General features: G+C 69.4%; 204 protein-coding genes, 3 tRNA genes and 3 pseudogenes (1 of these 210 cut by a window edge). 122 read left to right on the forward strand and 88 right to left on the reverse strand.

Annotated elements, in window-relative coordinates; all coding sequences use genetic code 11:
* The first annotated feature begins 187 nt into the window (after nucleotides 1–187).
* From Pth03_RS15295 to Pth03_RS15380, 18 genes are all read left to right on the forward strand, one after another.
* Nucleotides 188–1471 (forward strand): bifunctional folylpolyglutamate synthase/dihydrofolate synthase, encoded by a 1284-nt coding sequence (locus Pth03_RS15295; RefSeq protein ID WP_203945106.1) that lies wholly within the window; start codon nucleotides 188–190, stop codon nucleotides 1469–1471.
* Complete coding sequence (locus Pth03_RS15300; protein ID WP_239119061.1) at nucleotides 1468–1842, forward strand: DUF4233 domain-containing protein; 375 nt, start codon at nucleotides 1468–1470, stop codon at nucleotides 1840–1842. The genes Pth03_RS15295 and Pth03_RS15300 overlap by 4 nt, the downstream gene beginning before the upstream one ends.
* A 10-nt stretch (nucleotides 1843–1852) precedes the next feature.
* Nucleotides 1853–3439: an MFS transporter gene (locus Pth03_RS15305; RefSeq protein WP_203944931.1), complete on the forward strand. Its 1587-nt coding sequence runs from the start codon at nucleotides 1853–1855 to the stop codon at nucleotides 3437–3439.
* An 87-nt stretch (nucleotides 3440–3526) separates the two neighbouring features.
* A complete protein-coding gene (gene ndk / locus Pth03_RS15310; protein WP_203944932.1) occupies nucleotides 3527–3937 on the forward strand; it encodes a nucleoside-diphosphate kinase in 411 nt (136 codons plus the stop codon).
* Between the two features lie 195 nt (nucleotides 3938–4132).
* Complete coding sequence (locus tag Pth03_RS15315; protein WP_203944933.1) at nucleotides 4133–5164, forward strand: rod shape-determining protein; 1032 nt, start codon at nucleotides 4133–4135, stop codon at nucleotides 5162–5164.
* A gap of 9 nt (nucleotides 5165–5173) precedes the next feature.
* Complete coding sequence (gene mreC / locus Pth03_RS15320; protein WP_203944934.1) at nucleotides 5174–6427, forward strand: rod shape-determining protein MreC; 1254 nt, start codon at nucleotides 5174–5176, stop codon at nucleotides 6425–6427.
* A gap of 5 nt (nucleotides 6428–6432) precedes the next feature.
* A complete protein-coding gene (gene mreD / locus Pth03_RS15325) occupies nucleotides 6433–6945 on the forward strand; it encodes a rod shape-determining protein MreD (RefSeq protein ID WP_203944935.1) in 513 nt (170 codons plus the stop codon).
* Nucleotides 6942–9005 carry a penicillin-binding protein 2 gene (gene mrdA, locus Pth03_RS15330; RefSeq protein WP_203944936.1) on the forward strand — a complete coding sequence of 688 codons (2064 nt, stop codon included), beginning with the start codon at nucleotides 6942–6944 and terminating at the stop codon, nucleotides 9003–9005. Before mreD ends, mrdA begins: the two co-directional genes overlap by 4 nt.
* A gap of 9 nt (nucleotides 9006–9014) precedes the next feature.
* Nucleotides 9015–10187 (forward strand): rod shape-determining protein RodA, encoded by a 1173-nt coding sequence (gene rodA / locus Pth03_RS15335; protein WP_203944937.1) that lies wholly within the window; start codon nucleotides 9015–9017, stop codon nucleotides 10185–10187.
* A gap of 58 nt (nucleotides 10188–10245) precedes the next feature.
* Nucleotides 10246–12168: a TIGR03960 family B12-binding radical SAM protein gene (locus Pth03_RS15340; RefSeq protein ID WP_203944938.1), complete on the forward strand. Its 1923-nt coding sequence runs from the start codon at nucleotides 10246–10248 to the stop codon at nucleotides 12166–12168.
* 135 nt (nucleotides 12169–12303) lie between these two features.
* Nucleotides 12304–13038 carry a TIGR03936 family radical SAM-associated protein gene (locus Pth03_RS15345; RefSeq protein WP_239119062.1) on the forward strand — a complete coding sequence of 245 codons (735 nt, stop codon included), beginning with the start codon at nucleotides 12304–12306 and terminating at the stop codon, nucleotides 13036–13038.
* A gap of 294 nt (nucleotides 13039–13332) precedes the next feature.
* Nucleotides 13333–16215 carry an Rne/Rng family ribonuclease gene (locus Pth03_RS15350; protein ID WP_373318541.1) on the forward strand — a complete coding sequence of 961 codons (2883 nt, stop codon included), beginning with the start codon at nucleotides 13333–13335 and terminating at the stop codon, nucleotides 16213–16215.
* 196 nt (nucleotides 16216–16411) lie between these two features.
* Nucleotides 16412–16726, forward strand: a complete 315-nt coding sequence (gene rplU, locus Pth03_RS15355; RefSeq protein ID WP_203944939.1) for a 50S ribosomal protein L21 — start codon at nucleotides 16412–16414, stop codon at nucleotides 16724–16726.
* A 46-nt stretch (nucleotides 16727–16772) separates the two neighbouring features.
* Entirely contained in the window at nucleotides 16773–17030 is a 258-nt protein-coding gene (rpmA, locus tag Pth03_RS15360; protein ID WP_203944940.1) for a 50S ribosomal protein L27, read from the forward strand.
* Nucleotides 17031–17110: 80 nt separating this feature from the next.
* Nucleotides 17111–18463 carry a GTPase ObgE gene (gene obgE, locus Pth03_RS15365; protein WP_203944941.1) on the forward strand — a complete coding sequence of 451 codons (1353 nt, stop codon included), beginning with the start codon at nucleotides 17111–17113 and terminating at the stop codon, nucleotides 18461–18463.
* A gap of 27 nt (nucleotides 18464–18490) precedes the next feature.
* Nucleotides 18491–19633 (forward strand): glutamate 5-kinase, encoded by a 1143-nt coding sequence (gene proB, locus Pth03_RS15370; protein WP_203944942.1) that lies wholly within the window; start codon nucleotides 18491–18493, stop codon nucleotides 19631–19633.
* Nucleotides 19626–20882: a glutamate-5-semialdehyde dehydrogenase gene (locus tag Pth03_RS15375; RefSeq protein WP_203944943.1), complete on the forward strand. Its 1257-nt coding sequence runs from the start codon at nucleotides 19626–19628 to the stop codon at nucleotides 20880–20882. Before proB ends, Pth03_RS15375 begins: the two co-directional genes overlap by 8 nt.
* 76 nt (nucleotides 20883–20958) lie before the next feature.
* Nucleotides 20959–22509, forward strand: coding sequence for a serine/threonine-protein kinase (locus Pth03_RS15380; protein WP_203944944.1), 1551 nt, complete (start codon nucleotides 20959–20961; stop codon nucleotides 22507–22509).
* A 15-nt stretch (nucleotides 22510–22524) separates the two neighbouring features.
* On the opposite strand, the gene Pth03_RS15385 is transcribed toward Pth03_RS15380, so the two are convergent.
* Complete coding sequence (locus tag Pth03_RS15385) at nucleotides 22525–23535, reverse strand: M48 family metallopeptidase (protein WP_203944945.1); 1011 nt, start codon at nucleotides 23533–23535, stop codon at nucleotides 22525–22527.
* Between the two features lie 116 nt (nucleotides 23536–23651).
* Between Pth03_RS15385 and nadD the strand changes: the two genes are divergently transcribed.
* Nucleotides 23652–24263, forward strand: coding sequence for a nicotinate-nucleotide adenylyltransferase (gene nadD / locus Pth03_RS15390; RefSeq protein WP_203944946.1), 612 nt, complete (start codon nucleotides 23652–23654; stop codon nucleotides 24261–24263).
* A 101-nt stretch (nucleotides 24264–24364) separates the two neighbouring features.
* Here nadD and Pth03_RS15395 read toward each other — a convergent pair whose 3' ends face one another.
* Complete coding sequence (locus Pth03_RS15395; RefSeq protein ID WP_203944947.1) at nucleotides 24365–24754, reverse strand: hypothetical protein; 390 nt, start codon at nucleotides 24752–24754, stop codon at nucleotides 24365–24367.
* Nucleotides 24755–25245: 491 nt separating this feature from the next.
* On the reverse strand, nucleotides 25246–25584 hold the full coding sequence (locus Pth03_RS15400) for a HEAT repeat domain-containing protein (RefSeq protein ID WP_203944948.1): 339 nt from the start codon (nucleotides 25582–25584) through the stop codon (nucleotides 25246–25248).
* Nucleotides 25585–25965: 381 nt separating this feature from the next.
* Here Pth03_RS15400 and Pth03_RS15405 point away from each other — a divergent pair, with 381 nt between their 5' ends.
* Nucleotides 25966–26766, forward strand: coding sequence for an aminoglycoside phosphotransferase family protein (locus Pth03_RS15405; protein ID WP_203944949.1), 801 nt, complete (start codon nucleotides 25966–25968; stop codon nucleotides 26764–26766).
* 202 nt (nucleotides 26767–26968) lie between these two features.
* Here Pth03_RS15405 and Pth03_RS15410 read toward each other — a convergent pair whose 3' ends face one another.
* Together Pth03_RS15410 and Pth03_RS15415 are read right to left on the reverse strand one after the other, a co-directional pair.
* Complete coding sequence (locus Pth03_RS15410) at nucleotides 26969–27238, reverse strand: YciI family protein (protein WP_203944950.1); 270 nt, start codon at nucleotides 27236–27238, stop codon at nucleotides 26969–26971.
* 185 nt (nucleotides 27239–27423) lie between these two features.
* Nucleotides 27424–28743, reverse strand: a complete 1320-nt coding sequence (locus Pth03_RS15415; protein ID WP_239119063.1) for an MFS transporter — start codon at nucleotides 28741–28743, stop codon at nucleotides 27424–27426.
* Nucleotides 28744–28996: 253 nt separating this feature from the next.
* Between Pth03_RS15415 and rsfS the strand changes: the two genes are divergently transcribed.
* The 17 genes from rsfS (at nucleotide 28997) to yjfF (ending at nucleotide 50538) form a co-directional block, all read left to right on the forward strand.
* A complete protein-coding gene (rsfS, locus tag Pth03_RS15420) occupies nucleotides 28997–29401 on the forward strand; it encodes a ribosome silencing factor (RefSeq protein ID WP_203944952.1) in 405 nt (134 codons plus the stop codon).
* A 58-nt stretch (nucleotides 29402–29459) separates the two neighbouring features.
* Nucleotides 29460–30101 carry a histidine phosphatase family protein gene (locus Pth03_RS15425; protein WP_203944953.1) on the forward strand — a complete coding sequence of 214 codons (642 nt, stop codon included), beginning with the start codon at nucleotides 29460–29462 and terminating at the stop codon, nucleotides 30099–30101.
* A gap of 88 nt (nucleotides 30102–30189) precedes the next feature.
* Nucleotides 30190–30262 (forward strand) — tRNA-Ala (locus Pth03_RS15430).
* Between the two features lie 72 nt (nucleotides 30263–30334).
* Nucleotides 30335–31411, forward strand: a complete 1077-nt coding sequence (locus Pth03_RS15435) for a carboxylate-amine ligase (protein ID WP_203944954.1) — start codon at nucleotides 30335–30337, stop codon at nucleotides 31409–31411.
* 90 nt (nucleotides 31412–31501) lie between these two features.
* Nucleotides 31502–31855, forward strand: coding sequence for a hypothetical protein (locus Pth03_RS15440; RefSeq protein ID WP_203944955.1), 354 nt, complete (start codon nucleotides 31502–31504; stop codon nucleotides 31853–31855).
* Nucleotides 31852–32247 carry a hypothetical protein gene (locus Pth03_RS15445; RefSeq protein ID WP_203944956.1) on the forward strand — a complete coding sequence of 132 codons (396 nt, stop codon included), beginning with the start codon at nucleotides 31852–31854 and terminating at the stop codon, nucleotides 32245–32247. The genes Pth03_RS15440 and Pth03_RS15445 overlap by 4 nt, the downstream gene beginning before the upstream one ends.
* A gap of 354 nt (nucleotides 32248–32601) precedes the next feature.
* The gene (locus tag Pth03_RS15450; protein ID WP_203944957.1) at nucleotides 32602–33969 is read left to right on the forward strand and encodes a CynX/NimT family MFS transporter; all 1368 of its coding nucleotides are present in this window, start codon (nucleotides 32602–32604) and stop codon (nucleotides 33967–33969) included.
* Between the two features lie 493 nt (nucleotides 33970–34462).
* On the forward strand, nucleotides 34463–36979 hold the full coding sequence (locus Pth03_RS15455) for a glycoside hydrolase family 127 protein (protein WP_203944958.1): 2517 nt from the start codon (nucleotides 34463–34465) through the stop codon (nucleotides 36977–36979).
* 14 nt (nucleotides 36980–36993) lie between these two features.
* Nucleotides 36994–38412 carry a glycoside hydrolase family 43 protein gene (locus tag Pth03_RS15460; protein ID WP_203944959.1) on the forward strand — a complete coding sequence of 473 codons (1419 nt, stop codon included), beginning with the start codon at nucleotides 36994–36996 and terminating at the stop codon, nucleotides 38410–38412.
* Nucleotides 38409–42431 carry a galactose-binding domain-containing protein gene (locus Pth03_RS15465; protein ID WP_203944960.1) on the forward strand — a complete coding sequence of 1341 codons (4023 nt, stop codon included), beginning with the start codon at nucleotides 38409–38411 and terminating at the stop codon, nucleotides 42429–42431. The genes Pth03_RS15460 and Pth03_RS15465 overlap by 4 nt, the downstream gene beginning before the upstream one ends.
* A 158-nt stretch (nucleotides 42432–42589) precedes the next feature.
* Nucleotides 42590–43342: a dienelactone hydrolase family protein gene (locus Pth03_RS15470; RefSeq protein WP_203944961.1), complete on the forward strand. Its 753-nt coding sequence runs from the start codon at nucleotides 42590–42592 to the stop codon at nucleotides 43340–43342.
* Nucleotides 43343–43632: 290 nt separating this feature from the next.
* Entirely contained in the window at nucleotides 43633–44523 is an 891-nt protein-coding gene (locus Pth03_RS15475; protein WP_203944962.1) for an EamA family transporter, read from the forward strand.
* Nucleotides 44524–44801: 278 nt separating this feature from the next.
* Nucleotides 44802–45839 carry a LacI family DNA-binding transcriptional regulator gene (locus Pth03_RS15480; RefSeq protein WP_203944963.1) on the forward strand — a complete coding sequence of 346 codons (1038 nt, stop codon included), beginning with the start codon at nucleotides 44802–44804 and terminating at the stop codon, nucleotides 45837–45839.
* A gap of 131 nt (nucleotides 45840–45970) precedes the next feature.
* A complete protein-coding gene (locus tag Pth03_RS15485) occupies nucleotides 45971–46933 on the forward strand; it encodes an ABC transporter substrate-binding protein (protein WP_203944964.1) in 963 nt (320 codons plus the stop codon).
* Nucleotides 46934–46988: 55 nt separating this feature from the next.
* Complete coding sequence (locus Pth03_RS15490; protein WP_239119064.1) at nucleotides 46989–48500, forward strand: sugar ABC transporter ATP-binding protein; 1512 nt, start codon at nucleotides 46989–46991, stop codon at nucleotides 48498–48500.
* A complete protein-coding gene (locus Pth03_RS15495) occupies nucleotides 48497–49552 on the forward strand; it encodes an ABC transporter permease (protein WP_203944965.1) in 1056 nt (351 codons plus the stop codon). Before Pth03_RS15490 ends, Pth03_RS15495 begins: the two co-directional genes overlap by 4 nt.
* Nucleotides 49549–50538 carry a galactofuranose ABC transporter, permease protein YjfF gene (gene yjfF, locus Pth03_RS15500; protein ID WP_203944966.1) on the forward strand — a complete coding sequence of 330 codons (990 nt, stop codon included), beginning with the start codon at nucleotides 49549–49551 and terminating at the stop codon, nucleotides 50536–50538. Before Pth03_RS15495 ends, yjfF begins: the two co-directional genes overlap by 4 nt.
* A 23-nt stretch (nucleotides 50539–50561) precedes the next feature.
* Here yjfF and Pth03_RS15505 read toward each other — a convergent pair whose 3' ends face one another.
* Nucleotides 50562–51584 carry a LacI family DNA-binding transcriptional regulator gene (locus Pth03_RS15505; RefSeq protein ID WP_203944967.1) on the reverse strand — a complete coding sequence of 341 codons (1023 nt, stop codon included), beginning with the start codon at nucleotides 51582–51584 and terminating at the stop codon, nucleotides 50562–50564.
* Between the two features lie 384 nt (nucleotides 51585–51968).
* Between Pth03_RS15505 and Pth03_RS15510 the strand changes: the two genes are divergently transcribed.
* From Pth03_RS15510 to Pth03_RS15525, 4 genes are read left to right on the forward strand one after another with little or no spacing between them, the layout of a single operon-like run.
* Nucleotides 51969–53243 carry an ABC transporter substrate-binding protein gene (locus Pth03_RS15510; RefSeq protein ID WP_203944968.1) on the forward strand — a complete coding sequence of 425 codons (1275 nt, stop codon included), beginning with the start codon at nucleotides 51969–51971 and terminating at the stop codon, nucleotides 53241–53243.
* Nucleotides 53240–54151: a carbohydrate ABC transporter permease gene (locus Pth03_RS15515; protein WP_239119065.1), complete on the forward strand. Its 912-nt coding sequence runs from the start codon at nucleotides 53240–53242 to the stop codon at nucleotides 54149–54151. The genes Pth03_RS15510 and Pth03_RS15515 overlap by 4 nt, the downstream gene beginning before the upstream one ends.
* Nucleotides 54148–54945 (forward strand): carbohydrate ABC transporter permease, encoded by a 798-nt coding sequence (locus Pth03_RS15520; RefSeq protein WP_203944969.1) that lies wholly within the window; start codon nucleotides 54148–54150, stop codon nucleotides 54943–54945. Before Pth03_RS15515 ends, Pth03_RS15520 begins: the two co-directional genes overlap by 4 nt.
* Nucleotides 54938–56734, forward strand: a complete 1797-nt coding sequence (locus tag Pth03_RS15525) for a glycoside hydrolase family 127 protein (RefSeq protein ID WP_203944970.1) — start codon at nucleotides 54938–54940, stop codon at nucleotides 56732–56734. The genes Pth03_RS15520 and Pth03_RS15525 overlap by 8 nt, the downstream gene beginning before the upstream one ends.
* 666 nt (nucleotides 56735–57400) lie before the next feature.
* Here Pth03_RS15525 and Pth03_RS15530 read toward each other — a convergent pair.
* Nucleotides 57401–58288, reverse strand: coding sequence for an RNA polymerase sigma-70 factor (locus Pth03_RS15530; protein ID WP_203944971.1), 888 nt, complete (start codon nucleotides 58286–58288; stop codon nucleotides 57401–57403).
* Between the two features lie 106 nt (nucleotides 58289–58394).
* Here Pth03_RS15530 and Pth03_RS15535 point away from each other — a divergent pair.
* The 4 genes from Pth03_RS15535 to Pth03_RS15550 all read left to right on the forward strand — a co-directional run bounded on the left by Pth03_RS15535 (nucleotide 58395) and on the right by Pth03_RS15550 (nucleotide 60075).
* Nucleotides 58395–58467: transfer RNA gene (locus Pth03_RS15535), tRNA-Ala, on the forward strand.
* A 178-nt stretch (nucleotides 58468–58645) separates the two neighbouring features.
* The gene (locus Pth03_RS15540; RefSeq protein WP_203944972.1) at nucleotides 58646–59014 is read left to right on the forward strand and encodes a DUF488 domain-containing protein; all 369 of its coding nucleotides are present in this window, start codon (nucleotides 58646–58648) and stop codon (nucleotides 59012–59014) included.
* A gap of 240 nt (nucleotides 59015–59254) precedes the next feature.
* Nucleotides 59255–59650, forward strand: a complete 396-nt coding sequence (locus Pth03_RS15545) for a glycoside hydrolase family 71/99 protein (RefSeq protein WP_203944973.1) — start codon at nucleotides 59255–59257, stop codon at nucleotides 59648–59650.
* A 56-nt stretch (nucleotides 59651–59706) separates the two neighbouring features.
* Nucleotides 59707–60075 (forward strand): nuclear transport factor 2 family protein, encoded by a 369-nt coding sequence (locus tag Pth03_RS15550; protein WP_203944974.1) that lies wholly within the window; start codon nucleotides 59707–59709, stop codon nucleotides 60073–60075.
* Between the two features lie 7 nt (nucleotides 60076–60082).
* On the opposite strand, the gene Pth03_RS15555 is transcribed toward Pth03_RS15550, so the two are convergent.
* Nucleotides 60083–61012, reverse strand: a complete 930-nt coding sequence (locus Pth03_RS15555; RefSeq protein WP_203944975.1) for an AraC family transcriptional regulator — start codon at nucleotides 61010–61012, stop codon at nucleotides 60083–60085.
* Nucleotides 61013–61092: 80 nt separating this feature from the next.
* On the opposite strand from Pth03_RS15555, the gene Pth03_RS15560 reads away from it, so the two are divergent.
* Entirely contained in the window at nucleotides 61093–61932 is an 840-nt protein-coding gene (locus tag Pth03_RS15560) for an NAD(P)H-binding protein (RefSeq protein ID WP_203944976.1), read from the forward strand.
* Nucleotides 61929–62396, forward strand: a complete 468-nt coding sequence (locus Pth03_RS15565) for an anthrone oxygenase family protein (protein WP_203944977.1) — start codon at nucleotides 61929–61931, stop codon at nucleotides 62394–62396. Before Pth03_RS15560 ends, Pth03_RS15565 begins: the two co-directional genes overlap by 4 nt.
* A gap of 60 nt (nucleotides 62397–62456) precedes the next feature.
* Here the strand turns inward: Pth03_RS15565 and Pth03_RS41475 are convergent, their stop codons facing one another.
* On the reverse strand, nucleotides 62457–63542 hold the full coding sequence (locus Pth03_RS41475) for a glycoside hydrolase family 75 protein (protein ID WP_239119066.1): 1086 nt from the start codon (nucleotides 63540–63542) through the stop codon (nucleotides 62457–62459).
* A gap of 481 nt (nucleotides 63543–64023) precedes the next feature.
* Between Pth03_RS41475 and Pth03_RS15575 the strand changes: the two genes are divergently transcribed.
* The 3 genes from Pth03_RS15575 (at nucleotide 64024) to Pth03_RS15585 (ending at nucleotide 67093) form a co-directional block, all read left to right on the forward strand.
* On the forward strand, nucleotides 64024–64689 hold the full coding sequence (locus tag Pth03_RS15575; protein ID WP_203944978.1) for a class I SAM-dependent methyltransferase: 666 nt from the start codon (nucleotides 64024–64026) through the stop codon (nucleotides 64687–64689).
* 52 nt (nucleotides 64690–64741) lie between these two features.
* Nucleotides 64742–66223: an ATP-binding SpoIIE family protein phosphatase gene (locus tag Pth03_RS15580; protein ID WP_203944979.1), complete on the forward strand. Its 1482-nt coding sequence runs from the start codon at nucleotides 64742–64744 to the stop codon at nucleotides 66221–66223.
* A gap of 81 nt (nucleotides 66224–66304) precedes the next feature.
* A complete protein-coding gene (locus Pth03_RS15585; protein ID WP_203944980.1) occupies nucleotides 66305–67093 on the forward strand; it encodes an SDR family oxidoreductase in 789 nt (262 codons plus the stop codon).
* On the opposite strand, the gene Pth03_RS15590 is transcribed toward Pth03_RS15585, so the two are convergent.
* Entirely contained in the window at nucleotides 67090–67797 is a 708-nt protein-coding gene (locus Pth03_RS15590) for a TetR/AcrR family transcriptional regulator (protein WP_203944981.1), read from the reverse strand. The two genes, Pth03_RS15585 and Pth03_RS15590, sit on opposite strands and share 4 nt — an antisense overlap.
* 143 nt (nucleotides 67798–67940) lie before the next feature.
* Here Pth03_RS15590 and Pth03_RS15595 point away from each other — a divergent pair, with 143 nt between their 5' ends.
* Nucleotides 67941–69377, forward strand: a complete 1437-nt coding sequence (locus Pth03_RS15595; protein WP_239119067.1) for a DHA2 family efflux MFS transporter permease subunit — start codon at nucleotides 67941–67943, stop codon at nucleotides 69375–69377.
* On the opposite strand, the gene ftrA is transcribed toward Pth03_RS15595, so the two are convergent.
* On the reverse strand, nucleotides 69316–70347 hold the full coding sequence (gene ftrA / locus Pth03_RS15600; protein WP_308442351.1) for a transcriptional regulator FtrA: 1032 nt from the start codon (nucleotides 70345–70347) through the stop codon (nucleotides 69316–69318). The two genes, Pth03_RS15595 and ftrA, sit on opposite strands and share 62 nt — an antisense overlap.
* A 99-nt stretch (nucleotides 70348–70446) precedes the next feature.
* Here ftrA and Pth03_RS15605 point away from each other — a divergent pair, with 99 nt between their 5' ends.
* Both Pth03_RS15605 and Pth03_RS15610 read left to right on the forward strand, forming a co-directional pair.
* Complete coding sequence (locus Pth03_RS15605) at nucleotides 70447–70905, forward strand: rhodanese-like domain-containing protein (protein WP_239119068.1); 459 nt, start codon at nucleotides 70447–70449, stop codon at nucleotides 70903–70905.
* A 59-nt stretch (nucleotides 70906–70964) separates the two neighbouring features.
* Nucleotides 70965–71171, forward strand: a complete 207-nt coding sequence (locus Pth03_RS15610) for a DUF6203 family protein (protein WP_203944982.1) — start codon at nucleotides 70965–70967, stop codon at nucleotides 71169–71171.
* A gap of 71 nt (nucleotides 71172–71242) precedes the next feature.
* Here Pth03_RS15610 and Pth03_RS15615 read toward each other — a convergent pair whose 3' ends face one another.
* A complete protein-coding gene (locus tag Pth03_RS15615; protein ID WP_203944983.1) occupies nucleotides 71243–72262 on the reverse strand; it encodes a GlxA family transcriptional regulator in 1020 nt (339 codons plus the stop codon).
* A gap of 84 nt (nucleotides 72263–72346) precedes the next feature.
* Here Pth03_RS15615 and Pth03_RS15620 point away from each other — a divergent pair, with 84 nt between their 5' ends.
* From Pth03_RS15620 to Pth03_RS15630, 3 genes are all read left to right on the forward strand, one after another.
* On the forward strand, nucleotides 72347–73606 hold the full coding sequence (locus tag Pth03_RS15620) for an MFS transporter (protein ID WP_203944984.1): 1260 nt from the start codon (nucleotides 72347–72349) through the stop codon (nucleotides 73604–73606).
* Nucleotides 73603–74298, forward strand: a complete 696-nt coding sequence (locus Pth03_RS15625; RefSeq protein ID WP_203944985.1) for a peptidyl-tRNA hydrolase — start codon at nucleotides 73603–73605, stop codon at nucleotides 74296–74298. Before Pth03_RS15620 ends, Pth03_RS15625 begins: the two co-directional genes overlap by 4 nt.
* Before the next feature lie 178 nt (nucleotides 74299–74476).
* A complete protein-coding gene (locus tag Pth03_RS15630) occupies nucleotides 74477–75247 on the forward strand; it encodes a hypothetical protein (RefSeq protein WP_203944986.1) in 771 nt (256 codons plus the stop codon).
* Nucleotides 75248–75337: 90 nt separating this feature from the next.
* On the opposite strand, the gene Pth03_RS15635 is transcribed toward Pth03_RS15630, so the two are convergent.
* Nucleotides 75338–77203 carry a CASTOR/POLLUX-related putative ion channel gene (locus Pth03_RS15635; RefSeq protein WP_203944987.1) on the reverse strand — a complete coding sequence of 622 codons (1866 nt, stop codon included), beginning with the start codon at nucleotides 77201–77203 and terminating at the stop codon, nucleotides 75338–75340.
* A gap of 164 nt (nucleotides 77204–77367) precedes the next feature.
* Between Pth03_RS15635 and Pth03_RS15640 the strand changes: the two genes are divergently transcribed.
* Genes Pth03_RS15640 through Pth03_RS15650 form a run of 3 tightly spaced genes read left to right on the forward strand, consistent with a single transcriptional unit; the run spans nucleotide 77368 to nucleotide 79228 of the window.
* Complete coding sequence (locus Pth03_RS15640; RefSeq protein ID WP_203944988.1) at nucleotides 77368–77955, forward strand: Maf family protein; 588 nt, start codon at nucleotides 77368–77370, stop codon at nucleotides 77953–77955.
* A gap of 10 nt (nucleotides 77956–77965) precedes the next feature.
* On the forward strand, nucleotides 77966–78754 hold the full coding sequence (locus Pth03_RS15645) for an EI24 domain-containing protein (RefSeq protein ID WP_203944989.1): 789 nt from the start codon (nucleotides 77966–77968) through the stop codon (nucleotides 78752–78754).
* A 42-nt stretch (nucleotides 78755–78796) separates the two neighbouring features.
* Nucleotides 78797–79228 (forward strand): SRPBCC family protein, encoded by a 432-nt coding sequence (locus Pth03_RS15650; protein WP_203944990.1) that lies wholly within the window; start codon nucleotides 78797–78799, stop codon nucleotides 79226–79228.
* 36 nt (nucleotides 79229–79264) lie between these two features.
* Here the strand turns inward: Pth03_RS15650 and Pth03_RS15655 are convergent, their stop codons facing one another.
* Nucleotides 79265–79714 carry a protein-tyrosine phosphatase family protein gene (locus Pth03_RS15655; protein ID WP_203944991.1) on the reverse strand — a complete coding sequence of 150 codons (450 nt, stop codon included), beginning with the start codon at nucleotides 79712–79714 and terminating at the stop codon, nucleotides 79265–79267.
* A gap of 182 nt (nucleotides 79715–79896) precedes the next feature.
* On the opposite strand from Pth03_RS15655, the gene Pth03_RS15660 reads away from it, so the two are divergent.
* A complete protein-coding gene (locus Pth03_RS15660; RefSeq protein WP_239119069.1) occupies nucleotides 79897–80421 on the forward strand; it encodes an NUDIX domain-containing protein in 525 nt (174 codons plus the stop codon).
* 127 nt (nucleotides 80422–80548) lie between these two features.
* Nucleotides 80549–81631 (forward strand): DUF4192 domain-containing protein, encoded by a 1083-nt coding sequence (locus Pth03_RS15665; protein WP_203944992.1) that lies wholly within the window; start codon nucleotides 80549–80551, stop codon nucleotides 81629–81631.
* A gap of 126 nt (nucleotides 81632–81757) precedes the next feature.
* Here the strand turns inward: Pth03_RS15665 and Pth03_RS15670 are convergent, their stop codons facing one another.
* Entirely contained in the window at nucleotides 81758–82108 is a 351-nt protein-coding gene (locus tag Pth03_RS15670; RefSeq protein ID WP_203944993.1) for a hypothetical protein, read from the reverse strand.
* Between the two features lie 194 nt (nucleotides 82109–82302).
* On the opposite strand from Pth03_RS15670, the gene Pth03_RS15675 reads away from it, so the two are divergent.
* Nucleotides 82303–82845 carry a DUF1707 and DUF4870 domain-containing protein gene (locus Pth03_RS15675; protein ID WP_239119070.1) on the forward strand — a complete coding sequence of 181 codons (543 nt, stop codon included), beginning with the start codon at nucleotides 82303–82305 and terminating at the stop codon, nucleotides 82843–82845.
* Between the two features lie 36 nt (nucleotides 82846–82881).
* Here Pth03_RS15675 and Pth03_RS15680 read toward each other — a convergent pair whose 3' ends face one another.
* From Pth03_RS15680 to Pth03_RS15700, 5 genes are all read right to left on the reverse strand, one after another.
* On the reverse strand, nucleotides 82882–84414 hold the full coding sequence (locus tag Pth03_RS15680) for an ATP-dependent DNA ligase (protein ID WP_203944995.1): 1533 nt from the start codon (nucleotides 84412–84414) through the stop codon (nucleotides 82882–82884).
* A gap of 46 nt (nucleotides 84415–84460) precedes the next feature.
* Nucleotides 84461–85933, reverse strand: a complete 1473-nt coding sequence (locus Pth03_RS15685) for a glycosyltransferase family 39 protein (RefSeq protein ID WP_203944996.1) — start codon at nucleotides 85931–85933, stop codon at nucleotides 84461–84463.
* 101 nt (nucleotides 85934–86034) lie between these two features.
* Entirely contained in the window at nucleotides 86035–86409 is a 375-nt protein-coding gene (locus Pth03_RS15690) for an FKBP-type peptidyl-prolyl cis-trans isomerase (protein ID WP_239119071.1), read from the reverse strand.
* A 198-nt stretch (nucleotides 86410–86607) separates the two neighbouring features.
* Nucleotides 86608–87300, reverse strand: a complete 693-nt coding sequence (locus Pth03_RS15695) for a YflT domain-containing protein (protein WP_203944998.1) — start codon at nucleotides 87298–87300, stop codon at nucleotides 86608–86610.
* A gap of 70 nt (nucleotides 87301–87370) precedes the next feature.
* On the reverse strand, nucleotides 87371–88810 hold the full coding sequence (locus Pth03_RS15700; RefSeq protein WP_203944999.1) for a GuaB1 family IMP dehydrogenase-related protein: 1440 nt from the start codon (nucleotides 88808–88810) through the stop codon (nucleotides 87371–87373).
* Nucleotides 88811–88915: 105 nt separating this feature from the next.
* Here Pth03_RS15700 and Pth03_RS15705 point away from each other — a divergent pair, with 105 nt between their 5' ends.
* Entirely contained in the window at nucleotides 88916–89392 is a 477-nt protein-coding gene (locus tag Pth03_RS15705) for a GyrI-like domain-containing protein (protein WP_203945000.1), read from the forward strand.
* Nucleotides 89393–89553: 161 nt separating this feature from the next.
* Here the strand turns inward: Pth03_RS15705 and Pth03_RS15710 are convergent, their stop codons facing one another.
* Together Pth03_RS15710 and Pth03_RS15715 are read right to left on the reverse strand one after the other, a co-directional pair.
* On the reverse strand, nucleotides 89554–90216 hold the full coding sequence (locus tag Pth03_RS15710; protein WP_203945001.1) for a nitroreductase family protein: 663 nt from the start codon (nucleotides 90214–90216) through the stop codon (nucleotides 89554–89556).
* 80 nt (nucleotides 90217–90296) lie between these two features.
* Nucleotides 90297–91418: a CaiB/BaiF CoA transferase family protein gene (locus Pth03_RS15715; protein ID WP_203945002.1), complete on the reverse strand. Its 1122-nt coding sequence runs from the start codon at nucleotides 91416–91418 to the stop codon at nucleotides 90297–90299.
* A 74-nt stretch (nucleotides 91419–91492) separates the two neighbouring features.
* On the opposite strand from Pth03_RS15715, the gene Pth03_RS15720 reads away from it, so the two are divergent.
* The 6 genes from Pth03_RS15720 (at nucleotide 91493) to Pth03_RS15745 (ending at nucleotide 98474) form a co-directional block, all read left to right on the forward strand.
* Nucleotides 91493–92470: an NAD(P)-dependent oxidoreductase gene (locus Pth03_RS15720; protein ID WP_203945003.1), complete on the forward strand. Its 978-nt coding sequence runs from the start codon at nucleotides 91493–91495 to the stop codon at nucleotides 92468–92470.
* 173 nt (nucleotides 92471–92643) lie between these two features.
* Nucleotides 92644–94017: an FAD-binding oxidoreductase gene (locus Pth03_RS15725; RefSeq protein ID WP_239119072.1), complete on the forward strand. Its 1374-nt coding sequence runs from the start codon at nucleotides 92644–92646 to the stop codon at nucleotides 94015–94017.
* A 54-nt stretch (nucleotides 94018–94071) separates the two neighbouring features.
* On the forward strand, nucleotides 94072–95328 hold the full coding sequence (locus tag Pth03_RS15730) for an SAM-dependent methyltransferase (protein ID WP_203945004.1): 1257 nt from the start codon (nucleotides 94072–94074) through the stop codon (nucleotides 95326–95328).
* A gap of 351 nt (nucleotides 95329–95679) precedes the next feature.
* On the forward strand, nucleotides 95680–96954 hold the full coding sequence (locus tag Pth03_RS15735; protein WP_203945005.1) for a cytochrome P450: 1275 nt from the start codon (nucleotides 95680–95682) through the stop codon (nucleotides 96952–96954).
* A 39-nt stretch (nucleotides 96955–96993) separates the two neighbouring features.
* Complete coding sequence (locus tag Pth03_RS15740; RefSeq protein WP_203945006.1) at nucleotides 96994–97131, forward strand: hypothetical protein; 138 nt, start codon at nucleotides 96994–96996, stop codon at nucleotides 97129–97131.
* A 68-nt stretch (nucleotides 97132–97199) separates the two neighbouring features.
* On the forward strand, nucleotides 97200–98474 hold the full coding sequence (locus Pth03_RS15745; protein WP_203945007.1) for a cytochrome P450: 1275 nt from the start codon (nucleotides 97200–97202) through the stop codon (nucleotides 98472–98474).
* Between the two features lie 45 nt (nucleotides 98475–98519).
* On the opposite strand, the gene Pth03_RS15750 is transcribed toward Pth03_RS15745, so the two are convergent.
* Complete coding sequence (locus tag Pth03_RS15750; protein ID WP_203945008.1) at nucleotides 98520–100169, reverse strand: hypothetical protein; 1650 nt, start codon at nucleotides 100167–100169, stop codon at nucleotides 98520–98522.
* A gap of 694 nt (nucleotides 100170–100863) precedes the next feature.
* On the opposite strand from Pth03_RS15750, the gene leuS reads away from it, so the two are divergent.
* Nucleotides 100864–103374: a leucine--tRNA ligase gene (gene leuS / locus Pth03_RS15755; RefSeq protein WP_203945009.1), complete on the forward strand. Its 2511-nt coding sequence runs from the start codon at nucleotides 100864–100866 to the stop codon at nucleotides 103372–103374.
* 202 nt (nucleotides 103375–103576) lie between these two features.
* Complete coding sequence (locus Pth03_RS15760; RefSeq protein WP_203945010.1) at nucleotides 103577–105940, forward strand: preprotein translocase subunit SecA; 2364 nt, start codon at nucleotides 103577–103579, stop codon at nucleotides 105938–105940.
* Here Pth03_RS15760 and Pth03_RS15765 read toward each other — a convergent pair.
* On the reverse strand, nucleotides 105932–107032 hold the full coding sequence (locus Pth03_RS15765) for a MalY/PatB family protein (protein WP_239119074.1): 1101 nt from the start codon (nucleotides 107030–107032) through the stop codon (nucleotides 105932–105934). The two genes, Pth03_RS15760 and Pth03_RS15765, sit on opposite strands and share 9 nt — an antisense overlap.
* A gap of 92 nt (nucleotides 107033–107124) precedes the next feature.
* Nucleotides 107125–107823: a transcriptional repressor LexA gene (gene lexA / locus Pth03_RS15770; protein ID WP_203945119.1), complete on the reverse strand. Its 699-nt coding sequence runs from the start codon at nucleotides 107821–107823 to the stop codon at nucleotides 107125–107127.
* Nucleotides 107824–108283: 460 nt separating this feature from the next.
* On the opposite strand from lexA, the gene Pth03_RS15775 reads away from it, so the two are divergent.
* The 3 genes from Pth03_RS15775 to Pth03_RS15785 all read left to right on the forward strand — a co-directional run bounded on the left by Pth03_RS15775 (nucleotide 108284) and on the right by Pth03_RS15785 (nucleotide 112351).
* Entirely contained in the window at nucleotides 108284–108715 is a 432-nt protein-coding gene (locus tag Pth03_RS15775) for a LysM peptidoglycan-binding domain-containing protein (RefSeq protein ID WP_203945011.1), read from the forward strand.
* Nucleotides 108716–108930: 215 nt separating this feature from the next.
* The gene (nrdR, locus tag Pth03_RS15780; RefSeq protein WP_203945012.1) at nucleotides 108931–109392 is read left to right on the forward strand and encodes a transcriptional regulator NrdR; all 462 of its coding nucleotides are present in this window, start codon (nucleotides 108931–108933) and stop codon (nucleotides 109390–109392) included.
* 100 nt (nucleotides 109393–109492) lie between these two features.
* Nucleotides 109493–112351: a vitamin B12-dependent ribonucleotide reductase gene (locus Pth03_RS15785; RefSeq protein WP_203945013.1), complete on the forward strand. Its 2859-nt coding sequence runs from the start codon at nucleotides 109493–109495 to the stop codon at nucleotides 112349–112351.
* A 168-nt stretch (nucleotides 112352–112519) separates the two neighbouring features.
* Here Pth03_RS15785 and Pth03_RS15790 read toward each other — a convergent pair whose 3' ends face one another.
* From Pth03_RS15790 to Pth03_RS15810, 5 genes are all read right to left on the reverse strand, one after another.
* Complete coding sequence (locus Pth03_RS15790) at nucleotides 112520–113557, reverse strand: M14 family zinc carboxypeptidase (RefSeq protein ID WP_203945014.1); 1038 nt, start codon at nucleotides 113555–113557, stop codon at nucleotides 112520–112522.
* Nucleotides 113558–113677: 120 nt separating this feature from the next.
* Complete coding sequence (locus Pth03_RS15795) at nucleotides 113678–114709, reverse strand: 3-keto-disaccharide hydrolase (protein WP_203945015.1); 1032 nt, start codon at nucleotides 114707–114709, stop codon at nucleotides 113678–113680.
* A 41-nt stretch (nucleotides 114710–114750) separates the two neighbouring features.
* Nucleotides 114751–116877, reverse strand: a complete 2127-nt coding sequence (locus Pth03_RS15800) for a PQQ-dependent sugar dehydrogenase (RefSeq protein ID WP_203945016.1) — start codon at nucleotides 116875–116877, stop codon at nucleotides 114751–114753.
* A 298-nt stretch (nucleotides 116878–117175) separates the two neighbouring features.
* Nucleotides 117176–117346, reverse strand: a complete 171-nt coding sequence (locus Pth03_RS15805) for a hypothetical protein (RefSeq protein WP_203945017.1) — start codon at nucleotides 117344–117346, stop codon at nucleotides 117176–117178.
* Nucleotides 117347–117650: 304 nt separating this feature from the next.
* A complete protein-coding gene (locus Pth03_RS15810; RefSeq protein ID WP_203945018.1) occupies nucleotides 117651–118256 on the reverse strand; it encodes a 3'-5' exonuclease in 606 nt (201 codons plus the stop codon).
* 253 nt (nucleotides 118257–118509) lie between these two features.
* Between Pth03_RS15810 and Pth03_RS15815 the strand changes: the two genes are divergently transcribed.
* Nucleotides 118510–119754: a VWA domain-containing protein gene (locus Pth03_RS15815; protein WP_203945019.1), complete on the forward strand. Its 1245-nt coding sequence runs from the start codon at nucleotides 118510–118512 to the stop codon at nucleotides 119752–119754.
* A 2-nt stretch (nucleotides 119755–119756) separates the two neighbouring features.
* The gene (locus tag Pth03_RS15820; RefSeq protein ID WP_203945020.1) at nucleotides 119757–120644 is read left to right on the forward strand and encodes a hypothetical protein; all 888 of its coding nucleotides are present in this window, start codon (nucleotides 119757–119759) and stop codon (nucleotides 120642–120644) included.
* Nucleotides 120645–120819: 175 nt separating this feature from the next.
* Here Pth03_RS15820 and Pth03_RS15825 read toward each other — a convergent pair whose 3' ends face one another.
* The 7 genes from Pth03_RS15825 to Pth03_RS15855 form a co-directional block, all read right to left on the reverse strand.
* Complete coding sequence (locus Pth03_RS15825; protein WP_203945021.1) at nucleotides 120820–121446, reverse strand: hypothetical protein; 627 nt, start codon at nucleotides 121444–121446, stop codon at nucleotides 120820–120822.
* On the reverse strand, nucleotides 121443–122879 hold the full coding sequence (locus Pth03_RS15830; protein ID WP_203945022.1) for a hypothetical protein: 1437 nt from the start codon (nucleotides 122877–122879) through the stop codon (nucleotides 121443–121445). The genes Pth03_RS15825 and Pth03_RS15830 overlap by 4 nt, the downstream gene beginning before the upstream one ends.
* Entirely contained in the window at nucleotides 122876–123751 is an 876-nt protein-coding gene (locus tag Pth03_RS15835) for an ATP-binding cassette domain-containing protein (RefSeq protein ID WP_203945023.1), read from the reverse strand. Before Pth03_RS15835 ends, Pth03_RS15830 begins: the two co-directional genes overlap by 4 nt.
* Nucleotides 123733–124584, reverse strand: coding sequence for a zf-HC2 domain-containing protein (locus Pth03_RS15840; RefSeq protein WP_203945024.1), 852 nt, complete (start codon nucleotides 124582–124584; stop codon nucleotides 123733–123735). The genes Pth03_RS15835 and Pth03_RS15840 overlap by 19 nt, the downstream gene beginning before the upstream one ends.
* The gene (locus Pth03_RS15845; protein ID WP_203945025.1) at nucleotides 124581–125153 is read right to left on the reverse strand and encodes an RNA polymerase sigma factor; all 573 of its coding nucleotides are present in this window, start codon (nucleotides 125151–125153) and stop codon (nucleotides 124581–124583) included. The genes Pth03_RS15840 and Pth03_RS15845 overlap by 4 nt, the downstream gene beginning before the upstream one ends.
* A gap of 176 nt (nucleotides 125154–125329) precedes the next feature.
* A complete protein-coding gene (locus Pth03_RS15850) occupies nucleotides 125330–125830 on the reverse strand; it encodes a methylated-DNA--[protein]-cysteine S-methyltransferase (protein ID WP_203945026.1) in 501 nt (166 codons plus the stop codon).
* On the reverse strand, nucleotides 125827–127341 hold the full coding sequence (locus Pth03_RS15855; RefSeq protein WP_203945027.1) for an AlkA N-terminal domain-containing protein: 1515 nt from the start codon (nucleotides 127339–127341) through the stop codon (nucleotides 125827–125829). Before Pth03_RS15855 ends, Pth03_RS15850 begins: the two co-directional genes overlap by 4 nt.
* 133 nt (nucleotides 127342–127474) lie before the next feature.
* Here Pth03_RS15855 and Pth03_RS15860 point away from each other — a divergent pair, with 133 nt between their 5' ends.
* Entirely contained in the window at nucleotides 127475–128305 is an 831-nt protein-coding gene (locus Pth03_RS15860; RefSeq protein WP_239119075.1) for an isocitrate lyase/PEP mutase family protein, read from the forward strand.
* Nucleotides 128306–128375: 70 nt separating this feature from the next.
* Here Pth03_RS15860 and Pth03_RS15865 read toward each other — a convergent pair whose 3' ends face one another.
* On the reverse strand, nucleotides 128376–128810 hold the full coding sequence (locus tag Pth03_RS15865; protein WP_203945028.1) for a YbjN domain-containing protein: 435 nt from the start codon (nucleotides 128808–128810) through the stop codon (nucleotides 128376–128378).
* 188 nt (nucleotides 128811–128998) lie between these two features.
* Between Pth03_RS15865 and Pth03_RS15870 the strand changes: the two genes are divergently transcribed.
* Nucleotides 128999–129796: an SDR family NAD(P)-dependent oxidoreductase gene (locus Pth03_RS15870; protein ID WP_203945029.1), complete on the forward strand. Its 798-nt coding sequence runs from the start codon at nucleotides 128999–129001 to the stop codon at nucleotides 129794–129796.
* A 166-nt stretch (nucleotides 129797–129962) separates the two neighbouring features.
* On the opposite strand, the gene Pth03_RS15875 is transcribed toward Pth03_RS15870, so the two are convergent.
* From Pth03_RS15875 to Pth03_RS15895, 5 genes are all read right to left on the reverse strand, one after another.
* Nucleotides 129963–130604 carry a pyridoxamine 5'-phosphate oxidase family protein gene (locus Pth03_RS15875; protein ID WP_203945030.1) on the reverse strand — a complete coding sequence of 214 codons (642 nt, stop codon included), beginning with the start codon at nucleotides 130602–130604 and terminating at the stop codon, nucleotides 129963–129965.
* Nucleotides 130605–130664: 60 nt separating this feature from the next.
* Entirely contained in the window at nucleotides 130665–130829 is a 165-nt protein-coding gene (locus Pth03_RS15880) for a hypothetical protein (protein WP_203945031.1), read from the reverse strand.
* 317 nt (nucleotides 130830–131146) lie between these two features.
* Nucleotides 131147–131599: a carboxymuconolactone decarboxylase family protein gene (locus tag Pth03_RS15885; RefSeq protein ID WP_203945032.1), complete on the reverse strand. Its 453-nt coding sequence runs from the start codon at nucleotides 131597–131599 to the stop codon at nucleotides 131147–131149.
* 8 nt (nucleotides 131600–131607) lie between these two features.
* Nucleotides 131608–131748 carry a hypothetical protein gene (locus Pth03_RS15890; protein WP_203945033.1) on the reverse strand — a complete coding sequence of 47 codons (141 nt, stop codon included), beginning with the start codon at nucleotides 131746–131748 and terminating at the stop codon, nucleotides 131608–131610.
* A 410-nt stretch (nucleotides 131749–132158) separates the two neighbouring features.
* Nucleotides 132159–132500 carry a hypothetical protein gene (locus Pth03_RS15895; RefSeq protein WP_203945034.1) on the reverse strand — a complete coding sequence of 114 codons (342 nt, stop codon included), beginning with the start codon at nucleotides 132498–132500 and terminating at the stop codon, nucleotides 132159–132161.
* Between the two features lie 329 nt (nucleotides 132501–132829).
* Here Pth03_RS15895 and Pth03_RS15900 point away from each other — a divergent pair, with 329 nt between their 5' ends.
* The gene (locus tag Pth03_RS15900) at nucleotides 132830–133084 is read left to right on the forward strand and encodes a metallothionein (RefSeq protein ID WP_203945121.1); all 255 of its coding nucleotides are present in this window, start codon (nucleotides 132830–132832) and stop codon (nucleotides 133082–133084) included.
* A 7-nt stretch (nucleotides 133085–133091) separates the two neighbouring features.
* On the opposite strand, the gene Pth03_RS15905 is transcribed toward Pth03_RS15900, so the two are convergent.
* The 3 genes and pseudogenes from Pth03_RS15905 to Pth03_RS15915 all read right to left on the reverse strand — a co-directional run.
* Nucleotides 133092–133436, reverse strand: coding sequence for a hypothetical protein (locus tag Pth03_RS15905; protein ID WP_203945035.1), 345 nt, complete (start codon nucleotides 133434–133436; stop codon nucleotides 133092–133094).
* Between the two features lie 352 nt (nucleotides 133437–133788).
* Nucleotides 133789–134121 (reverse strand): hypothetical protein, encoded by a 333-nt coding sequence (locus Pth03_RS15910; RefSeq protein ID WP_203945134.1) that lies wholly within the window; start codon nucleotides 134119–134121, stop codon nucleotides 133789–133791.
* A gap of 80 nt (nucleotides 134122–134201) precedes the next feature.
* Nucleotides 134202–134312 (reverse strand): annotated as a pseudogene (locus Pth03_RS15915) (IS5/IS1182 family transposase); the annotation flags it as partial.
* A gap of 73 nt (nucleotides 134313–134385) precedes the next feature.
* Between Pth03_RS15915 and Pth03_RS15920 the strand changes: the two are divergent.
* The 3 genes from Pth03_RS15920 to Pth03_RS15930 all read left to right on the forward strand — a co-directional run bounded on the left by Pth03_RS15920 (nucleotide 134386) and on the right by Pth03_RS15930 (nucleotide 137870).
* Nucleotides 134386–134832: a transposase family protein gene (locus Pth03_RS15920; RefSeq protein WP_373318542.1), complete on the forward strand. Its 447-nt coding sequence runs from the start codon at nucleotides 134386–134388 to the stop codon at nucleotides 134830–134832.
* Nucleotides 134833–135150: 318 nt separating this feature from the next.
* Nucleotides 135151–136554 carry a Si-specific NAD(P)(+) transhydrogenase gene (sthA, locus tag Pth03_RS15925; RefSeq protein ID WP_203945036.1) on the forward strand — a complete coding sequence of 468 codons (1404 nt, stop codon included), beginning with the start codon at nucleotides 135151–135153 and terminating at the stop codon, nucleotides 136552–136554.
* Between the two features lie 104 nt (nucleotides 136555–136658).
* Entirely contained in the window at nucleotides 136659–137870 is a 1212-nt protein-coding gene (locus Pth03_RS15930; RefSeq protein ID WP_203945122.1) for an ROK family transcriptional regulator, read from the forward strand.
* Nucleotides 137871–137951: 81 nt separating this feature from the next.
* Here the strand turns inward: Pth03_RS15930 and Pth03_RS15935 are convergent, their stop codons facing one another.
* Entirely contained in the window at nucleotides 137952–138359 is a 408-nt protein-coding gene (locus tag Pth03_RS15935) for a winged helix-turn-helix transcriptional regulator (RefSeq protein ID WP_203945037.1), read from the reverse strand.
* Between the two features lie 103 nt (nucleotides 138360–138462).
* On the opposite strand from Pth03_RS15935, the gene Pth03_RS15940 reads away from it, so the two are divergent.
* The 3 genes from Pth03_RS15940 (at nucleotide 138463) to Pth03_RS15950 (ending at nucleotide 142415) form a co-directional block, all read left to right on the forward strand.
* Nucleotides 138463–139359, forward strand: coding sequence for a zinc-binding dehydrogenase (locus Pth03_RS15940; protein WP_203945038.1), 897 nt, complete (start codon nucleotides 138463–138465; stop codon nucleotides 139357–139359).
* A gap of 765 nt (nucleotides 139360–140124) precedes the next feature.
* Nucleotides 140125–141132, forward strand: a complete 1008-nt coding sequence (locus Pth03_RS15945; protein WP_203945039.1) for a LacI family DNA-binding transcriptional regulator — start codon at nucleotides 140125–140127, stop codon at nucleotides 141130–141132.
* Nucleotides 141132–142415, forward strand: coding sequence for a GH1 family beta-glucosidase (locus tag Pth03_RS15950; RefSeq protein WP_203945040.1), 1284 nt, complete (start codon nucleotides 141132–141134; stop codon nucleotides 142413–142415). The genes Pth03_RS15945 and Pth03_RS15950 overlap by 1 nt, the downstream gene beginning before the upstream one ends.
* A gap of 60 nt (nucleotides 142416–142475) precedes the next feature.
* Here the strand turns inward: Pth03_RS15950 and Pth03_RS15955 are convergent, their stop codons facing one another.
* From Pth03_RS15955 to Pth03_RS15970, 4 genes are all read right to left on the reverse strand, one after another.
* On the reverse strand, nucleotides 142476–143612 hold the full coding sequence (locus Pth03_RS15955; protein WP_203945041.1) for a low temperature requirement protein A: 1137 nt from the start codon (nucleotides 143610–143612) through the stop codon (nucleotides 142476–142478).
* A gap of 47 nt (nucleotides 143613–143659) precedes the next feature.
* Nucleotides 143660–144697 (reverse strand): isopenicillin N synthase family dioxygenase, encoded by a 1038-nt coding sequence (locus tag Pth03_RS15960; RefSeq protein ID WP_308442352.1) that lies wholly within the window; start codon nucleotides 144695–144697, stop codon nucleotides 143660–143662.
* 507 nt (nucleotides 144698–145204) lie between these two features.
* Entirely contained in the window at nucleotides 145205–145987 is a 783-nt protein-coding gene (locus tag Pth03_RS15965) for a DoxX family protein (RefSeq protein ID WP_203945043.1), read from the reverse strand.
* 86 nt (nucleotides 145988–146073) lie between these two features.
* Nucleotides 146074–147597: an MFS transporter gene (locus Pth03_RS15970; RefSeq protein ID WP_239119078.1), complete on the reverse strand. Its 1524-nt coding sequence runs from the start codon at nucleotides 147595–147597 to the stop codon at nucleotides 146074–146076.
* Nucleotides 147598–147837: 240 nt separating this feature from the next.
* Between Pth03_RS15970 and Pth03_RS15975 the strand changes: the two genes are divergently transcribed.
* The 3 genes from Pth03_RS15975 (at nucleotide 147838) to Pth03_RS15985 (ending at nucleotide 154028) form a co-directional block, all read left to right on the forward strand.
* Nucleotides 147838–149787, forward strand: a complete 1950-nt coding sequence (locus tag Pth03_RS15975) for a CHAT domain-containing protein (RefSeq protein ID WP_203945045.1) — start codon at nucleotides 147838–147840, stop codon at nucleotides 149785–149787.
* Nucleotides 149788–149844: 57 nt separating this feature from the next.
* Nucleotides 149845–152193, forward strand: coding sequence for an AAA family ATPase (locus Pth03_RS15980; protein ID WP_203945046.1), 2349 nt, complete (start codon nucleotides 149845–149847; stop codon nucleotides 152191–152193).
* A 137-nt stretch (nucleotides 152194–152330) separates the two neighbouring features.
* Complete coding sequence (locus Pth03_RS15985; protein ID WP_203945047.1) at nucleotides 152331–154028, forward strand: ABC transporter family substrate-binding protein; 1698 nt, start codon at nucleotides 152331–152333, stop codon at nucleotides 154026–154028.
* A gap of 40 nt (nucleotides 154029–154068) precedes the next feature.
* Here Pth03_RS15985 and Pth03_RS15990 read toward each other — a convergent pair whose 3' ends face one another.
* The 5 genes from Pth03_RS15990 to Pth03_RS16010 all read right to left on the reverse strand — a co-directional run bounded on the left by Pth03_RS15990 (nucleotide 154069) and on the right by Pth03_RS16010 (nucleotide 158532).
* Nucleotides 154069–154953: a 5-oxoprolinase subunit C family protein gene (locus tag Pth03_RS15990; RefSeq protein ID WP_203945048.1), complete on the reverse strand. Its 885-nt coding sequence runs from the start codon at nucleotides 154951–154953 to the stop codon at nucleotides 154069–154071.
* Nucleotides 154950–155567, reverse strand: a complete 618-nt coding sequence (locus Pth03_RS15995) for a 5-oxoprolinase subunit B family protein (protein ID WP_203945049.1) — start codon at nucleotides 155565–155567, stop codon at nucleotides 154950–154952. The genes Pth03_RS15990 and Pth03_RS15995 overlap by 4 nt, the downstream gene beginning before the upstream one ends.
* Complete coding sequence (locus tag Pth03_RS16000) at nucleotides 155564–156331, reverse strand: LamB/YcsF family protein (protein WP_203945050.1); 768 nt, start codon at nucleotides 156329–156331, stop codon at nucleotides 155564–155566. Before Pth03_RS16000 ends, Pth03_RS15995 begins: the two co-directional genes overlap by 4 nt.
* 306 nt (nucleotides 156332–156637) lie before the next feature.
* Nucleotides 156638–158137 (reverse strand): hypothetical protein, encoded by a 1500-nt coding sequence (locus Pth03_RS16005; protein WP_239119087.1) that lies wholly within the window; start codon nucleotides 158135–158137, stop codon nucleotides 156638–156640.
* A 149-nt stretch (nucleotides 158138–158286) separates the two neighbouring features.
* Nucleotides 158287–158532, reverse strand: a complete 246-nt coding sequence (locus Pth03_RS16010; RefSeq protein WP_373318543.1) for a hypothetical protein — start codon at nucleotides 158530–158532, stop codon at nucleotides 158287–158289.
* A 100-nt stretch (nucleotides 158533–158632) separates the two neighbouring features.
* Between Pth03_RS16010 and Pth03_RS16015 the strand changes: the two genes are divergently transcribed.
* From Pth03_RS16015 to Pth03_RS16030, 4 genes are all read left to right on the forward strand, one after another.
* On the forward strand, nucleotides 158633–159199 hold the full coding sequence (locus Pth03_RS16015) for an HhH-GPD-type base excision DNA repair protein (RefSeq protein ID WP_203945052.1): 567 nt from the start codon (nucleotides 158633–158635) through the stop codon (nucleotides 159197–159199).
* 177 nt (nucleotides 159200–159376) lie between these two features.
* The gene (locus tag Pth03_RS16020; protein ID WP_203945053.1) at nucleotides 159377–161467 is read left to right on the forward strand and encodes a SpoIIE family protein phosphatase; all 2091 of its coding nucleotides are present in this window, start codon (nucleotides 159377–159379) and stop codon (nucleotides 161465–161467) included.
* 217 nt (nucleotides 161468–161684) lie between these two features.
* On the forward strand, nucleotides 161685–163394 hold the full coding sequence (locus Pth03_RS16025) for an RNA polymerase sigma factor (RefSeq protein ID WP_203945054.1): 1710 nt from the start codon (nucleotides 161685–161687) through the stop codon (nucleotides 163392–163394).
* A 69-nt stretch (nucleotides 163395–163463) separates the two neighbouring features.
* Nucleotides 163464–164450, forward strand: coding sequence for a hypothetical protein (locus Pth03_RS16030; protein WP_203945055.1), 987 nt, complete (start codon nucleotides 163464–163466; stop codon nucleotides 164448–164450).
* A 6-nt stretch (nucleotides 164451–164456) separates the two neighbouring features.
* Here the strand turns inward: Pth03_RS16030 and Pth03_RS16035 are convergent, their stop codons facing one another.
* Entirely contained in the window at nucleotides 164457–165206 is a 750-nt protein-coding gene (locus tag Pth03_RS16035) for a YaaA family protein (protein ID WP_203945056.1), read from the reverse strand.
* A 72-nt stretch (nucleotides 165207–165278) separates the two neighbouring features.
* Here Pth03_RS16035 and Pth03_RS16040 point away from each other — a divergent pair, with 72 nt between their 5' ends.
* Nucleotides 165279–166016, forward strand: coding sequence for a GNAT family N-acetyltransferase (locus tag Pth03_RS16040; RefSeq protein ID WP_203945057.1), 738 nt, complete (start codon nucleotides 165279–165281; stop codon nucleotides 166014–166016).
* Between the two features lie 98 nt (nucleotides 166017–166114).
* On the opposite strand, the gene Pth03_RS16045 is transcribed toward Pth03_RS16040, so the two are convergent.
* Nucleotides 166115–166345 carry a DUF7455 domain-containing protein gene (locus tag Pth03_RS16045; RefSeq protein ID WP_203945058.1) on the reverse strand — a complete coding sequence of 77 codons (231 nt, stop codon included), beginning with the start codon at nucleotides 166343–166345 and terminating at the stop codon, nucleotides 166115–166117.
* Nucleotides 166346–166590: 245 nt separating this feature from the next.
* Here Pth03_RS16045 and Pth03_RS16050 point away from each other — a divergent pair, with 245 nt between their 5' ends.
* Entirely contained in the window at nucleotides 166591–168663 is a 2073-nt protein-coding gene (locus Pth03_RS16050) for a DNA gyrase/topoisomerase IV subunit B (RefSeq protein WP_203945059.1), read from the forward strand.
* A gap of 8 nt (nucleotides 168664–168671) precedes the next feature.
* Here Pth03_RS16050 and soxR read toward each other — a convergent pair whose 3' ends face one another.
* From soxR to Pth03_RS16070, 4 genes are all read right to left on the reverse strand, one after another.
* Complete coding sequence (gene soxR / locus Pth03_RS16055; RefSeq protein ID WP_373318544.1) at nucleotides 168672–169124, reverse strand: redox-sensitive transcriptional activator SoxR; 453 nt, start codon at nucleotides 169122–169124, stop codon at nucleotides 168672–168674.
* A 95-nt stretch (nucleotides 169125–169219) separates the two neighbouring features.
* On the reverse strand, nucleotides 169220–169540 hold the full coding sequence (locus Pth03_RS16060) for a hypothetical protein (protein ID WP_203945060.1): 321 nt from the start codon (nucleotides 169538–169540) through the stop codon (nucleotides 169220–169222).
* Nucleotides 169541–169556: 16 nt separating this feature from the next.
* Nucleotides 169557–170552: an SPFH domain-containing protein gene (locus Pth03_RS16065; protein WP_203945061.1), complete on the reverse strand. Its 996-nt coding sequence runs from the start codon at nucleotides 170550–170552 to the stop codon at nucleotides 169557–169559.
* Between the two features lie 127 nt (nucleotides 170553–170679).
* Nucleotides 170680–171189, reverse strand: coding sequence for a beta-class carbonic anhydrase (locus tag Pth03_RS16070; RefSeq protein WP_203945062.1), 510 nt, complete (start codon nucleotides 171187–171189; stop codon nucleotides 170680–170682).
* 117 nt (nucleotides 171190–171306) lie between these two features.
* On the opposite strand from Pth03_RS16070, the gene Pth03_RS16075 reads away from it, so the two are divergent.
* Complete coding sequence (locus Pth03_RS16075; RefSeq protein ID WP_203945063.1) at nucleotides 171307–171672, forward strand: VOC family protein; 366 nt, start codon at nucleotides 171307–171309, stop codon at nucleotides 171670–171672.
* A gap of 97 nt (nucleotides 171673–171769) precedes the next feature.
* Here Pth03_RS16075 and Pth03_RS16080 read toward each other — a convergent pair whose 3' ends face one another.
* Nucleotides 171770–174316: a DNA gyrase/topoisomerase IV subunit A gene (locus Pth03_RS16080; RefSeq protein ID WP_203945064.1), complete on the reverse strand. Its 2547-nt coding sequence runs from the start codon at nucleotides 174314–174316 to the stop codon at nucleotides 171770–171772.
* Between the two features lie 95 nt (nucleotides 174317–174411).
* Nucleotides 174412–174987: a GNAT family N-acetyltransferase gene (locus Pth03_RS16085; protein WP_203945065.1), complete on the reverse strand. Its 576-nt coding sequence runs from the start codon at nucleotides 174985–174987 to the stop codon at nucleotides 174412–174414.
* A gap of 112 nt (nucleotides 174988–175099) precedes the next feature.
* On the opposite strand from Pth03_RS16085, the gene Pth03_RS16090 reads away from it, so the two are divergent.
* Entirely contained in the window at nucleotides 175100–177193 is a 2094-nt protein-coding gene (locus Pth03_RS16090; RefSeq protein ID WP_203945125.1) for a RecQ family ATP-dependent DNA helicase, read from the forward strand.
* Nucleotides 177194–177764: 571 nt separating this feature from the next.
* On the opposite strand, the gene Pth03_RS16095 is transcribed toward Pth03_RS16090, so the two are convergent.
* Nucleotides 177765–178658 carry a carbohydrate kinase family protein gene (locus tag Pth03_RS16095; RefSeq protein ID WP_203945066.1) on the reverse strand — a complete coding sequence of 298 codons (894 nt, stop codon included), beginning with the start codon at nucleotides 178656–178658 and terminating at the stop codon, nucleotides 177765–177767.
* A 297-nt stretch (nucleotides 178659–178955) separates the two neighbouring features.
* Here Pth03_RS16095 and Pth03_RS16100 point away from each other — a divergent pair, with 297 nt between their 5' ends.
* From Pth03_RS16100 to Pth03_RS16115, 4 genes are read left to right on the forward strand one after another with little or no spacing between them, the layout of a single operon-like run.
* On the forward strand, nucleotides 178956–181634 hold the full coding sequence (locus Pth03_RS16100) for a bifunctional acetate--CoA ligase family protein/GNAT family N-acetyltransferase (RefSeq protein WP_203945067.1): 2679 nt from the start codon (nucleotides 178956–178958) through the stop codon (nucleotides 181632–181634).
* A 53-nt stretch (nucleotides 181635–181687) separates the two neighbouring features.
* The gene (locus Pth03_RS16105) at nucleotides 181688–182278 is read left to right on the forward strand and encodes a DUF5998 family protein (protein ID WP_203945068.1); all 591 of its coding nucleotides are present in this window, start codon (nucleotides 181688–181690) and stop codon (nucleotides 182276–182278) included.
* 25 nt (nucleotides 182279–182303) lie between these two features.
* Nucleotides 182304–183461 (forward strand): alkaline phosphatase family protein, encoded by a 1158-nt coding sequence (locus Pth03_RS16110; RefSeq protein WP_308442353.1) that lies wholly within the window; start codon nucleotides 182304–182306, stop codon nucleotides 183459–183461.
* Nucleotides 183462–183489: 28 nt separating this feature from the next.
* Nucleotides 183490–184302 (forward strand): sulfurtransferase, encoded by an 813-nt coding sequence (locus Pth03_RS16115; protein WP_203945069.1) that lies wholly within the window; start codon nucleotides 183490–183492, stop codon nucleotides 184300–184302.
* Between the two features lie 343 nt (nucleotides 184303–184645).
* Here the strand turns inward: Pth03_RS16115 and Pth03_RS16120 are convergent, their stop codons facing one another.
* From Pth03_RS16120 to Pth03_RS16135, 4 genes are all read right to left on the reverse strand, one after another.
* Nucleotides 184646–187375: a CHAT domain-containing protein gene (locus Pth03_RS16120; RefSeq protein WP_203945070.1), complete on the reverse strand. Its 2730-nt coding sequence runs from the start codon at nucleotides 187373–187375 to the stop codon at nucleotides 184646–184648.
* A gap of 166 nt (nucleotides 187376–187541) precedes the next feature.
* Nucleotides 187542–188060 (reverse strand): hypothetical protein, encoded by a 519-nt coding sequence (locus Pth03_RS16125; RefSeq protein WP_203945071.1) that lies wholly within the window; start codon nucleotides 188058–188060, stop codon nucleotides 187542–187544.
* Nucleotides 188057–188578, reverse strand: coding sequence for an RNA polymerase sigma factor (locus Pth03_RS16130; protein WP_203945072.1), 522 nt, complete (start codon nucleotides 188576–188578; stop codon nucleotides 188057–188059). The genes Pth03_RS16125 and Pth03_RS16130 overlap by 4 nt, the downstream gene beginning before the upstream one ends.
* Nucleotides 188579–188622: 44 nt before the next feature.
* Nucleotides 188623–189672, reverse strand: a complete 1050-nt coding sequence (locus Pth03_RS16135; RefSeq protein WP_203945073.1) for a S8 family peptidase — start codon at nucleotides 189670–189672, stop codon at nucleotides 188623–188625.
* 203 nt (nucleotides 189673–189875) lie between these two features.
* Between Pth03_RS16135 and Pth03_RS16140 the strand changes: the two genes are divergently transcribed.
* Nucleotides 189876–190373 carry a DUF3145 domain-containing protein gene (locus tag Pth03_RS16140; protein ID WP_239119079.1) on the forward strand — a complete coding sequence of 166 codons (498 nt, stop codon included), beginning with the start codon at nucleotides 189876–189878 and terminating at the stop codon, nucleotides 190371–190373.
* 234 nt (nucleotides 190374–190607) lie between these two features.
* Here the strand turns inward: Pth03_RS16140 and Pth03_RS16145 are convergent, their stop codons facing one another.
* The 9 genes from Pth03_RS16145 to Pth03_RS41485 form a co-directional block, all read right to left on the reverse strand.
* Nucleotides 190608–192029: an acyl-CoA carboxylase subunit beta gene (locus tag Pth03_RS16145; protein WP_203945074.1), complete on the reverse strand. Its 1422-nt coding sequence runs from the start codon at nucleotides 192027–192029 to the stop codon at nucleotides 190608–190610.
* A gap of 14 nt (nucleotides 192030–192043) precedes the next feature.
* Entirely contained in the window at nucleotides 192044–193273 is a 1230-nt protein-coding gene (gene fabF / locus Pth03_RS16150) for a beta-ketoacyl-ACP synthase II (RefSeq protein WP_203945075.1), read from the reverse strand.
* Between the two features lie 76 nt (nucleotides 193274–193349).
* On the reverse strand, nucleotides 193350–193589 hold the full coding sequence (locus Pth03_RS16155) for an acyl carrier protein (protein WP_203945076.1): 240 nt from the start codon (nucleotides 193587–193589) through the stop codon (nucleotides 193350–193352).
* Between the two features lie 62 nt (nucleotides 193590–193651).
* Nucleotides 193652–194608 carry a beta-ketoacyl-ACP synthase III gene (locus Pth03_RS16160; RefSeq protein ID WP_239119080.1) on the reverse strand — a complete coding sequence of 319 codons (957 nt, stop codon included), beginning with the start codon at nucleotides 194606–194608 and terminating at the stop codon, nucleotides 193652–193654.
* Nucleotides 194605–195501, reverse strand: coding sequence for an ACP S-malonyltransferase (locus Pth03_RS41480; protein ID WP_239119081.1), 897 nt, complete (start codon nucleotides 195499–195501; stop codon nucleotides 194605–194607). The genes Pth03_RS16160 and Pth03_RS41480 overlap by 4 nt, the downstream gene beginning before the upstream one ends.
* A gap of 117 nt (nucleotides 195502–195618) precedes the next feature.
* The gene (locus tag Pth03_RS16165; RefSeq protein ID WP_239119088.1) at nucleotides 195619–196767 is read right to left on the reverse strand and encodes a PucR family transcriptional regulator; all 1149 of its coding nucleotides are present in this window, start codon (nucleotides 196765–196767) and stop codon (nucleotides 195619–195621) included.
* A 176-nt stretch (nucleotides 196768–196943) separates the two neighbouring features.
* Entirely contained in the window at nucleotides 196944–197435 is a 492-nt protein-coding gene (locus tag Pth03_RS16170; RefSeq protein WP_203945078.1) for a DUF350 domain-containing protein, read from the reverse strand.
* 14 nt (nucleotides 197436–197449) lie between these two features.
* On the reverse strand, nucleotides 197450–198610 hold the full coding sequence (locus tag Pth03_RS16175; RefSeq protein ID WP_203945129.1) for a glutathionylspermidine synthase family protein: 1161 nt from the start codon (nucleotides 198608–198610) through the stop codon (nucleotides 197450–197452).
* 1 nt (nucleotide 198611) lies between these two features.
* Entirely contained in the window at nucleotides 198612–199421 is an 810-nt protein-coding gene (locus Pth03_RS41485; RefSeq protein WP_239119082.1) for a hypothetical protein, read from the reverse strand.
* Nucleotides 199422–199572: 151 nt separating this feature from the next.
* On the opposite strand from Pth03_RS41485, the gene Pth03_RS16185 reads away from it, so the two are divergent.
* The 4 genes from Pth03_RS16185 to Pth03_RS16200 all read left to right on the forward strand — a co-directional run bounded on the left by Pth03_RS16185 (nucleotide 199573) and on the right by Pth03_RS16200 (nucleotide 202461).
* On the forward strand, nucleotides 199573–200586 hold the full coding sequence (locus Pth03_RS16185; protein WP_203945079.1) for a PHP domain-containing protein: 1014 nt from the start codon (nucleotides 199573–199575) through the stop codon (nucleotides 200584–200586).
* A gap of 115 nt (nucleotides 200587–200701) precedes the next feature.
* Nucleotides 200702–201160 carry a helix-turn-helix transcriptional regulator gene (locus Pth03_RS16190; protein ID WP_203945080.1) on the forward strand — a complete coding sequence of 153 codons (459 nt, stop codon included), beginning with the start codon at nucleotides 200702–200704 and terminating at the stop codon, nucleotides 201158–201160.
* A 56-nt stretch (nucleotides 201161–201216) separates the two neighbouring features.
* Nucleotides 201217–201927, forward strand: coding sequence for a helix-turn-helix transcriptional regulator (locus Pth03_RS16195; RefSeq protein WP_203945081.1), 711 nt, complete (start codon nucleotides 201217–201219; stop codon nucleotides 201925–201927).
* A 147-nt stretch (nucleotides 201928–202074) separates the two neighbouring features.
* On the forward strand, nucleotides 202075–202461 hold the full coding sequence (locus Pth03_RS16200; protein WP_203945082.1) for a VOC family protein: 387 nt from the start codon (nucleotides 202075–202077) through the stop codon (nucleotides 202459–202461).
* Nucleotides 202462–202694: 233 nt separating this feature from the next.
* On the opposite strand, the gene aceE is transcribed toward Pth03_RS16200, so the two are convergent.
* Nucleotides 202695–205442, reverse strand: coding sequence for a pyruvate dehydrogenase (acetyl-transferring), homodimeric type (gene aceE / locus Pth03_RS16205; protein ID WP_373318546.1), 2748 nt, complete (start codon nucleotides 205440–205442; stop codon nucleotides 202695–202697).
* 630 nt (nucleotides 205443–206072) lie between these two features.
* Between aceE and Pth03_RS16210 the strand changes: the two genes are divergently transcribed.
* From Pth03_RS16210 to Pth03_RS16240, 7 genes are all read left to right on the forward strand, one after another.
* Nucleotides 206073–206267, forward strand: a complete 195-nt coding sequence (locus Pth03_RS16210) for a DUF1918 domain-containing protein (RefSeq protein WP_203945083.1) — start codon at nucleotides 206073–206075, stop codon at nucleotides 206265–206267.
* Between the two features lie 9 nt (nucleotides 206268–206276).
* Nucleotides 206277–206684, forward strand: coding sequence for a YjbQ family protein (locus Pth03_RS16215; protein ID WP_203945084.1), 408 nt, complete (start codon nucleotides 206277–206279; stop codon nucleotides 206682–206684).
* 138 nt (nucleotides 206685–206822) lie between these two features.
* Nucleotides 206823–207251, forward strand: a complete 429-nt coding sequence (locus tag Pth03_RS16220) for a DUF3052 domain-containing protein (protein ID WP_203945085.1) — start codon at nucleotides 206823–206825, stop codon at nucleotides 207249–207251.
* Between the two features lie 71 nt (nucleotides 207252–207322).
* Entirely contained in the window at nucleotides 207323–207772 is a 450-nt protein-coding gene (locus Pth03_RS16225; protein ID WP_203945086.1) for a peroxiredoxin, read from the forward strand.
* 87 nt (nucleotides 207773–207859) lie between these two features.
* Nucleotides 207860–208189: a hypothetical protein gene (locus Pth03_RS16230; RefSeq protein ID WP_203945087.1), complete on the forward strand. Its 330-nt coding sequence runs from the start codon at nucleotides 207860–207862 to the stop codon at nucleotides 208187–208189.
* Entirely contained in the window at nucleotides 208186–209157 is a 972-nt protein-coding gene (locus Pth03_RS16235) for an ROK family protein (protein ID WP_203945088.1), read from the forward strand. The genes Pth03_RS16230 and Pth03_RS16235 overlap by 4 nt, the downstream gene beginning before the upstream one ends.
* Before the next feature lie 15 nt (nucleotides 209158–209172).
* A tRNA-Val gene (locus Pth03_RS16240) sits at nucleotides 209173–209247 on the forward strand.
* On the opposite strand, the gene Pth03_RS42515 is transcribed toward Pth03_RS16240, so the two are convergent.
* On the reverse strand, nucleotides 209218–209835 hold the full coding sequence (locus Pth03_RS42515; RefSeq protein WP_373318547.1) for a tyrosine-type recombinase/integrase: 618 nt from the start codon (nucleotides 209833–209835) through the stop codon (nucleotides 209218–209220). The two genes, Pth03_RS16240 and Pth03_RS42515, sit on opposite strands and share 30 nt — an antisense overlap.
* A gap of 327 nt (nucleotides 209836–210162) precedes the next feature.
* On the opposite strand from Pth03_RS42515, the gene Pth03_RS16250 reads away from it, so the two are divergent.
* Nucleotides 210163–210513 carry a hypothetical protein gene (locus tag Pth03_RS16250; RefSeq protein ID WP_203945090.1) on the forward strand — a complete coding sequence of 117 codons (351 nt, stop codon included), beginning with the start codon at nucleotides 210163–210165 and terminating at the stop codon, nucleotides 210511–210513.
* Between the two features lie 495 nt (nucleotides 210514–211008).
* On the opposite strand, the gene Pth03_RS16255 is transcribed toward Pth03_RS16250, so the two are convergent.
* Nucleotides 211009–211536 (reverse strand): SMI1/KNR4 family protein, encoded by a 528-nt coding sequence (locus tag Pth03_RS16255; protein ID WP_203945091.1) that lies wholly within the window; start codon nucleotides 211534–211536, stop codon nucleotides 211009–211011.
* A 158-nt stretch (nucleotides 211537–211694) separates the two neighbouring features.
* Between Pth03_RS16255 and Pth03_RS16260 the strand changes: the two genes are divergently transcribed.
* Nucleotides 211695–212072: a hypothetical protein gene (locus tag Pth03_RS16260; protein WP_203945092.1), complete on the forward strand. Its 378-nt coding sequence runs from the start codon at nucleotides 211695–211697 to the stop codon at nucleotides 212070–212072.
* A gap of 569 nt (nucleotides 212073–212641) precedes the next feature.
* Entirely contained in the window at nucleotides 212642–212986 is a 345-nt protein-coding gene (locus tag Pth03_RS16265) for a DUF6247 family protein (protein ID WP_203945093.1), read from the forward strand.
* A gap of 648 nt (nucleotides 212987–213634) precedes the next feature.
* Here the strand turns inward: Pth03_RS16265 and Pth03_RS16270 are convergent.
* From Pth03_RS16270 to Pth03_RS16280, 3 genes are all read right to left on the reverse strand, one after another.
* A complete protein-coding gene (locus Pth03_RS16270) occupies nucleotides 213635–214228 on the reverse strand; it encodes a hypothetical protein (protein WP_203945094.1) in 594 nt (197 codons plus the stop codon).
* Nucleotides 214229–214320: 92 nt separating this feature from the next.
* Nucleotides 214321–215802 carry a carboxylesterase/lipase family protein gene (locus Pth03_RS16275; protein ID WP_203945095.1) on the reverse strand — a complete coding sequence of 494 codons (1482 nt, stop codon included), beginning with the start codon at nucleotides 215800–215802 and terminating at the stop codon, nucleotides 214321–214323.
* A gap of 895 nt (nucleotides 215803–216697) precedes the next feature.
* Entirely contained in the window at nucleotides 216698–216922 is a 225-nt protein-coding gene (locus tag Pth03_RS16280; protein ID WP_203945096.1) for a hypothetical protein, read from the reverse strand.
* A 703-nt stretch (nucleotides 216923–217625) separates the two neighbouring features.
* Between Pth03_RS16280 and Pth03_RS16285 the strand changes: the two genes are divergently transcribed.
* On the forward strand, nucleotides 217626–218276 hold the full coding sequence (locus Pth03_RS16285; protein WP_203945097.1) for an alpha/beta fold hydrolase: 651 nt from the start codon (nucleotides 217626–217628) through the stop codon (nucleotides 218274–218276).
* Between the two features lie 306 nt (nucleotides 218277–218582).
* Here the strand turns inward: Pth03_RS16285 and Pth03_RS16290 are convergent, their stop codons facing one another.
* Both Pth03_RS16290 and Pth03_RS16295 read right to left on the reverse strand, forming a co-directional pair.
* Complete coding sequence (locus Pth03_RS16290) at nucleotides 218583–219788, reverse strand: MFS transporter (RefSeq protein WP_203945098.1); 1206 nt, start codon at nucleotides 219786–219788, stop codon at nucleotides 218583–218585.
* Nucleotides 219789–219856: 68 nt separating this feature from the next.
* Nucleotides 219857–219991: pseudogene (locus Pth03_RS16295) on the reverse strand (transposase); the annotation flags it as partial.
* Between the two features lie 421 nt (nucleotides 219992–220412).
* On the opposite strand from Pth03_RS16295, the gene sigJ reads away from it, so the two are divergent.
* The 4 genes from sigJ to Pth03_RS16315 all read left to right on the forward strand — a co-directional run bounded on the left by sigJ (nucleotide 220413) and on the right by Pth03_RS16315 (nucleotide 223952).
* Nucleotides 220413–221303 (forward strand): RNA polymerase sigma factor SigJ, encoded by an 891-nt coding sequence (sigJ, locus tag Pth03_RS16300; RefSeq protein WP_203945099.1) that lies wholly within the window; start codon nucleotides 220413–220415, stop codon nucleotides 221301–221303.
* Nucleotides 221304–221546: 243 nt separating this feature from the next.
* Nucleotides 221547–222407, forward strand: a complete 861-nt coding sequence (locus tag Pth03_RS16305; protein WP_239119083.1) for an NADP-dependent oxidoreductase — start codon at nucleotides 221547–221549, stop codon at nucleotides 222405–222407.
* A 24-nt stretch (nucleotides 222408–222431) separates the two neighbouring features.
* Entirely contained in the window at nucleotides 222432–222887 is a 456-nt protein-coding gene (locus Pth03_RS16310; RefSeq protein WP_239119089.1) for a cupin domain-containing protein, read from the forward strand.
* Nucleotides 222888–223166: 279 nt separating this feature from the next.
* Nucleotides 223167–223952 (forward strand): GntR family transcriptional regulator, encoded by a 786-nt coding sequence (locus Pth03_RS16315; protein WP_239119084.1) that lies wholly within the window; start codon nucleotides 223167–223169, stop codon nucleotides 223950–223952.
* An 8-nt stretch (nucleotides 223953–223960) separates the two neighbouring features.
* On the opposite strand, the gene tmpA is transcribed toward Pth03_RS16315, so the two are convergent.
* A complete protein-coding gene (gene tmpA, locus Pth03_RS16320; RefSeq protein WP_203945102.1) occupies nucleotides 223961–225610 on the reverse strand; it encodes a 2-trimethylaminoethylphosphonate dioxygenase in 1650 nt (549 codons plus the stop codon).
* A 1478-nt stretch (nucleotides 225611–227088) separates the two neighbouring features.
* Between tmpA and Pth03_RS16325 the strand changes: the two genes are divergently transcribed.
* Nucleotides 227089–227628: a hypothetical protein gene (locus Pth03_RS16325; protein ID WP_203945103.1), complete on the forward strand. Its 540-nt coding sequence runs from the start codon at nucleotides 227089–227091 to the stop codon at nucleotides 227626–227628.
* A 444-nt stretch (nucleotides 227629–228072) separates the two neighbouring features.
* Nucleotides 228073–228420, forward strand: a pseudogene (locus tag Pth03_RS41490) (trimeric intracellular cation channel family protein); the annotation flags it as partial.
* Between the two features lie 11 nt (nucleotides 228421–228431).
* Here the strand turns inward: Pth03_RS41490 and Pth03_RS42110 are convergent.
* On the reverse strand, nucleotides 228432–229195 hold the 3' portion of the coding sequence (locus Pth03_RS42110; RefSeq protein WP_203945104.1) for a phage tail protein. The gene runs 163 nt beyond the window's last position; the window shows 764 of its 927 coding nt (coding positions 164–927); its start codon lies beyond the right edge, outside the window; it ends in the stop codon at nucleotides 228432–228434.

Below are 229195 nucleotides of genomic sequence, written 5' to 3' on the forward strand. Positions count from 1 at the left end.
TGGGGGCGGCTTTCTTCATTTTCAGGGGTCTTTCCCCTGCAATACATTCCCTCGCAATACAAGACACGGGCCGAGCCGTACCTCTGGAGGGCTTCCCCGGCCTTCGCAAAGAGGGCCGCGAACGGAGCTGCGGTGATCTCCCCGTAGGCTGACAGGCGTGGAATATCGTGCCGCCGAGCAAGCGATCATGGCTAGAGGCGTCGAGTGGGACTTCGATCCCACACTCGACCGGATCCGGGCTCTGATGGAGCTCCTTGGCGACCCGCAGAAGGCTTACCCGATCATCCATATAGCCGGCACGAACGGCAAGACCAGCACCGCTCGCATGACGGAGTCTCTGCTGCGTGCCCGAAACCTCAGGGTGGGCCGCTACACGAGCCCGCACCTGGCGACCATCCGGGAGCGCATCAGCGTCGACGGTGAGCCGCTGTCCGAGGAGCGCTTCACCGAGGTCTATGAAGACATCGCTCCTTACCTGGAGCTCATCGACGCCAAGGCCGGGCGTATCAGCTTCTTCGAGACGCTGACCGCCATGGCGTTCGCCGCCTTCGCAGACGCGCCGGTCGACGTCGCCGTGATCGAGACGGGTATGGGCGGCACCTGGGACGCCACCAACGTCGGCGACGGCACGGTCGCGGTCATCACCCCGATCTCGCTCGATCACACGGACCGTCTGGGTCCGGACGTTGAGACGATCTCCAAGGAGAAGGCCGGCATCATCAAGCCGGGGAGCACGACCATCCTCACGCAGCAGCCGCTTCCCGCCGCCGAGGTGCTGGTGAGGCGGGCGGCCGACGTGGGGGCCACCGTGGCCCGCGAAGGGCTGGAGTTCGGCGTGCTGCACAGGGAGCTGGGCATGGGCGGCCAACTCCTCCAGCTCAAGGGCTTGAAGGGCGTCTATGAAGACGTCTTCCTCCCCCTGTACGGCGCGCACCATGCGAGCAACGCCGTGGCGGCCCTCGCCGCGGTCGAGGCCTTGTCGGCCGGAGACGAACCGCTCGGGGACGACCTCGTCAAGCAGGCGTTCGCGGAGGTCACGAGCCCGGGTCGGCTGGAGGTCGTCCGGCGCGGCCCGACGGTGCTGATCGACGCCGCGCACAATCCCGGCGGCATGGAGGCCACCCTGGACGCCTTGTCGGAGTCGTTCCAGTTCACCCGGCTCATCGCCGTCGTGGCCTCCATGGGCGACAAGGATGTGGACGCGATTCTCGAACTGCTGGAGCCGGTGGTGGAGGAACTGGTCGTCACGAGGAACTCCTCACCCCGTTCGCTGGAACCGGAAGACCTGGCGGACAGGGCGGCGGGTGTGTTCGGCGCCGAGCGGGTGCACGTCGCCGAGCGTCTCGACGACGCCATCGACCAGGCGATCGCGCTCGCCGACCAGGGCGACGAGTTCGGCTCGGGGGTTCTGATCACGGGCTCGGTCGTGACGGCCGGCGACGCGCGCGTGCTGCTCAAGGCCGACAAGTGACGGCGCCGCAGCCGGAGGCGGGAGGGCGCCGCGTCTTCGAGGTGACTCCGGGTATGCGACGGCTGGGCGCCAGCGTGCTCGGCATGGAGGCGATCGTCGTCGCGCTCATCACTCCCGTGGCGATCGCCATCGACGGTGTCACCCCGGCGCTCGCGGTGACGGCGGGCATCGGCTTGGCCGTACTGTGCGTCGTCGTCGCGGGGATGCTGAAACGGCCGTCCGCGTACATCGCCGGCAGTGTCGTGCAGGTCCTCGCGATCGCCACCGGATTCCTCACTCCCGTCATGTTCTTTCTCGGAGTGATCTTCACGGCCTTGTGGATAACAGCCATCTTCGTCGCTCGCCGTGTCGAAGGGGCGACTAAGCGCTAAAGTCGCCCTCATGGCCGTCCCTCCCGTCCCGCAGGCTCGGACCGCCGTGATGGTCCGAGCCGTGCATGCCCCCCTGCTCCTCGACGTCGTGATCGGGTTGCTCATCGCGGTCGCGTTGCCGCTGGCGATCGTCGCGATTCCCAACACGATCTCAATCGTGGCGGCGTTGCTGCCACCCGGTGTCCAGACCGAGGACATGATGCGGGCGCACGGCCTCGCGCTCCCGGCGATGTTGCTGACCGTGCCCGTGGCGGCGCTGGCCGTCCGCAGATTCCGGGCGGCACCCGTCCTCGTGGCCGGCCTTACGCTGCTGGCCCTGGCCGACGCCTCCGGCGGGTTCGCGGACTCCGCCGACCTCGTCGCGATCTTGCGGATCGTCCACGGCATCGGCGCGGGCATGCTGATCCCCGGTACGCTCGCGGCCGCCGCGGAGCGGCCTCGCAGGAACATCCTGCTGCCGATCTGGACCGGAATGCTCGCCGCGAGCCTGCTCTGCGCGCAGGCGCTGGCACTCCTGCCGCTTGATGCGGTCGACTCGTGGCGGGTGACGCTCCAGCCGTATCCGATGCTGACCGGAATCGCGCTCGGCCTCGCCGCCGCCTATCTCGTCCTGTGGCTGCTCGCGGGAGAGCACGAGCGCGCCCAAACGGTACAAGCGGAGGATGAGGCGGTCGGCGGACAGGGACGCGCCGGGCGGTGGCCCGCTCGCGCGGAACTGGTCAGGTTGGTGAGCGCGGCGGTTCCGGCCGTGGTCATCGCCGTCCTCGGGATCGGCATGACGTTCGACTGGCCGACCTACCGGGTGCTCATCGCGGCCGCGATCGCGGTGGCGGTGATGGTCGCCCTCGTCGTCTTCGGCTCCTTCGAGGAGCCGGGCGGCCGGACCCTGGCCTTCGCCAACGTGGCCGTGGGCCTGGTCGTGCTGCCGACCGCCGCGCAGACGACCTACCTCGAGATGGGCGGAGTCGGCGGCCCAGGCCTTTCGGGCATCTGGACGCCGTTCGTGCTGGCCGCCGTCGGCGCGCTCGGCTGCGCCTATTTCGCGGCCCGAGCGCCGCAGCAGATGGCGTTCCGGCTCACCACCGCCGGCCTGGTGGCCGTCGTGGCCGGGCTGTGCGCGATCCGGCTGCTGGTTCCGCAACCGTACGGCCCGCCGCTCGTGGTGCCGTTCGTCCTGCTGGCCGCGGGCTCGGCCGTGGCGCTGGTCAGCGCCCTGCGTCTGGCGGGCCAGGGATCGACGTTGCTCGGCCTCTCCTTCTGCGCGTCGACTGTGTTCGCCGGAATCCTCGTAGGTTCGGGCATCCAGTTCCTCCAGTTGCGGCAGGTCGGGCAGATGCCCAACCCCACCCAGCAGTCCGTGGTCGGCGGATTGGTCGACGCACTGCACGCCTGGGCGCTGGCAGGCGGCTTCGTGGTCGTGGTCATCATCGTGCTCGCGTCCGTCATGGCCCGCCGTGACGCGGCCTCGCCGGCGGGCACGCGACTCATGTTCGGCCGGGGCCGGGCCGTACGGGATGAGGCCCTGGTGATCCCGGCGCCGACGCCTTCGCCGGAAGGCGAGGATGGGACGAACGGAGAGCCGCTTTCCGACCGGTAAGCTGCCGTTGCGCCGGCACAGCCGCGCGCTGAGGCCGTCGTAAGCTTCCGGCCATCACATCCCGAGCATCCACAGAGGAGACAATCCGTGTCCGAGCGCACGCTTGTGCTGATCAAGCCGGACGGTGTCCGTCGCGGCCTCATCGGCGACGTCATCGGCCGCATCGAGCGCAAGGGCCTCAAGGTCGTGGCCATGGATCTGCGCACCCTTGACGCCGAGACCGCCAAGGCTCACTACGCCGAGCACTCCGAGCGCCCGTTCTTCGGGGACCTGGTCGAATTCATCACCTCCGCGCCGCTGGTCGCGCTCGTGGTGGAGGGCCCGCGGGCGGTCGAGGCGTTCCGCGCGCTGGCCGGGCTGACCGACCCGGTGAAGTCGCCCCCCGGCACCATCCGCGGCGACCACGCTCTGGAGATCGGTGAGAACATCGTCCACGGCTCCGATTCGCCGGAGTCCGCGGCCCGTGAGATCAAGATCTTCTTTCCGGACCGTTTCTAGTCCTTGCCGCACCTGAGGCCCCGGCCTAAACCGGGGCCTCAGGTGTTTTCCCAGGTGGTGGCACATCCCTGGCTCGAGAAGCGCATATTTTCCCGGGGCCTGATAGCTCGATGTGCCCAGTCATGGGTACATCGCGTTACGATTCGAGTGCGATGCGTTATCCCGCCAACCACCTGAAGGAAGGCTTCCTTCCGCATGGGCAGCAAGCTGACATTCCTGGGCCGTGACATGGCGGTTGACCTTGGCACGGCGAACACTCTGGTCTACGTGCGAGGGCGCGGCATCGTGCTCAACGAGCCGTCCGTCGTCGCCATAAATGTCACGACAGGCAAGATCGTCGCGGTCGGTATAGAAGCGAAGCGAATGATCGGGCGAACGCCGGGCAACATCGTCGCCATCCGTCCACTGCGGGACGGGGTCATCGCCGACTTCGACGTGACCGAACGCATGCTGAGGTACTTCATCCAGCGAGTTCACAAGCGCCGGCACTTCGTCCGGCCCCGCATCATCGTCGCGGTTCCCAGCGGCATCACGGGAGTCGAGCAGCGCGCGGTGAAGGAAGCGGGATATCAAGCCGGAGCACGGCGGGTCTACATCATCGAAGAGCCCATGGCGGCCGCGATCGGCGCGGGACTGCCCGTTCATGAGCCCACCGGCAACATGGTGGTCGACATCGGCGGCGGCACCACCGAAGTGGCGATCATCTCCATGGGCGGGATCGTGACGAGCCAGTCGATCCGCGTCGCGGGCGACGAACTCGACGACGCCGTCATGAGCTTCTGCAAGAAGGAGTACTCCCTGATGCTCGGGGAGCGTACGGCGGAGGAAGTGAAGATCGCCATAGGGTCCGCATGCGCGATGGGTGAGGACTTCCACGCGGAGATCCGCGGCAGGGACCTCGTGACCGGACTGCCGAAGACAGTCGTCATCTCGGCAGAGGAGATCCGCAGGGCCATTGCGGAGCCGGTCAATGTCATCGTCGATGCGGTCAAGTCCACTCTGGACAAGTGCCCACCTGAGCTGTCCGGTGACCTCATGGACCGGGGCATCGCCCTGACGGGCGGCGGAGCCCTGCTTCGAGGCATGGTCGAGCGGCTCAGGGAGGAGACCGGCATGCCGGTCCACCTCGCCGACAACGCGCTCGACTCGGTGGCGCTCGGCTCCGGCAGATGCGTGGAGGACTTCGAGGCGCTCCAGCAGGTCCTCGTCCAGGAGCCCCGCAACTAAGGAGCCGTCATGAGAGACACCCGCCGTGCCCGTCTCGTGATCGGACTCCTGCTGGCGGCCGCGCTCGTCCTCATCACCGTGGACCACCGGGCCACCAACGGGACAATGCTGGCTCCGGTTCGCGACGTGGCGTCCACGGTGTTCGGAAAGGTCGAGGGGGCCAGCGCCACCGTGACCGCGCCGATCACCGGTTTCTTCAAGACGCTCAGCAACGCGCCGGGCGCCGAGCGGGTCATCACCGAACTCCGCAAGGAGAACGCGCAACTCAAGAACGACCTGTACGCGCAGCGTCTCAACAGAGACAGAATCGCCAAACTCGACAAGATGCTCGGGCTTGCGGGCCTCGGCCGGTACCGGATCGTCCCGGCACAGGTCGTCGCCCGCCGAGCCACACCCGGCTTCGAGGAAGCCGTCGAGATCGACATCGGAAGCGGCGACGGCGTGCGCGCGGACATGACCGTCCTCAGCGGTGACGGACTGGTCGGACGGGTCGTCCATGCGGGGCCGAGCACCTCGACCGTCGTCCTCCTGACGGATCCGGCGTTGTCGGCCGGGGCCCGGATGGAGGGAGGCAACGAGCTCGGCGTCGTGAGCGGGCTGGGTGAGGCGGGCGGCAACGACAACCTCATCAAGTTCCGGATGCTCGACTCCTCCTCGCCGGTGCAGGTGGGCCGCAGGATCGTCTCCTTCGGCTCCAAGGGGAGCACGCCGTACGTGGCGGGGGTGCCGATCGGAGTCGTCGAGCGGGTGGACACCACGCCCGGCGAGCTGACGAGGACCGCCTACGCCCGGCCGTTCGCGGACCTCTCCGCGATCGACGTCGTCGGCGTGGTGACTCAGGCGCCCAAGCGGGACCCGCGTGACTCGGTGCTGCCGCCCATGCCCAAGCCCGCCGCCCCACGCCCGGCCAAGGCGCCGGACGCCCGCGGCGACCAGAGCGCACAGCTGCGCCAGGCCGAGTCCGAGAGGTCCCGGTCGGATCAGGCGGGAACCGACCGGGCCGGGTCAGACGAGACGTCCGGTACGACGCAGTCCGACCCGACGGAGGCCGATCGGGCCGTCCCCGGCCAGGTCGAGCAGAGGCGGACCGAACCGCGGCCCCAGGCCCGCCCCGCCGCCCCGGCGGCACCCCGTGAGCTCGTCCGCGCCCACGCGTCGGAAAGCCCGAGATCGGGGCACGAGCCGAGGGAGCCCGCCGGCCACGCGGCGCCCGGACATGTAGAGCAGGCAGGAGAGCAACGGAGACAGGACAGGGGGGCCTGATCCCGATGCTTCGCAACCTCGCGGCCGCGGCGCTCATTCTCGCCGCGCTGGTGTTGCAGGTCAGCCTGGTGAACCGGCTGTCGCCGAGACTCGGGCCTGACCTGGTGTTGCTCGTGGTCTTGATCCTGGCCGCCCGACGGGGGGCCGTGCCGGGTGCGGTGATCGGCTTCTGCGGAGGCCTCGCCTACGACCTGATGCCGCCCTCGGCCCACGCGCTCGGGCAGTACGCGCTGGTGATGTGCGCCCTGGGCTGGCTCGCGGGCCGGGCGGGCGGGCAGATGACGTTGCCCATCGTGATGTTCTGCGCGGCCATCGCCCCAGGCCTGGCCGCCGGGATCGGCGCCCTCCTCGGCGACCCGGGGGTCAACTGGACCGTCCTGAAGACGGCATGGCCCAAGGCGGCGGTGTGCAATCTGCTGTTCGCCCCCCTGGTGCTGTGGGTCGTGAACAAGCTCGAGCGGAGGCGGCGCGGCAGGCGGTCGGAGTTCGTGACGGGCTGGAGACGGGGGACGGCATGAAGCGGTTGCGGGGGCGGCTCATCGTTTTGCAGGTGCTTGTCGTGGCGCTGCTCGCCGTGCTCGTCGTGCGGCTCTGGCAGGTCCAGATGGTGCAAGGGAACCGGTTCGTCGCGGTCGCGACCGAGACCCGCACCAGGGAGGTCCGGGTGCCGGCGCTGCGCGGGACGATTCTCGACTCGTCCGGGCGCCCGCTGGTCATCAATCGGCCCAGTCTGGTCGTGTCGATCGACCCGGCCCGGTTCGAACGTATGCCGGACGGCGGCGACGCGGTGCTCAAACGGCTCGCCTCCATCCTGGGCGTGCAGTTCAACGCGCTGAAGCAGCGGATCCGCCCCTGCGGCCCGGGCATCTCCCGGCCCTGCTGGCCGGGCTCGCCGTACACGCCGACTCCGGTCGCCGAGCACGTCAGCGGACGTGTGGCGCTGCAGATTCTGGAGCGGCAGGAAGACTTCCCCGGCGTGACCGCCGAGGTGCAGTCCGTGCGCACCTATCCCAACGGCAAGGACGGGGCGCAGATGCTCGGGTACCTCCAGCCGGTCACGAAGGAGGAACTGGAGAAGCGCGAAGGACTCAAGGCGGCCTATTCGGGCGTTGACCTGACCGGGCGGGACGGCCTGGAGGCCGAATACGACGCCGCATTGCGCGGGCAGGCGGGCGAGCGCAAGGTGCAGGTCGACCGCATGGGTAAGACCATCGCCGTCCAGCAGCAGTCGGCGGCGAAACCGGGCGACATCCTGATCACCAGCATCGACGCCAAGGTCCAGGGGATCGTCGAGAAGGCGATCACCGACGCCATGCGGGACAACCCCCAAGCCGACAGCGCCGCGGGCGTGGTGCTCGACGTCAAGACCGGCCGGGTCATCGCGATGGCCAGCAGGCCCACCTACGACCCCGCCGTCTGGACGGGCGGCATCGCCGAGAAGGACTACCAGCATCTGCTGTCCGACAAGTCCGGCAAGCCGCTGGTGTCGCGGGTGATCAAGGGCACGTACGCGCCCGGATCGACCTTCAAGATCAGCTCGGTCGCGGCGATGGTCGCCGACGGCCAGCCGCTCCACGGCACCTACGAGTGCCCGAGCGCCTACAACGTCGAAGGCCGGGCCTTCCCGAACGCCGGAGGCATGAGCCTGGGATCCATCTCCCTGCACACGGCGCTGGTCAAGTCGTGCGACACGGTCTTCTACCGCGCCGGCTACGAGGAATGGCTGCGTGACGGCGGCAAGAAGGCCAAGTCCAAGGTCAAGGAGCCGATGGCCAACATGGCCCGCTCCTTCGGGTTCGGCCGGCCCACGGGCATCGACCTTCCGGGCGAGTCCGCCGGACTGATTCCCAACCGCGCGTGGAAGCGCGACCTGTGGACCGCCACCAAGGACCAGATGTGCCGGCGGGCCAAGACCGGCTACCCCGAGATTGAGGACCAGGCCCGCGCGGCGTTCTCCAAGCGGCTAGCCAACGAGAACTGCCTCGAGGGCTTCATGCTCCACGCCTACGAGGCGGCCAACTTCTCCATCGGCCAGGGCGACGTGCAAGTCAGCCCGCTCCAGCTCGCCCGGGCGTACGCCGCGCTGGTCGGCGACGGCAAGCTGCGCAGCCCCCGGGTGGGCTGGGCGCTCGTCCGGCCTGACGGCACGCTCGTCAAGGAGATCCCGGTGCCGGTGACGGGCAAACTGCCGATCAACACCGAAACCCGCGACTACATCCGCAAGGCGCTCAGCGAGGTGACCTCCGACGGCACCGCGGCGGGGGCGTTCGCCGGGTTCCCGATGGGCGTGGTGAAGATCGGCGGCAAGACCGGAACGGCTGAGGTCTTCGGCAAGGCCGACACCTCGTGGTTCGCGTCGTTCGCGCCCGCCGACAATCCGCGTTTCGTGGCCGTCGTCATGGTCTCCCAGGGTGGCTTCGGCGCCTCGGCCGCGGCTCCCGCCGTACGGCAGATCTGGGAGGGCATCTTCGGGCTCGGCAAGGATGACAACGGCAAGGCGATGAAGGCTGCACTTCCGGACGGGCGCCCCGTCTCCCGGCTGCCGGTGATCAAGGCGGACGGGACGGTCGCCCAGTGAGGCGGCGCCATGCCTGAGGCGGTCAGGATCGGGAGACGCTCCCTCGTCAAGCGTGCGGTCGGCCAAGGGTCGCCGATCTGGCGGATGGACGGGCTGCTCTTCGGGGCCATGATCGCGCTCAGCGTCATCGGAACCCTGCTGGTGTGGTCCGCCACCCGCACGTGGATCTCCAACGAGCCGACCAGCCTGGCCAAGAAGCACGTGCTCAACCTCTGCGTCGGACTCGTGCTCTACGCCGTGGTGGCCATGTCGAACTACCGCTGGCTGCGGACCTACGCTCCTCTGGTGTACGGCGTGGCGTTGCTGGGGCTGCTGCTCGTCATCACGCCCCTCGGTTCGACGATCAACGGCCACCATTCGTGGATCATGCTCGGCGGAGGCTTCGCTGTACAGCCCGCCGAGCTGGCCAAACCGGCCCTGATCGTGATCATGGCGCGTCTGCTCGCCCGGCCGGGGGACAAGAAGAAGGACCGGCCGCGTGCGGTCGACGTGGCGTTGTGCGCCGCCGCCGCCGGCGCCGCCGCCGCGCTGGTCATGCTGCAGCCCGACCTCGGCACCACGATGGTTATCCTGGTGATCACCGGTGGGGTCATCGTGCTCGCCGGTCTGCGCAAGCGCTGGATCGTCCTGGGGGTGCTCGTGGCGGCGGCCGGCGCGATGGCGGTGTGGTCGCTGGGCCTGATGAAGCCGTATCAGGTCGCCCGGTTCACGGCGCTGATCAACCCGGCGAGTGACCCCCGCGGCGTCGGATACAACAGCACGCAGTCGCTCGTCGCGATCGGATCGGGCGAGCTGTTCGGCAAGGGGTTGTTCCGCGGCGGGCAGACCACCGGCAGGTTCGTGCCGGAGCAGCATACGGACTTCATCTTCACGGTGGCGGGCGAGGAGTTCGGATTCGTCGGCACAGTGACGGTCGTGCTGCTGCTCGGGGTGATCCTCCTGCGTGGCGTCAAGATCGCGAGGTCGTGCGAGGACCGCTTCGCCGCGCTGGTCGCGGGCGGCATCGTCACCTGGATGGGCTTCCAGGCGATGGTGAACGTCGGCATGACCATCGGGATCATGCCGATCACCGGTGTTCCTCTGCCGTTCGTGTCGTACGGAGGAACAGCCACATTCGCCAACATGGTCTCGATCGGCATCCTGCAAGCCATCCATATACGGGACAGATCGTTCTCGTCCTGATCGGCTGGGGGACGGAGCAGGACCTGGCAGGCCTTCCGGAGCCGATACGCTGGGACCCATGCCTGTCGAGTCATTGTTCTCCCGCCTGGAACCGCTCCTGCCCAAGGTGCAGAAGCCGATCCAGTACGTCGGGGGTGAGCTCAACTCGACGGTCAAGGACTGGGACGAGGCGACCGTGCGCTGGGCGCTGATGTACCCGGACGCCTACGAGGTCGGCCTGCCCAACCAGGGCGTGCAGATCCTCTACGAGATCCTCAACGAGCTGCCCGAGACGATGGCCGAGCGGACCTACGCGGTCTGGCCCGACCTCGAGGCGCTGATGCGGTCCGAGGGCGTCCCGCAGTTCACCGTCGACGCCCACCGGCCGGTGCGCGCCTTCGACGTCCTCGGGGTGTCGTTCTCCACCGAACTCGGCTACACCAACCTGCTGACCGCGCTCGACCTGGCGGGAATCCCGCTTGAGGCGGTCGACCGCACCGACGAGGACCCGATCGTGCTCGCGGGCGGCCACGCCGCGTTCAACCCCGAGCCGATCGCCGCCTTCCTCGACGCCGCCGTGCTCGGCGACGGCGAGCAGATCGCCATCGCGATCTCCGAGGTCGTGCGCGAGTGGAAGGCGGAGGGGCGTCCCGGGGGCCGCGACGAGCTGCTCATGCGCCTCGCCTCCACCGGAGGCGTCTACGTTCCCAAGTTCTACGACGTCGAGTATCACCCCGACGGGCGGATCAAGCGCGTCGTGCCCAACCGTTCAGGTGTGCCGTCCCGTGTCTTCAAGCACACGGTGATGGACCTGGACGAGTGGCCCTATCCGAAGAAGCCGCTGGTCCCGCTCGCGGAGACCGTGCACGAGCGGTTCAGTGTGGAGATCTTCCGCGGGTGCACCCGCGGGTGCCGTTTCTGCCAGGCCGGGATGATCACCCGTCCGGTGCGGGAGCGCTCGATCACCACGATCGGCGACATGGTCGACGCCGGTCTCAAGGAGTCCGGCTTCAGCGAGGTCGGCCTGCTGTCGTTGTCGAGCGCCGACCATTCCGAGATCGGGGAGATCGCCAAGGGCCTCGCCGACCGGTACGAAGGCACCCAGACCGGTCTTTCCCTTCCCTCCACCCGGGTGGACGCGTTCAACATCGACCTGGCGAACGAGTTCTCCCGTAACGGGCGGCGCTCCGGGCTCACCTTCGCCCCGGAGGGCGGCTCCGAGCGCATGCGCAAGGTGATCAACAAAATGGTCACCGAGGAAGACCTGATCCGCACCGTCACCACGGCGTACAGCCAGGGGTGGCGGCAGGTGAAGCTCTACTTCATGTGCGGGTTGCCCACCGAGGAGGACATCGACGTCCTCGCCATCGCCGACCTGGCCAAGAAGGTCATCAAGGCCGGTCGTGAGGCGACGGGTTCCCGTGACATCCGCTGCACGGTCTCCATCGGCGGGTTCGTGCCCAAGCCGCACACGCCGTTCCAGTGGGCCGCCCAGTGCGACCATGAGACGGTCGACCGCCGCCTGCGCGAACTGCGCGACGCCCTGCGGGGCGACAAGGAGTACGGCAGGGCTATCGGCTACCGGTACCACGACGGCAAGCCGTCGATCGTGGAGGGGCTGCTATCCCGCGGCGACCGCCGGGTGGCCTCGGTCATCCGGGCGGTCTGGGAGGACGGCGGCAGGTTCGACGGCTGGAGCGAGCACTTCTCCTACGAGCGTTGGATGACCGCCGCCGAGCGGGCACTGTCCGGTGAGCTCGTGGACGTGGAGTGGTACACCACGCGGGAACGCGAGGAGCACGAGGTGCTCCCCTGGGATCACCTCGACGCCGGTCTCGATCGCGAGTGGCTCTGGCAGGACTGGCAGGACGCGGTCAACGACGTCGAGGTCGAGGACTGCCGGTGGACGCCGTGCTACGACTGCGGCGGCTGCCCCACCATGGGCACCGAGATCCAGATCGGTCCCACGGGGAAGAAGCTCCTGCCGCTTACCGTGGTCTGACGGGGTGTCGGCGACCATTGTCATGCCGGGCCGTTCCACGGCCCGGCACGACCTATCCTGAGAAGACCATGGACCGATACGTGAAAGGACGACGGAACTCTGAAACCTGTTCCTGAGGGGCCGACGCCCCCGCCGGTGGTGCAGCGCCTGCGTGTGCGCTATGCCAAGCGGGGGAGGCTGCGCTTCACCAGTCACCGTGACATCTCCCGCGCCGTCGAACGTGCCGTACGGCGGGCTGAGATCCCGGTGGCGTTCAGCGCGGGGTTCAGCCCCCATCCGAAGATCTCCTATGCGGGTGCCGCCCCGACCGGGGTGGCGAGCGAGGCCGAGTATCTCGAAATCGGGGTGAGCCGGCCCTGTGACCCTGACCAGGTCCGCGCCGACCTCGATGCCTCGCTGCCGCCCGGGCTGGACGTGCTCGACATCGTCGAGGCGCGCTCCGGGAGCCTGGCGGACAAGCTGGAGTGTTCGGTGTGGGAACTGCGGCTGCCGGGGGCCGATCCGGTCGCGGCGGAGCAGGCTGTGAAGGAGTTCGAGGCGGCCGACCGCGTGGAGGTCGAGCGGCTGACGAAGAAGGGAATGCGGCAGTTCGACGCCCGCCAGGCGGTGCGTTCTGTAGCTGTCTCGGTACGGGCGGATACAACGGCAGGTCAGGAGCCGGGCCAGCCGTGTGTCATACTTCGTATGGTTGTTCGGCACGAAACACCTGCCGTCCGGCCCGATGACGTACTCATGGGTCTGCGTCTCGTGGCTGGCTTCGCGCCGCCGTCATCTCCCGAGGTGACCAGGCTGGCGCAGGGGCCGCTCGACGCAACGACCGGTGAGCCCGCCGATCCGTTCGACGCCGAACGGTCCGGCGGGGACCTATAAGACTTGCCGCCGCGGCCCCGAGAGGTGGCCCGGCGGACGTGAGAGACAAGAGCCTCCGCGCGGCGCGGCGACGTGCCCGGAGGCTGACGGGAGAGCGCCCGCATGCTCGAGAACGACCCCCTCGATGGGGCAGTACGCCTTGATGGCGATACGACCGAACGAACGGAGCGTGGCTCCGGCCTGAGCGACGACACGTCGCCCGAGGCTGGCGATGCCGCGCCCACGCATCAGACGTCCACGCGACCGGCCGATCAGGTGGCGAACCATGTGCCATCGGGAACGATGGTGACCGACGTGACCAGTGGTTCCGGTGTTGTCACCTCGCCGCGACGGCGCTCGGCGAGCCGTCCTGCGGGACCGCCGCCGGAGCCCGAAGAGCCCGCACCTGCCGTAACGGTGCCGGCTCCCGCGCCCGAGCCGTCCGCGTCATTCCAGACGCCTGAGACATCCCAGGACAAGCCCGCCGAGACCGTGACCGAGGCGGTGACGGACGTTCCGGCCGTGGCGGACAAGCCCAAGCGGGCGATTCGCCGCCGCACCTCGGCCAAGGCCGCGGGCGCGGAGGCGGAAAGCACTGGGGCGTCCGAAAGCACTGGGGCGTCCGAAAGCACCGGGGCGTCCGAAAGCGCTGCTGAGGCGCCGGTCGCGGCCGAGCCTGCTGCCGCGCCCGCGGACAAGCCGGTGCGCCGCACCCGCACGCGCAAGCGGGCCGCCGAGACCGCCGATGCCGCCGAGACTCCCTCGGCGACCTCCTCGGAGACCTCTTCATTGCCCTCCTCAGGGGCCGCCGAGCCGGCCGCGGAGGAGGCGCCCACCAGCAGGCGGCGCCGTACGCGCAAGAAGGACGAGGCCGCCGCTGAGCGGCCGAGCGCGATCAGCGCCGCGGAGGCCGAAGTCGCCGCCGCGCTGCGGCTGGGCAGGCAGGCAGAAGGCCCGTCGGGAGGCGACCTCCTGGACGAGGACCTCCTCGATGTCGAGCCGCTCGACGCCGAGCCGTCCGACTCCGGCGACGAGACGGCCGACACGGCTGAATCCGCCGCACAGGCGAGGGTCGTGGCCGACCCGTTCGGCCTGTCCGGCACGCCCGCCCCAGCGGTGCCGTCGATCACTTTCCAGGCGCCAGCCGCGGTGTTCCAGCCGCTTTTCCAGGCCCCCGATCCTTCAGCGGCCACCCATGTCCGCCCGCAGCCTGCCGTACCGGCCGTTTGGGCGGAGGAGCAGAACGAGCCGCAGGACGCCGACGAGACGCAGGAGGCGGCGGAGGCCGACGCCGACGCCGATGAGGACGGCGACGACGACGGAACCTCGCGCAGGCGGCGGCGCCGCCGCGGAGGCCGTGGCCGTGGCGTGCGGCCCAGGGACGCCGAGGACGGCGAGGAGTCTGACGAGGAGACCCCCGCCGCGGCCGCCGAGACCGAGGACGAGGACGAGCAGGCCGCCGAGGACGCCGACGGCGAACAGGGCGGTTCGCGCCGGCGTCGCCGGCGTCGCCGGCGTGGCACGGAAGAGGCCGAGGCCACGGTCGACGACCCGCCGAACACTGTGGTGCGGATCCGCGCGCCGCGAGCCACCCGCACGGCTTCCACGTCGGTGGACGAGGTTCAGGGGGTGCGCGGCTCGACCCGGCTGGAGGCCAAGAAGCAGCGTCGCCGTGAAGGCCGCGAGCTCGGCCGTCGACGCCCGCCGATCATCACCGAGTCAGAGTTCCTGGCGCGGCGTGAGTCGGTCGAGCGCGTCATGGTCGTACGCCGCAGGCACGGCAGGACCCAGATCGCGGTGCTCGAGGACGGCGTGCTGGTTGAGCACTACGTCGACCGTGAGTCGAGCCAGTCGTACGTCGGCAACGTGTACCTGGGCAAGGTGCAGAACGTGCTGCCCTCGATGGAGGCGGCGTTCGTCGACATCGGCAAGGGCCGCAACGCGGTGCTGTACGCCGGCGAGGTGAACTTCGACACAGCCGGGCTGGAGGGCCAGCCCAAGCGGATCGAGGCGGCGCTGAAGTCCGGCCAGTCGGTGCTGGTGCAGGTCACCAAGGACCCCATGGGCCACAAGGGCGCCCGGCTGACCTCGCAGATCAGCCTGCCCGGGCGTTACCTGGTCTACGTGCCCGACGGCTCGATGACCGGCATCTCCCGGAAGCTGCCGGACAAGGAGCGCACGCGGCTCAAGCAGATCCTCCGCAAGGTGATGCCGGAGAACGCCGGCGTGATCGTGCGGACCGCGGCCGAGGGCGCCTCGGAGGAGGAGCTCAGCCGGGACGTCGCGCGGTTGTCGGCCCAGTGGGAGAACATCCAGCGCAAGGCCAAGTCGGCCAGCCCGCCCGAGTTGCTCTCCGGCGAGCCCGACCTGACGGTGCGAGTGGTCCGCGACGTGTTCAACGAGGACTTCTCCTCGCTGGTCGTCGAGGGCGACGAGGTGTGGCAGACCGTGGACGAGTACGTCCGCTACGTCGCGCCGCACCTGGTGGAGCGCCTGTCCAAGTGGCAGGAGCAGGGCGACATCTTCTCCGCCTACCGCGTGGACGAGCAGATCGCCAAGGCGCTCGAGCGCAAGGTGTGGCTGCCTTCCGGCGGCTCCCTGGTGATCGACCGCACCGAGGCGATGACCGTCGTCGACGTCAACACCGGCAAGTTCACCGGGCAGGGCGGAAACCTCGAGGAGACTGTCACCCGCAACAACCTGGAGGCGGCCGAGGAGATCGTCCGCCAGCTCCGGCTGCGGGACATCGGTGGGATCATCGTCATCGACTTCATCGACATGGTGCTGGAAGGCAACCGTGACCTGGTGCTCCGGCGGCTGCTGGAGTGCCTGGCCAGGGACCGCACCAAGCACCAGGTGGCCGAGGTCACCTCGCTGGGCCTGGTCCAGATGACCCGCAAGCGGGTCGGGCAGGGCCTGCTCGAGGCGTTCTCCACACCTTGCGACTGCTGCAACGGACGCGGCCTGATCCTCTCGACCGACCCGGTCGAGGCCAAGCCGGAGCCGCGGGGCACGCAGGGCAAGATGGCCATTGAGAAGGCCGTGGCCGAAAAGCTCTCGGCAGGTGAGGGCGCGGTCGTCGCGGCGGCCGGCAGCGGACGGGACAGCGTCACCGACGCGGTGACCGCCGATGCCGACGACGCCTCGCCCACGCATTCGCGGGGACGGAGACGTTCCCGCAGGAAGCAAGCCGAATAAGCCGCTCGTCGGCGAGTTCGCCTCTCCGGTGTTCCGCCCGGTTCGACCTGGGTGCCGCCAATCCGGTACCCTAGTCATCCGGTGCGCCCGCTGGCGCGCCTGGCTTTGCGCGCCCGCTCGGATCGCCGGTCGTGTCACGACAGCAGCTGGATGCGGGGCGCGCATCTACGCATTTAGCCAGAAGAAGGGTTCCGCGGTGTACGCGATCGTTCGTTGCGGCGGCAGGCAGCAGAAGGTCTCCGTCGGGGACGTCCTCGAGGTGGACAAGGTCGCCGGCGAGGTGGGTTCCTCGGTGGCGCTGCCGGCGCTCCTCGTCGTCAACGACGGCGATGTCACCACCGATGCCGCCGCGCTTGGCAAGTTCCAGGTGACCGCCGAGATCCTCGGCGAGACCAAGGGCCCCAAGATTCGCATCTTGAAGTACAAGAACAAGACCGGCTACAAGAAGCGCCAGGGTCACCGCCAGCGGTACACCCAGGTCAAGGTCACGGGCATCAACCCCGGTCAGTAATTTTCCGGGGGGACGACCCCCGCCTACCCCCGAAAGGGAGTGAATCATGGCACACAAGAAGGGCGCCTCGTCCACCCGGAACGGCCGTGACTCGAACGCCCAGCGGCTCGGAGTCAAGCGCTTCGGTGGTCAGCTCGTCAACGCCGGTGAGATCATCCTCCGCCAGCGTGGCACCCACTTCCACCCCGGCGACAACGTCGGCCGTGGCGGCGATGACACGCTGTTCGCGCTGACCGCCGGTCACGTGCAGTTCGGCACCAAGCGCGGCCGTCGCGCGGTGAGCATCATCCCGATCGCGGAGTAGATCCGCTCGGGAGAAACGTTGCAGATGGGGCGGATCGAGGAACTCGGTCCGCCCCATCGTTTTATTAGGGGGAGCGGTTCATGGCCGATTTCGTGGACTACGTCGTCCTGCACATCAAGGCGGGTGACGGGGGGAACGGCTGCGCCTCCATCCATCGCGAGAAGTTCAAGCCGCTCGGCGGTCCCGACGGTGGGAACGGCGGGCGCGGGGGCGACCTGATCCTCGAAGTGGATCCGAACACCTCGACGCTGCTGGAGTATCACCACCGGCCGCACCGCCGTGCCGGCAACGGCAAGCAGGGCATGGGCGCCAACCGTGACGGCGCCAACGGTGAGGACATCGTGCTTTCCGTGCCCAGTGGGACGGTGGTGAAGGACGCGAGGACCGGGGAGGTCCTGGTCGACCTCGTCGGCGCGGGCACCCGTTATGTCGCGGCCGAGGGCGGCTTCGGCGGCCTCGGAAACGCCGCGCTGGCCAACGCCAAGCGCAAGGCGCCCGGTTTCGCGCTGCTCGGCGAGCCGGGCGACGAGGCGGAGATCGCCCTCGAGCTGAAGACCGTCGCCGACGTGGCACTGGTCGGCTTCCCCAACGCGGGCAAGTCGTCCCTCGTGGCCGCCCTCTCCGCGGCCAAGCCCAAGATCGCGGACTATCCGTTCACCACGCTGATCCCCAACCTCGGCGTGGTCACCGCGGGGGAGACGGTCTTCACGGTCGCCGACGTGCCCGGGCTCATCCCCGGCGCTTCCGAGGGCAGGGGCCTCGGCCACGAGTTCCTGCGCCACGTCGAACGCTGCTCGACCATCGTGCACGTGCTCGACTGCGCAACGATCGAGCCCGGCCGCGACCCGCTCACCGACTTCGAGGTGATCGAGGCCGAGCTCGCCGCCTACGGCGAGCTGCAGGACCGGCCCCGGCTGGTCGTGCTCAACAAGGTCGACGTGCCCGACGGCAGGGATCTGGCCGACATCGTCAGGCCGCTGCTGGAGGAGCGGGGCCTGCGGGTCTTCGAGATCTCCGCGGCCACTCACGAGGGCCTGCGGCCGCTGTCGTACGCCATGGGCGAGATGGTCGCGAGGGCCCGCGCCGAGGCGCCCGTCGAGGAGCCGACACGCCTGGTCATCCGGCCCAAGCAGCTCGGCGAGACCGGATTCTCCGTACGGAGGGTCGACGAGAACACCTTCCAGGTGACGGGGGAGAAGCCGGAGCGGTGGATCCGCCAGACCGACTTCACCAACGACGAGGCCGTGGGCTATCTGGCCGACCGGCTGGAGCGTCTCGGCGTCGAGGAGGCCCTCCTGGAGGCCGGGGCGCAGGCGGGTGCGGAAGTGGTCATCGGGCCCATGGAGGGCGGATATCTCTTCGACTGGCAGCCGTCGCAGGGGGCGATGTCCCGCGTGGCGGGGCCGAGAGGCACCGACAACAGATTGATGTAGCCCGTTAACACAGGCAAGAGGAGCGGCGTGGCAGGCAGGGATCGGGTCCAGGAGGCCTCGCGGCTGGTCGTCAAGGTGGGTTCGTCCTCCCTGACGACGCCGCAGGGCATGATCGACGTGGACCGCGTCGACGCGCTCGTCGACGTGCTCGGCGCGCGGCGTCGAGCGGGGACGCAGATCGTGCTGGTCTCCTCGGGCGCGATCGCCGCCGGCCTCGGCCCCCTCGGCCTGCGGGCGCGGCCGAAGGACCTGGCCACGCAGCAGGCGGCGGCCTCCGTCGGGCAGGGCGTCCTGGTCGCCCGCTATACGTCCTCCTTCGCGAGGTACGGCCTGCGCGTCGGCCAGGTGCTGCTCACGGCCGACGACATGATGCGGCGCTCCCACCACCGCAACGCCCAGCGCACGCTGGCCAGGCTCCTGGAGCTGGGCATCGTCCCCGTGGTCAACGAGAACGACACGGTGGCCACCGACGAGATCCGCTTCGGCGACAACGACCGGCTGGCCGCGCTGGTCGCCCACCTGATCCACGCCGACGCGATGGTGCTGCTCTCCGACGTGGACGCCCTCTACGACGGCGATCCCCGCAGGGAGGGCGCCACGCGGATCACCGACGTACGCGGACCGGAAGACCTGGAAGGCGTCGAGCTCGGCACGTCCGGGCGGGTCGGCACCGGCGGCATGATCACCAAGGTGCAGGCCGCCAGGATCGCGACAGGAGCGGGAGTGCCTGTCGTGCTGACCGCGGCCGCTCACGCCGCCCAGGCCCTGGCGGGGGTGGACGTCGGCACCTTCTTTCATCCCGGAGGACGTCACCCGGGCACCCGGCTGCTCTGGCTGGCTCACGCGGCGACCGGCCGGGGCCGGTTGCACCTTGACGCCGGGGCGGTCGACGCCGTCGTGGGGCGGCGGATGTCGCTGCTTCCTGCCGGCGTGGTCAAGGTCGAGGGCGAGTTCGCCGCGGGCGACCCCGTCGACCTGTGCGGCCCCCATGGCATTCCGGTGGCCCGCGGCCTGGTCAACTACGACGCCGCCGAGATCCCCGACCTCCTCGGCCGGTCCACGCGTGAGCTGGCGAACACCCTGGGCCCCGAATACGAGCGTGAGCTGATCCACCGGGACGACATCGTCATATTGGAGCCCGACAGCAATGGAGCGCGGAGAAATGTCTGAGGCAGAGGACTTTCTGAAGGTCGCCCGGGCGGCCAGGGAAGCCGCGACGGTGCTCGCGCCGCTGCCGCGGGCGCCGAAGGACGCCGCGTTGCGCGCGATCGCCGACGCCCTGGTGGCAGGCGTCGACGAGATCATCGAGGCCAACGCCGCCGACGTCACCAAGGCGAGAGAAAGCGGCACCTCCGAGGCCATGATCGACCGGCTGCGGCTCGACGCCGGGCGGGTGGAGAAGATCGCGGAAGCCGTACGGCAGGTGGCCGACCTGCCCGACCCGGTCGGCGAGGTCGTGCGTGGCAGCACGCTGCCGAACGGTCTGGAACTGCGCCAGGTGCGGGTGCCGCTGGGCGTCATCGGGATCATCTACGAGGGCCGGCCCAACGTGACCGTCGACGCGGCGGTGTTGTGCCTCAAGAGCGGCAACGCGGTGTTGCTGCGCGGCTCGTCCAGCGCGTACGCGTCCAACACCGTGCTGGTGCGGATCATGCAGGAGGCGCTGGCCACGACCGAGGTGCCGGCGGGAGCCGTACAGCTCGTGCCCGGGCTGACCCGCGAGTCGGTCGGGCACCTGCTGCGCGCCCGCGGGCTGGTGGACGTGCTGATCCCGCGCGGGGGCGCCTCGCTGATCAACAGCGTGGTGGAGCAGGCCACCGTGCCGGTGATCGAGACCGGCGTGGGCAACTGCCACGTCTACGTCGACGCCGACGCGGACATCGACATGGCCCTCACGATCTTGATCAACGCCAAGGCGCAGCGGCCGTCGGTCTGCAACGCCGCAGAGACGCTGCTCGTCCACGCGGACATCGCCGAGGCGTTCGTCCCGCGGGCGCTGGCGGCGCTCAAGGACGTGGGCGTGACCGTGCACGGCGACGAGCGGATCCGGGCCTACGGCGCCGACGTGGTGCCCGCCACGGAGGAGGACTTCTTCGCCGAGTACGTCTCCCTGGACATCGCGGCGGCGGTCGTCGGCTCGCTGGACGAGGCTGTGTCCCACATCAGACGGTACGGCTCGGCCCACACCGACGCCATCGTCACGCGGTCGCAGGCGGCGGCGCGGCGTTTCACTGCCACGGTCGACTCGGCCGCCGTGGCGGTCAACGCCTCCACGCGCTTCACCGACGGCGGCGAGTTCGGTTTCGGGGCGGAGATCGGCATCTCGACCCAGAAGCTGCACGCGCGCGGCCCGATGGGCCTGCCGGAGCTGACGTCCACCAAGTGGATCTACACAGGCGACGGGCACGTGCGGGTCTAGATCCGGCCCGAGGTTGGCGGGGGAGCGGCGCGCCTCCCCGGAAATGTCGGCGGCGCCCACTATGGTGGGCGCTCCTATGTCTGGACGTCTCGGGCGGGTCGGCCCGTACGCGCTCCTGGAGCGCCTGGGCCGCGGTGGGATGGGCGAGGTCTACCTCGCCGCCAACCGCAGGGGCGAGCATGTCGCGGTCAAGATGCTGCGTGACACCATCGACGCCGACGGCGGGGCACGCCTGCGTCTCGACCGGGAGATCCGCGCGTTGCGGAGGGTGGAGAGCCCCTACGTCGCGGAGGTCGTCGACGCCGACCTGTCCGGCGACCGGCCCTACCTCGTAATGGAGTACATCGAGGGCGCGACGCTGCTCGAGCACGTCCAGAAGAACGGGCCCATGACCGAGCCGGAGCTGATCACCCTGGCCCAGGGGCTCGCCACCGCGCTGGCGATCATCCATGCAGGCGGGGTCGTGCACCGGGACGTCAAGCCCGCCAACGTGCTGATTCGCGACGACGGCCCGGTGCTGATCGACTTCGGTATCGCGCAGGTGCTCGACGCGACCCGGCTGACCATGACCGGCACCTTCCTCGGCACCCCCGGGTATGCAGCGCCCGAGTTATTCGCCGACGAGACGGTGGGGGAGCCGGCCGACGTGCACGCCTGGGCGGCGACGGTGGCGTTCGCGGCCACCGGCCGCCACACGTTCGGGCGCGGAACCGTGCAGTCACAGATGTACGCGATCCTGAACGGCAAGGCCGACCTGGCGGGGGTGCCGGGCGCGTTGTTGCCGCTGGTGCGGGCTGCCCTGCACCGCGACCCGGCCCGGCGGCCCACGGCGGCGCTGCTCGCCGACCGGCTGGCCCGGCTCGCCCGCGCCTCGGCCGACCCCCCTCGTGCGGCCAAGCAGGGCCGTACGAGGGCGGACCAGGAGCCGGACGACGACGTGGCGGTCTCCGGGGCGGAGGCGCCGGACGAGCCGGAACAGGCGGAGACGCCCTCTCAGCGCAAAACCGGCAAGACGACCAAGGGCGGCAAACAGGGGAAGGACGGCCGGTCGCCGGGGCGCAAGCGTGCCGGATCGGCCCCCGCTGCGGACGAATCCGCGGCGGAAGCCGGATCCGGAATCCCCACCGGCAGCGCCGCGCTGCTGGTGCTGGGGCTCATCGCCGTGCCGTGCGTGGTGGTGGCGGTGGTCTACCCGGTGGCCACGTTCGTGATCACCGGAGTACTGGTGGTGCTGACCAGGGCGGCCTGGGCGAGCCACTGGGTCGTGCGGAACCGGCAGCGGGCCCGCGGATTCCTGCGCGTGCTCAGCTTCCCGCTCGTACTGACGGGATCGCTGGTGACGGCACTCGCCTGGCCCGGTCTCCCCGCGGCCGCTGTCGCCTTCGTCGCCCTCTGGCTTACCGCAGGGACGCACATCGACATCGAGTGGTGGACCCAGGTGGTTCCCGTCACCGTCGCAGGCGTGGCCTTCGGCGTGGTCAACGGCGGGATCATCGGGCGGGAGATCGAACGGGTGGGCGCCCGGATGCCCGGCCTCAGGAGAGAGGGGCTGCGGGCGCTCGCCGTGCTCGGCGGGTTCGTCGCTCTATGCGCGGCAGCCGTACAGACGGTGTCCCTGTTCGTTTAGGGGTTCGTGTGAGGGTCAGTTCTCCCTGCGCGCGAACCTGTTGAAAATGCGCTCACCCGCGTGGACGGCGCCCTCGGCCACATCACGCAGCACGCCGATGAACGGGTCCTGGGACTGCGCCCACGACTCGCGGTAGGAGTTGGCCGCCGCCCGAATCTCCTCGGTGATCTTGATGTTGCCGTCGTCCTCCCGGTGGGGGTAGGTGCCGGCGAGGATGGCGTCGTAGCCGCCGGAACGCCGCCAGCGGTCCAGTTCAGCGACCCGGGTGACCGCGAACGGGTGGGTGGTGCCGATGAGGTTGAGGACCTTGAGGAGCCCGTCGCGGACGTCGCCCGCCGTGTCGTACTCCCTGGCCTGGTCGAGGAAGGCCTCGATGTTCATCTCGTGGAGGCGCGAGCCGCCCGCCAGCTTCATGAGGGCGCGCAGCGCCGCCTCGGGGTCCTGCCCGGCGAGCAGGCCGCCCCGGTCGGCGGACATCTCGGCCTTGCGCTGCCACTCCTCGAGGGCGGCGACGATCACGCGCAGGCCGATGTAGCCGAGCGGGATCCAGGCGACTCGGGTGGCCAGGCGCGTGAGGACGGCCAGCATGGTGCCGTAGACGGCGTGGCCGGACAGGATGTGCGAGGTCTCGTGACCGATGACGAAGCGCAGCTCCTCGGGGTCCATGAGATCGAGCAGGCCGGTCGACACGACGATGAACGGCTCGTCGAAACCGATCGCCATGGCGTAGACCGCCGGATCCTGCTGGACGTAGACCTCGGGGATCCGGTGCAGGTCGAGGATGTACGCGCTGTCACGGCCCATGTCGTAGAGCGCGCGGAACTGGGTCTCGTCGGCGCGGACCGCGGAGGCGAGGAACATCAGGCGAAGCCGGCGCTCGCTGAACAACCCCGACATGCGCTTCAGAACCGAGTCGAACCCGCTGAGCGAACGCATCGCGACCAGGGCGGAGCGGTCGGCGGGGTGTTCGTAGGCTCGTGAGCTGATGCCGGGCAGCTGCACGCGGTGGCGATCGGGAGTGGTCATGCCCGCATGCTATGCCTCACCGGCGAGGCGTGCGCGGGAGGCTTGAACCGGGAAAGCAGTACCGAAGGGAGGGGTTGCTTCCGATTACTGCCGGTATGCACGTTATCGTCCGTGGCATGAGAAATGGGGCACCTACGCGGCGTCTCGGCATCATGGGTGGCACCTTCGACCCGATCCACCATGGTCACCTGGTCGCCGCCAGTGAGGTCGCGCACCACTTCGATCTGGACGAAGTGGTCTTCGTGCCGACCGGTCAGCCCTGGCAGAAGGCGGACAAGACCGTGTCGGCGGCCGAGGACCGCTACCTGATGACGGTGATCGCCACGGCGTCCAACCCGCGGTTCTCCGTCAGCCGAGTCGACATCGACCGCCCCGGCCCCACCTACACCATAGACACGCTGCGTGACGTCGGGGCAGCCTATGGGCCGGATGTGGAGTTGTACTTCATCACCGGCGCCGACGCCCTCGCCCAGATCCTCAGCTGGCGCGACGTCGACGAACTGTTCATGATCGCCCACTTCGTCGGCTGCACCCGGCCCGGTCACACGTTGCAGGATCCCGGCCTTCCCGACGGCAAGGTCAGCCTGATCGAGATTCCGGCGTTGTCGATCAGTTCGTCCGAGTGCCGCGCGCGTGTGGCCGAAGGCCAGCCCATTTGGTATCTCGTGCCCGACGGCATCGTTCAGTACATCAACAAGCGCGGCCTCTACCGCGATCCGGCCCGCTGACACTCAACGGATCATCGAATATCCGAAGCAGGGTTTTGTGCAATCCCTCAGGAGATGCCCGCAGAGGTCGAACTCGCCTACAAGAAGCTCGTTGACCCGGCTTACAGGCCGACTCGATCCCCGTCTCCTTCTTGCTGCTTCGGTCCACGGTCCTTCCTCAGTGGTTGGAGGAGGAGATCCGCGAACAGATTCATCAGGAGGAGGACGGAGATGATCCCTGTGATTGTGGGCCAGTAGGACCACGACAGGTGCGCGAACTCGGGGCTGAACGCTGTGCCCGCGGCCAACCACCCGAACATGATGAGCGCGAGACCGCGCGCAATCCTGATGCGAAGAGATCGCGGAGGCTGCACGCCAACGCTTGCGCCACGCGGATCAGCTTGGCTCTTGTTGAGCCGGGATTCCCAGAACGAGAACGCGACGAGAGACGCGAAGTACGCGATCGAGACGAAGTAGAACCAGAACCCGTCCAGCAGCACTACGGCGATCACGACGATGGGGCGGCTAGGCAGAGGGCGGCAATTACCGTCGCGCGGATGATCTCTCGACGTCTGGTCATGACTCCTGCTCCGGATGGGGCACGAACGAATCATGCCAGCTCATAGTTTTGCCGATCACGCAGGCATGATATTGAAAGGCTTTCCGAGCTGACAGCGCCGGCGATGGGGGAGCCGACGCCGGCGATGCGCATGATGCAGGAGGCCGAGGAACGCGCCGAGAAGCGAGGATCCATGTACGTCCTGGTCATGTGGTTGGCGTTCGCGCTACATCAACAAGCGCGGCCCCTACCGCGATCCGGCCCGCTGCCCCGTCCTCAGCCGGAGAGCATGGTGTGATGGCGGTCGCCTGTGACGCGGCGGATGCGCAGATCCAGAAATGCGTGAGAGGTCAGAAGCCCATACGACCAGGTCGGGGACGTTTCGGCATTGCTCGTGAGGAAGGGCTCCGAGGTTCGAGTCTGGTGGCGTGATTTGGCTCGGCCTCACCCGATCCGCCCATTCGCCCGCTCACGCCACAACACGTGGCGAGTTTCTTTGGTGCCCAGGGCGGTCAAGCCTCGCACTGCCCGGTCACGTAAGGGCTCATCCTCGGACTGCACCATTTCTGCCAACAATGGAAGCGCCTCCGGACGCCGAGCTTCAGCGATCAACTCCAGCAACCAGCACCGCAAGCCATGGTTTCGGTGTTCTGCACGGAACTCGGCGATCAGCTCTTCAACGTGTTCAGCTGCATACGGCCGAAGACTGTGAAAGCCGTCTTCCTGCTCCTGCGGATCGCTTCGGCGCATCAACTGCATGGCATTTTGAAACCGCCTGGTCACCTGGCCGAGGGTATTGGCTGGAACGAGACAACACGAGGACACATTGAGCGCATGACCATCAGAAACGAGCGTCTGAAAACTCAGTGGCGGACCGAGTGTCTCGTGGGTAGCCTCGACCCGTCCGGCGGATTCAGGAGGTCGACATGACGTGCATGGTTTTCGGCGAGGCAGCTGTCACCGCTCCGACGCGCGAGTTCGCCGCGATTTGACCCCCTGCCCCTTTGTCCGGGGCAGCTTTCGCGGGCCTCCGGCCCGTCGACATACGCGAACTCCTTGCGTCGTAGCGGTCCCGCTGGCTGCGGATCGTTCCGCACCGCCGGCTATCGGCGCCCTTCTCCGGCGCTGCTTCACCGACTACCCGTGTAAACACGAGGAGAATTCGTGGATTCCGCATCATCCTTCGAACCGCTGACGGCGGCCGAAGGCGGACCCAGTCATGTCATCCGTACCGGTCGGAGCGTCAGGCGTCCTGCCCGGCCCTGGACCGGTACCGTCCACGCGTTGCTGCGCCACTTGGAGGAAGTCGGGTTCACCGGCTCGCCTCGGGTGGTCGGCGACGGCATCGACACCGACGGCAACGAGGTGCTGACCTACATCGAGGGCACCATCGTCCACCCGCACGCCTGGTCCGAGGAGGGCGTCTGGCAGGTCGGCAGACTGCTGCGCGACCTGCACAGCGCCACCGCGAGCTTCCGGCCGCCGCCGGACGCGGTGTGGCAGCCGTGGTGGATGCACCACGACGGCCCCGACTCGGTGATCGGGCATTGCGACGGCGGGCCGTGGCACACCGTCGCCCGCGAGGGCCGGCCGGTGGCGTTCATCGACTGGACCTTGGCCGGGCCGGTCGACCGTCTTGACGAGGTCGTCGCCGCCGCGTGGTGGCACGCCCAGTTGCATGACGACGACGTCGCCGAACGCAACAACCTGCCTGACGCGACCGTTCGCGCTCGGCAGTTGCGGCTGTTTCTCGACGGCTACGAATTGCCCGCCGCCGACCGGGACGGCCTGGTCAGCCGGATGATCGAGTTCGCGATCCGGGACTGCGCCGCTGAAGCGGCCTACGCCGGGATCACTCCGGAGTCGACCGATCCCGCGCCGATGTGGGGTCTGGCCTGGCGCTCCCGCGCCGCCGGATGGATGATCCGCCACCGAGCCCTGATGGAACACGCCATCGGGGCCTAGCAGGTGCCGGGGCCGGGGGCCGCGACGGTTCGCGTCAGCGGTCCCCGGTCCTGCAAGGCCGTGCGGCTCATTCGATGAGGGGATTGTTCGCCACATCGAAGATCGATTCGTCTGGCCTCGATGTGGTGGGGTGAAGCACATTAAGGAGCGACCAAGGGCAGCGCGATCCTGGGGAGAGCTGCACCTGTCTGCCGATCACGTGTCAGCCGAAGATTTCGTTCCACTCGCGGACGTGCCAGCGGCGGACGACTCCGTTGAGTACGAAGGGATCATGTGTGGCGAACTCCTCGGCGGCTTCGCGAGTCGTGAAGACCGCCATGGATCCCTCGTTCTGCGGGTCGCCGAAGGTGCCGACCATCAGGAGCGCGCCCCGGGCGTGGAAGTCGTCGAGCCGGGCCCGGTGTGCGGCGAAATGCGCGGGCGCCTTCGCGGTGACGTCGTCGGCGGAGTCGTAGAACATCACGTACTTCATCAGGCCCTCCAAGCGTAAGTGTTCGCTAACGCTACAGGAGGGAGACGTTCCGCGGTAAGAGGCCGCCTGGCTCGCTCTCATCGCGGCTTCGCCGTACCTGGGGACGCCGGATCGGCTCCACGAGCCACGGCTTCGGAGCCGTACGGCGGGAGCTGTGGCGGCCGCACTGAGGACGTACGGACGGCTCAGGCCCCTTCGGCCTCGGGTTCGAGGGCCCCCGCCGGTTGAGGAGACGCGGAGGGTTCTCGCGTTTCCACGGGTGGGCGGACGGTGGAGTCGTATCTGCGGAACGAGGTGACGGCGAATCCCGTGATCAGGACGAGTACGGCGCACACGATGCCGCCGCCCGCCCAGGCGGGGACGAGCCCGAACGCCGCCGCCGTCGCGCCCGCGCGCAGGTCGCCCAGGCGTGGGCCGCCCGCCACCACGACCATGAACACCCCCTGCATGCGGCCGCGCATCTCGTCGGGCGCGTAGGTCTGCAGGATGGTCTGCCGCCATACGGCGGAGACGAGGTCGGCGGCTCCGCCGAGGGCCAGCAACACCACGACCAGCCACAACTGGTGGGCGAATGCCGCCGCCGTCACCGTGAGACCCCAGAACGCGATCACGATGGTCAGGGCCACGCCCTGGCGGCGCACCCGGCCGATCCATCCGGAGAACAGGCCCGCCATGACCGATCCGATCGCGATGCTGGCCGACAGCCAGCCGAACGCCGTGGTGGACCCGGCGAAGCGTTCGGCCGTCAACTCGGGGAACAAGGCCCTCGGCATGGCGAAGCCCATCGCGATGATGTCCACGAGGAACGACATCATCACGATCGGCCGGGTCGCGATGTACTGCAGCCCGTCGATCACCGAACGCAGGCCCGGCCGCGAGATGTTGTCACCCAGGGGGGCCAGGCGCGGCAGCCGTACGGCCGCGTAGAACCCCGCGCCGAAGAGGATCGCGTCGAGCAGGTACGCCGTGCCGTACCCCCACCTGATCAGGATGCCGCCCAGCAGCGGCCCGAGCACCGAGCCGAGGCTGCTGATCAGGAAGTTGAGCGTGTTGGCCGCCGGTACGCGATCTGCCGGCAGCAGGCGGGGAATGATCGCGCCGCGCGTCGGCGAGGTGATCGAGAAGCCGATCGACTGCACCACGACCGCCGCGAGGATCAAATAGACGTTCCTCAGCCCGGCCAAGGTCTGGATCAGCAGGGCGAGCGTGGCCAGCCACGCGAACACCGATCCGCCCAGAAGCAGCTTGCGGCGGTCGACGGCGTCGGCGATGGCGCCGCCCCAGAGCCCGAAGATCACCAGAGGGATCAGGTTGGCCGGGCCGAGCAGGCCGACCCACAGCGACGATTTGGTGATCTGGTAGACCTCGTCGCTCACGGCGACCGCGGTGAGCTGGAAGCCGATGAACGACACGCCCTGGCCGATGAGGAGCCGCCGGTACGCCGGGAAGCTCAGGGGCCGGATGTCCAGTGCGACGCGCTTCAGGCCTGACTGAACCACGGTCATTCCCGGCAACTCCATGAATCTAGGACATATGCGATAACTGGGCACTTTACCGGTGTGACCTGGGTGACAACGCACCGGGCGTGAGCTCCAGGAGTGGAATCGGTGGTCGCCGGTACGCGTTGAAATGTCGTGCCTGGGGATAACTCGGGATTGTCAGCGTGTGCCGATAGGGTCACCCCGAAGAAGTGGGTTGTGCGCCACCCGTGAAGTGGGCACCCTGGGAAGACGCCGTCGAAGGAGGACAGAACCACACGTGACCGCAACTGAGAGAGCCATAGAGCTGGTGAGGGTCGCGGCCGAGGCCGCCGCCGACAAGCTGGCCGACGACATCATCGCCTACGACGTGAGCGACCAACTCGTCATCACCGATGCGTTCGTGCTCTGCTCCGCGTCCAATGATCGTCAGGTCCGCGCCGTGGTCGACGAGATCGAGGAGAGGCTCCGGATCGAGGCCGACGCCAAGCCGGTCCGCCGGGAGGGCGAGCGGGAGGGCCGTTGGGTGCTCCTGGATTACCTCGACATCGTGGTCCATGTGCAGCACGAGGAGGATCGCACCTTCTACGCCCTGGAGCGGCTGTGGAAGGACTGCCCCTCGATCCCGCTCCCGGAGAGCGTGAGGCAGGCGGCGGCCCAACGCGCGCGCGGGGCGGCTCAGTGAGCCGACTGAACCGTGTGACCAAACTGCATCGTGTGACCCGACTGCGCAGGGGGGCGAAGTGAGCCGCCGCGTCGTCTGCCTTCGCCACGGCCAGACATTGTGGAACGTCGAAAGACGCTTCCAGGGACACACCGACATCGAGCTCGACGAGGTCGGGGTGGCCCAGGCCACGCGGGCGGCGTCCCTGCTCGCCGCCCTGCGGCCCTCGATGATCGTCTCTTCCGACCTGCGGCGGGCCTACGACACGGCCTCCGCGCTCGGGCGGATCGCGGGCCTCGACATCTCCGTCGACCAGGACCTGCGGGAGCGGGGCGGTGGGGCCTGGGAGGGCCTCACCCGCGAGGAGATCAAGGCGGGATGGCCGGCCGAGTTCGAAGCCTGGGAGGCGCCGGGGGGCGAGGACGTGGCCGACGTGGCCGAACGCGTCGCCGAGGCGATCCTGCGCTGGGCCTCCAAGATCGACGAGGACGGCCTGCTGGTGGTGGCCTCACACGGCGCCGCCATCCGCCTGGGCGTCGCCCGCCTCATGGGCCTGCCCCAGGAGCTGTGGCCCGCCCTCGGCGGCCTCGGCAACTGTTCCTGGTCGGTACTGGAGCAGGGCCGTAGAGGCTGGAGACTTCTGGAGCACAACGCGGGCACCTTGCCCGAACCGGTGATCAGCGACGACAGCCCGGACGCCGCGTCCGCGGGTGGCCGTTGATCTGCGTCGCGATGACGATTCGCTAAACGCAAGGTCATCCGTATATGCTCACCGAGCGCCGCGGCGAGAACACTCGAAGCGGTGGCCAGGGGCTATAGCGCAGCTGGTAGCGCACCTCCATGGCATGGAGGGGGTCTGGGGTTCGAGTCCCCATAGCTCCACCGCGATCTACGCAACAATGCGCCTATCCCGGTCCTTTCGGGTAGGGGGGCCATATGGCGCGTAAGAGATCTGTGGGTGTCGAAGAGGAGTTCCTCGTCGTCGACCTCGAGAGCCGGCGGCTGGCCCCGCTGGCCCAGGCCGTTCTGAACCGGCTCCCGCAGACAGGATTCGCCGCCGAACTGCAGCGCTCGGTCGTCGAGACCAACAGCACCCCGGTCGAAGACCTCGCCGGTGTGCGGGCCGAGCTCGTACGGCTGCGCCGGGCGTTGCAGGCCGCGGGCGAGCCGCTCGGAGTCGGGGTGATGGCATCCGGCACCACGCCGCTGGCGGGGGTCGAAGGTCACACGATCTCCCCGGGGGATCGATATCGCTACCTGTCCGACGCGTACCGGTTCCTCGCCCAGGAGCAGTTGATCTGCGGCGCCCAGGTGCACGTCGAGATCGACGACCGGGATGTGGCCGTGCTCGCCGTGCAACGCGTCGAGTCGTGGGTGCCCGTGCTGTTGGCGTTGAGCGCGAGCTCGCCGTACTGGCAGGACGCCGACACCGGATATGCCAGCAGCCGCGCGCTGGCCTGGCAGCGCTGGCCGACGGCCGGGGCGGTCGGCCCGTTCTCCAGCGCCGCCGAGTATGACCGCACGGCCAAAGATCTTGTCGCCTCCGGCGTCATCGAGGACGTCGGCATGGTCTATTTCGACATCCGGCTCAGCGCCCACGTGCCCACCGTCGAGTTGCGGATCTGCGACTCCTGCCCGCTCGTGGACGACGTGGTGCTGCTCGCGGGGCTGTTCCGGGCGCTGGTCGTCAGGGAGAGCGAGGCCGTGATGAAGGGGGTGCCGTCCAAAGGGGAGGGCCGTCTCGCGTTGCTGAGGGCGGCGAACTGGCGGGCGGCGCGTTCGGGTCTCGAAGACGACCTGCTGTCGCCGGTGACGAGCCGGCCCATGAGCGCGCCGAAACTGATCACCTGGGTGCTCGAGGACCTGCGTCCCACGCTCGAAGAGCTGGGCGACTGGGAGACGGTGTCCGAGCTGGCCGACGAGGCGTTGCGCCGGGGAAGCTCCGCCGCGCGCCAGCGGGGCGCGTACGCCCGCAACGGCTGTCCCCAAGACGCCGTCGATCTTCTCCTTCGCGAGACGCGCCAGGGGTGACTTCTCCAGCGGCTGGCCGCGTCATGGACCATGGCGCGGGGCCGATAATCTACTGGCCATGCCCGCCACGCCCCCGATCGGTGACGCGCGATGACGGCCGCCTATTCGGGGTGGGTCATCGCCGCCGGAATCGTTCTCGCCCTGATCGCGGTGATCATGGCCGTCCGTGACCGGCCGATGGGGCTCGTGCTGCTCGCCGGGCTCGCGCTGCTCGAACTGGCGCTGCTGGTCCAGGCGGGGTTCGCCCTGGGCGGGCTCGGCCACGTGCGCGACAAGGCCACCTTCATCGGCTACCTCGCGGGCACAGTGATCATCCCGCCTGCCGCCCTCTGGTGGGGGACCGCCGAGCGCACCCGCTGGGGGCCCGGGGTCATCGCGGTGGCCGCCTTCACCGTCGCCGTCATGACCGGACGGCTGCTTCAGATCTGGAACGGCGCCGCATGATCAGCAACGACCCTGGAGTGAAGTCGGGCCCGGGACGGGTGCTCGTGGCCGTCTACGGGGTGTTCGCCCTGGCCGCCACCTCGCGGGCCGGTGTGCAGATCGCCACGAAGTTCTCAGAGGCCCCGCTCGCCTACCTGTTGTCAGCCTTCGCGGCCGTCGTCTACATCGTGCTGACCGTGGCGCTGGCGCGGGGCAACCGGGGTCTGGCCCTTGCGGCCTGCTCGGTGGAACTGGCCGGCGTCCTGATCGTCGGCACGCTCAGCATCGCCGATTCCCAGGCGTTCCCCGACGCCACCGTGTGGTCCGATTTCGGCAGCGGTTACGGGTTCGTGCCGCTCGTCCTTCCTGTGATCGGGTTGTTCTGGTTGTTGCGCCGCCGCCCGGCTTCTTAGTTCGCGCCCACTGCATGATCACGAAGTTCGTACGGCCAGGTCAGTGGGGTTGTGCGCGAACTTCTGCATGATCACGAAATGCGTATGGCCAGGTCATAGGGCATGATCTCGAACTTCTGCATGATCACGGGGAGAGTGCGGCGAGGTCGTCGGGGCCGCGCGCGAAGTTCTGCATGATCACGGGCAGTGTGTGGCCAGGTCATCTGGGGTGCGGGCGAACTTCTGCATGATCACGGGCAGGTGGCCGCTGGGGGGAGGTGGGGGGTGTGGGTTTGGTGGGGAATACGAAGGTTGATACGGTTGTCGAAACATGGGATGACTGGACGATCGTTTTTAAAGGAAGTGGAACCCGGCATGGCTGCCGTCGTCTCGCACAGGAAGGGCAATCGGTCGATCGCCTGGCTGATCGCCGCGGGAATCGCGTTGGCGGCGCTCAACCTGAGGACGGCGGTGACGAGTGTAGGTCCGGTCCTCGACCAGATCAGCTCGGGCCTCGGCATGTCGGGTGTGACCACCGGGTTGCTGACGACGCTGCCGGTGCTGAGCTTCGCCGCATTCGGCGCGCTCACGCCCTCATTCGCCCGCATGATCGGAGAGCGCCGGCTGTTGCTGGCCGCGCTCGCGCTGCTCACCTCCGGCATCACGCTGCGCGCCTTCGTGGATGACAGCCTTGTCTTCCTCGCCGGCAGCGTGGTGGCCCTTTCGGGCGGCGCCATCGGCAACGTGGTCATCCCGACCCTCATCAAGCAGCACTTTCCCCGCCGTGCGGGTGCCATGACGACCGTCTACTCGACGGCCCTCGCCGCAGGAACCATGGTCGCCGCCGCTGCGACCGTGCCCATCCAGCGGGTGGCCGACGGGAACTGGCACATCGCGCTGGGAGTGTGGGCGGCTCTGGCCGCTGTCGCCGCCATTCCGTGGCTTGCGCTTTCGCGCAGTGAGCCGGAGCGGCCCCGCACCTCCACGCGCACGGGATCCGGCGATCTCGTCCGCACGAAGCTGGCCTGGGCGATCGCCGGTTATTTCGGGTCACAGTCGCTCATCGCGTATGTAATGTTCGGCTGGCTTCCCGAGATCCTTCGGGATCACGGGTACACCTCGGCCCAGGCCGGGACTGTTCTGGCCGTCTTCACCGGTCTGGGCGTCCCGATCTCTCTGGTCGTGCCGTCGCTGGCTACCCGCTTTCGCGACCAGCGGCCGCTCGTGGTCGGCTTCGCCGTTCTGTACGTGGCGGGCTTCGTCGGCCTGATGGCCGGGCAGGCCCTGTGGGTCTCGTCGCTGCTCGTGGCCGTCGCCATGGGCACGTTCCCCCTCGCGTTGTCGATGCTCGCCCTGCGCACGCGTACGGCACAGGCCACCGCGGGACTGTCGGCCTTCGGGCAGAGCACGGGCTATCTGATCGCGGGCGTGGGGCCCCTGGCCTTCGGGGTGCTCCACCAGGTGAGCGGCGGCTGGACGGTGTCGTTCGGCCTGCTGTTCCTGGCGGTCGTCGCCCAGGTCGTCACCGGCTGGTACGCCGGGGCCGATCGCACGCTCGAGGACGAGTTCCACGCCCTCCGCAAGGGCAGGCACGCCGCGTCGGGCGAGCCGGCCGCGGACACCTCGGCTGCCTCCGTCGCGGGAGAGCCGGTCCTCGCCGCCGGTTCCGTGCCCACGGTGGACGCGGATCCGCGGGGGAGCGGAACGGCCCGTGAGGAGCGCGACATCGCGGTTCCCGTCTGACCCCGACTTCCCGGAGACTTCCCGGACGAGCGGCCGCCCTGTTGCTTGCGCCACCGCGGGGGCGGCGCAAGTGCCGCGGAAACTCGACCGCCGGGGCCGCGCCCACACGTGGCCCCGGCTTCCCCGGGCGCGCCTCCCCGCCGCGGCACAACCGCGCGGGTCGCAGGCAAGCGCCCTTTTCTCCGGTACGGCTCCGCGCGTGTAAGGCGCGTGAGCCGTACCGGAGAATGTTAAAAACGTGTTAGCGCAAACACGCCTTATATCAAAATTCGCTCCATCCGCACTCGCAGGAAAACCCCTGCTCAGGATGCATACGTGCATTTCCTGAAAAAGTGGGTCTTGACGGCGGAACCTGTTACCGCAAACACTCGGGGAAACCTCACGGAAACATGTCCGGCGATCGCCGGACGCAATCGTCAGGGGTTACCGCGGCATCAAGTTGTTAGCGCTCACAACAAGCTAGCGCTAGGTGCAGAAGAGTGGAGCGTGATCCATGCCCTTCGACCGTCGTGACTTCATGAAGGTGGCCGGTGGCACGGTGGCCGGTGTGATCGCCACCGGGGCGGCCGCGCCGGCCGCCCAGGCCTCCAGCGCAGCCCAGGCCTCGCCTGCCGCCCGAGCCGCCCAAGCGGCCAGAGCCGCCGCTCAAGCCCCGGCAGCCTCCCTGGCCGCCGCGCGCGCCGACTTCGGCGTGTCGGTCTTCCCGTTCCCCCTGTCCCAGGTGACCCTGCTCGACGGCCCGTTCAAGAGCAACACGGGGCGCACCGCGAGCTACCTGACCTTCGTCGACGCCGACCGCCTGCTGCACACCTTCCGGCTGAACGCCGGGCTGGCCTCCTCCGCCACGCCCTGCGGGGGATGGGAATCGCCGACGACCGAGCTTCGCGGCCACTCGACCGGCCACCTGCTGAGCGCGCTCGCCCAGTCCTACGCCAACACCGGCACCGCCGCGCACAAGACCAAAGGCGACTACCTCGTCGCCGAACTGGCCAAATGCCAGAAGTCCAACGGCTATCTTTCGGCCTTCCCGGAAAGCTTCTTCGACCGGCTGGAGAGCGGCCAGTCGGTCTGGGCCCCCTATTACACGATCCACAAGATCATGGCGGGGCTGCTCGACCAATATCTCCTCGCGGGCAACGCCCAGGCCCTGACGGTGCTGCAGCGCATGGCCGGCTGGGTGAACACCCGCACCGCCCGGCTCACCACCGCCCAGATGCAGGCCGCGCTGCAGACCGAGTTCGGCGGCATGCCCGAGGTGCTGGCCAACATCTACCAGGCCACCGGGGACGCCGCCGCCCTGACCAGCGCGCAGCGGTTCGACCACGCGGTCATCCTCAACCCGCTCGCCAACCGGCAGGATCAGCTCGCCGGAAAGCACGCCAACACGCAGATCCCGAAGATCATTGGCGCGATCCGCGAATATCACGCCACCGGAACCCAGCGGTACCGCGACATCGCGACCTACTTCTGGGACACCGTCATCGGGCACCACAGCTACGTCATCGGCGGCAACAGCAACGGGGAGTACTTCCAGCAGCCCGACGCCATCGCCTCCCAGCTCAGCGACACGACCTGCGAGGTCTGCAACACCTACAACATGCTGAAGCTGGCCCGCCAGCTCTTCTTCACCGATCCCACACGCGCCGACTACATGGACTACTACGAGAAGGCGCTGTTCAACCAGGTGCTCGGCCAGCAGGACCCGCAGTCGGCGCACGGGTTCGTCACCTACTACACGCCGTTGCGCGCGGGTGGCCACAAGACCTACAGCAACGACTACAACGACTTCACCTGCGACCACGGCTCGGGAATGGAGAGCAACACCAAATACGCCGACTCGATCTACTTCTTCTCCGGCGAGACCCTCTACGTCAACCTCTTCATCGCCTCCCAGCTCACCTGGGCCGCCCGCGGGATCTCCGTACGGCAGGACACGACCTTCCCCGAGCAGGCCTCGACCCGGCTGACCATCACGGCGGGCGGCGGCCACATCGCCTTGAAGATCCGCATCCCCTCGTGGGCCACGGGAGCACAGGTGCGGGTGAACGGCGCGGCCCAGACCGGCGTGACGCCCGGCGCCTACGTGACCGTCGACCGCACCTGGGCGACCGGCGACGTCGTCGACGTGACCCTGCCGATGGCGATCACGCTGGAGCGCACCCCGGACAACGCGTCGGTGCAGGCCGTGAAATACGGCGGGATCGTGCTGGCCGGTCAGTACGGCTCGGCCACGCTCAGCGCCCTGCCGTCCCTCGACCCGGCGACGATCGCGCCCACCACGACGCCGCTGCAGTTCACCGCACGTGCGAACGGCGCCAACGTGACGCTCGCGCCCTTCTACAAGACCCACCACCAGAACTACACCGTCTACTGGTCGGTGACCGCCGCCCGGCCGCCGCTGCTGGCGTGGTACCGCTTCGACGAGACCTCGGGCACGACCGCCGCCGACGCCTCCGGCAGCGGCAACCCGGGCACGGTGTCCGGCGGGGTCTCGTGGGTGGCCGGCCGTACCGGAAACGCGCTCAGCCTGGGCGGCTCCAACGGATATGTCCGGCTCCCGAACGGCGTGCTGTCGGGCGTCGGCGACTTCACCGTGGCGTGCTGGGTGAGGCTCACCACGCTCGCCAACTGGTCGCGGATCTTCGACTTCGGCACCGGGGCCACGGCCAACATGTTCCTGACCCCGAGCAGCGGCTCGGGCACCGCCAGGTTCGCCATCACCACCGGGGGAGCGGGCGCCGAGCAGCGCGTCGACGCGCCCGCGGCGCTGCCCACGGGCGTGTGGACCCACGTCGCCGTCACGTTGTCGGGCAACCTCTGCATCCTCTACGTCAACCGCGCCGAGGCGGCCCGCAACGCCGCCGTCACGCTGCGCCCGAGCGGGCTCGGCGCGACCACCGCCAACTACCTGGGCCGCTCGCAGTACGCCGACCCGTACCTGAACGGGCAACTCGACGACTTCCGCCTCTACAGCCGCGCCCTTTCCGCCGCAGAAATCGGAGCCCTGTGATGTCCGGAACCGGGATGAGACGCCACATCAGAAGACTGTGCGCCGCGGTGTGCGCACTCGGCCTGGCCGTGCTCGGCGCGGGTCCCGCGCTCGGGGCCGCGCCGATCACCACCGCGATCTACACGGCCGACCCGGCCGCGCTGGTCGTCGGCAACACCTTGTACCTCTACACGGGCCACGACGAGGCGGCGACCGGCGGCACCAACTTCGTCATGCGCGACTGGCACGTGTTCACCTCGACCGACGCGACCACGTTCACCGATCAGGGCGCCAAGTTGTCGCTCGCCAACTTCCCCTGGGCCGGGGCCGACGCCTGGGCCGGGGAGGTCGAGCCCCACAACGGCAAGTACTACTGGTACGTCCCGGTCAACGGGAACGGCGCCGGCTGGATGGACATCGGCGTCGCGGTCGGCGACACCCCGCTCGGCCCGTTCCGCGACGCCAAGGGTGGCCCGCTGATCAGCGACAGCACGCCGAACTCCTCGCCGCTCAACATCGACCCGACCGTCTTCACCGACGACGACGGCCAGGTCTACATGTACTGGGGCTCCTACAACGGGGTCAGAGCCGCCAGGCTCAACTCCGACATGATCTCGCTGAACGGACCGGTCATCACCCCGCAGGGCGTCAGCAACTTCTGGGAGGCGCCCTGGATGTTCAAGCGCAACGGCGTCTACTACCTGGCGTACGCGGCCAACGACTCCGGCTGCAGCGCCCCCGGCTACGCCTGCATCAGGTACGCCACCGCGAGCAACCCACTCGGGCCGTGGACCCAGCGCGGAGTGGTGCTCGATCAGGTCACCTCGACCACCAACCACCCGGCGATCATCGAGTTCAACGGGCAGTGGTACATGGTCTACCACAACGCGAGCTCCCCGGGCGGCGGCAATTTCCGCAGGTCGGTGACCCTCGACAAGCTCTACTGGAACGCCGACGGCACCATGCAGAAGGTCGTTCAGACCACCGGCGGCACGGGGGGCGGCGGGCAACCCTCCGGCACCAACCTCGCGACGAGCGCCACGGCCTCCACGTCGTTCGTCTCGTCCTGGGAGACGCTGGGCGCGATCAACGACGGCTTCGTGCCGACGAGCTCGGCCGACCACTCCCATGGGGCGTACGGGAACTGGAACCACCAGGGCACCGAGTGGATCGAGTACCGCTGGACGAGCGCCCAGAACATCAACCGGGTCGCGACCTACTGGTTCGACGACAACCAGGGCATCGACCTGCCCGCCTCCTGCCAGGTGCAGTACTGGAACGGCAGCGCGTACGTGGCGGTGCCCGGCCAGTCGGCGTGCGGCGTCGCCGGCAACACCTACAACGTCACGACGTTCACCCCGGTCAGCACCACCCGGCTGCGGTTGTCGATCACCTCGAGAACCGGCTACTCGACCGGCGTCCTTGAGTGGATGGCGATGAGGGCGGGCTCATGAGACGGAGATTCCTCGGCGGCGTTCTGGCCGTGCTCCTGGCCGCCGTCACGCTCGGGCCCACCGTCCCTGCCGCGCAGGCGGCCCAGACCATCGGGTTCCCCACCTTCAGCGGTCCCGCCTTCCCCGCGCCCCCCGCGGCGTACACGCCCGGCAACATGATGCAGGCCATCTACGACGCCGAGAGTTCGGGCACGGACTTCTGGATGGACCGCCTGCTGTCCCGGTCGGGCAACGACCCGGCGGGCACCTGGCTGATGTCGCGTGGCCGGGCGGTCTTCATGAAGACCCACGACCCGTCGGTCATCGGGTTCGGCGGGCAGGTCGCCTACTGGGAGTCGATCAGCAACCAGAACGCCTACTCGGTCGCGATCTCGCCGGGCACCTTCACCGAGCAGGTCTCCCAGCGCTGGCAGGCGCCCAGCCACTGGAAGAGCGTGCACACGAGCGGGAACATCCGGGTCGACGTGACGAAGTTCATCACCCAGAACAACGTCGCCGTGACCAACCTCGCCATCACCAACAGCGGGTCCAGCGCGCAGACGCTGACGCTGCGGGCGACCTCGCCGTACACGAAGACCCCGAAGGGCGACGAGCTCACCGGCATCGTCGACGCCAAGAACAAGCTCACCACGATCTTCCCCCGGCTGGCCGGCGACGGGTTCGCCGTGAACGGCACCGACCTGACCCGGTCGGTCACCGTCGCCGCGGGGGCCACCGTGACGACCAAGGTCGAGATGGGGTTCGTCACCGACGAGATCCCGGCCTCGCTCACCGACTACCAGTCGTACAAGGCGGCCACCCCGGCTTCGGCCTTCGCGACGCACGTGCGCGCCTACAACCTGTGGTGGGCGCAGAACGTGCCGTACATCGACGTGCCCGAACCCGCGATCAAGAAGAACATCTACTACCGCTGGTGGCTGATGCGCTTCAACTACCTCGACGCCGACATCCCGGGCCAGGACTACCAGTGGCCGACGTCGGTCGAGGGAGCGCTCGGGTACAACAACGCGATCGCGCTGACCGTGCCCATGTTCATCGACGACCTCAAATACCTGCGCAACCCGATGTACTCCTACGGGCCGTGGGTGTCGGCGGGCGAGGTGTCCAAGAACGGGCGGTACGTGGACAACCCCGGCGACCCGGAGAACTGGTCCAACAGCTACACCCAGTACATCTCCGAGGCGGCCTGGCGGAGCTATGAGATCCACGGCGGCCAGCCGGCCATCGCGGGCAACCTCGCCCGCTATGCCGAGCAGGACGTCAAGGGCCAGCTCAGCTACTACGACCACGACCACAACAACCTCATCGAGTACGACTGGGGCGCGCTGACCGGCAACGACGCCGACGCCGTGTCGTTCCACTGGCGCAGCGGCAACCTCGACAGGACCGAGTCGGCCTACGTCTACAGCAACGCCCTGGCCTCCGCCGCCGCGTACGACGCCGTCGGCAACACGGCCAAGGCCGCCGAGATGCGCACCATCGCGGCCAACATCCAGTCGGCCGTGATCAACACGCTGTGGAGCAGCACGGACCTGGTGCTGGAACACCGGCACGTCGCCACCAACACGCTCGTGCCGTGGAAGGAGATCAACAACTTCTATCCGTACGCGGTGGGCCTGATGCCGAACACCGCGCAGTACCGGGAGGCGCTGCGGCTGCTCGACGACCCCGCCGAGTATCCGCTGTTCCCCTTCTATACGGCCAACCAGAAGGACAAGGCGGCCGCCGCGGCGGCGGGCAGCCCGGGCTCCAACAACTTCTCCCAGATCAACTCGACCGTGCAGTTCCGCCTGTTCTCCTCGGCGCTGCGCAACTACCCCAGCTCCTACGTCACCCCCGACCACTACAAGAAGCTCCTCTACTGGAACGCCTGGGCGCAGTACGTCGGAGGCAATACGGCCTGGCCCGACTCCAACGAGTACTGGGCCAACTGGAACGGCTCGTCGATCGGCTACCGTTCCTGGATCCACCACACGATCCTGGGCAGCAGCAACTGGACCGTCATCGAGGACGTCGCCGGCCTGCGGCCCCGCGCGGACGGCAAGGTCGAGTTGTCGCCGATCAACATCGGCTGGCCCAACTTCACCGTCAACAACCTGCGGTATCGCAACAGCGACCTGACCATCGTCTGGGACGACCCCTCCGACGGCGTGGTGAAGTACAGCGGCGTCCCGCAGGGCTACTCGATCTACGTCAACGGCACCAGGGCGGTCACCGTCAACTCGCTCGTGCCGCTGGTGTGGGACCCGGCGACCGGGTCGGTGACCACCACGGGCACGGTCTCCTACAACGTGGCGGCTCCCGGCATGCAGGCCCCCGCCCAGGTCGTGCAGACCGACTCCCGGGTGGTCGACCTGTTCGCGAAGGCCGGCGTCAACCTGACGGCGGGCGCGGCCGACCTCGCCCAGGGCAGGCCCGCCACCGCGTCGTACACGGCCTCGGGCACATCCACGGCCGCCGCCGTGGACGGCTTCACGATCAACGAGCCGTTCTGGGGGTCGAAGGGCTCGCCCAACGCCCAGGACTGGTACGAGATCGACCTCGGCTCGGCCCGCACGTTCGACGACGTGCGGGTGCACTTCCGCGACGACCGGGTGGCGGGAGGCTACGCGGAACCGGCGAGCTACCAGATCCAGTACTACAACGGCAGCTCATGGGTGACCGCGGCGAGCCAGGCCAAGACGCCGGCGGCGCCGGTGGCCAACTACAACCGCTCGCAGTTCCCCGCCGTCACCGCCCAGCGGGTACGGGTGCTCATGACCCACCAACCGGGGGTGAAGACCGGCCTGACCGAGGTGAAGATCTTCGACTCCCCGGGGACTCCTCCGGCGTCGGCCAACCAGGCGCCGTACGTGCTGGCCCGGCAGGACCCCGCCTACAACCAGCCGGGGCAGGTGCGCCTGCTCGGGACGGTCAAGGACGACGCCCTCCCCAACGGCACGCTGACCAGCGCGTGGTCGGTGGTGAGCGGGCCGGGCACGGCCGTGTTCACCGCGCCGGGCTCGACCACCACGATCGCCTCGTTCACCGCGGCGGGCACCTACACCGTGCGGCTCACCGGAAGCGACGGCTCGGCCGCGGCCACCTCGGACGTGACGGTGACGGTCAGCGGTTCGTCCAGCGGCGCGGTGAACGTCGCGGCGACCGCGACCCCGTCGGCGTCCTACACCTCGTCGTGGGAGTCGGTGGCCGCGCTCAACGACGGCATCACCCCGCCGAGCTCCAACGACACGGTCAACCCGCGCTGGGGCACCTGGCCCAACACGGGCACCCAGTGGGCGGAGCTGACCTGGACGGGGCCCCAGCGCATCAACGCGTCCGAGGTGTATTTCTTCGACGACGGCGGGGGAGTGCGCGTCCCGGCCTCGTGGAAGCTGCAGTACTGGAACGGCAGCGCCTACGTCGACATCCCCGGCACCTATCCGAGGGCGCTGAACGCCTTCAACCGGGTCACCTTCCCCGGCGTGACGACGACCCGGCTGCGTGCTTCGCTCACCAGCGGGGCGGGCTCGGTCGGCATCCTCGAATGGCGGGCCTTCGCGGAGACCCCGCAGTCGGTCAGGCCGGTCCACCAGCCCACCGTGGCCGGGCAGATCCCCACCCTGCCGGCCACCGCCACGAAGATCTACGCCGACGGGTCGCGGCTCAACTCGCCCGTGGCCTGGGCGCCGATCACGGCGGCGCAGGTCGCGGCGGGCGGGTCGAGCTTCCCCGTCGCGGGCGTCGTGGACGGCACCTCGCTGCCGGCCTCGGCGACGGTGTGGGTGCGCTCGACCAGCGCGGTCGGCATCACCTTCATCGAGCCGGAGACGGTGTTCACCCGGGTGGGGGTGGCCCCCGTCATGCCGCCCACGGTGACCGCCACCTATAACGACGGCTCCAAGGACAACGTGAGCACCACGGTCACGTGGGCCGCCATTCCGGCGTCGCGTTATGCCCAGGCCGGCACGTTCACCGTCACGGGGACCGTGCCCGGCACCTCGATCACCGCGTCCGCGACGGTCACCGTCGGGACATAGGAAACCGTACGGCGTGCGCCTGGCGACGGGCGCACGCCGTATTTCGATATATATCGGCAAGTGGCCATAAATTTATTTTTGGATGTTATGATGTGAATATAATCTTTTTGTTCTGAGTAGCATCACGGGCGTAACTCCCAGAGAAAGGGAATTCGCTCGTGTGTTACGAACCTGACGCCGCGCCTCCCGTCGCCGCGTCGCCCGCCGGCCCGACCACGTCGGGGCGGGTCACCCTCACCTCCGCGGACCAGGCCGAGATCGGCGCCTACCAGGCGCTGCCCGTCACCCCTGACCCCTCCACTGTTGGCGTGCTCGTTTTGCCCGACAACCGCGGCCTGTCCGGCTTCTACGAGAGCCTCGCCGTACGGCTGGCCGAGCAGGGGCATCCGGCGATCGCGGTCGACTACTTCGGCCGCACCGCGGGACCCGGCGAACGGGGCCCCGACTTCCCGTTCATGGAGCATCTTCGCAAGCTGAACAGGGACGAGCTGTTCGGCGACTTCGACGCGGGGGCGGCGTGGTTGCGCGGACGCGGGTGCGAGGCGGTCGTGCCGCTCGGCTTCTGCATGGGCGGCAGATTCGCGTTCATGACCGCGCTGGAGCGGTTCGGCTTCGCCGGGGTCATCGGCCTGTACGGATACCCCGACGAGCTGTTCGGCGCGACGGGGCCGACCCAGCTCGCGCCCGGTTTCACCGCGCCGGTCCTCGGCATGTTCGGGGGCGCCGACGAGGGCATCAGCCCTGCCGTCGTCGACACCTTCGGCGAGGCGCTCGACTCGGCGGGCGTGGCGCACGAGTTCGTCACGTATCCGGGCGCGCCCCACGGGTTCTTCGAGCTCGGCAACGAGGAGTTCGCCGACGCCTCGGCCGACGCCTGGCGGCGCATCCTGGGCTTCCTGGCCGAACGGTAGTGACGGCCGTGGACGCTCCCGGTTGAGCGGGGCCCACGACGGTGGCCGCCCGAGGCGACCTGACCTCGCCTCGGGCGACCACCTGCCAGGGTAGGCGCACACCGCCGGAATCGGAATCTCCGGACCCGCGCGCTGCTGTTAGGGTCGCTGTCGTGCGATTGATCATCTCTCCGCCGCCCGCCTCCTAGCGGGCGGACTCCCTCTGACGAAGCCCGGCCCGGGTGGCCGGGCCGGTGGTCTCTGCCCGCTTCAGGGCCCTGATCGACCACTCGTCCGAGAGAGACGTCACGATGACGCATGTTCACGCCCTGTCCGTACGGCAGGGCTTCTTCTTCGTCCTGATCGCCGCGATCGCCTGGGGAACCGGCGGAGCGGCCGGAGCACTGCTCACCGCCACCGGTGACCTCGGTCCGGTCGCCGTGTCGTTCTGGCGGTTCACGATCGGGGCGGCGCTGCTGGTCGCGGTGCGCCGCCCCCGCCTGCTGCGGATCGGCCGGAGGGACTGGCGGGACGCCGCCCTCGCCGGGCCGTTGCTGGCGGTCTGCCAGGTGGCTTACTTCTCGGCCATCGAGCAGGCCGGCGTCGCGCTCGCCACAATGATCACGATGGGGGCGACGCCCGTGCTCGTCGCCCTCGGCGCCCGGATGTTCCTGCGCGAACCGCTCAGCCGTGACGCGGTGGCCGCCGTCGCCCTGTCCGTGACCGGGCTGCTGCTCATGACCGGCGGCGGCGACGGCGCCTCCTCACCGCTCGGGGTGATGTGGGCGTTGATCTCCGCCGCGGCGTACGCCACCACGACCCTGCTGGCCAGGGCGTCGGCCGCCGACCCGTACGGCAGGGCGGTCGCCGGATTCACCACCGGGGCGTTGTTCCTGCTGCCTGTGTTTCTCCTGCTTGGGGCGGCGCCGTACGAGCTGGTTCCCTCACCGGCGGACGTACCGGTGCTCGGTTACCTGGGGGCGGTGCCGACGGCGCTGGCCTACGGTCTGTTCTTCGCGGGGCTGACCAGGATCGGCGCGACCACCGCCTCGGTGGTCGCGCTTCTGGAGCCGCTGGTGGCGGCGGCCATCGGGGTCCTCGCGCTGGACGAACGGCCGGGTCCCGGCCAGATCATGGGCGCGGCACTCCTGCTGGTTGCCGTGGCCGTCCTGGCCCGCGCGCAACTCCGCAGTCAGGAGTAGCGCGCAGGCGGAAACCGGCGCCGTGCGCGAAACGCGCACGGCCGCCCGGCGACCATTCCGGAACCGCGCACGGCGGAAATGAGCGTCCGCCGTGCGCGGCTTCTTCGCCACCCCACCGCACGGTGATTGTTAGCGATATCACCATAATCGTCAACACTCCAGAAAGATTAAGTTCCGACCGAATTCGGGAAGTCCCAGGTCGACAACTCAGGAAAATTCAGGTCTTGACGGGGATTTGTGTTATCGCAAACACTCTGGGCACCGAGAAAGGAAGACGCATGGCGACTCCCTCCCCCCGTGGCGACATTCCTCCCCGGCCCAAGGTGGCCGTCATGGAGGACGTGGCCGAGCTGGCCGGCGTCTCGGCGATGACGGTGTCCCGGGTGCTCAACGCCCCCGAGAAGGTGCGGCCCGAGACCCGGGCGCGTGTTCTGGCGGCCGTGCAGGAGCTGGGGTACCGGCCCAACTCGGCAGCGCGGGTGCTGGTCACCGGCAGGTCCGGCGTCCTCGGCGTGGTCAGCTTCGACACCACGCAGTACGGCCCGGCGTCCACGTTGTACGCGATCGAGCGGGCGGCCAGGCAGAACGAATACTCGGTCAGCATCGCGAGCCTGGACGCGCTCAACCGCAGGTCGATCGCCGAGGGCGTCGGGCGGCTCATCGCTCAGTCGGTGGACGGCGTCATCATCGTGGCCCCCCACGAGTCGGCGACCGACGGCTTGCGGCACCTGCCGCCGGATCTGCCGGTGGTGGCCGTGGACGCGGGGGAGGGCGTGCCCTTCCCCGTGGTCATGGTCGACCAGCACGCCGGCGCCGCCCGCGCCACCCGCCATCTGCTCAGCCTCGGGCACCGGACGGTGTGGCACCTCTCCGGCCCGGCCAACTGGGTCGACGCCAGCGCCCGGGTGGCCGGCTGGCGCTCGGTGCTGGAGGCCGAGGGCCGCGAGGTGCGCAAGCCCCTCGTGGGCGACTGGTCGGCCCGCTCGGGCCACGAGCTCGGCCGGATCCTGGCCGGCGAGCCCGACCTGAGCGCGGTGTTCGTCGCCAACGACCAGATGGCCCTGGGCCTGCTCAGGGCGCTGCGGGAGGCCGGCCGCCGGGTGCCGGAAGACGTCAGCGTGGTCGGGTTCGACGACATTCCCGAGGCGGCGTACTTCTGGCCGCCGCTGACCACCGTCAGGCAGGACTTCGCGACGGTCGGACGGCTCGCCTTCCAGCTCGCGCTCGACCGCATCGACGGCGTCCGCGGGGAGCGTCGGCTGAAGGTGGAGCCGGAGCTCGTCGTGCGGGAGAGCGCGGGGGTACGCGGCGGCTGACCCGACCCCTGGCCGGGGCCTCGTGCGCCGATTGATGTTAACGCAAACACAAGCAAGTGCCAGCTCGGTCGACATCGGGCGGGCATGGCCAACTCCTCCACACCCCCCGAGAAAGAAACAAGGAGAGAGTGATGAACAGGAAGCTGACGGCCCTGCTGGCCGCCATGGCGCTGGCGTTGGCCGCCACCGGCTGCGGAGGCGGCTCGGGCGGTGACTCCGGGAAGATCACGCTCGGCTTCTCGCAGGTCGGCTCAGAGAGCGGCTGGCGAGAGGCGAACACCAAATCGGTCAAGGAGTCGGCCCAGGCGGCGGGCATCGACCTCAAGTTCTCCGACGCGCAGCAGAAGCAGGAGAACCAGATCGCCACGATCCGGTCCTACATCCAGCAGAAGGTCGACGTCATCGCCTTCTCGCCGGTCGTGGTCACCGGCTGGGACGCGGTGCTGAAGGAGGCGCAGGCGGCCAAGATTCCGGTCGTGCTCACCGACCGCGCCGTGGACTCCGACCCGTCGCTCTACGTGTCCTTCCTCGGCTCCGACTTCGTCAAGGAGGGCGAGGCGGTCGGTGACTGGGTGCTCGACGAGTACAAGGACGCCACGGGCCCGGTGAACATCGTGCAGCTCGAGGGCACGGTCGGTTCGGCTCCCGCGATCGACCGCAAGAAGGGCTTCGAGAGCAAGATCGCGGCCAACCCCAACCTCAAGGTGATCGCCTCCCAGAGCGGCGACTTCACCCGTGCCGACGGCAAGGAGGTCATGCAGGCGATCCTCAAGGCCAACCCCAAGATCGACCTGCTCTTCGCCCACAACGACGACATGGGTCTCGGCGCCATCCAGGCGATCGAGGAGGCCGGCAAGAAGCCCGGCGTGGACATCAAGATCGTCACGATCGACGCCGTCCACGACGGCATGCAGGCGCTGGCCGACGGAAAGATCAACTTCATCGCGGAGTGCAGCCCGCTCCTCGGCGACCAGCTCATGGACATCGTGAAGAAGATCAAGGCGGGCCAGCCGGTGGACAAGCGCATCGTCACCACGGAGACCACCTTCACCCAGCAGCAGGCCGCCGAAGCCCTTCCCACCCGCAAGTACTGAGACCCGCCGGCGAGGGGACGGGGCCCCTCGCCTTTCTTCCGGAGAGGAGTCCGGCATGCCCGGTGCCGTGCTGGAGATGGCCGGCGTCAGCAAGGGATTCCCGGGGGTGCGGGCGCTGGAGGGCGTCGACCTCCGGCTGTACCCCGGGGAGATCCACGCCCTCATGGGCGAGAACGGGGCAGGCAAGTCCACGCTCATCAAGGTGCTGACCGGTGTGCACCAGCCCGACGCGGGGGAGGTGCGGCTCGGCGGAACGCCCGTGTCGGTCACCGGCCCCCAGCACGCGCAGGCCCTCGGCATCAGCACCGTCTACCAGGAGGTCAACCTCTGCCCCAACCTCACCGTGGCGGAAAACGTCTTCATCGGCCGCGAACCGGCAAGGGCCGGCATGATCCGGTGGCGGGAGATCCGGCGGCGCGCCGGCGAGCTGCTCACCCGCCTCCACGTCGACGTCGACCCGGGAGCGCTGCTCGGCTCGTGCTCGCTTGCCGTACAGCAACTGGTCGCCATCGTGCGGGCGGTCGACGTCTCCGCCAAGGTGCTGGTGCTGGACGAGCCGACCTCCAGCCTGGACCGCGACGAGGTCGAGCAGCTGTTCGCCGTCATGCGCCGCCTGCGTGACGACGGGGTGGCCGTCCTGTTCGTCTCCCACTTCCTCGACCAGGTCTACGACGTCAGCGACCGCATGACGGTGCTGCGCAACGGCCGCCTGGTCGGTGAGTTCCGTACGGCGGAGCTCAGCCGGGCCGACCTCGTCGGCCACATGACCGGGCGGGCGCTCAGCACGCTGGAGCAGCTCCACGTGACCGGCGAGTCGGCACGCGTGCAGGCGGAGCCGGTGCTGCGGGCCAGGGGCGTCGGCCGCAAGGGGGCGATCGAGCCGTTCGACCTGGAGATCCATCCCGGGGAGGTGGTGGGCCTGGCCGGGCTGCTCGGCTCGGGGCGCACCGAGGCGGCACGGCTGATGTTCGGCGCCGACGCCCCCGACTCCGGCACGGTCACCCTGTCCGGAGACCCGGTGGCCCTGCGCTCGCCCCGCGCGGCGATCGGGCGCGGCGTCGCCTTCTGCCCGGAGAACCGCAAGAGCGAAGGACTCGTCGAAGACCTCACCGTGGGGGAGAACATCGTGCTCGCCCTGCAGGCGGCCGCAGGATGGTTGCGTCCGCTGTCGCAGAGCCGCCGCCAGGAGCTGGTCGGCCGTTACATCGAAGCCCTGCGCATCAGCCCCGCCGACCCCGACATGCCGGCGCGCAACCTCAGCGGCGGCAACCAGCAGAAGGTGCTGCTCGCCCGCTGGCTCATCACCCGGCCGAAGCTGCTCATCCTCGATGAGCCGACCCGCGGCATCGACGTCGGGGCCAAGGCGGAGATCCAGAAGCTCGTCGTCTCCCTCGCCGGGGACGGCGTGGCCGTGCTCTTCGTCTCCGCCGAGCTGGAGGAGGTGCTGCGGATCAGCCACAAGATCGAGGTGCTGCGCGACCGCCGCCTGATCGCCGAGGTCGCCAACACCGCGGAGATCACCCCCGAAGGCGTCCTGGAGATCATCGCGAACGGAACGACATCATGAAGACAGTGACCGGGCACCGGCTGTTCTGGCCGGCGGCCGTGCTCGTCGTGATGCTGCTGGCCAACGTCGTCGTCACACCGGGCTTCCTGTCCGTCCAGGTGCGGGGCGGCCACCTCTACGGCAGCCTCATCGACATCCTCCTGTTCGGGGCGCCGCTGATCCTCATCTCCATCGGGATGACGGGCGTCATCGCCACCGGCGGGATCGACCTGTCGGTCGGCGCCGTCGTGGCCATCTCGGGCGCCCTCGCCTGCTACATGATCAGCGGCCAGGACGACCAGGGATCGGTGCCCGGCGTGCTGGTCGCCGTCGGGCTCGCCCTGGGGCTGTCCGCCGTGCTCGGGTTGTGGAACGGGCTGCTCGTGGCCCGCGCCGGCATCCAGCCGATCATCGCCACGCTGATCCTCATGGTCGCCGGTCGCGGCGTCGCCCAGCTCATCACGTCAGGGAAGAACATCAACGTCAACAGCCCGCCGTACAAACTGATCGGCGGAGGCTATCTGCTGACCGTGCCGTTCGCCGTGCTGGTGGCCGCCGTGGTGGTCGCCCTCGCGGGCCTGGCCGTACGGAGGACCGCCCTGGGCATGCTGCTGGAGGCGATCGGCGGCAACGCGGAGGCCTCCCGCCTGGTCGGGATCCGGTCGCGGCGGCTCATCGTGCTCGCCTACACCTTCTGCGCGGTGTGCGCCGGCATCGCCGGCCTGATGATCAGCTCGAACATCTCCACGGCCGACGGCAACAACGCCGGGTTGTGGATGGAGCTCGACGCGATCCTCGCGGTGGTCATCGGCGGCACGGCCCTGACCGGCGGGCGGTTCACGCTGGCGGGCACGGTGCTCGGGGCCCTCGTGATCCAGACGTTGTCCACCACGATCTACACGACCGGCGTGCCGCCGCAGACCACGCTGGTGTTCAAGGCGGTCGTCGTCACGGCCGTCTGCCTCATCCAGTCACCCGCCTTCCGGGCCAAGGTGTTCCGCCGCAGGCCCGGGGCTCCACCGCCGGACCCGGTCGCCTCACCGGGCCCCGCCGACGTGGAGGTGCGCGCATGACCGTCCTCGGGACGCGGACCGGCGTCAGGATCCGGCGCGACCACGTGGCCGTGCTGGTCACGCTCGGGCTGCTCGTCGCGATGTTCACAGCCGGATCGATCGCCTATCCGGCGTTCGGATCCGGCCAGGTGGTCATCGACCTGTTCATCGACAACGGCTTCCTGCTCGTCATCGCGATCGGCATGACCTTCGTCATCCTCACCGGCGGCATCGACCTGTCGGTCGGCGCGGTGGCGGCGCTGTCGGCCATGCTCTGCGCGTTCCTTCTCGAACGCTGGCACTGGCCGGTCGCCGTCGTGCTCCCGCTGGTGCTGCTCGTGGGGGCGGGGATCGGGTTCGCGATGGGCTACGTCATCCACCACTTCGAGATCCAGCCGTTCATCGCGACCCTCGCGGGCATGTTCCTCGCCCGGGGGCTGTGTTTCGTCATCAGCGTCAACCAGATCTCGATCAAAAACCCGTTCTTCACCGAATGGGCGCAGACCCGCATCCCGCTCCCCGGCGACATGAACCTGACTCCCACGGTGCTCATCGCCCTGGCCGTGCTCGCCGCCGCGTTCTGGACGCTGCACTACACGAGATTCGGCCGGGGGGTGTACGCCGTCGGCGGCAACGCGCAGTCGGCGCTGCTCATGGGCCTGCCGGTCACCAGGATCAGGATCGGCGCCTACGTGGTCAGCGGCCTGTGCTCGGCGCTCGGCGGCGTACTGTTCGCGTTCTACACGATCTCCGCGAGCGGGCTGCACGCCGTCGGCACCGAACTCGACGCCATCGCCGCCGTCGTCATCGGCGGCACCCTGCTGACCGGCGGCTCCGGTTATGTGCTCGGAACCGTCCTCGGCGTGATGCTGCTCGGCACGATCCAGACCCTGCTCAGGTTCCAGGGCACGCTCAGTTCGTGGTGGACGCGCATCGCCATCGGCGCGCTGCTCCTGCTGTTCATCGTGCTCCAGCGCCTGCTCGGGTCGTCGAGACCCGGCAGGTGACATCCGCGCCGGTGCGCCGCGCCTCAGGGGCGCGCCGGCGCGGTCGAGTCGCGGATGACCAGGTGGCAGGGCATGCGGTGCACGCCGGGGGTCGCCTTCCCGTCGATGGCGGCGAACAGGTGCTGCGCCGCCGTACGGCCGAGCGACTCCAGGTTCATGTCCACCGTCGTCAGCGCGGGCCGGGTCTCGGTGGACAGGACCTCCCAGTTGTCGTAGCCCACCACCGCGATGTCGCCCGGCACCTGGCGGCCCGCCTCCCTGGCCGCCTCGACGAAGCCGGCGGCGATCTGGTCGCTGCCGCAGAACACGGCGTCGACCGACGGGTCGGCCTGCAGCAGGATCTCGGCGGCGTGCCGGCCCCAGCGCTGCGACCACGCGCCGTAGAACACCTGGCCGCCCGCCAGGGCGAGCCCCGCCTCGTCGAGCACGCCCGCCGCGCCGACGGCGCGCTCCCGCGCCGCCTGGTAGTGCGTCGGGCCCGTGACGTGGGCGATGCGCCGCCTTCCCGTGGCCAGCAGATGCCGTACGGCCTCCGCCGCGCCGGCCACGTCGTCGGGGACGAACGAGACGTCCTGAGGGTCCTCGGAGGGTCCGTAGGCGTAGACGACGGGGACGGGCAGGCCGCTGCTGATCGACGGGCGCGGGTCGGTGCTCTCGCCGACCACGATGATGCCGTCGACCCGGCGCGCGAGCAGGGTGCGCACGTAGTGGCGCTCGCGGATCGCGTCGCCGCGCGCGTCGCACAGCAGGACGGCCATCTGCCCCGCGCCGAAGGCGTCCTCGGCGCCGAGCATGACCGGGATGCCGAACCGGCCCACGCTGTCGCTGGTCAGAAGGCCTACCGTGCGGGTCTGGCCGCTCAGCAGGCTGCGGGCGAGCGCGTTCGGCTCGAAGGACAGCTCCTCGGCGGCCCGGAAGACGCGCTCGCGGGTCTCGGCCCTCACCTGGCCGCGCCCGTTGAGCGCCTTGGACGCGGTCGCGATCGACACCCCGGCCAGCGCGGCCACGTCGGTGATGGTCGCCGCGCGTGCTCGTCGAGGAGGCATGAGAGAAAACCTTTTCTGTGTGGTGCCGCGCAGGACGGCCGGAGGTCCTGACTGGTGATTCGCCTGAAAGTTAGCCGGTGTTGCCGCCATCAGGCAACCGGGAGGCCACTTGGCGGCCCATTGACAGCCGCCCATGCTGCGTTTACGTTACCGAAAACCTTTTCATTGTTTCAGGAAGATCTCCAGCGGTCGCGGGCGGCGGTTGCCGGCACGCGGGGCCGCCGACGAGCGCGGCGTCCCGTGCGGCGGGTGGTTGTTAACGCAACCACAAGCAACCGCTTGCCACGAGGCTGTTGCCCGGAGCCGTCCATGCCGCCCACGCGGGGCCGGCGCGACATGGAACGGCATCACCCCAACTCCCCCCGAAAAACGCAAGGAGCACCGATGTCGAGGAAGCTGATCGCGGTCGCCACCGCCGGCGTCCTGGCCGCCGTCCTCGCCGCATGCGGCGGCGGGTCGCCCGGACCGGCCCCGCAGGGCGGGCAGGACGCCGGGCCCGTCACCATCACGATGTGGACCCGCGCGGCCACGCAGGCGCAGTCGCAGCGTCTGGTCGACGCCTACAACAAGAGCCACAAGAACCAGGTCAAGCTGACCGTCATCCCGACCGACAACTACCAGCCGCGCATCGCCGCCGCGGCGGGAGCCAAGCAGCTGCCCGACGTGTTCGCCGCCGACGTGATCTTCGTGCCCAACTACACGTCGCAGGGACTGTTCCTGGACATCACCGACCGCGTCGCCAAGCTGCCCTTCAAGGACTCCCTGGCGCCCTCGCACATGAAGCTCGGCACCTACGACGGGCGGATGTACACCCTCCCGCACACCCTCGACCTGTCGGTGTGGTTCTGGAACAAGGACCTGTACGCCAAGGCGGGGCTCGACCCCGAGAAGGGCCCCACGACGCTCAAAGAGTTCGCCGAGCAGGCCACGACCGTCCAGGAGAAACTCGGCAAGGACGGCAAGATCCACGGCACGTTCTTCGGCGGCAACTGCGGCGGCTGCTACGTCTTCACCTTCTGGCCCTCCGTCTGGGCCGCCGGCGGCCAGGTGATGAACGAGGACGGCACGCAGTCGCTGGTCAATCAGTCGCCGATGACCGACGTCTTCCAGACCTACCGCACCCTGTACGACAACGGCGTCACCGGCCCCACCACCAAGGAGGAGCAGGGCCCCACCTGGACCGGGTTCTTCCCCAAGGGCACCATCGGCGTGATGCCGATGCCGTCCACCACGCTCGGCCTCATGCCCAAGGACATGAAGATCGGCGTGGCCCCCATCGCCGGGCCCGACGGCGGCGAGTCCACCTTCGTCGGCGGCGACTCGGTCGGCATCTCCGCCACCTCCCAGCACCCCGACGCCGCCTGGGACTTCCTGTCCTGGACGGTCTCCGACGAGGCCCAGGTCGAGGTCATGGCCAAGAACAAGGACGTGCCGGCCAGGACCGACCTCGCGAACAACAAGTACTCCGCGGCGGACCCGCGCGTCGTGCTGATCAACTCGCTGGTCGCCAAGGGGCAGACGCCGTACGCGCTGAAGTTCGGCCAGACCTTCAACGACCCGCAGGGGCCGTGGCTGCGCTTCGCCCGTGAGGCCGTCTTCGGCGACCCGTCCAAGCTGGCGTCGCTCAACGGAGCGATCGACTCCTCGCTTCAGCAGTGACGGGGATCGCTCCCGCCCGTCCGGTCCGCGACCCACAGGCGGTCGCGGGCCGGGCGGGCCACACCGCGCGGCGCTCCCGGCAACTGGCCGGGATGCTCTACGCCGCGCCCACCGCGCTGATCGTCGTCGTGCTGTTCGTCGTGCCGCTCGTGCTGGTCGTGTGGATGTCGCTCAACCGCTGGCCGGTGCTCGGCGCCCCCACGTTCAACGCGCCCGCCAACTACGCCAAGGTGTCGCAGGACCCTTTGTTCCTGGACTCGGTGCTGTTCACGCTGAAATACACCGCGATCATCACCGTGCTGCTGTCGCTCCTCGCGCTCGGGCTGGCCCTTGCCGTACAGGAACGGCGGCCCGGCGTCGCGTTCTACCGCGCCGCGTTCTTCCTGCCGGGCGCGGTCGGGTTCGCCGCCGCCGCGCTGCTGTTCTACGGCCTGCTCAACAACGACTTCGGCCCGTTCGGCTTCCTCGGCGTCAACTGGATCGGCACCCCGAACATGGCGCTGACCTCCACGATCATGCTCGTGCTGTGGCGGTTCGCCGGGTTCAACATGCTGATCCTGCTGACCGGGCTGCAGGCCATCCCCGTCGAGGTCTACGAGGCCGCCCGCAGCGACGGCGCGACCCGGATGCAGATCTTCACGAAGATCACGCTGCCGCTGCTGCGGCCCACCATCGCGCTGATGCTGATTCTGAGCATCACCGGATCCCTGCTGGCCTTCGACCAGTTCTTCATCTTCACCAACGGCGGCCCCGACAACAGCACGGTGTCGATGGTCATGGTGATCTACCGCAACGCGTTCTTCCGCTTCGACCTGGGTGGCGCGGCGGCCCTGTCGGTCGTGCTGCTCGTGGCGCTGGTCGCGCTCAACGCCCTGCAGATGCGGGTCCTGAGAGGAGGCCGCGCATGAGGTACCACATCTCGATGTCGGCGCTCGCCGTCCTGTTCCTCTTTCCGCTCGCCTGGAGCGGCTGGTCGTCGGTGCGCGGCCAGCCCGGCAGCGGCCAGGCCGGCGGGTACGGCTTCGGCAACTACACCCAGATGGCCGCGTTCGGAGAGGGACTGCCGACCTACCTGACCAACAGCCTGCTCGTGTCCGCCATGACGGTCGCCGGGACCCTCGTGGTCGCCGCGCTCGGCGGCTACGCCTTCGCCCGGTTCAGCTTCCCCGGCAAGAACCTGCTGTTCCTGGCCGCGCTGGCCATCCTCATGGTGCCCTACGCGACCATCCTCATCCCGCTGTACGTGCTGCTCGGCTACATCGGCCTGCAGAACTCACTCGTCGGGCTCAGCCTGGTCTTCGTCATGTTCCAGCTGCCGTTCGCCCTCTACATGATGCGCAACTCGTTCGAGGCGATCCCCCGGGAGCTGGAGGAGGCGGCGCTGGTCGACGGCTGCGGCACGTTCCGCGCGTTCAGCCGCATCCTCCTGCCCGCCGTACGGCCCGGCCTGATCACCGTCGGCCTGTTCGCGTTCCTCGCCTCGTGGAACGACTTCTTCGCCCCGCTGATCCTGCTCAACGACGGCGCCAACTTCCCCCTGCCGGTCGCCGTCGTGAGCATGACGCAACGCACCTTCGGCGCCATCGACTACGGGATGCTCCAGGCGGGCGTCATGGTCATGGCCATTCCGTGCCTCGTGCTCTTCCTCGTCCTCCAGCGCCACTACGTGCGCGGATTCATGTCAGGAGCCCTGCGTGGTTAGTCCGGTGACACCGTCCTCCGGGGTGCTCGCGCCCCTCGGCCTCGACTCCGTACGGATCTCGCCCGGCTTCTGGGCCGACCGCGACGCCCGGGTCGTGATCGACCACGCGTGGGAGTGGGCGGAGCGGGTCGGATGGATCGGGAACTTCCGCGGCGAGCCCCGCCGCGGCAGGGAGTTCTCCGACTCGGAGATCTACAAGCTGCTGGAGGCCATGGCCTGGTCCGGCCACCACGGGTTCGACGAGCTGGCGCAGACCGTCGCGCGCGCGCAGGAGGCCGACGGCTACCTCAACACCAAGTGGTCGGGCGACCGCTACGCCGACTTCGAATGGGGCCACGAGCTGTACTGCTACGGCCACCTCATCCAGGCGGGCGTCGCCCGGCTGCGCGCACACGGCGAGGACACGCTGACCGAGGTCGTCCGGCGGGCAGCCGACCACGTGTGCGCCCGTTTCATGGACTCGGGCGAGGTCTGCGGGCACCCCGAGATCGAGATGGCCCTCGTCGAGCTCTACCGGGCGACGGGGACCGAACGGTACCTCGAGATGGCCCGGCGCTTCGTCGAACGGCGCGGCCGGCCCGCGCTCGCCGACATCGAACTCGGCCGTGAGTACTTCCAGGACGACGTCCCCGTACGGCAGGCCGAATCGTTGCGCGGCCACGCCGTACGCGCCGTCTACCTGGCCTGCGCCCAGGTCGACCTGGCAGTCGAGACGGGCGACAAGGAGTTGCTTCGGGCGACCGAGGCGCAGTGGGAGCACGCGCTCGCCCGGCGCACCTACATCACCGGCGGCATCGGCTCCCGGCACGCGGGCGAGGCGTTCGGCGAGGACTTCGAGCTGCCGCCCGACCGGGCTTACGTCGAGACCTGCGCCGGGGTCGGCTCCGTCATGCTCGCCCACCGCCTGCTGCTGGCCACCGGCGACGTGTGCTACGCCGACCACGCCGAACGGGTGCTCTACAACGTGATCGCGGCCTCGCCGGCAGCGGACCTGCGCACGTTCTTCTACTCCAACCCGCTCCAGGTCAGGACGCCGGGGGAGGTCGTGGACGGGGTGAACCCGAGGGCCGAGAGCGCGCTGCGCGCCCCGTGGTTCTCGGTGTCGTGCTGCCCGAACAACCTGGCACGCACCTTCGCCAGCCTCGCCGCCTACGTCGCGACGCACGACGACGGGGGCGTGCAGGTGCACCACCTCACCCCCGCCGAGATCCGCCACAATGGGCTCACCCTGCGGGTGGAGACCGGCTACCCGTGGTCGGGAGGTGTGACCGTACGGGTGGTGGAGTCCGCCGGAGGGCCTTCACGGATCGCCCTGCGCGTGCCTCGCTGGGCCGACGGCGCCCGCCTGGACGGCCGCCGGGTCGCGCCCGGATACGCACAGGTGGAGGGGGAGTGGCAGGCCGGAGACGAGATCAGGCTCGACCTGCCCGTGGAACCCCGCTGGACCCGGCCCGACCCGAGGATCGACGCCGTGCGCGGTTGCGTGGCGGTCGAGCGGGGCCCGCTCGTCTACTGCGCCGAGGCGGTCGGCGACGACCCGCCCCTTCTGGAGATCGAGGTGGACACGTCAGGGAACCCGGTGGAGATCGATTCGGGGAGGGAGCTGGAGGTGGCCGCCCACCGCCATGCCGCCGTCGACGCCGCCTGGCCGTACGGGATGGGGGAGCAGGCCCGGGAGGGTGAGGACGCCGGTTCGTTGCGGCTCATGCCGTACCACCGGTGGGGCAATCGAGGCCCCGCTACGATGCGCGTCTGGCTCCCCGAAATCCCCCCACCCCCTTTGGGATGATCGCGTGTTTGTGGTGATCACGTGTTTGGCGTGATCATGCAGAAGTTCGCCGGTATGCGCTGCGACCTGCCCCAACCCTTGGCCGTGATCATGCAGAAGTTCGGGCGCAGGCATCATGACGTGCGCAGATACTGCGCGTGATCATGCAGAAGTTCGACAACGTCTCTCGTGACCTGCGGATCTGTGTGTCGTGATCATGCAGAAGTTCGGCCGTTCACTCTGTGACCTGCCGATTCGGGCGTGGTGATCATGCAGGACGGGCCGGTGCCGAGTTCTATGGCGCCGGCCCGTGGTGTGCCGATCATCCGAGAGCGGGTCGAGCGGGCCTGGGAGGCGTGGTTCCCGTGTCCTCGTCGTGGCACGCCGGACGGACGGAGATGGCCGGCCCTGCGCGCGGGGTTCAGGTCCTGGTGCGGTGTTGTCACTGCATGATCACGAAAACTGAAGGCGCTGGCCACGGGGGCTGTCGCCGAACTTCTGCATGATCACGAAGAGCATATCCGCAGGCCGCAGGGTGAGCGGCCGAACTTCTGCATGATCACGAGCGGTGTTTGCGCACGTCGCGGTGCCTGTGCCTGAACTGCTGCATGATCACGTGCGATGTCTGTGCAGGTCATGATGCCTGTGGTCGAACTTCTGCATGATCACGGGAAAAAAAGGGGGGGGTCATAGGTGGGTGATCTTGTCGGGGTTGGCGATGAGATAGATGGTCTGGATCAGTCCGTCGGCGACGACGAGGGAGACCACCGTGATCACATGTCCGTCCGCGCTGATCACGACACCGGGGCCGCCGTTCACGTCGACGACCTCCATGGCGATGCTCGTGACCGGGGGAGCGCCGATCGATCGCAGGAACTTGGCGATGCCGTCCTCGGTCGCGATGGCGGTCATGAAGGCGGCGACGTTGCCCGCCCCCGACAGCACCCGGAGGGGAGCCCTGGCCTTGCCGCCTCCGTCGCCGACGAGCGTGACCTCTCCGGCCAGCAGCGCCATCAGGCCGTCCATGTCGCCGCCCGCGCACGCGCCGATGAACCGCTCGGTGACGAGCTTGCGCTGCCTGCGGTCCACGTCGAAGCGTGGTCTGCGCTCGCGTACGTGGTCACGCGCCCGGCGGGCCAGTTGCCGTACGGCGGGCTCGCCCCTGCCGACGATCTCGGCGATCTCTGCGTGCGAGAACCCGAACGCCTCCCGCAGCACGAAGACGGCTCGTTCGAGGGGTGACAGCGTCTCCAGCACGACCAGCAGGGCGAGTTCGACGCTGTCAGCCAGCTCGGCATGCTCGGAGACGTCCGGCTCCGTGATGATCGGCTCGGGCAACCAGGGGCCGATGTAGGTCTCCCGCCTCGATCTGACCCACCGGAACCGGTCGATGGCGAGGTTGGTGGTTACCCGCACGAGGTACGCCTTGGGGCTGGCGATCTCGGCCTGGTCCACCTCTGACCAGCGCAGCCAGACCTCCTGCACCACGTCTTCCGCGTCGGCGGCGCTGCCGAGGATGCGGTAGGCGACACCGGTCAGCAGATCACGATGTTCGTTGAACCGTTCGGCTGTCATATGTCGTCAGACGTATCACGAAGTCGCCCGCGTGACACCGGCTGCGGGGAGGATCGTTCGATTACCCGGTCGCGCGCGGTGTCCTATATGCTTTCACTCGTTGCAAGGGGCTATAGCGCAGCTGGTAGCGCACCTCCATGGCATGGAGGGGGTCTGGGGTTCGAGTCCCCATAGCTCCACCGGTAAAGGTAAAGCGCAATTCCCACATCATGGGAATGATCGTCAAAGGGCGGTCGGTCGGTGAAATCGCCGATCCGGCCGCTTTCTTGGTTTTCAGGGCTGCGCAGGCGCACCATGCGTTGCCCATGCTCCGGCCGTGATCGGCGTCCACGGACGCGCCCCGGGTAAGGAACCTTCGTGCGAGATGACGGAGGAGTGCGCGTCGCCCGGGTCTACGACGCGCCCGGCCCGGAAACAGGCGTCCGGGTGCTGGTGGACCGGCTGTGGCCGCGCGGTCTGCGCAAGGACGACCCGCGGATCGATCAGTGGCGTCAGGCGGTGGCGCCGTCGGCTGACCTGCGCCGCTGGTACGGCCATCGGCCCGAGCTCTTCGCCGAATTCGCCGGCCGGTACGAGCAGGAGCTCGCGCAGGGGCACGGGCGGGAAGCGCTCGACGACCTGTACGGCCTGGTGCGGGGCGGCCCGGTGATCCTGCTGACGGCGACCAAGGACGTCGAGCACAGCCATGCGGTGGTGCTGGCCCAATTGCTCAGCGAGTCCGGCTGACACGTCACGACGAGTGGAACGCCGTAAGACCACCCGCATGCGGTCATACTGATCGTCGGCTACGTTGCCCGTTCGTGATATTGATCAGCTCCGGTCAAGTCTCGTCATGCGGCGCAGTGGGGCTCGGCTGATCTCCGCTTCGGCGATCGCCGTCGGAATCTGCGCGTCGGCGGGCTGTGGTCCGTCCGGTTCGCCGGCGGAGTCGTCTTCGTCTACGCCGATGGGAACGACGCCTCTCCGATGGCCGCCCGCTGGGCGAAGGCCAACAAAATCGCCGGATACTACGTCGTGCTGAAGGTGTTCGGCGGATACCGCTCATGCGCCGACCAGCCACAGGGGTGGCACCAGTACGCGCCCGGCGGTTCCCTCGATCTGCAGGCCGGCTACTCGGCCGTGGTGTCGCCGGGCTTCTTCAGGTATGACCAGAAGACGCCGATGTTGCCTCGCGATCCCGCCCGCTTCCGCAAGGACGCGACCACGGTGGCCACCTCCGGGGCGCCGTTTCAGCTCGTCACCACGTTCAACGAGTGGGGCGAGGGCACGTCTGTCGAGTCCACGACGGACTGGCCGAGCAAGGACGGGCACGGCGTCTACATCGACATCCTGCACGAGGTCTTCGGCGCCCATCCGCGCTGAGCCGGTCCCACCCGGTACCACGCCGCCCGGCCTTACGGAACGCGAGAATGAGGAACATGCTGAACGACGCCGACAAGATCGAGGCCGCGAAGCACTGGGTCGACGCGTGGAATCGTCGTGATCTCGAGGCGATTCTCGGCCACTACGCCGACGACGTCGAGTTTCAGGCGTCTACGGTGGTGGCCCGCTGGAACCGCCCCGACGGTGTGCTTCGCGGCAAGGACGAACTGCGCCGCCAGTTCACCCGCGGCCTGGAACTCGCACCCGGGCTGCGTTTCCAGCTCGAAGACGTCCTGCTGACGCCGGACGGCTACGCGGTCGTCTACCTGCGCGAGAACGGCAACCGCGTCGTCGACGCCGTCGAGCTCGGCGCGGACGGCCGGGCGATCCGGGTGCACGCCTACTATGGGCGGCCTCAGGCCTAGCGTTCCTTCAGTTCCGCGAGGCGCGGTGCTCCTGCGGGCTCATCCCGTGCACCCGTTTGAAGGCGGTGCTCAGGGCGAACGGGCTGCCGTAGCCGACCTGCCTGGCGACCGCGCCGACCGTGGTGTCGGGGTCGCGTAGCAGGTCGGCGGCCAGAGCCAGGCGGCGGCTGGTGAGATAGGTCATCGGCGGTTCACCCACCAGGTCGGTGAACCTGCGGGCCAGCGCCGCCCGGGAGACGCCTGCGCGCGCCGCGAGCGAGGCCACCGTCCACGGATGCGCGGGATTGTCGTGGAGCAACCGCAACGCCGTACCGACCACCGGGTCGCTGTGCGCGCGATACCACGCGGGCGCGGCCGACTCCAGGCCGGACAGCCACTCTCGCAGGGCGGTGACCAGCAGCAGGTCGAGGAGCCGGTCGAGCAGCACCTCCTGTCCGGGACCGTCCTTGCCGATCTCCTCGCACAGCAGCGACACGACCGGACCGTCGCCCGCACGCAGGATCAGCGAGGGGGGCAGTGTGGCGAGCAGCCGCCTGCCGACCTCGCCGCGCAGCTGGTAGGTGCCGGTCAGCATCATCGCGCTCCCGTCCGGCGCGTTTCCCCAGGTGCGGACGCCGAGGCTCATCGCGTCGCACAGATCCTCTCCTTCGAGGGTCGTCGCGCAGCCTCCCGGGTGGATCACCGTCTGCACGGGCGTGGCCGGGTCGTCGGCGACCGTGTACGGCTCGGGCCCGCGCAGGAGGGCCAGGCGGCCTGCGCGCAGACGAGCGGGCTCCCCGTGCTCGGGGGTGATCCACGCCTCACCGCGCACCATGACGACGACCGTCAGGGGCGCCCCGTCCTGGACACGCATCGACCAGGGCGGTTCAAGGATCGAGCGGATCAGGAACGCATGGTGGGCTCTCGGCCCGTCCAGCAGACCGGCGAACGCGTCCATGCGCCGAGTGTAGACACGCGGACATGGGAGCTGGATTCTCAACGATGGCCGCCCCGCATGCCGTGGACTTGACTGGAGGCATGACGGAGAACGCAGGGGAGAGCGCGGTCACGCTGGTCGTCGGGGGCGCGGGGAAGACGGGTCGCCGCGTGGTGCGGCGGCTGCGGGAGAAGGGGATCGCGGTGCGGCCGGTGTCCCGCTCGAGCACACCGCGCTTCGACTGGAACGAGCCCGGCACGTGGGCGGACGCGCTGAAGGACGCCGATTCGGCGTATGTGACGTACCACCCGGATCTGGCGATGCCGGGGGCGGCCGATGTCGTGGGGGCGTTCGCGAAGCAGGCCGTCGCGAGCGGCACGCGGCGCCTGGTCCTGCTGTCCGGCAGGGGAGAGGAGGGGGCGCAGGCCGCCGAGCGCGCGGTGCGGGAGTCCGGGGCCGAGTGGACGATCCTGCGGTCGGCCTGGTTCTTCCAGAACTTCAACGAGTCGTTCCTGCTCGAGCAGGTGCTGGAGGGCGTGATCGCGATGCCCGCGGGCAGCGTGGCCGAGCCGTTCGTCGACGCGGAGGACGTCGCCGACGCGGCGGTGGCGGCGCTGACCTCGTCCCGCCATGTCGGCGAGGTGTACGAGCTCACCGGCCCGCGCCTGATGACCTTCGCCGACGCGGCGGCGGAGATCGGCGAGGCGACCGGCAGGGACATTCGGTATGTCGCGGTCTCCCCGGAGGAATACGAGGCGGCGCTGGCCGGACAGATGCCCGCCGAAGAGGCGAGGCTGCTCACCGCCCTGTTCAGCGAAGTCCTGGACGGCCACAACGCGCACCTGTCGGACGGTGTGCGCCGCGCGCTCGGCCGGGAGCCGGCCGACTTCGCCGACTTCGCCCCTGATGCGGCTGCCACCGGAGTGTGGGAGGCGTCATGACGGGGGCCGACCTGGTCGTGATCGCGGCCACCGTGGCGACGGGGCTGATGGCGGGACTGTTCTTCGCCTTCACCATCGCCGTGATGCCGGCCCTGGCCGCCGGCGACGACCACACGTTCGTGCACGCGATGCGACGCATCAACGTCGCCATTCTCAACGGCTGGTTCGCGCTGGCCTTCGGCGGCTCGGCCGTACTGACCGCGGCGGCCGCGCTGCTGCACATCGGAGAGCCGGAGTTGCCCTGGCTGGTGGGGGCCTTCGCGGCGTACGGCGCGACGCTCGCCATCACGTTCGCCGTCAATGTGCCGCTCAACAACGAGCTCGACAAAACCGACGAGGGTTCGGCGGCGGCGCTGGGCCCGGCGCGGAGGCGGTTCGAGCGCGGATGGGTGTGGTGGAACGCCGTCCGCACGCTCACCAACCTCGTCGCGTTCTGCCTGGCGGCCGGGGCGCTCGCCTTGTGACCGCCGGATGTGCCGGGCCCGTTCCCATGCCGCACCAAGGGAACGGGCCCTGGCACGAGATCAGTTGGCGCCGACGAACTGCTGGGCGAGCTGCTGACCGAGGGTCACGGCCTGCTGGTGGTTCTCGATGGCCGAGACCTTGGTGCCCGAGCCGGTGAAGACGATGTACGTCACCGGGCCGTCAGTGCCTCCGGTGCTGGGATCGGGGTCGATGCCCAGGTCGGAGGCCGTCTTGTGGGACGCCTCGCCGATGATCTGCGTCGGTCCCGTGTCGCCCACGACGGCGTATTCGATCTTGCCGTTGTAGATGACGGCCACCACCGTGCCGCAGCCGATTCCCTTCGACGTGTAGTTCCAGATGCTGCTCGAACTCGGCACCACGACGTACGGCAGGCTCGCCGAGTCGAGCGGGGAGTCGCCGGTGGTGTGGCAGGCGGTGTCGGGATAGAAGCAGCAGTCGGTGTTCTCGTTGCACTGGGCGGTGCGCACGCCGTCGCAGTCGATGTCCATGTCGGCCTTCCAGAAGACCGCACCGGTCTTCTGGCATACCGGCACGGTCGCCGAGCTCACGTCTTCATCGGTCTTGTACTTGCCGCTGGAGATCTGCGAGCACGACGTGACCTTGGCCAGGAGCTGGTCGGCGGTGACGGTGGTCCCGCCGCCGGTGCCGCCGGGGGTGGTGGCGTCGATGTAGTCGAGGTTGCCGTTGCCGTCGGCGGTCGTCGCGGTGATGCGCACCTTGTTGGCGCCCGCGTTGACGTTCGCGGTGATCGAGACGGTGGCCCAGGTGTCCCAGTTTCCGGTGGCGGGGAACGCCCGGTTGGCCGCGACGACGGTCCCGTTGACCGAGATGTTCGCAGTCCTGGTGGGGCTGGTGCCGTTGGAGTAGCGGATGGCCAGGGTGGCGCTGCCCGCCGCGGCCGAGGTCACGGTCCACTCGGTGTAGCTGCCCGAGATGTTGTCGCCGTTGACGAAGCCGCTGCCGGAATAGCCGGCGTGGTTCGACTCCACCACGCCTCGGGAGACGACCGCGTTCTCCGCCTCCAGCCGTGTGGTCGCGGCATGCGCCGGGCCGCCGGCGAAGAGGCCGGCGGTCATCAGGCCCAGGGCCACCAGCGCCGATGCGAAGCGGGGGGACCTTCGCATCACTCACCTCCGTAATTAGGAAGGTTTACTAACAATCGCCGCTACCGTAGGGATGAGTCAGGATTTGGTCAAATGCTGAGAAAGGATGATCTGTCCAGCGTTCGATCCGGTCGCGCGGGACGGTTGCGCGGGCCGGGCCGGCCCATTGGGCGGGCAGGGGATGATGGGCGGGCCGGGTCGGGCGATCTGGCCGGGGGCTGGGTCGGACGACCCCGTTCGGCGGGCCGAGTCGGCGCACTGGGCAGGCGGGGGCCGGCGGGCGATGGGCCTTGCGGCGAGCTGGCCGCAGCCACAATGAGCATTTTTGGGGATATGTCCTGAATATTTCGGTCAAGCCATCCGAAACGGGCATATTGACAAAGCGGCTTGACAGCACCGAACTGCAGAGATGCTGAATTTATGACGAAATGCCTTGACTCCTATAGGGGCGAGACCCTATTTAAGAGAAGGCGTAGACGGCTGATCACCATTGGTGGCATAGATGACAATCGAATCCGGGCCGGGTAGTGCCCGCGAGGAGTACCGCGCACTGCAGGCGGAGGCATTCAACCGCATCGGCGTTCGATATGACGATGCATTTCCCCATAAAGAAGGACAAATCGCCGCGGGCGAGTGGCTGATCAAGCAGCTCAAGCCCGGGTCGCGTGTGCTCGACGCCGGTTGCGGCACCGGATCGCCGACCGCCCAGCAGTTCGCGCAGGCCGGGTGTGAGGTCGTCGGCATCGACATCTCCCCGGTGATGCTCGACCTGGCGCGGCAGAACGTCCCCGAGGGCACCTTCGTCGAACTGGACGTGCTGGACCTCGACGACTCGCTCGGCACCTTCGACGCCGTGACCGCGTTCTTCTCCCTGCTGATGTTGCCCCGGGCCGACATCGCCGCGGCCCTCCGCAAGATCCACGGAGCGCTCGCGCCGGGCGGGCTGTTCTCGCTCAGCATGGTGGAGATCGACCTCGACGACGTGCCTTTCCAGTTCCTTGGCGCGCCGGTCCGGGTGACCGGATACCTGCGCGACGAGATGCGGGCCGCCATCGAGGACGCCGGGTTCACCGTCCTGACGGAGAACCACATCTCCTACGCGCCGGCGACCACCCAGGCGCCGCCGGAGATCCAGCTGTTCTTCAACTGCCGGCGCGACCAGCTCTGAGGCGGCCTGACCCGTGTCGTGGGACGGGGAATCGCTGGCGTTCCTCAGATTCATGAGCGAGGCCGCGCAGGCGATCGGGGAGAGCCCCGATCCCGAGCAGGCCACCAGGTTGTTCTGCGAGGCGGCGGTTCCCCGCCTGGCCGACGCCGCCGCGGTCTACCTCGACGACGGAGCCCAGCACCGGATCGACCCGGGCGACCGGCTGCCGTCCCGGTGGACCGGCGAGGGCGCCGGACCTGCTGCATCGGTCCCCGAGCGGATCGGCGATCGCCTGATCACGGTCCCCCTGCGCGCGTACGGCACGCCGGTCGGCTGTGCCGTACTCGCCCGGGACGGGGAACGGCCGCCCTTCGCCGAGGCGGACCTGTTCGCGGCGGGCCAGCTCGGTGTGCCCGCGGCGCTCAACGTCTTCCACGGCCGGTTGCACCGCCGCCAGCTGGAGACGGTGGAGACCCTGCAGCGCGGCATGCGCCCGGACAGCCCGCCGGCGCTGCCGGGGCTGGAGATCTCCTTCCGCTACCAGCCCGCGGCCGAGCGCGTGGGCGGCGACTGGTTCGACGTCATCCCGCTGCCCGGCAGCCGGGTCGCGCTCGTCGTCGGCGACGTGATGGGCCACGGCCTCGCGGCGGCCACGGTCATGGGGCAGCTCCGCACGGCGGTGCAGACGCTTGCCTCGCTGGACCTGCCGGCCGAGCAGGTGCTCCACTCGCTGGACGAGATGGCCCAGCGCCTCGCCGCTCAGACGCTGACGACCTGCGTCTACTGCGTGTACGACCCCGTGCTGCGCCGCTGCACGATCGCCAGTGCGGGTCATCTGCCGCCCGTCCTCGTCGGCGCGGACGGCAAGGCCACCGTGCTCAGTCCGCCGCGCTGCACGCCGATCGGCCTGGGGCGCACGCCGTTCGAGGCGATGGAGATCGCAGCCGAAGACGGCAGCATGCTCGTGCTCTACACCGACGGCCTGGTGGAGGAACGCGGCCAGGACATCGGGCAGAGCGTCGACGCGTTGTGCGGAAAGCTCTCCACGGGCGCCCCCATGGAGGAGCTGTGCGACGGCGTGCTGCCGGCGGCGAGATCCGACGACGTCACACTGCTCGCCATCAGGTTCAAGGGCATTCCCAGCAACGACGTCGCCCAGTGGCTGGTGGAGTCGGGACCGCTGACGCCGCGGCGGGTGCGGGGCCTGGTCCGCAGGACCCTCGACGCCTGGGGGCTCGGCTCGATGATTCCGGTGGCCGAGCTGCTCACCTCCGAGCTGGTCACCAACGCCGTGCGCCAGACGTCGCGGCCGCTCACCGTCAGGCTGCTGCGCACCGACGCCCTGCTGTGCGAGGTCAGCGACGACGACCATCGGTTGCCGATCCTGCGCGAGCCCGGCGTCCTGGATGCCGACGGGCGCGGGCTCTACCTCGTCAGCCAGCTGGCCGACCGCTGGGGCACCAGCCAGGTCGCGGGCGGCAAGACGGTGTGGTTCTCACTGCGCATTCCCGACCAGGATCCGCCGCTCCCGCGAGAGCCGTACGGCACGGCCTGACGGCACGCGGGGGAGTGCGTTGACGATGGGCGGGCGCGCCGCGTAGGTTCCCGATACCGACTGGTCGGTCCGGAGGGGTTCATGCGCGTTCAGGACAAGGTCGTCGTCGTCACCGGCGCCGCGAGCGGCATCGGCCGGGCGATGGCGCTGCGCTTCGCCGCCGAGGGCGCGGCCGGGGTGCTCGTGGCCGACCTGGATGAGGACGGCGCGAACGCCGTCGCGGCGGAGATCGGCGAGCGGGCGCTGGCCGTACGCGCCGACGTCTCGGTGGACGAAGACGTCAGGGCGCTGGTCGGCACCGCGGAGCGCGAGCTCGGCCCGATCGGCCTCTTCTGCTCCAACGCCGGGATCATCACCGGCCACGGCCTCGACGAGGCGACCGACCTGGAATGGGCCAGGACTCTCGCGGTGAATACGCTCGCCCACGTCTACGCCGCCCGCGCCGTGCTGCCCGGCATGGTGGAGCGGGGCGGCGGCTACCTGTTGAACACCTGCTCGGCCGCCGGCCTGGTGAGCTGCCCCGGTGACGCGCCGTACGCGGTGACGAAGGCGGCGGCGATCTCCTTCGCCGAATGGGTGGCGATCCACTACCGGGCCAAGGGCATCGGCGTGAGCGTCCTGTGCCCGCAGGGCGTGCGCACGGGAATGATGAGCGACGACGTGCGCGACCACCTCACGGCCCGCGCCGTCATGGCCTCCGGAGCCATGCTCGAACCCGAGGACGTCGCCCAGCACGTGATCGACGGCCTGGACGCCGAGCGGTTCTACATCTTCCCCCACCCGGAGGTGGCCGGGTTCTTCCAGATGAAGGCGGGCGACCCCGACCGCTGGCTTGCGGGCATGTCGCGTTTCGTGGAGTCGCTCACCTAGGTCGTGTAGGTCTTCAGACCGCGCAGGAAAAGCTCCAGGCCGAACGCGAACCGCTCCTCGCCGCTGCCCGTCATGAGCGCGTCGATGTTGCCGGTGACGGCGGGGAAGCGCTCAGGCGGCAGGCTCAGGTAGTAGTCGCGCAGGGGCCCGAAGAACTCCTTCAGGAAGGTGTCGACGTCCTTGCCGCTGGCTCGCTGCTTGGCGAGGTAGAGCGAGCCCTCGTAGGCGTCGGACATCACGTAGAGGTACAACCGGTCGATCGCCCAGGCCGCGACCTGGGGCGGCAGGCCTCCGGCGAGCATGATGGAGAGCAGCCCCTCGCACACCCGGAGGGCGTTCGGGCCCATGGGGATGTTGGCGAGCGGCACGCGGGCCACGTCGGCGTGCGTGTGGAGCACCCGGTGCATCGCCCAGACCACCTCGTCGAGCTGCTCCAGCCAGCGCTCACCGTCGGCAGTGGGCACCTCGATCTCACCCATGACGCGTTCGAAGAGCAGCTCGAGCAGCTCCTCCTTGTTGGCCACGTGCGCGTACAGCGAGGCGGGGCCGGTTCCCAGTTCCTGCGCGATGCGCCGCATGCTCAGCGCCTCCAGGCCCTCGGCGTCGAGGATGCGCAGCCCGACGTCGACGATCTGATCCTGGCTCAGGGGCTGCCTGGCCGGGGCCTTGCGTGTGCGCCACGGCGGCAGGGGAACGGCCTCCATACGAACACTGTATAACGCGCGAACATCGTTCGATTGACGAACACTGTTTGACGAGAAGCGCCAGAGCGCTTTATAACGGGAGTCCGACCTTTGAAACGCCGTTCGTATCGTCGAACGACGTTCGTTCAACGAATGGAGTTCCGTTGGCATCCCCCACCCTCCTCGCCCCCGCGCCCTACCGGTGGCGCTGGGCGGCGCTGTTCGTGATCCTCGCGGCCGAGGTGATGGACCTGCTGGACAGCCTGATCACCAACGTCGCCGCGCCCACCATCCGGGCCGAGCTGGGCGGCGACGCCAGCCTGATCCAGTGGCTCGGCGCCGGTTACACCCTGGCCATGGCGGTCGGTCTGGTCACCGGAGGCCGGCTCGGCGACCTCTATGGCCGCAAGCGCATGTTCGTCGTCGGCGTGCTGGGCTTCGTGATCGGCTCGCTGCTGTGCGGCCTGGCTGTATCACCGGAGATGCTGGTCGGCGCCCGGGTCCTTCAGGGCCTGTTCGGCGCGGTCATGCTTCCCCAGGGGCTCGGCATGATCAAGGAGATGTTCTCGCCCAAGGAGATGGCCGTCGCGTTCGGCGCCTTCGGGCCGATCATGGGCCTGTCCGCGGTCGGCGGCCCGGTTCTGGCGGGCTGGCTGGTCGACGCCGACCTGTTCGGCACGGGCTGGCGCATGATCTTCCTGATCAACCTGCCGCTCGGGCTGATCGCGCTCGCCGGTGCCGTACGGCTGCTGCCCGAGTCGCGGCCGGAGCAGGCGGCCCGGCTCGACCTCGTCGGGGTCGGGCTCGTCTCGACGGCCGCCGCGCTGCTGATCTACCCGCTGGTCCAGGGCAGGGAGCTCGGCTGGCCGGTCTGGACCTTCGCCTCGATGGCCGCATCGGTCGCGATCTTTGTGGTCTTCGGCCGTCATGAATCCCGCAGGCACCGGGCCGGCGGAGACCCGCTGGTGCTCCCCACTCTGTTCCGCAAGAGAGCCTTCACCGGCGGCCTCGTCGCGGGGCTCGTGTTCTTCTCCGCGCTGACCGGCTTCTCCCTGGTGTTCACCCTCTACGCCCAGCTCGGCCTGGGGTATTCGCCGCTGAAGTCGGGCCTGGCGGGCCTGCCGCAGGCGGTCGGCACCGTCATCGGGTTCGTGGTGGCCGGGGCAGGGCTGACCGCGAGGTTCGGGCGGCGCCTTCTTCAGGCGGGTGCCATGATCATGGCCGTCGGAGTCGCCGGGTTCGGCCTCACGATCCACGCGGTGGGGGTCGGCGTGACGCCCTGGCAGACGGCCCCCGCGCTCGCCGTCGCCGGGGCGGGCATGGGCCTGCTCATGGCGCCGTTCTTCGACCTCGTGCTCGCCGGGGTGGACCAGGAGGAGACGGGCTCGGCGTCCGGCACGCTCACCGCGATCCAGCAGCTGGGCGCGGCCCTCGGCACCGCCGTGCTCGGCACGCTCTTCTTCGACCTGCTGGGCGGCGGCAGGACGTTCGGGGCCGCCATGCAGATCACCGTGGGCGTCGAGGTCGGCCTGCTGGTCCTCACGTTCGTGCTCGGGTTCCTGCTTCCGATGCGGGCACGCGAGGAGGAGGCCGGCGGCTGAACGTCTTGCGGTACGCCGACGGCGACGTGCGCATCGCACGGGTGAAGTGGTGGCGGAAGGTCACCGGGCTCTCGAATCCGACGGCGGCTCCGATCTTCTCGACCGGGGCCGCCGTCGCTTCGAGCAGAGGCAGGCTGGCAGCGATCCGCTGGGAGATCACCCAGCGCAGCGGGCTGCTGCCGGTCTGGCGGTTGAAGTGCCGGATGAAGCTGCGCTGGGACATGCGCGCGACGGCTGCCATGGCGGACACCGTGATCGGTTCGGCGAGGTGGGCCATGGCCCACTCCATGGCACGCGCCACGGCGTCGTCGTCGTCCACGGCGGAGACCGCCGCCTCGATGAACTGGGCCTGGCCGCCCTCGCGGTGGGGCGGGACGACCAGCCGCCGCGCGACGGCGTTGGCGACGCTCGGGCCGTGGTCGCGGCGGACGAGATGGATCAGCAGGTCGATCCCCGCGGCGCTGCCGGCGCTGGTCAGCACGTCGTCCCCGTCGACGTAGAGCACGTCGGCGTTCACCCTGATCTGCGGGAACCGCTCTTGGAGCAGGGTCGCGTACTTCCAGTGGGTGGTGGCCTCCCTGCCGTCGAGCAGGCCCGCCGCCGCGAGCGCGAAGGCGCCGGAGCAGATCGACACCACCCGGGCCCCGCGGCCATGCGCCCGCCGCAACGCCCCGATCAACGCGGGGGAGACCCGGCCCCGCACGTCGGGCACGCCCGGGACGATCACCGTGTCGGCCTCGGCGAAAACATCCAGGCCGTGGGCCGCCTGGAGCGTGAAACCGCCGACGGCACGCAGCGGGCCGGTCGTCTCGGCGCACACGCGCAGGTCGTACCACGGCACGTCCAACTCGGGCCGGGGCAGGCCGAACAGCTCGACCACGCAGCCCAGCTCGAAGGGGGACATCCCGTCGAACGCCAGGACCGACACCGTACGGCCGTCGCGACGGCGCGGAGGATCCATGAACTGCATGGCGGGATATTAGCGAAACGGGGCTTTCATGCCACTCGTGGGAGCGCGGGGGCACGCGACACGATCTCTTTCAGAGAACACAAGCTCAGGAGGTTGGAGATGTCCTTCGTACTCAGCATGCCCGCGGCCGACGGCGAGGCCGCGATCGCCCACTTCTCGGGCCGCCTGGTCTTCGAGACCGACGTGTCCGACGTGCACGCCGACCTGGAGGCGAGAGAGCCGGGCATCGTCGTGGTGGACTCGCGCGGCGCCGACAGCTGGCGGCAGGGCCGCGTCAAGGGCGCCCTGCACCTTCCCACCGCGGAGATCGCCGAGCGGGCGCCCTCGCTCGTCTCACGTGACGTGACGGTGGTGACCTACTGCTGGGGGCCCGGCTGCAACGGGGCGACCCGCGCGGCACTGGAGTTCGCCAAGCTCGGATACCGGGTCAAGGAGATGATCGGCGGATTCGAATACTGGGCACGCGAGGGCCTGCCCGTCGAGACCGATCACGGTGTGGAGCGGCGGCCAGCCGACGCGCTGACCGCCCCGGTCGGCTCCATCACCTGCGACTGCTGAAACGCCCTCGTCGCGGCGCGCGGCCACATGGAAGGCGCCTGCTCGGGTAGGCGAAAAAGATGAGACACATCCTGCAGTTCCTCGTCACCCGGTGGTTGTCGAAGACGCCGCTGGGGCTGGTCCTCCTCGGCATCGGCTGGTGGATCCTCCGCAAGAGGCGAGCCGGCCGTACGCCTGACATGCGTGAGCAGGAACGCCGTCCCCACGCTCCGCGACAGGCGGCGGCTCCCGGCCCGGGCCCAGGAGGCGCCGGCCGTACGGCATGAGGGCGAACTTCTGCATGATCACGAACGGTGGATCCCCAGCTTGTGAGGCGTGTGCGCGAACTTCTGCATGATCACGATTCGCGTTTGGCCAGGTCAGAGCTGGTTTCCCCGAACTTCTGCATGATCACGGGGAGATGGGGTGGGGTGCGGAAGGTCTGGCGGTAGGCCAGGGGCGCGACGCCGACGGCCGCGTGCAGGTGCTGTCGCAGCGACACCGCCGTGCCGAACCCCGATTTGCGGGCGATCTCGTCAACCGGCAGGTCGGAGGTCTCCAGCAGGTGGCGGGCGTGCTCGACGCGCAGCAGGGTGAGCCATCTGGCCGGGCTGAGACCGGTCTCCTCGCGGAAGCGCCTGGTGAAGGTCCGCACGCTCATCCGGGCGTGCGCCGCCAGGCCTGCGAGGTCGAGCGGCTGGCCCAGGTGCTCCAGCATCCAGGCGCGGGTGGGGGCGGTCGTCGTCCCCGACGGGTCGGGCAGCGGCCGTTCGATGTACTGCGCCTGCCCGCCCTCCCTGAACGGCGCCGTCACGCACCGCTTGGCCGTACGGTTGGCCACCTCGCTGCCGTGGTCGCGCCGGATCACGTGCAGGCACAGGTCGATGCCGGCGGAGACCCCGGCCGAGGACAGGATGTCGCCGTCGTCGACGAACAGCACGTCGGGCATGAGCCGTACCCGGGGGAACAGGGCGCCGAAGTGCTCGGCGTTGCGCCAGTGCGTCGTCGCCGGGCGTCCGTCGAGCAGTCCGGCGGCGGCCAGCACGAACGCGCCCGTGCAGATGGAGATGATCCGGGACCTCGCCGCGGCCTCCCGCAGGGCGTCGCGCAACGACGGGTCGATGGTCCCGTCGTCCAGGGCCGAGCCGCTGTGCACGCCGGTCACCACCACCGTGTCCGCGCTCGCCAGCACGCCGAGGTCGTGGTCGGGCACGACGCTGTACCCGGCCGCGTCGCTGCGCACAGGCCGCCCGCCCGGCGTGCACGTCACCAGTTCGTAGAGCGGCTCGGGATCGCGGGCCGCCCAGAACACCTGGCCGGGGATGCCCACGTCGAGCGTGGCGAAATCGTCCAGGACGAGTACGGCGATGCGGTGCATGGCCGGATTATTTCACATATTGGCCATCCGGCCACTGGCTCGGAATGTCTTCGATGTTCAGGATTGGGTTGCATGAGATCCCCCATGAGGTCACTGCACCGGGCTTGGGCGGTGGCCGCCGTCGCGTTCGTCGCGATCATCGGAGCCGCGGGCTTCCGCGCCACCCCCGGCGTGCTCATCACGCCGCTTCAGGACGAGTTCGGCTGGTCGCGGGGCACGATCTCGCTCGCCGTGTCGGTCAACCTGATGTTCTACGGCCTGTTCGCGCCGTTCGCCGCCGCCCTGATGGACCGCTTCGGCATGCGGCGGGTGGTCGCGGTCGCGCTCGTCCTGGTTACGGTGGGCAGCGGACTGACCGTCTTCATGACCGCGAGCTGGCAGCTCGTCGCGTTGTGGGGAGTGCTGGTGGGCGCGGGGACGGGTTCGATGGCCCTGGTGTTCGCCGCCACCCTCACCGACCGCTGGTTCGTACGGCACCGCGGCCTGGTCACCGGCATCCTCACGGCGGGCGGGGCCACGGGGCAGCTCGTCTTCCTCCCGGTGCTCGCCCACCTGGCCGAGATGCAGGGCTGGCGGACCGCGTCGCTGACCGTCTCGGCCGCGGCCCTGGCCGTCGTGCCGCTCGTGTGGTTCCTCCTGCGCGACACGCCGGAGGAGATCGGACTGACCGCGTTCGGCGCCACCGAGCCGCGCGAGCGGCCTCCGGGCGGCGGAGCGGCCGCCCGTGCGCTGCGGGTGCTGGGCCAGGCCGCCCGCCAACGGCGGTTCTGGTATCTCGTCGGCGGCTTCGCCATCTGCGGGGCCAGCACGAACGGGCTGGTCGGCACCCACTTCATCCCCGCGGCGCACGACCACGGCATGGGGGAGACGACGGCGGCCTCGCTGCTGGCGGTCATCGGCGTTTTCGACATCGCGGGGACGGTCGCCTCCGGCTGGCTGAGCGACCGGGTCGACTCGCGCATCCTGCTCACCGTCTACTACGCGCTGCGCGGCCTGTCGCTGCTGGCCCTGCCGGAGCTGTTCGCCGCGACCGCCGGACCGAGCATGCTCGTCTTCATCGTCTTCTACGGCCTGGACTGGGTGGCGACCGTCCCCCCGACGGTGGCGCTGTGCCGCAAGGTCTTCGGCTCGGAAGGGTCGGTGGTCTTCGGCTGGGTGTTCGCCTCCCACCAGATCGGCGCGGCCATCGCCGCCACCGCGGCCGGCGTGACCCGCGACCACCTCGGCAACTACGACCTCGCGTGGTACGGCGCGGGCGTGTTGTGCCTGTTCGCCGCCCTCATGTCGTTCCGCGTCACCACGACGACCCGGCAGAAACGGGCGGCTGCCATTCTTGTCGGGTGACAGAACGTGTTTTGCCCCTGGTGGTCCGGATCGAGCGTGGGGCTCCGCCGGAGCGGACCGACGCCCTGGAGGCCGCGGCGACCGCCGTCCTGCGCATGCTCGATCCCCTCTCCGATCCGCCCGCGGACGGCGACGACGGGACCGGCCGGAGCGAGGAGTGGGCGGCGGCCGTCGCCGAGTGGGAGGACCACCGGATCAGGAAGGTCGTCCGGCGGGCGCGCGGCGCGGAGTGGCGCCGCGTCCTCGCCCTGCCCGGCATCACCGTGACGCTGCGCACGGCGCAGGTCCGGGTGCACCCCCCGGTTCCGCTGGACGACTGGCCCAAGGACCTGTCCCGGCTCCAGGTCTCCGGCACCGAACTGTCCGACTCGGCGCCCGCCCCCGAACCCGGCGTGGACGTCCCGGTCCTGTGGGTGAACCCCCGCCTCGACATGACGGCGGGCAAGGCGATGGCACAGGCGGGCCATGCCGTACAGCTCGCGTGGTGGCGGACCGGCGAGCGGGAGCGGGCGGTCTGGCGGGAGCGGGGACTTGCGGCGGCCGTGCGAACCGCCGACCCGGACCGGTGGGCGGCGCTGCTGGACAGCGGCCTGCCGGTGGTCAGGGACGCCGGGTTCACCGAGATCGAACCGGGTTCGGCGACCGTGGTCGCGGACGCTCCCTGGCTGAGCCAGGGCGTTTTCGAAGTGTGATCGGGATCGGGCACGAAATATCGATATTTGCCGTACGCTCCCGTCCGTGGCATCTGGGGACTATGGGACGAAGGCTGTTCCCACCTATATTGCGGCCGAGGCGGAGACGACCCCCCTCCCGAAGATCACGGTCCCGCTGGCACCGCCCCCTCCAAAGCCTGGAAAAGGTTTCGGCGACATGCCGATGCGTGTGGTCTACCGGGCGATAGCCGGTGCCGTCGTGGTCGTGGTGGCGGGCACCGTCGGCACCGTGGTGTTCTTGGGCAATACCGGCTCCGCCGCGCCGTCCGCCGCGGCGCCCCGGCCTTCGCCGCTCATGGCGAGCGTGGCGCCGGCTTCGCCGAGTTTCTCGCCGAGCCCGACGCCCACCGTGCCGCCGCTGTCGCCGCAGATGGTCACGGCCCTGGGCGATGCCCGGCTCGCGCGGCTGCCCGACGGACAGGTGAAGCTCGGCAGGCTGCCGGGCAGGCCCAACCCGACGCGCGGTGTGTTCAAGGACAAGCGCTCCGGCGTCTCGGTCCCGCGCTTCCGCAAGATCTGGGCGCCTTCCAAGCCCAGCCCGTTCGCCACCCGGCAGAATCTGCCGAAGGTGAAGAACTCACCGGTGCGCGGCATGGTGGTCTCGTGCCCCGTGCCGATCGCGGTGCAGGAGAACCTCAAGGACACCGCCTTCCTCGCGGCCGGGTGGACGCTGAACCATCAGCCGAAGGGCGCCACCCTGACCTGGACCGCGGTGCAGAACGTCACCATCGGCAAGCGGGACGCCTGGGTGATGGGATACAACGCGCACTACGTGATCAAGGGCAAGAAGCACACGTCGTCGGCCGCCGTCGCCCTGGTGGACGTGCCCGGCAAGAAGCCCGCCCTGGTGTTCGTCACCATCCCGGACACGCAGAAGCGCTACTGGCGCGACATCAACACCGTGATGTCCGGCATCAAGGTGCCGTGACCGTCTCCGGTCCCTGACCTTTCACGCAAAGAGCCGGGCTCGTTCCGACGGGCCCGGCTCTTCGCGTGTCTCTCCGCATGTAGAACCGGCTCAGCGCTCCGCGAGCACGATGACCGAGTCTTCCGGGGCGAACGTCACGGAGCGTGACCGGTCCGGATTGATCACCACGCCGAAGTGCGGCGCCTCGCCCGCTCTGGCGGCCACGCGGTAGCCGATCGCGGTCTCTCCGCGCCTGCGGGCCGACTCCACCACCGTGGGGAAGCCGACCTGCGAACCCGTGGTGACGTACTCCTCCACCGGGCGCGGGTAGATCTCCGAGCCCCTGGAGTCGAAGAGATAGCCGAACACCTCGCTCAGGTGCGGGCTCTCGGCGAGCTGGGCGAGAAGCAGCCCGATGACCGTGTCGCTGATGACGATGTCGTCGGCCTCGGTCACCTCGGCCAGCGCCCGGTTGTTCTCGTCGAGCATCTCGCTCACGATCGAGTAGCGCTCGCCCAGGCTTTTTTGCATGTCCCGAAGCTGCAGCAGCGTCATCAGCGTGCGGGTGTCGGCGTGGTGCGGGTCGTACCTGTCGTCCGCCAACACGATCACGTGCTGGTAGAGGCCGATGCCCAGCGACTCCAGCGCGTACCGGTCGGTGATGTCGCACTCCTTCACGCTGAGCGTGAGGTTGTGCAGGCCCGTCACCCATTCGCCGGCGGCCGGGTGGTCGCTCGCGACGTCGAGGACCGACCCCGCGGGCACGTAGCCGTCGAGGTAGCGGACCACCTGAGGAGCACGGGCGTTCCAGCCGAGCAGCAGCGTGCGTCCCGGCCCCGGCTGCGCGTGCTCGCGCGCGACGACGCTCTGTTCGTCGACGCCGGAGGTGTCGCCGGCCAGGCGGATGAGGGAGTCGTCCTGCGCGATCACGATGATCTCGTCGGTGGTGCCCAGCATCGTGTCCATGGGCGGGTTGAGCATGACGCCCTCCGCCGTGCGCAGCCCGATGACCGTCGCGGAGGCGTACGCGCTCAGAGCCCGGCCGTACGGCACGCCGGCCAGGGCCGGGTCGGACCTCAGGTAGATCTCGCCGTCGTCGAAGTTCAGCAGGTCCATGCAGACGACCGACATGCCGGACTGCCGCGACGACTGCACGATCAGCCGCGAGGTGGTGTCGTCGGAGTCGACCAGGTGCACGCCGGGGCCGCCGGCGAGGCGGGCGGCGGCCATGTTGCGGGAGGCCACGATGGCGGCGACCACCGGAGGATGGCCGCCCGACCGCTTGGCCAGCGCCAGCAGGGTCTTGATGACGTGCGCGTCCGGCTCGTCGCCCTGCGGGGAGAGCACGACGACCGATCGGGCCGCGTCGAGGTTCATCAGATCGAGGTCCGTGGGCTCGGTCGGGCGGCCCGTGCGGCACACCAGCCTGGTCTTGCCGGTGTCGCCCACCCGGGCGCGGATGGCGTCCTCCATAGCCGGCTTGTCCATGTCGGCGAGGACCGCGATGACGGATCCACGCTGACTGGCATGCGCTTTGACGAGTTCGGAGACGATGGTGAAGACCTGCTCCGACCAGCCCAGGATGACCGTGTGGCCGCTTTCGATGATCCGGGAGCGGCCCTTGCGCAACTCCTCGATCTTCACTCTGAGCCCGGAGGCGAGCACACCGACCAGCGTGCTCACGATGAAGAGGCCGCCCAGCGAGGCGACCAGCATCAACGCGAGGAATGGCGCGGTGCCGGTGTCGCTGGCGACCTTTCCCGGGCTGAGGGCGCGCATCAGCGTCATCCACAGGACGCCGGGCAGGCCCTGGTGGTCAGGCACCTCTTTGGGCGTGAGCCACAGGACGAGGGCGCTGACGGCGACGATGAGCCCCAGCGACACCAGGGCCAGCCAGCCGATGAGGGCGCCGGTGCCTTTCGCCATGGTGTTGTCGAACCAGTACCTCAGGCGTTCCCTGACTGTGGCCCTTGACAAAAGACAGCTCCTCCGGACAAACACGATCAATGCGACACATACTAGGGGCCGGTGCCGACTGTCCGATCAAGGTTGTGCGTCGCCGGTATGGGTGAACGGCGGGCGCCGTACAGGCCGTCCGCGGCAGGCGGTGACCCTCCGGACATGACCTAGGCTCTGGTGCTGTGACTGAGCTCGTGCTTGCCTCCGCCTCACCCGCCCGCCTCGGCGTTCTGCGCGGAGCCGGCCTCGACCCGAAAGTGATCGTCAGCGGCGTCGACGAGGAGGCCGTCGTCGCCGAGTCGCCCGAACGGCTGTGCCGTACGCTCGCGGAGGCCAAGGCTGCCGCCGTCGCGGCCGGGTTGCGCTCGGGCATCGTCATCGGATGCGACTCGGTGCTGGAACTCGACGGAGTCGCGTACGGCAAGCCGGGCTCGCCCCAGGAGGCCGTCGAGCGCTGGCACACGATGCGCGGCAAGCAGGGGCGGCTCCTGACCGGACACTGCGTGATCGACGTCGCAACGGGCCGGGCGATCTCGGAGGTCGCCGCCACCGTCGTCAGGTTCGGCACGCCCACCGACGAGGAGATCGCCGCCTACGCGGCCAGCGGGGAACCGCTGCGGGTCGCGGGTGCCTTCACCCTCGACGGCCTGGGCGGCTGGTTCATCGAGGGCATCGACGGAGACCACGGGAACGTTCTCGGCATATCGCTTCCTCTGCTGCGCCGCCTTTTCGGGGAACTGGGAGTGTCCGTCACCGATCTATGGCGCTAGCCTGCCGGGCATGAACGGCAGAGGCGGGCGGGGGATCGGCGGTCTCGCCGACGGCATCGGTTTCGTGTTCAAGGGCGTCGGCTGGGTGGCGCGGCATCCGCGGTGGTGGGTGTTCGGGCTGATCCCCGCATTGATCGCGCTCGTGCTGTACGTCTTCGCCCTGATCTGGCTCGGCACGCACACCACGGACGTGGCCGCATGGATCACCCCGTTCGCCGACGACTGGGGCTGGCGCGACGTCTTCCGCACGCTCGTCGGCATCATGATCTTCGTCGGCGGGCTCGCCCTGTCGGTGCTGACCTTCACGGCCGTCACGCTCGCCATCGGCGAACCCTTCTACGAGAAGCTGTCGGAGAAGGTCGAAAAGGACCTCGGCGGGCTTCCCGAGGACGCCGACCCGCCGTTCTGGCGGTCATTTCTCCGGTCCATCCGCGACAGCGTCGTCACGTTGTTCTACGTGCTGCTGTTCAGCATCCCGCTGTTCGTGCTCGGATTCGTCCCGGTCATCGGCCAGACGGTCGTCCCCGTGCTCGGTGCGATCGTCTCCGGGTTCTTCCTCACCGTCGAGCTGACCGCGCTGCCGCTGGAACGGCGGGGGATCGCGCGCAAGGAGCGCTTCGCGATTCTGCGCGCCGACCTCGCCGTGACCCTGGGCTTCGGCATCCCGATCTTCCTGGCCTTCCTGGTGCCGCTGGTCTCCGTGGTCGCCATGCCGGGCGCGGTGGCGGGCGCCGCGATGATGGTCCGGGTACGGCTGGCCGGCTCGGCGGGACGCGCGCCGGAAACGCGTCTGTCGTGAACCGTGGCCGCCGGTGACCTTGGACCCGTACGATGCGTGATCGTGGGCGGACAATCTGACGTCGTGGTGGACGAGTCGATCGCCGTCGCGGCGCCCGCTCGAGCCGTCTGGCAGGCGATCGCGGATCCGGAGCTCCGTTCCCGCTGGTGGCCCGGCATGGAGCTCGACCCGGTCGTGGGCGGGCGCTTCACCGAGCGATGGACCGACGAGCACGGCCGGGAGGTCGTCACCACCGGCGTGGTCATCGAGGCGGTCGAAGACCGGCTGCTGGCCCTGATCTGGGCGGACGAAGGATGGCAGACCACCACCATGGTGGAGGTGCGGCTCGGGGAGTCCGGCGGGGTGACGCGCGTCGGTGTCCGGCACACGGGCTGGGACGGGCTGCCCGATCCCGAGATCCTCGCCGCGAAACACCGGGCGGGCTGGCGGGAGCACCTGAACGATCTCCGCCGCGCCGTCGAAGACGCCGTCTGATCTCCCGGCCAGATTTGCGCAGCCGGCGGTGGTCGCTCACGAACCGGTGTGCACGGCGAACCACGCCACCCACCGGCGCTGCCAGGGCGTTTCGACCGCTCGGCGATGGTGGTGCTCGCGCACCCATCCGACGGCCTCATCAGGGGAAAGGCCCGCGCGTACGGCCAGGCAGGCCATGACGGTGCCGGTGCGGCCGATCCCCCCGTTGCAGGCCACCTCCACGTTGCGGCCCGCCCGTGCCAGGTCGTGGAGGCGGGTGATGGACCGGGCGGCCGCCTGACGGTCGAGGGGGAGCAGGAAGTCGGGCCAGGCCACCCATTCGTGCGGCCACGTGAGGGCGGCCTCGTGACGGCGGCGCAGGAGCGACGTGCCGAGGTAGAGCGCGAAGTCGGGAACCGGGCCGGTGGGAGTGGGGTCGCGCAGCCCCCGGCCCCTGATCCACGCGCCGTCGGGGATCTGGATCGCCCCGGTGAGCAATGCCGTCATCCGGCGATTATCGCGTGCGGCCGCCGCCGTCCCCGGCTTTCCGGTGAGGCTCGGCCTGTCTCCGGCGCGGGCTGCCGGGGGGAAGCTGCCGACCGGACGGCGGTGATCGCGTAAGGTCCCCTCAAGATCGGACGAATGGCGCCGGGTCGGTTCCCGGATCAGCCTGTGGACCGTCCGATCCCATGAACACCGCGCCGGCGACCGGAACTCCGGACGGGCTCGGCCTGATCATCGGGGGGAGAACCGTGAAAAGCCTGATCGCCCGGCTCTGGCGGAGCATCGGGGGCTCGCTCCAATGGCGGATCCTGTGGATCTTCCATGCGAAGTTCATGGTCGGGGTGACCGGGATCGTGCGAGACGGAGACGGCCGGGTGCTCCTTCTCCGGCACCGGCTCTGGCCGGAAGGCCGCCAGTGGGGTCTGCCGTCCGGGTATGCGGTCAGGGGCGAGAGATTCGAGGACACCGTCGTCCGCGAGGTGCGTGAGGAGACCGGCCTGGAGGTCGCGGCCGGCGACCTGGTGTATCTGAGGAGCGGCTTCAAGCTGCGGTTGGAGGTGGCCTACACGGCCCGGCTCGTCGGCGGCACGATCCAGGCCGACGGGTTCGAGGTGCTTGAGGCGAAGTGGTTCGCGCCCGCCGATCTGCCGCAGGGCCTGCAGGAGGGGCACCGGCGCCTGATCCTCGGCGAAGGAGGCCAAACAGGGTAGAAAGCCCCCTTCGCTGACGGGTGGCGAAATATCGCGATCCGTCTGCGGCGCGCGGGCGTTCGGGGGTTGTCCACAGAACGAGATTCCGGCCGCAGCGGGTGGGCGGGCCGCAGCCAGGCTTCCGGCCATGACAGTCATTCCGAAGCTCACGCTCCGCACCCCGTCGGACATCCTCGCCGCCGTGCCGTACGTCGTCGGGTTCCACCCGGCCGACAGCCTCGTCGTGCTGGGCTTCGGCGGGACCGAGCTCCTGCTGACCACGCGGTGGGATCTGCGGCCGGAGCCGCGGGGCCTGGAGCAGCTGGGCCCGCTGCTCCGGCGAGAGAAGATCACCATGGCCGTGATCGTCGGTTACGGCCCCGAAGACGTGGTGGACGCCCCCGTGCTCGAAGTGGGCCGTCTGCTGGAGAAGGCGGGCGTGCATGTGATGGAGGCGTTGCGGGCCGAGGACGGGCGCTACTGGTCGTACGCCTGCGAGACCATCGTGTGCTGCCCCGAGGACGGCATGCCGTACGACCCGGTGTCCAGCCCGGTGGCGGCCGAGGCGGTCGTGCGGGGCCTCGTCGCGCTGCCCGATCGCGAGGCCCTCCGAAGCTCCGTCACCCCGTCAGGAGGGGCGGCGATGCGGGACGCCACACGGGCGGAGGCCGTGTGCCTGCGGTCCCGGCTGGGCGGACGGCCGGCGAACGGGCTCGCGGCCGAACTCGTGGCGGAAGGCCTGTCCAGGGTGCGCGAGGCGATCGATCTCTACGACTCCGGCGGGCGGTTGGACGACCGGGCCGCGGCGCGGCTGGGATTCGACCTCATGGTGATACGGGTGCGTGACGAGGCGTGGGCGTCACTTGACGACCGCGACGCGCACATCGCCCTGTGGACGGATCTGACTCGGCGGCTCGATCCCCGTCATGCCGCGCCCGCCGCCTCGTTGCTTGCCGCCGCGGCCTGGCGATCGGGAGACTGCGCGCTGGCCGGCATGGCCCTGGAGCGCGCTCTGGCGGCCGATCCCGGATATTCGATGGCCCGGCTGCTCAGCCAGGCGCTGAACAACCTGCTGTCCCCCGTGGCGCTGCGCGACCGCATGCCGACCTCCGAAGAACTGGACGCCGAGATGGGCACGCCGAGAGCCTCCTGGCTGGGCCCCCTGCTCGAGGTCCTGGACGACACGCTGGGCGACGCCTTCGGTGAGGAGCCGGGCGCGCGGGCGAGTTAGACCGGGTGGAGCAGGGCAGGAGATCAGATCGCTCAGGCCTGGTCCTCCGCGCGCGACGGCGCCGGGGCGGAAGAGGACACGTCGGTGACGCGGCCGGGGGCCGGCCGGACCGGTGCGAGGGAGGGTCTAGGCGTGCTCGCCGCTTTCCGCCTGGCGGCGGCGCTCGTTGTAGGCGCGCATCCGGGCCGGATATCCGGTGAGCTGGACGTCGTAGACCGGCAGGGCCAGGTCCCTGGCGACCTTCCTGATCACAGCGGGGGATCCGACGCGGCGGCGTGTCCACTCGCCGTCGTGTGCCACGGCGACCGCGGTGGTGTCGGTCGCGAACGTTTCCGGCTCGACGTAGAACTCCACGCCCCGCCGCGTTTTGGCGAATTCGATGAGTGCTTCGATATCTGAATTGGTTGCCTCACGGTCGAACTTGGCGACCCGGGGGCCGCGAAGCCGCCGAATCCCGTAGCGATCGCGCCATCTCATAGCCCTTGTATACCTTCGCGAACATCACAGCGGTGTTAAGGAGGGAAGTCGGGGACGGCTCGGGGAATTCCCCGATGCGCCCTCCGCCGCAGCCGACGACGATGGAGGCAGACTCGAAGGAAGAGCGTTCCACCGACGGAAGGCATATGCGGATGCCGGGGGCAGCGACACCAGCGTGGCAGGGGAGGGCGCCCATGGCTCATCCGGGGCTCAGGGTGGGTCACCATGAGCGTGATCAGGTGGTCGAGCATGTCAAGGCGGCCTACGCCGACGGCAGGCTGGACAAGGACGAGATGGATGAGCGCCTTCATCGTGCGATGACCGCGCGCACCCATGCAGACCTCGCGCCGATCTTGGCGGATCTGTACGGCCCGCGCGTCGACTACGCGCCGCGCCCGCCGCAGCCCGGCTGCGGGCCGGACGTCGCCGGCACAGGCGATCGCCTGGCGGGGGGCATGGCCCACCTGCTGTCGCTCTTCGGGTTCTTCGTCATCGGCCCGCTGATCGTGCTGCTGGCGGGCCGGTCGTCGCCCTTCATCAGGAAGCAGGCGGCGGAGGCGCTCAACTTCCACCTCACCATGCTGGGCGGGAGCCTGGCGCTGATGTTCACCGTCGTCGGCGTGTTCCTTCTGCCGTTCCTGTGGATCGTCGGAATCGTCCTTTCCGTCGTCGCGGGCGTCTCGGCCCTCGCGGGCGGGCATTTCCGCTACCCGCTGACGGTCCGCCTGGTCAAGTGACCGGGAAACGACTGCGCGAAAAGTGAAAAAGCCGGCTCAGGACTGGGGCATGATCGCCCGTACCGTGGCCACCGTGTCGGCCTCCTCAGCGCGCTTGTCCGGGCGGTAGCGCAACACGCGGGCGAACCGCAACGCCATCCCACCCGGGTAGCGGCTCGACCGCTGCACGCCGTCGAAGGCGATCTCGACCACGAGTTCGGGCTTGACCGTGACGACCCAGTCGTCCGCGGGCCCCGTGGCCAGGCGCAGGAACTGCTCGGTCTGCCAGGTGAGCAGCTCGTCGGTCAGCCCCTTGAAGGTCTTGCCGAGCATCACGAAGCCGCCGGTCTCCGGGTCGAGCGCACCCAGATGGAGGTTGGACAACCATCCTCTGCGCCGCCCGCTGCCCCACTCGGCCGCCAGGACGACCAGATCGAGCGTGTGCCGGGGCTTCACCTTGATCCACCCGGCGCCTCGGCGGCCCGCCGCGTACGGCGTCTGCGGCGACTTGACCACCACGCCCTCGTGGCCTCGCCGTAGGGCTTCGGCGAAGAACGCCTCGCCGTCCTCGGCGTCCGCGGTGACCAGGCGGGGCGTGAGGAGCTCGGCCGGCACGGCGGCGGCCAATGCGGCGTGCCGCTCCTCGTCGGGCAGGTCGAGCAGGTCGGCGCCGTCCGCCCGGAGGGCGTCGAAGAAGAACACGCTGAGGGGCACGGCCTTGCGCTGCACCTCGACGTCGGTCCTGCTGGCCACCCGGCCGGAGGTGATCTGGAACGGCTCGGGCCTGCCGTCCGGCCGCAGGGCGAGCACCTCGCCGTCGAGCACCAAGTCGTTTGAGGGAAGGGTGAGCACCGCCTCGACGAGTTCCGGGACCTGGCCGGTGATGTCGTCCAGAGTGCGGGTGAAGACGGAGACCCGGTCGCCGGAGCGGTGTGCCTGCACCCGCACGCCGTCGAGCTTCCACTCCACGGCGGCGGCCCCGCCGATCTTCTCCAGCGCGGCGGTGACGGTGGGGGCGCTCTGGGCGAGCATCGGCGCGACCGGCCGGCCCACCTCGAGTTTGAACGCGCGCAACTCCTCGACGCCGCCCCGCAACGCGGCGGCGCCGACGGCGGGCAACCAGCCGCGCAGCGTCAGCGCCCGGCGCACCTCGGCCGAGGGGGCTCCCGAGGCCTTGGCGATCGCCTCGATCATCACGCCGTCGAGCGCCCCCTGCCTCAGCTCCCCCGTCAGGAGCCGCTGGAGGAACGACTGCTCCTGACGGGTCGCGACGCCGAACAGCTCGTCGAGCAGAGCTCTGCGCGCCGCCTGTGATCCCGCACCGGTCTGCGCCTTGATCCGCTGAAGGAAGGAGTCGATCTGGGTGAGGGTGGCGGTCGCGACCTGCCGGGGATCCGGGAGGTCCTGCAGCGTCCGCCATCCCACACCGATCTGCCGCTGGGGCAGCTCTCCGGACAGATAGGCGACGGCGATCTCCGCCTCGTCGGGCCCCACCCTGCCCAGCAGCTCGGCCAGATGCGCGATCTTGGCGAGGCGGGCGCTGTCCGAGGCCACGGCCGAGGACGTCCGGGCGAGGTCAATCAGCAACACACCGTCATCCTGCCCTACCCGGCCGTCGAGTGCCCACGTCGGGCTGTCAGCTGTAATGACGCATGTCAGGCCACATCTCCCGCCATGGTCGAAGGGGGTCGTGGCACACGACGATCGGCACGCCGTCCTCCTCGCCCGGCATGCCGTGGAGGGACCCGGCCGTGGAACACCGCGCGAAGCGTGCGGACAGGAAACGCTCGTCGTAGTTGACCGCCACGACGACGCGGGCCGTCTCGGGCGGCGGGCCCCACCACCACAACTCGTTGTGACCGCTGTAGACCTTGGGCAGGCCGAAGTCGCCCGCCCATCGGTCGAAGGCCCCCGCCTCTCCGTAGTTGCCGGCGAGCAGGACGGCCTGCGCCCGGTCCGTGGGCGAGAGCGTCCGTACGACCCATGCGACCTGGTCGGCGACGTCGTGCATGCCCACCGATTCGCGGGCCACCTCGTTGATCGTGGCGACCGGGCTCCCATCCAGGGAGGCGGCGGGGACGACGGGAAGCGCGACGACGGCCATGAGGGCCCCGCTGACGGCCAGTGCCCCCACCGTCAGGCCGCGCAGCCGCCACCCGGCGGCGGAGACGCATCCTGCGGCGAACAGGTAGAGGAGGAACGCGCCGACGTAGTCGGGACGGCCGCCGGAGTAGAGGGTGAACGCGCACGCCACCGGGTAGGCGATGGCCGGCGCGCGGGTCGCCCGGTTCCTCCACAGGCGCCGCCATCCCGCGATGCCGATGACGAACTGCGGCACGCCCAGCAACAGGATCTGCAGGGGGACGAAGGTGACCCTGTTGTTCGCCCCGTCGTCGGCCCCCAGCGCGGCGGCCATCTGGAACTGGGGCCAGCCGTGTGTCATCTGGTAGATCAGGTTGGGGGCTGCGACGACCACGGCGATCAGGGCGCCCAGCCACAGACGCCGGTCGGCGAAGATGCGCCGGGGCCCGGCCACCAGGACGCCGACGCCGACCGAGGCGAGCAGCATGACGATCAGGTCGCGGTTGTACGTGGCGACGCCGGAGACCAGGCCGATCGCCGGCCAATACCTCCCGTCTCCGCGCAGCAGCACGCGGAGCAGCATCACCACGACCGTCGTCCAGAGCACAAGATCCGGCGTGAGGGTCAGCAACGTGTGTCCCCCGACGAGGGGGAGCAGTCCCGTCGCCGTGCCGGCGGCCGCCAAAACCTGGGCACTCCGGTCACCGCCGAGCTCACGTGCCATGAGGGCGATCAAAACGATCAAGGCCCCGGTGCAGAGCGCGGGCACGACCCGCAGCGCCACGACCGTGTCGCCGAACAAGGCGGTGGAAACCCGCGCGATCATCGGCGTGAGTGGCGGGGTGTCGAAGTAGCCGATCTTCGGGTGCTCACCCAGAAGCCGGAAATAGAGCTCGTCGCGGTGGTAGCCGTACCAGGGGGAGACCGCGAGCAGCAGGAGCGTCGTCGCCGCGGCGATGCCGCCGGCATATGTACGGGCGAACGGGGGGAGCCGGACGTCCTCGCGGACGTCGGCGATCGCTGTCACCCGGTCATCATGGCGGGCACAGGGCCACCCGGGCCAGCCCCGGATGGCCTTCCGATCAAGCCTGATGACCTGCTGTTCTCCCGCTGGGCGTCAGCTGATGATCAGCTGACGCCGAGCAGGTCGACGACGAAGATGAGCGTCTCGCCCGGCTTGATGGCGTTGCCTGCTCCGCGGTTGCCGTAACCCAGGTGGGCGGGAATCGTGAGCCGGCGGCGGCCGCCGACCTTCATGCCCGCGACGCCGCGGTCCCAGCCGGCGATGACCCGGCCGCCGCCGAGCGGGAACTGGAACGGCGTGCCGCGGTTCCAGGACGCGTCGAACTCCTCGCCCGTGGAGAACGCGACGCCGACGTAATGCACGGTCACGGTGTGCCCGGCCTTGGCCTCGGGGCCGTCCCCCTCGACGAGGTCGACGATTTCGAGGTCCTCCGGAGGAGCGCCCTCCGGAAAGTCGATCTCGGGCTTCTCGAGTGCCACGTGGGTCTCCTGTTCTGTCTCGCCGAATGCTTTCGGCCGACGAACGACTCTACCGAAGATCGCCCACGCCCCAGACGCCCTCCCCGAGTCTTGCGGGAAGGGCGTCGCCGGCGATTGGCTTCTCCCACAGCCAGATGCCCGCGAAGTCGGCATTTCCGGCTTCGTCCGAGCTCCCGGCGCGGGTCTGCCGCGGTCGCCCTATTGCGGGTGATTGGGGCGGAAGTCCGGAGCGGGCTCCCTGCCGGTGTCGCCACGGTTGTGGTCGGGGCCCTGCATAGGCCGTCCGTGCATGGGTCCGGAGCCGCCCGGTTCGGTGTGCATGGGGCCGGGCTGCGCGGGTCCGCCGTGCGTGGTCCCGGGCTGCCCCCATCCGGTGTGCGTGGTCCCGGGCTGGCCGGGGCCGCCCGGCACCGCGCCGGACGAGGCCAGCACGGCCTTCGCCTGCTCCAGCATCTGTGCCGCCACGAGCACGTCGTACCGGCCTGCGACGATCGCGCTCCGTGACGAGAAGTCCCTCGCTCCCTTCTGCATCGCGTGGGTCACGGCTCCGAAGATGGCGCCCACGATGGCCGCCCAGATGACCGACCAGATGACGATGCCGATGAACGAGATGGTGGTGGCGGTGAACAGGCCCAGGAACAGGCCGATGAACAGGCCGATCACGGCTCCGCTCTCGAGGCCGTGCAAAGCCGCCCGACCGGTGGTCAGCCTGCCGGTGACCCGCTCCTCGAGGCGGAGGTCGCTGCCGACGATGGCGCTGGTCTCCACCGGGAAGCCCGCGTCGGACAGGGCGTCGACCATGCGCTGCGCCGACGCGTAGTCAGGGAAGCCGGCTAGTGGCCGCATGTCGACCAACGGCGCGGCAGGCGCTTTGGCGGGAGATCCGAACATCTTCGCCTCCGTCGGGTTGTGCGGTCGTCTCCAGACGGCACTACCCGACGGTGGCCCGATATGCGCGTCCTTACCAGCTCTGGTGGAGAGGCATGCCTTCCGTGTACCCGGACGCGCTCTGGACGCCGATGACCGCCCGCTCGTGGAACTCCTCCAGGTTGGCGGCTCCCGCGTACGTGCACGAGGAACGCAGACCGGCGACGATCTCGTCGATCTGGTCCTCGACGCTCGGCCGCACGGGGTCGAGGTACATGCGCGACGTCGAGATGCCCTCCTCGAACAGCGCCTTGCGGGCCCGCTCGAACGGCGTGTCGTCCACGGTGCGCAGCCGTACGGCACGGGCGGAGGCCATGCCGAAGTTCTCCTTGTATTTGCGGCCGTCCGCGGCCGTGCGGGTGTCGCCGGGAGACTCGTACGTCCCGGCGAACCAGGAGCCGATCATGACATTGGACGCGCCGGCGGCCAGGGCGAGCGCGACGTCGCGGGGGTGGCGGACGCCGCCGTCGGCCCAGACGTGGCGGCCCAGTCGGCGGGCCTCGGCGGCGCACTCCAGGACGGCGGAGAACTGCGGCCTGCCGACGCCGGTCATCATGCGGGTGGTGCACATGGCGCCCGGGCCCACGCCGACCTTGAGGATGTCGGCGCCGGCCTCGACCAGGTCGCGGACCCCCTCGGCGGTCACGACGTTCCCCGCGGCGATCGGCACGCCGGGGTCGAGCGCCCGTACGGCCCGCAGCGCCGCGATCATCTTCTCCTGGTGGCCGTGCGCGGTATCGACGACCAGCAGGTCGACGCCCGCGTCGAGCAGCTCCTTGGCCTTGGAGGCCACCTCGCCGTTGACGCCGACGGCGGCGGCCACGCGCAGCCGGTTCCGGGCGTCCACCGCGGGCTGGTACAGGGTGGCCCGCAACGCGCCGGTCCGGGTGAGGATGCCGACCAGGCGCCCCTCGTCGTCCACGATGGGGGCCAGACGGTGACGGCCCTCGTGCAGGGCCTCGAACGCCGTCTGCGGGTCGGTCTCCTGGGGCAGCGTCTGAGGCGAAGCCGTCATGATCTGGGAGAGCTGGGTGTACATGTCGACGCCGCCGCAGTCGGCCTCGGTCACCACGCCCACCGGGCGGTTCTCCCAGTCGACCACGACGATCGCTCCGTGCGCCCGCTTGGGCAGGAGGTTGAGCGCCTCCCCGACGGTGTCGTGCGGGGTCAGAGTGAGAGGCGTGTCGTGCACCAGATGCCGGCTCTTGACCCAGTCGACGACGTCGGTCACCACGTCGATCGGGATGTCCTGCGGGATGACGGCGATGCCGCCCCGCCGGGCGACGGTCTCCGCCATCCGGCGGCCGGCGACGGCCGTCATGTTGGCGACGACGACGGGGATGGTGGTGCCGGCGCCGTCCGCGGTCGTCAGGTCGACGGAAAGTCGCGACCCGATGGCCGACCGTGATGGGACCATGAACACGTCGCTGTACGTGAGATCGTAGGGCGGCGTCACATCGTTGAGGAATCGCACGTTTGTCCAGCCTATGTCGTGACCGCCCCACCTGCCATTCCACAGGGGAGAGGGCGCGAGCCATCTGTACGCCCGTATACATTTACCCGGTTGAAAGGGGGAGCGGTGGAGATCGTTGATCGGCCGGAACTGCTCGTCGTCGGCCATGCCATACGGACGTCGAACGCCGCGGAGGCGGACCCGTCCCGTGCCCAGTTGCCGGGGCTCTGGGGGCGGGCGAGCGCGCCGGGGGCCTTCGCGCACGTGCCGAGTCGGGTCGACGAGAACCTCTACGCGGTGCTGACCGACTACGAGAGCGACCACCACGGGGTGTTCACCCAGATCGTCGGAATCGCCGTGCACACCGCCGCCCGGCTGCCCGAGGGCATGGTCGCCGTCCGGGTGCCGGGGGTGCGCTCGCTGCGGGTGGAGGCCCGCGGCCAGATGCCGGGAGCCCTGCTGGAGGCCTGGCAACAGGTGTGGAAGCACACCGAGTCGGGCGGCCAGCCGCCCAGGGCGTTCACCACCGACCTCGAAGTCCACCAGCGCGCGGGAGCCGCCGATCTTTACATCGCCGTCCTGCCCACCTTCGGCGACGCCTGACCCGCCCCACCCCCCGTGCCCGTGATCATGCAGAGGCTCGGGCCCGTATCCGTGATCATGCAGAAGTTCGGAGATGTCCCCTCTCACCTGCGGCTTCGCCGTACGTGATCATGCAGAAGTTCGTGGGCACCCCGACCGACCTGGGACGACGTCATCCGTGATCATGCATTGTCCGACGGCCAGAGCGGCTCGGGGATCTCGAAGCCGACCGGCTCGCCCCATTGGTTGCGGAAGCTCACCTCGTGCACCGGCCTGCGCGGGGCAACGCCCCATCGCCCGGTCGGGAACCCGAAGGTGACCGTGCAGGCGATCTCCCAGCCCTTGCCCTCGGGCACACCGAGGATCCGCATCGCCTCCGCGCCGTGGAACAGGCCGAGCACCGTGGTCAGCGCGCTGCCCACCCCGAACGCGCGGGCCGCGAGCTGGGCGCTCCACACCGAGGGGTAGATCGAGCCGCCGCTCGGGTCGTTCCTGGTGAAGGCGAACAGCAGCAGCGGGTAGGCCTCGAAGTGGTCGGCGAGGTGAATCGACGACCTCATCACGCTGAGCGTGCGCTCGTCGCCCTCGGCCTCGGCCTTCTCCCTGGCGGCCTTGTAGTGGCCCTGGTACAGGGTGCCGAGCGCGTCCCGGTAGAGCGGCCCGAGTTGCGCCTTCACCCCGGGGTCGTCCACCAGCATGAAACGCCATCCCTGCGCGTTTCCGCCGCTGGGAGCCCGTACGGCGGCGTCGAGGATGCGCTTCTGGATCTCCATGGGGATCGGGTCGGGCTTCACCCGGCGCATCGCCCGGGTCGTGTACAGCGCCTCGAAGATGTCCATGCTCATGGGGGGTCATCCCTTACTCGGGTCGGGGGGTGAAACAGGCGTGAACGCGTTTCGGGGACACATGGAGTGATCGGGGCCGGTCAGGCCAGGACGCCCGCCTTGCGCAAGGCCGCGGCCTCCTCCTCCGGCAGGCCCCAGCCGCTCAGGTCACGCAGGCGCGTGGCCGGGGCGAGGCCGCCGGTGCCGCTGCCCAGCAGCCGGGGCGCGGGAACCGGCTGCACGACGCCTTCCACCTCGACGAACGTGCCGCGGGCCTGGTTGTGCGGGTGCCGGGGGGCCTCGTCCATCGACAGCACGGGGGAGACGCAGGCGTCGGAGCCCTCGAAGACCGCCTCCCATTCCGCCCGGGTCCTGGTGAGGAACGCCTCGGTCAGCCGTTCATGGATCCGTGGCCAGTTGGCCTGGTCGTCCCTGCTCGGCAGGTCGTCCAGGCCCATCCGGGCGACCATCTCGGCCCAGAACTGGGGTTCCAGGGGGCCGACCGCCAGGTATCCGCCGTCGGACGTCTCGTACGTGTCGTACATCGGGGCCCCGGTGTCCAGCAGGTTGGTGCCCCGCGAGCCCCAGGAGCCGTTCTGCACGCCGGCGTAGAACATCGAGAACAGCAGCGCCGCTCCGTCGACCATGGCGGCGTCGATCACCTGCCCCTTGCCGGTGCGCTCCCGCTCGAACAGGGCCAGGAGCACGCCGTACGCGAGCATGAGGCCGCCGCCGGCGAAGTCGCCGAGGATGTTGATCGGGGGAGTCGGCTTGCCGCCGGCCCGCCCGAGCATCGACAACACTCCGGAGACGGCGATGTAGTCGATGTCGTGGCCCGCCCTCGGAGCGAGCGGCCCCTCCTGGCCCCAGCCGGTCATGCGGGCGTAGATCAGCCGGTCGTTCACGGCGCGCAGGTCGTCGGGTCCGATGCCGAGCCGTTCGGCGACGCCCGGCCGGAACACCTCGATCACGACGTCGGCGCCGGCCGCCAGCTTCTTGAACGCCTCGACGCCGGCGGGAGATTTGAGGTCGATGCCGATGGTGTGCTTGCCGCGGTCCATCACGTCGTGACGCGGCTCGTCGCTCACGGCCGTCACGCGGTCGATCCGCAGCACCTCGGCACCGTGGTCGGCGAGCATCATCCCGGCGAACGGGCCGGGGGCGAGACCGGCGAGCTCCAGCACGCGCACCCCGGCCAGTGGGCCTTTCCGGGGCTGTTCCATGCACATCTCCTCGAAGGGGCGTACGTTTTCTGCGCCCAGTAGAACATGTTTCTGGAGCGTGCGAGACTTCGGCCATGATCTGGAAGCTTCTGGCACTTCCCCCGCTGCCCGAGGAAGCTTTACGCGGTCTCCTCGGCAGCCTGGACGATCGCATCGACATCACCGTCCCCGCCCGGCGCGACCGTGCGGCCCTGTTGGAGGCCCTGCCCGAGGCCGACATCGTCGTGGGTGACTGGAGCGGCATGCTCGCGCTCGACGCGGAAGCCGTACGGCATGCCCCCCGGCTGGCCTTCCTACAGCAGCCGTCGGTCGGCGTGGACGGGCATGACCTCGACGCGCTCGCGAAGGCCGGCGTGCCGGTGGCGAACACGGCGGGCGTCAACGCCGACGCGGTCGCCGAATGGTGTCTCGCCGCGGCACTGGCGTTGCTGCGCCACCTGGCCTCGAGCGACCGGGAGATGCGGGCGGGCGGCTGGCCGCAGTTCACCGTCCAGCGCCGCGAACTCGCCGGAGCCCGCGTCGGCGTCGTCGGCTTCGGCCCGGTCGGCGCCTCCTGCGCCCGCAAGTTCGGCGCGCTGGGGTGCCAGGTGTCCTACTGGTCCCGCACCGCCAAGCAGGAGTCGTACGGCGCGGCCTACCTCGACCTGGACTCCCTGACCGCCTCCAGTGACGTGCTGGTGCTCGCCGTCCCTCTGACCGACGAGACACGCGGCATGTTCGACGCCGTACGGCTGTCGCGTATGCCGGCGGGGGCCGTGCTCGTCAACGCGGCCAGGGGTGGGATCGTCGACCAGGACGCGCTGATCGCGTCATTGGAGTCGGGTCACCTGTCCGGGGCGGCGCTCGACGTCTACGACTCCGAGCCGCCCGGCGCCGATGATCCGTTGCGCTCGTGCACGAACGTCCTGTTGTCTCCGCACGCCGCAGGCGCGACCCCGCAGGCCACCGGCCGGCTCCTTCAGGCCGTGCTGGACAACCTGGCCGCCGCGGTCGGGGGGCGCCCGGTGGCCAATGTCGTCAACGGGGTGACCCCCGCCATTCGACGTCGTTGACCTGCGCAGATGTGTTCGGCCAGGCCACCTGGCGGTGGGATTTCCGCATCTTGCCGATTGCTATGGGATACCCGGATGATTTTCGCGAGCGTAACGTGTCTACTCTGGTCTGCGGTGTTTTCCAGGGATAGCTTGCCTAGAGGGCGGTCTTGATGATCCATGGGGGTGGTGTCATGCCAGCGGGCGCGACGACCGATATGACCGCCCATAAGAAGGCAGTCGAGCAGATCAGGGAGTCCTTCGCGGCGATGCCCGAGGACGCGGCTCCGCGGCTTGCCAAGGCGACCACGAACCTGTTCCGGTTCCGCGAGTCCGCCAAGACGGCGTCGCTGTCGGCCAGGGACCTGGATCAGGTGATCGAGGTGGACCCCGTGGCCATGACGGCCGAGGTCCAGGGCATGACGACCTACGAGCACCTGGTGGACGCCACGTTGCCGTACGGGCTCATGCCGTACGTGGTGCCACAGCTGAAGACGATCACGCTCGGGGGCGCGGTCACCGGTCTCGGCATCGAGTCGACGAGCTTCAAGGACGGCCTGCCGCACGAGTCGGTGGAGGAGTTGGAGATCCTCACCGGCGACGGGCGGGTCGTCGTGGCCCGTGCCGACAACGAGTACGCCGACCTCTTCAACGCCTTTCCCAACTCCTACGGCACGCTGGGCTACGCCCTGCGCATCCGCATCAAGCTGGCCAAGGTCAAGCCGTTCGTACGCCTGACGCACATCCGTTTCACCGACGCCGACAAATGCATGCTCGCCATGCAGGAGATCTGCGAGAGTCGGCGGCACGAGGGCGAGCAGGTCGACTTCGTGGACGGCACGTACTTCAGCCCGAACGAGCTGTACATCACAGTCGGCACATTCGCGGACAAGGCGCCGTACACGTCCGACTACACCGGGATGCGCATCTACTACCAGTCGATCCGCACCCGTCCCCGTGACTGGCTCACCGTGCGCGACTACCTGTGGCGCTGGGACACCGACTGGTTCTGGTGCTCGCGCGCGTTCGGCGTGCAGCAGCCGCTGGTCCGCTCCCTGGTGCCGCGGCGCTGGCTGCGCTCGGACGTGTACCGCAAGCTGGTCGGGTTCGACCAGAAGCACGGGGTGACCGCCCGGATCGACCGGTGGCGGGACAGGCCGGTGAGCGAGTCGGTCATCCAGGACGTCGAGGTGCCGGTCGAGCGTGGCGCCGAGTTCCTCGAGTTCTTCCAGAACGAGGTCGGCATGGCGCCCGTCTGGATGTGCCCGTTGAAGGCGACCCGCGACTGGCCGATCTACCCGCTGGAGCCGGGCAAGCTCTACATCAACTTCGGCTTCTGGGGCATGGTCCCGTTGCCGCGTGGTCAGCAGGACGGCTACTACAACCGTCTCATCGAGCGTGACGTGCACAGGCTCGGTGGCCACAAGTCGCTGTACTCCAGCTCCTTCTATGAGCGCGAGGAGTTCTGGCGGCTGTACAACGGGGACTCGTACTGGCCGGTCAAGCATTCGTACGATCCGGGTGGGCGGCTGCTCGACCTGTACGACAAGTGTGTTCGGGCCCGGTAGGCAGTTCCTACGTGTGGATTTCGTACGAGATTTCGTACGTGGGGAGAGGTTGAAATGACTCTTGCCGAGATTTTCGAGAAAATCGTTGGCAGTGACGCGGGCGTGCAGTTCACCGCGTACGACGGAAGCAAGGCGGGGTCCGACAGCGACATCCGCATCGACGTGAAGTCGCCTCAGGCGGTGGCCTACCTCGCCAAGGCGCCGGGCGAGATGGGCCTCGCGAGGGCGTACATCTCCGGGCACATCGACGTGCACGGCGACATGTACACGCTGCTCGACCGCATGTGGTCGCTGACGCTCAACGACCTGCCGCTCAGCGAGAAGATCGCCGCCATCCGCACCCTCGGCCCCAAGCCGCTGCTGATGAAGGCCCCCCCGCCGCCGCAGGAGATGCGCCGCAGCACCATGGCCCGGCTCGGCAGCCGCCACGCCAAGCAGCGTGACGCCGAGGCGATCCACCACCACTACGACGTCTCCAACAAGTTCTACGAGTGGGTGCTCGGTCCCTCGATGGCGTACACCTGCGCGGTCTTCCCGTCCGCCGACGCGACGCTCGAGGAGGCGCAGTACACCAAGTTCGACCTCGTGGCCAAGAAGCTGGACCTCCAGCCGGGCATGCGCCTGCTCGACGTGGGGTGCGGCTGGGGCGGCATGGTGATGCACGCCGCCCGGGAGTACGGCGTCAAGGGACTCGGCGTGACGCTGTCGCGCCAGCAGGCCGAATGGGCGCAGAAGGCGATCGCCGAGGCGGGCCTGTCCGAGCTGGCCGAGGTCCGGTACATGGACTACCGCGACGTCGCCGAGACCGGCTTCGACCGGGTCAGCTCGATCGGCCTGACCGAGCACATCGGCAAGGCCCAGCTCGCGTCGTATTTTTCCTTCCTGTACGGCAAGCTCAAGCCGGGCGGCCGGCTGCTCAACCACTGCATCACCCGCCCCACCGGCATCGAGAAGACCATCAACCAGGGCGGCTTCATCAACCGCTACGTCTTCCCCGACGGTGAGCTGGAGTCGGTGGGCCACCTGGTCCGCCAGATGGAGGACATCGGCTACGAGATCCGCCACGAGGAGAACCTGCGCGAGCACTACGCGCTGACCCTCCGCGAGTGGTGCAAGAACCTCGACGACCATTGGGACGAGGCCGTCGCCGAGGTGGGCGAGGGCACCGCCCGGGTCTGGCGCCTCTACATGGCGGGCTGCGTGGTCGGGTTCGAGCGGAACAAGGTGCAGCTGCACCAGGTGCTCGGCGTCAGGCTCGACGACAACGCGTCCGCGCAGGTTCCGCTCCGCCCCTCGATCTCCTGGCCCTGATCGGCTCCGAGGAGAGAAGCGCCGCGAAAAGGGCGCGCGGTTTGCGCGCCCTTTTGGAGCGCCCCTCCCCCTTGCGCGTGATCATGCAGAAGTTCGCATGCGTGCGGGTTGAGGTGCGCAAACTCGGGCCGTGATCATGCAGAAGTTCGGGTGCATGTGCGTTGAGCTGCGCGGACTCGGGGCGTGATCATGCAGAAGCTCGCGTGCAGGCACGACGAGCTGCGACGACGCAGATCGTGATCATGCAGAAGTTCGTGCCCGGCCGGCCTGAACTGCGCCGACATCGGGCGTGATCATGCACGGACCGCGGCGAGACTTGACGCATCCCACCGCGTGGACAACGTTGGTGGAATGAGTGTCGCGCCGGAACTCGATCTTTCGCGCATTCCGTTCTGGGGGCAGCCTCGCGCTCAGCGCCTGGAAGCCTTCCGGCGGCTTCGTGAGCTGGATCGGCCGGTCTTCCTCCCCGAGGACAAGATCCCTTTCCTGCCTCACGGGCGCGGCTTCTATGCGCTCGTACGGCATGCGGACGTGTCCGAGGCCAGCAGGAACGCCGGCGTGTTCAGCAGCGAGCCGACGTCCAACAGCATTCCGGACATGCCCCGCTGGCTGGCCCTGTACTTCGGCTCGATGATCAATATGGACGACCCCCGGCATGCGAGGCTGCGGCGGATCGTCTCGCGGGCTTTCACGCCCCGCGTCCTCGCCAAGATGGAGGAGGACCTTCAGCGAGCGGCTGAAGAGATCGTCGATCGGGCCGTCAAGGAGGGCCCCGGCGACTTCGTCCCCCAGATTGCCGCAAAACTCCCCGTACAAGTCATATGTGACATGATCGGTATTCCGCCAAAATTTCATGGCATGGTGCTTAGCCGTACGAACACGATCTTGGCTAACGCCGACTCGGAATATTCGGGGTTCGGGGTCAACTACGCGCGGCCGGAGGCGCGGCCGAGCCGATGGGCGACCGCGCGTGGCCTGATCAAGCTGCTTCAGGCGGGCCACGAGCTCAGCGCGCTGGCCCAGCGCCTCGGCCGTGAGCGCCGCCTCAACCCGACCGGTGACCTGACCAGCCTGCTGGTCAACGGGGACGAGCGGCTCACCACGCAGGAGCTCGGATCGTTCTTCATCCTGCTGGTCGTGGCGGGAAGCGAGACGACGCGCAATGCCATCAGTCACGGGCTGAAGGCGTTCACCGACAATCCCGGTCAGCGTGAACTGCTGATGAGTGATTTCGAGAAGTACATCCCGGGCGCCGTCGAAGAAATCATCCGCTATTCGACTCCGGTCATCCAGTTCCGCCGCACGCTCGCGCGTGATCACACGATGAACGGCATGGACTACAAGAAAGGCGACAAGGTCCTGCTGTTCTACAACTCGGCCAACCGTGATGAAGCCGTCTTTGTGGATCCGGACGTCTTCGACATCACCCGCGCACCGAATCCGCACGTCGGATTCGGTGGGCCTGGTCCGCATTACTGCCTCGGCGCCCATCTCGCCAGGCGTGAGATCACAGTGATGTTCCGTGAGCTTTTCACCCGTATGCCAGAAATTCGGGTGGAAGGTGAGCCTTCTTACCTTTTGTCTAATTTCATTAACGGCATCAAGCACATGCGTTTCCGCTTCTGACTGCATGATCACGCTCGGTGTTCGCGCAGGTGGGAGACCATGTTTCCGAACTTCTGCATGATCACGATTCGCGAAGCCGCTGGTCCGGACCGTTTCGGCGAACTTCTGTATGATCACGCCAACAAAGGTGCGCTGGCCGGCGGGTATTTTCGCGAACTTCTGCATGATCACGGGTAAAGGCGGTGGGGTGTGGCAGGATAAAACCGAATGTCGTTCTAGTTCCAAAACCCCCGGGAGGATCGGCCATGAGGACTCCGCCTGCGGAGCATTTTCCCATCGGGTCGGCCGCTGACATCAATCTGTCCGACTGGACCTTCTGGTCGCGTCCGCCCGCGGATCGGGAACACGCCTTCCGCCTGCTGCGGGAGTTGGACAGGCCCGCCTTCTTCGAAGAGCCCGATGTCTCGTTCGTCTCGGTCAAGGGCCTCGGATATCACGCGCTCGTACGGCATGCCGACATCCTGGAGGCCAGCCGTAACCCGGAAATCTTCGCCTCGGGCCTGGGTGGCGCGACCAACATCATCGACATGCCGGCCGAGTTCACCGAATACTTCGGCTCGATGATCAGCATGGACGACCCCCGGCACGCCCGCCTGCGCCGCATCGTGTCACGCGCCTTCACTCCCAAGATGATCAGGCAGTTCGAGGCCGACGTGGAGGTCGCCGCGGCACGGATCGTCGACGACCTGCTGGAGAAGGGCTCCGGCTGCGATTTCGTCGCCGAGGTGGCCGCCCGGCTCCCGCTGAAGATCATCTGCGACATGATGGGCATCCCCGAGAGTGAATACGCCTTCGTCTTCGACCGGTCGAACATGATCCTCGGCGGCAACGACCCCGAATACGTCAGCGACCCCGAGTCGGTCGGGACGGCCCTGCTCACCGCCGCCATGGAGCTTCAGGAGCTCGTGCAGAGGCTCGCGGCCGAAAGGCTCGGCAATCCCACCAACGACCTGACGTCGTCCCTGGTGAACGCCAACATCGACGGGGAGCGCCTGACCGCGCAGGAGCTCGGCTCCTTCTTCATCCTGCTCGTCGTCGCCGGCAACGAGACCACCCGCAACGCCATCTCGTACGGCATGCGCCTGCTGACGCTCAACCCCGACCAGAGACGCCGGTGGATCGAGGACATCGACGGCCGGGCGCCCGGCGCCGTCGAGGAGATCGTCAGGCTGGCCTCGCCGGTCAACTACATGCGGCGCAAGGTGACCCGTGACCACGAGATGAACGGCAACCTCTACCGCAAGGGGGAGAAGGTCGTCCTCTACTACTGGTCCGCCAACCGCGACGAGAGCGTCTTCACCGACCCGGACGTCTTCGACATCATGCGCTCACCCAACCCGCATGTGGGGTTCGGCGGGCCCGGCCCGCATTTCTGCCTGGGGGCTCATCTGGCCCGGCGGGAGATCACCGTCATGTTCCGCGAGCTGCTCCGGCGGGTGCCCAAGATCGAGGCCGGGGAGCCCGAGCGCCTGTTCTCCAGCTTCATCAACGGCATCAAGCGCATGGATTGCACCTTTTAACCGCCGTGCTCTCCCCTCCGCGAAAAGGCGGAGGGGAGAGCACGGCTACCCGATCGGGCGGACCGACGCGAAGACGGTGTTGATGTCGGGCAGGAGGTTGTCCTTGAGCCCGGGAACCGACACGTAGACGATCGAGGGCACGTCCTTGCCGACGTCGAGCGCGGCCACGGCCACCGTGGTGACCTCCTGGTCGACAGTGACCTTGTACGTCACGAGGAGACCGTTCAGGCCGTTGTGCGAGTAGCGCTGCTGCGCGAGCTTGGCGGCCTTGTTCCCCTTGGGGAACAACGACTGGCGTGCCGTGGTCATCACTGCGGCGACCACCGGGGAGAGCTTGTTCGGCGAGGTGTACTTCGCCGACAGCGACTGGGGCAACGGGCCCGACATCACCTGTGCGTACTCGCGCTTGCCCGCCGTGGTCACGCCCGCGGAGACGAACTGCCGCGTCGTGAAACCGTACGCGGTCTGCGCGCCGGTGGTGTCCACCCGCCAGGGGCCGCCGAGCTTGGGCAGCGAGATGGCGGCCTCGGTGTCGTTCACCTTGCCCCTGACCGGGGAGGGCTTGCCGGTGAACGCGGCCAGAGCCGGGAACTGCGCCGTCGGCTTGGCCGAGGTCGCCGACGTGGACGGCTTGGGGGTGGGCGCCGAGGCGCCGGCGCTGTCACCGGAGCTGAGCGGTCCGGCAAGGAAGGCCCAGACCACGATGCCGATCAATGCGAGGAGCACGGTCACCACCAGGGCGATCACCCAGATGGGCCGGCCCTGCTCCTCGTCGTCGTATTCATCCGACTGGTATTCGTCGCCGAAGACCGTGTCCCACAGCTCCTGCTGCCGGTGCGCGGGCGGCGTCTTCGGGCCGCTGATCTGCCCCGCCGTCACGAATGGCTTGTACGGATCCGCCCCCTGGTCCTGGGAGGCAGGGGCCTGCTGCGCGGGATCGGCCGACGTCCCAGACCATGCGGGCGTCGCCTGCCCGGGCGTGGCGAACCCCCGGTCGAACGCGTCGGGTACGGCGGGAGCGGCGGGGGACGAGCCGGGCACCGGCCACGGCGGGGCGGCCGCGCCCGCGGCGTCCTGCGTGGGCGCGCCGGAAACGGGGGCGTCCAAGGCGGAGGTACCCGAGGCGAATGCGCCGGCCGAGGGGGTGGCCCAGGCGGAGGTGGAGGCGGCCGAGCGAGACCAGGTGGACTCGGTGGTCGCGGCCGACGTCCCGGTGCCCGGCCATGCGGCGTCGGCGGACGACGTCCCGGTTCCCGGCCATGCGGGCTCGCTCGGGCCGGAGCCCGAGCTGGATCCGGGCCAGGCCGTGTCAGCCGGCGCAGCGGGTGACCCCGAGGCCGGCCATGCCGTGTCGGACGAAGATCCCGAGCTGGACCATCCGGTGTCGTCCAGCCTGGCGGGCGAGCTCCACGCAGAGTCGGCGGGCTCCTGCTGTGCTCCCCGTGCCGTGTCGGCCGCCCTTGAGGTGGCACCCGTGTCAGACCATGCCGTGCCGGCGGAGCCGCCGCCCCCGAGGGGGTCGGACCGGAGTGGGTCCGACCGGAGTGAGTCGGGGCTCAGCGAATTGGAACCGAGAGGGTCCAACCCGAGAGGGTCGGAACCGAAGGGCTCGACGGGGCGCTTGGGCGTCCACACATCGGCCAGCTCGCTCGGGCGGCGCGCGGGCTCGGGGGGCGCGGGCGGAGTGGCCGGCATCCACGCGGTGTCGCCCGGCGCGGACGACGGCTCGGGCCATGGGGAACCGGACGGTGATTGGGAGCCGGGCCGGGCCGATTCGGACGGCGACGCGCCTGGCCAGGAGGGTCCCGAGTTCTCGGACCCGGGCCAGTCAGGGGTGGCGCGGGTGATTGGGGCCGCGGGCCGCGCGGCCGCGGGGCCGGGTTCGCCGAAGGGGGGCGCGGGGCTGGCGAACGGTGAGGCCGAAGGTGCTGAGGGGACCTCGGGCCAGCCCGGAGGCATCTCCGGCCATGATGCTTCGCGTGGCTCGTCGCGGTCCGAGGGCATGCGACCTCCCGAAATCATGCCCGGATTGTGGGTGCTTGGCATGTTCTCATGCGGCGTGGGGGTTGCCGCAGCGAAACCGGAGAATGCACCACGAAACTGCTCCCCTGTGGGATCGGTGGGCGGATCCTGCATGGGGAGGTCCGGGAAGGGGTTTGCCACAGCGAAGACAGTAGACTAACGGGACATAAGAGGTGACTACGGATCTGTCACCATCGGGCATCGCGCGTTGACTTGCATGGTCAGGCCCCGATTATCCGACGGCGACCGCATTGTTGTCTGCGCTACGCTGGACTCGCGTGCCGAAACCCTGCTTTAGGCAGCTGTCCGAGTCGGCATGACACGCGGAAACGCAGGCTGCCCCTCGTGTGGAGCGGGGGGCTCCGTCATGAGCAGGCGCCTTCATCAACGATCAGTCGCCTGGCGAGGAGTGGAAGTGGACGAGCCGGTGTACGACCCGCAGGCACTGCAGGCCAAGTGGCTGCAGCGGTGGGAGGAGCTGAAGCCCTTCGCCGCGGCGGAGGACGCCGCCGACACCAGGCCGCGCACGTACATGCTCGACATGTTCCCCTACCCCTCGGGTGACCTTCACATGGGCCACGGCGAGGTCTTCGCCATCGGTGACGTCGTCGCGCGGTACTGGATGCAGCGGGGCGACAACGTCCTGCACCCGATCGGATGGGACTCCTTCGGCCTGCCCGCGGAGAACGCGGCGATCAAGCGCAACGCGCACCCCGCCGAGTGGACCTACGCGAACATCGAGACCCAGGCCACCTCGTTCAAGCGGTACGGCATCTCCTTCGACTGGTCCCGCCGCCTGCACACCAGCGACCCGGAGTACTACCGCTGGAACCAGTGGCTGTTCAACCGCTTCTTCGAGCGCGGCCTGGCCTACCGCAAGGGCGGCCTGGTCAACTGGTGCCCGAACGACCAGACGGTGCTGGCCAACGAGCAGGTCGTCGCGGGCCGATGCGAGCGGTGCGGATTCGAGGTGGTCCGCCGCGAGCTGACGCAGTGGTACTTCAAGATCACCGAGTACGCCGACCGGCTGCTCGACGACATGGCGCAGCTGGAGGGCGGCTGGCCCGAGCGCGTGCTGACCATGCAGCGCAACTGGATCGGCCGCTCCACGGGCGCCGACGTCCAGTTCCAGATCGAGGGCCGCGACGAGCCCGTCACCGTCTACACCACCCGCCCTGACACCCTGTACGGTGCGACGTTCTTCGTCGTCGCCGCGGACGCGCCGCTGGCCGAGGAGATCGTCACCCCTGACCGGCGTGAGGCGCTCGACGCCTACCGGTCCGAGGTCGCCAAGCTCTCCGACATCGAGCGGCTGTCCACCGAGAAGGAGAAGACCGGAGTCTTCCTGGGGACGTACGCGATCAACCCGGTCAACGGGGAGCGCATTCCGGTCTGGGCGGCCGACTACGTGCTGTCCGACTACGGCCATGGCGCGATCATGGCGGTGCCCGCGCACGACCAGCGCGACCTCGACTTCGCGGTGAAGTTCGGCCTGCCCGTCAAGGTCGTGGTGCACACCGGTATGGCCGACCCTGGCGAGACCGGCATCGCGACCCCGGGTGAGGGCACGCTGGTGAACTCCGGGCCGCTGGACGGCCTGTCCAAGGCCGAGGGCATCGCGCGGATCATCGAGATCCTGGCCGAGCGCGGCACCGGCAAGGCGACCGTCAACTTCCGCCTGCGCGACTGGCTGCTGTCGCGCCAGCGCTTCTGGGGCACGCCGATCCCGATCATCCACTGCCCCGACTGCGGCGAGGTGCCGGTGCCGGACGAGCAGCTGCCCGTCACGCTGCCCGACCTGCGCGGCGCCGACCTCAAGCCCAAGGGTGTCTCGCCGCTGGCCGCCGCCACCGACTGGGTCAACGTCGAGTGCCCCAAGTGCGGCGGGCCCGCGCAGCGGGACACCGACACCATGGACACCTTCGTCGACTCGTCGTGGTACTTCCTGCGTTATGTCGACCCGCACTACGAGGACGGGCCGTTCGACGTCGAGAAGGTCCGCAAGTGGGGCCCGATTGACCAGTACGTCGGCGGTGTCGAGCACGCGGTGCTGCACCTGCTGTATTCGCGGTTCTTCACCAAGGTCCTGCACGACATGGGCATGGTCGACTTCACCGAGCCGTTCGTGCGCCTGCTGAACCAGGGTCAGGTGATCAACCGAGGCAAGGCGATGTCCAAGTCGCTGGGCAACGGCGTCGACCTGGGCCAGCAGATCGACTCCTTCGGCGTGGACGCCGTCCGGCTGACCATGGTGTTCGCCGGGCCGCCCGAGGACGACATCGACTGGGCCGACGTGTCGCCCGCCGCGTCGCAGAAGTTCCTGGCGCGTGCGTTCCGGGTGATGGCCGAGGCGGGCGCCGCCTCCGCGCCCGGCGCCGACCCCGCGACCGGTGACGTCGAGTTGCGCAAGGTGACCCACCGGACCATCGACGAGGTCACCAAGCTGGTCGAGACCTACCGCTTCAACGTCGCGGTCGCCCGCATGATGGAGCTGACGTCGGCCGTCCGCAAGGCGATCGACTCCGGCCCCGGTGCCGCCGATCCCGCCGTGCGCGAGGCCGCCGAGACGCTGGCCGTCATGCTCTCGCTGGTCGCGCCGTACGTCTCGGAGGAGGGCTGGGAGCGGCTCGGGCACGGGCCGTCGATCGTGAGGGCCGGTTGGCCGTCCGCCGACCCCGCGCTGCTGGTCCGCGAGTCGGTCACCGCCGTCGTCCAGGTGGCCGGGAAGGTGCGCGACCGTCTGGAGGTCTCCCCGGAGATCTCCGAGGACGATCTGCGCGAGCTGGCGCTGGCCTCCGACAAGGTCGCGCCGTATCTCGATGGCGATCCCCGCAAGGTGATCGTGCGCGCTCCCAAGCTGGTCAACATCGTCCCCTGACGCCCACCGCGTCACGATGTGCTCCTCGCCATTCTGACAGGCCCATCTCGTACGGCCGGCGCCGCTCCTGTGGCCGGCCGTACGAGCATGCGCTCTTGAGAGCGTCATATATGCCGTGATGTCATGGCGATGTCGTGCTCTTTCGGGGGATGGGGCGCAGGCCTCAGGGGGCGAATCAGAGCATCGGCCCGAGGGGTGACGCGTGCGCGTTCGCTGGCTGCGCGGTGGGGGATTCGGAACGTCCAAGGCCATGCGCGCCGACCGGCGCATGCTGGACGCGGTACGCGGCTTCGAGGCCGCCATGGAGGCCCGGTCGGACGAAGAGTTGCGGCGGCTCACCGAGCTCTTCCGGCGGCGGGTGGCCGAGGGCGAGCCGTTGGACACGCTGCTGCCCGAGGCGTTCGCCACGGTCAGGGAGGCGGCGCGCCGGGAGTCGGACGTCGACGTCACCGACGCCCACCTGCGGGGAGCGGCGGCTCTGCACCGGGGTCTGATCGCGGAGATGCACCCCGCCGAGGAGCCGATGACGGCCATGGTGCCGGCCGCCTACCTCAACGCCCTGACCGGGGAGCCCGTGCACGTGCTGACCCGGGACGAGTTCACGGCCCGGCGTCACGCGACCCGTCTCGGCGGCGTCCTGGAGCGTCTGGGCCTCGAGACCGGCGTGCTGATAGGCGATATGACGAGAGAGGCCCGTCGCGCCGCTTATGTGGCCGATGTCGTGTTCGGTGTGACCTTCCGATTCTGCTCCGACTATCTCAGCGACAACCTGGTCATGGCAGAAGACGAGCGGGTGCAGCGGGGCCTCGGGTTCGCGGTGGTCGACGAGGCCGGGGCGCTCATGATCGACGACGTGCAGACGACGACTGTGGTCTCCGAGATCGGCGACGCGCCTTCCCCGTGGATCAAGACTTTCGCCTGGGTCGCGGCCGGATTGCGCCGGGACGTCGACTACCAGGTCGTCGAAAAGGAAAGCCGGGTGACGGTATCCGAAGCGGGCATCAAGCGGGCCGAGAGCCTGCTCGGCATCGATGACCTCTACAACCCGAACTACGGCCTGCTCGTCCGCTTCCTGGAGTCGTCTTTGGAGGCGAAGGAGCTTTACCACGCCGGTGAGCACTATGTCGTTCACGATGGCGCGGTGGTCAAGCTCGACCAGAAGAGCGGAACGCTGGATCTCACCTTCCACTTCGGCGACGGTCTCCATCGGGCGATCGAGGCCAAGGAAGGACTCCCCGTGAGCCAGGACCGGCAGACGGGGGCCGAGATCACCAGGTGGGCCTACTTTCGCCTGTACGACAAACTGGCGGGGCTCACCGGCTCGGTGAGCACGGATCGGGATCTCTACCGTCTCCTCTACCGGTTGGACGTGACCGTGATCCCGCCGCAGGTGCCCCTCCTCCGGGTCGATCAGGCAGATCTCTTCTGCCGCTCGGATGAGGTGAAGTGGAGGGGGATCGCCGACCTCGTCGCAGAACGGCATCTGCGAGGCCAGCCCGTTCTGGTGGATGTGACCTCCGACGAGAATGCCGACATGCTGGGCGCGATGCTGGAGGCCAGGCAGGTCGCGTACCGGAGTACGGCCGGTCTCACCCCGGAGGAGGAAGCCGAGATCCTGGCGGGAGTGGGCGCACGAGCGGCCGTCACCATCGTGGTGAACGCCCCTTATCGGGCGACGCATATCAGGCTGGGCGACGCCGCCTCCACCGCGGAGGATCGCGACGAGCTGATCGAGCTCGGGGGTCTGCTGGTCATCGGATCAGAGCGGCGGCTGCTACGGCGGGACGATGAGCTGCTCGCGCAGCTGGCCGGGAATCCGGGCGAGCCGGGAGAGACCCGGTTCTTCATGGCCCCGAAAGATCCGCTCCTGGTGAAGGAGAAGATGCCGCCGTCGGGTCTCATGCCAGACGAGCCCATGTACGGCGCGCCGCTTTCGCGAGCGTCGTTGAAGATCCAGAAAAATTATGCCGCCCTGCTGGGGGAGAAGTACAAGGAGATGCTGAGCCAGTACGAAATCGACGAAGCTCATCGAGCCGAGGTCTACCGGTGGCGTAACCAGGTCTTGAGCGGGGAGGATCTCGACGCTGAGATCCGCGGTCATCTGACGGCTGTCCTGGACCGGTATGTGAGCAGGTTTCTCCAAGGCGTCTCACCGTGGGCGTGGCAGCTCGACGAATTGCGCACGGCGCTGCGGAACCTGCTGGGCAGGCGGGTCGTGCTTCCGGAGGCGTCCGGCGATGTCACGTCCCAGCGCGACATACTGACGGCGGCCGTGAGACAGGCGGGGGAGCGCGCTCTTGCCGCCCGGATGGACGAGGTGGGAGCGGAAGACTGGCCCCGGATGCGACGGACGGTGCTGGTGGGCGCCATCGACCTCCACTGGCGCAGGTTCCTCTCCGAGCAGCGGGATCTGTTGGAGGCGGTCAATCTCGAAACGATCCACGGCGGCGACCCCCTCGCGCGTTACCGCAAGGACAGCGTCGATCGCTTCACCGCGATGACGCGGCTCATCGAGGAGAAGGCGATTGAAGAGCTTTTCGCCGCCGAGGTCGAGTCGTCACAGTGACGCCGAGATGCGTGCCAGCATCTCTTCGAGGATGGGAGCGGACGTGGCGAAGTTGAGCCGGGCATGCGTGGACGCGCCGCCGTACATCGTGCCGGGGTTGATCCGCACCCGCGCCTCCCGCTCGACGAACGCGGCGGCGTCGTCCCTGCCGAAGTCCAGCCACGCGAGGTAGGTCGCCTCCGGAATCCGGTAGCCCACCTGGGGCGAGAGCCGTTTGGCGACCAGTTGCCGGTTGCGGTCCAGGATCGTGAGCACCTCACGCAGCCAGGCGTCGCCGTGCCGCCAGGCCGCGATCGTGGCCTCGACGCCCAGTATGCTCGCCGTGCCGTAGATCTTGGGCGGCTCCTTCGCCAGCGCTTCGCGTACGGCCCTGGCCCCCAGGTGGGCGACCGAACAGTGCAGACCTCCCATGTTGAACGCCTTGCTCGCCGAGGTGAGCGTGACGGTGCGCGCCGGAAGGATCGTGGCGAAGGGGATGTGCACCGCCGGGGCGTAGATGAGCTCCGCGTGGATCTCGTCGGCGATGACCAGGGCGTCGTGCCGCTCGGCGTATTCGGCGACCTCCGTCAACTCCGCACGGGTGAAGGAACGGCCCGACGGATTCTGCGGATTGACCAGGAGGACCACGGAGGCGGGCTCGTCCGGCATCTCGAACCGGCCGTCGGGCCCCATCGGGATCGGCAGCAGTCGCAGCCCCATGTCGGGGATCATCGGGAGGAAGGGGTCGTAGGCCGGCACGTGCATCGCAACGGTGTCCCCGGGCCGGGTGGTGAGACGCAGCACGACCTGGAGCGCCTGCGCGATGTCCGTGAAGGACCTGACCTGGCCGGGATCGAGTTGCCAGCCGTACCTGTTCGCCATGCGCTCGGCGAACGCCTCGGCCAGCGGGGGGACATGGGGGTCGTCGACCCAGGTCGGGTAGCCGAGATCAGTCTCGACCCGGCGGAGGATGGCCTCACGCACTTCATCGGGAGGAGAGAAGTCCATGTCGGCGACCCATGCCGGGATCACGTCGGGCGGAGTGGTCACCCACTTGATCCCGTCGCGGGCACGGGCGTCGTCAAGGGTCAGGGAGTCGAGATCACGAGCCATGGACACACAACCTATTTCGTCTCTTTTGCAGCCGGAATAGGTTATTGCTCCGCGGGGGTGCGATCGACTCCGCGGAGCTTGGCCGTACGTCCCTAGAGCTTGCGCAGGACTGCCGTCACCTTGCCGAGCACGGTCGCCTCGTCTCCGGGTATGGGCTCGTAGCTCGGGTTGTGCGGCACCAGCCACACGTGCCCGTCCTTGCGCTTGAAGGTCTTCACCGTGGCCTCTCCCTCGATCATGGCGGCCACGATGTCGCCGTTGTCGGCCACGGGCTGCTGCCGTACGACGACCCAGTCGCCGTCGGCGATCGCCGCCTCGATCATCGAGTCGCCGGTCACCTGGAGCAGGAACAGCGTGCCCTCTCCGACGAGCTGCTTGGGCAGCGCGAAGACGTCCTCGATGCTCTGCTCGGCCAGGATCGGGCCACCGGCGGCGATGCGGCCGACGAGCGGAACGTACGCCGCGGTCGGCCGGTTGAATCCGGCTTCCTCCTCCGCCGCGTCGGGATCCACCCACAGCACCGGCTCGCCGGGCAACCTGACCTCCAGTGCCCTGGGCCGGTGCGGGTCGCGCCGCAGGTAGCCCTTGCGCTGGAGCGCCGTCAGCTGGTGGGAAACGCTGGAGGTGCTGGTCAGCTGGACCGCCTCCCCGATCTCCCGCATGGACGGCGGGTAGCCGCGCTGCTGGACCGAGTCGCGGATCACCTCAAGGATCTTTCGCTGCCTCGGGGTGAGCCCAAGCGAGTCGCGCCTGCGAACCGCGAGATCGCTGACGCTCTCCGCCTGCTCAATTCGGTCGCTCACGATGCCACCTCTCAATCCGTGTTCCTCAAGTCGCACAGAGCGACCGTACCTCGATTCAAGATCATTATCAAACAATTGTTCGATTGTCCTCGAAATCGATGGTGCCGTGGTGTACAACATCGTACGGGAGTTCGATCGACATCGTGTTCGATTTTCCGATCTTCTTCTCAACTGTGTCCGCGCAGCTCAGGAACAGTTAAGGGAGGCAGCCGTGAGGCCGGAGCCCAACATCCCCCACGTCGTCCGCATCAATCCAGACATTTCATGGTCTCGAGGAGCCGGTGTGCGTGAACGCGGCACTCGCGAACACGCTCGCGAAATCTACGGGAATGTCGTACAAATCCATCGGAGATCGCCTAGGGAAGCTTCGCAGGAGCCCCAGCCCGATCGGGTCGCCGCGGTCCGGCCGCTCAAGCCGCGCCCGGCCGTCGCCGACTCCAAGCAGGCGGTGCGGCCGCGTCCGGCCCCCGTCGCCGGCCCGGGTCAGGCGCGCCGCCCGCATGCGTCCGCGGAGGGAGGTCGCGGTCCGGCGCCGCGCTCGCGCCCGGCCACCGCGCGCCGTCCCGACCCGCCGCTCCGGCTGACCCGGCGCGGCAAGATCGTGCTGATCGGCGCGATCACCGGGTTCGCTCTCGGGGCCCTGTTGCTGGGCACCCATGCGGTGGTCACCGCTTCCACCGGTCTCGTCTCGCCCGCTCAGCAGGGCCTGCCGTACGTGGACGTCAAGCGGGGTGACACGCTGTGGACGATCGCGACGGCCGTGGGGAACGGCGGCGATCCCGCCTCCACGGTCCGCCAGATCATGAACATCAACGGCCTCTCGGGGTCGCTCATCCAGCCCGGCACCCGGCTCTATCTGCCGAGCGGCATGCCGGGGTGACGGGTGCCGGGGGGCGACGGGAGGGCGAAGGCGGGGTGACGGGGGAGTGACGGCCGTGACACGCGGGCTGAGCAGCGACTTCAGGGCGAGGGGGCGGGTCGACTTGCGTTCATGGTCGGGCGCTCCTACGGTTGACCACAACATCTAGTAGTCACATGGATGTAAGTTCACCATACCTAGTGGTTACGGTGTGAGGTCTCCCGGGAGGTGATGGCATGTACTGCCCGTTCTGTCGTCATCCGGACACGCGGGTCGTGGACAGCCGGTCGACCGAGGACGGAGCGGCCATCCGCCGCCGCCGCACATGTTCGGAGTGCGGGCGCAGATTCACCACGCAGGAGACCGTACTGCTGATGGTGAGCAAGCGCAGCGGCGTGACCGAGCCCTTCTCGCGTGACAAGGTCATCGCCGGTGTCCGGCGAGCCTGTCAGGGCCGTCCGGTCAGCGAAGACTCTCTGGCGCAGCTCGGGCAGCGTGTAGAGGAGAGCATCCGGGGCACCGGATCGGCGGAGATCGCGTCCCATGAGGTCGGTCTGGCCATACTCCGCCCGCTGCGCGACCTCGACGAGGTGGCCTACCTGCGGTTCGCGTCCGTCTACCGGGGATTCGAGACCCTGGCCGACTTCGAGGCCGAGATCGAGCAGCTGAGAGTGGCGCGCGCCGCGGTGGAGCAGTAAGCGACCACCTTTCCGGCCGGACATCGGCCGGCGCTTCGGTGTGGTTATAGAGACATGTGGTCCGACATGGGGCTCCAGCGGGCCCTGGAAGGGGGAAGTCATGACGGAGATCGTGAACGGCACCGTGTCAGGGACCGGAGGTCGCGGGGGCAAGCGGCCGCGTAAGGGCCTGAAGATGAAGCGCATCTTCACGACCCCCGGAGTGCACCCCTACGACGAGGTCCGCTGGGAGCGCCGCGACGTCGTGATGACGAACTGGCGCGACGGTTCGGTCAACTTCGAGCAGCACGGCGTCGAGTTCCCCGAGTTCTGGTCCGTGAACGCGGCCAACATCGTGACGACGAAGTACTTCCGCGGGGCGGTCGGCACGCCGCAGCGCGAGTGGAGCTTGAAGCAGCTGGTCGACCGGGTGGTAGGCGTCTACACCAAGACCGGCGTGGAGAACGGCTACTTCGCTTCCCCCGAGGACGCCGAGATCTTCGACCACGAGCTCAAGCACTCGCTGATCCACCAGATCTTCAGCTTCAACTCGCCCGTTTGGTTCAACGTCGGCACGCTGTCCCCCCAGCAGGTGTCCGCCTGTTTCATCCTGGCCGTCGACGACACCATGGAAGCGATCCTCGACTGGTACAAGGAAGAGGGTGTGATCTTCAAGGGCGGCTCCGGGTCGGGCATCAACCTGTCCCGCATCCGTTCCTCCAAGGAGCTGCTGTCCAGCGGCGGCACCGCCAGCGGCCCCGTGTCGTTCATGCGGGGCGCCGACGCCTCCGCCGGAACGATCAAGTCGGGCGGCGCGACCCGCCGGGCCGCCAAGATGGTCGTGCTCGACGTGGACCACCCCGACATCGAGGAGTTCATCGAGACCAAGGCGCGCGAAGAGGACAAGATCCGCGCGCTGCGCGACGCCGGGTTCGACATGGACCTCGGCGGCAAGGACATCGTGTCCGTGCAGTACCAGAACGCCAACAACTCGGTCCGCGTCTCCGACGAGTTCATGCACGTCGTCGAGGCCGGCGGCAAGTTCGGCCTGCGCGCCCGCCTGACCGGCGAGGTCATCGAGGAGGTCGACGGCAGGGGGCTGTTCCGCAAGATGGCCCAGGCCGCCTGGGAGTGCGCCGACCCCGGCCTGCAGTACGACGACACGATCAACGACTGGCACACCTGCCCGGAGACCGGGCGTATCACCGCCAGCAACCCGTGCTCGGAGTACCTCCACCTGGACAACTCCTCCTGCAACCTGGCGTCGATCAACCTGCTGAAGTTCCTGCGCGACGACGACACCTTCGACGTGCCGAACTTCGTGAAGCTCACCGAGCTGATCATCACCGCGATGGACATCTCGATCACCTTCGCCGACTTCCCGACCGAGAAGATCGGCGAGACGACCCGTGCGTACCGGCAGCTCGGCATCGGCTACGCCAACCTGGGCGCGCTGCTCATGGCGACCGGCCACGCCTACGACTCCGACGGCGGGCGCGCCATCGCCGGCGCGATCACCTCGCTGATGACCGGCACCTCCTACCGCCGCTCGGCGGAGCTGGCCGCGATCGTCGGGCCGTACGACGGGTACGAGCGCAACGCGGAGCCGCACAAGCGGGTCATGCGCAAGCACGCCGCGGCCAACGACGACCTCCGCACGCTCGACGCCATGGACAAGGCCATCCACGCCGAGGCCACCCAGCAGTGGCAGGAGTGCCTCAAGCTCGGCGAGCGCCACGGCTACCGCAACGCGCAGGCATCGCTGCTGGCGCCCACCGGCACCATCGGCCTGATGATGGACTGCGACACCACCGGCATCGAGCCCGACCTGGCCCTGGTCAAGTTCAAGAAGCTGGTCGGCGGCGGCTCCATGCAGATCGTCAACCAGACGATCCCGCGGGCGCTGCGGCGGCTCGGCTACCAGGAGGAGCAGGTCGAGGCGATCGTCGAGTTCATCGCCGAGCACGGCCACGTGGTCGACGCCCCCGGCCTGCGGACCGAGCACTACGAGGTGTTCGACTGCGCCATGGGCGAGCGGGCCATCGCTCCCATGGGCCACGTGCGGATGATGGCGGCCGCCCAGCCGTTCCTGTCCGGCGCGATCTCCAAGACGGTCAACCTGCCGGAGTCGGCGACCGTCGACGACATCGAGCAGGTCTACATGCAGGGCTGGAAGCTCGGCCTCAAGGCGCTGGCCGTCTACCGCGACAACTGCAAGGTCGGCCAGCCGCTGTCGGCGGCCAAGAAGGCCACCGAGGAGGTCGAGGCCGAGGCCGAGACGCCGGCCGTGCAGGTCATCGAGGTGCCGCGCCCGACGCGTCGCCGGATGCCCAACCAGCGTCCGAGCCTGACCACGCGCTTCACGGTCGGCGGGGCGAAGGGCTACATGACCGCGTCGTCCTACCCCGACGACGGCGTCGGCGAGGTCTTCCTCAAGATGTCGAAGCAGGGTTCCACGCTCGCCGGCGTCATGGACGCGTTCTCCGTGGCCATCTCGATCGGCCTGCAGTACGGCGTGCCGCTGGACACCTACGTCCAGAAGTTCGTCAACATGCGGTTCGAGCCGGCGGGGCTGACCGACGACCCGGACGTCCGGATGGCGCAGTCCGTCATGGACTACATCTTCCGGCGGCTGGCGCTCGACTACCTGCCGTACGAGGAGCGGGCGGCCCTCGGCATCTTCTCGGCCGCGGAGCGTACGCTTCAGGCGCGCGGTGAGGACCCGGCGGCGCTCCAGGAGGTCGTGGACACCGCGGCCCTCGCCCAGTCGGCTCCGATCGAGGACAAGCCGGCCGAGGGCAAGCCCGCGGCGGCGTCTCCCGCCCCGGCGCGGGCGGAGCTGGAGCTCATCCCGTCACTGGAAAGCCACGCCGGCCGTACGGCGGACGCCCCGCTGTGCATGACCTGCGGCACGAAGATGCGGCCCGCGGGCAGCTGCTACGTCTGCGAGGGTTGCGGCAGCACCAGTGGCTGCAGCTGACGACGCGGCGGAGTCACAGATCACCGTAGGAATGTGAGCGGGAGGGCCCGGCGGAAGACCGCCGGGCCCTCTGCCGTACGACACCCCGCCGTGCTGTGCCGTACGGCACCCTGCTCATGCTGTGCCGTACGGCACCTGGGCGTGCTGCGGGGCGGGCACTTGCGTTCTTTACTCGTCCTCGTGCTGGTCGATCGGCTCGCCGCGTGCGGGGATGGCGTCCGCCACGGCCGGGTCCGCAGTGGCGAGGCTGCCGTCGGCGGCGGCCTGGAGCAGCGCGGCCATGGAGGCGTAGGCGGTGCGGATCAGGTAGCCACTGGACTTCTGGCCGAGGTCGCCGCGCAACTCGATCAGAAGGCTCGCGCTGCCCTGCAGGCCGAAGGAGTTGCGCGCGATGCCCGCGAGCGACTCCCCGGGATAGCGGCTCACGTCGGCGAAGCCGTAGTCCTCCAGGGAGGTGTACACCACGCTGGCGACCCGCTTGCTGGCGGTGAGGACCTGCGGAGTCACCCCCGAGTTGGTGGGCCACAGGATGGACGCGGTGGCCAGTGACCCGTCGGGCTGCCGGTAGCTGCCCTGGTGGTGGTAGTCCACGGTGATGTCCGGCCGCCACGATCGCACCATCCGCTGGATGGCGGCCGACTCGGGTACGGGGTTGGCCTCGGGAGCCATGGCCGGGTCGTGGTAGCGGTTGATGTCGAAGCCCACCCCGGTCCGGCAGAAGGCGCCCGAGCAGTCCGGGTCGACGTTCTGCCGCTGGAACCGTTCGGTGCCGTCGGGGTTCGCGCGTACGACGACGCGAAGCGTCACGTCGTCGAGAACGTCGCCGGCCCACTTGGCCTGGGAGGTTCCGATCCGTTGAAGGAGCTGCAGGGCGGCCTCCGTGCCCAGCGGCTCGTTGCCGTGCTGCTGCGTGATGTAGAGAACCTTGGTCGGTCCGTCGCCCACGGTCGCGGCCCAAATGTCGCGGCCCTCGTGCGTCTTCCCGATCGACTCGACGTCGACCACGCCCTTGGAGCGCTGCTCCAGGCGTCGCAGTGCGCTGGTGAGCTCGTCGTAGCTGTGCAGGCGCTCAAGCGAGACGTGTTGTGCCTCCTGCACCCAGGGCCCTCCCGGCTTCGTGCCGTCGGCGGACGCCGTGGTCGTCCCTGCGATCGTCAGGCCCAGGACGGTGGCCAGAAACACGGCTGCGCGTCGTTTTCCGAGCAAAACAACCTCCTCTGATCGATGGAGTGGAGTGTTCGTCAGCAGCTGGGAGAAGCGGCACAGGGCCGGTCCGCCGGCGACTCGGCGCAGTGGGAGGCCGAGCCGCCGGCTGTCTCCGGATGCCTAATGGCCGCCGTCTGACAGGTCGCGCACCCGGACGTTGCGGAACGCGACGACCGAGCCGGCGTCATGGTTCTGCAGTCCGATGTACCCCCGCTCGAACTGCCTGCCGCTGGTGCCGGGGTCGGTCGGGCGGCCCGGGAACGGGAGGCCGGGGACGTTCTCGAACTCGTTGATGACCTCGCCGTTACGGATCACCGTGTAGTGCTGGCCCACCACGCGGATCTCCAGGTCGTTCCAGACGCTCTTGCCGGTCGGCCGGGCCTGGGCGAGGTCGAGGTCGGCGAATCCGTACACGGACCCCGTCTTGCGGGGGTCGTTGCCACCGCTCTCCGAGGTGTCGTTGATCTGGATCTCATGACCGCAGTTGACCGAGACCCATGCCGGGTCGTTGGTCTTGCACTCGGGGTTGGCGGCGGGGTCGACACCGGGGAACCGCACGAACACGCCGCTGTTCGACCGCGCGTCGCCGGCCCGTTCGTCGCGGAACTGGAGGCGCAGCGAGAAATCTCCGAATTGCTCTGCCCTGTACCAGAGCAGTCCGAGACCACCCCCGGTGGGCGAGTTCGCGGTCACCATGGACCCGTCGTCACGCAGGGCGAACCCCCGGCCGCCGACGTAACCCCAGGCGCCGAAGGACCCCGGCGTCCCATCGAAGATCGTCTTGTACGGCGTGGGGCCGTTCGGCCGTCCGATGCCTGATCGGGCCGCGGTTTCCACGAGAGCCGAACGCTCGTCAGCGCTGATCACGCTCGAGCCGGCCAGATCACGGGTGACCTCACTCACATGGCGGACGAAGGCGCCGTGGTTGTTCCACGTGCGCTCGTCATCGATGAGGTCGTTGACGGTGCAGCCACCCCCGGCCGTCCTGTTCGCCACACCGCTGTCGGCGTCCAGGAACCGGACCGTCGGCCGTGCGTCGGGAGCGGGGCACGACTGCTCCGCCGCGTCCGCCGGGGCCGCCATGAGGCTTCCCGCGACGGCGGCGGCGAGAAGGCCGCCGATGAGGGCCGCCGGCTTGCTCTTTTTGGTCATGAGGGGATTCCTCCTTGAGTTTGGAGCGGGTTCTGGGCCACTCAGCCGGTCGGCTCCAGCACCACCTCGTCGGTGCCGGTCAGAGCCGGTAGGCCGTCACCGCCCGGGTCGGTGTACGTGGCGGCGAAGACACCGTGGAGGTCGTCGGTCGCCGGGTCGTGCCCCGACGGCACGGTGGTGGTGATGGATCCGGTGCATCCGCTCGCCGTCGTCTGCGGGTGCCCGTGCTGGTCGTGGCCGAGGATGTAGGTCACCTGGACGCGGGAGCAGTCGACCGTCTGGTCGTCGGTCACCCGCACCTCGAACCGGACGACGTCGCCGAAGTGGAACGGCTGCCCCTCGGCCGGCGCGACCAGCTCCACGACCGGCGCCGCGTTTCCGACCACGACCTCGACGGAGGTCGCCGCTGAACGGCCGCGCTGAGGACCGCCCACGTCGGTCACCTTGAGGGTCGCGCGGTAGACGCCGTTCTTCGTGTACGTGAAGGTGGGATCGGCCTTCCGCGAGTCCACTCTGCCGTCGGCGTCCAGATCCCACTCGTAACGGAGCCGGTCGCCGTCGGCGTCCACGGTGCCCTCACTCGAGAACGTCACGGTGAGCGGCGCGAGGCCGTTGGTCGTGCCGGCCGAAGCCTTCGGAACCGGCGAATGGTTGCCGTTCTGGCCGATGTAGTCGATGCGGGCCAGTTGCGCCTCAGGGTTCTCCTGGAAGTAGCCGTCGCCGTACTCAAGGACGTAGAGGGCGCCGTTCGGCCCGAACTCCATGTCCATGGCGTTGTCGAACGCGATCGACGGCAGGACCGACTCGATGCTCGCGAGCTTGTCGTCCCCGTTCAGGTGGAAGGCCTTCGTGTAGTCGCGGGTCCACTCGTAGAACAGCGGCACGCCGTCGAAGTGCTCCGGCCAGGCAACCGGGGTACGCCCTCGGGTCGCCTTCTCGTCGAACCGGTACACGGGGCCCGCCATCGGGCCGATGCCGCCGGCGCCGAGCTCGGGGAACTGCGTGGACGTGGAGTAGGAGTACCACATGTCCGGCTGTTCGACCGGCGGCAGGTCGCGCAGGCCGGTGTTGTGCGGAGACTCGTTCACCGGGGCCGTGCAGCTGAAGCGTGAGCCGGACGTGCCGGTGGCGAAGTCGTAGTCCACGTAGGGCAGTTCCGCGGTCGAGCAGTACGGCCAGCCGTAGTTGGCCGGCTTGCGCACGATCGCCCACTTGCCGTGCCCGGCCGGTCCTCGGTTGGGATTGGCCTGGCCGGCGTCGGGGGAGTAGTCCGCGACATACACGTCGCCGTTCTCACGGTTGATCTCGATACGGAAGGGGTTGCGCAGCCCCATGGCGTAGATCTCGGGCCGGGTCTTCGTGGTGCCGGGCGCGAACAGGTTGCCTTTGGGGATGTCGTAGCCGCCGCCGTTCTTGGGATGGATCCGCAGGATCTTGCCGCGCAGGTCGTTGGTGTTGGCGGAGCTGCGCTGGGCGTCGTAGGCCGGGTTGCGGTCCGGCCGCTCGTCGATCGGGTTGTAGCCGTCGGAGGAGAAGGGGTTGGTGTCGTCACCTGTCGACAGGTAGAGGTTGCCCGCGGCGTCGAAGACGATGTCGCCGCCGACGTGGCAGCAGATGCCCCGGTCCACCGGGACGTCCAGGATCTGCTGCTCGCTCGCCAGGTCGATCTTGCCCTTGGTGAACTCGAAGCGAGAGAGCCTGATCACGCCCTTGAAGCGCTCCCAGTCCGCGGCCGTGCCGGCGTTGGGGGCGTCGCCCTCGTTCACGTTGGGCGTCGACGGGTCGTCCACGGGGGTGTTCATGGGCGGCGAGTAGTACAGGTAGACCCATCTGTTCTTCTTGCCGAAGCCCGGATCGATCGCGATGCTCTGCAGGCCCTCCTCGTCGTGCTGGTACACGTCGAGTACGGCGGCCTGTGTGTTGAGGCCGGTGGACGGGTCGTGCATCCAGACCGTTCCGGCGCGCGTGGTGTGGAGAACCCGGCCGTCCGGCAGGACGGCGAGGTCCATGGGCTCGCCTGGGGTGTCGTTGAGCGTCACCTTCTGGAAGGCGGAGTCCGGAGGCGCCGGACTCTCCTGGGCCACAGCGATCGACGGTGTCGTCAGAAGCCCCGTCATGACGGCGGCCAGTGCCACCGCCAGCCGGGTTCTCTTTGAAGTACGGCTCACGTGATGCTTCTCCTTGACCGAAGGGGTCGTCGGCTGGACAGGCCGGACCGCCGCCACTGCCGTACGGCAGGGCAGGACGGTCCGGGTGCTCGATGAAAGGGATGCGACCCGCGCCGAACTCGGCGCGGTCATGGCCACGGGCTGCGCAGACGAAATCGCCAAGGCAGTCGCACGCGGAGTCCCTTCGTGCGGACGCGTGCAGGCGCTAGCGACGTGCCGTCGTCATCGGGTGCGAGAAGCCCGTATCGGCAGGGCTCAGCCGCGCAGTGTCAGCCGCCCTGTGTTAGCCGCCCAGTGTTCAGCCGCGGAGTGCGGCCATGTTGTCGTAGCTGAGTTCGGAGTACTGCAGTGACTGGGCCGGGTTGGCGGTGCCTCCGGGGGCGTTGTCCTGCTCGTACATCGGGTTGTGGTAGCCCTTGGCTCCCATCAGCGGTCCTGCAGTCGCCTCTTCTTCGTCGTGCGGGCTCATCGTTTTCCGACTCCAATCGGTGGATGAATCGCTTGATCCGCCGTGAGTACGCTGAGTCCTTCCGCGGTGAGCCGGAACCGCCATTTCTGACGCGGTGACCGAACCTCACCAATAGCTCCCGAACTGCCGCTCAGTTAACGCAGAATTTACCCTCGTTTGACTGGGCTGGGAAGAAGTTCTGTCGAAATAACCAAAAGTTCTCTCGTTGCAGGACAAAGTCAGACGTGAGGCGCTGCAGGCATGCTCGCGACGCCACCAGGGGGACGTCATCGGCTCTTCAGGCGGGCCGGGAGCGGCTCGGCCCTCAGCGGGAAGCCCGCGTGTGCACGGCCTGCGGGTCCCACGGATTGTCCGGCCGCCCGTGCCGGGCGGATGCCATGCCCACGACGAGGGCGGCGATGTTCCAGGCGTCGTCGACGCCGCTGTGGTGGCGGCCCTCCAGCGGCAGGCCGGCGTACTCCAGGGCGGCCTTCATGCCGAGCCGGCAGGTCAATCCGTACGTCTCGGAGAACGTCAGCTTGGCGTTGACGTGCCGGATGGCAAATGGATAGCGCACACCGGCGGCCGCGCACTGCCGCTCGAACTGCCGCCGGTCGTAGTCGCCCCAACTCGCCCACGTGCGGGAGCGAGCCCGGTGGTCGCGTTCGAGGACGCCGCAGGCCTCCTGGAATGAGACGCCGCCGGCGACGTCCTTGGCCGTCAACCCGGTCAGCTCGGTGCAGAACTCGCTCACGGACGACCGGACTGGGCGGACCAGCAGCCGGTGACGCGACACCCGCTCCAGGGTCTCGAGGTCGACGACGCAGAGGCCGATCTCGATGATCTCGCTGAGCTGTCCCGGCGGCGGCTGCTTCTCCCAGCAGGTGGCTTCGACGTCGATCACGTTGAGGAAGCGCGCGAACGGCTCCATGGCGACACCATAATGATCGCTTTTCCCGCCCGCCTTCCCATTTCGGCCCGCGGGACGATCAGCGCGATTACGCTCACCGAGGCGTTGCGCGCGCGTACGCGTATCCGATCCTTCAGGCCTCGGTCAAGGGCCTCGAGCCCGGCGGGCCCCGGCCCGGGAGTTCCACCTCGGCGCGCTGAGCGGACGGAACGGCTACAGGGCCGGGCAAGGACGGGTGGTCCGTCCATGATCTGGTGATCACTAGGATCGCCGAGTGATCATCAGACGACGGACGGCCGCAGCCCTGCTCGGGATGCTGGCCGCCCTCTCCTTATTCGGTGTGCCCCCCGCGCACGCCGACGAGCCCACCCCGAAGGAACCGCCCAAGGTCGAGCTGGTCCTCGACATCAGCGGCTCGATGCGGGCGCGCGACATCGAGGGCCACAGCCGGATCTCGGTGCTCCAGCAGTCCTTCAACGATGTGCTGGACGCGCTGCCCGCCGAGGCCCAGGTCGGCATCCGCGTCCTCGGCGCCACCTACCCCGGCAACGTCAAGGCCGTGGGCTGCAAGGACACCCAGCAGCTGGTGCCGATCGGCCCGATCGACAAGCTGGAGGCCAAGACCGCCGTCGCCACCCTGCGCCCCACCGGCTTCACCCCGGTGGGCCTGGCGCTGCGCGCCGCCGCTCAGGACCTGGGAACCGGCGAGACCACCCGCAGAATCGTCCTGATCACCGACGGCGAGGACACCTGCGCCCCGCCCGACCCGTGCGAGGTCGCCCGGGAGCTCGCCGCGCAGGGCACCCACCTGGTGGTGGACACCCTCGGCCTGACCCTCAACGACAAGGTGCGCAGGCAGCTCACCTGCATCGCCTCCGCCACCGGCGGCACCTACACCGCCGTCACCAGCAAGACCCAGCTGACGAACCGGATCAACCAGCTGGTGGACCGCGCCGCGACCACCTACACCCAGACCCCGGCTCAGGTGGACGGCACCGACAACTGCACCGGCGCCCCGCTGCTCAGCCCCGGCGCCTACACCGACCGGGAGCAGTTCCAGGAGCACCGCTGGTACCGGGTCCCGGTCCGCGACGGGCAGGAGCTGCGGGCCTCCGTCAGCGTCTCCCTGGACCGCGCGCTCAACCGCGACTACGGCGTGCTGCTGCGGGCCGTCTCCGAGGACGGCCGGGAGCTGGTTCGCGGCACCGACGCGGGCAGCGGCCGCACCGATGTGCTCTCCACCGGCCTGCGCTGGTCCGCCGAGCAGGACGCTCCCGACCAGACCGTCTGCCTGGTGGTCAGCAACTCCTTCTCCTCGCCCACCGCCACCACCGCCGCAACGCCCGGTATGCCGCTGGAGCTGACCGTCGGCGTCGTCGACTCCTCTCCCGCCCCCAACGGCCCGGACCTGGGCCGCGGCTGGGGGCTGCTCGGCCTGCTGGCCCTCGCCGGTCTGGTGGGTGGCCTGCTCTTCGGCTGGCTGGCGCGCTGGCGGGTCGCGATCTGGAGGGCGAACTAACGATGCGTACAACTTCCGTCCGCCGCTGCGCTGGGGCGCTGTCCGCCGCCGCGGCCGCACTGCTGCTCTCCGCCGGTCCGGCCGCCGCCGACATCGCCTCGCCGTCGCCGTCCCCGTCGGACAGCCTGCCGCCGGTGACCACGGCCGGATCCTCCTTCCTCACCGCGACCGCCGTCCAGCCCGGACAGCCGGTGCAGCTGGCCGGCTCCACCGGCGACTACCTCTACTGGTCGTTCACCGCCGAGGCCGGGCAGACCGACAAGATCGCGATCACCGTCACCCTGCCGCCCACAGCCTCCCGGCACGGCGCATCCAGCTGGGCGGTGGACGTCTTCGACGGGCTTCGCCGCCGCCAGGCCTGTACGGCGGGCGCCCAGACGCCGACCGCTGCGGCCGGCGCCGCATCGGTCGCCCTGGGCTGCACCCTGCGGCAGGTCCGTGCCTGGGCCGAGCCGTGGTCCGGCGACCCGCTGCCCGGCACCTACTACGTCCGACTGGCCGTCACCGGACTGCCCGAGCCGGATCTGGGCCTGCCGATGCAGGTGGCGATGCAGATCACCGCCCATGACAGCGACGACACCCAGCCGGAGGGCGGCGAGCTCAAGGCCCCGCTGACCCAGCCGGTCGCCGCCGGCACGGTACTGACCTCGGCGCCGCCGGTCGCGGCCGAGGAGGAGAAGGACACCGGCTGGAACTGGAGCTGGGGCTGGCTCCCCGACCTGTCGGCCCGCTGGGCCTGGACCGCCGTCGGCGGTGCCATCGCGGCCGTCACCGGCGTCGGCGGCTACCGTCTCACGCGGCATCCGCGTCGGCGCTTCCCGGAGCCCGACGACTTCACCCGGCATCCGCGTCAGCGCATCCCGGAACCCGACGCCTTCGACCGCCGCTGATCCCCCGCAGCAGCACGGAGGCCACGTCCGGCACCGCCGCCACCCCCTGGGGCGGCGGCGGGGGCCGGACCACCACCACCGGCAGCCCGAGTCGGTGGTGGTGAGCTTGGCGGCCGTCGATCTGGACGACATGAGCCGCCTCGTTGAGGAACAGCACCGGCCCAAGCGGGTCCCGTCAGCGCCTGACGTCGCGGTGGGCGGCGGCCAGGACCACCAGCGCGACGACGAGGGCCGCCGCCCACCAGAGAGCCGCATTCCCCTGGCCGCCGTACGGCCCTGCCCAGGCGGCGGGGCCGGTGAGCTGCATCGCGGCCCAGCCGGTGAACAGGAAAAACGCGCCGGTGAGCGCGGCAGGCTTGCCCGGATACCTCCGTACGGCGACGGCCGCGGCGGCGGGACCCGCGAGCAGGCAGATCGCGGCCTCGAGGGCCGTCCCGGGGAACCCGAGCGTGGCGCCGGGAGCCAGTCGCGCGACGACGATCGCCGAGGTCAGGCCCCAGCCCAGCGCGCTGGCCGCACCCGCGAGGAGGGTGCGTTCCCACTGCCGTAGCCATCGGGGCACGGGAGCGGCGGCGGCGGAGGAGGGAGCCATGGCGTCGGTGAGGGCGAACGCGGCCGCCGAGCCGAGCAGGATCGCCGACGTCCTCAGGATGAGCAGCCCCAGCCCGGGCTCCAGCGGATCACCGGGCTCCATGCCGGCCGCGAGACACAGGCTGATCGAGACCGTGACTGCCAAGGGCACCCAGTCGATCGCCCGAATCAGCGGGCGTAACAGGGCGAGCGTGATCGATGCGCGGCTCATTCGCATCGCTCTCCCCGCGGGACGCTGCCCTCCGGCAAGCCGAGCAGGGGGAGGGCCTGCCCGATGGTCGTCTCGGGCGAGGTGAGCACGTCCCAGTGGTCCTTCACACGGGCGGCCGCATCCGGGCGCTCCAGCAGGCGGCGTGCGTATTCGACCTCGGCCGTGCCGTACCTCTTGCCGCCGAGTTGACCGGGAACGCCGAAGGAGGTGCCGCCACCCACCTCGATGTGAATCCATCCACGCGGAAGGTCGTCTCCGCCGCCAGGCGCGTTCCAGGTGCCTGGATCGGGGGCGTCACTCAGAGGTTCGGCTCGCCCGGCGAGCCAGAGCGCGACGACGGTCCGCGCCCGGCCGAGATTGTCGCAGCCGTCGCCGAGCCCGGTCACCGCGGCGGCCATCTGGCCGATCAGCAGGGCGCGGTGCCGGGTGGGGTCGGTTGACCACACCAGCCATGTGCGGGGCTGGTCGAGTATGTCGTCAGGGGCGTAGATCCCGGAGATCTGTCGCACGGGTGGGATCCGGTTCCGGGCGCGCTCCGGGACCGCGGCGACGACGGGCCGGATCGCCTCCGCCCAGACGGGGATCCACGGCTGGTAGCCCGGATAGACGCAATACGTCACGCCCTCCTGCGCTTGGCACACCTGAGCCGGCATTCGCGGGACGAAGTGTGGTGTGGCCCACGGAAGCGCCGGAGCGCCGGCGGTCGCGGCGGCCCCCGCGGGCACCGCGACGGCGAGAGCGGTCAGGGCCGCGATGGCGCGGACCGGGCGCAGGCCGTGCCGCAGCAGCGCGAGCGCGGCGAGCAGGACGGCAGCCGCAGTGAGATAGAGCAGGTGCTCCCGCGTGAGCCGGGTTCCCCACGAGGGGTCGTGGTCCGGAATCACGGGCAGGAACCAGCCACCGTACTCGCCCCGGGAGTTCGCCAGCATGCCGAAGGCCACCGCGCAGACGACCGCCGGTGCAGCGATCAGCGTGGGGATCCATCGGCCGAGCGCAGCGCCGGTCGTCGCCGCGAGCGCCGCCAGGGCCACGCCGCCGAGCGCCTCGAAGGGATCGATCCGCCCGGCGGCGTGACCCGACGACTCCGCGACCACCAGCCGGACGCAGATGATCAACGACGCGATCAGCGCCCCCACAACGGGCGCCGAGAGCACGACCGCCTGCGTGCGAACGGCCGCGCGGCCCGGCAAGGCGGCCAGGGTCTCTGGCATGCCGTGCCGGCGGTCACGGCCCGCGGCGAGGGCCGCCACGATCAGCACGGCTGCTCCTGCCGAGGCCGAGATGGTGACCGCGTCGATCGTCACCGTCGTCATGTCGGGCAGCCAGGCCGCACCACGGGCCACACCCACAGTCAGGGATGCCGGCGCCACGACCCACAAGATCGGGTTGCGCAGCAGACGCAGCGTCTCTAAACGCACCAGCGACAGCCTCACGCGGACACCTCCGCGGCGTTTCCGAGTAACAGCAGGTAGCCGTCCTCGACACCCGGATCGGCGGAAAGCCCACCCGGCGGAGCGGCCCCGAGCGTCCGGTAGCGGCCGTCGGAGGTCCGCCAGAACAGGACCGGGGCAGGCGGCGCGGACTCCGACAGCCACACCTGGCCGGAGGCGACCGAGGCCAGCCCGGACGGTGTGCCGTCGAACACGGCTCGGCCCTCACGCATCACGATCACGCGCTCGCACAGAGCCGCCACGTCTTCGGTCTGATGCGTGGACAGCAGCACGGTACGGCTTTCGCCCAACCGGGACACGAGCGCGCGGAAGCGCATCCGCTGCTCGGGGTCGAGGCCGACCGTCGGCTCGTCCAGGATGAGCAGGGCCGGGTCGCCGAGCAGCGCCTGCGCCAGGGCGAGCCGCTGCCGCATGCCACCCGACAACTTGCGTACCTTCGTCTTCGCCGCGCCGCTCAGGTCGGTCTCCGCGAGCACGCGGCGAACCTCCCGGTGGCGTTCGCGGCGGCCGGTCAGCTCCTTCAGGATCGCGACGTATTCCACGAGCTCGAAGGCAGTGAAGTGGGGGTAGTACCCGGGGTCCTGCGGCAGGTAGCCGAGGCGGCGGCGCACCTCCGTCCGCTGCGCCGGATCCGATGGATCGAGCCCGAAGGTGCGCACCTCGCCCGCGTCGGGGGCCAGGGTGGTCGCCAGGATGCGCAGCAGGGTGGTCTTCCCCGCGCCGTTGGGGCCGAGCAGCCCGGTCACCCCACGGCCCAGCTCCACGGAGAAGCGCTCGAGCACGGTCTTACGGCCGAACCTCCTGTTGACGTCGCGGACGCTCACCGCCGCATCCGTCAGGCCATGCTTTTCCATCGGAACTCTCCTCGGTCGAGGCGGGCACGCCGCAGGTGAACGAGCAAGGTCGAGGCCAGGGCGGCCATGCCGTACGCGGCCTGGGCAGCGGGGGAGAACAGCGGCAGGGCGTCCGGGCCGAGCACGCCTCCGGCGGTCACCGCTGCCAGCCAGGCGGCGGCGAGCGCGGCGGCCGAGGCGAGCGGGGAGAAGCGGGTGGACAGGGCGAGCGTCCCTGCGCTGAGCGCGAGCGACGGAGTCAGCCAGGCCGCGGCCAGACCCGGCGGGCCGGGCAGCAGCGGGGTCGCGACCCCCGTCAGGGCGATCGCCACCACGAGCACGGCCAGAGCGCGCAGCAGCAGCGTCCGCGCGCCGGCCATCGGGGTGGCCGCCTGCACCTCGTGCACCGGGTCGACGCGCGGTCCGTAGGCGAGGGCGATGCCGGCCAGAGGCAGCACGGGCGCCACGGCCAGGAAGGGCACGAGTGCGTCCAGCGGCCGCGACGGATCCGGCGCCGCGAGGTGGGCCGCCGCCACCGCGAAGCTCAGCACCGCGACGACGGCCACGACCCAGCTGCGCACCAAGGCGGGCGTGGCCGCGAGGAACGTGGCCACGTGTTCGGGCACGCCGGCGCCGCGCAACATCCGCGCCAGCGGCCGCGTCCGGGGCGCGTCCACCACGTCGGCTATGCCGTCCCAGCTCGATTCGAGCCAGCCCTCGTCGTACGGCACGGCCGTACGGCAACGCGGGCAGCGGGCGATGTGGCTCTCCACCGACATGACCTGCACCGAGTCCAGACGGCCCGCCGCGTAGCGCGTGATGAGATCGCCAGAAGGATGCCATTGCGCGTTCATGCGAGATGCTCCCTCAACCGGGCCTTGACCCGCATGACGCGGGTCTTGACGGTGCCTTCCGGGACGCCGAGAAGGTGCGCGGCCTCGCGAGTGGTAAGGCCGTCGAGCACGGTGGCCTGGATGGCGGCCCGCAACTCGGGCGACAACCGGGCGAGCGCGACGCCGAGGTCCCCGTGCTCCACTCCGACCAGCACCGCGTCCTCCGCGGACTGACCGACCAGGTCGGCGGAGTCGAGCGTGACCTGCGGGGGAGGAACGCCGCGGCGCAACGCGGAGATCAGCCGGCGGATCGCGATCGTCCACATCCAGGCCGCAGCGTCGCCGCGTGCGGCGTCGTAACGCCGTGCGTCCCGCCAGACGGCCACGAATGTGTCCTGGATCGCGTCGTCGACCAGGTCGGGGTCGGCGCAGCGACGCGACAGGCGCGCCTTGAGCCAGGGGGCATGCCGTTCGTGAAGGAGGCGGAGCGCCTCGACCTGTCCGCCGGCCACGGCGGCGAGCAATTCCGCGTCGTCGCTGGAGCCGCTTACGGGAGGCGGCTCCCGGCGGCGTTTGAGGAAGCGGTGCACATACCGTCTATCGCACCATTCGCCGATTCCGGTTCTGAAAAGCGAAGAATCGCCCTTGGTTCATGTGTTCCGGGCACCGAACACCGCGGGAGGCGTGGGACGGCGCTGACACGGCCCACCGCGCCCCGTGCGTGCTCCCGGTGCTCCTGGTGGCGCGGTGGTCGCGGTTCGCGGGGTCAGAAGAGCGTTCCGCCGCTGATCTCACGCTCGAAGTCGAGGAGCCGCCGCTTGCGGTCCAGCCCACCGCCGTAACCGACAAGGCCGCCCGTGGAGCCGACGACCCGGTGGCACGGCACGATGATGCCGATCGGGTTCTTCCCGTTGGCCAGGCCGACGGCCCGGACGGCGGCAGGCCGCCCGATCTGGTCCGCGAGCTGCCCGTACGTGATCGTCTCACCGTGAGGGATCCGCCGCAGGGCGGCCCAGACATGCTGCTGGAACGGCGTGCCCGTCAGCGTCATCGGCAGGTCGAAGACGGTGCGCCGACCGGCGAAGTAGGCCGCGAGCTGCTCGACGACCTCGGCGAACGGCGAGGCGTCCGGTGCGCCGAAGGTCTCCTGCGGCGGCCGGTGGCGTTGCCCTTCCATGTAGAGCCCCGCCAGCACGCCGTCTGTGGCGACGAGGGTGAGCGGCCCCATGGGGCTGTCCACCACGGTGTGCGTGCGGTCCGCACTCATCGGACACTCCGTCCCGCCGGTCGACCGGCTTTTCGTTGCTCCTCATCGGGGAGCCGGTTGATCGGGTGATCGCCGGTGGCCCACAGATGTTGTACGGCATAGGCACGCCAGGGCCGCCAGGCCGCGGAATGCCGGCTCAGTGCTCCAGGAGTCGACGGAAGCCCCAGCTCACGGGCGGCGAGACGGACGCCGAGGTCGCCCGGCACGAACGCGTCCGGGTCGCCGAGGGCGCGCATCGCGATGGTCTCGACCGTCCACGGCCCGATTCCCGCAAGCCGGGCGAGCCGGGCTCGGGCGCACTCCCAGTCGTTGCCCGCGCCGAGGTCGACGTCTCCCGCGGCGAGCGCGGCGACCAGGGAGACGAGCGCGTCGCGGCGTGCCCGGGGAAGGGCGAGTCCGTCCGGGTCGAGGCCGGCCAGGGTCGCGGCGTCGGGGAACAGGCGGGTGAGACCGCCTCCCGTGTCCGTGACCGCCTGGCCGTACACGGCGGCCAGGCGACCGGCATGGGTGCGCGCCGCGGCGGTCGACACCTGCTGCCCGAGGACCGCCCGTACGGCGAACTCGTCCGCGTCGACGGTGCGGGGCACGCGCCGGCCGGGGTCCTTGTTCACGAGCGGGGCGAGAACGGGGTCGCGGCGCAGGAGGTCGTCGACGGCGACAGGGTCGGCGTCCAGGTCGAGCAGCTGACGGCACCTCGCGATGGCAGTGGACAAGTCACGCAGGTCGGTCAGGGTGAGCACGCAGCCGATGTGATCGTGTTCCGGCCGCAACGCGGCCACGCCGTGCCCGCGGGGCAGACGCAGCGTGCGGCGGTAGGCGCCGCCCCGCCACTCCTCCACCCCGGGGACGGCGGTCGCCGCGAGATGGCCGAACAGGTTGTCGGGGCACAGCGGCGCCCGGAACGGCAGGCGCAGGGAAAGGGCGCCCGGCGTCGTGGCCGGATGCCCCCGCGCGGCGCGTTTCCTCAGCTCGCTCGGGGCCAGGGCGAAGACCTCGCGAACCGTGTCGTTGAACGCGCGCACGCTCCCGAATCCCGCGGCGTGGGCGACGTCGCTCATGGGAAGGCCGGTCGTCTCGATGAGGATCCGCGCCGTCTGGGCGCGCTGGGCACGCGCCAGCGCCAGCGGGCCGGCTCCCAGCTCCGCCATGAGCTGCCGCTCGATCTGCCGGGTGCTGTATCCGAGGCGGGCGGCGAGGCCGGAGACGCCATCGCGGTCCACCACCCCGTCGGCGATCAGGCGCATCGCCCGGGCCACCAGGTCGGCGCGCTCGTTCCATCGCGGGGACGCCGGGCTGGCGTCGGGCCTGCACCGCTTGCACGCCCGGAAGCCCGCCTGCTGCGCCGCGGCCGCGGTCGGATAGAAGCGCATGTTCTCCGGCTTGGGCGGCACGCCAGGGCAGCTCGGCCGGCAGTAGATGCCCGTCGTGACGACCGCGGTGAAGAACCAGCCGTCGAACCTGGCGTCCTTGGACTGCACGGCTCGCACGCATCGGTCCCGGTCGTCATGCATGTCACCCACTGTGCGGCCGGTCATCCTGGGGAAGCTAGCGGAAATCCGACATCAACGTCGGCGGGGGGCTACACGGACGTGCATGTCGGAATTCCGCCAGACCTCCGCCTGGTGGGGCCGCTGGAATGCTCACATGTCCATCTCACAGATTCAGACAGACCGGGCCGCCCTGTTCCGCGCGCTGCACACGGCCGGACGCCCGCTCGTGCTGCCCAACATCTGGGACGTCGCCGGAGCACGGATCGTGGAAGACGCCGGAGCGTCGGCGATCGCGACGACAAGCGCGGGCGTCTCGTGGGGCCTCGGCGCCGCCGACGGAGACGAGCTCGATCGTGACCTTGCCCTGCACCTCATCGCGCGGGTGGTCGCGGCGGTGGACGTCCCGGTCACGGCGGACATCGAGAGCGGCTACGCCGACCATTCCGAGGGCGTCGCCGAGACGGTGCAGGGAGTGCTCGCGGCCGGAGCGGTGGGCGTCAACCTGGAAGACGCCCATCATCGCGGACCCACGCCGCTTCGTCCGGCCCCGGAACAGGCGGAGCGGATCGTCGCCGCTCGGCAGGCCGCCGGCAGCGCCGCCTTGTTCATCAACGCCCGGATCGACACCTACCTGCTCTCCGCCGGAGACCCAACCGCCCGGCTGCGGGAGACGCTGAGCAGGGCAGAGGTCTATCTCGCGGCGGGCGCCGACGGGATCTTCGTGCCCGGCGTGACCGACCCTCAGATCATCTCGGCCCTGGTCGAAGGGGTGGCGGCGCCGGTGAACGTGCTCGCCGGTCCAGGAGCGCCGGCGGTGGCCGAGCTGGCCGCGCTGGGAGTTGCTCGCGTCAGCCTCGGCTCGTCCATCGCCGAGGCCGCGTACGCCGTCGTCCGGAGCAGCGCGCAGGAGGTGCTGGCCACCGGCACGTACGGCACGCTCACCCGTGCACTCGGCTACGGGGAGCTCAACGAGTTGCTGAGGTGAGCACGGACTCCTTGGGTCCGGCCGCGTCACAGCGTTTCACGCCGAGGAGTCGCCGACGGCCTGACCTGTGTCAGTCCCGCTCGAAGGAGAGCCTGTCGATCAGCCAGCGGTGGAACTTGATCGCGAACCTGACCCAGTGAGCGACCACTGTGGTCAGGTGCTCGCGGGTGACTCCCGCGCCGATGTAGAGCTGGGAGTCGCCGATGACCCTGATGACGCCGCTGTCCGGGGTGAACGCGTAGACCTTCGGCCACATGGTGTCGGCGTTCCACTCGTTCAGCGCGGTGAGCAACATCGGCTTCTCGTCGACCGAATAGTGCCGGTCGTAGAAGGTGCGGATCGTGAACAGATCACCTTCCGAGCCGAACAGGAAGAAGACGGTGAGCTCCGAGGTGGAGATCGCGAGATCTCCCTCGGAGTCGATGGTGTGCTCGAGCTCCAGCTCGTCGAGGATCTCCTTGATGAGCTCCTGATCCGGCTGGACGACCGCTGGCGAAGGGGTCACGTCATCCATCCTGCACCATCCCGCCGTCGATGGGCCGCTGGTCGCGGCAGAGGGCCGGGCGAACACGCGCAACGGTCGCCCGAGCTTGATGGCCGGTGCCGGGGACCGCGTCGCCGGCCCCGGGCGGCTTTCGGAGATCTTCGCGTCCTATGATTACGAGTCGCGATGTCTCGATTTAGGGGAGCGGCATGAGGACGATTCTGATCACCGGTGCGACGGACGGTTTGGGGCGTCACCTCGCCGGGCGGCTCGCCGCCAGAGGCGAACGTGTCATCGTCCACGGGCGAAACGCCGACCGGGTGCGCCGGGTGCGTGCGGAGATCGGCGGGAACACTGAGGAGGTGCTGGCCGACCTGGCCGACCTTCACCAGGTCGACCGGATGGCCTCGGAGGTCGAGGAGCGGTTCGAGCGGCTGGACGTGCTGGTCAACAACGCCGGCATCGGCGGAGGAACGGCGGGCTCGGGCAGGCAGGAGAGCGCCGACGGCATCGAGCTGCGGTTCGCCGTGAACTACCTGGCCGGCTACCACCTGGCCCGGCGGCTCGTCCCGCTGCTCGTCCGCTCGGCCCCCTCGCGGGTGGTGAACGTGGCGTCGCTGGGCCAGCAGGCCATCGACTTCGACGACCCCATGCTGACCCGTGGCTACGGGCGGCAGCGGGCCTACGCGCAGAGCAAGCTCGCCCAGATCATGTTCACCTTCGACTTGGCCGAGGAGCTTGCAGGTCAGGGGGTGTCGGTCACCACGCTGCATCCGGCGACCTTCATGGACACGACCATGGTCAGGGAAGCGGGGGTCCCCGCCCTCGCCTCGGTGGACCAGGGAGGGGACGCCACCCTGCGGCTCGTCGACGAGGACGTGCCCACCGGCGGCTACTTCGACGGAAAGCGGGCGGCCACCGCCGATCCCCAGGCGTACGACGTCAAGGCCCGCGCCCGCCTGCGTGAGCTGAGCGACGAACTCATCCGTCAGGCGCTGACCCGCTGACCCCACCCCACCCCCTGGTGGTGGGGTGGGGTCAGCCCCCTCGTGTGGTGATCATGCAGAAGTTCGGCAGCGGGCCCTCCGACCTGCGCAAACCTCGCTCGTGATCATGCAGAAGTTCGCGGATGTCACGCCTGACCTGCGGATCCTTTATCCGTGATCATGCACGTCAGGCGGGTGACAGGGTGCCCACGCGGCGGCTGATGTGGGCGGGCACCGGACGGGTGGCATGGGGGTCGGTCACCGGCGGCTGCCACGAGCCGGTCAGCGGCAACACGCCCGCCCAGACGTCATGGGGGTCGTCGGCGTCGTCCGGCGGCCCCTGCCGTACCTTGACGGAGGCCTCCTCCAGCGAGATCGCCAGGATGGTGGTCGCGGCCAGTTCCTTGCGGCTGGGGCGGCGGGCGTAGTCCCACTGCCCGGGAGCGATGTGCTCGGTGAGGCATCTGAGCGCGGAAAGCTTCTCGTCGCTGTCGAGCCTGCGGGGCACGCCGTAGATCATGGCGCTGCGGTAGTTGACGCCGTGCTCGAACACCGACCGGGCCAGCACGAGACCGTCGACGTGTGTGATCGTCACGCACACGGTGGTGGTCTGGGTGAGGCTTTGGCTGGCCACCGATCCGTGCAGGTAGATGTAGTCGGCGTCGAAGCCGTACACCGTCGGGACGACCATCGGCACCCCGTCGGACACCACACCCAGATGGCAGACGAACCCGGCCTGGAGCACGGCGAAGAGCGACGCGCGGTCGCTACGGCCCTGCTCCCTGAGCCTGCGGTGACGGGTCCGGCCGGTGGACGACAGATCGCTCATAGCGTGACATCCAACCTCGGCGGGCCGGAATGCGCGACCGGCATGAGGGCCGACCGGGCCTCACGCCGCCGAGGTCGGCCCTGCCGTACGGGGGAAGCGGATGACGTTGGCGCCCGTGTATCGGCGCAGGTCGACGACCTTGCCTCGGACGCGCAGGCCGGCCCTTTTGCGCAGAGCCGGCCTGATGTCCTTCACCTTGGCTGGCGACGGCACCACCTTCAGCATGTGAACCCCCCGAGCGTGATGGTTCCGTTATCAGTCCCAGATAGATACAGGGATCGCCGTAAAACAAGCGTAAAAGCGTTCAGTAAGGGAGCCTGCGGCCGGAAGGCGAGCGCAGGTCGAGCTCGAAACGGCCGGTAGGCCGGTGGGCGCGGCGGGGCTGGGAGATCCTGATGCGTCTCATGGGTCCGTGCCTCCTTCGATGACGTTGAGCAGACTATGCGCCCCATCGGTTGCCGTCCCGTTGTTTTCCGTTTGCAGATCCACGACCTTCAGGCCGGCCCCGGAGATCGGCGTGATCTCCGGGGCCGGCCGCACGGTCAGAGGTGCGCGCCCGGCGTCGCCCGGGTGATCACCGAGATCCGGTTCCACGCGTTGATCGCGGCGATGGCCGCCACCAGGGCGGCGAGCGTCTCCTCGTCGTAGTGCCTGGCGGCCTCGTCCCAGACCTCGTCGGGGACCGGTTCGGGGCGGTCACTCAGCCGTGTCCCCGCCTCGGCGAGCGCGAGCGCGGCGCGCTCCGCCTCGGTGAAGTACGGAGTGTCGCGCCAGGCCGCCACGGCGAAGAGCCGCTCGTCGGTCTCACCCGCCTTCTTGGCGTCGCGGCTGTGCATGTCGACGCAGAAGCCGCATCCGTTGATCTGGCTGGCACGCAGTTTGACCAGTTCGAGCGTGCTGTGCGGCAACGAACTGGAGCGTACGAACCGCTCGAGGCCCATCAGCGCCTCGGACGCCTTGGGTGCGGCCTTGCCGAAGTTCATCCTCGCCATCATCGGCTCCTTCAGTCTGTGATCTCTTCGTGGTTCTCCCCGGACCGGCCGGCGAGCGTACGGCTCACGCCGGCGAGTTTCTCCGGGTTCATGACCATGTCGATAGCGGTGACCTGGCCGGGTGAAGTCCGTTGCCGGCTCGTCTTGGTCATGCAGACCAGAAGGACAAGGCACGGTTTCAGTTTGTGACATCACCGATCAGCCGACCGGACCCGCCTCCCGTGCCCGTGATCATGCAGAAGTCCGGCGGGGTGCGTTCTGGCCTGCGCAAACACGGGGCGTGATCATGCAGATCTTCGATGATGTGCCATCTGACCTGCGCCGACCTCGTGCGTGATCATGCAGAAGTTCGGTGGAAAGCCATCTGACCTGCGCGGATCTGTTTCGTGATCATGCAGAAGTTCGTGCACGTGTCGCATGACCAGCCACAACGCGTTCCGTGATCATGCGGTTGTCTCTCGCTCCTGCCTGTGCGCGACGTGCGTGAACTCGTCGGCCCGCGCATGCGTGATCGTGGTCGTCACCGAGGCGGGGGACGGTCTGGGCGCGAACTTCTGCGGGATCAGCGCCACGGGGGCTGAAGTTCGGGGGAGGCTTCCCATTCGTGGCAGGGGCGCAGGGCGTAATGGTGGTAGACGACGCAGACCAGGAGGGAATCGCCCGTCTCCAGCTCCTCGCCGGGCCGCTCTTCATCGGCAGGCCAGTCGCCGGAATCTTCGTCTTCCCAGGCTTCGGCATGGTGGTCGGAGGAGTCGTCGGTCTCCTCGGCGTGGAGCCAGTCGTCAGTTTGGTCCATGAGGTCCACTGCGCTCACGATCTGGCCACCGGGCCCACAGATGCAGTCCGGCGTTCCCTCGTGGGTGATGACGTCGTCGAGCGGCATCACGTGAACAAATCTGTTCATGACACCTCCTAGCCACCTATTGCCGATCACGTTACCTAAAACGTGGATAAATCGGAATAAAACGGCCAAAGATGTACCAAGGGTTCAATCGTGTGCGCCGTTAGGCGTCCCGCTTGGGTGATCGGAAAACGTCAAGAGGGGCCGGCCGTACGGCCGCCGCGACCCGGCGAATCGGTTCCCGTGTTCATGCACTGGGGAGGATGCTGGATCAGGGACCTTTCGCCCATCTGAAAGCCCTGGTCAGCCGGAGTTTATGGATGATTTCTGGCGGTTCGCCGGTGATGGGGTCGGGGTATGCCCGACTCGACATCGGCGAACCGGGGGAGACCATGGCGACCTGTGAGGTCTGTGGCAACGATTACGACATGAGCTTCGAAGTGCACGCGCAGGGAGCGGTGCACGTTTTCGACAGCTTCGAATGTGCGATCACGCGGATGGCACCCGTCTGCGAGCACTGCAGCTGCCGCATCGTGGGTCACGGGGTGGCCGTCGACGGCCGGTGGTACTGCTGCGCCCATTGCGCGCGGGAGTCGGGGGCGACGGCCATCGTCGATCGTGAGTCGGCCCCGGGAGGCAGGCGGTAGGGCCGGCTCATTCGAAGGAGATGAGGCGGATGATCACGTAGCCTTCGCCGTCGGGGACCGGCGGGAACGTGGTGCCGGGCACGGCGTCGAAGATGCCGGGGCGCTCTGCCCGGGTCACCATGCCGAACATGTCGCCGGGCAGTGTCATGCCGAACATGTGCGCCCGCTTCGCTGCGGCGTAGAAGCTTCCTCCCGACTCCAGGTCGGTTGCAACCGCCTGGGCCGCCCTGTGATCGGTGAGGCGGAGAAAGGCGACCCGGGCCTTGTCGGGCTTGGCCGTCTGGGCGCTGAGATAGTCCTCGATCTCCCAGATGAGAAGCTCACTGAGATATCGCGAAGTGTCTTTCCACATGGTGATAAGGGTGTCTCGTCCCGCTTGCGCCCTAGTTGCACTCGAATTGTCAACGCGTGATCATGCAGAAGTTCGCTGATTCGGTCGTTGGGCTGGCCCTTTGCTCCCCGTGATCATGCAGAAGTGCGGGAGGAGGGCGTCCGACCTCGCATGCTTCCATCCGTGATCATGCAGAAGCTCGCCCAGTTGACCCTCAAGCTGCGGTTTTGCCATTCGTGATCATGTAGCGATGTTGGATCAGTGAGCCATTTTCATCGTGATGATGGTGGCATCGACGGTGTGGCCGGTGAGGGTTCCTCAGGATTCCTCCTGCAGCGGAGGTTTGTCCGTGAGCGTGGACGTTGGGTTCAGATCAGCCGGCCTCGGGCGTCAGGCGGTATCGGTTGCAGACGTCCAGCAACAGAGCAGTCCTGATCTCGAGCGGCTTGTCGATGCCGTCCAACTCCACGTCGACCAGCACTGTGTCGTCCGTACGAGTGCGCGCGAAGTGCATCTCGACGCGGGGCTGCCCGTCCAGGACGAACGTGAACCAGCTGTCGTCGTCGGCGTCGGAGCCCTCGATGCCGGCAGTGAGCGCGCCGTCATCGAGTCGGCACCGGACAAGATCAGCGATCGTCTCGGCGAACGGCAGCAGATTCGCGCGCCAGATCCAGCCGTGCATCGTGCCGCGTGGCTCGGCCTGCATCTGTGCAGGCTAGATTCCGGCCCGGTGCGGCCGCAAGGAAAGCGCGATGAAGGCATTCTCATGCTGCGTCGTGGCGGGGTCTCGATGTGATGCAGAACGGTGATGGCTTGCACGACGGCGGTGGCGCGGCGCGGGCAGCAACGTAGCTTGGTCGGGACCTTCCAGGTCTTGAGAGTCGCCACCGCGCGCTCGCAGAAAGGCGGATGAGTAAGCCGTTCCATCGATGGTGCCGGTCACGGTGGGTGGGAGCGGGCCAGAGATGCGATGAGAGGAGGCCCCCGGTACTCCGGCAAACACAAACGCCACGGCATGAACGTCCAGGTCGTGGCCGACCCTGTCGGCCGGCTCGTCTGGGCCTCGCCCGCCCTGCCTGGAGGAACGCACGACCTGACCGCCGCCCGAACCGTCGGCCTGATCGACGCGCTCACCAGCGGCAACGTGAAAACCTTCGCGGACAAGGGATACCAGGGCGCGGGCGGCACGATCCGCATCCCGTTCAAGCGCCACCGGCACCGGCCATGGCTGTCCCGCGCGCAGAAGGAGGTCAACCGTGCCCATGCCCGCATCCGGGCGCTTGGCGAACGCGCCGTCGCGATCCTGAAGGCCTGGAAGGTGTTCGCGAAGCTGCGCTGCTGCCCACGCCGCGCCACGGCAATCATCCAAGCCATCCTCGTCCTCGAAGCCGTCGAAGCGAGCCGCTACTCAGGATGAAAAGGGCTCAGTGCGTTGGCGCGAGGGCGCAAGCCGGTGCATGATCACGTTCGGCATCCTTGCTGGCCGTGCGGCATGGGCCCGAACTTCTGCATGATCACGGCCGATGAAATCCCAGCTCACCACGCAGATCCTCGAACTTCTGCATGATCACGGCTCGGGTTTGTCCAGCTCAGCGTGAGAGTGCGCGAACTTCTGCATGATCACGCGGGGTGTGTGATCGCCCCCGACCGGGGTGCGTGAATTCACGTCGAACATTGCGGGAGGTGAAGACGGTAAAGCCTTTCCGGCGTCGATTCGTCCCCGCACACTGACCCTGTGACCGATTTCGAGGTACTTGTCCTTGGTTCCGGCCCGGGCGGGCAGAAGGCGGCCATCGCCGCGGCGAAACTGGAACGACGGGTGGCGATCGTCGACCGACGCGACATGATCGGCGGCGTCTGTATCAATACGGGCACCATTCCCTCCAAAACCCTCCGCGAGGCCGTGCTGTATCTGACCGGCCTCACCCAGCGGGACATGTACGGCCAGAGCTACCGCCTCAAGGAGGACATCACCGTCACCGACCTGACCGTGCGGACGCGCCATGTCGTCGGCCGCGAGGTCGACGTGATCCGCAGCCAGCTCGCCCGCAACCGGGTCACGGTCCTGACGGGGTCGGGGGAGTTCGTCGACCCGCACACGGTGGCTGTGGTCGACGAGAGGGGCAACGAGGTCAAGGTCACCGCAGACAAGATCATCATCGCGACCGGCACCCGCCCCGCCCGCCCGAGCAGCGTCGAGTTCGACGACCAGACGATCATCGACTCCGACGGCATCCTGCAGCTGGATCGTGTGCCCGACTCCATGGTCGTCGTCGGCGCCGGAGTCATCGGCATCGAATACGCCTCCATGTTCGCCGCGCTCGGCACCAAGGTGACGGTGGTGGAGCGGCGCGACCGCATGCTCGACTTCTGCGACCTCGAGGTCGTCGAGTCGCTGAAGTACCACCTGCGCGACCTCGCGGTCACCTTCCGGTTCGGGGAGACGGTCGCGGCGGTCGAGAGGCATCCGCGTGGCGCGCTGACGATCCTGGAGAGCGGTAAGAAGATCCCTGCTTCGACCGTCATGTATTCGGCCGGCCGCCAGGGGATGACCGAGAACCTCGCGCTGGGCGCGGCGGGCCTGGCGGCCGACGAGCGCGGCAGGATCGCGGTCGACGAGTTCTACCGCACCGCCGTTCCGCACATCTACGCCGTCGGCGACGTCATCGGCTTCCCGTCGCTCGCCGCGACCTCGATGGAGCAGGGCAGGCTGGCGGCCTACCACGCCTGCGACGAGCCCGTGAGCGGGATGAACCAGCTGCAGCCCATCGGCATCTACACGATTCCGGAGATCAGTTTCATTGGGAAGACGGAAGACGAGCTGACCGACGCCCTCGTGCCGTTCGAGGTGGGTGTGTCCCGCTATCGCGAACTGGCCCGCGGCCAGATCATCGGAGACACGTACGGCATGCTCAAGCTGCTGGTCTCCCCGGAGGACCGGTCGCTGCTCGGCGTACACGTCTTCGGCACCGGGGCCACCGAGCTCATCCACATCGGCCAGGCCGTCATGGGCTGCGGGGGCACCGTCGACTACCTGGTCGACGCGGTCTTTAACTACCCGACGCTCGCCGAGTCGTACAAGGTGGCCGCGCTCGATGCCGTGAACAAGCTCCGGAGGGTCGCGAGGATCACCGACTGAGTCCGCCGCGCACACGAATGCCCCGCAATCCAACAAAATGGGCGCCTGCCGTACGGGCTGCGCGCCCATTCGGCATCATGAGCCGAGCACGTACGGGGCTGATTTTGATCACATCGCACAACGGGCCGCAGCCGGCCGACTTCACGGACGTCCGGGCCACCAACCTGGCGGTCGTGCTGCGGTTCGTGCGAGAGAACGCTCCTTGCTCGCGCGCCGACATCGCGGCGTCGACCGGCCTCAACAAGGCGACGGTGTCGAGCCTGGTCGCCGACCTGATCGACCGCCGGCTGCTGCGCGAGACCGGTCTGACGGAGAACCGGGTCGGGCGTCCGGCGACCATGCTCGTCCTGGACGGCTCGCCGTACGCCGCGATCGGCGTCGAGGTCAACGTCGACTACATCACCGCCGTCGCGGTCGACCTCAAGGGCGAGGAACTGCTCAACTGGCGGCGCGCCTTCCCGGGGAGCACGGCGAGCCCGGGCGAGGCGGTCACTGCGGTGGCCGCGATCGCCAAGCGCGTGGTGAGCCGGATGACCAGGGAGTCCAGGCAGGTGCTCGGCCTGACCGTCGCGGTTCCCGGCCTGATCGACGGCGACGGCGCCGTCCACGTCGCGCCCAACCTCGGCTGGCATGACGTCGACCTGCGCGGCGACCTCGTCAAGGCCCTGCGCGACCCCGCCTACCCCGTGCTCGTGGACAACGACGCCAACCTCGCCGCCGTCGCCGAGTACCGGTTCGGCCCGCATGGCGACGTCTCCGACCTCGTGTACGTCACCGGAGAGGTCGGCGTGGGGGCGGGCGTCGTCATGGACGGCAGGCTGAGGCGTGGCGGTCACGGCTACAGCGGCGAGATCGGCCACATCGAGGTCGACCCCTCGGGGCCGGATTGCCGCTGCGGACGCCGCGGCTGCCTGGAGGCGGTGGCCGGCATCGGTGCGATCCTCGCCCGCACCGCGCCCGGAGTTTCACCGATCGAGCTGGAGCATGAGGTCGACGAGGTCGTGCGCAGAGCGCGCAAGGACGACCCGGAGATCCTCGCGCTCCTCGATTCGGTCGGCCGCGGCCTCGGCAAGGGGGTGGCGATCGCGGCCAACCTGCTCAACCCTGAAGTGGTCGTCCTCGGCGGCTACTACGTCCCGCTCGGGCCATGGCTGATCGCGCCCGCGGAGGAGGAGATGCTCCGCCGCTCGCTCGCGCCGGGGGGAGGCGGCTGCGAACTGGTCGTCTCCACGCTCGCGCACCGGGCCGCCGCGCTCGGCGCGGCCGCGCGCGTCCTCGACTCGGTCGACTCCGGTCGTCTGCCGGCGAGGCCCTGAAAGGCGGTTCGGCCCTCAGCCGCTGATCCGGCTGCCGCTCGAACGCCCTCCCACGAGGCGATGATCGGTGCCCACCGCCCTTCAGCTGCGCCCTGCGGAATCGTTCTTCCGGTCGTACTCCTCGCGCGCCCTGTCCACCTCGGCCATGTGCGCCTCGGCCCACTCCTTGAGGTGCCGAAGCGTCTCAATCAGGGACAGGCCCAGCGGCGTGAGCTCGTAGTCGACGCGGACGGGCACCGACGGAGTCACTGTGCGGGTCAGCAGCCCGTCTCGTTCGAGACCCCGCAAGGTCTGGGTCAGCATCTTCTGGCTCACCCCGGCGATCCGCGCGGAGAGCTCGGAATAGCGCATCCGCCCCTCCAGGCCCAGCGCCACGATCACGAGGCTCGCCCACTTGTCGCCGATGGTTTCGAGCAGTCGCCGGCTGGGGCAGGAGGCGACGAACGCGTCGAACCGCGCCGTCGGCCCGTCAGCAGTGGACACGCCCATGACTTACCTCCGGGTGGCTACAACACTTCAAAGTGCCTACTTCCCAAAAGAGAGTAGGTCACCGATGGTTGTGCCGTCTAACCATTCGGAAGGGAACCCATTCATGACGCTCGCACTCGTGTCCAAGCCCGACACCCCCGCGCCCACCCTCGAGGAGGTGACGCTTCCTCCGTTGGGACCCGGCGACCTGCGGGTCCGCGTCACGGCGGCATCGGTCGATCCCGTCGACACCCTCTTCGCCGGCGGACCGGCCTGGGCGATCTTCGGACTCACCGGAACGGTCGGACTCGGCTGGTCCCTCACCGGCGTCGTCATCGAGACCGGCGCCGAGGTCACCGGCTTCGCGGTCGGCGACCCGGTCGCCGCCGTACACCGCGACTTCACAGCCCCGGTTCGCGCGCACGCCGAGGAGACCGTCGTGCCGGCGACGGCCGCCGCGCTGCTGCCGGACGGTCTCCATCGGGTCGACGCGGCCTCCCTCCCGCTCAACGCCTCGACCGCGGCGCAGATGGTGGACCGGCTCGGCCCTGCCGACGGGAGGACCCTGCTGGTCACCGGCGCCGCCGGTGCCGTGGGCGGGTACGCCGTCGCGCTGGCCGCCCACGCCGGCTGGACCGTCACCGGACTGGCGCGCGAGTCCGACCGCGACTTCGTGCTGAGAGCCGGGGCGCGTCAGCTCGTCACGGAACTGCCGGGGCCGTCGTTCGACGCCGTCCTCGACGGCGCCGTCCTGCACGCGGCGTCCCTCGTCGCGGTCCGCGACGGCGGGACGTTCGTCGGGGTGACCTCGGCGTCTCCCGCGACGTCCGAGCGGGGCATCGAGATCGGCATCGTGAACGTCGAGCCCCACGGCGCGAGGCTCGTCGAACTGCTCGCCCTCGCAGCCTCCGGCGTCCTGGAGCTGCGCGTGGCCGGCCGGGTGCCGCTGGCCGAGGCCGCGACGGCGTACGACAAGGTCGCCGGAGGCGGACAGCGGGGACGGTGGCTGCTGGTGCCGTGAGCGCTGCCCCGGCCTGATGTGCCCCTGACACGACTCGATCTCGACGCGTGAACGCCCGCCCGGGCCGGAGACCTATGCCGCCGCGGCCGCCGTCGCCAGGAAGTACTCCGGCAACGGGGACCCGCCGTACGGCGTCGCCTCTCAAAACGGCTCGGGCGAGCCATGCGGCTCGAATGCCCGGCGGACCGGGTTTGTGCCGTACGGGTCGCAAGGGCGGCCGGAAAATTCCTCGAAGAAGCCTTCGTGCGCCCTGTGAGAAGACGCCGCAGGCCAGAAGGTCGTTTCGGCTCCACGGCCGTCCGCGCCGACGTCTCCTTTGCGATCTTGGGTCTTGACCGCCGTCCGATGAGAAGGCAATCTTCCGGATAAGTCGGGAATTAACAATCCCGAAACGTTGAGAGAACTGTCGAAGCGCTTCGACGACCGTCTGCGCTTCCGGCATTCAGACCCCGCCGTCCTCACTCCACCCGACGATCGCGGGAGCCCGGCCGGGTTCCCCGTCACCCCTCTCCCGCCCCCGCCTCCCCATCTCATGCACAACCGAACATCGCGCCCGCCCGTGCACGACCGAGAGCGGGCCGGTCATTCATCGGCGCCTCTCGGGGCGTCTTTCCGCCATGCCGTCGAAGCGCTTCGACAGAAGGGTCGGATCCGTCATGATGCACGAGCCTCCCGAGCACGACGTCTCCGGCCTTTCCACCCTCATGTCGTGCATGTCGTGGTCGAATACGAGGGGGTCGCGGTGAGCGCGCTGGAGGCGCGCCCGTGAGCCCAGCCAGAACCGTCACGATCGCCGACGTTGCCAGGCACGCGGGGGTCGCCGTCAGCACCGTGTCGTACGTGCTGAGCGGCAAGCGGGCCATCTCCGCGACCACCCGGCAGCGGGTGCTCGACAGCGTCAGGGCGCTCGATTACCACCCGAACGCCGGGGCCAGGGCCCTGGCCAGCAAGCGGGCCAAGGTGATCGCGCTCGTGCTGCCGCTGCGTGCGGGCATGAACTTGCCGGTGCTCATGCAGTTCGCCGTGTCCGTCGTGACGACCGCCCGGCAGTATGACCACGACGTGTTGCTCATGACGGCCGACGAGGGGCCGGATGGGCTGCGCAGGGTCGCCGCGAGCTCCCTGGTCGACGGGCTGCTGGTGATGGACGTCGAGTTGCACGACCCGCGCGGTCCGCTGCTGCGCCAGCTGGGCGAGCCCAGCGTGCTCATCGGCTTTCCCGCCGACAGGGACGGCCTGACCTGCATCGACCTCGACTTCGCCCGTGCCGGCGCCCTGTGCGCCGACCACCTGATCGGCGCGGGCCACCGGGAGATCGCCCTGCTCGGGGCTCCCTCCGTCGTCTACGAGCGCGGCACCGGCTACGCCGGGCGCACGCTCGCCGGATTCACCGAGGCGGCCGCCCGGCACGGCGTGCCCGCCGCCGTCCGGCCGTGTGAGGAGTCCTTCGACGCGGTCTGCTCCGCCGTACGCGATCTGCTCGGGGCGCATCCCGGCACGACCGGGCTGGTCGTGCACAATGAGGCGGCGGTCGGGCACGTGCTCGGCGCGCTGCGCATGCTCGGCAGACGGGTGCCACAGGACGTCTCGGTGGTGGCGATCTGCCCCGACGACGTCGCCGAGCGGGCAGGCCCGCCGCTGACCTCCGTGCTCGTCCCCGCCGAAGACGTCGGGCGGCAGGCCGTGAAGCTCCTCATGGCCAAGCTGGACGGCGAATCCGTGCCACAATCCACCTTGCTCCAACCCCGTCTGACCATACGTGAGAGCGCCTGATGCCACTTTTTCCTGACAATTTCCTCTGGGGTTCGGCGACCGCCTCGTACCAGATCGAGGGAGCCGTCCACGCCGACGGCCGGGTGCCGTCGATCTGGGACACCTTTTCCCATACGCCGGGGAAGGTCCACAACGGCGACACCGGTGACGTGGCGTGCGACCACTACAACCGCTACCTCGACGACGTCGAGACGATGTCGTGGCTGGGTCTGAACGCCTACCGGTTCTCCGTCGCGTGGCCGCGCCTCGCCGACCTGAGCTTCTACGACCGGCTCGTGGACGCGCTGCTCGCCAAGGGCATCTCGCCCGTCGCCACGCTCTACCACTGGGACCTGCCGCAGAGCCTGCAAGACGAGGGCGGCTGGACCAACAGGGACACCGCCTACCGCTTCGCCGACTACGCCACGGCCGTACACGCGCTACTGGGCGACCGGGTGACCACGTGGACCACGCTGAACGAGCCGTGGGTGTCGGCCTTCGTCGGCCACGGCTCCGGACGGCACGCGCCCGGCGTGTCCGACCCGGCCGCGGCCTTCACGGCGGCGCACAACCTCATGCTGGCGCACGGCCTCGGCGTGCAGGCGCTGCGCGCCGCCGGAGCCGAGTCCGTCTCGCTGACGCTCAACCTGACGCCCATCCTCGGCGACCCCGAACCTGCCCGCCTCGTCGACGGCCTCGCCAACCGGATCTTCCTCGACCCGGTGTTGCGCGGCGAATACCCCGCCGACGTCCTGGAGCACCTGTCGCGCTACACCGAGGTGAACCTCGACGACCTGCCGACCATCTCCCAGCCGATCGACGTGCTCGGGGTGAACTACTACACGGTCAACCGGGTCGTCGCCGACCCGTCGGCCTCCGGATCCCTGGAGCACCCCGGCACCGAGGGCATCGCGTGGGAGCAGCCGCACGGGACGCTCACCGAGATGGGCTGGGAGGTCATCCCGTCCGGCCTCGAAGACCTCCTCGTACGGCTCTCGCACGACTACCCCGGCGTGCCGCTGATGATCACAGAGAACGGCGCGGCCGTCCCCGACGGCGTCTCCGACCCCGACCGGATCGCCTACCTGGACGGGCACGTGCGCTCGGTTCACAACGCCATCCAGAAGGGCGTGGACATGCGCGGCTACTTCGTGTGGTCGCTGCTGGACAACTTCGAGTGGGCCAGGGGATACGAGAAGCGATTCGGCCTGGTCCGGGTCGACTACGAGACCCTCGAGCGCACGCCGCGCGACAGCGCCCGCTGGTACCGGGACGTGATCGCCGCCGGCGGCCTGCCGTCCTGACCTACCCGTCCCCGGTCCGCGGATGAGCGTTCCGGCTCAGCCGTACGGGACCGACCGGTTTCAGGCCGGGCGCTCGGCGGCGAGCGTCGCGACCAGCAGCACCACGAGCGCTCCGATCTGGGCGGCCGACGACCACAGGCCGAGAGGGAAGCTCGCCGCGGCCAGCACCGCGGCGAGCGGCCTCGCCGTTCCCGACCTGAGCGTGAGCACCCGGCGGAACCACACGTCGCCGGCGAGGAACAGCGCGACTCCCGCCGCCAGCGCGATCGACGGACCGATGTCGAGATGGTCGTGGCCGATCGCCTTCTTGACGCCTGCCGCCATGGCGACCACGCCCAGCAACATCGGCACGTGCGCGTAGAAGTAGGCCCCCAGGATGAGCTGCGTGCGGCGCACCACGTCGACGCGCAGCAGCGCGTGCTCGGCGGCCTCCTCCGAACCGCCGAAATACACCCACCAGACGGCCGCGGTGAGGGCGAGCCCCAGGAGTGCGGCGACGATCAGGCGAGGGCTCGGGTGCTCGCCGCTCGCGCCGATGCCGATGGCCACGATCGACTCGCCCAGCACGATGATGACGAGCAGGCCGTGGCGTTCGACGATGTGCGCCGGATGCAGGGCGAACCCGCGCTGGCCGATGAAATAGGGGCTCGTCCAGAGCAGCACGAGCGCCGCCGCCCACAGCGCGTAGCTCCAGGGCGCGTCCGTGAAGGCCGCGGCGAAGATGAGCGCGGTGGCCGCGAGGTTGAACGGCACCACCCTGGCGATCGCGGTGGACGCCTGCAGATAGAGGCCGCCGTGAACGACCACGATGACGAGATAGCCGAGTGCGAACGCCACGCCGCCCCCGTCGAAGGCGGTCGGGATCGCCAGCGCCATGATGAGGAAGCCCGCCATGCCGCACAGGATGAGCACGCGCCGGGCCGTGCGTCGCGGGGGGATGGCGTTGGTCAGCCACGCGTAACCGGCGTACATCCACCAGAGAACCCCGAAGATGAGCAGTGTCTGCACGGCGCCCTGACCGGCGAAATGGTGCGCTCCGGTCCGCGGCGCGGTGAAGTCGCCCACGACGAGCGTGGTCAGCTGCGTGACGGTGAAGACGAAGACCAGGTCGAAGAAGAGCTCGATGGTGGAGACACGGAGCTCTGACTCGGGAGAGGCGGGTTCGGCCCTTTCGGCGAACCAGAGCGGCAGGCGCATGCCGACAATTGTGGCGCTCTATCGATCACATATGCGCACCACTCGGATCACGGCTGGCCGAGGACCTCGTCACGCAACTGCGGGAACACCTTCGCGACTTTGCCCAGCAGGTATTCGCCGTACGTGCCGGAGAAGGCGCGCAGGTCCTGACCGTCCCAACGCGGGCGTCCGCCGTCCTGCTGCGGAATGGAGGGCAGAGGCGGCACCTCGCAGTCCCACCCTGGGTCGAAGAAGAACGGGAACGACAGGCGGTCGCGCCCGCTGACGTTGCGCACGCGGTGCGGCGTCGAGCGGTAGTGGCCGCCGGTCAGCCGGTCGAGCATGTCGCCGATGTTGCAGACGAACGTGCCGGGGATGGGCGGCGCCTCGATCCAGCCCCGCGACGTGTGCACTTGGAGGCCCCCGTTGCCGTCCTGGAGGAGCAGGGTCAGCAGGCCGTAGTCGGTGTGCTCGCCCACGCCCCAGTCATCCGAGCCGGGCGGGGAAGGCGGGTAGTGAAATATCCGGAAAAGGATGGTCGGGGCCGCCGTATAACCGGAGGCGAAGTAGTCCTCGTCCAGGCCGAGGCTGAGGGCGATTCCCCGCATGACGGCCTGGCCCACGCCGGTGAGCCGTTCGAGGTAGCGCAGCACTGCCTCCCGAAGCTCGGGCACCTCGGCGGGGAACAGGTTGCGGCCGTGCAGCGGCCTCTGGTCGTCGGCCTCGGCTTCCGCGCCGAAATAGACGCCCTCCTTGAGGTCGGGCCGGCCGGAGGTGAGCTCGCCGCCCACAGGGAAGAAACCCCGCCAGGCCCGTCCGCCCCGGTCCATCGAGATGTGCATCTTGCGCTCCAGCGGAAGCGCGAAGAATCGCCGGGCCGAGTCGTCCAGTTCGGCGATCAGCCGGTCGGGCACGCCGTGGCCGCAGACGTAGAAGAACCCGCTGTCGGTGCACGCGGCCTCGATCTGCCGGGCCGCGGCCATACGGTCACGGTCCGATCCCGGTCCGATGAGCGAGCTCACATCGATTACCGGCAGAGGCCCCGAAGCACTCGACATATCTCCATATAACACACTGCGCGTGATCATGCAGAAGTTCGTGGGCATGGCACTCGACCAGCGCAGACAGTGGTCGTGATCATGCAGAACTTCGGTCGATGTGCTTCCGACCTGCTTAGATGCACATCGTGATCATGCACAAGTTCGGGTCGAGGTGCGCCGACCTGCACACATGCCCACCCTGATCATGCACTCTGCGTCTCGTGGACTGCTCGCACTTGGTGCATGCCGTACGGCTGGCCTGCGAGGCGACCGTCCATCACGTACGGCCAGGCCGGGCTGTGGGATGTGGCCATCGCCATGAGGGGTGGGAATGGCGCCGGGCTGGGGCGCCGATGCATGATCACGATTGGCATCTGAGCAGGTGTAAGTAGGCATGACCGAAGAAGTGCATGATCACGAAACGCATTTGTGCAGGTCACTCACGGGTCGACCGAACTTCTGCATGATCACGACCACTGTCGGCCCTGGCCGACAGCCATACACGCGAACTTCTGCATGATCACCACAAGGGGATGGGCAGGTCGGACGGCCCATCCCCGAACTTCTGCATGATCACGCGGAAACGGAGGGGGATTCGCTGTGGCTTTCTGTGGTCTCGTCGGGGCGCTTGGGGCGACGGGACCTCGGCTTGCCCGCCGAGCCGCTTGCCGCCGAGCCGCTTGCCGCCGTCCCGCCCGTCCCGGTTCCGCCTGCCGCCGTCCTACCCTGCGCCGCGTCGCCTGCCGCGGTCTGGCCTGTCGCAGTCTTGTCCGCAGCTTCCGCCGCCGGCTTGGCGGCCGTACCCGGATCCGCGACACTCGACCCCGCATCGGTCTTCATTGACGGGGACCCCGCCGCCTTCGCCACAGCGGTGGGGCCCGGGCCGCGCAGTGAGGCGATCACCGCGTCGGCCTCGGCGTCGGCGGCGAACTCCTCGGCGACCTCCGCCTCGCGCCGCTTGATGACCACCATGTGATCGACCGAGATGCGCCCGGCCCCGACGACGGCGAGCAGCACGGATGCGGCGCCCAGCGCGACGATCAGCTCGACGCTCCCGCCGGTGAGGGGCAGGCCGGTGTCCCCGGCCGTCAGGATGAACACGGCGAGAGCCTCGGCGAACAGCAGCAGCCCGATGGCCGGTACGGCCAGGCCCGCGATGAGCAGCGCGCCTCCCACCAGTTCGATGAGCATCGTGGCCGCGGCCCACAGTTCGGGCACGGGGGCGCCGAGCGTGGTGAATTGCACGCCCGTCGCGTCGAGGCCGGCTTCGAGCTTGTGCCAGCCGTTGGCGAAGAAGATCCCGCCGACGCCCATGCGGGCCGCCAGCGAAGCAAGGTCGTGGAGGGTTCTTTTCACGGCTCCTCATTCTGGGGGGCTGAGGATGACTTGCCCAGACATCTCCCCATGAGGCCGTGCCTCATGCCAAGCAAGCCGAGAACAGGTCAGGTCTGCTCCGGCTTCTCCGATGCCTGAGCGGACCGGGGGATGAGGATGGCCACGGCCAGCGCGGTCAGGCACAGCAGGACCACGCTCACGATGACTGTGGAGTGCAGGGCGGTGACGAAGGCGACCCGTGCCGCGCTGAGCAGTTCGGGCCCCGCCTCGCTGCCCGTCTCGGTCGCGACGTGTGCGGCGGCGGCGAGAGACTCGCGTGCCTCGGCCATCATGGGTTCGGGCACCCCGGGGACGGCGGCGAGTGACGGCGCGTACACGATGGCGGTGATCGTGCCGAGGACCGCGATGCCGAGCCCGGCGCCCAGCTCGTAGGCGGTCTCCTCGATCGCCGCCGCTCCGCCCGCGCGCGATTCGGGCGCCGACGCCATGATCGTGTCGGAGGCTGCGAGCAGGGCCACCTCCACGCCGAAGCCGATGCCGATGAAGCACACCGTGAGCATCACCGGGTGCTGCTCCACGCCCCAGGTCAGGACGGGGGCGAGTGCCAGTGCGGTGAGTGCGAGACCGCCGCTCGTCGTGGCCCGCAGGCCGATCCGCTGCAGCAGGTGCGCGGCGGCGAGCCCGCCTGCGATCGCGGCCACCATCAACGGCAGCATGCGCACGGCGGCGGCCAGCGGGCTGAGACCGAGCACGAGCTGCAGATATTGGGCGAGCATGAGCTCGAGCCCGACCAGCGCGAAGATCGCGAGCAGCACGCAGGCCACTCCGGTCGCGAAGCCGCGCTGCGCGAACAGCCCGATGTCGAGCAGCGGGAAGGCCAGCCGGCGCTGGCGCCGGACGAACCAGAACAGCAGGGCGACGCCGATGACGAAAACCAGGGCGGACGGGCCCCGGCCGATCGTGTGCCCGTACCCCGCCTCCTTGAGACCGAATGCGACGGACAGGATGCCGAGGGTGGACAGGACGGCGCTCAGCGCGTCCCACGGATGCGTGGAGCGGCGCTGCGACGGAGGCAGAATCCGCAGGGCCAGTGGAAGCGCCACCACCAACAGCGGCACGTTGATGAGGAAGACCGCGCCCCACCACAGGTGCTCGACCATGGCCCCGCCGATCAGCGGGCCCACCGCCGCTCCCGCCGCCGCGACGGCGCTCCAGACGCCGAGGGCGATCGCACGTTCCTTGCGGTCGGTGAACACCTGCCGGATGATCGAGAGCGTGGCCGGCATGATCATCGCGCCCCCGACGCCGAGGAACGCCCGGAAGACGATCAGGGCGAGCGGGCTCCAGGCGAAGGCGGCGGCCAGCGAGGAGAGGCCGAAGACGACATAACCGGCGATGACGAATCGCCGTCTGCCGTACCTGTCGCCGAGCGTGCCGAAGGTCACGAGCAGCGGGGCGACGACCAGCGAATAGATGTCGATGATCCAGAGCAGCTGGATCGAGGACGGTTCCAGTGCCGCGGTCAGCGCGGGGACCGCGATGTGCAGCACAGTCGCGTCGACGGCGATCAGGAGCAGGCTGAAACAGAGCAGCACAAGCACCCACCACCGGTTCGCCCGGTGTTCACGCACATCGCCTCCAGCGCTGACAGCGCCGGACTCGGCCTCAACCCCGACCGTGATCATAGGCGAATCAGGGCTCCTCGGCCCGCTGGAACATGCGTGGCAGCTTAGGCCATCACGGACGACTTCCTCAGTCGCTTCCGGGGAGCTCCATGTCATATCAGGGGAAATCGCCCAAGTCTCTCTAGAGAGCCATAGGTATGTAGCCGCCGTCTAGGCAATCCAGGACCCGCAACGGATCATGCGGGGGTGGGGAGCGAAATCGATCAATGGGACACGTCCCCGGTTCCGCCCCCGCACGACCACACCGACCCCCGGGCCTGGTGCGCGGTCGCGGTGGCGAGGCTGGCGCGCGACCAGCCCGAGGCGGCGCTGGAGGCGGCCCGCCAGGCGATCGATCGTGCCCCTGACGGCGAGTGGGGGCATCGCCTGGCGAGCCTCGCCCTCGAACGTCTCGGCCGCGACACCGAGGCGGTCGACGCCGCCCGCGAAGCCGTACGGCTCGCGCCGGGATCGTGGGCGGCGCGGTTACGGCTCGGCGGCGCGCTCCGGCGCGTTTCCGGCGGCTGGCGTGAGGCATGGGCGCAGGCGCGTGACGCCGTGCGTTTCGCCCCCGACGAGCCCGACCCGCACGCCCTCGTCGGCGATCTGGCCCTGCTCAGGGGAGACCACGAGCGTGCGGCACGGGCCTATGAGTCGGCGCTCGACCGCGCACGCGACCACCGAGGGGCACGGATCAACCTCGGCCTGACCCTGCTGCGCTGGGAGCGTCCGCGTCCTCATCACGACCCGGCATGGGAGGCCGACCCACGCGACACCGGCCGCACCAGGAACGCCCTGCGGATCTGGTCGCGCCAGGTGCGGGTGCTGCTCGCGCTGGCCGTGGCCGCCGTCGCGGTCGCGGGACTCGGATTCGACCTGCGCCGCGAGGCCCAGATCGGGGGAGCGGTCGTGCTCGCCGCCGTTCTGATCGTCACCCTCAGGCAGGCGGGACGCGTGCGGGCCTGGCCGTACGTGCTGCCGATGATGCGGCGCGACCTGTGGCTCGCCATGTCGGCCGCCACGGCGCTGCTGGCGCTCGCCGCCTACGTCACCGGGCTGGCGACGCTCCCGGATCTGCCGCCCGGCACACCGCCGGACGCCGTTCCCGCGGCTCTTCTGGAACCGGAGGCCGCCGTGTGGGCGGGGTCAGCCGGCCTGGTGCTGTTCAACGGCCTCGCGGTCGGCCTGGTCCGCCTGGTCGTGGAGACCTGGCGGGGACGTCTCGTCCCGGCACTCGCGCAGTTCGCCGCCGCGGGAGACGACCGCACGGCCCTGCGCGACGTCGACGTCACGCTCTGGCTCGCCGTCGGGCGCATGTGGTGGCTGACGGCCCTCGCCGCGGCGCTGCCGCCCCTCACCGGGGAGCCGCTCACCGCGCTGACCGCCGCCGTCGTCCCGGCAGCCCTGCTCTACGGACGGTCGCGGGTCGCCGCCGGGCCTGCCTCGCCGTACGGAAGGTCACGCGCGGGCGCGCCATCCGCCTCGGCGTACGGAAGGTCGCGGCAGGGGAGGGACCAGGCGTTGCGCGGCCTGCGGCCCGTCCTGCGAGCCGACCGGCTGCTCGCGTCGTCGTTCGCCGCGCTGCTCGTGGGGAGCGTCTGCCTCATCGTGACGGGCGTCGCGGCGTCGCACCCGCTGACCGGCGGCGCCGAACCCGGCGCGGTCGCGCGGGCGGGATGGCAGGGGACGCTGGGCGCGCTTGCCCTGGTCGCGGCCGCCTTCTGCGTGCGGGCGGCCCAGGCGTGGTGGAGGGGGAGCGCGGGGCCGGGGAGGGCCTCACTCGTGTTGGCGGACACGCGGTGGACGAGCCTGCCCGGTGACGTCACCCCCTCGACCGGGCTCAGCGAGGAGGTGCGGCACGCCGCCACCTACTCCAGGAGCGTGGTGCTCGCCTACTCGGAACCGGACGGGCCGCGGGCGCTCGCGGTCAGCGCGGTCACGTCCGTCAGCCCGACGGGCGAATTCCGGCTGATCACGGGAGACGAGGCGTGGGAAGCCGTCGGACGCGACCCCCGTGTCGTGCTGTACGTGGGCGACCCCAGGTTCTGGGCGGAAGTCCGCGGCGTCGCCGTTCCGGAGGGCGACGTGTTGCGCGTGACCCCTCGGCGGGTGCTCATTCGGGCATACCCCGGGCGCCACCAGGCCCGCACCCGTTAGGTCCACCCATTCCGCCGTCCCGTGCGGTATAACCGGGGGCGAACCGGGGAGGCGTCGATGCGGGACTCCGAGAGGGCACGGTCTGCGGGGATTTTAAGCAGGTCCGCGGCACGGAATGTATTCGAGCAGGTGCGCCTCCGCTATTTCCGGCTTTCGCCGTTCGCCAGGCGTGCCGTGTTCGCGGGGCTGTTGATCGCCGTCATGGGCCTCGCCGCCGCTCTGGGGTGGAGCCTCGCGCCCACCTTCGTCTACGCGGTCGTGCTGCTCGCCTTCGCCGCCCTCGCGCTCAGTTATCCGCGCGCGGCCGCAACCGCCCTGGTCGTGGCGGGGTGGGGCCTGCCGGGATGGGTGTTCTACAGCATGTTCGGCACGCAGTCGCCTGCGGCCTTCCTGCTGATACTCCTCGCGATCCTCGTCGCGGGCGCCGCCCATCTGATCCGGTGGGTGGCTCCGTGGGTCACCACGCTGATGGCGCTGGTGCCCGCGGCCCTCGTCGCGTTCGCCCTTTCCTGGACGTCGCCCACCGCCTCCGTGTGGGGCGCCTACCTCGTGGCCGCCGCGGTGCTGGTCTACCGGCTGGTGCTCGCCCGCAAGGTCAAAGCCGAGCAGGCGTCGCCCGGCGGCGACGGCGAGGGGCAGGTCCAGCAGCGCATCAGGATCGGCGGTCACCAGACCTCCCCGGCCGACGCGGGGGCGCCGCCGCCCATCACGGTGGAGCAGGCGCTCGGCGAACTCGAGGCGATGATCGGTCTCGAACCGGTCAAGGAGCAGGTACGGGCGATCGCGGCCTCCATCGAGGCAGCCCGGCTCCGCAAGGAGGCCGGTTACACCAACGAGCCGCCCATGCGTCATTTCGTCTTCGTCGGCCCGCCGGGCACGGGCAAGACGAGCGTGGCGCGCACCCTGGCCAAGATCTTCTACGCCTTCGGCCTGCTGGAGACGCCGTTCGTGGTCGAGGCCCAGCGTGCCGACCTCGTCGGCGAATATCTGGGCGCCACGGCGATCAAGACCAACGAGCTGATCGACCGGGCGATCGGCGGCGTGCTGTTCGTCGACGAGGCGTACAGCCTGATCAACTCGGGGGACGGCCAGCCCGACAGATTCGGGTCCGAGGCCGTGCAGACCCTGCTCAAGCGGGCCGAGGACGACCGCGACCGGCTGATCATCATCCTGGCCGGCTACGAGAAGGAGATGAACGGCTTCCTGTCGTCCAATCCCGGGTTGTCCAGCCGGTTCTCCACCCGGGTGCGCTTTCCGAGCTACACGCCCGCCGAGCTGCTGGAGATCACCGAGGCGCTTCAGGCGCGGCGCGGGGACACGTTGTCCGCCGAGGCCCGCCCGGTCTTCCGCCGCCTCTATGAGGACGTGCAGCGCCGCGGGCTGCTCGACGAGCTCGGCAACGCCCGGTTCGCGCGCAGCCTGACCGAGACCGCCGCCCAGGCCCGCGACGTGCGGGTCGTCGGCGCGGGAGGCGCTCCGCGCGCGGAGGACCTGGTCACCGTCACACCGGCCGACGTCACCAGGGCGTTCAACGAACTCACCGCGAGGTTCCGCGGCTACCAGGCGACGCCGACCCTGGAGGACGCGCTCGCCGACCTCGACCGCATGGCGGGCCTGGATCCGGTCAAGCAGCAGGTGCACGCGATAGCGGCCCAGTTGAAGGTGGCGCGGATGCGCCAGGAGCAGGGTCTGCCCGTCCAGTCGCAGATGCGGCATTTCGTTTTCGTCGGCCCGCCGGGTACGGGCAAGACGACCGTCGCCCGCATCGTCGGCCGCATCTTCTCCGCCCTCGGGCTGCTCGCCCGTCCCGACGTCGTCGAGGCCTCCCGTGCCGACCTGGTGGGCCAGCATCTGGGCGCGACCGCGATCAAGACCAACGAGCTCGTCGACCGGGCACTGGGCGGTGTGCTGTTCATCGACGAGGCCTACGGCCTGGTCAACACGGGATATTCCGGTGGGGACGCCTTTGGGGCCGAAGCCGTGCAGACCCTGCTGAAACGAGCCGAGGACGACCGCGACCGGGTCGTCATCATCCTGGCCGGCTACCGGCGCGAGATGGACGCCTTCCTCTCCACCAACCCGGGCCTGGCCTCCCGCTTCGACCAGCGGGTGATCTTCCCGTCCTATGCGCCGGCCGAGCTGGCGGAGATCGCCGGGCTGCTGGCGTCCAGAAGCGGCGACCACTTCGACACGGCGGCTGCGCGCGACCTCGCCGACGTCTTCGACTGGGTCTGCCGCGAGGGGCTGATCGACGGGCTGGGCAACGGCCGCTTCGCCCGCTCCCTCTACGAGAAGGCCGCGCTGCGCCGCGACGTACGGCTGGCCGCCCAGGGCTCGGCGACGCCCAGCGAGCTCACCACCATCACCAGCGACGACGTCCGCAGCGCCGTAGACGAATTGTCCTGACCTCGTCCTGAACACGACGGGTTCTGAAGCCGTCCCGTGCTCGATGTGGTTCGTGCTCGCGCGTCCAGATGGCCTGGAGTGATTACTGTCTGCTACTAATCTAGTGCGATATGTAGCTGGAGGAATCGGAGAGCACGTTGAGAGCACGATGGCCGGCTGCCCTTGCCGCACTGATCGCTCTGGGAGCCGCGGGCGCATGCGGGGGTGACAACCTCCCAGGCTGGCGTGAGAACAACCTTCCTCCCTCTCCCGTCAAGGCGTTCGACATCAACCAGGTGCCGCGAGACAAGGTCAAGGACGGCGGCACCCTGCGGTGGGGGCTCGGAGAATTCCCCTCCCAGTGGAACCAGAACCACGTCGACGGCAACATGACCAGCGTTGACACGGTCATGAGCGCCCTGATGCCGACCCCGTTCCGGTCGGACGAGAGAGGGCGGGTCTCGCTCGACCTCGACTACGTCACCAACGCCAGGATCACCGCGACCTCGCCGCACCAGGTCATCACCTATTCGCTGAACCCGAAGGCCAAGTGGTCGGACGGCAAGCCGATCACCTGGGCCGACTACGCGGCGCAGTGGAAGGCGATGAACGGGCAGAACAAGGCCTTCCGCGTCGACTCGACCATCGCGTACGAGAACATCCAGAGCGTAACGCGGGGGTCGAGCGACCATGAGGTGGTCGTCACCCTGACCCAGCCGTTCAACGAGTGGCAGTCGCTGTTCTCGCCTCTGTATCCGGCCTCGGCGAACTCCTCGCCGGAGGCGTTCAACGCCGACTGGGTCAACAAGATCCCCGTCACGGCCGGGCCGTTCAAGCTCTCCTCCTTCGACGTCAAGGGCAAGTCGATCACGCTCGTCCGCGACCAGAACTGGTGGGGCGACCAGGCGAAACTCGACAAGCTCGTATTCCTTGGCGTGAAGACCGACATGGTCCGCGCATTCACCAAGGGAGAGGTCGACGTCTACGACGTGGGCCCGGCACCCGACGACTACTCGCGGGCGCGGGGCGCCTGGGACGCCGTCGTACGGCAGGCCGCCGGCACCGATTTCCGGCAGTTCACGTTCAACGGCGAGAGCCCCGTCCTGGCCGACATCCGGGTACGGCAGGCCATCGCCATGGCACTCGACCGCCGAGCGCTCATGCAGCTGGACCTGAAGGGCCTCGGCTGGCCGGCCGTCACGCTCGACAACCACTTCCTCTCCAACAGCCAGCAGGGATACCGCGGCAACGCGGGCGACATCGGCACCTACAACCCGCAGAAGGCCGGGCAGCTGCTCGACGAGGTGGGCTGGAAGATGTCCGGCAAGACCCGGATGCGCAACGGAACGCCGATGAACGTGCGCTTCGTCGTCCCGGCGGGGGTGGGCGTGAGCGACACCGAGGCCGAGGTGACCCGGTTGATGCTCCGCAGGATCGGCGTCGGGGTGACCATCCAGACCGTGCCGTTCAACGACTTCTTCACGAAGTACCTCATTCCCGGCAACTTCGACATCACGGCGTTCTCCTATCCGTCGACGCCGTATCCGATATCGAACGCCTTCGACGTGTACGCCTACGGTGAGAACACCAAGGGCGACGACATGAAGTGGTATTCCAACCTGGGCCGCACCGGCAGTCGCGAGATCGACCAGGCGATGTACCGCGCGGGCAGCGTGTCCGACCCGGGCCAGATCGCCGAGCTCGTGAACGCGGCGGACGAGCTGGTCTGGCGGCAGATCAACGTGCTGCCGCTCTATCAGAGCCCACAGAACGTCGCCGTGCGTTCCACGCTCGCCAACGTCGGGGCGAACGGCTTCTACGACCTGAGGTATGCCGACATCGGCTTCACGTCCTGAGCCGCATGCGCGGGGCCTCCGCTTCGTGAGGCCCCGCGCGTCACAGGCCGGCCGGGGAACCCGTGGTCCACGGCGAACCGGCCGGTTTGAACCACAACCGGTCACCCGGCCGCAACTGCGCAACGACGGCGACGTCACGCGCCGCGACCACCCCGATCACCGGATAGCCGCCCGTCGGCGGATGATCGGCGAGGAACACGATGGGCCGCCCGTCCGGCGGCACCTGAATCGCCCCCAGCGCCATGCCCTCGCTCGGCAGCTCACCCTCGCGCGCCCGCTCCAGCGGCGCTCCCCGCAACCGCACGCCGACGCGGTTGCTCTCCGAAGCCACCTCGTACGGCTCGGCCCCGAGCGACTTCAGCGCGCCGGGCGTGAACCAGTCGGTCCGCGGGCCGAGGACCACCCGGACGGCCGCGCAGGGGGGAATCGGCCGCTGCACGGCGACGTCGACCTGGATGGCGGTCACGGGCGCGTCCCCGACGGGCAGGAGTGTCCCGGGGCTCAACGGAGGAGGTCCGAGCCCCGACAGCGAATCGGTGGACCGGCTGCCGAGCACCGGCGCGACGCCGATCCCGCCGCGCACGGCGAGGTAGGTCCGCAGCCCTTCGCGCGGTGATCCCACGCGCAGCGTCCCGCCCGCGGGTATCCAGATCGGGGCGCACATCCCGGCCGGCCGGCCGTCCGCATCCACCGGGCACGGGGCTCCGGCCAGCGCGATCCACGCTCCGGCGGCGAAGCGCAGCAGGGCGCCTCCGAAGGTCAGCTCGATCCCGGCGGCCGCCTCCGGATTGCCGACGAGCCGGTTGGCCAGCCGCATGCTCGGCGCGTCCGCCGCTCCCGAGCGCGGCACGCCCAGGTGGGCGTAACCGGACCGTCCCAGATCCTGCACCGACGCGTACGGCCCCGGGGACACCACCTCGATCATGGAACGAACCTGACTCTGGTGCCCGGCGCCAGCCTCGCCGGAGGATCGGCGGCCACATCCCACACCCGCAGGTCCGTACGGCCGAGCAGCCGCCACCCGCCGGGGGAGGCCGAGGGATAGACGGCCGAGTACGGCCCGGCGATCGCCACGGACCCGGGCGGCACCGAGGTGCGCGGCGTCTCCAGCCGGGGCACGTGCAGCCGGGGGTCCAGGCCGACGAGGTAGGCGAATCCGGGGGCGAAACCGAGCCAGCCGGCGACGAACTCGGAGGCGGCGTGCCGTTCGGCCACCTCGCGGGCGGTGAGGCCGGTCAACTCGGCCACCGCCTGCAGGTCGGCGCCGTCGTAGACCACCGGGATCTCCACGACCTCCGCCGCCTCCTCGTAGCGGCCCGCGGGCGGCGCCGAAGCGGCGTCGAGCAGCGTGACCAGGCGAGCCGCCAGACGATCGTGGTCGGCCCCCGGCGCCACGACCAGCACAGTCTCCTGCCCCGGGACGATCTCCTCGACCTCCCGGGGTCTTTCGGCGCGCAGGAGGGCGTCCAGGCGGTGGGCGACCGCGGTTGTGCCGGTCTCCACCAGCAGGCCGTGCTCGCCCGCTCGCCGGATCGTCATGCGAAGGACTCCACGCCGACGCCCGCGCCGACCAGGGCGTCGCGGACGGCCTCGGCGAGCGCGACCGCGCCCGGGGTGTCCCCGTGGACGCAGACCGAGCGGGCGTCGACCCGCACGTCGGTGCCGTCGACGGCGGTGACCACCCCGTCGCGGGCCATCCGCACCGCGCGGGCGGCCACCTCATCGGGGTCGTGCAGGACGGCGCCGATCTCGCGGCGTGGCAGCAGCGTGCCCGCCGGGGTGTAGGCGCGGTCGGCGAAGCATTCGCTCACCGTGGGCACGCCGTACCGCTCCGCGATGGGATGAACGGCCGATCCGGGCAGGGTCAGCACCGGCAGCGAGCCGCCCGCGGCCGGGCCGTAGTCGGCCACTGCGGCGACCACCGCCTCCGCCTGGACCACATCGCGGCAGATCCGGTTGTACAGCGCGCCGTGCGGCTTGACATAGGAGACCCGGCCGCCCATGGCGCGGGCGATCCCGTCGACCGCGGCGATCTGGTACATGACCTCGGAGCAGAGCTCCTCGGGGTCCATGTCGATCTCGCGGCGGCCGAAGCCCGCGAGGTCGCGGTAGGACACCTGGGCCCCGATGGAAACGCCCCGGTCCACGGCCGCCGCACAGGTCCGCCTGATGATGAGCGGATCACCGGCGTGGAACCCGCAGGCCACATTCGCGCTCGTCACGATGTCCAGCAGGGCGAGATCGTCGCCGAGGCTCCAGACTCCGAAGCCCTCCCCGAGATCCGCGTTCAGGTCGATCTTCACGGCAGCCTCCGTGTTTATGGTCCTCGCTCCGCTCGGACGGGCTCGGGGCGCTTTGAGGCGGCGCCTTCCTTCGTCGTTCGGGGTCGCTCGTGCCTCGTTCCCCGCTCACTCCTCAGTCCAGGCACCGCCGCGCCCTTCGCGTTCGATCTGCCGCGCCTTCGGCTCGGCGGGCTCCGGGCGCTTTGAGGCGGCGCCTTCCTTGGTCGTTCGGGGTCGCTCGTGCCTCGCTCCCCGCTCACTCCTCAGTCCAGGCACCGCCGCGCCCCTCGCACATCCAATCCTGCCCCGGATCGGGCTGCGCGGGGGTCAGAGAGGTGGTTCGTCCGGGATGTCGGCGATGTCGTCCAGGGCCGCCGCCAGCTCATCGGGATGGTCGCCGATCCGCTCGGCGATCTCGATGAGCACATGCAGTACGTCGTGGCGGTCGTGGCCGAGATCGATCAGCCGCTCGGCGGCCTCCCACAGCTGCGGCGGGTCGCCGACCCACAACCTCCGGGCGATCTCCTCGTGCCAGGCGAGATGCTCCTCCAGATCGGGCCTGCTCAGCTCGTCGGCGTGGTCGATCTCCAGCAGGATGCGCCGGTCGGCCTCATCGCCCGGGTTCAGCAGGTCGAGGTCGGTCGAGCCGCGCCTTCCCCGGAGGATGGGGAAGGCGAAGGCGCGCCTGGCCAGGGCGGACAGGTCACCGTCGGGCAGCAGTCGCCGTACGAGGGAAGGATCGAGCCCGAAGGTCGCCGGGTCGCGATACGCCTCGGTGAAGCGGGCCGTCGCCTCCCACACCGCGTCGAGGGTGGCCCGCACCCCCTGATCCGGCAGGCCGATGCGCGGACCCGCGAAGCGGACCCAGGCCGACAGCACGTGGGGCATGGCGTCCTGCTCGGCGTGGGACAGCAGCACCTTGCGCGGCAGCCAGTCGAGCAGGAAGGTCTCGCACTTGGTCGGGCTCACCCGCATCGGCCGCCCGAAGTCCTGGTCGCAGCCGTAGTCGATGATGTGGTCGGTGCACCGCGAGGCGGCCGACGGGTCCGACAGGTTCTCCGCGGCGTCGGAGGCGAGGAACTCGGCGGCCAGCATCGCCCGGCGATCTTTGCTGTACGGAGCCTCGGTGTGGGCGGGCTCCGGCCGCATCCGCCCGGGCGGCAGCGCCTTGAGCCGCGCTCTGGCGAAGGCGTGGTAAGCGCTGTAGCTGTCGCTGACGAGCTTGGGGGCCTTGCGGCCCTGGGCGGCGTCGGTCGCCTTCATGGCGAACTCCAGAAGCGCCCTGGCCTGTTGGGGCTCGATCTCCTCGAAGCGCAGCAGGGGGTTGCCCGCGGCCTCCTGCCCGGCCTGCTCGATGAGCTTGTCGACCTGGGACGACACCCAGGCGTCCCTGGCCATGCCGCCCATGTTGTAGTCGACCACCAGGACCAGGGCGTGGGTGTCCTGGCCGTTGTAGGCGAAGGTGCAGACCACGGTGTCCTGGTCGCCGTACACGTCCCGGGAGACGTAGCACCCGGCCGGCTTCACCGCGCCCACCCGGTCGGCCCACTGGGGCCTTGCCACGTCCGACTCCATCAGGGCCAGCGCGGCACCCTCGGCCTTGGCGGCCTGCCGGGCGGTGCCCAGGTAGGCCACGGAGACGAGCAGGGTCAGCGCGGCCGGCGTGCCGGCCTTGGCCGCGTAGTCGACCAGGCCCTCGCCGAGGATCTGCTCGACGTCGCCGCCCCGCAGCCGCCTTCCCCACCAGGCGCCGAGCATGTCGGAGACCATCAGCTCGGCGTCGAGCGGGGTCCGTACGGCGAGCAGTTCGCGCGCCGCCAGCAACATCTCCGCGAAGACGTCGTCCGGCGGCCGGGTCTCCCGGGGATCGCGCCGATGCCGACGACTCACGAGAACTCGCTTCGCTCGCTCACGCCCCCACCCTCTCGCATTCCCGCCCCGAACGGCGTCAGGAACGCGGGCCGGTGACGTCCCCGTTATGTGCGGGACGGCGGAGCGGAGTTGACCATGCCGAGCAGGTGCTCGCGGGCGACCCTCTCGACGATCTCGGGAGTCACGTCGATGCCTAAGTGGCCGGCGCACGCGGACACGTCTGCGACGCAGCGGTTGATGGAGCTGACGGGGATGGTCAGGAACTCGGCGGCCAGCCGGGCGATCACGTGTCCGCGGAACTCGGCCTCCGCGGACGGGCCGCCACTGATTCGCATTGCGAGTGCGGGCATAGGCTGCATTCCTCGCTCAATGGGGACCTGCCGTCCCTTATTCCACCTGTTTCCAGGCGTCTGTCAACCCTTGCTCAGGATGGCATGCCAAGCTGGTCGCATGCCTATCCAGCTAGCCCAGCAGCCGGAGGCCGACGAGCTGCTCGGCCGCAACTCCCTTGCCCTGCTGATCGGCATGCTGCTCGACCAGCAGATTCCCATGGAATGGGCCTTCGCGGGACCCCGTGCGATCGCCGACAGGATGGGCCGCGACTTGGCCGCGCAGGAGATCGCCTCCTATGATCCTGCGCAGTTCGCGGACCTGCTGGCGGCCAAGCCCGCCGTGCATCGGTATCCGAAGTCCATGGCGGGCAGGATCCAGCAGCTCGCCGCCTATCTGGTCGAGCATTACGACGGCTCGGCTGATCGGGTGTGGGAGGATGTCGGCGACGGTCACGAGCTGCTGCGCCGGCTGATGGCGCTGCCCGGATTCGGCCGCCAGAAGGCACAGATCTTCCTGGCGCTGCTGGGCAAGCAACTGGGGGTCCGGCCGCAGGGGTGGCGTGAGGCGGCCGGGTCGTACGGCGAGGAGGGCGTGCACCGTTCGGTGGCCGACGTCGTCGACGCCGGCAGCTTGGAACTGGTCCGCGCGACGAAGCAGGAAGCGAAGCGGGCGGCCAAGAAGTAGGCCGGATCTTCCTGCGCGGGGTGCCGGTCTTTTGACAGGATGCGTTGACCGTATGGCGGGCGGGGCTTCCGTCCGCACATGCCCATCGCCGATGATGTAGGGCAGATCTGCGCTACCAATCACAGTTATGGAGATGTGCCTCGTGGGAGAGCCTGGCACGCGACGGAGGTGCCGACCATGAGCGCCGAAACCTCCGTGCCCCGGCCCCGGGAGTCCGGTTTGGACATCTCAGACTCCGACCTCTTGCGAGGTCTGATGTCGGAGGCTCCATTTGCCTTTGCGTTTTTCAACCCATCCGGGCGTTTTGTCCGGGTCAACGAGACCTTTACCGAACTGACCGGGCAGCCTGTCGAGCGGCATCTGGACCGGCGCCCGGCCGAGCTGCTGGCCGCCGACCTCACGGCGCTCATCGACTCGGCTCTGCGCCGCATCGGCGAGGAGGGCCTGCCCGTCACCGACCAGCGGATCCGTACCAGGGCGGAAAACGGTGACACCCGCCACTGGGCGGTCTCGTTCTTCCCCATGCACGGCGACGGCGGCGTGGTGGGCGTGGCGCTGTTCGGCATCGACCTCACCGCGCGGCAGATGACCGAAGAGGATCTGCGGCGCAGCGAGGAGCGGTACCGGTCGCTCGTCGAATCCCAGCAGCAGCTCGTCTGGATCACCTCCCCGAACGGCACCGTCGTCGAGGACGCTCCGCAGTGGCGCGCCATCACCGGCCAGGGGCTCGAGGACTACCTCGCCAACGGCTGGCTGGAGGCCGTCCACCCCGACGACCGGCCGGGGGCCGAGGAGGCGTGGCGCGAGGCGCTGCGCGGCCGGACGATGTTCGAGTGGAGCTACCGGGTCCGCACCCGGGCCAGCGGCTACCGGCACTTCGAGGTGCGCGCGGTCCCGGTCATCCGGCACGGCAGGGTGATCGAGTGGGTCGGCGCCAACTCCGACGTCACGCCGCAGCGCGAGGCCGAGGAGATGCGCGGGCGCCTGACCGACCAGCTCGGTGCGGCGGCCTTGCGTACGGCCAGGCTCCAGGGCGCCACGGCGATGCTGGCCGAGGCCCTCACCGTCGAGCAGGTCGTGCAGGTCATCATCGACGTCGGCCGTACGGCACTGGCCGCCGACCACTCGGCGGTCGCCCTGCTCGACCCCGACCGGGCGACCCTCAAGGTGATCAACAGCGGTGGCATCCCCGACGCGCAGGGCGCGCCCGGGGACGACATCCAGCTCACGCAGTCCAACGTGATGACCATGGCCGTCAACAGCCGGCGGCCGGTCTTCGCCGAGTCTCCCGACAGCCTGCGGACCCAGCTGGTCGACGCCGGGGCCGAGGAGGAGCAGATCCTCGGCTTCATCGAGCACACCGACGAGCGGGCCTGGGTGGGCCTCCCGTTGCTGGCCGCCGGGCGGGCGCTCGGGGCGCTGCGGTTCTCCTTCACCCGGCCCCAGAAGATCTCCCAGGAGGACGGCGTCTTCTACGAGGCCCTCGCGGGCCAGTGTGCGCTCGCGGTCGAGCGGGCCACGCTGTTCGAGCGGGAGCACAGGACGGCCGAGACGCTCCAGCGGAGCCTTCTGCCCGACCGCCTGCCGGTGGTGCGGGGCCTGACCCTGGCCCAGCGTTTCAGGTCGGGGTCGCGCCATGTCCAGGTCGGCGGCGACTGGTACGACGCGTTCGTCCTCCAGGACGGGCGTGTGGCCGCAGTGGTCGGCGACGTCATGGGCAAGGGCGTCAAGGCGGCGGCCGGCATGGGCCGGATCCGCAACGCGATGCGCGCCCTGGCCCTGACCAACCCGCCTCCGGCGGCCGTGCTGACCGGCCTCGACCGGGTCTTCGAGGCCACCGAGGAAGAAGAGCAGGTCACGACGCTGGCCTACATGGTCGTCGAGCCGAGCACCGGTGAGGGGACGCTGGCCCTGGCCGGCCATCCGCCACCCCTGCTCGTCTCGCCGCAGGGCACCGCGCTGCTCCACGAGACCGAGCCGGGGACGCCGCTGGGCTGGGCGACCAGCCGGAGACAGTTCCGGTTCTGTGTGCCGCCAGGGCACACGGCTGTCCTGTATTCGGACGGTCTGGTGGAGAATCGCAAACGTGGGCTGGATGCCGGTCTCCGGGAGCTTTCATCGGTTGTGGCTGAAGCGCCCCCAGAGGTCGTGAGCAGCCCTCATATGCTGCTGGATTTCCTGGTGGATCGAATGTTGTCCGGGTATGAGCAGGATGACGACGTCACGGTACTCGCAGTTCATGTCCCAGCCGCCACGAAGAGTGACTGAATGAAACAGTCATAACGGTTGCTTTCGGGTATCGGTGACCCGCTTTCGTACGCACTACTCTCTCGGTCCGCCTAGGGTGGAGAGGCAACCGGCGGTACGCGGCCGTATTACGTGCCGTGGCGTGCCACAATGGCATGTCGCGGTCCGCGCGGCCTCACCACCGGAAAAGAAGAAGCACTGGGTCCATTCCCGTCATGCGTTCGTTCGAGAGGTGTTCGTGTCGCCTGCAAGTTCGACTCGCTCGAAGCCGTCGGAGCTGAACGAGCCAGTGATTCAGCAGCTCCTCGAGCGTGGGCGCTCGCAGGGTTTCCTCGAGTCCGAGGATGTCCGCAAGGCCTTCGAGGAAGCGGACATCCCGCTGTCGCACGCCGCTGGATTCCTGCGTAGCCTCAGCAAAGAGGGTGTGACCGTCGTGGTCACCGCGGCTGACTCCGCGGCGCCCAAGCGGTCCCGAGGACAAGCCAAGCGTCGCACCACCGCGCCCGTCAAGAAGACCACCAAATCCGCGGCCGCCAAGGAGACGCAGCCGGAGACCGTCACCGCCGTGGTGACCGACTCCGCGCCCGCGAAGCCGGCGGCCAAGAAGGCGCCGGCCAAGCCGGCGGCCGCCAAGCCGGGAGCCGCCAAGGCCGCTCCGGCGAAGGCGCCCGCGGCGACGGCGCCTGCCGCAAAGAAGGCCGCTCCCGCCGCCAAGGACAAGCCCGCCGCACCGGCGAACGGGCCCGAGTCCAAGGTCGCCAAGGCGGAGCCGAAGCCGAAGTCGGCCGACGTCGCCGAGGACGAGGAAGATCTCGAACTCGAGGGCGACGTCGAGATCGAGGACTTCGAGCTGGACGTCGAGGACGTCGAGATCGAGGCGGACGGCGACACCGACGCCGAGGCCGAGACCGACACGGAGGCGGAGGGCGACGCCGACGAGCCCAAGGCCGAGGTCGTCGTTCAGTCCGACGATGAGGTCCTGATCCTCACCGACGACGATGACGACGCGCCCGTGGCCCAGGTCGCGGCCGCCGGAGCCACCGCCGACCCGGTCAAGGACTACCTCAAGCAGATCGGCAAGGTCCCCCTGCTCAACGCCGAGCAGGAGGTCGAGCTCGCCAAGCGCATCGAGGCGGGCCTGTTCGCCGAGGAGCAGCTGTCCAGCGATGGAGAGCAGCTTCCCGTCGACGTCCGGGCCGAGCTGGAGTGGATCGCCGAGGACGGCCGCCGGGCCAAGAACCACCTGCTCGAGGCCAACCTGCGTCTGGTCGTCTCGCTGGCCAAGCGGTACACGGGCCGCGGCATGCTCTTCCTGGACCTGATCCAGGAGGGCAACCTGGGCCTGATCCGCGCGGTCGAGAAGTTCGACTACACCAAGGGCTACAAGTTCTCGACGTACGCCACGTGGTGGATCCGGCAGGCGATCACCCGGGCCATGGCCGACCAGGCGCGGACCATCCGCATCCCGGTCCACATGGTCGAAGTGATCAACAAGCTGGCCCGTGTTCAGCGGCAGATGCTGCAGGACCTCGGTCGCGAGCCCACTCCGGAAGAGCTGGCCCGCGAGCTCGACATGACCCCCGAGAAGGTCATCGAGGTTCAGAAGTACGGCCGCGAGCCGATCTCGCTGCACACCCCCCTCGGCGAGGAGGGCGACAGCGAGTTCGGTGACCTGATCGAGGACTCCGAGGCGATCGTCCCGGCCGACGCGGTCAGCTTCACCCTGCTGCAGGAGCAGCTGCACTCCGTTCTGGACACGTTGTCCGAGCGGGAGGCGGGCGTCGTCTCGATGCGGTTCGGGCTCACCGACGGGCAGCCGAAGACCCTTGACGAGATCGGCAAGGTCTACGGCGTGACCCGTGAGCGCATCCGACAGATCGAGTCGAAGACGATGTCGAAGCTGCGCCACCCGTCGCGTTCGCAGGTCCTGCGCGACTATCTCGACTGATCGGTTTTAACCTCTCTGTAACACCGCAGTAGCATTCCGCGCACTACGGCACTCCTAGGCTCCGGCCTCATGGGTGTGATCGAAGTGGATCGAGCACGTGCTCGGGGGCCACGATCGATCTCAGGCCGTCCGTGGGCGGACGCCATGCTCGACGAGGCGGCGCAGGCCGCCCCCAGGGGAGTCCTAGAGGCGGGGGCCTCGGCTCTCCTGGCGAGCAGGACGGACCCTGAGGTCAGATCACTGCGGGTGGAGGCGCTTTCGCGCGCCGCGGTCGGCTCGAGCCGGTCGATCGAGGCGCTCGTCGCCCGTGACCAGTCCAATCCGGACCTGTGGTTGTGGCTGGGCCGTACCAGGATCGAAGAGGCGTGGGCGCTCAAGCCCGACGTGCGGGCGAGAGCCGCACAGGCCGGTCGGCTGAGGACCTACCACGAGGCCATGGAGCGGAGCCGCCGGCCGTTGCTGACGGCGGCGGCTCTCGCGCCGGGCGATCCGGTGCCATGGGAGAGCCTGATGTGGCTGGCCCTCGGCCTGGACCGCCCGAGGGCGGACAAGGACGCGGTCTGGTTCGAGTGCTCGCGCCGCTGGCCGGCCCTGTACGGCGGGGCCGTCGTCCGGATGATCACTCTGTCACCCGACTGGGGCGGCAGCTCCCAGGAGATGCTGGAGTTCGCGAGGGCGGGCGCGGAGCGCGCACCTGAGGGCAGCCCCCTGCCGGCGCTCGTGCCACTCGCCCACTTCGAACTCGTGGCCTCCGGGCGCACCCGGATGACCCGCGGCGGCTGGTTCTCCTTCGAGGTCCAGCGGGAGATGGTCGCCGCCTCGGGTCGGTGGTCGGAGCGGCGGCTCGGAGGGGCCCACCCCAGGGCGATTGAGGCGCACAACGCGTTCGGCGCCGCGTTCTTCCTCACCGATCTCCGCAGGCCCGCGAGGGGACACCTGGTGAGGACCGCGGGGAGGTTCAGCGAGCGGCCGTGGTCGCACCTCGGCGACCCGGGCCAGCATTACCTCCGTGCGTGCGATCGGCTCAAGGTCGTCGCCGATTCCGTGTCCGGCTGAGAGAGCTCAGGCGTCGACGATGACGTCGAGGGTCCACGGCCTGCCGGGAGACGGCGGCTCTTGGAGCTCGGCCCGCCAGCCGCGCTCCTGGAGGAACCCGGCGAGCTCCTGGGGCGTGCGCAGGCGTTCGGCACTGTCGACGAGCGAACGGGCCACGGCTCCCCGGGTCGCCTTAGCCATGTGACTTACGACCGTCCTGGCGCCCCCGGCCTCGCGTAGGACGCGCACGGCCACTCCGCGCTCGCCGGTCGGCCAGGCCGTCGCGTAGGTGGATGAACGCATGTCGACGACCAGCCCCTTGACCGGGGTGAGGGCGGCGGTGATCGACGGCTTCCAGAACGCGGCGAGGCCGCCCATCGGCGGGAGCCGTACGCCCATGGACAGCCGGTACGGCGGGATCCTGTCGGTGATCCGGAGCAGCCCCCACAGTCCCGAGAAGACCACGATGCGCCGGACCGCCCGCTGCCTGGCGTCCGGAGGCAACGAGCCGAGGCCGAGGTTGTCATACAGGACGCCGGTGTAGAGATCGGCTACGGGCAGGGCCCGGGCGGTGCGCAACTCCCGGTTGAGGGCGACGGCGTCCGCCTGGCCTTGCGAGAGACCGAGCACAGGAAGCGCGTCGGCGGAGCCGGACAACGCGATCAGGGCGTCGAGCACCTTCTCACGCGGGGAGGCCAGCTCGGGGAAGCTGAGCCGCCTGAGCTTCGACGTTCCCCTGGGCGCCTTCCCCTCCGAAGGGGGCAGCAGGATGAGCACGATTCCGCAGCTTAGGCCCTCCCGCCGGCGGGCACGGCGGCCGCCTCCGCCGATCGGAGCTACTCTCACGCCATGGATCAGGGCATTTCACTCTTTGATCGGCTGGTCGACGAGGCGTGGCCGGCCGCGCACCGGACCGAGTGGGGCAACTGGGCGTTCCGGCACGCAGGCGGGGTGACCAAGCGGGCCAATTCGGTGCTGCCGCTGGGGGAGCCCGACGATCTGTCCCGGGCCGTGGACGAGGCGGAGGCCTTCTACGCGCGGCTGGGCGGGCCATGCGTCTTCTCGATCGGCGGTGGCGCGCCCGCAGGCCTGGACGCCGAACTGGAGAGCCGGGGCTACCGGCTGGTCGACCCCACCCTCGTGATGACGGCCCCGGCGACGGCAGGCTCCGGCAGGCCGGCGGAGGCGCAGATCGAGCACGCGCCGTCCCAGCGGTGGCTGGACACATGGTGGGAGGTCGACGGTGGGCGTCATCCGGACGGCGGGGAGATCACAGCGAAGGAATGGGCCGCGCGGATCCTGCGCGGCGTCGAGGCCGGTTACGCGTCCCAGGAGCGGGCATCGGCGGTCGGCCGGGCCGTTCCCCAGGGGGAATGGCTCGGGATCTACTGCATGGCCGTACTGCCCGCCGCGCGCCGCCGCGGGCTGGGCGGTTCGGTGCTGCGCACGATGCTCGCCTGGGGCGGCGAACAGGGTGCGAGCCACGCCTATCTCGTGGTCACGGAGCGCAACGCCGGAGCCCGCGCCCTCTACGAGAGTGAGGGTTTCGGCGTGGTCGCGAGGTATCACTATCGGGTCCGGCCCTGAGCGGCGCCGGCCGTCGTCTGCCGAGAGACGCCGACGGCGCGGCCAGGGGATGAGGGATCATCCCCGGCCGCACCGGTCGAATATCAGCGTCCGCCGGATCAGCGTTCGTCGTCAGGGGCGGTCGAGGGGGATTCACTGAGTCGGGCCGACTCGTCCTGGATCTCAGCACCTTTGTCGCGCAGAGCAGTCACGTGCTGACGCCCGTGGTGGGCGCAGAACAGCAACTCCCCACCCACGGGCAGGGTCGCGCGGATGTAGGCCTGAGCACCGCACCGGTCGCACCGGTCCAGGGCTGTCAGCGGCTTGATGGGGGCGAGAGCTCCAGTCACGTATCGCCTTTCGGGTCGCCCCACAGCGTGGGGACGTTGGCGTCAGTCACTTGGCACAACATCTAACCCGATGAGGGCGTTCCCAACCGTGGCCCGACTACGCCGAGAGCGGAATGATCCGAAAAGTGATGCGGATCACAGCTGAAGTGCAGGGCTCTCAGCTGTGCCTGGCAAGCTTGTACGCGTAGAAACGTGGGTGGCGGTAAGCTGCGCACGCGTGTTCGATTGATAAGTAGGAGTTCGGTGTGACGGCGGTTAGCGCGGAGACGGGTTATACGGCCCGCCATCTGTCGGTGCTGGAAGGCCTCGAGGCCGTCCGCAAGCGCCCGGGCATGTACATCGGATCCACCGATACCCGCGGCCTCATGCACTGCCTATGGGAGATCGTGGACAACTCGGTCGACGAGGCGCTGGCCGGCTTCTGCTCCCACATCGAGGTCGAGCTCCACGCCGACGGATCCATCGAGGTCCGCGACGACGGGCGCGGCATCCCGGTGGACGTCGAACCGAAGACCGGGCTCGCCGGAGTCGAGCTCGTCTACACCAAGCTTCACGCCGGCGGCAAGTTCGGCGGTGGGTCCTACGCCGCCTCCGGAGGCCTGCACGGCGTCGGCGCCTCCGTCGTCAACGCGCTGTCGTCCCGCCTGGACGTCCACGTCGACAGGGACGGGCGGACCCACGAGATCAGCTTCCGCCGGGGCGTGCCCGGCGTCTTCGACGGCGACGGACCCACCGCGAAGTTCCGCAAGAAGTCGGGGCTGCGCGACGGCGGCGCCGCCCGCCGCACGACCTCGGGCACCCGCGTCCGGTGGTGGGCCGACCGGCAGATCTTCCTTCCCGAGGCGGAGGTCTCGGTCGACGAGATCCACGTGCGGCTGCGCCAGACCGCCTTCCTGGTGCCCGGGCTCACGCTGTCCCTGCGCGACGCGCGGGGCGAGGAGACGGTCGAGGAGACCTACCGCTTCGACGGCGGCATCGGGGAGTTCGCCGACTTCCTCGCCCGGGACGAGGCGGTGTGCGACGTGCTCAGGCTCGGGGGCGACGGGCACTTCCGCGAGACCGTCCCGGTGCTCGATGAGCAGGGGCACATGACGCCCACCGAGGTCGAGCGCGAGCTGTCCGTCGACGTGGCGCTGCGCTGGGGCAAGGGCTACGAGACGACCGTGCGCTCGTTCGTCAACGTGATCGCCACCCCCAAGGGCGGCACCCACGTGGCCGGCTTCGAGCGGGCGCTCGTGCGCACGATCAACGAGCAGCTCCGGGAGACTCGTTTACTCAAGAACGGCGACGACCCGGTCACCAAGGAGGACATCCTCGAAGGGCTCACGGCCGTCGTGACCGTACGGGTGCCGGAGCCGCAGTTCGAGGGGCAGACCAAGGAGGTGCTCGGCACTGCCGCGGCCAGCAGGATCGTGGCCCACGTCGTGTCGCGCGAGCTCAAGGCGCAGTTCGCCAACCCCAAGCGCGCTCAGAAGCTGCAGCTGCGGGCGATGCTCGAGAAGGTGGTCGCCGCGGCCAAGGCCCGCATCGCCGCCCGCGAGCACCGCGACAACCAGCGCCGCAAGTCGGCCCTGGAGAACTCGGCGCTGCCGGCCAAGCTCGTCGACTGCCGCAGCGACGCGGTCGACCGCAGCGAGCTGTTCATCGTCGAGGGTGACTCCGCGCTGGGCACCGCGAAGCTCGCCCGCGACTCGGAGTTCCAGGCGTTGCTGCCGATCCGCGGCAAGATCCTCAACGTGCAGAAGGCGTCCGTCGCCGACATGCTGAAGAACGCCGAGTGCGCCGCGATCATCCAGGTGGTCGGGGCCGGGTCGGGCCGGTCGTTCGACATCGAGGCCGCCCGGTACGGAAAGATCATCCTGATGGCGGACGCCGACGTCGACGGGGCGCACATCCGCTGCCTGCTGCTGACGTTGTTCCACCGCTACATGAAGCCCATGGTCGAGGCCGGCCGCGTGTTCGCCGCGGTTCCGCCGCTGCACCGGATCGAGGTCACCAACCCCGGCAAGGGGCAGGACAAGTACATCTACACGTACTCGGACGCGGAGCTGCACAAGGTGCTCCGCGACCTCGAGCGGCGGGGCAAGCGCTGGAAGGACCCTGTGCAGCGCTACAAGGGCCTTGGAGAGATGGACGCCGACCAGCTGGCGGAGACGACCATGGACCCGCGTCAGCGCGTCCTGCGCCGCGTCAGGATCGAGGACGCCGAGGAGGGGGAGCGCATCTTCGACCTCCTCATGGGCAGCGACGTCGGCCCCCGGCGCGAGTTCATCGTCGGCAGCGCCGCCGAGATCGACCGCGACCACATCGACGCCTAGCCGTACGGCTAGGGCGTCATCAGGCGCCGAGGGCCGGGACCGTCGTCTCCGAGGGTGTCGCGCGGGTTGGCCAGGGCGCACCGGTCGACCGACAGGCATCCGCAGCCGATGCAGTCGGTGAGGTCGTCGCGCAGGCGCTGGAGCTGCTCGATGCGGCTGGTCAGGTCGTCCTTCCAGGAGAGGGACACCTTCTCCCAGTCCTCACGGGTGGGGGTGCGCTCGTCCGGGAGCAGGGCGAGCGCCTTCTTGACCCGGGTGAGGGGGATGCCCACCCGCTGGGCGACGCGGATGAACGCGACCCGGCGGAGGGTTTCCCGGGAGAAACGCCGCTGGTTGCCGTGGGTGCGGCGGCTCGTGATGAGCCCTTGCCTCTCGTAGAAACGCAGAGCAGACGGAGCGACGCCGCTGCGCTCCGCCAGCTCGCCGACCGTCAGCTCGCGCGTCTGCCAGGACAGGGTCACGCCCCCACGCTAACCGGCCTGAACCATTGTTGAACTCTGTTTCGCCGGCGAGGGCCGGTTCACCCTTTTCGACGATGCGGCTGGGCGGCGGCCGCTCAGTCCGAGCCGATGGACAGCGTGGTGGCCCGGGAACGCGCCTCCACGAGGGCTTCGCGATAGCGCTCGTCCCAGTGCGGGTCGTCGTCGGGGATGGCCCGCACGGTCTGCCTGGCGAGTTCGACGGGGCCGCCGCGGTCGTGAGCGATCCTCTTGACGACGACCAGCGTCCAGCCGTTCTCCATGACGGTGTCGACCTCCCAGCGAGGCTCGGCGGGCACGGCACGCCTGTCGCGGCGCGCCCCGCGAAGGAGCAGCACCAGGACGTAGATGAGGCCGGCGACGATGATCAGCGTCACTGGGAGGGCGAAAATCCGCATCGGGTCCCGGGCCCCTTTACTTCGTGGGGAGTGCGACGCCACCAGTATTGCCCGGGGCGTACACCGTGATGCCCTGGGGAAGCGCCTTGAGTTTCTCGATCTCGGCACACGTGGGGCACTTGTTGTAGCCGTCCTGGCGCGCCTTGTTCGCGTCCGCCTCGGCCCGGGCCGAGGCGACCTTGGCCTGGGCCTCGGTGACCTGCGCGAAGGCGGCCTGCGCCTTGTCGACCGCCGCCTGAACCTCGGGCGGCAGGGTGACGCGGGAGAGGTTGAAGTGGATGTCGGTCAGGAACTCCCCGCCCAGCGTCGACTTGAAGTCCTCGGCGAGGCTCGTGTTCACCGCGTCCTGGATCTTCGCGATGTTGGCGTTGTTGCCCTGCTGCTCCAGCGACGTCTTCTGATTGGTGTTGTTCTGCACGAGGGTGCAGGAGGACACGAGCTCGGCGCAGCGGAAGTTGTTGACCTCCGTCCGCAGGTCGTTGTCGATGACCGGGCGGACCATCTGGTCGAGGAAGGCCGACCAGCCCGCGTCGCCGTCCCACGGGTAGTAGGTGCCGCCGGACGCGCTGCGGTACGTCCGGGTGCCGAACTTGTCGTCGAACGACTTGAGCGCCGCGTGGTCGAGGTTGAGCGCGAAGTACACCGTGCCCTCGATGCCCATGTTGACGCCGTCGCCGCTCGGCACGGTGACCACGTCGACGCCGGAGCGCTCGCCCCGGCCGACCGACGTGATCGTGTAGAAGCGCTGCTGCGCCGGATACCGGTGGAGCTGGGACCACCATCCGACCCAGGTGACGCCCGAGGCGGGGTCGATGACTTGGCGGACCTTGTTGTCGTCGAGCAGTCCGCCGTTGCGGACGACGGCCACCTCACCGCCGCTGGTCCGCTCGAAGCTGTTGAACGCCCCGATGGAGGTGGGGACGGCGATGACGATCAGGGCGATGACGACGAAGATGGCGGCCCTGCGGAAGGTTCGTGATCCGCCGCCCGCTCGGGCTGTGTTGCTGGGCATCGACGGCTCCTTGGGAGCGTTGAGGGGATGTGCGGTGGATCACCATAGTGATCCACCAAGCAGGAGAACGTAGCAGCGAAATCAGGGGTTCCAGCTCGTACGGCTCAGCCCGTGCCGTACGAAGGGGTCAGGGCCGCGGGGTGTCGACCAGCCGCAGCCGGCCGGTGTGCACGTCGTAGACCGCGCCTCCCACCGTGAGGTCCCTGGGCAGGAACGGGCTGGTCATGATGCGCGTGACGTCGTGCAGGAGCGTAGCCTCCTGGTCGCGTACGGTCTGGAATTCCAGGCTTCGCGTGTCGATGCCGTGCTCGGCCGCGATGAGCTCGTGGACCTGCTCGTCGGTCGACTTCGACATCCGGCAGTCGGTGTGCGGCATCACCAGCACCCGGTCGACGCCGAGCAGGTAGACGGCGAGGACCAGCGTGCGCAGCACGTCGTCGGTCACCCGCGCGCCCGCGTTGCGCAGAATCTTGGCGTCGCCCGCACCCAGCCCCAGCAGGCCGAGCGGGTCGATGCGCGAATCCATGCACGTCACGACGGCGAGCCCCCGGGCGGCCCGCCCGGTCAGCTCGGCGTTGGAGAACGTGCTCGCATACGTCTCGTTGGCGGCCAGCAGATCATCGAAAGCACCGGTCATGTCATGCATGGTGCCGTATGCCCATTTCGGGAGTTTGGCGGGGTGCGTATTAGCCGGGATCCGATCAATGGCACCGATGTAGGGTCATGGCCGGTGTTCCCGAGAAGGAGGTACACGATGAGCGGGATCGCGCGGATGCGATCGATCGTGCTGGACTGTCCCGACCCGAAGGCGCTCTCGGACTTCTACGCCGCCGTGACGGGCTGGCAGATCATCGGAATCGAGCACGACTGGGTCACGCTGTCGGACGGCGGGCCGATCCGGCTGGCCTTCCAGCTGGCGAGCGACCACAAGCCGCCTGTCTGGCCGGACCCCGACCATCCGCAGCAGCTCCACCTCGACCTGCTCGTCGACGACCTCGCGAAGGCGGAGGCCGAGGTGCAGGAGCTCGGCGCCGTGAAGCATGCCCACCAGCCCGGAGAGGGGTTCACCGTCTTCCTCGACCCCGCGGGACACCCGTTCTGCCTCTGCGCGGTCGACTGATCTCCGGGGCCGCAGACGGATTCGAGTGGGGTCACCGAGTCCGCCGCTCGGCCCGCCCGGCCCGCCCGGGTCGGGCGAGGCCGGGCGGCGGCGGGCTTCAGAAGCTCTGCGGGGGCTCTGCCTGAACGTCGGCGCCGTCCAGGCCGCTCTCCGCGGTTCCGGCCGCGGCCTCGTGGGCGTTCACGTCGTACGGCTGAGCCCCGAGGGCGCCGCCGATGGCCGCGATCTCGTGCAGGAGCCGCATGCCGGAGCCGTCACGGCGGCCCAGCTCTTCGGGCAGCGGGACGGGCTTGCCGGTCGAGGAGACGGCCTTGGCGGGAGCGGCGCCCGCCCACGCCAGGAGGATCGTGTCCTCGCCCTTGAGGAAGCGCTGAGCGCGCACGCCGCCGGTCGCCCGGCCCTTCGGCGGGAAGTCCGCGTAGTCCGAGACCTTGCCCGCGCCCGTCTGCGTGCCGGGCAGGGCGGTCGCCGAACCGGCGACCGTGACGACCCGCGCCTCCACGGCCGGGTCGACCGAGCCGAACCAGACCACCCGAGCGTCCCCTTCGAGGCGGATGCCCGCCATGCCCCCGGCCGGGCGGCCCTGCGGGCGCACCAGCGACGCCGGGAAACGCAGCATCTGGGCGTCGGACGTGATGAACACGAGGTCGTGATCGGCGGAGGTCAGCTCGACCGCGCCGACGACGGTGTCGCCGTCACGCAGGCCGATGACCTCGAAGTCGTCCCGGTTGGCGGGATATTCGGGCACGACCCGCTTCACGATGCCCTGGGCGGTGCCGAGGGCGAGGCCGGGCCCGTCCGGGTCGAGGGAGGCGAGCCCCACCACGCGTTCGCCCGGCGAGAGCGTGACGTATTCGGACACGGGGTGGCCACCCGCCAGGGACGGCGGGTTGGCCGAGGGCGGCAGCGTGGGCAGGTCCACCACGGACACGCGGATCGCCCTGCCCTCCGACGTGACCGCGCCCACCTCGCCCCTGACCGTCGAGCGCACGACCGAGACCAGCACGTCGTGCGGGGTGCGCTCACCGTCGCCTCCGATCGGGGAGGCGTCCGCCGTACGGGCCAGCAGTCCGGTCGAGGACATCAGCACGAGGCAGGGGTCGTCGGCGACCTCGAGCGGCACCGCGGCGGCCCTGACGACGTTCGACGACTCCAGCAGCACCGTACGGCGCGGCGTGGAGTACGTCTTGGACACCTCGGCCAGCTCGCCGGACACGACGCGGCGCAGGCGGTCCTCCGACGACAGGATCGCAGTGAGCTCGTCGATCTCGGCCTGGAGGGTCTCCTTCTCGCGGTCCAGCTCCAGCTTGTCGTAGCGGGTGAGGCGGCGCAGCGGGGTGTCGAGGATGTAGTTGGCCTGGATCTCGCTCAGGTCGAAGATCTCGATGAGCCGAGCCCGCGCCTGGGCCGAGTCGTCGGACGTGCGAATGACCTGGATGACCTCGTCGATGTTGAGCAGCGCGATGATGAGGCCGTCGACCAGGTGCAGGCGCTCCTCCCGTTTGCGGCGGCGGAACGCCGATCGCCTGCGCACGACGTCGAGGCGGTGCTCGACGTAGACCGACAGAAGCTCGCGCAGCCCCAGCGTCCTCGGCTGGCCGTCGACGAGCGCCACGTTGTTGATGCCGAAGGTCTCCTCCATCGGCGTGAGCCGGTAGAGCTCCTCGAGGAGGGCCTCCGGGTTGAAGCCGTTCTTGACCTCGATGACCAGTTGCAGGCCCTTGTGGCGGTCGGTGAGGTCCTTCAGGTCGGCGATCCCGTTGAGCTTCTTGGAGGTCACGAGCTCCTTGATCTTCGTGACCACGCGCTCGGGGCCGACGTTGAACGGCAGCTCGGTGATGACGATGCCCCGGCGGCGCGGGGTCACGTTCTCGATCGTCACCTTGGCCCTCATCCGGAAGGTGCCGCGGCCGTTCTCGTAAGCATCCCTGACGCCCTGGAGGCCGATGATCGAGCCGCCGGTCGGCAGGTCGGGCCCGGGGATGAAGCGCATCAGCTCGTCGAGCGTCGCGTCCGGGTTCTTGATCAGGTGCCGGGCCGCGGCCACGACCTCGCCGAGGTTGTGGGGCGCCATGTTGGTCGCCATGCCGACCGCGATGCCGGTGGCCCCGTTGACCAGGAGATTGGGGAACGCCGCCGGCATCACCGCGGGCTCGGTCTCCTGGCCGTCGTAGTTGGGCCGGAAGTCGACGGTGTCCTCGTCGATCGACTGGACCATCAGCATGGCCGCAGGGGCGAGCCTGGCCTCGGTGTACCGCATCGCCGCGGGGGAGTCGTCAGGCGAGCCGAAGTTGCCGTGCCCGTCGATCAGCGGGAGCCGCATCGAGAACGGCTGCGCCATGCGCACGAGCGCGTCGTAGATCGCGCCGTCGCCGTGCGGATGGAGCTTGCCCATGACCTCGCCGACGACGCGGGAGGACTTGACGTGGCCGCGGTCCGGACGCAGGCCGAGCTCGCTCATCGAGTAGAGGATGCGGCGCTGGACGGGCTTGAGCCCGTCCCTGGCGTCGGGGAGTGCACGCTGGTAGATGACCGAGTACGCGTACTCCAGGAAGCTCGTCCGCATCTCGGCGGATACGTCGATATCGACGATCCGCTCTTCGAACTCCTCGTCCGGGGTGGGTGTGGTCGTCCGTCGGGCCATGTCGAACATTGTGCCGATGCCGGAGAGTGGTCGCGACTCGGCCATGTTTTTCGCGCGGTCCGGCCGTGCTCGGCGCGACGGGTGGCTTCAGCGCGTCAGCCGCGCGGGCCGGCTCCCGGCCAGGGGCCCGGCGTGGTTCCCTCGTCCTCGTCTCCGGGGGCGTTCACCTTGGTGTCGTAGAGCCGGAAGCCACGTGCCTTGTAGTTGGACAGGGCCGCGGGGCCGTCCAGCGAACACGTGTGCACCCACACCCGCCGCGTCTTGTCCAGACCGGGCCAGCGTTCGGCGAGGTCCCACGCACGCTGGGCTCCCGTGGCCAGGAGGTGCCCGCCGAGGCCCCGGCCGATCGCGTACGGCAGGAGCCCGAAGTAGGCGATCTCGACGTCGCCCGCGTCCTGGGCGGCGAGCTCGACGTATCCGGCGGGAGTGCCGCGCAACCATGCCACCCAGACCTCGACGCCGGGACGGCTCAGCCAGTCCATCCACTCCCGCCAGGTCCACGGCAGGCGGTCGGTCCACTGCCAGTCGCCGCCCACGGCGGTGTAGAGGAACCTGCCGAACTCGGGGCTCGGATGCTCGGCGCGTACGACGTCGACGGGCGAGTCGGGCGCGCGGCCGGGACGCACGTCGGCGGGGGCGGTCTGCTCGAGGTACCACGTGGTCACGTCCATAACGGGATTCATCCAACCATGGCCGGTCGGGTTCTGGTCCCGGCTCGTGAGGCGGGAGAACACGTACTCGTCGCCTCGACCTGATACCAATGACCGGGTGAGCGAAGAGGACATGCTGCGGGAAGAGGCAGAGGAGCGGCTGCGGGCGCTCGCGGGCGAAGGCGCGCGTCTGCGCGACGACCAGTGGTCCGCGATCAAGGCGCTCGTCGTCGACCGCCGCAGGGCGCTGGTCGTGCAGCGCACCGGGTGGGGCAAGTCCGCCGTCTACTTCGTCGCGACGGGCCTCCTGCGCGAGCTGGGCGAGGGCCCGACGGTCATCATCTCCCCGCTGCTCGCGCTGATGCGCAACCAGATCGCCGCCGCCGAGCGAGCTGGCATCCATGCCGCCACCATCAATTCGGCCAACCCGGAGGAGTGGGAGAAGACCTACGCGCAGGTCGCCGAGGGCATGGTCGACGTGCTGCTGGTCAGCCCCGAACGCCTCAACAACCCCGAGTTCCGGGACCAGGTGCTGCCCGAGCTGGCGGAGAGCGCCGGTCTTGTGGTGATCGACGAAGCCCACTGCATCTCCGACTGGGGTCACGACTTCCGGCCCGACTACCGCCGGCTGCGCACGATGCTGGCCGACCTGCCCCCCGGCATTCCGGTGCTCGCCACCACCGCGACGGCCAACGCCCGTGTCACCCGCGACGTCGCCGAGCAGTTGGCCGTGGTGGGCGACTTCGACGACGACGAGGCCGAGGACGTGCTGGTGCTGCGCGGCCCGCTGGAGCGCGACAGCCTCCACCTCGGCGTCGTACGGCTGAGCGGCGCCGAACAACGGCTCGCGTGGTTGTCCGAGACGCTGCACGAACTGCCGGGCTCCGGCATCGTCTACACGCTGACCGTGGCCGCCGCCCAGGAGATCGCGGCCTACCTGCGTGAGCAGGGGCACCCGGTGGCCGCCTACACCGGGCAGACCGAGCCGGCCGAGCGTCTCGCGGCCGAGGAAGACCTGCTCGGCAACAGGATCAAGGCGCTGGTCGCCACGTCGGCCCTGGGGATGGGCTTTGACAAGCCCGACCTGGGCTTCGTCGTCCACATGGGCGCGCCTCCGTCGCCTGTGGCGTACTACCAGCAGGTGGGCCGGGCCGGCCGAGGTGTCGAGCAGGCCGAGGTGATCCTCCTGCCGGGCGCGGAAGACCGGGAAATCTGGGGATATTTCGCGTCACTGGCGTTTCCGCCTGAGCCGGTGGTCCGTACGACCCTGGAGGCGTTGTCGGAAGAGGGGGTCTTGTCGACCGCCGCCCTGGAGACCCGCGTCGACCTCAGCCGCGGACGCCTGGAGATGATGCTAAAGGTGCTCGACGTGGACGGCGCGGTCCGCCGGGTCAAGGGCGGCTGGGAGGCGACCGGCGAGCCCTGGGCCTACGACGCCGACCGCTACGCGCGGGTCGCGGCCGAGCGCAAAGCCGAGCAGGACGCCATGCTCGGATACATCACCACGGCCGACTGCCGTGAGGAATACCTGCGCCGCCATCTGGACGACGAGGCCGCGGCGCCGTGCGGCCGCTGCGACAACTGCACCGGCTCCCACCGCTCGCCGGAGACCGCGGCGAAGGCCGTGGACGCGGCCCGCGCCAGCCTGACGCGGCCGGGTGTCGAAGTGGAGCCGCGGCGGCAGTGGCCCACGGGACTCGCCGATCTCAAGGGCCGGATCAAGCCGGAACTGTCGGCGGGGGCCGGCCGGGCGCTGGGCCGCCTCACCGACATCGGGTGGGGTTCCCGGCTGCGCGACTTGCTGGCCGCCGGCGACGGCCCGGTGCCGGGCGACGTGCTGGCCGCCGTGGTCGACGTCCTCAAGTCGTGGGGATGGTCGGACCGGCCGGTGGCCGTCGTGAGCATCCCGTCGGCCGCGCATCCGGTGCTGGTGCGCAGCCTCGCGGAGGGGATCGCCGGGATCGGCCGCCTGACCTACCTGGGTGAGCTCGGATACAAGGGAGGGCCACCCGGCCGCCAGTACAACAGCGCCCAGCGGGTGACCGCGATCCGGCGGACGCTGGCGATGCCGCGGGAACTCGGGGAACGGATCGCCTCGGCGGGCGGGCCCGTGCTGCTCGTGGACGACCGGGTGGACACCGGCTGGACCATGACCCTCGCCGCCGCCCAGGTGCGCCATGCGGGCGCCCTAGCCGTCCTGCCACTGGTCCTGGCCACCACCACCTGACCACACGGCGGCGCCGTCATGGCGGCGCCCCCATGGTGGTGTCGCCGTGGTGGTGCCCCCATGGTGGTGATCATGCAGAAGTTCGTGGGCATGGGCACTGACCTGCGACTTCCCGTGCCGTGATCATGCAGAGGTTCGGAGAAATCCCCTCTGACGTGCGCAGACTCTTGTCGTGGTCATGCAGAAGTTCGTGTGCGCGGGGACTGGCCTGCGACTTTCCGTACGGTGATCATGCAGAAGGTCGAGAACGTTCGCTCTGACCAGGGCGGATTCTTGCCGTGATCATGTACGGCGTGCCGAGGGTCGCGCCATTGCATGATCACGAAATGAGAAGTGCCAGGTAGGGCGGCATTTCTCCGAACTTCTGCATGATCACGAAAAGTGTTTCGGCCGGTCGGCATAGTGATCCGCGAGCTTCTGCATGATCACCACAACGGGGCCTCGGTCACCACAACGAGGCCCCGCGATAGATAACCCTCAGGCGCCCCGAAACACCCCTCAGGCACCTTCCAGGGCCTCCAGGTAGCCCGGCGTTCACCCCCAGGCACTTCCGACGCCAGGGGCGGGGTGGTCAGAGGCGGGGGCGGGCGCCGAGGTTGGCGATGCACCGGGCGGCGAGGGCGTTGCCCGCGGCGAGTGCCTCTGCCGGCGGCTTGCCGTCCAGCCACTGGGGCAGGAAACCGGCGGTGAACGCGTCTCCCGCGCCCGTGCCGTCGACGACCCGGTCGACCGACTCGGCGGGTACGCGGACCGGCTCGGCGCGATTGTTGGTGTACCAGAGCGCGCCGTCGGAGTTCAGTTTGATGACGACCTGGGGGAACCAGGCGGTGAGGACCTTGGCTGCCGCGTCGGGCTCCTCCCGGCCCGTGAGCACCTTGGCCTGGTCGGCGTTGGCGAACAGCAGCTTGGCGCCGTGGGTCCACTCCAGGAACGGCTCGGCGCCGGTGCGCTCGACGGGGGCCGACGACGCGCAGTCGACCGAGATCGACATTCCGGCCCGGCGGGCCAGGTCGAGCGCGGCCAGGCCAGCGTCGCGGGAGCCCTCGTTGATCAGGGTGTACCCCGAAATGTGCAGATGGGCGCCCGCGGAGAACAGGTCGCGGGGCAGGTCCTCGGGGGAGAGCGCGGCGTTGGCCCCGGGGTCCGAGAGCATGGTCCGCTCGCCCTTGTGGGTCACCAGGACGACGCAGGTGCCGGTGGGCCGCTCAGGGTCCATCACGAGACGGGCGTCGACGCCGTAGCCCATGAGTTCCATGTCGCGGTTGCGACCGGTGATGTCGGCGCCGCGGCGGCCGATGAAGGCCACTTCGGATCCTTCGACGGCGAGCCAGGATGCGACGTTGGCTCCGGAGCCGCCACCGTGCATGGTCACGACGGCGGGGGTGTCGCTGGCCCTCGCGAGAGGGTACTTGGCGCGGGCGACCGCGTCCGTCATGAGATCGCCCACCACGACGACCCGCGTCATGATGTCACCACCTTGCCGACTGCTGTGGAGGTGAGCCCGCCGTTGCCCATGGAGGGGCGGCGTCCTCTCCGTGCTCTGAGGCTGACGCGAAGAAACTTAACAGTTTCCGGGGGTGTCGTGGGGCATAGAGCGGACACCCGGGCACAGTCGATGCACAAGCGTTGCCCAACTCACCAGCTGGCGAGTTCCCTGAAAGGGGGATAAGTCGGGTGTTTACTCGGGGTGAACCCACGTGTCACCAAGAAAAGTAAGAATCACCACAATCAACGGCAACCTTTGCACCGTTAGCCTCAGGTTGTGCAACTTCGATACCCCGCCCACTGGGAGGCGGATGTCGTCCTCTCCGACGGGGGCACGGCACACCTGCGCCCGATCAGACCGGACGACGCCGAGCCGCTTCGCTCGTTCTACTCCCGCCTGTCCGAACAGTCGATCTTCTACAGGTTCTTCGGCCCGAGGCCCCGCCTGACCGACCGTGAGATCGCCTGGTTCACCAACGTCGACTACGACAACCGGGTCGCCCTGATCGCCACCATCGGCACCGAGATGGTCGCGGTCGTACGGTACGACCGGGTCACGCCTGAAGACCATGCCGAGGTGGCCTTCCTCGTCGAGGACGCCCACCAGGGCAGGGGAGTGGCCTCGGTGCTGATGGAGCACCTGCGGGCCGCCGCAAGGGAACGCGGGATCAGAACGTTCATCGCCGACGTGCTGCCCGGAAACCACCGCATGACCGGCCTTTTCCGGCAGGCCGGCTACACGGCGGAGAGCCAGTTCGAAGACGGGGTCGTACGGATGACCCTCGACCTGGCCACCACGGAGACCTCGCGCGAGGTCAGGCTCGCCCGCGAGCACCGTTCGGAGGCCCGCTCCATCGAGCGCCTGCTCAAGCCGGAGTCCGTCGCGGTGATCGGCGCCAGCCGGGAACCCGGCGGCATCGGGCAGGCCGTCCTGCGCAATCTGCTCGGAGCCGACTTCTCCGGTCCGGTCTATCCGGTCCACCGGCACGCGCGGGCCGTCGCCGGTGTTCGGGCCTACCGGAGCGTGTCCGCGATCGACGGGGACGTCGACCTGGCCGTGCTCGCCGTCCCGGCCGAAGGGGTGCTCGACGTCGTCAGGGAATGCGCGGAAAAAGGCGTCAAGGGGCTGGTCGTGGTCTCCTCCGGCTTCGGTGAGACCGGCGACGACGGCCGCGTGCGCCAGGACGAGCTCGTCAGCATCTCCCGGGCGTACGGGTTGCGCGTCGTCGGGCCCAACTGCCTCGGCATCGCCAACACCGATCCCGCCGTCCGGCTCAACGCGACCCTCGCGGCGACCCTGCCCGGGCGGGGCCGAGTGGGATTCTTCAGCCAGTCCGGCGCGCTCGGCACGGCCCTGCTCCAGCGGGTCGCCCAGCGGGGCATGGGCATCTCGACCTTCGTGTCCGCAGGAAACCGGGCGGACGTATCCGGCAACGACCTCCTGCAGTACTGGGAGGAGGACGCGGCGACCGACGTGATCCTCCTCTACCTGGAGTCCCTGGGAAACCCGCGCAAGTTCACCCGGCTGGCCCGCCGGATCTCGCGGAGCAAGCCGATCGTGGTGGTCAAGAGCCGCGGCGTGCCCGGCGCGCATGCCGCCCCGGCGCTCGACCTTCCCGACACCGCGCTCAGCTCGCTCTTCGAGCAGGCCGGGGTGATTCGCGTCGACGACCTCACCCAGCTGTTCGACGTCGCGCAGCTCCTCGCCTACCAGCCGCTTCCCACAGGCCCACGGGTCGGCCTGGTGAGCAACTCCGACGCCTTGGCGCTGCTCGCCGAGGAGGCCTGCGTGGCCGCGGGCCTGGAACCCGCCCCACCGGTGAACCTGGGGGCCCAGGCCGGGGCCGCCGAGTACGCCCGGGCTTTGTCGGACGTCCTGAACGACGTGGACGCCGCGGTCGTCGTCTACATGCCGCCCATCCCCGGCCGTACGGATGAGATCGCCGCCGAGCTGGTCAAGGCGGCCGGCGAATCCGGCAAGCCGGTGCTCGCCACCTTCCAGGGCGAGATGGGCATGCCCCCCGCCCTCAGAGTCACCGTCGGCTCTCCCGGCGAGACGGACGCGGCTCCCCAGAAGGGGTCCATCCCCTCCTATCCCGCGCCCGAGGAGGCCGTGCGGGCGCTGGCCCATGCCGTACGGCACGCCCGGTGGCGGGAGCAGCCGGCGGGGACCGTTCCCGAACCGGAGGGCGTCGACGCCAAGGGAGCCCGCGCACTTGTCGCGGCCGCACTCGGGCAGGAGGGGCATGAGGGACACGCCGGGTCCGGAGACCGGGGCGGGGAGATCCACGACGTGGAGATCGACGCCACCGAGTTACTGGCCTGCTACGGGGTGGAGGTCTGGCCGGCCGAGGTGGTCGCCTCGGCGGACGAGGCGGTCGCCGCGGCCGAACGGCTCGGCTACCCCGTGGTGGTCAAGGCCGCCGATCCCGCCGCCGCCAAGCAGGCCGGAACCGTGCGGATCGGCCTCGCCGAACCCTCGGGGGTCCGGCAGGCCTACACGGGCCTGGGCGCGGTGCTCGGCCCGGGAGCGGCCCTCGCCGTACAACGCATGGCCCCCCAGCCGGCGGTGCCGACGGTCGTCGGCGTCGTCCAGGACAGGTATTTCGGCGGGGTCGTGTCGTTCGGCCTGGCCGAGGTGGCCGCCCGTCTCCTCGGCGACCGGGCCTACCGGCTCGCCCCCCTCACCGGGGAGGACGCCCAGAGCCTGGTGCGCTCGGTTCGCACCGCGCCGTTGCTTTTCGGCCGGTACGGCTACCCGCCCGTCGCCGTGGACGCCCTGAGCGACCTGCTCGTGCGGGTGGGCCTGCTGGCCGACGCCCTGCCGGAGGTGATCAGGATGGATCTCGACCCGGTGCTGGTCGGCACCTCCGGGGCGGTGGTTCTGGGGGCGCGCGCCGTCCTGCGGCCCGTCTCCGGGCCGCGCCCCGACGTCGGTCCCCGCCGCCTGGGCTGACGGACGACCGTTCGGGTGTGAAACCGGTGTCCCTTACAGGGCAGGATGGACCTATGAGGGAAACCCGAGTCTCCGCCGCGGGCATGCGCGAAGCCATTGACCGCAGCGGCTACTACCCCGATCTGGTCGCCGACGCCGTCGACTCCGCTCTCGGCAAGGAGCCGGTCACGGCGTACGTCGTACATCACGAGGCCACGTTCGACCCGGCGATGGAAGTGCGCAGGCACGTCACGGTGCTGGTGCTGTCGCCCACCCGCTTGCTCGTCTGCCACACCGACGAGCACCCGCCCGCCGAGGGCATGCCCGCCTCGCACGCCTCTACCACCACCGAGGCCGTACGACTCAGTCGCATCCAGTCGGTCGCGGTGACCAGGGTCGTGCCCGACCCCGCGTCGTACGTGCCGGGGGTCCCGCCGAGCGAGGTCACGCTCACCATCGGCTGGGGGGCCATCTCTCATGTCGACCTCGAGCCCGCGACCTGCGGCGACGAGAACTGCGAAGCCGACCACGGCTACACCGGCGCGATCACGGCCGACGACCTGGCCCTCAGGGTGAGCGAGGCGGCCGACGGGCCCGAGGCCGTCACCCACGTGCTGGCCTTCGCCAAGGCGCTGTCCGAGGCCACCGCCCGCGCCGCCACCTGACCTGCCGACCGACGCTGGAGACGACGTGACAGACGCGGGAACGTACCCCACAGGCCCCACGGGGGCGTACCCAGCCGTGCCGTACGTTCCCGCGTACGGCACGGCGTCTCTGGCCGACCTGCCGGAGTCGATGCTCTCCTCGCTTGGCCTTCCGGGCTCCAACGTGCTCGGGCTCGAACCCGCGGCGCGGGTGTGCCTGTTCCTCGTCGACGGCCTCGGCGCCGAACTCCTCGCCGCGCACGCCGACGCCGCGCCGTTCCTGACCGGCCAGACGGCGCGCACGATCTCGGCGGGCTTCCCGTCGTCCACGCCGACCAGCCTCGCCACGCTCGGCACCGGGATCCCGCCGGGGGAGCACGGCATGGTCGGCATCCATATGGCGGTGCCCGGGGAGGGCCGGCTGCTGGACTGCCTGCGCTGGACGGCCCCCGGCCTGCCCGTAGATCCGGATGTCTGGCAGCCCGCGGAGACCGTCTACCAGCGGTTGTCCGCCCACGGAGCCGACCCGGTCTACGTCGCCCCCGCCGCGTTCGACGGAACCGGCCTCACCCGCGCGGTCTACAGGGGCATGCGTTACTGGCCCGCCGACACCGTCGACGAACGGGTCGACGGTGTACGGCAGGCCCTGGCGGACAGTTCGTTCGTCACCGTCTACTACGGCGACCTCGATCTCGCGGGCCACCTCGCGGGCTGGGGGAGCGACCGGTGGCTCGAACAGCTCGCCGTCGTCGACCAGATGGCCGAGCGGATCGCCGGGGGGCTTCCCCCGGGATCGGCGCTCTACGTGACCGCCGACCACGGCATGATCAACGTTGTCGACAAGGTCGACGTGGACAACCGCCCCGATCTCCAGGAAGGCGTGACCATGCTCGGCGGCGACGCCCGCGCCCGCCACGTCTACACCGAGCCCGGCGCGGCGGAAGCCGTACGGGAGACCTGGAGTGAGGCCCTTCACGGCCGTGCCTGGGTGGTCACCCGCGAGGAGGCGGCAGACGCGGGCTGGTTCGGCCGCCGGGTGCGCAAGGAGTGGCTAGGCCGGATCGGCGACGTCATGGCCGTGGCGTACGGCGGCTGCGCGATCGTCGCCTCGCGCACCGAACCGCTGGAGTCGGCCCTGGTCGGCTATCACGGGTCGTTGACGCGGGCCGAACAGAGCGTGCCGCTGCTGGAGGTGCGCCGATGATGAAGTCAGCTTTGGAGGTAAGCATCGAATGAGCCCGCTGATCACGCCGGAGGAGCTCTCCGCCCTCCACGACGTCACCATCTTGGACGTGCGCTGGCGGCTCGGAGGCCCGCCCGGGGCGCAGTCCTACGCGGAAGGGCACATTCCCGGTGCCGTCTTCTGCGACCTCGACACCGACCTCGCCTCGCCTCCCGGGCCTGGCGGACGTCATCCGCTGCCGACCGCGAAGAGCTTCCAGTCGGCGATGCGCAGGCTCGGCGTGTCCGGCACACGCGCCGTGGTCGTCTACGACGACTCCGATGCGAGTTCGGCGGCCCGGGCGTGGTGGACGCTGCGCTACTTCGGCCACCCCGACGTGCGGGTGCTCGACGGCGGCCTGCGGGCCTGGGAGCAGGAGGGCCTGCCCGTCGTGAAGGACGCCGCCGCCGTCGCGCCCGGCGACTTCGAGGCGTCCCCCGGCGGAATGCCGGTCCTCGACGCCGACCAGGCCGCCGCGCTCGCCGACGGCGGAGTGCTGCTCGACGCTCGGGCGACGGAGCGCTACCGCGGGGAGGTCGAGCCCGTGGACCCGGTGGCCGGGCACATCCCCGGAGCGGTCAGTGCGCCTACCGCGGAGAACGTCGAGCCGGGCGGCAAGTTCCGGGCGAGCGGCTTCCTGCGGGAGCGATTCAACACCCTTGGCGTGGTCGAGGGCGTGCCGGTCGGGGCTTATTGCGGCTCCGGGGTGACGGCGGCGCACGAGGTACTCGCGTTGGAGGTGGCGGGCATCCCGGCAGCCCTGTACGTCGGATCGTGGTCCAACTGGGTCGCCGATCCCACCCGCCCCGTCGCCACCGGCTGACCACTTTGCCGTGATCATGCAGAAGTTCGTGGAAAGGCCGGCTGGCCAGCCCCTCCACTTTGCCGTGATCATGCAGAAGCTCGGCGGATGGCACGTTGACGTGCATCTTCGCGTTTCGTGATCATGCAGAAGTTCGCTCAGACCCGTCCTGAACTGGCCGTATGCCGATCGTGATCATGCACTCGGGGGCCGTGGCCGGCCATGCTCCTCCGCGCCGGTGCCGTACTGAGTGCATGATCACGGACGACATTCCGGCTGGTCGAACCGTACATGCGCGAACTTCTGCATGATCACGAATTGAGTCTGCCCAGCTCAGACGGCTCGTTGCCGAACTTCTGCATGATCACGCGGAATGGGGGGCGGCGTGGATGGGGTCGTGACCGGCACCGAAGCAGACGAACCCCCCGATGCCCGTCTTCGCGATGGCTGCGCCCAACGCCTCGGCCGGAGGACGGCCATCTGCCAGGAAGGCGTGAAAGACGGTCATCAGGGTCGCCGCCTCGTCGTCGCGGACCGGACAGATCCCGGCGATCACGCAGGCGGATCCGCCGTCGAGGAACGCCCCGGCGAGCCCCAGCACGGCACCGTCCACCGGCGCGTGGGCCATGCCCGCATCGCAGGCCGACAAGATCACCAAGCTGGGCATGCGCCGTGACCTTCGCAGCTCGTATGCCATCAAGGGCCCGTCGTTCATCGTGATCTGCGAGAGCATCGGGCTCTGCGGCGAGAACGTCCCATGCGCGGCCACGTGCAGCACGTCGGCCCGGTCCAGCGCGCCCAGCAATTCCGCCCTGGTAGCCGCGATCCGCTCGGCGTGCGGGTGCGTACGCACCACCATGGAGGCCTCCCGTCCCGCCTCGGCCAACCCCGGCCCGGCCACCGCCACCACCAACGGCGGCTGGTACGGCTCGCCGCACACCCGCGCGTCCACCCCACCCGGCCCCTTGTAGGGGCGGGTCGCCATCTCGTACGGCGACGCCCACGCGGGCTCGTGTTTCGCCCTCCAGGCGGTGGAGCGGGTGATCTCCCGGCCCTTCGCGAGCCACGAAGAGCCTTCGGGCGCGACGGAGACGGGCCGGCCGCGCAGCGGCGGGAACATCGGCCACGGCAGCGTGCACAGCGGCCCTGTGGGCACGATCACCACGGGCCCGTCGTCGAGGTCGAGCGGGCCGAGCAGGCGGCGGCCGAGCAGATCGAGCTCCGCCGCAAGCTCACGATCCGTTTCGCGGCCCTCGTCCCGTTCGCCGCCGCGGCCTGTGCGAGAGCCGCCGCCCCCATCATGCGAACGGGCGTCCCGGAGGTTTCGCCTGCGCATGCCGTACCGGATCCGGACGGCCCCCTCGACCGCCGCCGTGTACGACCCGAGCGGATGGACGGAGCAGTCCCACGAGGTGAGGCAGAGCCCGAACAGGTCGTCGCCGTCCCGCACGAGTTCGATCAGCGTGCCGTCCAGGACGGGCAGGGACCGCGGCGTGAAGGCCGGCGGCGGAGGTGTGCCGCGCACGATTGCCCTCCACCTCTCCGCCCAGGTGAGTACGGCCCAGGGGTCGCCCGCGCCGAGCGCCACCTTCAAGCCGAAGGCCGCCAGGTCTTCCGCCGGCCGGGCCGCGTGGGCGCGCATCGCCGGCTCCGCCGAAACGGCGCCCGTACCGCTCGGCCCGCCCGTGCCTGACGGGGCGTCGTACGGCAGGACCGCGTCCAGGCCGACGCCGGCGGCCGCGAGAGCCCCGACATGATCGCCGTCGAGGTGGAGGCGCATCGCCCTGGCGTGATGCCTCACCACGGCGCGCACCGGGGAGGCGGCCAGCGCGTCCAGTTGGGCCCGCGCGGTTCCGAGGTCGCCCAGCCGCGCCGCCAGGCCCGCACACATGAGACGGAGCGAGCCGCACACCGTCGTCCACCCGTGCTCGGTCAGCTCGTCAGCGCATTCCAGCAATTCGGCCAGCAGCGCACGGCCGGGCTCGTTGTGCAGCGCGCGGGCGCGCAGCCGGATCTCGCGGGCCAGTGGCGCCCACGGCGACCTTCCCTGGCCGAGGAACTCGGCGAGCGCGGTCTCCGCGGTGGTCTCCGCCTCGTGGCCGTCGCCGGACATCAGCGCGGCCTGGGCCAGCAGGAGCCGCGCTTCGGGCAGCGCGGCGTGCGCCTCCGCGGCCACCAGGTCGGGGAGGGCCTGCTCCACGACCGAGCGCGCCTCGCCCGGCAGGCGCGCGGCCAGCAAGGCCTCGGCGAAGTCCGTCCGCATCGCGGCCAGCCTCTCGGGATAGCCGGACAACGCCGCCTCCGCGGCCCGATAGCTCTCGAACGCCGCGGGGATGTCACCACGGCGCGCGTTCACGAACGGCAGGTTGCCTTCCGCGAGCATCGCCAGATGGCCGAGGCCGGCATCGCGTGCCATTTCGGCACAGGCCGACAGGTCCGCCTGGGCCAGGCCGTACCGCTCCAGGAAGACGTTGGCCAGGCCGCGATTGAGCAGGCCGCCCGCCTGGAACTTGGGGTCGCCGTCCAGCCGCCCGATCGCCTTGTCGCAGTGCCGTACGGCCTCGCGGTGGCGGCCGAGCAGCATGAGGGCGACCGAACGTTGTACGCCGAGCCTGGCCAGGTCACGCCCGGACAGATCCTTCTCGGCCAGGTCGGCCAGGCGCAGCGCGCCCTCCGGGTCGCCGAGGTGGGCCTGGACGGTGACCAGGGACATGCGGGCCTGCGCGACTCTGCGGGGCGAGCCCGCGCCGGCCACGACGGCCTGCCGCAGCCGCTCCGCGGCCAGTCCGAGGTCGCCCAGCTCTCGTGCGGCGAGTGCGGACGCCCGCAACGCGACCGACGCGGCCTCGGGACAGAGTTCGCCGGCCGTCTCCGCCAGTACGGCCCTGGCCTCCTCCAGCGCGACCCGGGGGTCGGTGCCGGACAGCCGGACGGCGGCCTCGGCGCGCGCGACGAGCGCAGCGGTTCTGTCCGGTCCGGGCATGGCCGCGGGCGGCCCAGGAGCGGCTTGTACGGCGGATGCCTCCGGGGCGGCGCCGGTCGTCGCGGCCGGCGGTGTGGGTTCCGGAAGGGCGGGGGTGCGGTTCGAGGTCATGGGCTCTGATGCGGTGGAGGTGGATGGCGTGGGAGAGGTGCTCGAACAGGAGGTCATGGGTCCGATGGGGGTGAGGAGGGCGCCGGCCCGCGTTGTCATGTGCGACGCGTTCCGGCAGCGCTGATGAGGTCCGGTCTCGCGCGGCCGGACCTGTCGGGGCAGGGGGTCATGGGCGGACGTGCAGCCAGCGAGTCGACACGGCGGGCTCGCCGGGCCGGTGGCACACGACGCTGAACCACCCGACGGGCAGGCCGCCCACGGCGAACTGGCCGCTTCGCGGGAGCTCACGCGTCTTGGTGATGTGCGCGGTGCGCACCTCGACGTGCCAGCCGGGATCGGGTTCGGAGCTGGAAGAGACCTGACCGGCCACCTCCAGCCGGCCGTCGGCGACCACCGGCTCCACGTCGATGGTGAGATCCGGCGTCGTGAACCGGTGCAGCCGGGGCCCGCCCGCCCACAGGCCCGGTGCGCCGCCCCGGCCGCCGGAGGATCCCGCGTTCGAAGGGTTCGTTTCCAAGGTCCCGCCGCGGGCGCCGTGCGGCCGTGACGTCTCGACGGGTGCCGCGATGATCCCGCCCGGCAGTCGCAGTTTGAAAGCGGCCCGCGCGTCGGCGGACACGCGGCCGGGCACGGGGTCGATGCCCACCGCCATCCGAAGCGCGGCGAGCAGGTATTCGTCTCTCATACCGCGTCCCCCACCAGGCTCCTGAGGCGCGACATGCACCGGGCACGGGTCGGGCCGATGCTGCCCGGGGACAGGTCCAGACGCATCGCCGTCTGGGCGTAGGTGGCCTCGGGGTGCATCACGGAGAACCGCAGTAGCGAACGGCAGGGCTCGTCGAGTGTTTCGAGCCGCTCCCACACCTGCCGGCCGAAGTCGGCGTCGACGACGGCCGCGGCGGGGTCCGGCACGACGGCGTCGGGGAGGTCGTGGCCTGACGCCACCTCTCCGCGGGCCCTGCGGCTGAGGCGGATCGCCTCGTTCCTCGTGGTGGTGACGAGCCACGCCCCGATGCGCTCCGGGTCGCGGATGCCGTCGAGACTTTCGACCATCCGTAACCAGGCGCCCTGCACCGCGTCGGCGGCGTCGGCGGGGCCGAGCCCGAACGCCCGGGCGACCGCCCACATGCGGCCGTCGAAACGGGCGACGAGGTCTTCCCACGCAGCCTGGTCGAGCCAGGTCAGCGAGTGTTCTGCAGTCATGGACGTCACTTCACGCATCAAGGGGGGAACGCTGCGTGAGCACACTACCGATCTTTGGCGACGATGACTCCGAGATCGTGAATTCGCCGGCCGCCTCCCAAGACGTGCCGTACGGCCTCGCCGGGCGGCATGTTCCGGCAGTGCGCTGCGACGCGGCCGGCGACGATCGCGGTCGCGAACGACGTGCCGCTCCAGGTCGCGAATCCGTGAAAGCTCTCGTGCTCCACGAAGCTGCTCGTCAGGCCGACTCCCTGGGCGCAGGCGTCCACCCAGGGGCCGTAGGCGGAGAAGCCCGCCCTGGCCTCGTCGTCCAGCGCGGCCACGGCCACCACCCCGGGCAGCGCCGCCGGCCAGAACGGGCGGGACATGCCCGTGTTGCCCGCGCAGGCGACGACGGCGGGGAAGCCGCGCAACGCGTCTTCCAGCCCGACGGGCGCCTGATCGTCGAAGGTGAAGCCGCCGAAGGACAGGTTCAGAACGTCGATCGGGTCGCGTCGCAGCGAGGTCAGTGTGCGCAGCAAGGCGGCCTCGTCGCTCACGCCGTGGCTGTCGAGCAGCCGGATCGCGCGCAGCCGCACCCCCGGCGCCTCCCTGAGGATCAGACCGGCGACGAACGTGCCGTGCCCCGCCTGCTCGTCCAGCGTGCCGTCCCGGTCGGCGTCCGGCGTTTCGGCGATGTCGTCGCGGTACCACGGCGTCAGCCACGGATGGGGTGCGAGGCCGGTGTCCAGCACGCCGACGGTGACGTCGCACGCCTCACCCGGTTCGTACGGCACGGCCCGCGCGGGCGACGGCCGGCCGCCGGGGCCGCCGAAGTAGAGGGGCTGTCCGACGAGGACGTGGTTCGGCGAGGCGATGTGGCCCTTGTCCCGGAGGGAGGCGGTGAGGTCGAGCACGTCCACGCCGGGCGAGAGCCGTACGTGATGGACCGCGCCCGAGGGCCCGGCGCCGCGGCTTTGCACGGGACCGGCGAGCCGGAGGCCGCCGCGGTCGTCGATCCACCGGGAGCAGGCGGCGGGGGAAGAGGTGAGGAGTTCGCCGGGGCGGATGAGAGCGGGGCGATCCGGGAGATGCTCTACCAGTCGCGTTCGCATCCGGACGTCCTTCGCGTGGGGTTCACGAGGTCATTGCGGTGGGTGGCGTTCCCGATCCGGAGCGCTATCAAGCCTGATTCGGTATGACCTCCCTCTGGTGCCACGCCACGACGGACGGTAGTCTCTCTTCAGGTTGAAACCGTGATCATCCCAATGTATGAGGCCGTTGGGGAAGGCGCACCTCATGGGATTTGGGAGGTCCGGTGGCTGCTGCTCGTGGCGTCCTGTACGTCCACTCGGCTCAGCCTGCGTTGTGCCCGCACATCGAGTGGGCCGTCGCAGGCGTTATTGGCGTACCCGTCGACCTGACGTGGACCGCGCAGCCCGCCGCGCCGGGCACCTTGCGGGCCCAGGCAGAGTGGGAAGGTCGTCCAGGTACGGCCGCTGCGATCACGTCGTCGTTCATGGGCTGGCAGCGCATCCGCTTCGAGATCACCGAGGACCCTTCACCGGGGGTGGACGGTTCGCGCAACGCCTACACGCCGTCACTCGGCGCCTTCACGGCGGTCGTGGGAGCGAACGGCGACATCATGATCCCCGAGGATCGTCTCCGCAACATCATGCTGATGGCCGCTCAGGGCAGGGCCGTCCTGGAGGACGAGCTCGACCGGCTGCTCGGCAAGCAGTGGGACGAGGAGCTGGAGCCGTTCCGGTACGCCGGTGAGGGCGCACCGGTCCGCTGGCTGCACGCGGCCGTCTGACCACCGGACGCCTCGACGAGGCGGGGGAGCGGATCGCAAAGCTCGTCCGCCCGGCCGGGCCGCACAAAGACCCCGGGCCTGCCGCACAAACACGCCTGATTCGTTCAACGCAATCACCTGACGACACACGAAGGCGCCGGTCCCCCCACGGGACCGGCGCCTTCGTGCGCTTGCTGGGATCTCGCCGGCGCGACCGGCCGAGACCAGAGGGGATCCGGCGGGGCCGGACCCGGATCAGAGCGGGATGTTGCCGTGGGCACCACGCGCCGGGGTGGCCTGCGCGATGACCCGGGCGATCGCCCCGCGCGTCTCGGCGGGCTCGAGCACCTCGTCGATGACCCCGAGGTCGATGGCCCGCTGGAGACCGCCGGCGACCTTCTCGTGCTCCTCGGCCAGCCGTGTTTCCAACGCGGGGCGCTCTTCTTCGGGCACCGCGGCGAGCTCACGCCGCTTGAGGACGCGCACGGCCGCCACGGCGCCCATGACCGCCACCTGGGTGGTGGGCCAGCCGAAGACCCTGGTCGCGCCGAGCGACCGGGAGTTCATCGCGATGTAGGCGCCGCCGTACGCCTTGCGGGTGACCAGGGTGACCCTCGGAACCGACGCCTCGGCGAAGGCGTGCAGCAGCTTGGCGCCCCGCCGTACGACGCCTTCGTGCTCCTGGCCGACGCCGGGCAGGTAGCCGGGAACGTCGACCAGCACGACCAGGGGCACCCCGAACGCATCGCACATCCGGACGAACCGGGCAGCCTTCTCGGCCGACGTGGAGTCGAGGCACCCACCGAGCCGCAGCGGGTTGTTGGCGATGACGCCGACCGTGCGCCCGCCGAGACGGCCGAGCGTGGTCACGATGTTCGGCGCCCACTTGGGGTGCAACTCGACCCCCGGCTCGTCGAGCAGGCCGTTGACGAGCGGGTGCACGTCGTAGGCGCGGCGCGGGTTGTCGGGGAGCAGAGTGCTGAAGTCGACCTCGTCGACCTCGCCGCGCACGCGGCCCTGGTGGCCGAGCAGGGTGGCGAGCTGGCGGGCCTTGAGCAGCGCCTCCGGCTCGCTCTTGGTCACCACATGGACGACGCCGCTGCGCTTGCTGTGCGGCTCGGGGCCGCCGAGCGCCGCCATGTCGATCTGCTCGCCGGTGACGCTGCGCACCACGTCGGGCCCGGTCACGAAGATGCGGCCGTTGTCGGCGAGGATCACGATGTCGGTGAGGGCGGGGCCGTAGGCCGCGCCGCCCGCCGCGGGGCCGACGACGACGGAGATCTGGGGAACGACCCCGGAGGCCTTCGTCATCGCCGCGAACACACGGCCCACCGAGTGCAGCGACTCAACGCCTTCGGCGAGCCGGGCGCCGCCGGAGTGCCAGACGCCGATCACGGGGACCCGCTCCCGTACGGCGACGTCGTAGGCATGCACGATGTGCTCGCATCCCTCGGCGCCCATCGCGCCGCCCTGAACCCGGGCGTCGCTGCAGAACGCCACGACGGGCACACCCTCGATGCGGCCGGTGACGGCCAGCACGCCGCTCTTGTCCTCGGGGGAGATCAGCCGGACTGAGCCCTCGTCGAGGAGGTGGCCGAGGCGGGCCCTGGGATCGCGAGGATCGACGGGCTCCTGTTCGGAGTCCCCGGTCACCGTCCCGTTGTCGAGCACAGTCATGCGAGACTCCTTGGTCAAACAGAGGTGAAGGCCACGGCGACGTTGTGCCCGCCGAACCCGAACGAGTTGTTGACCGCGGCGATCTGCCCGTCGGGCAGCTTGCGGGGCTCCGCGCGGACGATGTCGACCTCGACGCCGTCGTCCAGGTCGTCCACGTTGATGGTCGGAGGAACGATGCGCTCGCGCAGCGCGAGGATGGTGAAGACCGACTCGATGCCGCCCGCCCCGCCGAGGAGGTGACCGGTCATCGACTTGGTCGAGGTCACCAGCGGGTGCACACCCACCGCTTCCTTGATCGCGATCGTCTCGACGACGTCGCCCGCGGGAGTGGAGGTGGCGTGCGCGTTGACGTGCCGGATGTCGGCGGCGGTCAGCCCGGCGCTCTCCACGGCACGCCGCATGGCACTCTGAATGCCCGCTCCGGACGGCTCGGGCTGCGCGATGTGGTGGGCGTCGGAGGAGTATCCGGCTCCGGCCGCCACCGCGTAGATCTTGGCGCCGCGGGCACGGGCGTGCTCCTCGGACTCCAGCACGACGATGCCCGCGCCCTCGCCGAGCACGAACCCGTCACGTCCCTTGTCGAACGGCCGGGAGGCGCGCTGCGGCTCGTCGTTGCGGGTCGACATGGCCCGCATCGCCGCGAAGGAGGCGAGGTTGAGGGGGTGGATGGCGGCCTCGGTGCCACCGGCGACCACCACGTCGGCCCGGCCATCCTTGATCATCTGGATGCCGTAGGCGATGCCCTCCGCGCCGGTGGCGCAGGCGCTGACCGGCGAGTGCACACCCGCCTGGGCGCCGACCTCGATGCCGATCCAGCCCGCCGCGCCGTTGGGCATGAGCATGGGCACGGTGTACGGCGAGAGCCGGTTCCAGCCCTTCTCCTTGAACAGGTCGTAGGCGTCGAGGATCGTCGTGATGCCGCCGATGCCGCTCCCGACGGCGACACCCAGCCGCGTCGGCTCGACCTCGGGCTTGCCGGCGTCCTGCCATGCCTCGCGGGCCGCGATCAGCGCGAACTGCTCGGCACGGTCGAGCCGCCTCGACTCGGGCCGGGGGAGCACGTCACGGGGGTCGGTCGCGGACCTGCCGGCGAACTTCACCGGCACGGAGTCGATCCAGTCCTCCGTGAGCGCGCGCACACCGGATCGCCCGTCGAGGAGCGCCGACCAGGATGAGGCGGCGTCCTCACCGACGGGCGTCGTCGCGCCGATCCCGGTGACGACCACTACCCGGTCCTTACTCACGTGTCTGCACTCCTCTTTGGTCGATTCAGGTGGACGAGCCGGGTCCGGCACGTCCACCGGGCCCAGGCCGGGTCGGCTAGGCCTGGATGAAGCTGATGACGTCCTTGACGGTCTTCAGGTGCTTGAGCTGGTCGTCGGGGATCTCGACGCCGAACTCGTCCTGCGCGGCGACGGCGATCTCGACCATGGAGAGCGAGTCGATGTCGAGGTCGTCCACGAAGCTCTTCTCCGGGGTGACCTCGGCCGCCGGGATACCGGTGATCTCGTTGATGATCTTGCCGAGGCCAGCCAGGATCTCCTGCTCGGTCAGTGCCATGTCGCGAATTCTCCTTGGATTGCTGATTTCATTGGATCTTGTACGGCCAGCCGTACAAGCGCTCAGGGGAGCTCGATCACTTGGGAAGCATAGGTCAGGCCCGCACCGAACCCGAGCAGCAGAGCGAGCCCGCCCGACGGCACCTCACCGCGCTCGATCATGCGCGACAGCGCGAGCGGGATGGAGGCCGCCGAGGTGTTGCCGGCGAGGACGATGTCCCTGGCGACGACGGCGTTGTCGGCGCCGAGCTTGCGGGCGATCGCCTCGACGATGCGGAGGTTGGCCTGGTGGGGGACGAAGGCGGCCAGTTCGGCGGGGTCGACGCCCGCCCGCTCGCACGCGAGCTTCGCCACGGGGTGGAGGGCGGTGGTGGCCCACCGGAAGACGGTCTGCCCCTCCTGCTGGAGGAAGGAGCCGCGGTCCTTGACCGCGATCGCCTCGGCCTTGTCGCCGGCGCTGCCCCAGGCGACCGGGCCGATGCGGGGCGTGTCCGACGGCCCGACGACCGCGGCGCCGGCGCCGTCGGCGAAGATGACGGCCGTGGTCCTGTCGTCCCAGTCGACCCACTGGCTGAGCTTCTCGGTGCCGACCACCAGCACGTTGGTGGCCGTGCCCGCCCGTACGGCGTCGCTCGCGGCGGCCAGGGCGTAGCAGAAGCCCGCGCACGCGGCGTTGACGTCGAAGGCGCCCGGCGCCTCGATGCCCAGGCGGTTGGCGACCCGGGCTGAGGCGTTGGGGATCTGCGCCTCGAGCGTGCAGGTCGCCACGATCACCAGGTCGATGTCGGAGCTGGACAGGCCGCTGGCTGCCAGAGCCTTGCCGCCCGCCTGGACCGCGAGGTCGATCTCCGACTCCTGCGGGCCGGCGATGCGGCGCTCCTTGATGCCGACGCGGCTCTGGATCCACTCGTCGTTGGTGTCGATCCGTCGCGCGAGGTCGTCGTTCGTCACGACATCGGCGGGCTGATAGCCGCCGAACGCGAGAACCCTCGCGCCGGGAGCACCTTGGGTGAGCCTCACTTGAGCACCTCTCGCGCGGCATCCAGATTGTCGGGTGTCTTCAGGGCGACGGTCTTGACGCCGGAGAGGCCGCGCCTGGCGAGGCCGGTCAGCGTGCCGCCCGGAAGCAGTTCGATCATCGCGGTAACGCCTTCGGCCGCCATGGTCGTCATGCATGCGTCCCACCGGACGGGGTTGGCGACCTGCCTCACGAGGCGGTCGACGAACTCCGCGCCGGTCGAGACCAGCGCGCCGTCGGAGTTGGACAGGAGTTTGACCGCCGGGTCGCCGGGCTTGATGCCGGCAGCGGCCTGGCGGAGCTGTTCGACGGCGGGGGCCATGTGGACGGTGTGGAACGCGCCCGCGACCGACAGCGGGATCAGGCGGGCCTTCGCCGGGCGCTCGGCCCGGAAGGCCTCGAGCTGCTCCAGCGTGCCGCCCGCCACGATCTGGCCGGCGCCGTTGATGTTGGCGGGGGTGAGCCCGTGCGCGGCGATCGCGGCGAGGACCTCGCCCTCGTCGCCGCCGAGCACGGCGGTCATGCCCGTCTCGGTGACCGCGGCGGCCTTGGCCATGGCCAGACCGCGCTCGCGTACCAGGCCGAGGGCCTCCTCGTGGGTGAGGACGCCGGCGATCGCGGCCGCCGCGAGCTCACCGACGCTGTGGCCGGCGACGATGTCGGGTGTCACGCCGAGCACGTCGTAGGTCGCGAGGGCCGCGGCCACGAGAAGAGGCTGCGCGACGGCGGTGTCGCGGATCTCGTCCGCGTCCGCGGTCGTGCCGTACGCAATGAGGTCAAGGCCGACTATCTCGGACGAGGCGGAGATTCGGTCACGAAACTCGGGGATCTCGAGCCAGGGGCTCAGGAAGCCTGGAGTCTGGGCGCCTTGGCCCGGAGCGGCGATGACGAGCACGTAACCAACCCTGCCCTGTAGAGGTTCGCCACACTGATGGAGATCCGAACGAACTTTGGACCCGCCTGTTTGTGGGGTACCTACAGTTTCCGTTTCGCCGCGGTTAATCTGGGCCCGCTACATTACGGACAGTCGTCCGAGTATGAGTCCCACCTGAAGGGTGAATGCGGATCTTCCCTCCGTGGGCTGATACCCAGTCAGCTCCGTGATCTTCTTCAGACGGTACCGGACCGTGTTCGGGTGCACGAACAACAGCCGGGCCGTGGCCTCGAGCGATGTGCCCTGCTCGAGATAGGTCGCCAGCGTGTCGAGCAGCGGTGTGCCCGCGAGCGGTTTGTACACGTTCTCCACAAGAAGCGCCCTGGCGTCCTCGTCCCCGTCGAGGGCACGCTCCGCCAGCAGCTCCTCGGCGAGCACCGGGCGAGGCGCGTCCGGCCACCCGGCCGCCGCGCGCAACCCCGCGATGGCCGCGCGGGCCGAGCTGGCGGCGGCGTGCAGGTCGGGCACCTCGGGGCCGATCACGATCGGTCCCGGGCCGAATCTGGGCACGACGCTGCGCGCCGCGTCCTTGACGCTGTCCGCGCCACCCACGATCACGATCAGCCGGTCGCCCTGCACGCCCGCGAGCAACTCGTGGCCCACCCTGCGGCCCTTGTCGCGCAGGCCGTCGATGATGCTCTGCGGGTCGTCGTCCGGCGCGTGGCCGGCGAAGACCATGACGGGCGCCGACGTCCAGCCCAGCGCGGCCGCCCAGGAGTGCAGGCCGTCGTCCACCTGCCCCCGCACGAGGGCGTCCACGATCAGCGCCTCCAGCCGGGCGTCCCACGAGCCGCGGGCCTCGGCCTCCCTGGCGTACACCTGGGCGGCGGCGAACGCGACGTCGCGGGTGTAGCGGAGCATCGCGTGACGCAGCACGTCCGCGCCGCCGGGCGCGGCGAGCTCGTCGACCTGCGCCTCCACCACCTCGACGACGATGCGGACCAGGTCCACGGTCTGCTGGAGCGACACGCTGCGCTTGAGTTCGCGCGGCGCCGTGCCGAAGAACTCGATGGACGGCGTGGGCCTGCCCTCGCCCGCGTGGCCGAACCACTCGACGAACGCCGCGATCCCCGCCTGGGCGACCAGCCCCACCCACGACCTGTCCTCGGCGGACAGAGCGCGGTACCAGGCGAGCTGCTCCTCCATCCGGGCCATCGCGGCCGTGCCCAGGCTGCCCATCGCACGGTCGAGCCGGCGCGCCGTGTCCTCCTGGACGTTCGCCTTCATGACGCCTCCCTGGCCGGCCGTACGAGCGGCGGTCTCGTCCCGCCCGTCGTCCCGTGCATGTACGCCGGCCTGCTTACCTGCTCGACTCACGTCTCTAGCGTGCCAGGTCATCCGGGGTGCTGCGGCCTCCGGACGCGTACGGCGGGCGTGCCGTACAGGGGACGCCCGGCCCGCGGTCAGATGACGGCGACCGCCGTGACCAGCCCGATGACGAAGTGTGTGACCGACAGCAGCACGGTGGCGGGCTGAAGGGACGCCTCTTTGGTGAGCTCGCGCACCGAGATCCCGGCGATCCGGTCGAACGCGATCATACCGAGGGCCTGGGCCACGATGCCGACGAGGCCGAAGACGAGAGTGGCGATCAAGCCCTCCCGCAGCGCTCCACCCGACGACCAGATCGAGGCCGCCACGATCAGGCCGACGGCCGACAGGCTGGAGGCGGCGAGCAGGGTCGCGTTGACGTTGCGGTCGCTGCGGATCACCGTGCTGAGGCGTCCGGGGGTGGCCAGGTCGATGACGTAGAAACCCGCGATGAGCAGGAGCACGCCGAGGATCGCGTAGGCCAGGATCGCCAGCGAGCCGTGGGCGAGCACGTCGCCGAGTGAGGTCGACACCTTCGGGAGGGGGAAGGGAACGGGAGACGGCGCGACGGGGCTTGCGATGTTCATCGGGGTGGTCACTTTCAGCCGTGGATGCGATGGGGGACGAACGACGAGGTGTCGTCGGTGATGAGGCCTGCGGTCTCGCGGATGCCGAGCCCGGCCGACTCGTCGTCGACCATCCAGGCGCCGAGCACCGGCCGCCACCCGGAGAAGTCGGGCAGCGCGAGGAACTGCTGGTAGACGAAGCCCTCGGCGCCGTAGTCGCCGTCGGTCCGCTCGGCGAGACCGGGAGCGGCGATCGACATGGAGGCTCCTTCACGCCCGAGCAGCGGCTTCTTGATGTAGCCGGACTCGGAGAGCTCGCGCGGCCCGTCCAGGTAGGCGGGGAGCAGGTTCGGGTGGCCGGGATACAACTCCCACAGAACGGCGAGCAACGCCTTGTTCGACAGCAGCATCTTCCACAGGGGCTCGATCCAGGTCATCGAGATCTGCTGGGCCATGGCGTGCGGCCCGAACGGCTCGGCGACGAGCCACTCCCAGGGATAGAGCTTGCACAAGGTCCGGATCACCCGGTGTTCCATGTCGACGAACCGGCGGTTGAGCGCGTCCCAGCCGACGTCCTCGATGGCGAGCGCGGCCGTCGCCAGCCCGGCCTGCTCGGCCGTCTCCTGGAGGTAGGCGAGGGTCATCACCTCCTCGCCCGACTCGTCGGCGTTCGTCCAGGCGAAGTGCACGGGCCCTGTCGGCAGCGTCAGCGACTTCCACCGGTCGATCAGGCGCTCGTGCAACGAGTTCCACTGGTCGTCTGCGGGGAACACGTCCTGCAGCCAGAACCACTGCACGATCGAGCTCTCCACCAGGCTGGTCGGGGTGTCGGCGTTGTATTCGAGCAGCTTCGCCGGCCCCGTCCCGTCGTAGCGCAGGTCGAAACGGCCGAAGACGTGCGGGTCGCGCCGGCGCCACGAGTCCGCCACGGCTGCCTGCCAGGCGGGAGGGACGGCGAAGTCGGCGAGCCGGTCGGCGGCGACCACGTGGTCGGCCGCGGCCAGGCACATCCGGTGGAGCTCCTCGACCTGCTCCTCCAGCGCGAGGACCTCGTCCATGGTGAAGACGTAGTGGACGCTCTCGTCCCAGTAGGGCCGGGTCAGGCCCTCGGGATGGGCCGACCGGTGGAAGGCGAGCCCCTGCGACTCGACGGTGGCGGCCCACCCCTTTCGAGGCTGCGAGGCTTGTCTGCGCACGTCAGCTGCCACCGCCGTAGTGGAAGCCGAAGCCCCCTCGCTGGACGACCCGGCCCGAGCGGGAGGTGATCTCCGCCCCGGACGGTTTCACCGTCGTCCCGAGCGAGACCGTCCTCCCGCTGCGGACGCCGCCGTAGTACCACCCGTACGCGCCGCGGCTTCCGTAATAGTGGACGTGGTCGTCGTCGCAGTAGTCGTCGTCGACGACCGGGTACGACCCGTCGGGCTGGGGATCGGACATGTCGACGCAGTCGGCCGCGACCCTTTCGTAGTCGTCCTGGGCTTCGCAGAATCCGACGACCATGACGGAGAGCACGCCGAGTGTGCCCAGCGTGATGGCGGTGGACGCCTTGCGCCTGCGCCGCCGTTTGGCCTCCTCCGCGATACGGGCCTGGGCGTGCGCCCCGGCGCGGTCACGAGGCCGGGCGTGCGGGCTCGTGGACGGTCGGGTGCCGTCGTGGGTGCGGTCGGCCGGGTCGGGGGCCGCCGGCGGGGCGTCTGCGGGTTTCGTACCGGATTCCGGGGAGCTCTCGGCGGCCGGGTTCTCGTCGGCGCCGGACGGCTGGGCGGGCTCGGCGTCGGCGGGCACCGGTTCGGTGTCGGCCGGTTTGGGCTCGGCCGGTTTGGGCTCTGCGCCCTTCTGTGCAGGATCGGCGCCGTCTTCCGGCTGCGAGACTTCGGGGTCCGCCGGCTGCGGAGCGTCGCCGTCCGACGGTTGTGGTTCGGGGTCCGGCGCGCTCGTGTCGGCGTCCTCCGGGCGCTGGGCCGTCGGCTGCGGTTCTCGTGGGGGGTTCTCCCCGGACTCTGCCATCGTGCTCCTGCGGTAGTTCGGGAAACAGTACCGCCAGGCAGACGAACGGGACAGATCATACTTTGGTTCCCCGTACGTTCCGTGATGGTTGCCTTCGGGCGGCCACAGGCGGGAGCGCTTCCGTGTCGGTCGCCTCGGGTAGCGTGCCGGTGTGGATCCGGTCGAGGCGCTGAAGAGGATCGCTTTCCTGCTGGAGCGGGCGGGCGAGCCCACCTTCCGTGTCCGCGCCTTTCGCGGCGCGGCCGACACCATCGCGGCGCTGCCCGGCGACGAGCTCCGCCGGCTGGCCCGCACGGGCGGTCTCGGCGACCTGAAGGGCATCGGCAAGGTGACCGCCCTGGCCGTCACCGAGGCGCTGAACGGCGACGTGCCCACGTATCTCCGGCGGCTCGAGGACACCGCAGACGTCGACCTCGACGAGGCCACGGAGGCGTTGCGCGCCGCGCTGAAGGGCGACCTGCACAGTCATTCCGACTGGTCCGACGGTGGATCTCCGATCGAGGAGATGGCCGCGGCGGCCCGTGCCCTCGGCCACGACTACCTGGCGCTCACCGACCACTCGCCGCGGCTCACAGTCGCGCGTGGCCTGTCGGCCGACCGCCTGCGCGAGCAGCTCGACGTCGTCGCGGAGCTCAACGCCGGCTTCGCGTCCGAGGGTTCCGCGTTCCGCGTGCTCACCGGGATCGAGGTCGACATCAACCCGGACGGCACGCTCGACCAGGAGCCCGGCCTGCTGGAACGGCTCGACGTCGTGGTGGCGAGCGTGCACTCGCAGCTGAAGATGGACGCCGCCGACATGACGCGGCGCATGGTGACGGCCGTGGCCGATCCCCATGTCGACGTGCTCGGCCACTGCACCGGCAGGATCGTGAAAGCCGGCGGGCGCAGGGGAGGGTTGCGCCCCGAGTCGGCGTTCGACGCCGAGATCGTGTTCGAGGCGTGCCGCAGGTTCGGGGTGGCCGTCGAGATCAACTCCCGGCCCGACCGGCTCGACCCGCCCAAGCGGCTCCTGCGGCTGGCCTACGAGATGGGCTGCTCGTTCTCCATCGACTCCGACGCGCACGCCCCGGGCCAGCTCGACTGGCAGCGGTTCGGTTGCGTGCGAGCCGTGCAGTGCGGGATCGGACCGGATCGCATCGTCAACGCGCGGCCCTGGGGTGGATGACGGGGGGTGGATGACGGGGGTGGATGACGGGCGAGCGCAGCGGTGATGGTGGTGTGGCCTCCGGGTGAGCTGTTTTCGTGGTGGTATGCCGTGCTCGTCGGCGTAGTTTCGAATCATGGATCGCCGCGACGCCCTGGTGGAGGAGCTCCGCGCCCGCGGGCAGCTGTCCGCCCGTGAGCTCGCGTCGCGCCTCGGCGTGAGCCGGCGGACCGTCATCAGAGACGTCGCCTGGCTCAAAGACGCGGGGGTGCCGATCCGTCTCGACTCCGGCGGGTACGTGCTCGGCGGGCTGGAGTCGGTCAAGCGGTCGGTCGACCGGGCGCTGCTGGGACGGCGCGTCCTCCGGATCGAGTACGGCGACGGCAGGGGCGAGCTGACCTCCAGGGAGGTCGAGCCCAGCGTCTGCCTCGGCGGCAGGGGCGGCCACTGGTACCTGGTGGCGTGGTGCCGCCTGCGTGACGACGTGAGGGTGTTCCGCCTCGACCGCATCGTGTCGGCGGACGTGACGGGGGAGCGCTGTCCCGAGCCCGTGGGCCACCGGCTCGCCGGCCTCACGGGAGTGCTCGGCGGTTGACGCCCTCGAACTCCGCAGATCCGTAAATGTCGGTGGTGTGGCCTACGGTCTTCCGCGTGAACCGTACCGACCGGCTCTATGCGATCGTCGAGGACTTACGCGCGATCGCACCCCGCTGCAGGTCCGCGCGGGCCCTCGCCCTCCGCTTCGAGGTGAGCGCGCGGACCATCGAGCGGGACATCGCCGCACTCCAACAGGCCGGCGTCCCCGTCTACGCCGAAGTGGGACGCAAAGGCGGCTATGCGCTCGAAAAGAGCATGTCGCTTCCTCCGCTCAACTTCACGCCGGCCGAAGCCGTGGCCGTCGCCATCGCGCTCAGCGACGCCGACCGGCAGCCTTTCGCCGACGACGCGCGCAGCGCGCTGCGCAAGCTGGTCGCCGCGATGCCCGGCCCCGAGGAGGACCGCGCGCGGCAGCTCGCCACCCGCGTGCAGATCATGACCTCGCGTGACGACGCCCCCCAGCCGGGGCCCATCGTGCGGGTCATCGAAGAGGCCGTGCTCAAGGGCGTCGTCGTCGAGATCACTTACGCCGACGTCGCCGGCACGACGACCATCCGCCAGGTCGAGCCCGGCATGTTCGTCGGCGGCAGCGGTGGCGCGTGGTATCTGACCGGCTGGTGCAGGCTCAGGAACGCCGTGCGCCTGTTCCGGCTCGATCGCATCGAGGACGCGGTTCTCACCGAGCAGCGGGCGCCGGTCCGCCCTCTGTCGGAGTTCGACAGGGACATGCCCGACGTCGTCGTCCGCCACCCGGTGCTGGACTGAGCCGCCGGGCCGAGGACCGCGCGGAAAATCGGGTAAAGCCCGGCCGGAAACACCGACAGGGGGTTGTCGCCGTACCCCGCGAAGCTTGATCCACACGGGGTCGGGCACCAAGTGCGCGATCCGAGGTGACACCAAGGAGAGCGAGCGATGGGCGATCCGGCCGTCAACACGGTGGCGTGGTTCGAGGTGGCGAGCGACGACCCGGCGGCCGTCGAGCGTTTCTACGGTGAGCTGTTCGGCTGGCGGTTTCAGGCCGACGGGGAGTCCGCCGACGGGGGCATGGACTACCGGCTCATCAGCTTCCCCGGTGACGACCGACCCCGTGGCGGCATTTCGGGCACCGGCGGTGAACGGCCGGGGCATGCGGTGTTCACCGTGCTGGTGGCCGACGTGGCCGCCACATGTGAAAAGGCCGAGGCCATGGGCGGCACGGTGGAGGGCAAGGTCGTGGGCAACGCCTACGGACCCGACTTCGCCTACGTCCGCGACGCCTCGGGGAACCTTTTCGGGATCTTCGCGGAGGCGGACGACTAGGCACCCTGCCTGGCCTGCCCGAGCGATCCCGGGCCGCCCGATCGCCCGCCGGGACCTCGCCGGTCCCGTGCTTCCCCTCCGGCGCTTCCCACCGGCGCCAGCCTCCGGGCCGAGAGGGCGATCGGGCGGCCCTTCCTCGTTCCTGGCCGCTGAGACCTCACGGGTGCTGCCGCAACAGAAACGGCTCCCGCCGCGGCGGGAGCCGTACTTGCTGAGCAGACCTTCGGAGGAGGTCAGACGCCCATCGACTGGGTGTCGTTGGTCTCCGGAGTCGAGGCGACCTCGGTCACCCCGTTCTTGAGGTGGTAGCGGGCGACGGCCTCGTGGAGGACCTCCTGCTTCACCTCGCCACGCTTGACCAGCTGGGTCAGCACGGCCAGGGTGATCGACGCCGCGTCCACGTGGAAGTGGCGGCGCAGCGCCGAACGGGTGTCGGACAGGCCGAACCCGTCGGTGCCGAGCGAGGCCCAGTCACCGGGCACCCACTGCGCGATCTGGTCGGGAACCGCGCGCATGTAGTCGCTGACGGCCACGAACGGCCCCGGCACGCCGGTCAGCTTGGTCGTCACGTACGGCACGCGCCGCTCCTCGTCGGGGTTGAGGAGGTTGTGCTCCTCGACCGCGAGGGCGTCGCGGCGCAGTTCCGACCACGACGTGGCCGACCAGACGGAGGCGGAGACGCCCCAGTCCTCGGCGAGCATGCGCTGGGCCTCCAGGGCCCACGGACCGGCGACGCCGGAGGCCAGGATGTTCGCCTTGGGGCCCTCGCCGGTCGCCGGCGCGTAGAGGTACAGGCCCTTGAGCACGCCCTCGACGTCGAGCCCGGCCGGCTCGGCCGGCTGCTGGTAGGGCTCGTTGTAGACCGTCAGGTAGTAGAAGACGTTCTCGGGGTCCTCGCCGTACATGCGGCGCAGGCCGTCCTTGACGATGTGGCCGATCTCGAACGCCCAGGCCGGGTCGTACGACACGGCGGCCGGGTTCGTCGAGGCGATGAGCGGCGTGTGGCCGTCCTCGTGCTGGAGGCCCTCGCCGTTCAGGGTGGTGCGGCCGGCCGTGGCGCCGAGCAGGAAGCCGCGGCCCATCTGGTCGCCGAGCTGCCACATCTGGTCGGCCGTGCGCTGGAACCCGAACATCGAATAGAAGATGTAGACGGGGATCATGTGCTCGCCGTGCGTGGCGTACGAGGTGCCCGCCGCGATGACCGACCCCATCGAGCCGGCCTCGCTGATGCCCTCGTGGAGGATCTGACCCTCGGTCGACTCCTTGTAGGACAGCAGCAGGTCGCGGTCGACCGCCTCGTAGGTCTGCCCGTGCGGGGAGTAGATCTTCGCGGTCGGGAACATCGCGTCCACGCCGAACGTGCGCGCCTCGTCGGGGATGACCGGCACGAACCGGTAACCGATCTCCTTGTCGCGCACGAGGTCTTTGAGGAGGCGGACGAACGCCATCGTGGTGGCGACGCTCTGCTTGCCCGAGCCCTTGGACAGCTGCTTGTAGACGTCGTCTCCGGGCAGCTTGAGCGCCTTGGCCCGTACGACGCGCCGGGGCAGGACACCGCCGAGGGCGGCGCGCCGCTCCCGCATGTAGGCGATCTCTTCGTTGTCCTCGCCGGGGTGGTAGTACGGCGGCAGGTCGCCTTCGAGGTCCTTGTCCGGGATGGGCAGATAGAGCCGGTCGCGGAACTCCTTGAGCTCGGCCTTGCTCATCTTCTTCATCTGGTGGGTGGCGTTGCGCGCCTCGAAGTCCTTGCCCAGGGTCCAGCCCTTGATGGTCTGGGCGAGGATGACGGTCGGCTGGCCGATGTGCTCGCGGGCCGCCTTGAAGGCCGCGTAGACCTTGCGGTAGTCGTGGCCGCCGCGGGAGAGCTTGCGGATCTCGTCGTCCGACATGTGCTCGACCATCTTGCGCAGCCGGGGGTCGCCACCGAAGAAGTTGTCCCGGATGTAGGCGCCCGACTCGACCGAGTAGGTCTGGAACTGGCCGTCAGGGGTGGTGTTCATCTGGTTGACCAGCACGCCGTCGACGTCCGCCGCGAGCAGCGGGTCCCAGTCGCGGCCCCAGACGACCTTGATGACGTTCCAGCCGGCGCCGCGGAAGTACGACTCCAGCTCTTGGATGATCTTGCCGTTGCCGCGCACCGGGCCGTCGAGCCGCTGCAGGTTGCAGTTGATGACGAAGGTGAGGTTGTCGAGCTCCTCGCGAGCGGCGACCCCGATCGGGCCGAGCGACTCGGGCTCGTCCATCTCGCCGTCGCCGAGGAAGCACCAGACATGGCTGCGGCTGGTGTCCTTGATCTTGCGGCTCAGCAGGTAGCGATTGAACCGCGCCTGGTAGATCGCGCCGAGGGGGCCGAGGCCCATGGACACCGTGGGGAACTCCCAGAAGTCCGGCATCAGGCGCGGGTGCGGGTAGGACGGCAGTCCCTGGAAGCCGTGGGACAGCTCCTGGCGGAACGCGTCGAGCTGGGGGGCCGTCAGCCGCCCCTCGAGGAAGGCGCGGGCATAGATGCCGGGCGCCGCGTGGCCCTGGATGAAGACCTGGTCGCCCGACTCGCCGTGGTCCTTGCCGCGGAAGAAGTGGTTGAAGCCGACCTCGTAGAGGGAGGCCGCTGACGCGTAGGTGGCGATGTGGCCGCCGACGTTGGTCCGCGCGTTGGCGCGGCTGACCATGACCGCGGCGTTCCACCGGATGTAGGCGCGGATCCGGCGCTCGACGTATTCGTCGCCCGGGAACCAGGGCTCGCGCTCCGGGGGGATGGTGTTGATGTAGTCCGTGCTACGCAGGCCAGGAACACCGACTTGGTGCTCTCGAGCACGCTCCAGCAGCCGGAGCATCAGATAGCGGGCACGTGTGCGGCCCTCGGTCTTGATGACGTTGTCGAGCGATTCGAGCCATTCCTGGGTCTCGCTCGGGTCGACATCAGGCAACTGGCTGGGTAGGCCGTCACTGATGATCGAGAAACGCTGGCGTCCGGAAGCCACTGGGTCTCGCCTTCCGAGAATGGACTGGGTCTTGTTGAACACTTGCCTGCTGGGGGTGCGTCCTGCTGGATCGCCGCTCCTCTGGTCACTTCCATCCTTGCTCTTCGGTCCGGAAAGCGCATCTCTACTCCCCGGTAACCAAAATGTCCCTGCTGGCAGCAGGGCACGGATGGCTTAGACCGCCGATGGTAGGACGATTTTTGCAAATCGCCCACTTCTCGGTTGCGCTGGGGGTGCGCGTCCGCGATGTCCGGTCTCCGGATGGCCGGCGTGACCGTTCCACGGGCACCGGGCCCCACGGGGTTCTTCCCCCAGGTGCTCTCCCTCTAAATGGGATCGTCCTCATCCATTACACGGAGATCGCCGGCAAGGGGAGAGCCCACGGTTGCGAGCTTAGGGAGATCATGCCGCGGGGTCGCGGGCGCCTCGCCGTGTGACGGGAGTGAGCGGCGGTGCGGGAGTGCCGGACGGACGACGCGCCCTAGGGCCTCATGATCATGTCGTGGCCTGCTCACAAGTGCGCTGTGTAACGTTTTGGTATGAGTTGTCCCTCCCTCTCTAGAGGGTGGGGTTTCTCCCCTTTCCAGCTGGCGATAGCCGTATCAGGCTCGGGAGAGGGAGGGGATCGAGATGCACGCAACCGTAGGCGACAGGCTCGTGGTGCACGGAGCCGTCGTGGGAGAGCACGACAAATGCGGTGAGATCATCGAAGTGCGCGGAGCGGGCGGCGAGCCGCCGTTCATGGTCCTCTTCGAGGACGGGCATCGCGCGCTGGTCTTCCCAGGCCCCGACGCGATCATCATTCAAGGTAAGGGGCGACCGTAGTATCTCGCTGTGAGATCGAGGGAGATCCAGGTGCGGACCGGCTCGCAGGAGCGCGTCCACGACATCACGGATGAATGCGTAGATTTCGCCCGCGAGTGTGGAGGAGACGGGCTGCTGCACGTGTTCGTGCCCCATGCCACGGCTGGAATAGCGATCATCGAGCTGAGGTCGGGCAGCGATGAGGATCTGCTGGCCGCGCTCGGCGACCTGCTCCCCGCCGACGACCGGTGGCGGCACGCGCACGGCTCCCGGGGACACGGTCGATCTCATGTGATGCCGGCCTTCATCCCGCCCTATGCGTCGGTCCCGGTTCTCGGCGGCAGGCTCGCTCTGGGCGCGTGGCAGTCGGTCGCCTTGGTAGATCTCAACGTGGACAACCCAAACAGGCGTGTTCATTTGTCGTTTTTGTCCAATTAACAGATAACGGTGCGGGTCACCGGCCGTGGCGACCGTTGACGACGATGGGTCACAGCGTGTGGACTGTGCCGAAGCATGGCTCTCCGGAGCCGGACAACCGCATACAAGAGCGGGGTCACCCAAGCAGGAGGGATGAACGTGAGCGCGACCGCGGGTCAGGCGCAGGACGAGCGCGGCCTGGCCGAAAGACTCGGCCTCAAGGCCGGTCAGGTGGTGCAGGAAGTCGGCTGGGATGAGGACAGCGACGAGGCACTGCGCCAGTCCATCGAGGAGCTGACCGGCAACGAGATGGTCGATGAGGACTACGAGGACGTCGTCGACGTCGTGCTTCTGTGGTGGCGTGACGACGACGGCGATCTGTTCGACGCCCTCAGCGACGCGATGACCGCACTCGCCGACGGTGGCCAGATCTGGCTGCTGACCCCGAAGGCGGGTCGTGAAGGCCACGTCGAACCCAGCGACATCGGCGAGGACGCGACGACCGCGGGACTGTCCCAGACGAGCAGCGTGAGCGCCGCCAGGGACTGGTCGGGCACCCGCCTCGTCGCTCCGAAGGCTCGCCGCTGAGCGATCCTGCCGTACGGCTCGGCCGCGCCGTACGGCAGGCGCATGTGGCACCACGCCGGGAGGACGGTTTCATGGCGGTGGAAGTCGGCGACAAGGCTCCGGACTTCGAGCTCGTCGATCAGCACGGCACTCCTGTCAGGCTTTCCAGCCTTCGGGGCAGGAGAATCGTGCTCCTCTTCTATCCGCTCGCCTTCAGCCGGATCTGTGGGGGAGAGCTGACCGCCATACGGGACGAGTTCGCCGCTCCTGACGACGTGCGTGTGCTGACGGTCTCGGTCGACTCGATGTTCAGTCATCGGGTCTGGGCCGACCAGGAGGGGTACACCTTTTCTCTGCTGTCGGACTTCTGGCCACACGGGGCTGTGGCCAGGGCCTACGGCGTCTTCGACGAGGAAAAGGGTGTCGCTCTTCGTGGGACTTTCATCATCGACGCCGAGGGCGTCGTCCGCTGGAAGATCGTCAACGAGATCGGCTCCGCGCGGGACGCGGGCGCGTATCAGAAGGCACTCGACGACATCTGACTGAGCATTTAGACCTTGTATTTAGGGATTTGTCCCGATTTCCTAGGCTGTATCGGTGCTTCGTTGGACTGTCGTAGGGAGGCGAACATGCCCTGCTACCGGTGTGGGGCCCGCCAGGTCGATCCTGTCCGTGGCGCGAGCCCCTGGAAGCGGGGCGTCCGCGGCGAGACGCAGGTGCTGATCTGCCCGGACTGCCAGCGCGCGCGTGACCTGGACCTCGACGCATGCCTCGCCTGTGGCTCCACGGCGCTTGTCCGCCGCCTCGGCGAGGTCGAGTGCCGCGCCTGTCATTCCGTACGGCCGGCCCGCTCAGCGGATGCGCAGACCTCGACGCGCGGCGGCTCCGGCGGGCAGGATGATGGCGCGCTCTCGGCCGAGGTGGAGGCCGCGCTCGGGCGGGTATTGGGACGGTCATGAGAGAAGATCTTCCGGGGTACGTCGTCGCGCTCGACGTGGGCGGCACGGCCATGAAAGGCGGCCTGGTCACCCGCGACGGGCGCGTCACCGCCCTCGAAGGCCGCCCCACGGGGCGGGAGAACGGCCCAGACGCCGTTGTGGCCGCCGTCCGCGCCTACACCGGTGAACTCGCCGATCTCGGCACATCCCGGTTCGGGACCCCTCCCGCCGGCGTCGGCCTGGCCGTACCGGGGTTCGTGACGGATACGACGGCCGTCTACTCCGCCAACATCGGCTGGCGTGACGTCCCCGTGTCGGCGTTCGTGCCCGACGGCATCCCGGCGATGCTCGGCCACGACGTGCGGACCGGGGGGCTTGCGGAGAGCGTGCTCGGGGCGGGCCGCGACGCCGACGACTTCCTGTTCCTCCCCATCGGCACCGGCATCGCCGGCGCGGTGGTCGTCAACGGCGAGCCGTACGGCGGGGCACGTGGCTGGGGCGGCGAGATCGGGCACGCGCCCGTGTGGCCGTCGGGGGAGAAGTGCGCGTGCGGTCAGATCGGCTGCCTGGAGACCTACGCCTCCGCTTCGGCCGTGGCGCGGCGCTTCGAGACCCGGACGGGTCGCACGGCCACCGCGAAGGACGTCGTGTCGCTGGCCCAGGCCGGAGATCAGGACGCCCGTGAGGTGTTCGGCGACGCCGTCGAGGCGCTGTCGATCTCGCTCGCGTCCTATGTGCTGCTGCTCGACCCGTCGTTGATCGTTCTGGGCGGTGGGCTGGCCGAGGCGGGACCCGTGTTGTTCGGCCCGGTGGAAGAGGGCCTGGCCGCGCGGTTGGCGTTCCGGGAGCCTCCGCCGCTGCGCCGGGCGGCGCTCGGGATGCGCGCGGGAATGCTCGGCGCGGCGCTTCTCGGCTGGCGAGCGACGGGCGAGCCGGATGCGGGGCGTGGCTGGTCGCTCGATGTGCTTCGAGGCGGCGCTGTGTCGTAAGGTGTAGTCCCGTCCGGGCGGTTAGCTCAGCGGTAGAGCACTCGCCTTACAAGCGAGGGGTCACTGGTTCGAACCCAGTACCGCCCACCAGGCAAAACGCGCCTTTTCTGATCTTGTTTCCCGGGCTGAGTGACTATCGGGAGAAGAGGTCATCCATCGTCTCGGCACCCTGCATGAGCACCGGACGGATCTGCTTGCGGTAGACGGTCTTGCCCCCGCGACTCGCACACCCGCGTGACCAGCACATTCAGCGAGTGCATCACTCCGGTGTGACGTGTACGTCTGCAGAGTGAACCCGGGGTCGGTACGTCCGAGCAATTCAGCGACAGCCTCGATGGAGACCCCGTCCTCCATGAGCACCGAGGCAAAGTGATGCCGCAGCATGTGGAAGCCGTTCTCTCGCGTCATCTGGATTCCCACCTTGGCTAGGGCTGTCTTCCAGGCGAAGCGGTTGAACTCGTGCCGGACGATCACCGTTTGCCGGCGCGTGGTGAAGACCAACTGGGCCGTGTGTTGCTGCGCTTCCGGCGTTTTCCAAGGCAACCTGATCTCTACTGGCGGAAACGCGGCGATGTGAGCCGAGAGCCTTAGCGCGACAGTTTCCGGCAACGGCACCTCGCGGATCTTGCCGCCCTTTGGAGGCGCGAAGACGAGCTCGCGTGCCGGCGGCCGCGTCAGATCCGTTGGCCGCCACCAGCCGGCACTTGGGCGGCGTCACCGGCCGGGCAGGCGCTGCGACGTCCGGGTTCAGCCAGTCCAGCAGCCGGTTCTCAGCGATATCGGTCAAGTTGTCGGCCATGCCAGATCCCTTTCATCTGCGTGGTCCCGGCGCGGCGGCTTTACCTTCACCGCCCGACAAATCGGACATTCTCAACTCATGGTCATCTTGAAATAGAAAAGCGGCCACATATGGGCGAGTCGGAACATTCGGCACAAAGGGCGGGGTATCGCTGATAAGGCAACCAGCTACGTCAAGAAAGGTCAGCGATGCGATACATCACGCGCATGGGCACCATTGCCCTATCAGCGGCGTTCCTGTCGATTGCCGCACAGTCCGCCGCGTCTGCCGACGTCAACCCGCACGCGGAGAATGCGATGAACAGGGCCGCCCAGTTCGCCCCTAACGAGGAGAGGAACTTCGACCGGCAGCGAAACACGAGCGAGAGAGGCCACCTCATATCGTGGGTGGTGAACACGACCGACCGCCCAATCAAGTTCAACGGTCTCATCGGGGACGCCGTCCTCCGGAACGGTGGCGGCGCGCCGAGCGCGTTCAACGCGACACCCATTCAGGCCGCTCCATTTACGCCGCCGCGCGTCCCTACCCTCAGGGGGATCCCTTTCCTCCCCAGGTAAGGGGCAGGTCTGCCGCGATGAGGTCGGCCCTCGCTACGGCGGGGGCTTGACTATGCGCCGCTCGCCGGCGTCTTGGACCACGCGCTCTCGATGGTCGCACGTATACGGTCCGCGCTGGAAGGCATGAGGTGCGTGTACGTCCGCAGGGATCGTGCTGCAGAGCGGGTCTCCAGCGCCCTGGGCTCCAGCTGACAGGGCGTGGTTGAGGAAGCGGATGTGGGTGGTGTTGCTCGAAAGCCAAGATGGTCGCGTCGGCGCTTGGGCATGGGCGTGTTAGCCGTTGTCGTGCTGGCTGCAGCTGTCATTTGGACGATCAGCACCATCAGAGGGCGGGAGGTGCGTTCTTCCACTGTCACTTCGCGTACTGCTGTCGTCGGTACCTGGAAGGTGCAGGAGGAGGCTGGGCGGATCGAGTTCGGAGCCGACGGCCGGTTCTCAGCGATTCGCAGTTCACATGTGCCTGCGGAGCTGTAGCCGATCAGTCGATCCGGTCGCTCAGGCCAGCACCTTCGGGTCGTCACCCGGGAAGCTCCTGGGCATGCCCGGTACGTCGATGGTGCGCCGGTACACGCAGGCCAGGAATTCCACGGCGCCGACCGGGAACTCCGACCAGTCGCCGTTGGCTCCGCGGACGACCACCGGCCAGGCGTCCGGGTCGGGGAAGCTTATCTTCCAGTAGAAGACGTCCCCCTCATTGGACTCCGCCCAGCACAACAGGCCACCCGGCTCCGGGTAGGGAACGTAGCCCTCGGTGTCGCCCATCTCGTACAGATCCTGGAGGATCTCGGATGAGTACCGGCGCCCGGACGCCCATGACGCCTCGGCCCCTGGCCGCGGAACGGACACGAAGAGGAAATCGTCGACAACCAGCGGCGGGTACGCCTCCGCCAGGGAACGGTAGTCGGAGGGCAGCGCCGTACCCAGGTCCGCTTCAAGGGCCGCCCAGTCCACGCTACGGCGCGCCAGCGCACGCCACTGCGTCATCGACGGAAGCGTGGCCTCCAGCTCTTCGACTCTCAGCATGGTGTCTGCCAATCCATGATGTTCAATCACCTCGCGTACCCGACCGAGGTTAGGGTCTCGGACCCGACTGCGCGCACCCCGATAGCGGTGCCGAAGTCGCTTCCCGCCATGATTGCGCCAGTCCACGAAAGGCGCGGGAGGGGAACAGCATGTGGGTTATGCACACAGGAACCGACACCGTGCGAGCTCCGAGCCGCGACACTATGTTCAGAGCTATCCAGGCTGCTACCAGCCACGGCCAAGGAGAGATCTGGCTGGAGCATCGCGACGGCCCCGCGCTGGGCATCGTGCTCGGCCAGACGCGCGCCATGGTCCTGCGCCTGGAGGAAGCAGGCGACGCCGGCTACCACGCCGTGGATCTCACCGCTGCGCCGATTCCGTCGGATACCTACACCCTGAGCAACGGCCAGGTCGATGAGTACGACGACCGCGACACGGTCAATGCGCATCACGTTCTATCGATCGTCGACCATTTCCTCGCCACAGGCGAGCGCTGGACCGGCGTGGTCTGGCACAACGACGGAGAAGATCCGTGAGTCACGAACCTTCAGATCGATGGCACTTGGATGGGTGTTGAAGTGACTTAACGAACTGAGACTGGCGAGGAGTTGACTGAGTGACTATCCGAGTGACAATCGCCATGGACGGGCCTGGACGCCACTAGACGGTAGTGGACTGTCTGACCAGGTCAGGGCGGGGTGCGTGCTGATCCCGCCCCTTCCTGTGTTGACTTACAAGCGAGGGGTCACTGGTTCGAACCCAGTACCGCCCACCTGCGAAAAGAGCCCCGTCTCCCGTCTGGGAAAACGGGGCTCGTGTCATTAGCGTGCCATTAGCCAGCGCGGATGATCTCGGTCAGACACCACTCGCCTCGGGCGGAAGCACTTCTGGGATCTTGCCGTTTTCCGCATTGGCGATCGTGCGGTTGGCCTCGGTGTGCTGTGCTGATAGATCAACGCCGTGCTGCTCGTACCTCTCCCGACACGGTGCAGGTGGCGAGGGCGCGATCACCTGGGGAGACGCGCGTTTGTTGGCAAGCCGAATCGCCTGCTCAAGTCCTCTGATTGGCTGGGCCGCGCTGAGTACCTGTACATACACTGACGCCATGAGCGCGCAACCACACGAGTTCACCCCCGAAGGCCCCCTGCCGGAGAAGAACCTGTGCGCCATCCGCCGAGCGCTGGTCGTGCCGCAGGACCGAGATGGGTTCGACGCAGGTTTGGACGTCGTCTTGGCTGAGGTCCGCGCCAGTTTGGACCTCGGCCGGCTGAACGAGTTCATCCACACCTGGTGGCTGGTCGCGTGCGATTCGATCAAGGATCCGCAGGGCCGCAGAGATCTTTACGAGCGGGCTGCTCGTGTCCAGGATCTGAGCGATGCCGGCCAGTCGATCCCGCGAGGCGACAAGACGTGGCGCCAACTACTCGCTGATCGCGGGGTCGAGCGGTAGGTGTACTCGATCGTTGAGCCCGATCCTGTTGCCCAAGAACAGATTGCGGCCCTCCCCGAGGATGCCCTGCGGTTCTGATCGAGTTGGAGCCGTGGGCCGGCGGACCGCAAGCGCCGAGTAAGCCCGATGGCAGCATGCGGGTCATGCCGTTCGGAGAACGTGGGCTCGTGACCTATCTGGTGCTGGAGCCTCAACGCGAGGTGTACATCGTCCGCGTGCAGTGGATCTAGCCTGATCTTGATACTGAGGCTGGGCTGGGTCACCGCCGCGTCGACGACATGTACTGAGTGTCACTGGCGACACTGACGCACTCCAACTGCATACGTCAGGCATGTCCCGGGCCAGGACAACACCTTGTCTGCTGAATTGTGCTTATAAAGATCAAGGCGGCGTCACGGCGCGCCGCCGCACAGCGGCCCGTCGCCCGCTCGCCGGCCGGGCATGCGGCGTGGGCGCCGGTCCCGGCCGACGGCAGCTCGGGCCATAGCCGCATCGCATGCGCACGCCACCCAGTGGGACGAAACCGACGCCCGCGCCGAGGGCGGGGACGGGTGAGATGTGGTCGGTCAGTGCGCCGTCACCGAGGACCATGTCCACCTGTTCCGACTCGTCCAGCAGAAGGCGCCAAGCCGCAAGATCGCGTCGCGCTTACGTCAGATGTCTTGCCTTCCGGACGAGCATCCAGGGCAGTTGGCCGAACGGCTTGTAGGAGCTGAGCACGACGGTCACGATCAGCACGCCGCACGCACCCCCGGAGTCCTTGACCAGCGCGAACGGGTCAGCGAGAGCTCGACCGGCGAGCGCCGTGGCGGCAGCGTCTTCGAGGGTGGGCACAAGGACGAACAGGGCCAGGAGGGTGCCGCCGGCGGTGAGCAGGAACTTGAGGAGCACCCACCAGTGGCGCAGCACCCCCCACGGAGTGAGCAGGCCCAGCGCAAGGCCGGTGGTGAGTGAGAGCAGCGCCAGGGGGATGATGAGCGCCAGGCCCAGCAGGTGCGCCGCCGGATAGATGATCACAGGGTCGGCTCCCTGCCACCCGGCGATGACGAGAGCGAGGATGGCGGAGTCGGCGCCCAGCAGCCCCACCGAACTGATCACATGCAAGGTGCGCAGGGCCTTGCGCCACGGCGGGGACAGCAGAGTCCCGGGCCGCCCGCGGAGCTGCCGCGCTCCGACCGTCCCGCGCGCGTCAGGCGGCCTCGACCTGCCGTGGGATGCCTGCGCGCCTTGTCCCCTGTCCACTGGAACTCCCTCTGAGTTGATTGCCAGATTCGCTGGGCCACACCCGGCCAACCGAACCGTCAGCCGGGCGTGCCGTGGGGGGAGGTGACGGTTCAGTTGCCGTTCCAGAAGGCGCAGTCATGCTCGGTGGCGAGGTCCACCGGCCGGATGCCGTCCGGCCCGGAAGCGAGCGAGAGCGTGGCGCCGCCACCGGAGCGATAGGCCGGCCAACGCGGCAGCCCGGGACCGTTGGGGTCGCCGGTCGCGGCGAAGCGCGTCCAGTAGGCGATCACGCCGCGTGACAGCTCCTGCTTCGCAGGGGTGGTGGGCGGCGCGCCTAGGCCGTCCAGGAGGTAGGGCACGTCGGTGCCATGCGCGGCGCCGAGCGGGAGGCCGACGATCTGCTGTCCAGAGTCTTCGGCGAACTCGAATTCGTATACCGGCATATGGCGGGCCGCCGCCTCGGCGGCCGGAAGCTGGGAGCAGGCGCCGAGCTTACGGCCCCAGTCGCTCAGGACGGTGGCCAGCGCCAGGCTGGGCGTGGCGAAGCGGCCGAGCGGATAGCGATCGAGCACGGCTCTGGCGTCGTCGCCCATGAGGTCGACGAGGATCTGCGGGTACTGCTGCGCCGTTACGGGCAGACCCTGTGCGTCGAACTGCACGGCGACGAAGGGACGCATTTCATCATGGGTGCCGCCCTGGATCAGCGGCACCCGCGCGGTGCGCGCGCGGCGCAGCGCGTCAAGCGGCTGCAGCGGAAGCACGGGCGTGCCCGTGGTGAAGATCCAGGGCATGTCGCCGATGCGGGCGGTCGCGGTGAAGACCCGGTCGGAGCCAATGGGCAGCAGATCCATCACGGGCTTTGCCCGCAGGCAGGCCAGCACCTGCGTCGTACACCCGAGGTCGGAGGCGATCTTCGTGGCCCGTGCCCGGGCCTCCTTGAGGGTGACGAAATCGTTGCCGCAGGGACCGCTCTGCACGATCGCCTTCTGGAACAGCCCTCGTGAGCCCGGCGCTTCGAGATGGGCGCACACGCTGAAGCCGCCGGCCGACTCGCCGAAGATCGTGACGTTGGCGGGGTCACCGCCGAAGGCCGCGATGTTGCTCTTCACCCAGCGCAGCGCGGCCTGCTGGTCCGCAAGCGCGTAGTTGCCCGCGTACGGGTCGCGCAGGTCGGGATGGGCCAGATAGCCCAGAGCTCCCAGCCGGTAGTTGAGGGTCACCGTGATGACCTTCCCCTGCGTGGTCAGTCGGATCGGGTCGTAGTCGCTGCCCGCGCCCTGCACGAACCCTCCGCCGTGGATCCAGACCATGACGGGAAGCGGCCCGGAGGAGCGCGCAGCGGGCGTGGTGACGTTGAGGAAGAGGCAGTTCTCGTTACCGACCACCTTGGGTGGCTGGCCGGGGGTGCTGCCGTCGAGTTGGGGACAGGGGCTGCCGGGTTTGGTGGCGTCGCGCACCCCCGTCCACACCGGAGCGCGGCCCGGGGGTTGCCAGCGCCGCGCGCCGGTCGGCGGCGCAGCGTAGGGGATGCCGGAGAAGGTCCGGACGTCTGAGGTGACGACACCCCCCAGGATGCCCTCGGTGGTATGCACGGTGGCCCTTTGGGGATCACCCGACGCCTGCGCATGCGTTGTCCCTGGCAGCAAGGCTACGGCGGCGGCCAAGATCAGCAATGGGAACCTTATTCGCATGGAGACAGCGTTTCGATCCTCCCGCTGTTTCGCGTCGTCTCACTGATGTCCCCGCGACTACACCCCCCGTCGTACGAGTCGGCCGGAGCGAACCGACCCACTTCATCGTCGCGCCATTAGCGTGCCATTAGCCATGGTGACTAGAGGCCACCACGGTCGCTCATGACAGGTTGCAGTTTGCGTTGCAGTGCAGGGGGATCCAGAGCCGTTCAGGATGGATCGCGCATACGCGCTGACCTGCATTGAACCGTCCGGAACAGTGCAAGATCGATCTTTTAATCCGCGGGGTTCGTAGGTTGATCTTCGGGTGGGCTCCCCGCGGGCAGGTCACTTCAGCCAGGAGCCAGGTGCCTCGACGATGAGATCCTCAGGCCGTGGAAGCGGGGAGGGTTCGTCCTCAACGGAGTAGACCTCAAGACACGAGAGATGGCCATCTTCGACGAATAGCAGGACGCCATCGCTGCGCCCATGGACATCGGCGGAGATCAGCACGCCGTTCTGCACCGGTGAAGCGAGTGCGCGAGGTCCTTTTCCCGCGCGTAGATCCACGGTCGCGCATCCACATCCGCATTGTCCGCTGACGACTGCCGAAGGAACCTGAGCCCGAAGTGCGTCCGCGCCGGGGAAACCTTGCGCAAGGAGTGCCAGGATGACGGCTTGTTCCTCGGCTGACAGATGGCGCTCGCTACTCGACACGTCAGCAAGGTAGCGCATCAGGGATGCGGGATATAGGCGGGATGATCTTGTTTGTCTGCCTTGCGTCGATGGCTCGACGACCAGGTGACGGCACATGTGATCAGCGGTAAGAACGACCCACTTCTAATCCGATGGCCCTCTGGGCAAGCTGAACCGCTGCCGTCTTGCGGCGGTGAATCGAGGCAGACGGACGATCAGCGGGGGAGGAATGCACCGTCGCGGATCGCGTCTTGAATACCGTGCCATTGCCGTGCCATTCGACGGCAAGCCGCGACTCCAGATAGTGATCCGAAGCGCTGGTGAGGTGGGCGAAGAGCATGATCACCGTGCCATTAGCGTGCCGTTAGGTCGCGTCAAGCTGGTCAGTGGGGGAGGGGCCGGCTAGGTAGACCCGCAGGTCAGCGCCCCGTAAGTAGCGCTCTTGGCTCCGCCACGGGGCCAGCAACCCGTCCAGCAGGGGCACGGGAGACCGCCCGTCTCCCATGACTGCGCGCTTGCGAAGCGAGTTCTCCCACCGCTTTTGGAGGCAGTCGACGATCCGGCGGATCATCTCCTCCGAGGTGTGCGAGTACGTGCCCAATGATGCCCGGGAACTCGTGCCCGAGCCGCTCTTCCGACGCCACCTCGGGGATGTCGTCTTCCACCAGCCACGTCTTGTGCCCGTGCCTGAGGCCGTGCGGTACTAGCTCACGCAGGATCGGCAGCCACGAGGCGACGTGGTGCGTCTCGATGTCGTAGCGCCAGAAGCCGCGGCGGCGGGTCGGGGTGAAACTCCTCGCCGGGGACGGCCGCGGGCCATGACCGCATGGCGCGGCCAGGATCGGTACGGATTTTGGCGGTAGGGCTGAAGGAGCGGCCTTTTCCTCCCTGCTCACCGGCCGCGTCCAGCTCAGTGGTCGGCTGCATGACTCGCTCCTTCGATGACAAGTTGCGTAGAGACAGGCCGTCCCGCGGCCGGAACTCATCGGGGAATTGTCGGAGCGTGCGGTTAACGTAGCGGGCAGTCTGACGACCTGGGGGTACGCGCGATGGCGACATTCGCCCTGATTCACGGTGGCGGCGGCTCCGCCTGGGACTGGCACCTGCTGGCGGCCGAGTTGCGCGGCCGAGGGCATGACGTGGTGGCCGTGGACCTGCCGATCGAGGACGAGTCCGCCGGGCTGCTCGACTATGCCGACGCCGTGGCCGAGGCCGTCGGCGACCGCCGCGACCTGGTCGTGGTGGCGCACTCGTGGGGCGGCTTCGTCGGCCCGCTCGTCTGCGCCCGGGTGCCGGCCGAGCTGCTGGTGTTGGTGTCGGCCATGATTCCGGCGCCGGGCGAGCCGCCGTCCGACTGGTGGGCCAACACGGGTTTCGAGGGCAAAGACATGAGCGATCCCGTCGCGCTGTTCCTGCACGACGTGCCCAGGGAGCTGGCGGAGGAGCTTCTGTCGAAGAGTCGGGACCACGCGGACAAGGCCTTCGCGGAGCCGTGGCCGCTGGACGCCTGGCCGGAGGTGCCGACCCGGTTCCTGCTATGCCGTGACGACCCGTTCTTCACGCCGGGCTTCATGCGCGGAGTCGTGCGCGACCGGCTGGGCATCACGCCCGACGAGATCGACGGCGGGCACGCGCCCATGCTGGCCCGGCCCGGTGAGCTGGCCGACCGGCTGGAGGGGTACTTGGCGGGCAGGTCGTAGACGCGGCGCACGCTGCTGCCCAGCCGCTCACGTTCGCCCCGTACACGTGCAGCGACGCCCCTACCTCCGAGCTGGTGTTGTGCACCGTGTGGATGTCCCCGGGCGGCGCGAACTCCGGGGTTGAGGAACCTGGGGACAGCCATTGGCACTATCCGCCAGCAACCAGGCCTGGCCGGACAGATCTCACATTCTGTCGGATGTACCTAACCAGGGGCCGATGCGCTGAGCTGTGGAAACGGCACTCCTTCAGCCCTACCGTCACAATCCTCCCCGGAGGCCGGCCCTGCGTGTGGGGTGGCCCCGGGGTCAGCCGGACGTGCGTGGGCGGATCGCGTCGCGCAGGAGGAGTGTGGTGATCACGCTGCTCACCCCGGTCAGGGCGATCGCGAGGCCGGCCGTGAGGAATTCCGCGAACACGCCGAAGACTAGGGGGCCGATCCCCTGGATGGTCATGGTGGTGGTGTTGAGCAGCGCGAAACCCTGTCCCTGGAGGTCGGACGGGACCGCCTCCAGGAAGCGTCGCTGCAGGCCGAGCAGATAGGCGGATCCCACGCCGGTGATCACGTACACCGCGGCGATCGCCGGATGTGGCAGGTCCAGAATGAGCGCGATCGGGGGCGTGCCCATGACCAGCAGCAACGGCAGGACGAGTTGTTCTCGGGTGGCAGGCGCGAACGCTCGCCCAACCACGACGTCGCCGATGAGCATGCCGACTGACGTGGCTGCCAATAGGAGGCCGGTCTCCGTTGGGCTGAACGCACGCTGCGCGGAATACGGGATGAGCAGGCTTCCTGCTGCGGCCAAGTACGCGGCGGGCAGGCACTGGACCATGATCAGCTTGATGACCCCGGGGGCGGCGATGAGCGCGGCGTTACCTTGCAAGGTCTTACGCACGATCGACCCGCCCGCGCGGACCACCTCGGTGCGCGACAGGAACAGGCGGCTGATCACCGACGCGAGCAGGTGCGCCCCTGCGGTGACCAGCATCGTCCGCTCCACGCCCAGCCACGCGATCAGCGCCCCACCAGCAGCCATGCCCACCAACTGCGCCGCAACCGCGACGAGGTAGTTCAGTGAACGCCCAAGCACGTAAGTATCGCCGGTGAGGACCTCCGCCAGGACTCGGCCCGCAGCCCCGGTGATGACCGGTGTCAGGCAGGCCACGGCCGCGACGAGGAGCAGGCTGACCGCGACCGGGAGGTGTCCGAACGCGAGCAGCAGCCCGACCGCGCACTGGAGTGCGTAGCCCGTGGTGATGAGGGTCCGCGGCGAGAACCGGTCCGCCATCGCGGCAAGAAACAGGCCGCCTGCGGCTTGGGGGAGGAAGCCGATCGTGAACGCCACCGCCGTCAACAACGGAGAGTTGGTCTGGCTGAACACCAGCACCGCCAGCGCGACCGACCGCAGCGTGTCCGACATAACGCCAAGCAGCCGACCTGCGAATAGGGCGCGGAACTGTGTGACCGCGAAGACCTGGCCATAGGTGGCCTTCGTCGTGAACGTATCGGTCATGGACTGGGATGCTCCCGAAACTTTCTTGGGCCGAACCGCGTCTACCGGTTGATCGCGGTGATATGGGTTGGCAGGGCCCGCCACACCTCAGGTGTGTACAAGATGGCGTCCGCGATGTCGCGGCGAGGGTGTTTCTCAGGCCGGGCGCCGCGGTCCGGCGCGGGTAACAGCGGCTCGATCAGCGCCCACTGGGCATCGGTCAGGTCGGAGGGATAGCGGCGATCCGCGACACCACGCCATGATCACCCGACAGAAGCCCGGCACGACGACCAAGTGCCCAGATCGTTACTCGCCCTTCTCAAATACTCACTAAGGACTGTCCCGTGAAGGTGCGCAGGCGCAGGGAGACGTCAAGCCGGGCTTGCGCCTCCGTCGTCGGCCTGCTGCCGCTTCGCGGTTGGGCCGACGGCATACGGGGTGGACAAGACCTAGTCGTGCGACAGGTGATCGTCCTCGGGGCTTTCTGTGCGAATGACAGTGGACGAGGCTAGCGCCGCCTCAACTCGCAGACCAGCACCAATTACGGCAAGTACCACGCTGGCCAACTTCGGCGGAGCTGTCGTCGAAGATCCCGAGTTCGGATAGTTACGCTAAATCCGCAAGCTGGGGGAGGAAGCGATCTGTATGGGTGACGGGCTCGGGTTCGGACGGTCTGAGCAGGAGGACCCGCTCGGAGCCGAATGGGAGGGGCACCGGCCCGCGGTTTTCGGTGTGGCCTACCGGCTGCTGGGGAGTGTGGCCGATGCCGAGGATGTGACCCAGGACGTGTGGCTGCGGGCGGCCGGAGCGGATCTGCAGGACATCGGTGATCTGCGGGCCTGGCTGGTGACGGTGGCCGCGCGACGGTCGTACGACATTCTCAAGAGTGCCCGTTTCCGCTGGGAGACCTATGTCGGACCGTGGCTGCCGGAGCCGCTGCTGACAGGGCCGGACGCGTCGCAGCCGGTACTCGTCGACGAGTCCGTCGGTTCGGCGATGCTGCTGATCATGGAAGAGCTGAGCCCGCCGGAGCGGGTGGCCTTCGTCCTGCACGATGTCTTCGGTCTTGAGTTCGGCCGGATCGCCGAAGTGCTGGACGTCTCCGTGCCGGGTGCCCGGCAGCTCGCCTCGCGGGCACGACGGCGGGTCACCAAAGCGAAGCAGTCCACGCCGCAGGCGTCGAAGGCGGAGCGTGAACGTGTCCTGATGGCCTTCCGCGCCGCCTACGAGGCCGGGGACCTGGCCGGCCTGGTCAGGCTCCTGCACCCGGACGCCGTCTACGTCACCGATGGCGGCGGCAAGGTCTCCGCGGCACGCAAGGTCATCCACGGCGGTGAGCGCGTCGCCGAGGTCATGGTGCGTGTGGGGCGCCAGTGGCACCCGGACCGCATCGACTTCGCCGAGGTCGGCGGCGAGCTCGCCCTCGTGTTCCACCGGGAAGGCCGGGTCTACTCCGTCGACACGGTCCAGATCGCAGACGGTCTGATCACCGCGTACCGCAGGGTCATCAATCCGGACAAACTCGTGCACATCTGAGCTGTCACACCCGGAGGGGCTACCTCGTCTCCCTGATGAGAACGCAAAACGGGCGACGAAGGAATACGCGAGAGCAGGTGAGATCGAACATGCAGAACGGCATAGATCCACCTGCAGCCGCTATGAGCCCTGCGCGCGAGCGGGCTGTGCGCTCGGGTCGCCCCTCCGTAGTAAGGACCTTGTATGCAAGCCATCACTGTGCGAGACCGTAACGCGGGTCTTGCCGGGATGTCCCTGACGGACATGCCCTACCCCCATGCGGCCGAGAACGACGTCATCGTGCGGGTGCACGCCGCCGGCTTCACCCCTGGCGAGCTGGACTGGCCCGCCACGTGGACCGATCGCGCCGGCCGCGACCGGACGCCGAGCGTGCCCGGGCACGAGCTGTCCGGTGTCGTCGTAGAGCTGGGGTACGGCACCACCGGCCTGAGCGTCGGACAGCGGGTGTTCGGCCTGGCCGACTGGACCCGTAACGGCACGCTCGCCGAGTACACCGCGGTGGAGGCCCGCAACCTCGCCCCGCTGCCGGCGGACATCGACCACACTGTGGCCGCCGCGCTGCCGATCTCCGGGCTGACCGCCTGGCAGGGCCTGTTCGACCACGGCCGCCTCACCACAGGCCAGACCGTTCTGATCCATGGTGCCGCGGGCGGCGTCGGCTCGATCGCGGTACAGCTCGCCCGCGAGGTCGGCGCCCGCGTCATCGGCACCGGCCGGGCCTCCAACCGGGACAAGGCACTCGCACTCGGCGTCCACACCTTCATCGACCTGCAGACCGACAAGCTCGAGGACGCCGGCGAGGTCGACGTCGTGCTCGACGTGATCGGCGGCGACACCCTCGACCGCTCCGCCGCCCTGGTCCGGGCCGGCGGCACGCTCGTCACCATCGTCATGCCGCCCAAGGTCCAGCCCAAGGACGGGCGGGCGGTCTTCTTCGTCGTCGAACCCGACCGCGCCCGGCTCACCGATCTCGCCACGCGAGTGAGGGAAGGTCGGCTCAGGCCGGTCGTCGGTGCTGTGCGGCCGCTCGCCGAGGCACCCGCCGCGTTCGCCCCCGGCAAGCGCACCCGCGGCAAGACGATCATCCGGGTCGCGGAAGACTGAATCAGGAGACCCATCGTGATCGGAATGCGGATCGCCGCCGGCCTCCTGGCTGTCGCCACGCTGACTGCGGCCACGGCCTGCTCGACCTCCAACCAGCCCGCCCATGCCGAGGGGGTGACCGCGGCTCCGGCATCGACGCGCCCCGCCGAAACCCTCAAACCGCTGCTCCAGCAGGCCCTTCCGAATGTGAAGGGCAAGTCGTTCACCTCGGCGGTCGTCGAACTTCCGCCCAACGCACGCGCGATGCCGCACCGGCACGGCCAGGCGTTCGTCTACGCCTACGTCCTGGACGGCACCGTGCGCAGCCAGCTCGACGACAAGCCTGTGACCACCTACCACCAGGGCGAGAACTGGGTTGAGCAGCCGGGCGCCCACCACGTCCTCACCGAGAACACCAGCCGGACCAAGCCAGCCAAGCTTCTGGTCGTCTTCGTCTCCGACACCGGAGACAAGCTCAAGGTCGACGACCCGAGGTCATAGCCCGGGGCACGCAGCGGGCGGCAACACTCTGCACGAACTCTGCCCCTGCCAGAACTTGGTCGCCAGCCTTACGAAGCATGACGGTGGGTCTTTCGGCGCACCCACGAAGCCGAGACGATCGACTTCGACCGAGACGGCGTGCCCGAGCGTACAAGACCACTCAGGTGCTCGGGTCACGCCGCCGAAAGGCGAACGGGCGGAGCCGGCAGGAGCGTGACGGCGGATAGAGTCGCCGGACGGCTGCTCGCGGAAGCGCCGGCAGAGTCGGCAGGAGACCGGATGAAGGATCATGACGGGGCGCGGCGGGGCGCGGACGACGGCGTGATGTATCGCCGGGTGGCCGCGGATCTGCGCGATGCCATAGCGGACGGGGCGTACGGCTCGGGCGGCAAGCTCCCCGCCGAGGCGGCCCTCGCCAAGCACTACGGCGTCTCCAGGGGCACTATCCGGCAAGCCCTGGCACTGCTGCGCTCGAACGGCCTGGTCACTTCCCGGCGCGGCACCCGGCGCGTGGTGCTCGGCACCGCGCCGGTGCAGAGTTTCTCCGAACTGCTCAGCTTCACCAACTGGGCGCGGTCGATAGGCGAAGAACCCGGCGCCGTCCTGGATTCCATGGTGGTCCGCCCCGCGGACGACCAGGAGCGCGAGAGGTTACGCCTGGAACCGGACGCCGACGTGTACGCGGCGCTGCGCGTGCGCACTCTGTCGGGCCGCCCGGTGATGATCGAGCGGACCTTGTACCCGGTCTGGGTCGGCGAACTCGTGGCCAAGCTGCCCGTGACCGAGGTGTCCTACACCGAGCCGCTGCTGGAGCACGGCATCGTGTTCGCCGACGCCGACCACACCATCGACCTGGCCTACGCGGACGCCGACGACGCCCGGCTGCTGGGCTGCGCCGACGGTGCCGCGCTACTGCGCGAACGCCGTCATACGACCGATCCGACGGGGCGGCCTCTGGAGTGGTCCGAGGACCGCTATTTGCCGGGCACCGTCGCCTTCACGGTGCACAACTCCATCGCCGCCTCCGCTCTCTCACGCCTGCACCGCGCCGGCCCGGCCCGGTGACACGCGCGTCAGCGGCGCAGCAGGGAGGCGAGCAGCGGCCGGAAGTGCTCGAAGTCCGGGGTCGCCGCGTCGGCTTCCTTGGCTTCGTCGTCCCAGCGCCGGACCGCGACAGCGTCGGCCGCGCCGGGCAGGGCGGCGAACGCGGCGGCGTCCTGCTCGTTCATGGGGCCACCCTGCACGTGAAGGGTGTATTCCGACGCCTCCGAGAGGCGCGCCCGGTAGCCGGGCTCGACCGCGCACAGGTAACGCTTGGCGGCGACGTGCAGCCGCACCGGCTCGGTGACCTCCGGGCCGAACCAGCGGGCGAGCAGGTCGGCGCCGGTGTGGCTGTGCCGGTTGTCGGTGCCCGCCATCAGTTCGTCGCCGCTCACCGGCCCGCCGAAGTGGCCGACGTCGTGCAGGAGGGCGGCCGCCACCAGGTGCGCGGGGGCGCCCGCGGCCTCGGCGAGCGCGCCCGCCTGCAGCATGTGCTCGGCCTGGGTGACCGCCTCACCGAGGTAGTCGGCGGAACCCGGGCCGTGGAAGAGTTCGGCGAGCTCGTCCAGGACGGTGGTACGCCGCAGCACCGCCAGGGTGCTCGCCAGTCCGTCGAGGTCGGCGTAGGCCCCCTGCAGGTGCCGGGCTCCCGTCTGTTCGAAGGCGGTGCGGGCGTGCAGCAGTCGCGTGTTGTCGAAGATCAGGCAGTCGCCCGGCTCCAGACGGAACGTCAGCAGCAGTTCGGGACGCAGTAGCAGCGCGGCGAAGGTGCGGTAAGCGGCGTAGAAGGCTTCGAGTTCGTGGGCGGGTAGCCGCAGGGTGCCCATCGACCGATTGTTGAACCTCACCTCGCGGATGCGGTCCATCGGGTCGAGGTCGATCAGCGGGCGGTGTGCCGTCAGCTCGGCGCGGGCGTCGCGGTAGCCGAAGGGCACGGGGGTGCGGGTCAGCACGGCGAACGCCTCGGGGTCCTCCTCGCGCAGCAGCGCCGCGGCGTGGAACCCGTCGACGAGTCCGGAGTCGCCGCCTTCGGCCGCGTTCTGGAGGCAGTGCAGCAACTGGATGGTCGGCACCGGGTCGCGGTACGGGTTGTCGGTGTGCGGGGTGATGGCCAGCGAGGAGAAGGCGAGGTTGTCCGGAGCGGGCTCCACCCGGACGTCGAAGAGCTCGCCGTAGTTGGTCTCACGGACGAATCCGAAAGATCGGGCGACGGCCAGGACCTGGTCCTCCTCGGTCGGCACGGACCGCAGCAGGGCGAAGCCGAGCCGCTGCACGGCCTCCAGCACTCGCGCACGCTCCCCGTCCTCGGACAGATAGGCCGACCAGTCCGCCTCCGGCAGCGGCCCCAGGTCCGCGGCTTCCCACAGCTGCTTTCCGGCCTCACTGCGGTGGTCCCCTTGGGCCGGGTCGCGGGTGGTCAGCCACTCGACGGCGTAGACCGAACGGTGGCCGTCCGGAGACCAGGTCACCTCCACCGCATCCGCGCCGTGGACCCGCCGCGCGGTCACGGTGCCGATGGCGAGGTCATCCGGGAGGTCGGTGATCTGAAAGAACTTCTGCCCGCTGCGTGGATCACGGCACGAGGCACACGGGCAGTTGTCCCTCAGCCACATCGGCGGCAGCCCCGCGACGAGGGCGGCGGGGTCGGTCGCAGGGGGCGCGGAAATCGGCAGGTCCGGCATGGTTGTCCTCCAGTATGAGAAAAGTTGTATAGCCAACTTTGCTTGGTCTGGTGTCCGGCAGGCGAGTCAAGGAGAACCATCTGGTGAACCCACGCTGTCGTGTTCAGGGGAAAGCAGGTCCGATCACGTGGTCGACGCGCGGGAAGGCGAAACGCTGGGGCCCTTCGATCGCGAACCCGGCCTTTTTGATCCCGGCGACCGTCTCCCTAGCCGAGCTCTCGGAGGCCGCGGATGCTCGGTGTGCGCCATGGGAAGTCCGTGCCATTAGGCAGCGTCGAACATGGTCGGCGGGGGAGAAGAAGCCCCTTACGCGGCTGTCTGGGCCCGCTAGCGGCAGAGCGTCCCGCCGTCACCGTGGTCGCCGTCGCTCGTGAGCTGGCCGGATTCGTGTTGGCGGAGATGACCAGCTGATCATGCCGCCCCTCCCGAAGGCCAGGTGGCGGACCGGGACGCACGCTGTGGCAGGAATGATCCCCATGCTGGGTCACCGCCAGGTAAGCGAACCGCTGTCACCAACCTGCTCGTGATGACGCGGCATTCGCCCCGCCTCCGCCGACCGATTGCGTCGCACGGCCACTGCCGCGTCAAGGACGCTTTCGCGACGCTACGCGGTCGACCTACGGCCGATCCCTGACCCGGCCGCGCCCGTGCAAGATCAGTCAGCTGCCGGAGGCAGGGAGGAATCTGAGGACGACCCGGACCGATTCCGTTAGCCAGTCACGCCCTGAACACGAGGGGCAAACAGCACTAACCGAGCATTTGGCACGCAACCGAGCTGGTCGAGATGCAGAACCTTGACGGGCCGATTCATATGAGCCCAGCAGACCACCTCCGTCCCCGGCCCGCTGCCGCTCCGCGGTGGGTCGAAGGCGTACGGGGTGATCGGAACGGGGAGCTTGCAATTTGTACTTCGGCGTGCCCGAATCACTCTTTATGGGTGCTCAATCTGATGCCTGCAGGGGCGTTTCTCCCAATGATCAAGCCGATCGCCATTCTCCCTTTCTTTGCATTTCTATAAAATATTCAGATTTATCAACTCGTAGTTATTCGAGACGTGGGGCCCAATGCGGGCCGGTGAGGGGCTGGGGAATGGGTGATATGGGACATATGGGACAATTTGGCATATTTACATACTTAAGGCGCCGAATGCGTATTTGCGGGTGAAAATAGGTCGGCATGGACGGGCATTTCAATTAAGCGACAAGCGGAAAGGCAAGAGTGGATCATCTCCGTTTGTAGCCCCTGCTGGCGAGGGCACAAAGGCGATGTCAGATGGTCCGCAAGGGTTCGCCGGTGCGATCGGCGCGTGCTTCGTCACTTCTGCCGAACCGCGGTTCCGCCCTGGCCGTGCGCAGACCGCGGAGTCAGATGGATTCGACCCGCCTCAAATCAACGAATATCAGAATCTGGGCCTCATTGTAGAGCCAACGCGCAGTCTGCAGCGTCCATAACTCTACCAGCCCACCTAAGGAGTTCTCATGAAGCGACTGGCGATCGTCCTTACTGCGCCGCTGGCCCTGCTTGTTGCGGCGGTGCTACCCGCGCAAGCTCAAAACGCGTACAGCGGGTACAACGCGTACTTTGTTCAGGCTAGCGCCGCGCTGAGCGTCGCGAACTTGAACGTCTCGTTCATGGAAGCCGGACTCGGCAATAACCCATCCGTCGACTACATCGCGAGTGCGGACGCGGCGGCCACGTACGTCTGCGTCAACGAGGTCGGGGTCAACCCCAGGGTCACGAACAAGCGCACCGTTACCGCCCCGGTGAGCCAGGGCGCCACGTTCAACCCCGGTGACCGTGGCCAGGTGACGGCCACGGTCACGCTCGCCCCGCCGCCGGCAGGGGCCTTCTCTTGTCCGGCTGGACAGAGCCTGGAGCTCGCGCAGGTGAGCTACACGAACGTGGACATCATGGATGACACGAATAACATCACGGCGCCGATCGTCGGCACGTTCGCCACGCAGTGCCTGTTGCCTGAGGTGAGGAACGCCTGCAGCGCGATCCCGGCGTGGACGTAAGGAGCCGAGGGGTCAAACGCGAAGGACCGGCCCATGGGCCGGTCCTCCGTTGTTTAATAAGCGAACAACAATCCCGCCGGTCTGGCGCTTACAGCCGCTGCGGCTCCCTCTCGTTGGCCTAGATGTAGAACCGGAATCTCCGAGTGGAGCCTACGAGTTAGCTCCGGGCGGTCGGCAACCCACGTCGCGCTATATCGTTTGTTTTCCGAATTACGTGCGGCGCCACTCCGGTCGCCGCGCACTCAAGGACCGGTTCGTCAGAGCCGGGTCCTCGACCGGGCCGCTGAGGAACCGTACGCACATGGGTCTTCCGGGTCTCGACGGCCCTCTGCCTCCTCGTCGTCATGGCGATCATCGGCATCGGGAGACGTGAGGCCGGCTCTGCCTCTACTCGGGAGTTTCGCTCTGTCCGGAGCGCTGCAGGGCGTGCGCAAACGGTTCGACGTGGTCGGCATGGTGGTGCTCGCGTTCTTCACCGCCGTCGGCGGCGGCGTCATGCGTGACCTGTTCATCGGTGTGCAGCCCGCCGCGTTCCGGGATGCGGAGTATCTCCTCGTGCCGGTCGCGGCCACCGTGATCGCCTTCTTCTGGCATCCGCAGGTCGAGCGGGCAATGCCGGGAGTGCAGGTCTTCGATGCGGCGGGCCTCGGCCTGTTCTGCGCGGTCGGGACCACAAAGGCCCTGGATTACGGCCTCGCGCCGCTGCACGCCGTGTTCCTCGGGGTCTGCTCAGCGGTCGGCGGCGGCGTCATCCGGGATGTCCTGTCCGGCGAGAGGCCGACCCTGCTCTACGACCGCCAGCTTTACGCCGTGCCGGCGATGCTCGGCTCGACGGCCATGGCCGTGCTGTACACGCTGGGCGTGCGGGGGTTCGTCGCCGAGCCATCGGGCGATGCCGACCTCGCCAGCGGTTGCCGAGATCCGGCCCGAGCGTGTTCCTCGGCGGTAAGGAGCCAGTCCTGATCATGGCTTACCAGACGATGGGCTGGACGAACGACCTCGACGCTCTCGCGCGCGGGGAAGACGCCTCGCGTGCAGATCACGTAGGTCAGCCCGTTCGGGGCGGCACTGCGCAGGTCGGGCAGCTTGAACGTGGTCCGCCCGTCGCCTCCGTAGGAGGTGCCGAGCAACGCGAACAGCGCCAGGTTCTGGTTGATCGCCAACGTCTGTCCGGCGGCCGGGGTGCCTCCGGCGACGCTGCCGACCACCAGCCACACGGACCCCATGGTGCACTCCGTCCCGACGCCCGGTGCGGCGAGGCTGGTTCCGGTGCCGAAACGGGGATCCGGCACCGGGTCGCCTTTGGGGCCCGCTGGACCCGTCGGCCCCGTCGGCCCCGTCGGCCCCGTCGGCCCCGTCGGACCGGTCGCGCCCTGCGGACCTGCGTCACCCTTGGGCCCTTGAGGGCCGGTCGCGCCGGTCTTACCCGCCGGGCCCTGGGCACCCGTTCTGCGTGTCGCGCCGGTCTTTCCCCTGCGGCCCTGGGGTCCCCTCACGTTCCAGGAGAGCCGCGACTCGGTTGTCTTGCACTTGGTCGTCGAGGGGACGATCCGGGCGGCTCGTGTGG

The sequence above is a fragment of the Planotetraspora thailandica genome, assembly GCF_016863335.1.
Lineage (GTDB): Bacteria > Actinomycetota > Actinomycetes > Streptosporangiales > Streptosporangiaceae > Planotetraspora > Planotetraspora thailandica.

Excerpts from the sequence above, each read along its gene's own strand:
- Pth03_RS15645 (WP_203944989.1), top strand. The coding sequence starts at position 77,966 with ATGAACGGCAGAGGCGGGCGGGGGATCGGCGGTCTCGCCGACGGCATC.
- nrdR (WP_203945012.1), top strand. The coding sequence starts at position 108,931 with ATGTACTGCCCGTTCTGTCGTCATCCGGACACGCGGGTCGTGGACAGC.
- Pth03_RS15710 (WP_203945001.1), bottom strand. The coding sequence starts at position 90,216 with ATGAGCATGGACATCTTCGAGGCGCTGTACACGACCCGGGCGATGCGC.
- Pth03_RS15820 (WP_203945020.1), top strand. The coding sequence starts at position 119,757 with ATGCGTACAACTTCCGTCCGCCGCTGCGCTGGGGCGCTGTCCGCCGCC.
- Pth03_RS15560 (WP_203944976.1), top strand. The coding sequence starts at position 61,093 with ATGACGGAGAACGCAGGGGAGAGCGCGGTCACGCTGGTCGTCGGGGGC.
- Pth03_RS16190 (WP_203945080.1), top strand. The coding sequence starts at position 200,702 with ATGGATCGCCGCGACGCCCTGGTGGAGGAGCTCCGCGCCCGCGGGCAG.
- Pth03_RS16170 (WP_203945078.1), bottom strand. The coding sequence starts at position 197,435 with ATGAACATCGCAAGCCCCGTCGCGCCGTCTCCCGTTCCCTTCCCCCTC.
- yjfF (WP_203944966.1), top strand. The coding sequence starts at position 49,549 with ATGACCGTCCTCGGGACGCGGACCGGCGTCAGGATCCGGCGCGACCAC.
- Pth03_RS15895 (WP_203945034.1), bottom strand. The coding sequence starts at position 132,500 with ATGAACAGATTTGTTCACGTGATGCCGCTCGACGACGTCATCACCCAC.
- Pth03_RS15875 (WP_203945030.1), bottom strand. The coding sequence starts at position 130,604 with ATGAGCGATCTGTCGTCCACCGGCCGGACCCGTCACCGCAGGCTCAGG.
- Pth03_RS16065 (WP_203945061.1), bottom strand. The coding sequence starts at position 170,552 with ATGCCCAGCAACACAGCCCGAGCGGGCGGCGGATCACGAACCTTCCGC.
- sigJ (WP_203945099.1), top strand. The coding sequence starts at position 220,413 with ATGGGTGACGGGCTCGGGTTCGGACGGTCTGAGCAGGAGGACCCGCTC.
- Pth03_RS16310 (WP_239119089.1), top strand. The coding sequence starts at position 222,432 with ATGCGGATCGCCGCCGGCCTCCTGGCTGTCGCCACGCTGACTGCGGCC.
- Pth03_RS15870 (WP_203945029.1), top strand. The coding sequence starts at position 128,999 with ATGAGGACGATTCTGATCACCGGTGCGACGGACGGTTTGGGGCGTCAC.
- Pth03_RS15675 (WP_239119070.1), top strand. The coding sequence starts at position 82,303 with ATGGCTCATCCGGGGCTCAGGGTGGGTCACCATGAGCGTGATCAGGTG.
- Pth03_RS15920 (WP_373318542.1), top strand. The coding sequence starts at position 134,386 with ATGAGAGGAGGCCCCCGGTACTCCGGCAAACACAAACGCCACGGCATG.
- Pth03_RS15465 (WP_203944960.1), top strand. The coding sequence starts at position 38,409 with ATGAGACGGAGATTCCTCGGCGGCGTTCTGGCCGTGCTCCTGGCCGCC.
- Pth03_RS15530 (WP_203944971.1), bottom strand. The coding sequence starts at position 58,288 with ATGACAGCCGAACGGTTCAACGAACATCGTGATCTGCTGACCGGTGTC.
- tmpA (WP_203945102.1), bottom strand. The coding sequence starts at position 225,610 with ATGCCGGACCTGCCGATTTCCGCGCCCCCTGCGACCGACCCCGCCGCC.
- Pth03_RS15900 (WP_203945121.1), top strand. The coding sequence starts at position 132,830 with ATGGCGACCTGTGAGGTCTGTGGCAACGATTACGACATGAGCTTCGAA.
- Pth03_RS15840 (WP_203945024.1), bottom strand. The coding sequence starts at position 124,584 with ATGAACGCGCAATGGCATCCTTCTGGCGATCTCATCACGCGCTACGCG.
- Pth03_RS15720 (WP_203945003.1), top strand. The coding sequence starts at position 91,493 with ATGATCTGGAAGCTTCTGGCACTTCCCCCGCTGCCCGAGGAAGCTTTA.
- Pth03_RS15935 (WP_203945037.1), bottom strand. The coding sequence starts at position 138,359 with ATGGGCGTGTCCACTGCTGACGGGCCGACGGCGCGGTTCGACGCGTTC.
- rodA (WP_203944937.1), top strand. The coding sequence starts at position 9,015 with ATGCCTGAGGCGGTCAGGATCGGGAGACGCTCCCTCGTCAAGCGTGCG.
- Pth03_RS15455 (WP_203944958.1), top strand. The coding sequence starts at position 34,463 with ATGCCCTTCGACCGTCGTGACTTCATGAAGGTGGCCGGTGGCACGGTG.
- Pth03_RS15660 (WP_239119069.1), top strand. The coding sequence starts at position 79,897 with ATGAACACCGCGCCGGCGACCGGAACTCCGGACGGGCTCGGCCTGATC.
- Pth03_RS15585 (WP_203944980.1), top strand. The coding sequence starts at position 66,305 with ATGCGCGTTCAGGACAAGGTCGTCGTCGTCACCGGCGCCGCGAGCGGC.
- Pth03_RS16145 (WP_203945074.1), bottom strand. The coding sequence starts at position 192,029 with ATGACTGTGCTCGACAACGGGACGGTGACCGGGGACTCCGAACAGGAG.
- Pth03_RS15385 (WP_203944945.1), bottom strand. The coding sequence starts at position 23,535 with ATGACCACTCCCGATCGCCACCGCGTGCAGCTGCCCGGCATCAGCTCA.
- Pth03_RS15940 (WP_203945038.1), top strand. The coding sequence starts at position 138,463 with ATGACGCTCGCACTCGTGTCCAAGCCCGACACCCCCGCGCCCACCCTC.
- Pth03_RS15630 (WP_203944986.1), top strand. The coding sequence starts at position 74,477 with ATGCCGATGCGTGTGGTCTACCGGGCGATAGCCGGTGCCGTCGTGGTC.
- Pth03_RS16230 (WP_203945087.1), top strand. The coding sequence starts at position 207,860 with ATGCCCTGCTACCGGTGTGGGGCCCGCCAGGTCGATCCTGTCCGTGGC.
- Pth03_RS15890 (WP_203945033.1), bottom strand. The coding sequence starts at position 131,748 with ATGACCAAGACGAGCCGGCAACGGACTTCACCCGGCCAGGTCACCGCT.
- Pth03_RS15715 (WP_203945002.1), bottom strand. The coding sequence starts at position 91,418 with ATGGAACAGCCCCGGAAAGGCCCACTGGCCGGGGTGCGCGTGCTGGAG.
- Pth03_RS15485 (WP_203944964.1), top strand. The coding sequence starts at position 45,971 with ATGAACAGGAAGCTGACGGCCCTGCTGGCCGCCATGGCGCTGGCGTTG.
- nadD (WP_203944946.1), top strand. The coding sequence starts at position 23,652 with ATGAGAAATGGGGCACCTACGCGGCGTCTCGGCATCATGGGTGGCACC.
- Pth03_RS16255 (WP_203945091.1), bottom strand. The coding sequence starts at position 211,536 with ATGCTGAGAGTCGAAGAGCTGGAGGCCACGCTTCCGTCGATGACGCAG.
- Pth03_RS16030 (WP_203945055.1), top strand. The coding sequence starts at position 163,464 with ATGGGTGTGATCGAAGTGGATCGAGCACGTGCTCGGGGGCCACGATCG.
- Pth03_RS16135 (WP_203945073.1), bottom strand. The coding sequence starts at position 189,672 with ATGCGAACGCGACTGGTAGAGCATCTCCCGGATCGCCCCGCTCTCATC.
- Pth03_RS15980 (WP_203945046.1), top strand. The coding sequence starts at position 149,845 with ATGCGGGACTCCGAGAGGGCACGGTCTGCGGGGATTTTAAGCAGGTCC.
- Pth03_RS16285 (WP_203945097.1), top strand. The coding sequence starts at position 217,626 with ATGGCGACATTCGCCCTGATTCACGGTGGCGGCGGCTCCGCCTGGGAC.
- Pth03_RS15555 (WP_203944975.1), bottom strand. The coding sequence starts at position 61,012 with ATGGACGCGTTCGCCGGTCTGCTGGACGGGCCGAGAGCCCACCATGCG.
- Pth03_RS16010 (WP_373318543.1), bottom strand. The coding sequence starts at position 158,532 with ATGCCCGCACTCGCAATGCGAATCAGTGGCGGCCCGTCCGCGGAGGCC.
- Pth03_RS15520 (WP_203944969.1), top strand. The coding sequence starts at position 54,148 with ATGAGGTACCACATCTCGATGTCGGCGCTCGCCGTCCTGTTCCTCTTT.
- Pth03_RS16090 (WP_203945125.1), top strand. The coding sequence starts at position 175,100 with ATGCTGCGGGAAGAGGCAGAGGAGCGGCTGCGGGCGCTCGCGGGCGAA.
- Pth03_RS15450 (WP_203944957.1), top strand. The coding sequence starts at position 32,602 with ATGGCTGCCGTCGTCTCGCACAGGAAGGGCAATCGGTCGATCGCCTGG.
- Pth03_RS15995 (WP_203945049.1), bottom strand. The coding sequence starts at position 155,567 with ATGACGATCCGGCGAGCGGGCGAGCACGGCCTGCTGGTGGAGACCGGC.
- Pth03_RS16020 (WP_203945053.1), top strand. The coding sequence starts at position 159,377 with ATGAGCGCCGAAACCTCCGTGCCCCGGCCCCGGGAGTCCGGTTTGGAC.
- Pth03_RS15490 (WP_239119064.1), top strand. The coding sequence starts at position 46,989 with ATGCCCGGTGCCGTGCTGGAGATGGCCGGCGTCAGCAAGGGATTCCCG.
- Pth03_RS15855 (WP_203945027.1), bottom strand. The coding sequence starts at position 127,341 with ATGCATGACGACCGGGACCGATGCGTGCGAGCCGTGCAGTCCAAGGAC.
- Pth03_RS15380 (WP_203944944.1), top strand. The coding sequence starts at position 20,959 with ATGTCTGGACGTCTCGGGCGGGTCGGCCCGTACGCGCTCCTGGAGCGC.
- Pth03_RS15955 (WP_203945041.1), bottom strand. The coding sequence starts at position 143,612 with ATGCGCCTGCCGCTCTGGTTCGCCGAAAGGGCCGAACCCGCCTCTCCC.
- Pth03_RS15740 (WP_203945006.1), top strand. The coding sequence starts at position 96,994 with ATGTTTCCGAACTTCTGCATGATCACGATTCGCGAAGCCGCTGGTCCG.
- Pth03_RS16075 (WP_203945063.1), top strand. The coding sequence starts at position 171,307 with ATGAGCGGGATCGCGCGGATGCGATCGATCGTGCTGGACTGTCCCGAC.
- Pth03_RS16015 (WP_203945052.1), top strand. The coding sequence starts at position 158,633 with ATGCCTATCCAGCTAGCCCAGCAGCCGGAGGCCGACGAGCTGCTCGGC.
- Pth03_RS15460 (WP_203944959.1), top strand. The coding sequence starts at position 36,994 with ATGAGACGCCACATCAGAAGACTGTGCGCCGCGGTGTGCGCACTCGGC.
- Pth03_RS16070 (WP_203945062.1), bottom strand. The coding sequence starts at position 171,189 with ATGACCGGTGCTTTCGATGATCTGCTGGCCGCCAACGAGACGTATGCG.
- Pth03_RS16040 (WP_203945057.1), top strand. The coding sequence starts at position 165,279 with ATGGATCAGGGCATTTCACTCTTTGATCGGCTGGTCGACGAGGCGTGG.
- Pth03_RS16060 (WP_203945060.1), bottom strand. The coding sequence starts at position 169,540 with ATGCGGATTTTCGCCCTCCCAGTGACGCTGATCATCGTCGCCGGCCTC.
- Pth03_RS15475 (WP_203944962.1), top strand. The coding sequence starts at position 43,633 with ATGACGCATGTTCACGCCCTGTCCGTACGGCAGGGCTTCTTCTTCGTC.
- Pth03_RS16105 (WP_203945068.1), top strand. The coding sequence starts at position 181,688 with ATGAGGGAAACCCGAGTCTCCGCCGCGGGCATGCGCGAAGCCATTGAC.
- Pth03_RS15810 (WP_203945018.1), bottom strand. The coding sequence starts at position 118,256 with ATGGAGCCGTTCGCGCGCTTCCTCAACGTGATCGACGTCGAAGCCACC.
- Pth03_RS15580 (WP_203944979.1), top strand. The coding sequence starts at position 64,742 with ATGAGCGAGGCCGCGCAGGCGATCGGGGAGAGCCCCGATCCCGAGCAG.
- Pth03_RS15990 (WP_203945048.1), bottom strand. The coding sequence starts at position 154,953 with ATGATCGAGGTGGTGTCCCCGGGGCCGTACGCGTCGGTGCAGGATCTG.
- Pth03_RS15745 (WP_203945007.1), top strand. The coding sequence starts at position 97,200 with ATGAGGACTCCGCCTGCGGAGCATTTTCCCATCGGGTCGGCCGCTGAC.
- Pth03_RS15575 (WP_203944978.1), top strand. The coding sequence starts at position 64,024 with ATGACAATCGAATCCGGGCCGGGTAGTGCCCGCGAGGAGTACCGCGCA.
- Pth03_RS15795 (WP_203945015.1), bottom strand. The coding sequence starts at position 114,709 with ATGACCAAAAAGAGCAAGCCGGCGGCCCTCATCGGCGGCCTTCTCGCC.
- Pth03_RS16235 (WP_203945088.1), top strand. The coding sequence starts at position 208,186 with ATGAGAGAAGATCTTCCGGGGTACGTCGTCGCGCTCGACGTGGGCGGC.
- Pth03_RS15510 (WP_203944968.1), top strand. The coding sequence starts at position 51,969 with ATGTCGAGGAAGCTGATCGCGGTCGCCACCGCCGGCGTCCTGGCCGCC.
- Pth03_RS15505 (WP_203944967.1), bottom strand. The coding sequence starts at position 51,584 with ATGCCTCCTCGACGAGCACGCGCGGCGACCATCACCGACGTGGCCGCG.
- Pth03_RS15410 (WP_203944950.1), bottom strand. The coding sequence starts at position 27,238 with ATGAAGTACGTGATGTTCTACGACTCCGCCGACGACGTCACCGCGAAG.
- Pth03_RS16125 (WP_203945071.1), bottom strand. The coding sequence starts at position 188,060 with ATGAGAGACGAATACCTGCTCGCCGCGCTTCGGATGGCGGTGGGCATC.
- Pth03_RS15590 (WP_203944981.1), bottom strand. The coding sequence starts at position 67,797 with ATGGAGGCCGTTCCCCTGCCGCCGTGGCGCACACGCAAGGCCCCGGCC.
- Pth03_RS15605 (WP_239119068.1), top strand. The coding sequence starts at position 70,447 with ATGTCCTTCGTACTCAGCATGCCCGCGGCCGACGGCGAGGCCGCGATC.
- Pth03_RS16130 (WP_203945072.1), bottom strand. The coding sequence starts at position 188,578 with ATGACTGCAGAACACTCGCTGACCTGGCTCGACCAGGCTGCGTGGGAA.
- Pth03_RS16210 (WP_203945083.1), top strand. The coding sequence starts at position 206,073 with ATGCACGCAACCGTAGGCGACAGGCTCGTGGTGCACGGAGCCGTCGTG.
- Pth03_RS15885 (WP_203945032.1), bottom strand. The coding sequence starts at position 131,599 with ATGATGGCGAGGATGAACTTCGGCAAGGCCGCACCCAAGGCGTCCGAG.
- Pth03_RS15695 (WP_203944998.1), bottom strand. The coding sequence starts at position 87,300 with ATGTTCGGATCTCCCGCCAAAGCGCCTGCCGCGCCGTTGGTCGACATG.
- Pth03_RS16155 (WP_203945076.1), bottom strand. The coding sequence starts at position 193,589 with ATGGCACTGACCGAGCAGGAGATCCTGGCTGGCCTCGGCAAGATCATC.
- Pth03_RS15610 (WP_203944982.1), top strand. The coding sequence starts at position 70,965 with ATGAGACACATCCTGCAGTTCCTCGTCACCCGGTGGTTGTCGAAGACG.
- Pth03_RS15620 (WP_203944984.1), top strand. The coding sequence starts at position 72,347 with ATGAGGTCACTGCACCGGGCTTGGGCGGTGGCCGCCGTCGCGTTCGTC.
- Pth03_RS16325 (WP_203945103.1), top strand. The coding sequence starts at position 227,089 with ATGAAGCGACTGGCGATCGTCCTTACTGCGCCGCTGGCCCTGCTTGTT.
- Pth03_RS15655 (WP_203944991.1), bottom strand. The coding sequence starts at position 79,714 with ATGACGGCATTGCTCACCGGGGCGATCCAGATCCCCGACGGCGCGTGG.
- Pth03_RS15835 (WP_203945023.1), bottom strand. The coding sequence starts at position 123,751 with ATGGAAAAGCATGGCCTGACGGATGCGGCGGTGAGCGTCCGCGACGTC.
- Pth03_RS16260 (WP_203945092.1), top strand. The coding sequence starts at position 211,695 with ATGCACACAGGAACCGACACCGTGCGAGCTCCGAGCCGCGACACTATG.
- Pth03_RS15615 (WP_203944983.1), bottom strand. The coding sequence starts at position 72,262 with ATGCACCGCATCGCCGTACTCGTCCTGGACGATTTCGCCACGCTCGAC.
- Pth03_RS16165 (WP_239119088.1), bottom strand. The coding sequence starts at position 196,767 with ATGAAGGCGAACGTCCAGGAGGACACGGCGCGCCGGCTCGACCGTGCG.
- Pth03_RS15315 (WP_203944933.1), top strand. The coding sequence starts at position 4,133 with ATGGGCAGCAAGCTGACATTCCTGGGCCGTGACATGGCGGTTGACCTT.
- Pth03_RS15950 (WP_203945040.1), top strand. The coding sequence starts at position 141,132 with ATGCCACTTTTTCCTGACAATTTCCTCTGGGGTTCGGCGACCGCCTCG.
- Pth03_RS15910 (WP_203945134.1), bottom strand. The coding sequence starts at position 134,121 with ATGCAGGCCGAGCCACGCGGCACGATGCACGGCTGGATCTGGCGCGCG.
- Pth03_RS16085 (WP_203945065.1), bottom strand. The coding sequence starts at position 174,987 with ATGGACGTGACCACGTGGTACCTCGAGCAGACCGCCCCCGCCGACGTG.
- Pth03_RS16315 (WP_239119084.1), top strand. The coding sequence starts at position 223,167 with ATGAAGGATCATGACGGGGCGCGGCGGGGCGCGGACGACGGCGTGATG.
- leuS (WP_203945009.1), top strand. The coding sequence starts at position 100,864 with ATGAGCAGGCGCCTTCATCAACGATCAGTCGCCTGGCGAGGAGTGGAA.
- Pth03_RS41485 (WP_239119082.1), bottom strand. The coding sequence starts at position 199,421 with ATGGCAGAGTCCGGGGAGAACCCCCCACGAGAACCGCAGCCGACGGCC.
- Pth03_RS15860 (WP_239119075.1), top strand. The coding sequence starts at position 127,475 with ATGTCCATCTCACAGATTCAGACAGACCGGGCCGCCCTGTTCCGCGCG.
- Pth03_RS15495 (WP_203944965.1), top strand. The coding sequence starts at position 48,497 with ATGAAGACAGTGACCGGGCACCGGCTGTTCTGGCCGGCGGCCGTGCTC.
- Pth03_RS15850 (WP_203945026.1), bottom strand. The coding sequence starts at position 125,830 with ATGAGTGCGGACCGCACGCACACCGTGGTGGACAGCCCCATGGGGCCG.
- Pth03_RS16005 (WP_239119087.1), bottom strand. The coding sequence starts at position 158,137 with ATGTTGCTGGCGGCGCGCGAACTGCTCGCCGTACGGACCCCGCTCGAC.
- mrdA (WP_203944936.1), top strand. The coding sequence starts at position 6,942 with ATGAAGCGGTTGCGGGGGCGGCTCATCGTTTTGCAGGTGCTTGTCGTG.
- Pth03_RS15670 (WP_203944993.1), bottom strand. The coding sequence starts at position 82,108 with ATGAGATGGCGCGATCGCTACGGGATTCGGCGGCTTCGCGGCCCCCGG.
- Pth03_RS15480 (WP_203944963.1), top strand. The coding sequence starts at position 44,802 with ATGGCGACTCCCTCCCCCCGTGGCGACATTCCTCCCCGGCCCAAGGTG.
- mreC (WP_203944934.1), top strand. The coding sequence starts at position 5,174 with ATGAGAGACACCCGCCGTGCCCGTCTCGTGATCGGACTCCTGCTGGCG.
- Pth03_RS15665 (WP_203944992.1), top strand. The coding sequence starts at position 80,549 with ATGACAGTCATTCCGAAGCTCACGCTCCGCACCCCGTCGGACATCCTC.
- Pth03_RS15445 (WP_203944956.1), top strand. The coding sequence starts at position 31,852 with ATGATCAGCAACGACCCTGGAGTGAAGTCGGGCCCGGGACGGGTGCTC.
- Pth03_RS15295 (WP_203945106.1), top strand. The coding sequence starts at position 188 with ATGGCTAGAGGCGTCGAGTGGGACTTCGATCCCACACTCGACCGGATC.
- Pth03_RS16265 (WP_203945093.1), top strand. The coding sequence starts at position 212,642 with ATGAGCGCGCAACCACACGAGTTCACCCCCGAAGGCCCCCTGCCGGAG.
- Pth03_RS15440 (WP_203944955.1), top strand. The coding sequence starts at position 31,502 with ATGACGGCCGCCTATTCGGGGTGGGTCATCGCCGCCGGAATCGTTCTC.
- Pth03_RS15375 (WP_203944943.1), top strand. The coding sequence starts at position 19,626 with ATGTCTGAGGCAGAGGACTTTCTGAAGGTCGCCCGGGCGGCCAGGGAA.
- Pth03_RS16120 (WP_203945070.1), bottom strand. The coding sequence starts at position 187,375 with ATGACCTCGAACCGCACCCCCGCCCTTCCGGAACCCACACCGCCGGCC.
- Pth03_RS15545 (WP_203944973.1), top strand. The coding sequence starts at position 59,255 with ATGGCCGCCCGCTGGGCGAAGGCCAACAAAATCGCCGGATACTACGTC.
- mreD (WP_203944935.1), top strand. The coding sequence starts at position 6,433 with ATGCTTCGCAACCTCGCGGCCGCGGCGCTCATTCTCGCCGCGCTGGTG.
- Pth03_RS16250 (WP_203945090.1), top strand. The coding sequence starts at position 210,163 with ATGGGCACCATTGCCCTATCAGCGGCGTTCCTGTCGATTGCCGCACAG.
- Pth03_RS15730 (WP_203945004.1), top strand. The coding sequence starts at position 94,072 with ATGACTCTTGCCGAGATTTTCGAGAAAATCGTTGGCAGTGACGCGGGC.
- Pth03_RS15415 (WP_239119063.1), bottom strand. The coding sequence starts at position 28,743 with ATGACCGTGGTTCAGTCAGGCCTGAAGCGCGTCGCACTGGACATCCGG.
- Pth03_RS15960 (WP_308442352.1), bottom strand. The coding sequence starts at position 144,697 with ATGCCCACGAACTTCTGCATGATCACGCGCAGTGTGTTATATGGAGAT.
- Pth03_RS15550 (WP_203944974.1), top strand. The coding sequence starts at position 59,707 with ATGCTGAACGACGCCGACAAGATCGAGGCCGCGAAGCACTGGGTCGAC.
- Pth03_RS15725 (WP_239119072.1), top strand. The coding sequence starts at position 92,644 with ATGCCAGCGGGCGCGACGACCGATATGACCGCCCATAAGAAGGCAGTC.
- Pth03_RS16115 (WP_203945069.1), top strand. The coding sequence starts at position 183,490 with ATGAGCCCGCTGATCACGCCGGAGGAGCTCTCCGCCCTCCACGACGTC.
- Pth03_RS15565 (WP_203944977.1), top strand. The coding sequence starts at position 61,929 with ATGACGGGGGCCGACCTGGTCGTGATCGCGGCCACCGTGGCGACGGGG.
- Pth03_RS15880 (WP_203945031.1), bottom strand. The coding sequence starts at position 130,829 with ATGCTGAAGGTGGTGCCGTCGCCAGCCAAGGTGAAGGACATCAGGCCG.
- Pth03_RS16305 (WP_239119083.1), top strand. The coding sequence starts at position 221,547 with ATGCCCTACCCCCATGCGGCCGAGAACGACGTCATCGTGCGGGTGCAC.
- Pth03_RS16095 (WP_203945066.1), bottom strand. The coding sequence starts at position 178,658 with ATGACGCGGGTCGTCGTGGTGGGCGATCTCATGACGGACGCGGTCGCC.
- obgE (WP_203944941.1), top strand. The coding sequence starts at position 17,111 with ATGGCCGATTTCGTGGACTACGTCGTCCTGCACATCAAGGCGGGTGAC.
- Pth03_RS15765 (WP_239119074.1), bottom strand. The coding sequence starts at position 107,032 with ATGGCTCGTGATCTCGACTCCCTGACCCTTGACGACGCCCGTGCCCGC.
- Pth03_RS16200 (WP_203945082.1), top strand. The coding sequence starts at position 202,075 with ATGGGCGATCCGGCCGTCAACACGGTGGCGTGGTTCGAGGTGGCGAGC.
- Pth03_RS16290 (WP_203945098.1), bottom strand. The coding sequence starts at position 219,788 with ATGACCGATACGTTCACGACGAAGGCCACCTATGGCCAGGTCTTCGCG.
- Pth03_RS15750 (WP_203945008.1), bottom strand. The coding sequence starts at position 100,169 with ATGCCGGCCACTCCGCCCGCGCCCCCCGAGCCCGCGCGCCGCCCGAGC.
- Pth03_RS16225 (WP_203945086.1), top strand. The coding sequence starts at position 207,323 with ATGGCGGTGGAAGTCGGCGACAAGGCTCCGGACTTCGAGCTCGTCGAT.
- Pth03_RS15340 (WP_203944938.1), top strand. The coding sequence starts at position 10,246 with ATGCCTGTCGAGTCATTGTTCTCCCGCCTGGAACCGCTCCTGCCCAAG.
- Pth03_RS15735 (WP_203945005.1), top strand. The coding sequence starts at position 95,680 with ATGAGTGTCGCGCCGGAACTCGATCTTTCGCGCATTCCGTTCTGGGGG.
- ftrA (WP_308442351.1), bottom strand. The coding sequence starts at position 70,347 with ATGCAGTTCATGGATCCTCCGCGCCGTCGCGACGGCCGTACGGTGTCG.
- Pth03_RS15805 (WP_203945017.1), bottom strand. The coding sequence starts at position 117,346 with ATGAGCCCGCACGACGAAGAAGAGGCGACTGCAGGACCGCTGATGGGA.
- Pth03_RS15305 (WP_203944931.1), top strand. The coding sequence starts at position 1,853 with ATGGCCGTCCCTCCCGTCCCGCAGGCTCGGACCGCCGTGATGGTCCGA.
- Pth03_RS16080 (WP_203945064.1), bottom strand. The coding sequence starts at position 174,316 with ATGGCCCGACGGACGACCACACCCACCCCGGACGAGGAGTTCGAAGAG.
- Pth03_RS15785 (WP_203945013.1), top strand. The coding sequence starts at position 109,493 with ATGACGGAGATCGTGAACGGCACCGTGTCAGGGACCGGAGGTCGCGGG.
- Pth03_RS15825 (WP_203945021.1), bottom strand. The coding sequence starts at position 121,446 with ATGAGCCGCGCATCGATCACGCTCGCCCTGTTACGCCCGCTGATTCGG.
- Pth03_RS41475 (WP_239119066.1), bottom strand. The coding sequence starts at position 63,542 with ATGCGAAGGTCCCCCCGCTTCGCATCGGCGCTGGTGGCCCTGGGCCTG.
- rpmA (WP_203944940.1), top strand. The coding sequence starts at position 16,773 with ATGGCACACAAGAAGGGCGCCTCGTCCACCCGGAACGGCCGTGACTCG.
- Pth03_RS15905 (WP_203945035.1), bottom strand. The coding sequence starts at position 133,436 with ATGTGGAAAGACACTTCGCGATATCTCAGTGAGCTTCTCATCTGGGAG.